Source organism: Nocardioides sp. (assembly GCF_050246775.1).
Classification (GTDB): domain Bacteria; phylum Actinomycetota; class Actinomycetes; order Propionibacteriales; family Nocardioidaceae; genus Nocardioides.
Genome location: NZ_JBFWVK010000002.1, coordinates 621,373 through 845,809, shown reverse-complemented (window position 1 = coordinate 845,809; position 224,437 = coordinate 621,373). Strand labels below are relative to the sequence as shown.

Annotated in this window: 217 protein-coding genes, 2 pseudogenes and 1 riboswitch (1 of these 220 cut by a window edge); of the genes and pseudogenes, 123 read left to right on the top strand and 96 right to left on the bottom strand. The window is 68.4% G+C overall.

Annotated features, from left to right (window positions below; all coding sequences use genetic code 11):
- From AB7I40_RS13955 to AB7I40_RS13940, 4 genes are all read left to right on the top strand, one after another.
- Positions 1–115 carry the end of a dipeptide ABC transporter ATP-binding protein gene (locus AB7I40_RS13955; RefSeq protein ID WP_428348015.1) on the top strand. It extends 1,688 nt beyond the left edge of the window, so only the last 115 of its 1,803 coding nucleotides appear in the window; the start codon falls outside the window, past its left edge; it ends in the stop codon at positions 113–115.
- A 445-nt stretch (positions 116–560) separates the two neighbouring features.
- Positions 561–986: a hypothetical protein gene (locus AB7I40_RS13950; RefSeq protein ID WP_428348014.1), complete on the top strand. Its 426-nt coding sequence runs from the start codon at positions 561–563 to the stop codon at positions 984–986.
- A gap of 33 nt (positions 987–1,019) precedes the next feature.
- The gene (locus AB7I40_RS13945) at positions 1,020–2,627 is read left to right on the top strand and encodes an AMP-binding protein (RefSeq protein ID WP_428348013.1); all 1,608 of its coding nucleotides are present in this window, start codon (positions 1,020–1,022) and stop codon (positions 2,625–2,627) included.
- On the top strand, positions 2,617–4,383 hold the full coding sequence (locus tag AB7I40_RS13940) for a CocE/NonD family hydrolase (RefSeq protein WP_428348012.1): 1,767 nt from the start codon (positions 2,617–2,619) through the stop codon (positions 4,381–4,383). The genes AB7I40_RS13945 and AB7I40_RS13940 overlap by 11 nt, the downstream gene beginning before the upstream one ends.
- 37 nt (positions 4,384–4,420) lie before the next feature.
- On the opposite strand, the gene AB7I40_RS13935 is transcribed toward AB7I40_RS13940, so the two are convergent.
- On the bottom strand, positions 4,421–5,365 hold the full coding sequence (locus AB7I40_RS13935) for a LysR family transcriptional regulator (RefSeq protein WP_428348011.1): 945 nt from the start codon (positions 5,363–5,365) through the stop codon (positions 4,421–4,423).
- A gap of 210 nt (positions 5,366–5,575) precedes the next feature.
- Between AB7I40_RS13935 and AB7I40_RS13930 the strand changes: the two genes are divergently transcribed.
- On the top strand, positions 5,576–6,511 hold the full coding sequence (locus AB7I40_RS13930; protein WP_428348010.1) for an alpha/beta hydrolase: 936 nt from the start codon (positions 5,576–5,578) through the stop codon (positions 6,509–6,511).
- A complete protein-coding gene (locus AB7I40_RS13925; protein WP_428348009.1) occupies positions 6,508–7,290 on the top strand; it encodes an SDR family NAD(P)-dependent oxidoreductase in 783 nt (260 codons plus the stop codon). The genes AB7I40_RS13930 and AB7I40_RS13925 overlap by 4 nt, the downstream gene beginning before the upstream one ends.
- A 13-nt stretch (positions 7,291–7,303) precedes the next feature.
- On the opposite strand, the gene AB7I40_RS13920 is transcribed toward AB7I40_RS13925, so the two are convergent.
- On the bottom strand, positions 7,304–8,035 hold the full coding sequence (locus AB7I40_RS13920; protein ID WP_428348008.1) for a FadR/GntR family transcriptional regulator: 732 nt from the start codon (positions 8,033–8,035) through the stop codon (positions 7,304–7,306).
- A gap of 178 nt (positions 8,036–8,213) precedes the next feature.
- Here AB7I40_RS13920 and AB7I40_RS13915 point away from each other — a divergent pair, with 178 nt between their 5' ends.
- The 5 genes from AB7I40_RS13915 to AB7I40_RS13895 all read left to right on the top strand — a co-directional run bounded on the left by AB7I40_RS13915 (position 8,214) and on the right by AB7I40_RS13895 (position 14,282).
- On the top strand, positions 8,214–9,746 hold the full coding sequence (locus AB7I40_RS13915) for an AMP-binding protein (protein ID WP_428348006.1): 1,533 nt from the start codon (positions 8,214–8,216) through the stop codon (positions 9,744–9,746).
- Positions 9,747–9,823: 77 nt separating this feature from the next.
- Positions 9,824–10,543, top strand: a complete 720-nt coding sequence (locus AB7I40_RS13910; protein ID WP_428348005.1) for an SDR family NAD(P)-dependent oxidoreductase — start codon at positions 9,824–9,826, stop codon at positions 10,541–10,543.
- A complete protein-coding gene (locus tag AB7I40_RS13905) occupies positions 10,537–11,808 on the top strand; it encodes a DUF1116 domain-containing protein (protein ID WP_428348004.1) in 1,272 nt (423 codons plus the stop codon). The genes AB7I40_RS13910 and AB7I40_RS13905 overlap by 7 nt, the downstream gene beginning before the upstream one ends.
- Before the next feature lie 81 nt (positions 11,809–11,889).
- Positions 11,890–13,377 (top strand): flavin-containing monooxygenase, encoded by a 1,488-nt coding sequence (locus AB7I40_RS13900; protein WP_428348003.1) that lies wholly within the window; start codon positions 11,890–11,892, stop codon positions 13,375–13,377.
- Positions 13,378–13,538: 161 nt separating this feature from the next.
- The gene (locus tag AB7I40_RS13895; RefSeq protein ID WP_428348002.1) at positions 13,539–14,282 is read left to right on the top strand and encodes an SDR family oxidoreductase; all 744 of its coding nucleotides are present in this window, start codon (positions 13,539–13,541) and stop codon (positions 14,280–14,282) included.
- Between the two features lie 2 nt (positions 14,283–14,284).
- On the opposite strand, the gene AB7I40_RS13890 is transcribed toward AB7I40_RS13895, so the two are convergent.
- Positions 14,285–15,313 carry a hypothetical protein gene (locus AB7I40_RS13890; protein WP_428348001.1) on the bottom strand — a complete coding sequence of 343 codons (1,029 nt, stop codon included), beginning with the start codon at positions 15,311–15,313 and terminating at the stop codon, positions 14,285–14,287.
- 2 nt (positions 15,314–15,315) lie between these two features.
- Complete coding sequence (locus AB7I40_RS13885; RefSeq protein ID WP_428348000.1) at positions 15,316–16,728, bottom strand: glutamine synthetase family protein; 1,413 nt, start codon at positions 16,726–16,728, stop codon at positions 15,316–15,318.
- Between the two features lie 416 nt (positions 16,729–17,144).
- Between AB7I40_RS13885 and AB7I40_RS13880 the strand changes: the two genes are divergently transcribed.
- Entirely contained in the window at positions 17,145–18,596 is a 1,452-nt protein-coding gene (locus AB7I40_RS13880; RefSeq protein WP_428347999.1) for an APC family permease, read from the top strand.
- 106 nt (positions 18,597–18,702) lie between these two features.
- Here AB7I40_RS13880 and AB7I40_RS13875 read toward each other — a convergent pair whose 3' ends face one another.
- Both AB7I40_RS13875 and glsA read right to left on the bottom strand, forming a co-directional pair.
- Positions 18,703–19,449, bottom strand: coding sequence for a gamma-glutamyl-gamma-aminobutyrate hydrolase family protein (locus tag AB7I40_RS13875; RefSeq protein ID WP_428347998.1), 747 nt, complete (start codon positions 19,447–19,449; stop codon positions 18,703–18,705).
- A gap of 23 nt (positions 19,450–19,472) precedes the next feature.
- A complete protein-coding gene (glsA, locus tag AB7I40_RS13870; RefSeq protein ID WP_428347997.1) occupies positions 19,473–20,441 on the bottom strand; it encodes a glutaminase A in 969 nt (322 codons plus the stop codon).
- A gap of 222 nt (positions 20,442–20,663) precedes the next feature.
- Between glsA and AB7I40_RS13865 the strand changes: the two genes are divergently transcribed.
- The 4 genes from AB7I40_RS13865 to AB7I40_RS13850 all read left to right on the top strand — a co-directional run bounded on the left by AB7I40_RS13865 (position 20,664) and on the right by AB7I40_RS13850 (position 23,189).
- Positions 20,664–21,740 carry an NADP-dependent oxidoreductase gene (locus tag AB7I40_RS13865; protein WP_428347996.1) on the top strand — a complete coding sequence of 359 codons (1,077 nt, stop codon included), beginning with the start codon at positions 20,664–20,666 and terminating at the stop codon, positions 21,738–21,740.
- Positions 21,741–21,883: 143 nt separating this feature from the next.
- The gene (locus AB7I40_RS13860) at positions 21,884–22,246 is read left to right on the top strand and encodes a helix-turn-helix domain-containing protein (RefSeq protein WP_428347995.1); all 363 of its coding nucleotides are present in this window, start codon (positions 21,884–21,886) and stop codon (positions 22,244–22,246) included.
- 261 nt (positions 22,247–22,507) lie between these two features.
- Positions 22,508–22,951, top strand: a complete 444-nt coding sequence (locus AB7I40_RS13855) for a hypothetical protein (protein WP_428347994.1) — start codon at positions 22,508–22,510, stop codon at positions 22,949–22,951.
- Complete coding sequence (locus tag AB7I40_RS13850) at positions 22,944–23,189, top strand: DUF2630 family protein (RefSeq protein ID WP_428347993.1); 246 nt, start codon at positions 22,944–22,946, stop codon at positions 23,187–23,189. The genes AB7I40_RS13855 and AB7I40_RS13850 overlap by 8 nt, the downstream gene beginning before the upstream one ends.
- 13 nt (positions 23,190–23,202) lie before the next feature.
- Here the strand turns inward: AB7I40_RS13850 and AB7I40_RS13845 are convergent, their stop codons facing one another.
- The 3 genes from AB7I40_RS13845 to AB7I40_RS13835 form a co-directional block, all read right to left on the bottom strand.
- Positions 23,203–23,529, bottom strand: coding sequence for a TraR/DksA family transcriptional regulator (locus AB7I40_RS13845; protein WP_428347992.1), 327 nt, complete (start codon positions 23,527–23,529; stop codon positions 23,203–23,205).
- Between the two features lie 184 nt (positions 23,530–23,713).
- Positions 23,714–24,937 carry a hypothetical protein gene (locus AB7I40_RS13840; protein ID WP_428347991.1) on the bottom strand — a complete coding sequence of 408 codons (1,224 nt, stop codon included), beginning with the start codon at positions 24,935–24,937 and terminating at the stop codon, positions 23,714–23,716.
- Positions 24,938–25,135: 198 nt separating this feature from the next.
- On the bottom strand, positions 25,136–26,287 hold the full coding sequence (locus AB7I40_RS13835; RefSeq protein ID WP_428347990.1) for a WD40/YVTN/BNR-like repeat-containing protein: 1,152 nt from the start codon (positions 26,285–26,287) through the stop codon (positions 25,136–25,138).
- A gap of 181 nt (positions 26,288–26,468) precedes the next feature.
- On the opposite strand from AB7I40_RS13835, the gene AB7I40_RS13830 reads away from it, so the two are divergent.
- Positions 26,469–29,921 carry an ABC transporter substrate-binding protein gene (locus tag AB7I40_RS13830; RefSeq protein WP_428347989.1) on the top strand — a complete coding sequence of 1,151 codons (3,453 nt, stop codon included), beginning with the start codon at positions 26,469–26,471 and terminating at the stop codon, positions 29,919–29,921.
- Between the two features lie 41 nt (positions 29,922–29,962).
- Here AB7I40_RS13830 and AB7I40_RS13825 read toward each other — a convergent pair whose 3' ends face one another.
- The 3 genes from AB7I40_RS13825 to AB7I40_RS13815 form a co-directional block, all read right to left on the bottom strand.
- Complete coding sequence (locus AB7I40_RS13825; RefSeq protein ID WP_428347988.1) at positions 29,963–30,460, bottom strand: PaaI family thioesterase; 498 nt, start codon at positions 30,458–30,460, stop codon at positions 29,963–29,965.
- Positions 30,457–30,996 carry a DUF2867 domain-containing protein gene (locus tag AB7I40_RS13820; RefSeq protein WP_428347987.1) on the bottom strand — a complete coding sequence of 180 codons (540 nt, stop codon included), beginning with the start codon at positions 30,994–30,996 and terminating at the stop codon, positions 30,457–30,459. Before AB7I40_RS13820 ends, AB7I40_RS13825 begins: the two co-directional genes overlap by 4 nt.
- A 146-nt stretch (positions 30,997–31,142) precedes the next feature.
- Positions 31,143–31,736 carry a TetR/AcrR family transcriptional regulator gene (locus AB7I40_RS13815; RefSeq protein ID WP_428347986.1) on the bottom strand — a complete coding sequence of 198 codons (594 nt, stop codon included), beginning with the start codon at positions 31,734–31,736 and terminating at the stop codon, positions 31,143–31,145.
- Between the two features lie 129 nt (positions 31,737–31,865).
- Between AB7I40_RS13815 and AB7I40_RS13810 the strand changes: the two genes are divergently transcribed.
- The 6 genes from AB7I40_RS13810 to AB7I40_RS13785 are packed head-to-tail and all read left to right on the top strand — an operon-like array spanning position 31,866 to position 39,194.
- Complete coding sequence (locus tag AB7I40_RS13810) at positions 31,866–32,414, top strand: MMPL family transporter (protein WP_428347985.1); 549 nt, start codon at positions 31,866–31,868, stop codon at positions 32,412–32,414.
- On the top strand, positions 32,408–33,409 hold the full coding sequence (locus tag AB7I40_RS13805; protein WP_428348101.1) for an APC family permease: 1,002 nt from the start codon (positions 32,408–32,410) through the stop codon (positions 33,407–33,409). Before AB7I40_RS13810 ends, AB7I40_RS13805 begins: the two co-directional genes overlap by 7 nt.
- A 51-nt stretch (positions 33,410–33,460) precedes the next feature.
- Positions 33,461–34,693 carry an arginine deiminase gene (locus AB7I40_RS13800; RefSeq protein ID WP_428347984.1) on the top strand — a complete coding sequence of 411 codons (1,233 nt, stop codon included), beginning with the start codon at positions 33,461–33,463 and terminating at the stop codon, positions 34,691–34,693.
- Entirely contained in the window at positions 34,690–35,694 is a 1,005-nt protein-coding gene (gene argF, locus AB7I40_RS13795) for an ornithine carbamoyltransferase (RefSeq protein ID WP_428347983.1), read from the top strand. The genes AB7I40_RS13800 and argF overlap by 4 nt, the downstream gene beginning before the upstream one ends.
- A gap of 3 nt (positions 35,695–35,697) precedes the next feature.
- On the top strand, positions 35,698–36,603 hold the full coding sequence (locus tag AB7I40_RS13790) for a carbamate kinase (RefSeq protein ID WP_428347982.1): 906 nt from the start codon (positions 35,698–35,700) through the stop codon (positions 36,601–36,603).
- Between the two features lie 5 nt (positions 36,604–36,608).
- Positions 36,609–39,194: a cation-translocating P-type ATPase gene (locus AB7I40_RS13785; RefSeq protein ID WP_428347981.1), complete on the top strand. Its 2,586-nt coding sequence runs from the start codon at positions 36,609–36,611 to the stop codon at positions 39,192–39,194.
- A gap of 4 nt (positions 39,195–39,198) precedes the next feature.
- On the opposite strand, the gene AB7I40_RS13780 is transcribed toward AB7I40_RS13785, so the two are convergent.
- Together AB7I40_RS13780 and AB7I40_RS13775 are read right to left on the bottom strand one after the other, a co-directional pair.
- The gene (locus tag AB7I40_RS13780) at positions 39,199–39,891 is read right to left on the bottom strand and encodes a hypothetical protein (protein WP_428347980.1); all 693 of its coding nucleotides are present in this window, start codon (positions 39,889–39,891) and stop codon (positions 39,199–39,201) included.
- A gap of 1 nt (position 39,892) precedes the next feature.
- The gene (locus AB7I40_RS13775) at positions 39,893–41,431 is read right to left on the bottom strand and encodes a universal stress protein (protein WP_428347979.1); all 1,539 of its coding nucleotides are present in this window, start codon (positions 41,429–41,431) and stop codon (positions 39,893–39,895) included.
- Positions 41,432–41,577: 146 nt separating this feature from the next.
- Between AB7I40_RS13775 and AB7I40_RS13770 the strand changes: the two genes are divergently transcribed.
- Entirely contained in the window at positions 41,578–41,922 is a 345-nt protein-coding gene (locus AB7I40_RS13770; RefSeq protein WP_428347978.1) for a hypothetical protein, read from the top strand.
- Positions 41,923–41,941: 19 nt separating this feature from the next.
- Here AB7I40_RS13770 and AB7I40_RS13765 read toward each other — a convergent pair whose 3' ends face one another.
- Positions 41,942–42,361: a CBS domain-containing protein gene (locus AB7I40_RS13765; protein WP_428347977.1), complete on the bottom strand. Its 420-nt coding sequence runs from the start codon at positions 42,359–42,361 to the stop codon at positions 41,942–41,944.
- Between the two features lie 152 nt (positions 42,362–42,513).
- Here AB7I40_RS13765 and AB7I40_RS13760 point away from each other — a divergent pair, with 152 nt between their 5' ends.
- The 7 genes from AB7I40_RS13760 (at position 42,514) to AB7I40_RS13730 (ending at position 54,654) form a co-directional block, all read left to right on the top strand.
- Positions 42,514–43,170, top strand: coding sequence for a DUF4389 domain-containing protein (locus AB7I40_RS13760; protein WP_428347976.1), 657 nt, complete (start codon positions 42,514–42,516; stop codon positions 43,168–43,170).
- Positions 43,171–43,211: 41 nt separating this feature from the next.
- Positions 43,212–44,651: a CHAD domain-containing protein gene (locus AB7I40_RS13755; protein ID WP_428347975.1), complete on the top strand. Its 1,440-nt coding sequence runs from the start codon at positions 43,212–43,214 to the stop codon at positions 44,649–44,651.
- 49 nt (positions 44,652–44,700) lie between these two features.
- The gene (locus AB7I40_RS13750; protein WP_428347974.1) at positions 44,701–45,726 is read left to right on the top strand and encodes an SAM-dependent methyltransferase; all 1,026 of its coding nucleotides are present in this window, start codon (positions 44,701–44,703) and stop codon (positions 45,724–45,726) included.
- A gap of 55 nt (positions 45,727–45,781) precedes the next feature.
- Positions 45,782–46,459, top strand: coding sequence for an alpha/beta hydrolase (locus tag AB7I40_RS13745; RefSeq protein WP_428347973.1), 678 nt, complete (start codon positions 45,782–45,784; stop codon positions 46,457–46,459).
- Positions 46,460–46,589: 130 nt separating this feature from the next.
- Positions 46,590–53,024, top strand: coding sequence for a beta strand repeat-containing protein (locus AB7I40_RS13740; RefSeq protein ID WP_428347972.1), 6,435 nt, complete (start codon positions 46,590–46,592; stop codon positions 53,022–53,024).
- Between the two features lie 565 nt (positions 53,025–53,589).
- Positions 53,590–54,000: a hypothetical protein gene (locus AB7I40_RS13735; RefSeq protein ID WP_428347971.1), complete on the top strand. Its 411-nt coding sequence runs from the start codon at positions 53,590–53,592 to the stop codon at positions 53,998–54,000.
- A 60-nt stretch (positions 54,001–54,060) separates the two neighbouring features.
- A complete protein-coding gene (locus AB7I40_RS13730; protein ID WP_428347970.1) occupies positions 54,061–54,654 on the top strand; it encodes a TetR/AcrR family transcriptional regulator in 594 nt (197 codons plus the stop codon).
- On the opposite strand, the gene AB7I40_RS13725 is transcribed toward AB7I40_RS13730, so the two are convergent.
- Together AB7I40_RS13725 and AB7I40_RS13720 are read right to left on the bottom strand one after the other, a co-directional pair.
- Positions 54,628–55,959, bottom strand: coding sequence for an APC family permease (locus AB7I40_RS13725; RefSeq protein WP_428347969.1), 1,332 nt, complete (start codon positions 55,957–55,959; stop codon positions 54,628–54,630). The two genes, AB7I40_RS13730 and AB7I40_RS13725, sit on opposite strands and share 27 nt — an antisense overlap.
- Before the next feature lie 144 nt (positions 55,960–56,103).
- On the bottom strand, positions 56,104–57,129 hold the full coding sequence (locus tag AB7I40_RS13720; RefSeq protein WP_428347968.1) for a twin-arginine translocation signal domain-containing protein: 1,026 nt from the start codon (positions 57,127–57,129) through the stop codon (positions 56,104–56,106).
- Positions 57,130–57,513: 384 nt separating this feature from the next.
- Here AB7I40_RS13720 and AB7I40_RS13715 point away from each other — a divergent pair, with 384 nt between their 5' ends.
- Positions 57,514–58,473 carry a threo-3-hydroxy-L-aspartate ammonia-lyase gene (locus tag AB7I40_RS13715; RefSeq protein WP_428344965.1) on the top strand — a complete coding sequence of 320 codons (960 nt, stop codon included), beginning with the start codon at positions 57,514–57,516 and terminating at the stop codon, positions 58,471–58,473.
- A gap of 68 nt (positions 58,474–58,541) precedes the next feature.
- Positions 58,542–59,153 carry a TetR/AcrR family transcriptional regulator gene (locus AB7I40_RS13710; RefSeq protein ID WP_428344964.1) on the top strand — a complete coding sequence of 204 codons (612 nt, stop codon included), beginning with the start codon at positions 58,542–58,544 and terminating at the stop codon, positions 59,151–59,153.
- Between the two features lie 20 nt (positions 59,154–59,173).
- Here the strand turns inward: AB7I40_RS13710 and AB7I40_RS13705 are convergent, their stop codons facing one another.
- The 3 genes from AB7I40_RS13705 to AB7I40_RS13695 form a co-directional block, all read right to left on the bottom strand.
- Complete coding sequence (locus AB7I40_RS13705; protein ID WP_428344963.1) at positions 59,174–59,407, bottom strand: hypothetical protein; 234 nt, start codon at positions 59,405–59,407, stop codon at positions 59,174–59,176.
- A gap of 46 nt (positions 59,408–59,453) precedes the next feature.
- Positions 59,454–60,836 carry an ATP-binding protein gene (locus AB7I40_RS13700; protein ID WP_428344962.1) on the bottom strand — a complete coding sequence of 461 codons (1,383 nt, stop codon included), beginning with the start codon at positions 60,834–60,836 and terminating at the stop codon, positions 59,454–59,456.
- A 68-nt stretch (positions 60,837–60,904) separates the two neighbouring features.
- The gene (locus AB7I40_RS13695) at positions 60,905–61,654 is read right to left on the bottom strand and encodes an IclR family transcriptional regulator (RefSeq protein WP_428344961.1); all 750 of its coding nucleotides are present in this window, start codon (positions 61,652–61,654) and stop codon (positions 60,905–60,907) included.
- Between the two features lie 126 nt (positions 61,655–61,780).
- Here AB7I40_RS13695 and AB7I40_RS13690 point away from each other — a divergent pair, with 126 nt between their 5' ends.
- The 9 genes from AB7I40_RS13690 to AB7I40_RS13650 are packed head-to-tail and all read left to right on the top strand — an operon-like array spanning position 61,781 to position 73,630.
- Positions 61,781–63,379 carry an ABC transporter substrate-binding protein gene (locus AB7I40_RS13690; RefSeq protein ID WP_428344960.1) on the top strand — a complete coding sequence of 533 codons (1,599 nt, stop codon included), beginning with the start codon at positions 61,781–61,783 and terminating at the stop codon, positions 63,377–63,379.
- A 17-nt stretch (positions 63,380–63,396) separates the two neighbouring features.
- Positions 63,397–64,431 (top strand): ABC transporter permease, encoded by a 1,035-nt coding sequence (locus AB7I40_RS13685; protein WP_428344959.1) that lies wholly within the window; start codon positions 63,397–63,399, stop codon positions 64,429–64,431.
- Positions 64,428–65,264, top strand: a complete 837-nt coding sequence (locus tag AB7I40_RS13680) for an ABC transporter permease (protein ID WP_428344958.1) — start codon at positions 64,428–64,430, stop codon at positions 65,262–65,264. Before AB7I40_RS13685 ends, AB7I40_RS13680 begins: the two co-directional genes overlap by 4 nt.
- Positions 65,264–67,069 carry an ABC transporter ATP-binding protein gene (locus AB7I40_RS13675; RefSeq protein ID WP_428344957.1) on the top strand — a complete coding sequence of 602 codons (1,806 nt, stop codon included), beginning with the start codon at positions 65,264–65,266 and terminating at the stop codon, positions 67,067–67,069. Before AB7I40_RS13680 ends, AB7I40_RS13675 begins: the two co-directional genes overlap by 1 nt.
- 10 nt (positions 67,070–67,079) lie before the next feature.
- Positions 67,080–68,252, top strand: coding sequence for a serine hydrolase domain-containing protein (locus AB7I40_RS13670; protein WP_428344956.1), 1,173 nt, complete (start codon positions 67,080–67,082; stop codon positions 68,250–68,252).
- The gene (locus AB7I40_RS13665; RefSeq protein ID WP_428344955.1) at positions 68,249–69,136 is read left to right on the top strand and encodes a 3-keto-5-aminohexanoate cleavage protein; all 888 of its coding nucleotides are present in this window, start codon (positions 68,249–68,251) and stop codon (positions 69,134–69,136) included. The genes AB7I40_RS13670 and AB7I40_RS13665 overlap by 4 nt, the downstream gene beginning before the upstream one ends.
- Before the next feature lies 1 nt (position 69,137).
- On the top strand, positions 69,138–70,079 hold the full coding sequence (locus AB7I40_RS13660) for a 3-hydroxyacyl-CoA dehydrogenase NAD-binding domain-containing protein (protein WP_428344954.1): 942 nt from the start codon (positions 69,138–69,140) through the stop codon (positions 70,077–70,079).
- Complete coding sequence (locus tag AB7I40_RS13655; RefSeq protein ID WP_428344953.1) at positions 70,079–70,513, top strand: thioesterase family protein; 435 nt, start codon at positions 70,079–70,081, stop codon at positions 70,511–70,513. Before AB7I40_RS13660 ends, AB7I40_RS13655 begins: the two co-directional genes overlap by 1 nt.
- A gap of 18 nt (positions 70,514–70,531) precedes the next feature.
- On the top strand, positions 70,532–73,630 hold the full coding sequence (locus AB7I40_RS13650; protein WP_428344952.1) for a DUF3604 domain-containing protein: 3,099 nt from the start codon (positions 70,532–70,534) through the stop codon (positions 73,628–73,630).
- Between the two features lie 90 nt (positions 73,631–73,720).
- Here the strand turns inward: AB7I40_RS13650 and AB7I40_RS13645 are convergent, their stop codons facing one another.
- The 3 genes from AB7I40_RS13645 to AB7I40_RS13635 form a co-directional block, all read right to left on the bottom strand.
- Positions 73,721–74,764 carry a hypothetical protein gene (locus AB7I40_RS13645; protein WP_428344951.1) on the bottom strand — a complete coding sequence of 348 codons (1,044 nt, stop codon included), beginning with the start codon at positions 74,762–74,764 and terminating at the stop codon, positions 73,721–73,723.
- A 6-nt stretch (positions 74,765–74,770) separates the two neighbouring features.
- Entirely contained in the window at positions 74,771–75,892 is a 1,122-nt protein-coding gene (locus AB7I40_RS13640) for a hypothetical protein (protein WP_428344950.1), read from the bottom strand.
- A 1,754-nt stretch (positions 75,893–77,646) separates the two neighbouring features.
- Positions 77,647–78,492 carry an abortive infection family protein gene (locus AB7I40_RS13635; RefSeq protein WP_428347967.1) on the bottom strand — a complete coding sequence of 282 codons (846 nt, stop codon included), beginning with the start codon at positions 78,490–78,492 and terminating at the stop codon, positions 77,647–77,649.
- A 505-nt stretch (positions 78,493–78,997) separates the two neighbouring features.
- On the opposite strand from AB7I40_RS13635, the gene AB7I40_RS13630 reads away from it, so the two are divergent.
- Both AB7I40_RS13630 and AB7I40_RS13625 read left to right on the top strand, forming a co-directional pair.
- Positions 78,998–80,089, top strand: coding sequence for a hypothetical protein (locus tag AB7I40_RS13630; RefSeq protein ID WP_428344948.1), 1,092 nt, complete (start codon positions 78,998–79,000; stop codon positions 80,087–80,089).
- Positions 80,090–80,602: 513 nt separating this feature from the next.
- Positions 80,603–81,529 carry a DUF5677 domain-containing protein gene (locus AB7I40_RS13625; protein ID WP_428344947.1) on the top strand — a complete coding sequence of 309 codons (927 nt, stop codon included), beginning with the start codon at positions 80,603–80,605 and terminating at the stop codon, positions 81,527–81,529.
- Between the two features lie 375 nt (positions 81,530–81,904).
- Here AB7I40_RS13625 and AB7I40_RS13620 read toward each other — a convergent pair whose 3' ends face one another.
- Positions 81,905–82,240: a hypothetical protein gene (locus AB7I40_RS13620; protein WP_428344946.1), complete on the bottom strand. Its 336-nt coding sequence runs from the start codon at positions 82,238–82,240 to the stop codon at positions 81,905–81,907.
- Between the two features lie 227 nt (positions 82,241–82,467).
- On the opposite strand from AB7I40_RS13620, the gene AB7I40_RS13615 reads away from it, so the two are divergent.
- From AB7I40_RS13615 to AB7I40_RS13595, 5 genes are all read left to right on the top strand, one after another.
- Positions 82,468–83,511, top strand: a complete 1,044-nt coding sequence (locus AB7I40_RS13615) for a hypothetical protein (RefSeq protein ID WP_428344945.1) — start codon at positions 82,468–82,470, stop codon at positions 83,509–83,511.
- Positions 83,512–83,880: 369 nt separating this feature from the next.
- Entirely contained in the window at positions 83,881–84,447 is a 567-nt protein-coding gene (locus tag AB7I40_RS13610) for a hypothetical protein (protein WP_428344944.1), read from the top strand.
- Between the two features lie 121 nt (positions 84,448–84,568).
- Positions 84,569–85,411, top strand: coding sequence for a hypothetical protein (locus AB7I40_RS13605; protein ID WP_428344943.1), 843 nt, complete (start codon positions 84,569–84,571; stop codon positions 85,409–85,411).
- 184 nt (positions 85,412–85,595) lie between these two features.
- On the top strand, positions 85,596–85,958 hold the full coding sequence (locus AB7I40_RS13600; protein ID WP_428347966.1) for a hypothetical protein: 363 nt from the start codon (positions 85,596–85,598) through the stop codon (positions 85,956–85,958).
- A 2-nt stretch (positions 85,959–85,960) separates the two neighbouring features.
- Entirely contained in the window at positions 85,961–86,248 is a 288-nt protein-coding gene (locus tag AB7I40_RS13595) for a hypothetical protein (protein ID WP_428344941.1), read from the top strand.
- A gap of 239 nt (positions 86,249–86,487) precedes the next feature.
- On the opposite strand, the gene AB7I40_RS13590 is transcribed toward AB7I40_RS13595, so the two are convergent.
- A complete protein-coding gene (locus tag AB7I40_RS13590; RefSeq protein WP_428344940.1) occupies positions 86,488–87,288 on the bottom strand; it encodes a hypothetical protein in 801 nt (266 codons plus the stop codon).
- Between the two features lie 411 nt (positions 87,289–87,699).
- Here AB7I40_RS13590 and AB7I40_RS13585 point away from each other — a divergent pair, with 411 nt between their 5' ends.
- The 5 genes from AB7I40_RS13585 to AB7I40_RS13565 all read left to right on the top strand — a co-directional run bounded on the left by AB7I40_RS13585 (position 87,700) and on the right by AB7I40_RS13565 (position 92,954).
- Complete coding sequence (locus tag AB7I40_RS13585) at positions 87,700–88,143, top strand: OsmC family protein (protein WP_428347965.1); 444 nt, start codon at positions 87,700–87,702, stop codon at positions 88,141–88,143.
- A gap of 308 nt (positions 88,144–88,451) precedes the next feature.
- Positions 88,452–89,210 carry a class I SAM-dependent methyltransferase gene (locus tag AB7I40_RS13580; protein WP_428344938.1) on the top strand — a complete coding sequence of 253 codons (759 nt, stop codon included), beginning with the start codon at positions 88,452–88,454 and terminating at the stop codon, positions 89,208–89,210.
- 572 nt (positions 89,211–89,782) lie between these two features.
- Positions 89,783–91,402, top strand: coding sequence for a helicase (locus AB7I40_RS13575; RefSeq protein WP_428344937.1), 1,620 nt, complete (start codon positions 89,783–89,785; stop codon positions 91,400–91,402).
- A 109-nt stretch (positions 91,403–91,511) separates the two neighbouring features.
- A complete protein-coding gene (locus AB7I40_RS13570) occupies positions 91,512–92,384 on the top strand; it encodes an Ig-like domain-containing protein (protein ID WP_428344936.1) in 873 nt (290 codons plus the stop codon).
- Positions 92,385–92,573: 189 nt separating this feature from the next.
- Positions 92,574–92,954, top strand: coding sequence for a RidA family protein (locus AB7I40_RS13565; protein ID WP_428344935.1), 381 nt, complete (start codon positions 92,574–92,576; stop codon positions 92,952–92,954).
- A 68-nt stretch (positions 92,955–93,022) separates the two neighbouring features.
- On the opposite strand, the gene AB7I40_RS13560 is transcribed toward AB7I40_RS13565, so the two are convergent.
- The 7 genes from AB7I40_RS13560 to AB7I40_RS13530 form a co-directional block, all read right to left on the bottom strand.
- Entirely contained in the window at positions 93,023–93,883 is an 861-nt protein-coding gene (locus AB7I40_RS13560) for an alpha/beta fold hydrolase (protein WP_428344934.1), read from the bottom strand.
- Between the two features lie 101 nt (positions 93,884–93,984).
- Positions 93,985–94,857, bottom strand: a complete 873-nt coding sequence (locus AB7I40_RS13555) for an alpha/beta fold hydrolase (RefSeq protein ID WP_428344933.1) — start codon at positions 94,855–94,857, stop codon at positions 93,985–93,987.
- Positions 94,858–94,930: 73 nt separating this feature from the next.
- The gene (locus tag AB7I40_RS13550; protein WP_428344932.1) at positions 94,931–95,764 is read right to left on the bottom strand and encodes an alpha/beta fold hydrolase; all 834 of its coding nucleotides are present in this window, start codon (positions 95,762–95,764) and stop codon (positions 94,931–94,933) included.
- 185 nt (positions 95,765–95,949) lie between these two features.
- Positions 95,950–98,655 carry an AAA family ATPase gene (locus AB7I40_RS13545; RefSeq protein WP_428344931.1) on the bottom strand — a complete coding sequence of 902 codons (2,706 nt, stop codon included), beginning with the start codon at positions 98,653–98,655 and terminating at the stop codon, positions 95,950–95,952.
- A 166-nt stretch (positions 98,656–98,821) separates the two neighbouring features.
- Positions 98,822–99,724, bottom strand: a complete 903-nt coding sequence (locus AB7I40_RS13540; RefSeq protein ID WP_428344969.1) for a glutaminase — start codon at positions 99,722–99,724, stop codon at positions 98,822–98,824.
- A 176-nt stretch (positions 99,725–99,900) separates the two neighbouring features.
- Complete coding sequence (locus tag AB7I40_RS13535) at positions 99,901–100,857, bottom strand: alpha/beta fold hydrolase (RefSeq protein WP_428344930.1); 957 nt, start codon at positions 100,855–100,857, stop codon at positions 99,901–99,903.
- A gap of 105 nt (positions 100,858–100,962) precedes the next feature.
- Complete coding sequence (locus tag AB7I40_RS13530; protein WP_428344929.1) at positions 100,963–101,361, bottom strand: hypothetical protein; 399 nt, start codon at positions 101,359–101,361, stop codon at positions 100,963–100,965.
- A gap of 103 nt (positions 101,362–101,464) precedes the next feature.
- Here AB7I40_RS13530 and AB7I40_RS13525 point away from each other — a divergent pair, with 103 nt between their 5' ends.
- Positions 101,465–102,040, top strand: a complete 576-nt coding sequence (locus AB7I40_RS13525; RefSeq protein WP_428344928.1) for a TetR/AcrR family transcriptional regulator — start codon at positions 101,465–101,467, stop codon at positions 102,038–102,040.
- Between the two features lie 53 nt (positions 102,041–102,093).
- Here the strand turns inward: AB7I40_RS13525 and AB7I40_RS13520 are convergent, their stop codons facing one another.
- From AB7I40_RS13520 to AB7I40_RS13510, 3 genes are read right to left on the bottom strand one after another with little or no spacing between them, the layout of a single operon-like run.
- A complete protein-coding gene (locus tag AB7I40_RS13520) occupies positions 102,094–103,653 on the bottom strand; it encodes an HD domain-containing phosphohydrolase (protein WP_428344927.1) in 1,560 nt (519 codons plus the stop codon).
- Positions 103,650–104,396, bottom strand: a complete 747-nt coding sequence (locus tag AB7I40_RS13515; RefSeq protein ID WP_428344926.1) for a hypothetical protein — start codon at positions 104,394–104,396, stop codon at positions 103,650–103,652. The genes AB7I40_RS13520 and AB7I40_RS13515 overlap by 4 nt, the downstream gene beginning before the upstream one ends.
- The gene (locus AB7I40_RS13510; protein ID WP_428347964.1) at positions 104,365–105,015 is read right to left on the bottom strand and encodes a nucleoside kinase; all 651 of its coding nucleotides are present in this window, start codon (positions 105,013–105,015) and stop codon (positions 104,365–104,367) included. The genes AB7I40_RS13515 and AB7I40_RS13510 overlap by 32 nt, the downstream gene beginning before the upstream one ends.
- Before the next feature lie 307 nt (positions 105,016–105,322).
- Here AB7I40_RS13510 and AB7I40_RS13505 point away from each other — a divergent pair, with 307 nt between their 5' ends.
- A complete protein-coding gene (locus tag AB7I40_RS13505; protein WP_428344924.1) occupies positions 105,323–105,598 on the top strand; it encodes a Fe-S cluster assembly protein HesB in 276 nt (91 codons plus the stop codon).
- Positions 105,599–105,675: 77 nt separating this feature from the next.
- Here the strand turns inward: AB7I40_RS13505 and AB7I40_RS13500 are convergent, their stop codons facing one another.
- The 12 genes from AB7I40_RS13500 to AB7I40_RS13445 all read right to left on the bottom strand — a co-directional run bounded on the left by AB7I40_RS13500 (position 105,676) and on the right by AB7I40_RS13445 (position 115,527).
- Entirely contained in the window at positions 105,676–106,638 is a 963-nt protein-coding gene (locus tag AB7I40_RS13500; protein WP_428344923.1) for an NADP-dependent oxidoreductase, read from the bottom strand.
- A gap of 80 nt (positions 106,639–106,718) precedes the next feature.
- Complete coding sequence (locus AB7I40_RS13495) at positions 106,719–107,156, bottom strand: hypothetical protein (RefSeq protein WP_428344922.1); 438 nt, start codon at positions 107,154–107,156, stop codon at positions 106,719–106,721.
- The gene (locus AB7I40_RS13490; protein ID WP_428344968.1) at positions 107,117–107,431 is read right to left on the bottom strand and encodes a Fic family protein; all 315 of its coding nucleotides are present in this window, start codon (positions 107,429–107,431) and stop codon (positions 107,117–107,119) included. The genes AB7I40_RS13495 and AB7I40_RS13490 overlap by 40 nt, the downstream gene beginning before the upstream one ends.
- Positions 107,432–107,448: 17 nt before the next feature.
- The gene (gene lipA, locus AB7I40_RS13485; protein WP_428344921.1) at positions 107,449–108,390 is read right to left on the bottom strand and encodes a lipoyl synthase; all 942 of its coding nucleotides are present in this window, start codon (positions 108,388–108,390) and stop codon (positions 107,449–107,451) included.
- Positions 108,387–109,079, bottom strand: coding sequence for a 2-oxo acid dehydrogenase subunit E2 (locus AB7I40_RS13480; protein ID WP_428344920.1), 693 nt, complete (start codon positions 109,077–109,079; stop codon positions 108,387–108,389). Before AB7I40_RS13480 ends, lipA begins: the two co-directional genes overlap by 4 nt.
- Positions 109,072–109,917: an ABC transporter ATP-binding protein gene (locus AB7I40_RS13475; protein ID WP_428344919.1), complete on the bottom strand. Its 846-nt coding sequence runs from the start codon at positions 109,915–109,917 to the stop codon at positions 109,072–109,074. The genes AB7I40_RS13480 and AB7I40_RS13475 overlap by 8 nt, the downstream gene beginning before the upstream one ends.
- A complete protein-coding gene (locus tag AB7I40_RS13470) occupies positions 109,901–110,851 on the bottom strand; it encodes an ABC transporter permease (protein ID WP_428344918.1) in 951 nt (316 codons plus the stop codon). The genes AB7I40_RS13475 and AB7I40_RS13470 overlap by 17 nt, the downstream gene beginning before the upstream one ends.
- A gap of 60 nt (positions 110,852–110,911) precedes the next feature.
- A complete protein-coding gene (locus tag AB7I40_RS13465; RefSeq protein ID WP_428344917.1) occupies positions 110,912–111,895 on the bottom strand; it encodes an ABC transporter substrate-binding protein in 984 nt (327 codons plus the stop codon).
- 62 nt (positions 111,896–111,957) lie between these two features.
- A complete protein-coding gene (locus AB7I40_RS13460; protein ID WP_428344916.1) occupies positions 111,958–113,313 on the bottom strand; it encodes an aspartate aminotransferase family protein in 1,356 nt (451 codons plus the stop codon).
- Positions 113,310–114,317, bottom strand: a complete 1,008-nt coding sequence (locus tag AB7I40_RS13455) for an alpha-ketoacid dehydrogenase subunit beta (RefSeq protein ID WP_428347963.1) — start codon at positions 114,315–114,317, stop codon at positions 113,310–113,312. The genes AB7I40_RS13460 and AB7I40_RS13455 overlap by 4 nt, the downstream gene beginning before the upstream one ends.
- The gene (locus AB7I40_RS13450; RefSeq protein WP_428344914.1) at positions 114,314–115,288 is read right to left on the bottom strand and encodes a thiamine pyrophosphate-dependent dehydrogenase E1 component subunit alpha; all 975 of its coding nucleotides are present in this window, start codon (positions 115,286–115,288) and stop codon (positions 114,314–114,316) included. Before AB7I40_RS13450 ends, AB7I40_RS13455 begins: the two co-directional genes overlap by 4 nt.
- Positions 115,285–115,527, bottom strand: a complete 243-nt coding sequence (locus AB7I40_RS13445; RefSeq protein ID WP_428344913.1) for a biotin/lipoyl-containing protein — start codon at positions 115,525–115,527, stop codon at positions 115,285–115,287. The genes AB7I40_RS13450 and AB7I40_RS13445 overlap by 4 nt, the downstream gene beginning before the upstream one ends.
- 160 nt (positions 115,528–115,687) lie before the next feature.
- Here AB7I40_RS13445 and AB7I40_RS13440 point away from each other — a divergent pair, with 160 nt between their 5' ends.
- Positions 115,688–116,392 (top strand): FadR/GntR family transcriptional regulator, encoded by a 705-nt coding sequence (locus tag AB7I40_RS13440; protein WP_428344912.1) that lies wholly within the window; start codon positions 115,688–115,690, stop codon positions 116,390–116,392.
- Between the two features lie 35 nt (positions 116,393–116,427).
- Here AB7I40_RS13440 and AB7I40_RS13435 read toward each other — a convergent pair whose 3' ends face one another.
- Both AB7I40_RS13435 and AB7I40_RS13430 read right to left on the bottom strand, forming a co-directional pair.
- Entirely contained in the window at positions 116,428–117,285 is an 858-nt protein-coding gene (locus tag AB7I40_RS13435) for a GIY-YIG nuclease family protein (RefSeq protein WP_428344911.1), read from the bottom strand.
- A 198-nt stretch (positions 117,286–117,483) separates the two neighbouring features.
- The gene (locus AB7I40_RS13430; RefSeq protein WP_428344910.1) at positions 117,484–117,798 is read right to left on the bottom strand and encodes a helix-turn-helix domain-containing protein; all 315 of its coding nucleotides are present in this window, start codon (positions 117,796–117,798) and stop codon (positions 117,484–117,486) included.
- 290 nt (positions 117,799–118,088) lie between these two features.
- Here AB7I40_RS13430 and AB7I40_RS13425 point away from each other — a divergent pair, with 290 nt between their 5' ends.
- Positions 118,089–119,156: an EcsC family protein gene (locus AB7I40_RS13425; protein ID WP_428344909.1), complete on the top strand. Its 1,068-nt coding sequence runs from the start codon at positions 118,089–118,091 to the stop codon at positions 119,154–119,156.
- A gap of 55 nt (positions 119,157–119,211) precedes the next feature.
- Here AB7I40_RS13425 and AB7I40_RS13420 read toward each other — a convergent pair whose 3' ends face one another.
- Positions 119,212–120,366 (bottom strand): ScyD/ScyE family protein, encoded by a 1,155-nt coding sequence (locus AB7I40_RS13420; RefSeq protein ID WP_428344908.1) that lies wholly within the window; start codon positions 120,364–120,366, stop codon positions 119,212–119,214.
- Positions 120,367–120,525: 159 nt separating this feature from the next.
- Positions 120,526–121,842 (bottom strand): lanthionine synthetase LanC family protein, encoded by a 1,317-nt coding sequence (locus AB7I40_RS13415; RefSeq protein WP_428344907.1) that lies wholly within the window; start codon positions 121,840–121,842, stop codon positions 120,526–120,528.
- Positions 121,843–121,937: 95 nt separating this feature from the next.
- On the opposite strand from AB7I40_RS13415, the gene AB7I40_RS13410 reads away from it, so the two are divergent.
- The 4 genes from AB7I40_RS13410 (at position 121,938) to AB7I40_RS13395 (ending at position 124,823) form a co-directional block, all read left to right on the top strand.
- A complete protein-coding gene (locus AB7I40_RS13410; protein ID WP_428344906.1) occupies positions 121,938–122,516 on the top strand; it encodes an ArsR/SmtB family transcription factor in 579 nt (192 codons plus the stop codon).
- Complete coding sequence (locus AB7I40_RS13405) at positions 122,513–123,304, top strand: SRPBCC family protein (RefSeq protein ID WP_428344905.1); 792 nt, start codon at positions 122,513–122,515, stop codon at positions 123,302–123,304. The genes AB7I40_RS13410 and AB7I40_RS13405 overlap by 4 nt, the downstream gene beginning before the upstream one ends.
- A gap of 25 nt (positions 123,305–123,329) precedes the next feature.
- Positions 123,330–123,719, top strand: a complete 390-nt coding sequence (locus AB7I40_RS13400; protein ID WP_428344904.1) for a DUF6069 family protein — start codon at positions 123,330–123,332, stop codon at positions 123,717–123,719.
- Positions 123,720–123,872: 153 nt separating this feature from the next.
- The gene (locus AB7I40_RS13395) at positions 123,873–124,823 is read left to right on the top strand and encodes a hypothetical protein (protein ID WP_428344903.1); all 951 of its coding nucleotides are present in this window, start codon (positions 123,873–123,875) and stop codon (positions 124,821–124,823) included.
- 23 nt (positions 124,824–124,846) lie between these two features.
- Here AB7I40_RS13395 and AB7I40_RS13390 read toward each other — a convergent pair whose 3' ends face one another.
- The 7 genes from AB7I40_RS13390 to AB7I40_RS13360 all read right to left on the bottom strand — a co-directional run bounded on the left by AB7I40_RS13390 (position 124,847) and on the right by AB7I40_RS13360 (position 134,385).
- The gene (locus tag AB7I40_RS13390; RefSeq protein WP_428344902.1) at positions 124,847–126,139 is read right to left on the bottom strand and encodes an RNA polymerase sigma factor; all 1,293 of its coding nucleotides are present in this window, start codon (positions 126,137–126,139) and stop codon (positions 124,847–124,849) included.
- Positions 126,140–126,162: 23 nt separating this feature from the next.
- Positions 126,163–126,510, bottom strand: coding sequence for a YciI family protein (locus tag AB7I40_RS13385; protein ID WP_428344967.1), 348 nt, complete (start codon positions 126,508–126,510; stop codon positions 126,163–126,165).
- Between the two features lie 144 nt (positions 126,511–126,654).
- Positions 126,655–129,255 (bottom strand): acetoacetate--CoA ligase, encoded by a 2,601-nt coding sequence (locus tag AB7I40_RS13380; RefSeq protein ID WP_428344901.1) that lies wholly within the window; start codon positions 129,253–129,255, stop codon positions 126,655–126,657.
- Between the two features lie 32 nt (positions 129,256–129,287).
- Entirely contained in the window at positions 129,288–130,502 is a 1,215-nt protein-coding gene (locus tag AB7I40_RS13375) for a sugar ABC transporter permease (protein WP_428344900.1), read from the bottom strand.
- Positions 130,499–131,311 (bottom strand): ATP-binding cassette domain-containing protein, encoded by an 813-nt coding sequence (locus AB7I40_RS13370; protein ID WP_428344899.1) that lies wholly within the window; start codon positions 131,309–131,311, stop codon positions 130,499–130,501. The genes AB7I40_RS13375 and AB7I40_RS13370 overlap by 4 nt, the downstream gene beginning before the upstream one ends.
- Before the next feature lie 66 nt (positions 131,312–131,377).
- Positions 131,378–132,529 carry a substrate-binding domain-containing protein gene (locus tag AB7I40_RS13365; protein WP_428347962.1) on the bottom strand — a complete coding sequence of 384 codons (1,152 nt, stop codon included), beginning with the start codon at positions 132,527–132,529 and terminating at the stop codon, positions 131,378–131,380.
- A gap of 83 nt (positions 132,530–132,612) precedes the next feature.
- Positions 132,613–134,385: a flavin-containing monooxygenase gene (locus tag AB7I40_RS13360; protein ID WP_428344897.1), complete on the bottom strand. Its 1,773-nt coding sequence runs from the start codon at positions 134,383–134,385 to the stop codon at positions 132,613–132,615.
- Positions 134,386–134,555: 170 nt separating this feature from the next.
- On the opposite strand from AB7I40_RS13360, the gene AB7I40_RS13355 reads away from it, so the two are divergent.
- From AB7I40_RS13355 to AB7I40_RS13345, 3 genes are all read left to right on the top strand, one after another.
- Complete coding sequence (locus tag AB7I40_RS13355; RefSeq protein WP_428344896.1) at positions 134,556–135,386, top strand: mycofactocin-coupled SDR family oxidoreductase; 831 nt, start codon at positions 134,556–134,558, stop codon at positions 135,384–135,386.
- A gap of 130 nt (positions 135,387–135,516) precedes the next feature.
- Positions 135,517–136,005: a SigE family RNA polymerase sigma factor gene (locus AB7I40_RS13350; RefSeq protein ID WP_428344895.1), complete on the top strand. Its 489-nt coding sequence runs from the start codon at positions 135,517–135,519 to the stop codon at positions 136,003–136,005.
- The gene (locus tag AB7I40_RS13345) at positions 136,002–136,931 is read left to right on the top strand and encodes a hypothetical protein (protein ID WP_428344894.1); all 930 of its coding nucleotides are present in this window, start codon (positions 136,002–136,004) and stop codon (positions 136,929–136,931) included. Before AB7I40_RS13350 ends, AB7I40_RS13345 begins: the two co-directional genes overlap by 4 nt.
- Positions 136,932–136,935: 4 nt before the next feature.
- On the opposite strand, the gene AB7I40_RS13340 is transcribed toward AB7I40_RS13345, so the two are convergent.
- The gene (locus tag AB7I40_RS13340) at positions 136,936–137,841 is read right to left on the bottom strand and encodes an NAD-dependent epimerase/dehydratase family protein (RefSeq protein ID WP_428344893.1); all 906 of its coding nucleotides are present in this window, start codon (positions 137,839–137,841) and stop codon (positions 136,936–136,938) included.
- 63 nt (positions 137,842–137,904) lie between these two features.
- Here AB7I40_RS13340 and AB7I40_RS13335 point away from each other — a divergent pair, with 63 nt between their 5' ends.
- Positions 137,905–138,354 (top strand): AAA family ATPase, encoded by a 450-nt coding sequence (locus AB7I40_RS13335; RefSeq protein ID WP_428344892.1) that lies wholly within the window; start codon positions 137,905–137,907, stop codon positions 138,352–138,354.
- On the opposite strand, the gene AB7I40_RS13330 is transcribed toward AB7I40_RS13335, so the two are convergent.
- Positions 138,338–139,483, bottom strand: coding sequence for an MFS transporter (locus tag AB7I40_RS13330; RefSeq protein WP_428344891.1), 1,146 nt, complete (start codon positions 139,481–139,483; stop codon positions 138,338–138,340). The two genes, AB7I40_RS13335 and AB7I40_RS13330, sit on opposite strands and share 17 nt — an antisense overlap.
- A gap of 84 nt (positions 139,484–139,567) precedes the next feature.
- Between AB7I40_RS13330 and AB7I40_RS13325 the strand changes: the two genes are divergently transcribed.
- The 4 genes from AB7I40_RS13325 (at position 139,568) to AB7I40_RS13310 (ending at position 142,921) form a co-directional block, all read left to right on the top strand.
- Positions 139,568–140,734 carry a DUF2235 domain-containing protein gene (locus tag AB7I40_RS13325; protein WP_428344890.1) on the top strand — a complete coding sequence of 389 codons (1,167 nt, stop codon included), beginning with the start codon at positions 139,568–139,570 and terminating at the stop codon, positions 140,732–140,734.
- 67 nt (positions 140,735–140,801) lie between these two features.
- Entirely contained in the window at positions 140,802–141,161 is a 360-nt protein-coding gene (locus AB7I40_RS13320) for an ArsR/SmtB family transcription factor (protein WP_428344889.1), read from the top strand.
- Complete coding sequence (locus tag AB7I40_RS13315) at positions 141,158–141,664, top strand: SRPBCC family protein (RefSeq protein WP_428344888.1); 507 nt, start codon at positions 141,158–141,160, stop codon at positions 141,662–141,664. The genes AB7I40_RS13320 and AB7I40_RS13315 overlap by 4 nt, the downstream gene beginning before the upstream one ends.
- Positions 141,665–141,802: 138 nt before the next feature.
- Positions 141,803–142,921 carry a PP2C family protein-serine/threonine phosphatase gene (locus AB7I40_RS13310; protein WP_428344887.1) on the top strand — a complete coding sequence of 373 codons (1,119 nt, stop codon included), beginning with the start codon at positions 141,803–141,805 and terminating at the stop codon, positions 142,919–142,921.
- 7 nt (positions 142,922–142,928) lie between these two features.
- Here the strand turns inward: AB7I40_RS13310 and AB7I40_RS13305 are convergent, their stop codons facing one another.
- Complete coding sequence (locus tag AB7I40_RS13305) at positions 142,929–143,270, bottom strand: DUF2200 domain-containing protein (protein WP_428344886.1); 342 nt, start codon at positions 143,268–143,270, stop codon at positions 142,929–142,931.
- A 110-nt stretch (positions 143,271–143,380) separates the two neighbouring features.
- On the opposite strand from AB7I40_RS13305, the gene AB7I40_RS13300 reads away from it, so the two are divergent.
- From AB7I40_RS13300 to AB7I40_RS13280, 5 genes are all read left to right on the top strand, one after another.
- Positions 143,381–143,809 (top strand): hypothetical protein, encoded by a 429-nt coding sequence (locus AB7I40_RS13300; RefSeq protein WP_428344885.1) that lies wholly within the window; start codon positions 143,381–143,383, stop codon positions 143,807–143,809.
- Between the two features lie 145 nt (positions 143,810–143,954).
- Entirely contained in the window at positions 143,955–145,025 is a 1,071-nt protein-coding gene (locus AB7I40_RS13295) for a hypothetical protein (protein ID WP_428344884.1), read from the top strand.
- Positions 145,022–146,176 carry a hypothetical protein gene (locus AB7I40_RS13290; RefSeq protein ID WP_428344883.1) on the top strand — a complete coding sequence of 385 codons (1,155 nt, stop codon included), beginning with the start codon at positions 145,022–145,024 and terminating at the stop codon, positions 146,174–146,176. The genes AB7I40_RS13295 and AB7I40_RS13290 overlap by 4 nt, the downstream gene beginning before the upstream one ends.
- The gene (locus AB7I40_RS13285) at positions 146,169–147,548 is read left to right on the top strand and encodes a hypothetical protein (protein WP_428344882.1); all 1,380 of its coding nucleotides are present in this window, start codon (positions 146,169–146,171) and stop codon (positions 147,546–147,548) included. Before AB7I40_RS13290 ends, AB7I40_RS13285 begins: the two co-directional genes overlap by 8 nt.
- Positions 147,545–150,889 carry a tetratricopeptide repeat protein gene (locus AB7I40_RS13280; protein WP_428344881.1) on the top strand — a complete coding sequence of 1,115 codons (3,345 nt, stop codon included), beginning with the start codon at positions 147,545–147,547 and terminating at the stop codon, positions 150,887–150,889. Before AB7I40_RS13285 ends, AB7I40_RS13280 begins: the two co-directional genes overlap by 4 nt.
- A gap of 28 nt (positions 150,890–150,917) precedes the next feature.
- On the opposite strand, the gene AB7I40_RS13275 is transcribed toward AB7I40_RS13280, so the two are convergent.
- Positions 150,918–152,021, bottom strand: coding sequence for a DNA glycosylase AlkZ-like family protein (locus AB7I40_RS13275; protein WP_428344880.1), 1,104 nt, complete (start codon positions 152,019–152,021; stop codon positions 150,918–150,920).
- A gap of 35 nt (positions 152,022–152,056) precedes the next feature.
- Positions 152,057–154,576, bottom strand: coding sequence for an FAD-dependent oxidoreductase (locus tag AB7I40_RS13270; RefSeq protein WP_428344879.1), 2,520 nt, complete (start codon positions 154,574–154,576; stop codon positions 152,057–152,059).
- Between the two features lie 113 nt (positions 154,577–154,689).
- Here AB7I40_RS13270 and AB7I40_RS13265 point away from each other — a divergent pair, with 113 nt between their 5' ends.
- The gene (locus tag AB7I40_RS13265; RefSeq protein WP_428344878.1) at positions 154,690–154,893 is read left to right on the top strand and encodes a hypothetical protein; all 204 of its coding nucleotides are present in this window, start codon (positions 154,690–154,692) and stop codon (positions 154,891–154,893) included.
- Between the two features lies 1 nt (position 154,894).
- On the opposite strand, the gene AB7I40_RS13260 is transcribed toward AB7I40_RS13265, so the two are convergent.
- The 5 genes from AB7I40_RS13260 to AB7I40_RS13240 form a co-directional block, all read right to left on the bottom strand.
- Positions 154,895–155,290: a nuclear transport factor 2 family protein gene (locus tag AB7I40_RS13260; RefSeq protein WP_428344877.1), complete on the bottom strand. Its 396-nt coding sequence runs from the start codon at positions 155,288–155,290 to the stop codon at positions 154,895–154,897.
- Positions 155,291–155,322: 32 nt separating this feature from the next.
- Positions 155,323–156,006 carry a DUF6629 family protein gene (locus tag AB7I40_RS13255; RefSeq protein ID WP_428344876.1) on the bottom strand — a complete coding sequence of 228 codons (684 nt, stop codon included), beginning with the start codon at positions 156,004–156,006 and terminating at the stop codon, positions 155,323–155,325.
- Positions 156,007–156,113: 107 nt separating this feature from the next.
- Entirely contained in the window at positions 156,114–156,371 is a 258-nt protein-coding gene (locus AB7I40_RS13250) for a PspC domain-containing protein (RefSeq protein WP_428344875.1), read from the bottom strand.
- 187 nt (positions 156,372–156,558) lie between these two features.
- Positions 156,559–157,590 carry a YncE family protein gene (locus AB7I40_RS13245; protein WP_428344874.1) on the bottom strand — a complete coding sequence of 344 codons (1,032 nt, stop codon included), beginning with the start codon at positions 157,588–157,590 and terminating at the stop codon, positions 156,559–156,561.
- A gap of 20 nt (positions 157,591–157,610) precedes the next feature.
- The gene (locus tag AB7I40_RS13240) at positions 157,611–158,447 is read right to left on the bottom strand and encodes an NYN domain-containing protein (RefSeq protein ID WP_428344873.1); all 837 of its coding nucleotides are present in this window, start codon (positions 158,445–158,447) and stop codon (positions 157,611–157,613) included.
- 164 nt (positions 158,448–158,611) lie between these two features.
- Here AB7I40_RS13240 and AB7I40_RS13235 point away from each other — a divergent pair, with 164 nt between their 5' ends.
- From AB7I40_RS13235 to AB7I40_RS13220, 4 genes are read left to right on the top strand one after another with little or no spacing between them, the layout of a single operon-like run.
- Positions 158,612–159,013 (top strand): hypothetical protein, encoded by a 402-nt coding sequence (locus AB7I40_RS13235; RefSeq protein ID WP_428344872.1) that lies wholly within the window; start codon positions 158,612–158,614, stop codon positions 159,011–159,013.
- 48 nt (positions 159,014–159,061) lie between these two features.
- Positions 159,062–159,802, top strand: a complete 741-nt coding sequence (locus AB7I40_RS13230; RefSeq protein ID WP_428344871.1) for an ATP-binding cassette domain-containing protein — start codon at positions 159,062–159,064, stop codon at positions 159,800–159,802.
- A complete protein-coding gene (locus AB7I40_RS13225) occupies positions 159,799–161,124 on the top strand; it encodes a hypothetical protein (protein ID WP_428344870.1) in 1,326 nt (441 codons plus the stop codon). The genes AB7I40_RS13230 and AB7I40_RS13225 overlap by 4 nt, the downstream gene beginning before the upstream one ends.
- On the top strand, positions 161,121–161,765 hold the full coding sequence (locus AB7I40_RS13220) for a hypothetical protein (RefSeq protein ID WP_428344869.1): 645 nt from the start codon (positions 161,121–161,123) through the stop codon (positions 161,763–161,765). Before AB7I40_RS13225 ends, AB7I40_RS13220 begins: the two co-directional genes overlap by 4 nt.
- Before the next feature lie 10 nt (positions 161,766–161,775).
- On the opposite strand, the gene AB7I40_RS13215 is transcribed toward AB7I40_RS13220, so the two are convergent.
- The 4 genes from AB7I40_RS13215 to AB7I40_RS13200 form a co-directional block, all read right to left on the bottom strand.
- A complete protein-coding gene (locus tag AB7I40_RS13215; RefSeq protein ID WP_428344868.1) occupies positions 161,776–163,170 on the bottom strand; it encodes a flavin monoamine oxidase family protein in 1,395 nt (464 codons plus the stop codon).
- Between the two features lie 22 nt (positions 163,171–163,192).
- Positions 163,193–163,639, bottom strand: a complete 447-nt coding sequence (locus AB7I40_RS13210; RefSeq protein WP_428344867.1) for an SRPBCC family protein — start codon at positions 163,637–163,639, stop codon at positions 163,193–163,195.
- Between the two features lie 69 nt (positions 163,640–163,708).
- Complete coding sequence (locus tag AB7I40_RS13205; RefSeq protein WP_428344866.1) at positions 163,709–163,960, bottom strand: DUF4242 domain-containing protein; 252 nt, start codon at positions 163,958–163,960, stop codon at positions 163,709–163,711.
- A 77-nt stretch (positions 163,961–164,037) separates the two neighbouring features.
- Positions 164,038–166,623 carry an ATP-binding protein gene (locus AB7I40_RS13200; protein ID WP_428344865.1) on the bottom strand — a complete coding sequence of 862 codons (2,586 nt, stop codon included), beginning with the start codon at positions 166,621–166,623 and terminating at the stop codon, positions 164,038–164,040.
- 74 nt (positions 166,624–166,697) lie between these two features.
- On the opposite strand from AB7I40_RS13200, the gene AB7I40_RS13195 reads away from it, so the two are divergent.
- The 4 genes from AB7I40_RS13195 (at position 166,698) to AB7I40_RS13180 (ending at position 169,459) form a co-directional block, all read left to right on the top strand.
- Positions 166,698–167,405: a sortase domain-containing protein gene (locus tag AB7I40_RS13195; RefSeq protein ID WP_428344864.1), complete on the top strand. Its 708-nt coding sequence runs from the start codon at positions 166,698–166,700 to the stop codon at positions 167,403–167,405.
- Between the two features lie 57 nt (positions 167,406–167,462).
- Positions 167,463–167,819, top strand: a complete 357-nt coding sequence (locus tag AB7I40_RS13190) for a hypothetical protein (RefSeq protein WP_428344863.1) — start codon at positions 167,463–167,465, stop codon at positions 167,817–167,819.
- Between the two features lie 147 nt (positions 167,820–167,966).
- Complete coding sequence (locus tag AB7I40_RS13185) at positions 167,967–168,683, top strand: GAF and ANTAR domain-containing protein (RefSeq protein WP_428344966.1); 717 nt, start codon at positions 167,967–167,969, stop codon at positions 168,681–168,683.
- 53 nt (positions 168,684–168,736) lie between these two features.
- Positions 168,737–169,459, top strand: coding sequence for an ANTAR domain-containing protein (locus tag AB7I40_RS13180; protein ID WP_428344862.1), 723 nt, complete (start codon positions 168,737–168,739; stop codon positions 169,457–169,459).
- Here the strand turns inward: AB7I40_RS13180 and AB7I40_RS13175 are convergent.
- On the bottom strand, positions 169,456–169,839 hold the full coding sequence (locus AB7I40_RS13175) for an STAS domain-containing protein (RefSeq protein ID WP_428344861.1): 384 nt from the start codon (positions 169,837–169,839) through the stop codon (positions 169,456–169,458). The genes AB7I40_RS13180 and AB7I40_RS13175 overlap by 4 nt on opposite strands.
- A gap of 156 nt (positions 169,840–169,995) precedes the next feature.
- On the opposite strand from AB7I40_RS13175, the gene AB7I40_RS13170 reads away from it, so the two are divergent.
- Together AB7I40_RS13170 and AB7I40_RS13165 are read left to right on the top strand one after the other, a co-directional pair.
- Positions 169,996–170,349, top strand: a complete 354-nt coding sequence (locus tag AB7I40_RS13170; RefSeq protein ID WP_428344860.1) for an MmcQ/YjbR family DNA-binding protein — start codon at positions 169,996–169,998, stop codon at positions 170,347–170,349.
- A gap of 17 nt (positions 170,350–170,366) precedes the next feature.
- The gene (locus AB7I40_RS13165; protein ID WP_428344859.1) at positions 170,367–171,086 is read left to right on the top strand and encodes a 3-keto-5-aminohexanoate cleavage protein; all 720 of its coding nucleotides are present in this window, start codon (positions 170,367–170,369) and stop codon (positions 171,084–171,086) included.
- A gap of 4 nt (positions 171,087–171,090) precedes the next feature.
- Here the strand turns inward: AB7I40_RS13165 and helR are convergent, their stop codons facing one another.
- Positions 171,091–173,250: an RNA polymerase recycling motor ATPase HelR gene (helR, locus tag AB7I40_RS13160; protein ID WP_428344858.1), complete on the bottom strand. Its 2,160-nt coding sequence runs from the start codon at positions 173,248–173,250 to the stop codon at positions 171,091–171,093.
- Between the two features lie 365 nt (positions 173,251–173,615).
- Between helR and AB7I40_RS13155 the strand changes: the two genes are divergently transcribed.
- A complete protein-coding gene (locus tag AB7I40_RS13155; RefSeq protein ID WP_428344857.1) occupies positions 173,616–174,347 on the top strand; it encodes a TetR/AcrR family transcriptional regulator in 732 nt (243 codons plus the stop codon).
- A complete protein-coding gene (locus tag AB7I40_RS13150) occupies positions 174,348–174,965 on the top strand; it encodes a hypothetical protein (protein WP_428344856.1) in 618 nt (205 codons plus the stop codon).
- A gap of 86 nt (positions 174,966–175,051) precedes the next feature.
- On the opposite strand, the gene bglX is transcribed toward AB7I40_RS13150, so the two are convergent.
- The 4 genes and pseudogenes from bglX to AB7I40_RS13130 all read right to left on the bottom strand — a co-directional run bounded on the left by bglX (position 175,052) and on the right by AB7I40_RS13130 (position 178,794).
- A complete protein-coding gene (gene bglX / locus AB7I40_RS13145) occupies positions 175,052–177,367 on the bottom strand; it encodes a beta-glucosidase BglX (RefSeq protein ID WP_428344855.1) in 2,316 nt (771 codons plus the stop codon).
- Positions 177,368–177,516: 149 nt separating this feature from the next.
- On the bottom strand, positions 177,517–177,675 hold the full coding sequence (locus AB7I40_RS13140; RefSeq protein WP_428344854.1) for a hypothetical protein: 159 nt from the start codon (positions 177,673–177,675) through the stop codon (positions 177,517–177,519).
- A 36-nt stretch (positions 177,676–177,711) separates the two neighbouring features.
- A pseudogene (locus AB7I40_RS13135) lies at positions 177,712–178,044 on the bottom strand (methyltransferase family protein); the annotation flags it as partial.
- Positions 178,045–178,140: 96 nt separating this feature from the next.
- Entirely contained in the window at positions 178,141–178,794 is a 654-nt protein-coding gene (locus tag AB7I40_RS13130) for a class I SAM-dependent methyltransferase (protein ID WP_428344853.1), read from the bottom strand.
- Between the two features lie 219 nt (positions 178,795–179,013).
- Between AB7I40_RS13130 and AB7I40_RS13125 the strand changes: the two genes are divergently transcribed.
- The 3 genes from AB7I40_RS13125 to AB7I40_RS13115 all read left to right on the top strand — a co-directional run bounded on the left by AB7I40_RS13125 (position 179,014) and on the right by AB7I40_RS13115 (position 180,257).
- Complete coding sequence (locus tag AB7I40_RS13125; RefSeq protein ID WP_428344852.1) at positions 179,014–179,454, top strand: iron chaperone; 441 nt, start codon at positions 179,014–179,016, stop codon at positions 179,452–179,454.
- A 226-nt stretch (positions 179,455–179,680) separates the two neighbouring features.
- The gene (locus tag AB7I40_RS13120) at positions 179,681–179,959 is read left to right on the top strand and encodes a hypothetical protein (RefSeq protein WP_428344851.1); all 279 of its coding nucleotides are present in this window, start codon (positions 179,681–179,683) and stop codon (positions 179,957–179,959) included.
- A gap of 16 nt (positions 179,960–179,975) precedes the next feature.
- Positions 179,976–180,257: an acylphosphatase gene (locus AB7I40_RS13115; protein WP_428344850.1), complete on the top strand. Its 282-nt coding sequence runs from the start codon at positions 179,976–179,978 to the stop codon at positions 180,255–180,257.
- 37 nt (positions 180,258–180,294) lie between these two features.
- Here the strand turns inward: AB7I40_RS13115 and AB7I40_RS13110 are convergent, their stop codons facing one another.
- The gene (locus AB7I40_RS13110; RefSeq protein ID WP_428344849.1) at positions 180,295–180,615 is read right to left on the bottom strand and encodes a DMT family transporter; all 321 of its coding nucleotides are present in this window, start codon (positions 180,613–180,615) and stop codon (positions 180,295–180,297) included.
- Positions 180,615–180,968 (bottom strand): DMT family transporter, encoded by a 354-nt coding sequence (locus tag AB7I40_RS13105; RefSeq protein ID WP_428344848.1) that lies wholly within the window; start codon positions 180,966–180,968, stop codon positions 180,615–180,617. Before AB7I40_RS13105 ends, AB7I40_RS13110 begins: the two co-directional genes overlap by 1 nt.
- 154 nt (positions 180,969–181,122) lie before the next feature.
- Between AB7I40_RS13105 and AB7I40_RS13100 the strand changes: the two genes are divergently transcribed.
- The 4 genes from AB7I40_RS13100 to AB7I40_RS13085 all read left to right on the top strand — a co-directional run bounded on the left by AB7I40_RS13100 (position 181,123) and on the right by AB7I40_RS13085 (position 182,940).
- Entirely contained in the window at positions 181,123–181,623 is a 501-nt protein-coding gene (locus AB7I40_RS13100; protein WP_428344847.1) for a hemerythrin domain-containing protein, read from the top strand.
- Positions 181,624–181,651: 28 nt separating this feature from the next.
- The gene (locus tag AB7I40_RS13095) at positions 181,652–182,194 is read left to right on the top strand and encodes a type 1 glutamine amidotransferase domain-containing protein (RefSeq protein WP_428344846.1); all 543 of its coding nucleotides are present in this window, start codon (positions 181,652–181,654) and stop codon (positions 182,192–182,194) included.
- 31 nt (positions 182,195–182,225) lie between these two features.
- On the top strand, positions 182,226–182,534 hold the full coding sequence (locus AB7I40_RS13090; RefSeq protein ID WP_428344845.1) for a hypothetical protein: 309 nt from the start codon (positions 182,226–182,228) through the stop codon (positions 182,532–182,534).
- A 175-nt stretch (positions 182,535–182,709) separates the two neighbouring features.
- A complete protein-coding gene (locus AB7I40_RS13085) occupies positions 182,710–182,940 on the top strand; it encodes a hypothetical protein (RefSeq protein WP_428344844.1) in 231 nt (76 codons plus the stop codon).
- 10 nt (positions 182,941–182,950) lie between these two features.
- On the opposite strand, the gene AB7I40_RS13080 is transcribed toward AB7I40_RS13085, so the two are convergent.
- The gene (locus AB7I40_RS13080; RefSeq protein ID WP_428344843.1) at positions 182,951–183,565 is read right to left on the bottom strand and encodes a TMEM175 family protein; all 615 of its coding nucleotides are present in this window, start codon (positions 183,563–183,565) and stop codon (positions 182,951–182,953) included.
- Positions 183,566–183,593: 28 nt separating this feature from the next.
- Positions 183,594–183,758, bottom strand: coding sequence for a hypothetical protein (locus AB7I40_RS13075; RefSeq protein ID WP_428344842.1), 165 nt, complete (start codon positions 183,756–183,758; stop codon positions 183,594–183,596).
- Between the two features lie 175 nt (positions 183,759–183,933).
- On the opposite strand from AB7I40_RS13075, the gene AB7I40_RS13070 reads away from it, so the two are divergent.
- Both AB7I40_RS13070 and AB7I40_RS13065 read left to right on the top strand, forming a co-directional pair.
- Positions 183,934–184,713, top strand: coding sequence for a siderophore-interacting protein (locus AB7I40_RS13070; protein WP_428344841.1), 780 nt, complete (start codon positions 183,934–183,936; stop codon positions 184,711–184,713).
- Between the two features lie 5 nt (positions 184,714–184,718).
- Entirely contained in the window at positions 184,719–185,195 is a 477-nt protein-coding gene (locus AB7I40_RS13065) for an HtaA domain-containing protein (protein WP_428344840.1), read from the top strand.
- On the opposite strand, the gene pdxY is transcribed toward AB7I40_RS13065, so the two are convergent.
- The 5 genes from pdxY to AB7I40_RS13040 are packed head-to-tail and all read right to left on the bottom strand — an operon-like array spanning position 185,192 to position 190,251.
- Positions 185,192–186,043, bottom strand: a complete 852-nt coding sequence (pdxY, locus tag AB7I40_RS13060) for a pyridoxal kinase PdxY (RefSeq protein ID WP_428344839.1) — start codon at positions 186,041–186,043, stop codon at positions 185,192–185,194. The genes AB7I40_RS13065 and pdxY overlap by 4 nt on opposite strands.
- A gap of 19 nt (positions 186,044–186,062) precedes the next feature.
- Positions 186,063–186,839: a dioxygenase family protein gene (locus AB7I40_RS13055; protein ID WP_428344838.1), complete on the bottom strand. Its 777-nt coding sequence runs from the start codon at positions 186,837–186,839 to the stop codon at positions 186,063–186,065.
- Between the two features lie 35 nt (positions 186,840–186,874).
- The gene (locus AB7I40_RS13050) at positions 186,875–187,567 is read right to left on the bottom strand and encodes a uracil-DNA glycosylase (protein ID WP_428344837.1); all 693 of its coding nucleotides are present in this window, start codon (positions 187,565–187,567) and stop codon (positions 186,875–186,877) included.
- Between the two features lie 3 nt (positions 187,568–187,570).
- Complete coding sequence (locus tag AB7I40_RS13045; protein WP_428344836.1) at positions 187,571–188,782, bottom strand: alpha/beta fold hydrolase; 1,212 nt, start codon at positions 188,780–188,782, stop codon at positions 187,571–187,573.
- A gap of 29 nt (positions 188,783–188,811) precedes the next feature.
- Positions 188,812–190,251: an alpha,alpha-trehalose-phosphate synthase (UDP-forming) gene (locus tag AB7I40_RS13040; protein ID WP_428344835.1), complete on the bottom strand. Its 1,440-nt coding sequence runs from the start codon at positions 190,249–190,251 to the stop codon at positions 188,812–188,814.
- A gap of 98 nt (positions 190,252–190,349) precedes the next feature.
- Between AB7I40_RS13040 and AB7I40_RS13035 the strand changes: the two genes are divergently transcribed.
- From AB7I40_RS13035 to AB7I40_RS13015, 5 genes are all read left to right on the top strand, one after another.
- On the top strand, positions 190,350–190,649 hold the full coding sequence (locus tag AB7I40_RS13035; protein WP_428344834.1) for a DUF3263 domain-containing protein: 300 nt from the start codon (positions 190,350–190,352) through the stop codon (positions 190,647–190,649).
- Between the two features lie 3 nt (positions 190,650–190,652).
- A complete protein-coding gene (locus tag AB7I40_RS13030) occupies positions 190,653–191,144 on the top strand; it encodes a LytR C-terminal domain-containing protein (RefSeq protein WP_428347961.1) in 492 nt (163 codons plus the stop codon).
- Positions 191,145–191,165: 21 nt separating this feature from the next.
- Entirely contained in the window at positions 191,166–192,011 is an 846-nt protein-coding gene (otsB, locus tag AB7I40_RS13025; RefSeq protein ID WP_428344832.1) for a trehalose-phosphatase, read from the top strand.
- 64 nt (positions 192,012–192,075) lie between these two features.
- Positions 192,076–192,210: riboswitch (SAM riboswitch) on the top strand.
- A gap of 9 nt (positions 192,211–192,219) precedes the next feature.
- A complete protein-coding gene (gene thrC / locus AB7I40_RS13020) occupies positions 192,220–193,500 on the top strand; it encodes a threonine synthase (RefSeq protein ID WP_428344831.1) in 1,281 nt (426 codons plus the stop codon).
- A 28-nt stretch (positions 193,501–193,528) separates the two neighbouring features.
- Entirely contained in the window at positions 193,529–193,804 is a 276-nt protein-coding gene (locus AB7I40_RS13015; RefSeq protein ID WP_428344830.1) for a MoaD/ThiS family protein, read from the top strand.
- On the opposite strand, the gene AB7I40_RS13010 is transcribed toward AB7I40_RS13015, so the two are convergent.
- On the bottom strand, positions 193,779–194,975 hold the full coding sequence (locus AB7I40_RS13010) for an RNA polymerase sigma factor (RefSeq protein ID WP_428344829.1): 1,197 nt from the start codon (positions 194,973–194,975) through the stop codon (positions 193,779–193,781). The genes AB7I40_RS13015 and AB7I40_RS13010 overlap by 26 nt on opposite strands.
- The gene (locus AB7I40_RS13005; protein WP_428344828.1) at positions 194,972–195,334 is read right to left on the bottom strand and encodes a YciI family protein; all 363 of its coding nucleotides are present in this window, start codon (positions 195,332–195,334) and stop codon (positions 194,972–194,974) included. Before AB7I40_RS13005 ends, AB7I40_RS13010 begins: the two co-directional genes overlap by 4 nt.
- Before the next feature lie 269 nt (positions 195,335–195,603).
- On the opposite strand from AB7I40_RS13005, the gene AB7I40_RS13000 reads away from it, so the two are divergent.
- The 6 genes from AB7I40_RS13000 (at position 195,604) to AB7I40_RS12975 (ending at position 202,105) form a co-directional block, all read left to right on the top strand.
- Positions 195,604–196,899, top strand: coding sequence for an extracellular solute-binding protein (locus tag AB7I40_RS13000; protein WP_428344827.1), 1,296 nt, complete (start codon positions 195,604–195,606; stop codon positions 196,897–196,899).
- A 97-nt stretch (positions 196,900–196,996) separates the two neighbouring features.
- Positions 196,997–197,929 (top strand): carbohydrate ABC transporter permease, encoded by a 933-nt coding sequence (locus AB7I40_RS12995; protein WP_428344826.1) that lies wholly within the window; start codon positions 196,997–196,999, stop codon positions 197,927–197,929.
- Between the two features lies 1 nt (position 197,930).
- Positions 197,931–198,761 (top strand): carbohydrate ABC transporter permease, encoded by an 831-nt coding sequence (locus AB7I40_RS12990; RefSeq protein WP_428344825.1) that lies wholly within the window; start codon positions 197,931–197,933, stop codon positions 198,759–198,761.
- The gene (locus AB7I40_RS12985; RefSeq protein WP_428344824.1) at positions 198,758–200,146 is read left to right on the top strand and encodes a GH1 family beta-glucosidase; all 1,389 of its coding nucleotides are present in this window, start codon (positions 198,758–198,760) and stop codon (positions 200,144–200,146) included. The genes AB7I40_RS12990 and AB7I40_RS12985 overlap by 4 nt, the downstream gene beginning before the upstream one ends.
- On the top strand, positions 200,143–201,165 hold the full coding sequence (locus tag AB7I40_RS12980; protein ID WP_428344823.1) for a LacI family DNA-binding transcriptional regulator: 1,023 nt from the start codon (positions 200,143–200,145) through the stop codon (positions 201,163–201,165). Before AB7I40_RS12985 ends, AB7I40_RS12980 begins: the two co-directional genes overlap by 4 nt.
- 112 nt (positions 201,166–201,277) lie before the next feature.
- Entirely contained in the window at positions 201,278–202,105 is an 828-nt protein-coding gene (locus tag AB7I40_RS12975) for an ATP-grasp domain-containing protein (RefSeq protein WP_428344822.1), read from the top strand.
- On the opposite strand, the gene AB7I40_RS12970 is transcribed toward AB7I40_RS12975, so the two are convergent.
- On the bottom strand, positions 202,100–202,495 hold the full coding sequence (locus tag AB7I40_RS12970) for a hypothetical protein (RefSeq protein WP_428344821.1): 396 nt from the start codon (positions 202,493–202,495) through the stop codon (positions 202,100–202,102). The two genes, AB7I40_RS12975 and AB7I40_RS12970, sit on opposite strands and share 6 nt — an antisense overlap.
- Positions 202,496–202,617: 122 nt before the next feature.
- Here AB7I40_RS12970 and AB7I40_RS12965 point away from each other — a divergent pair, with 122 nt between their 5' ends.
- The 3 genes from AB7I40_RS12965 to groL all read left to right on the top strand — a co-directional run bounded on the left by AB7I40_RS12965 (position 202,618) and on the right by groL (position 206,122).
- Positions 202,618–203,109, top strand: coding sequence for a SigE family RNA polymerase sigma factor (locus tag AB7I40_RS12965; protein WP_428344820.1), 492 nt, complete (start codon positions 202,618–202,620; stop codon positions 203,107–203,109).
- Positions 203,109–204,296, top strand: coding sequence for a hypothetical protein (locus AB7I40_RS12960; protein WP_428344819.1), 1,188 nt, complete (start codon positions 203,109–203,111; stop codon positions 204,294–204,296). The genes AB7I40_RS12965 and AB7I40_RS12960 overlap by 1 nt, the downstream gene beginning before the upstream one ends.
- 197 nt (positions 204,297–204,493) lie before the next feature.
- On the top strand, positions 204,494–206,122 hold the full coding sequence (gene groL / locus AB7I40_RS12955; RefSeq protein ID WP_428344818.1) for a chaperonin GroEL: 1,629 nt from the start codon (positions 204,494–204,496) through the stop codon (positions 206,120–206,122).
- A gap of 92 nt (positions 206,123–206,214) precedes the next feature.
- On the opposite strand, the gene AB7I40_RS12950 is transcribed toward groL, so the two are convergent.
- Positions 206,215–206,541: a hypothetical protein gene (locus AB7I40_RS12950; RefSeq protein ID WP_428344817.1), complete on the bottom strand. Its 327-nt coding sequence runs from the start codon at positions 206,539–206,541 to the stop codon at positions 206,215–206,217.
- 92 nt (positions 206,542–206,633) lie between these two features.
- Between AB7I40_RS12950 and AB7I40_RS12945 the strand changes: the two genes are divergently transcribed.
- The 9 genes from AB7I40_RS12945 (at position 206,634) to AB7I40_RS12905 (ending at position 214,898) form a co-directional block, all read left to right on the top strand.
- Positions 206,634–207,179 carry an RNA polymerase sigma factor gene (locus AB7I40_RS12945; RefSeq protein WP_428344816.1) on the top strand — a complete coding sequence of 182 codons (546 nt, stop codon included), beginning with the start codon at positions 206,634–206,636 and terminating at the stop codon, positions 207,177–207,179.
- On the top strand, positions 207,176–207,784 hold the full coding sequence (locus tag AB7I40_RS12940) for a hypothetical protein (RefSeq protein ID WP_428344815.1): 609 nt from the start codon (positions 207,176–207,178) through the stop codon (positions 207,782–207,784). The genes AB7I40_RS12945 and AB7I40_RS12940 overlap by 4 nt, the downstream gene beginning before the upstream one ends.
- Before the next feature lie 4 nt (positions 207,785–207,788).
- Positions 207,789–208,328, top strand: coding sequence for a nucleotidyltransferase family protein (locus AB7I40_RS12935; protein WP_428344814.1), 540 nt, complete (start codon positions 207,789–207,791; stop codon positions 208,326–208,328).
- A 40-nt stretch (positions 208,329–208,368) separates the two neighbouring features.
- A complete protein-coding gene (locus AB7I40_RS12930; RefSeq protein ID WP_428344813.1) occupies positions 208,369–209,241 on the top strand; it encodes an AAA family ATPase in 873 nt (290 codons plus the stop codon).
- The gene (locus AB7I40_RS12925) at positions 209,238–210,347 is read left to right on the top strand and encodes a vWA domain-containing protein (protein WP_428344812.1); all 1,110 of its coding nucleotides are present in this window, start codon (positions 209,238–209,240) and stop codon (positions 210,345–210,347) included. Before AB7I40_RS12930 ends, AB7I40_RS12925 begins: the two co-directional genes overlap by 4 nt.
- Positions 210,340–211,476: an XdhC family protein gene (locus tag AB7I40_RS12920; protein ID WP_428344811.1), complete on the top strand. Its 1,137-nt coding sequence runs from the start codon at positions 210,340–210,342 to the stop codon at positions 211,474–211,476. The genes AB7I40_RS12925 and AB7I40_RS12920 overlap by 8 nt, the downstream gene beginning before the upstream one ends.
- Positions 211,477–211,612: 136 nt before the next feature.
- Entirely contained in the window at positions 211,613–212,812 is a 1,200-nt protein-coding gene (locus AB7I40_RS12915; protein ID WP_428344810.1) for an iron-containing alcohol dehydrogenase, read from the top strand.
- Positions 212,809–214,215: a MadS family sensor histidine kinase gene (locus AB7I40_RS12910; protein ID WP_428344809.1), complete on the top strand. Its 1,407-nt coding sequence runs from the start codon at positions 212,809–212,811 to the stop codon at positions 214,213–214,215. The genes AB7I40_RS12915 and AB7I40_RS12910 overlap by 4 nt, the downstream gene beginning before the upstream one ends.
- Positions 214,215–214,898: a MadR family response regulator transcription factor gene (locus AB7I40_RS12905; protein ID WP_428344808.1), complete on the top strand. Its 684-nt coding sequence runs from the start codon at positions 214,215–214,217 to the stop codon at positions 214,896–214,898. The genes AB7I40_RS12910 and AB7I40_RS12905 overlap by 1 nt, the downstream gene beginning before the upstream one ends.
- An 8-nt stretch (positions 214,899–214,906) precedes the next feature.
- Here the strand turns inward: AB7I40_RS12905 and mftM are convergent, their stop codons facing one another.
- The 5 genes and pseudogenes from mftM to mdo form a co-directional block, all read right to left on the bottom strand.
- Complete coding sequence (mftM, locus tag AB7I40_RS12900) at positions 214,907–215,839, bottom strand: mycofactocin oligosaccharide methyltransferase MftM (RefSeq protein WP_428344807.1); 933 nt, start codon at positions 215,837–215,839, stop codon at positions 214,907–214,909.
- A complete protein-coding gene (locus tag AB7I40_RS12895) occupies positions 215,836–217,368 on the bottom strand; it encodes a VWA domain-containing protein (RefSeq protein ID WP_428344806.1) in 1,533 nt (510 codons plus the stop codon). The genes mftM and AB7I40_RS12895 overlap by 4 nt, the downstream gene beginning before the upstream one ends.
- 3 nt (positions 217,369–217,371) lie before the next feature.
- Positions 217,372–218,307: an AAA family ATPase gene (locus AB7I40_RS12890; RefSeq protein WP_428344805.1), complete on the bottom strand. Its 936-nt coding sequence runs from the start codon at positions 218,305–218,307 to the stop codon at positions 217,372–217,374.
- A gap of 44 nt (positions 218,308–218,351) precedes the next feature.
- Positions 218,352–218,465: pseudogene (locus tag AB7I40_RS12885) on the bottom strand (AAA family ATPase); the annotation flags it as partial.
- Between the two features lie 212 nt (positions 218,466–218,677).
- On the bottom strand, positions 218,678–219,970 hold the full coding sequence (gene mdo / locus AB7I40_RS12880; protein ID WP_428344804.1) for an NDMA-dependent methanol dehydrogenase: 1,293 nt from the start codon (positions 219,968–219,970) through the stop codon (positions 218,678–218,680).
- A 231-nt stretch (positions 219,971–220,201) separates the two neighbouring features.
- Between mdo and mftF the strand changes: the two genes are divergently transcribed.
- From mftF to AB7I40_RS12865, 3 genes are all read left to right on the top strand, one after another.
- Positions 220,202–221,629 (top strand): mycofactocin biosynthesis glycosyltransferase MftF, encoded by a 1,428-nt coding sequence (mftF, locus tag AB7I40_RS12875; protein ID WP_428344803.1) that lies wholly within the window; start codon positions 220,202–220,204, stop codon positions 221,627–221,629.
- A gap of 60 nt (positions 221,630–221,689) precedes the next feature.
- Entirely contained in the window at positions 221,690–222,931 is a 1,242-nt protein-coding gene (locus AB7I40_RS12870; RefSeq protein ID WP_428344802.1) for a transcriptional regulator, read from the top strand.
- A 119-nt stretch (positions 222,932–223,050) separates the two neighbouring features.
- A complete protein-coding gene (locus AB7I40_RS12865; protein ID WP_428344801.1) occupies positions 223,051–224,325 on the top strand; it encodes a hypothetical protein in 1,275 nt (424 codons plus the stop codon).
- The last annotated feature ends 112 nt before the right edge of the window (positions 224,326–224,437 follow it).

Sequence of the window (224,437 nt, the reverse complement as noted above, 5' to 3'; positions counted from 1 at the left end):
AGGCCCCCGCGCTCGAGTGCTGGCGAGTCCAAGGAGCTCGTACACGAGGGCACTGATGGACGCTGCGCTGGAACTGCGTATGCCGAACCCCCCGGTCGTCCCTGAAATTCACTAGCGCTCGACCGGTTGATCAGGTTGCCCCGCCGTCTGCTGAGCAGAGCAACGCACAGCACCCAGAGAAGGGAAAGCGGGCCCGAGCGGCAAAGTGAATAAGTGCATCATCCTCAAGGAGGAGTGGAGAACCAAGGAGACGCTCGACCCTGGGCCCAAACCCAGCAAGTAGGTCCACGCAGTATTCGTGCGCGCGTTCCCGAACGGGCTTTCAAGCATGACGCCATCGATTTCTGGACTCGTTTTACCGCAACCCTGAGCTCATCGAACAGGCGTTGAGTCCTCCAAGCAACAGCAGAACCACGAAACGACCACGGCGGTTGTAACCGTGATTAACAACAGAGTTCCACCACCCACTAGGCACATTTCTGTTTCCCCTGCGACCAGACGCAGTGACAACATCGCGTGGTCGGCGCTTTTGCTGACCGACATCAACAGAAAGGTAGATCATGAACAAGAAGTCACTTGAAGCCATTCCGGAGAGCCTTCGGACGGCTGAGATCTATCAGCGTGTTCCCTGGGAACCGACTGAGGGTCCCCGCGGATTCCAGGGTGGGTATTGGTCACTTCGTGTCGTGGGAGAGGTCGTGACCGACTTGACGATCCGGCTTGATGGACACAACTCCCTCCTCAGACGCTACGAGGAGGTCGACTTCCTTGCCCCAGTTCATGGTGGCGAGTACATGCGTTTCAGCTGCGAGCTCGTGGCAATCGGCGACACGTCCCGGACCATCGACTTCTGGGTCGACAAGGAGCTTGCGGAAGCGCCCCGTGGCTGGCCCCACGCGCAGGTCTTGGAGAAACCACTTCGTGTTGTCCAGGGACGGGCCATCCTCGTCGTGCCGCGTGATGCCGAGACAGCGTCCGGTGCGTAGTGCATGACTGCGCACATTGGTGACATCTCTCATGTGGGCGAGCTGCTGCGTGAGCAGGCTCGCCTGCATGGGGGCACAGACCTCCTTCACTTTGAGGACGAAGCCTTTACCTTCGCGGAAGTCAACGCACTTGCGAACCGCTACGCCCACAGCTTCCTGAGAATCGGGGTAGAGCCCGGCGACAAGGTCTGCACCTTGATGTCGAATTGCCCGGATCAAGTGTTCTGGTGGATGGGGTTGGCAAAGTTGGCGGCGGTGCATGCGCCAGTGAACAACGAGTTCCGCGGCTCCGCCTTGGTACACCTCGTTGAGAGCACCGACGCCACAGTTCTCTTTCTTGATCATGCGTTCGCCGAACGACTGGGACAGGTGGCAGACCGGCTGACAAAACTCACGAGCATCGTCTTTTGCGCTCCTGGATCGTGGACGCCGCCAACCGAGCTCACACGATTCAAACTGATTCGGCACGAAGACTTCTTGGCTAGTGACGAATCGGACGTCTTTCGTCCCGCGAGTCCGGGCGATCCCCTCATGCTGCTCTTCACGTCCGGCACGACTGGACCCGCGAAAGCCGTAGAGATAAGCCACAACTACGCTCTACACTCAGCCTCCGAACGGATTTGGCACATCGGTCTAACGCCGTCCGACGTGCTCTACTCGCCGTACCCGCTGTATCACGGGGCGGCCCCGCTCTGCGTATTCCTGCCGTCCCTCTTGCTGGGAACGACGGCGGTGCTGGCGCCTAGGTTCAGGGCCTCAACATTCTGGGACGAGATGCGCCGGCACGGCGTGACATTCTTTGACTTCATGGGGGCAGTGCTCGTCATCCTCTTCAAGCAGGAGCCCAAGGCTAATGATGCTGACAACCCGGTTCGGATCACAGTTGGGATTCCTGCCCCGGGCATCTGGAAGGAGTTCGAGGAGCGGTTTGCAGTCAAAGTCATGGAACTTTACGGTTCGATGGAGTGCTGCGAGGTTGCGTGGGATTCACTGGACGAGCCCCATCGCGTTGGCGCATGCGGGCGTGTCTGCGAGCACCACGATGTCCGAATCTTTGACGATCAGGACGTGGAAATGCCGCAAGGAGAAGTGGGTCAGATTGTCGTCCGGGCGCACGAGCCTTTTAGCCAGATGTCTGGATACTACGGCAACCCCGAAGCAACGGTTGAGGCATGCCGAAACCTTTGGTTTCACACAGGGGACAACGGGTACTTCGACGAGGACGGCTGGCTTCATTTTGTCGACCGCAAGAAGGACGCCATCCGCCGACGCGGTAAGAATATCTCCTCATTTGAGGTCGAGGACGCCATCAATGCTCATCCGGACGTGTTGGAGTCAGCAGCAATTGGAGTTCCCTCTGAGTTCACCGAGGAGGAGGTCAAGGTGGTCGTCGTGCCGCGCCACGACAGCCAACTGACTATCGACGAGGTCGTTCAGTTCGCTCGCAATGAAATGGCTCGTTACATGGTTCCGCGCTTTGTTGAACTGGTAGATGAGCTGCCAAAGACGACGACAGGAAAGGCGAACAAGAACGTTCTACGAGCACAGTGGAAGAATATATCGACCTGGGACTCAGAGGGCGGAGCGTTCCTGTCTGCTTTGGCAGCTCAGGTGGTGCACAAGGAAGAAGATGATGGTTAAGGCACCTGCAGAGACAGCTGAAACCACCGTCAGCGTGAGGAGCGGAATCAGGGCAACCATGCGCGACGGCACAGTGCTCGTAGCGGACCTGTTTCTACCCGTCGGGCCAGGACCCTTTCCCACTGTCTTGATCCGAACCGCCTACGGCAGACACTCGCTCACTCACACGGAGCCGGGTTGGTCGCTAGATCCCCTGGCAGCGGCGCGTGCGGGCTACGCGGTCGTCGTCCAGGATGGCCGAGGGACGGCTGACTCCGACGGACACTTCGTCGAGTTCATGGATGAAGCGAACGACGGGGAAGACACGATTGCCTGGGTGGCTGCGCAGCCGTGGTCCGATGGGTCCGTCGGAATGGTGGGGGTCTCTTATCTCGGGATCACCCAACTCCTGGCTGCGTCGAAGGCGCCGCTGGCCTTGAAAGCGGTCGTCCCGGGTATCACCGCGTCCGAAGCTTACGACGGATGGACCTATCAGGGCGGCGCATTCAACCTGGGTCTCGCGCTGTCGTGGGGCGTAGGTCGAGCGCTTGCCCGCTTGGATCGACTCGAGCAGCGTGGCCAGAACACGGAGCGCGAACGGCGGCGGGTCATGGCCATATTTGAGGACCCGGACAGAGCGTTCGGCACCTTACCGCTAGACGCGCTGCCCGTCGGGATCCCTTCGATGTCGACCTACGCGGACTGGCTTGCGCATCCCAGTCGCGACGACTACTGGGCACGGGGGTCCGTCAACGATCGCTACGAGGATGTTGATGTACCCGCGCTGCACATCGGTGGTCTCTATGACTGCTTCCTGAAGGGAACGCTGGAGAATTACGTAGGGTTGCGGAGCCGAGCTGCAACAGAGTTCGCAAGGGAGAATCAACGACTGGTTCTCGTGCCTTGGGGGCACGTGACAGCGCCGATGACTCGCGTAGGCGATCTTTGGCTCGGACCCCAGGCGAGTGCTGAGGCCGCGGCTGTCCCCGAGCAGACGATGAACTGGATGGACCAATTCGTTCGGAGGGCCGCAGCAGAGGAACGAGCCCGGGTCACCGTGTTCGTGCTCGGGGACAACAAGTGGCGGACGTCATCAGACTGGCCGTTGCCGGAGGCAGTGCCTATGCGCTGGTACCTGAACGAGGGTGGCCATCTGTCGCAGGAATCTCCGGGCCGCGAAGCCCTTACGGAATTCACCTACGACCCGCGAGACCCAGTCCCATCCCTTGGTGGAAGCTCACGGATCTCGTTGGGAGGTCGAGAACTGGAGATGGGCCCACGAGACCGATCGCAGCTTCAGCAGCGTCCCGACGTCATCGTCTTCACCTCGAGAGTCCTGGAAGACGACCTCGAGGCAGTGGGCCCGGTTTCCTTGAGTCTCTGGGTGACTAGTTCAGCGCCTGACACTGACTTCACGGCAACCTTGGTGGATGTCTTTCCAGATGGTCGAGCTATTGGAATCAGCGACGGCATCCTTCGGATGCGGTACCGGAACACATTCGCTCAGCCTGAGCTCATGACACCGGGAGTTCACTATCAGATCGAAATAGATCTTGTTGCTGTGGCGAATGTATTCAAAGCCGGGCATCGACTGCAGATCGAGATCTCCAGCTCCAACTTCCCGCGATTCGACCGCAACCCGAATAGCGGCGGGCAGATCGCTTCAGCGACCATGGAAGATCTCCGGGTCGCACAGCAGAAGGTGTACCACGGCGCAGCCAAGCGCTCCTTCCTGACCTTGCCGAGGGTGCTTGACCAACGCTTGGCGCGACCCTAGGGAATGCGCACTCGCGCTGTATGCACCATTGGGCGATCTAGAATTCTCGGGCTTGGCCGGTTGCGCACGCGATCCGAGTTACGAGGTCGTACTCCCGGTCACGCACTTCGGCGACTACCTGACGGAACGCTTCAGTGAGCCGGCTGCCCGCGCCTCGCCAACACACAGCGATTTCCGATTGAGGGATTCCTTCAATTGGCCGGAACACTAGCGACGGCCGAGGTGTGAAACGAGCCATAGAGATGGCCGTCGTCGTGATGGCCAGCCCTGCCGAGACCATCGCGAGTTCCTCCTCCATTGAGCCCGCCGTACGGTCCGCCCGGGGGAGTCGGGATTCGTCGGCGCCTGTGTCGCGTAAGGTCCAAAATTCGCTCCACGCCGCGTCGTCCGTCGCGGGCGCCATGATCTGTTGGTCCACAAGATCGTCGAGTGTCACCGAGGTCTCGCCGGCCAACTCGTGCGAACGATGGATCCCAATCGCTCGAGGCTCGAGGAGAAAGGGCTCGACGCTGAGATCTGGGCACGCAATCGGGAGCCGAATGAAAGCAACGTCAGTGGCGCCCGACCCCAGGCCGCAGGAAGGATCGCTCCATTGGTACGGGATCAGATCCATCTTGACGGCGGGAAACCGTTCGGCGAACTCCCTGAGAACCGGCCCTGTCAATTCGAGGGCAGAGATCACGGTGAATCCAACGCGCAACCGCCCTGCGATCACGCCGTTCGCGGCGCGAGCCTCCTCGCCCGCGGAGCGGAGTGCCTCGAGCGTGGCACGTGCGCCGTGGAGAAACACTTCGCCAGCCTGGGTGAGTGCCACCGACCGCGTCGTACGGATGAGAAGTTGGACCTCAACCTGATCCTCCAAAGCACTGATGCTGCGGCTGAGGGCCTGCTGTGACAGGTACAGCCTGCTTGCCGCGCGGGTGAAGTGAAGTTCTTCCGCCACGACCAAGAAGTGCCTCAGGCGTTGAGTGTGTACGTCCATCCTCATCCCAAACTGCGGAGAGTGTGCCCCGTCATGACCATGGTACTCCTAAATGGCTCGGTTATCTAGCCAATAGACCTTTGCCGAGGTCGATCGTGCGAGCGGCGCCCGCGCCTTGACGAGCTGGTGAAGATGGCCCTATCTTAAGGTCTAAAGATCAAGCCAAAAGACTTATGCCCCACGTGAGGGCCACTTTCAACCGAGGTGCCGATGCCGCTTCACCCTGTCGCCCAGCAGCTCCTCGAGGATGCTGCGTCCAGCGACCAACCCAACAGTCATCTCCTTCCCGTCGCGGTGGCCCGAGCGAACTTCGAGAACCTGTTCGGGTCGCTGCCTGTCGAGGACATCGCGTCCTTCGAGGACCTCAACGCGGCAACCGCCGATGGTCAGGTCCCGGTCCGCCTGTACAAGCCGAACACTGCCGGCGCCGCCACGCCCCTGATCTACTTCATTCACGGTGGAGGCTGGCAGATGGGAAGCCTGGACTCGCACGACGGCATCTGCCGAGCGATCGCGAACGCCACGGGGTACGCCGTCCTCAGCGTGGGATATCGACGGCCGCCCGAGCACAAGTTCCCCGCAGCTCCGCACGACTGCTACCACGCACTTGCCTGGGCCGTCGCCAACGCAGCGACGCTCGGCATCGACCCAGAGCGCGTCGCCATCGTCGGGGACAGCGCAGGCGGGAACCTCGCCGCCTCCGTCGCGCTTCAAGCTCGCGACAAGGGTGGCCCTGGCATCGCCTGCCAGGCTCTGATCTACCCGGCCACCACCTTCGATCTCGATCGAGGCTTCAACGCTGAGTTCGAAGGTTACGTGCTCTTCCGTGACGAGGTTCAGTGGCACAAGGACGCGTATTTCACCCACGCGGAGGAGGCGGAGTCCGACTACGCCTCGCCGCTCAACGCGGACTTGGCTGGCCTGCCGCCGACCCTGGTGCTCACTGCTGAGTACGACCCGATCGGCATCGCTGGTGTCGCACTGGCCGACAGGCTCGTGACTGCCGGCGTCAGGACCGACCATCGACAGTACGAAGGCATGATCCACGGGTTCATCCAGTTCCCCGGCCTCTTCAACGACGCGACCGCAGCCGTGGCGGACATCGCTGATCATCTTCGCGCCTACCTCGATGAGGGTGTCAGTTGAGCAAGTTCACCGGCCAGAGCGCCATCGTCACCGGAGCCGGTGGTGGGATGGGCCTCGCGATTGCCGCTGACTTGGCCAGTCGGGGAGCGCAGGTCGTCGGCGTCGACCAGAAGGAAGTGCCTGACGACTTCCCGGAGAACGCGACGTACCTTCGCGGCGATGTCTCCGACCCGGACCTCGCCCCCACGGCGGCCGCGGCTGCGCTCAAGGCCTCGGCGAACGGCAACGTCGACTTCCTGGTCAATGCGGCGGGTGTCGCCTGGTTCAACGATCCGGGTCTCCCGAAACCGCCCCTCCTCGATGGGTCGATCGTCAACATCGACCTTGACGCGTGGAAGCGGGTCCTGGACATCAACCTCACGGGACCGATGCTGTTCAGTCGCGCGGTGCTGCCGATCATGCTCGAGCACCGAGCTGGATCGATCGTGCACATCGCGAGCATTGCTGGCCTCCGTCTCGCGGACGGGGCACTTGATGCCTATCAGGTTTCCAAGGCTGGTCTGATCAGCCTCTCCCGTGCGATAGCTGCCCAGTACGGACCGATGGGCGTCCGGTCCAACACCGTGTGCCCCGGTGCGATCGCCACCCCGATGATCGCCGGCATCTACGAGAACGACCCGGCTCGCGAGGATTCGATGGCTCTGCGGGTGCCGCTCAGGCGTGTTGGCACCACCGATGACGTCTGCGCCGCCGTCACCTACCTGCTCTCCGATGCCTCTTCATTCGTCACCGGAACCGACCTCGTTGTCGACGGCGGCTGGCTCACGAACATGGGCTGAGCAGGGCGAACGATCAGCGGCTCAGCCACGACTCGATCGTGCGGCGGGTCTCGTTGATGTGCGCGGCCATGGTGACGGCGGCAAGCTCACCGTCCTTGTTGCGGATCGCGGTCAAGATCTCGGCATGATGGTCGTTGGCATTCTCCTCGATGTGACCGAAGATGGTGCCAACCGGGAGCCACATACGGCTGCGAGCCTGAGCGACGGCGGCCATCAGTTGCTCGTTGCCCGCGGACTCGGCGATGCCGAGGTGAAACGCCGAATCAAGCACCTGGAACTCAGTGACGTGCGCCGTCCCCTCGTCCCCACGGGACGCCTTGATCGCGTCGTCCATGCGGGTCACCAGGTCAGCCAGCTTGGGCAGGTCCGCGGCCTTGCGTCGCTCGGCTGCGAACCGTGCAGCACCGGTCTCGACGATGACCCTGAAGTCGAACGCGTCGCGGACGGCAACCTTGTTGCGTCGGAACTGCCGGCGTGCCTCAGCAGCGTCATAGGTCGGTTCCAGGACCAGGAACCCACCGCCGCGACCCCGCCGTACCGATATGCGGCCCTCACGCTCGAGCACCGCGATCGCGGCACGAACCGTGGTGCGAGACACATCCAGCATCTCCGCCATGTCCCGTTCCGCGGGTAGCCGGTCACCGGGCTTGAACTGGCCGGCATCCATCGACCGCCGGATCTGGTCCAGCACGAGTTCGTGTGCGGCGATCTGACGGACGGGTTCCAGGTTGGCGTGCTCGGCCACTGCTACCTCCTCTTTCCGGATGAAGGCTACTCCAATAGACCGATGCTCAGCCGGCAGCCCTCGCGAGGGGATGGTTCCGGTGATGTCAGGAAAAGGTCTACAGGTCTTGTCTTTAGTCCAATAGCGTCCTAGGGTTATTCGACACAGGGTCCGATCTGCACCCAAGAGCCTGAACCTCATGGAGACGACGATGTTCTATCCCCTGACCGTCAATGACTTCCTCTACCGTGCGGTCGAGGTGTTCCCGGACCGGACGGCTATCCACGACGAACCGCTCGCAGCTCAGTCATGGGAACCACTGACGTATCGGGACCTCGGGGAGCGAGCGCGATCCCTCGCCGCATCGTTGGACGCGCTCGACGTCCCCCAAGGTGGGCGCGTCGCGATCCTGTCCCAGAACTCCGCTCGGATGCTGACTTCGTTCTACGGCGTCAGCGGCTTCGGCCGGATCCTGGTCCCGATCAACTTCCGGCTCACCACCGCCGAGGTCGCCTACATCATCGAGCACAGCGGGGCCGACGTACTCCTTGCTGATCCTTCGTTCACGGACGTGGTCACTGCAGTGAACTGCAGGCACAAGTTCGTCTTCGCAGAGACCGATGCTTCGCTCTGGTCCAACTCCCTCGCCCCCCGCGAGTGGAGGCCCGAGGAGACTGCGACTGCCACGATCAACTACACCTCCGGCACGACCGCGCGGCCGAAGGGGGTGCAACTGACCCACCGAAACCTGTGGCTGAACGCTGCAACCTTCGGGTGGCACCTTGGCGTCAACGAGGAAGAGGTGTATCTCCACACCCTTCCCATGTTCCACGCCAACGGCTGGGGAATGCCCTTTGCCATCACGGGCTTTGGGGGGACCCACATCGTGCTGCGCCAGGTCGATGGTGAGGAGATCCTCCGCCGGGTCGAGCGGCATGGGGTCACACTCATGTGCGGGGCGCCCGCAGTGCTCGCTGCCATCCTGGAGGCCGCCAAGAAGTGGGATGGGGCCGTCCCAGGACGCGACCGGGTCCGCGTGGTCGTCGCTGGAGCACCTCCGCCAACCCGCCTCATCGAGCGGATCCGCGAAGAGCTCGGCTGGGAGTTCATCCAGATCTACGGCCTGACCGAAACCTCTCCGTTCCTCACCATGTCGCGCATGCGACGGGAGTGGGAGGACGTTCCCAGTAGCGAGCAGGCGCGACTCCTCGGACGGGCGGGGGCGCCCGCGATCGGGGTCAGGTTGTCCGTCGATCCGGACGGGGAGGTGCTCGTTGCGAGCAACCACAACCTGGACGCGTACTGGCGAAACCCCGAGGAGACCGAGCGGGCCCAACGTGGCGACGTCTTCCACACAGGGGACGGCGGCGTGATCGTCGACGGCTACCTCGCCATCCAGGATCGCAAGAAGGACGTCATCGTCTCCGGTGGCGAGAACGTGTCCTCGATCGAGGTCGAAGACGTGCTCGCGGGCCATCCGGCCGTCGAGGAAGTAGCGGTCATCGGCATCCCCGACGAGAAGTGGGGCGAGCTCGTCACAGCGCTCGTCGTCACCAACTCCGACATCCCCGAACAGGAACTGATCACCTACTGCCGCGAGCGACTCGCCGGCTACAAGACCCCGAAGAGGGTTGAGTTCCGAACCGAACTGGCCCGCACCGCAACCGGGAAGCTCCAGAAGTTCAAGCTCCGGGAGTCGTACTGGGCCAACCGCGAGCGCCAAGTCAACTGACGAATCACGGCCGCCGATGTGATCGGCAGCCGAGCCAACCCATGCACAGACCGAGTACGACGACGAGAGGTACCACAGTGACCCGGAGAGTTATCGTCACAGGCGGAGGCGGAGTCATCGGGCGCGCAATCTGCGCACGCCTGGCCCAGAGCGGATACGAGCCCGTCGCCGCCGACCTCGAAGGGGCGATCCCCGAGGGCAGGGACGGCTTCGCCTACCCCTTCGTCACGATGGACGTGACGTCCACCCCATCGGTCCGAAAGGCCGTCGCATCCGCAGTCGTCGACGGCGAAGCGCTCGCCGGCGTCGTCAACTGCGCCGGGATCCTCCGTGACTCGTTCGTCGGTGAGTTGGACGAGTCCAAGCTCGACCTGATGTTTCAGGTGAACATCGCGGGTATGGCCCGGGTGGTCGAGGCCACCGCCGACCTCATCCAAGACGGGGGTTCCATCGTCAACATCGGTTCCCTGACCGGACACTTCGGTCGGTTCGTCGGCGCCTCCGTCTACGGTGCGACCAAGGCAGGAATCGCGGCGTACACCCGCTACCTGGCCTCCGAACTTGCTCCTCGAGGCATTCGGGTCAACAACGTTGCCCCCGGCGTCATCCGCGCTCCCATGAGCCCCTCGATGGCTCGTGTGTCCGGCGGTGAAGAGGTGTCCGCCAACTACGCAATGCTCAAGCGCATCGGTGAGCCCGAAGAGGTGGCCGAAGTCGTCGAGTTCTTCATCTCTCCGCGATCGTCGTTCGTCACCGCGCAGACCCTGCTCGTTGACGGCGGGGTCGTCGCATGGTGACCCCGACCTTCACGGAGGAGCTCGTCGATACCGTGCGCGCCGCGAACAACCTCGCCTTCGAGCGACTCGACAACGCGGACCCCTGGGTCGTCGACGTTGCCGCAGCACGCGATGTCATCCCGAACTACCCCGACAACCTCGTGCTCACATCTGGCGCACCCATGGAATGGGTGGACTACTTCGGTGGACAACGTGAAGCCCTGATCGGAGGTGCGCTGTTCGAGGGCCTGGCCCCGACCCGCGAGGCAGCGATCGCTGGATTCGAGTCAGGCGCCATCGCCATCGGTGCCTGCCACGACTACAGCGCAGTCGGCTCGTTGGCCGGGATCTACACCGCATCGATGCCGGTCTTCGTCGTCGAGAACCGGGCTCACGGCAACGTCGGCTTCTGCAACTTCTACGAGGGCAAGGAACCGCGCCGCCTTAACTACGGCTGCTACGACGAAGGGGTCCGGCAGCGTCTCGAGCACGTCAACACGGTCCTGGCGCCCGTCGTCGGGGAAGCGATCCGGCGCACCGGAGGCGTGGCGCTCAAGCCGCTCATTGCCCGTGCCCTACGCATGGGAGACGAGGTCCACAGCCGCAACGCTGCCGCGTCGGTGCTGTTCAATCGGGAGATCCTGCCAGCGGTTCTCGACATGGTCCACGACGGTTTCCCCGGTGTACGCGACAGCATGGTGCACCTGGCTGAGAACGACTACTTCTTCCTGAGACTCTCGATGGCGGCTGCCAAGGCCTCGGCCGATGCGATGGTCGTGCCCGGCTCGACGCTGGTGACTGCGATGGCGTTCAGCTGTCGCGGATTCGCGATCAAGATCGGCGGACTTGGCGACCAATGGTTCGAAGGGCCGCCGCCGGTCCATGAGGGCAAACTCTTCGCCGGACACACCGAGGACGAGATCACCTGGATGGGTGGCGAGTCGCCGATCACCGAGACCGTCGGTCTCGGAGGCTTCGCCCAGGCCTGTGCCTTGACATTGCAGGAGTACCAAGGTGGTTCCGCCGAGGTCATGATCGAACGGAACCTGCAGATGTATGAGATCACCCACGGTGAGAACTCGGCCTACAGAATCCCGCTGTTCAACTTTCGCGGCACACCCACTGCGGTGGACGCGCGGAAGGTGCTGGACACGGGCATCTCCCCGGTGATGGACGTGGGCCTGGCGGGGCTGGACGGCGGCCAGATCGGTGCGGGCATCATCCGCGCGCCGCACGAGTGTTTCGAGATGGCCATGGCGGCGTTCGATGCGCTGCCTGACCGCTGAAGGAGCAGGTGGGTCTTGACACCTGGCTAAAAGGCCGAAAGAATAGACCAAAGAACCTACTACGACGAGACGGTACCCATCATGACGTCAGCAAGCTCGACCTCCTCGCCCCAGGCGGGCGCACACGATGTCGCGATCATCGGTACGGGATTCAGCGGCATCGCGGCCGCAACCGCCCTGATCAAGGAGGGCGTCGATGACTTCGTCATGTTCGAGCGCTCACCGGACATCGGCGGCACCTGGCTGGTCAACCGCTACCCAGGGGCCGAGGTCGACCTCGAGTCCCACATCTACTCCTTCTCCTTCGAGCCCCACGACTGGACTCGCACCCACGCTGACTGGCGCGAGCTGCTCAGCTACCTGCAGGGAGTGGCTCGCAAGTGGGGTCTGTACGAGCGGACCCTGCTCAGCACCGGGGTCGCAGACGTCACGTGGGATGAGACCTCGCGGACCTGGAGCATCCAGGACGAGGCCGGCAGCACCCACGGACCTTTCAAGGCAGTCATTTCCGCGGTCGGCTTCCTCAACACCCCGCTCATCCCGTCGTTCCTCCGAGGAGAGACTGCGTTCGAGGGCGATCTGTGCCACACCTCCTCCTGGCGCGACGAACTGACCTTCAAGGACAAGGCGATCGGCGTCCTCGGCACTGGTTCCTCGGCCGTCCAGGTCGTCACGGAGGCCGAGAGGCAGGGCAAGTCCGTCAAGGTCTTCCAGATCGAACCGAATTGGCTCCTGCCCAAGGGGGCCCGCGACTTCACCTCGGCCGAGCGCAGATGGAACAGACTCCGCCCGGTCTACTACTTCCGTAGGTACCGCCTGTACCTCGACTACGACCGGCGCCAGTACAACGCCGCCCATGCTCGGGTCGGGACATGGGTCAACACGAAGCGGCTCAAGGCTGCGAAAGAGTTCCTCCACCAGGAGATGTCCTCGCGACCCGACCTCGAGGCGCTCCTCACCCCGGCCTTCTCCATCGAGGCCCGCCGCACCGTCGTCAGCGACACCTACTACAAGAGCCTGTTGTCCCCGAAGGTCGAACTCGTCCCACACGCCGTTACCGACGTCACGCCGTCTGGCGTCGTCGACGCGACCGGGGAAAAACACGAGCTCGACCTGATTGTGCTCGCCACCGGATTCGATGCGGCGAACTTCATCAGCACCTACCGGACCGTCGGCGAGCACGGCATCGTCCTTCGTGACCAGTGGGAAGGCGGCGCCGAGGCGTTCCTCGGTGTCATGACGCCCAACTTCCCGAACTTCTTCATGATCTTTGGTCCGAACACGAGCGGCATCCCGCTGGTCACCTACTACGAGGCTCAGGCGAAGTTCGCGGCCAAGGCAGCGAAGCGACTCGTCGCAGGCGGCGCCAGCAAGATCACCGTCAAGACGTACCTGAACGACCTCTACAACCGACGCCTTCAGCGCCGGCTCGAGAAGACCGTGTGGGTGGAGGTCTCCAACTATTTCCAGGGGACCAGCGGCAAGGTAGTCAGCCAGTGGCCCTTCAGCCCGACCGCATATCTGATCGGCCTGCGCTTGGCGCGATGGTTCGGCATGGACGTCAAGTAGAGCTGAGCCTGATGAGGCGCGTGTGGGGCGCGATACTCGCACTGCTCCGTCGCGACATTCTCGCCGACACACCCGAGGGTCGTGACCGAATGGAGGCCCTCGTCCGGTCCACCTTTCGTCCCTGAGCTTCGAACCCGACAATCCACGAGGACTGCAACGACATGGGCAACCTGGATCAGAAAGTAATTGTCGTCACCGGTGCGGCAGGTGCGATCGGCCGCGCGGCCGTATCCGCGTTCAAACGTGAAGGCGCGACAGTAGTCGGTGTCGACCTGCGCCAGGTCGACACCGGCGCGGATTGCTTCGTTCGCTGTGATCTCACCGAGGAAGATCAAGTGCGAGATCTGTACGCCGGCGTCGTGGAGAGGTTCGGACGTCTCGACGGACTGTTCAACAATGCCGGCGTGGCGCTGGCTGAGGACACCTCGGTCCTCACCGAGGACCAGGCTGTGTTCGACCGGACCCTACGCATCAACGTCGACAGCGTGCTCCTGTGCTGCAAGCACGGCATTCCGTACCTCATCGCTGACGGAGGTGGCGCAGTCGTGAACACGGCCTCGCTCGTCGCGAGCATGGGCTCCGCCGTCTCCCAGATCGGGTACACGGCTTCCAAGGGCGCTGTCGTCGCAATGTCGCGCGAGATGGCGGTCGAGTTCGCCCGGAAAGGTGTGCGGGTGAACACCCTCAGCCCCGGACCTGTGCAATCCCCGATGCTCGACGGCCTGTTCAGTGCCGACCAGATTGCTCGGCGCATGATCCACGTGCCAGCCGGAAGGTTCGGCACGGCCGAGGAAATGGCCGAGGCCGCCCTCTTCTTGCTCAGCGACGCCGCGGGCTTCATCAACGGTATCGAGCTGATCGTCGACGGTGGAATCTCAGCGGCGTACGTCACCCCGGAAGACTGACGTCAGCGACGCTTGTCTTCATCAGTCAAATCCCAGGCAGCTTCGGGTGGCGTCGCGCCAACGTCGGAGTAGGCGTGTGCCGGGATGAGGGAGCGGTCCTTGTAGATGGACCACGTGCACACCTCCCGCCCCGGATCGTCCTCGCTGGGCCGGACCGGCGGTGAGATGACCCGCAGTGGAAAGCCCAATCGTTCGATCGGAGCGCGCTGCTGAAGCTGGCAACAATGCACGCAGTACAAGCAGACACCCGTGGTGCGCCAGGCCCAGTCGTGCTCCTCCGTGGTGAATCCCCGAGGGTCGCCATCAGCGCTGGCGGAATCCGGATAGGTTCGCCCGCCCGACCCGCACGGGGCGAACTCCAGGACCCAGCGGTCCGCTTCCTCGCGGATCTCGAACCGTCCATCGCGGTCGGGACCGGTCAGGTGGCCACGCACTGCTTCGAAGATGTCCAGGCCGAGCCGTTCCACTGACTTGTCCCAGGAGCGGATCGTCGGGTGGTACTTCTCAGCAATAGTCTCGTAGTACCGCCTGAGCAGCGTGTCCCAGAGCGGGCCGACCGAGGCCTCGCCGAGTTCCTCCGCGGCGACCGCGAATAGATCCGCCAGCTGGTCGGTTGCCGGATCGTGGGCGGCGAGCCAGGTCGATCGAGCCAGCGCCAACACTGCGGGTGCCTCTGGGTCGACGGTGGCGGCAAGGTCCGCGAATCGTGTGATGAGGTCGACGTATCGCACCCAACCACTCTCGAGATCGTCCTTCACCCTCCTGCAGTCCAGCCGCTTGGGTGCCAGAGCATGTTCGGGAACTCCGTGCGCCGCGAGCAAGCTCGGAAGCTCGCCCAACCACAGGGCGTACAGGTCGAATGCCTCCTGTGCTTCCTGAACCGTCATCCTGGCAAGCGAGGCAGCATCGTCGGCTCGACCCTCGATGAAGGCGTCGAGTGCCAGCACGTAGGACGAACGGCCCTGCTCCGCCCATGCGTCGGACCGGACGTCGTGACCGAGGGCCTCGGAGAAGCGGGTTGGGTCAGCCATCCTCAGGCACGCTCGAAGAGCCGACGCTTCTCCCAGTCCGTGACGGTCTCGGTCAGGAACGCCAGTTCCTCCTCCCGGCCAACGGTGAGAAGGTGTCGATGAACCTCGGCACCGAGACTCTCGCGCAGTTCGAGGCTCTGCGCGAACTGATCGAGGGCAACCGGTAGTGAGGTGGCCAAGGTCGGTACGTCGGTGCGGGTGTACATGTCGCCGGTCTCCAGCGGGGGCATCGCCAGGGCGGCTTCTATGCCGCTCGCGCCTGATGCAGCCATAGCGCCCAGAGCCACGTAGGGGTTCACATCGGCACCCGGGACTCGGTTCTCGACGCGCCTGCTGGGCCCAGACCCGATGAGTCGCAGAGAGCAGGTCCGATTCTCGTCGCCCACCGCGATGGCTGTCGGGGCGAAAGAGTGAGCCTGGAACCGGCGGTAGGAGTTCAGGTTCGGCGCGTACATCAAGGTCGCGTCGGCCATCCCGCGGGCGACGCCGGCGACGTAGCCGTCGAACTCCTTCTGGTCGCCGATCGACCTGGTCCCGGTGATGTCCCACAGGCTGGTGTGCAGGTGACACGAGCTGCCGTCTCTATCGATGGCCCACTTGGCCATGAATGATGCTGAGACTCCCGCACGAGCGGCGATACTCTTCACGCCGAACTTGTAGAGGAAGTGGCGGTCGGCCATCTCCAGAGCACCTGCGTGGCTGAGGTTGATCTCCTGCTGCCCGAAACCGTACTCGTGCGCGTATCCCTCGATCTGGATGCCGGCAAGGTCCATCTGCCGTATCACTTCATTGACGAATGGCTCAGCCTTGATCGCTGCGACCGCGTCGTAGGCGGCGTGGTATCGGCTGGCTGCGGTCAGGCCCCTGTGGTCGGCATTCCACGCTGCTTCGTAGGACTCGTCGAACAGGTAGAACTCGAGTTCGGTCGCTGCCTGGATCGTCGCGCCGAGTAACTCGAGGCGTTCCAGTTGGCGCTTCAAGATCTGTCTCGGGGCGAACGCCAGGGGTGAGCCGTCGGGGAGCATCGGGTCGCAGATCACCACGGGGGTGTTCGGCAGCCACGGGAGGCGGCGGATCGTGGTCAAGTCGGGAAACAGTGGGACATCTGGCGCTCCGCCACCCATGCCGCCGACGTGGTCGAGTCCCGCCCGAACGTTCTGCTCGATGTCGACGCCCCACAGCATCAGCGGGACTTTGAAGGCGCCGAGGGTGTCGTACTCCTTGAGGAATCGTTCCGTGGGCACCCGCTCGGCCAAGCACCGCCCGCTGTTGTCAGGCGTGATGAGCATGACCCCATCGACCAGCCCTGCCGCCGCCTCGCTTCGAAGCTGCTCCAGCGACATGGGGCCGTACGTCAGGCGGTTGACTCCAGGCACAACTGCGGGACTCTCGAACGAAGTGGATGTGAGGGACATGAGTGCTCCTAGATGGTCCGACTTGGTTTTTTGGTCCAGCAAGTAGACCTAAACAGTATGCCCCGGGTCTCGCGCTGTCAATGATCGCCGGTTGCCGACGGGCCCAAGGGTGAGTTGGGTGAGGGCAATGAACCTGATTCACGGGCGGCACGCTTGCTGGAGGGAGGAGGGCGAAAACTTCAGCCCGCCCCTTGACACCTGGCCTTAAAGGTTCGAAGATCGGGCCAATAGATCAATTGGAGAGATGAGTTCCGGTAGTCCATCCCTGAGCCTCGCCAAAGCGTGGCCAATCAGGTGCACGGCCAGCGGCGCAGGGCCGAGGTCTACTCGTACTCCACTTGGCTGCTCGGGCGGCTGCCGATAGTGACCGCATCCCTGGACTCCGCACTGGAGCAGGAGCAAGGAGAACCAGCACCATGTCCGCAACTAGAGATCCCCAGGTGAGCATGAGCTCGCAGGGTGAGAAGGCCGCTTTGCTCCACCGCGGACTTGGCGTCAGCCAGATTGTCTTCATGGTGGTTGCTGCTGTCGCACCCCTCGGTGCGGCCTGCGCGGTCATCCCGCTCGTCTTCGCCCTGGGCGGAAACTCGGTCGCGCCACTGTATTTCATCGGCGCTGCCATGGTTCTCACTGTCTTTGCCGTCGGGTTCACCCTCATGAGTCGCCATGTACGCAATGCCGGCGCCTTCTACTCCTACGTCCAGGCGGGCCTTGGCAAGGTGGCTGGTGCCGGCACCGCGTCTCTGGCGCTGGTCTCGTACGTCATCTTGCTCATCGGCCTCTATGCCCTGTTGGGCGTGTTCGCCTCCGCCGCCGCTGAGCAGTACCTCGGTCTGAACGTGCAGTGGTGGCTGTGTACGTTCGCGTTCCTTGCGGTGATCGCACTACTCGGATATCGCGACATCGAGGTGAGCGCGAAGGTGTTGGGTGTGGCCCTGGTCCTGGAGGGCCTGGTGGTCCTGGTCGTCGACGTCGCCATCCTCTCCAAGGGTGGAGACTCGGGGCTCTCCGCTGCGCCCCTTGATGTCAGCAGCGTCTTCGACGGTGCCCCCGGGCTCGGACTGATGTTTGCGTTCTTCGCATTCGTCGGCTTCGAGGCGACCGCGGTGTTCCGCAGCGAGGCCAAGGACCCCGAGCGAACTATTCCTCGAGCCACCTATATCGCTGTGGCGGTCATCGGCGGCCTGTACGCGCTGACGTCGTACGCCGTGGCCATCGGGCTGGGCGCCGACAAAGCCGCCGCGGCCGCTGGTGCCGATCCGTCCAACGTCATGCAGGGACTCGCGAATCGCTACGCAGGGAGCCTCGTCGAGGACGCCGTCATCCTGCTCCTGGTGACCAGCCTGTTCGCATGCTGTCTGTCTTTCCACAACGTGGTCGCGCGCTACCAGTTCAACCTTGCCAACGGTCGGGTCCTGCCCGCTTACATCGGCGAGGTTCACCCGAAGAACTTGGCGCCGTCCCGCTCGTCGGTTGTCGTGACGGTCGTGTCTGCAGGCATTCTTGGTGTCCTCACCGCCGTCGGCCTGGACCCGGTCCTGGAGATCTACACGTGGTTCGCCGGCGCCGCAACCCTGGGAATCCTCTTGCTCATGCTGTTGACCAGCGCCGCTGTTGTGGCCTTCCACCAACGTAGCGACAGCAACGACCCGGTCTGGAACTCGGTCATCGCTCCGGTCCTCTCGTTCGCGGCTCTGGCCTATGTCGTCTACATGGTGATCGACAACCTCGACCTCCTCGTCGGTGGTCGCACAGCTGCGAACTGGGTCTGCATCGGGCTGGCCGCGTCGTTCGTGGCCGGAGCGGGAGTGACCGCGATCGCGAAGGCCACCTCGGCCGAGAAGTACGCCAGGATCCTGGAGGACTGATTCCCGACCCCTCGGCAAGCAGCGACGGCGCCCTCGGAATCAGTCTCAGAGGGCGCCGTTCTGGTGGTGGTGGTTTGCGAGATCCTCGCTGTCCGTGTGAGTGGGGCTACACCCGGCTTGCGGCCTGTCCGAATGCACCACACTCAGAGACGTAGCCGCGAATCAGGGAAGCCGAATGCGGCTCATAGGGCCACAGGATCTCGGGGTGCCACTGCACCCCGACCAGGTTGTTCTCGGCGGACTCCGCGGCCTCTACCAAGCCGTCCGATGAGAACGCGACTGCGGTGAGTTGGCGCCCCAACTCGGAGACCCCTTGGTGATGCTCGCTGTTGACGGGGATCACACCGTCGCCGCCCATCCACTTCGCCAGAAGTGAACCTCCCTCGACCCTGACATCGTGAACCGGACGCGCGAGGGCCTCTTCAGACTCCTGATGGGCGAGGCTGCCTGGGCGATCGCGAGCCAGGTCGGCGTGCAGGGTGCCGCCGAGTGCCACGTTCACGAACTGAAGACCACGGCAGATCGCCAGGATCGGCATGCCGTGGTCCAGAGCGACATGCAGGGCTGCGCGTTCACTTACGTCGCGGGCCGGGTTCACCCCCCGTAGGAGGGTGTCGCTCGAGTCGCCGCCGTACAGGTCGGGATCGACGTCTCCTCCTCCGCTGATGACGAGTCCGTCGAGGCGTTCGATGATGGCGTATATGCGGGGCTGTTCCACGGTGCAGTCGATGCTCACCGGAGTGGCCCCGGCTGCTACGAAAGCGTGAAACATGTGCCGCCAGAGGAGGAAGCCCTCGAGGTCGCGCATTGAGTAGGTGATCCCGACGACGGGACGATCGAGGTGTTCCTGCACTGCATACTCCTTGTCCTAGACAGTTAGAAGACGGACCAACCGGACGTCGAGGCAAAGGCCTCGATGGCAGCCACGGCGCCGACCGAGTTTCCGTCTGCATTCAGAGGTGGACTCCACGCGCAGACCGTGCCGACTCCGGGGAGTGTCGCGACGACTCCGCCCCCGATCCCGCTCTTCGCCGGCAGACCGATTCGGTAGGCGATTTCGCCTGCCGCGTTGTACATGCCCGAGGTCAGCAGGACCGCGTTGATGCGTCTCACGTTGGCGGGGTCGAGCACTCGATCGGGCATCTGACGATCCGCGAGGAAGCGAGACGCCCGCGCCACACTGAGTGCTGACGCAGTGATGGCGCACTGCGCGTAGTAGTGAGCCAGGACTACGTCGACGTCATTCAACAGCTGGCCGTGCTCGGCCAGCATGTGGGCGAGTGCGCGGTTGCGGTGGTCCGCTCCGGCTTCTGAGGAGGCAACGGCACCATCGGACGCGACGTTCTCATCTCCAGAGAGTTCACGAATGAGATCAGTCACCGTATCCACTGCTGAGCCTGTGTGATGGAGGAGTCGGTCGGTGACGACAAGCGCTCCCGCATTCACGAACGGGTTTCTGGATCGCCCTGCCCCCCGCTCCAGTTCGCTCACGGAGTCGTAGCCAAGCTCTGTCGGTGACCAGCCAACGTGCTCCCACGCGGTGGGGTCCAGGCGCAGCAGTGCAGTCAGGGCGAACAGCTTGGTGATGCTCTGGAGGGAGAAGGCGACATCACTCGCACCTACCCCGAACTCGACACCATCCACAGTTGTCACGGCAAAACCGAAGGTGTCGGGGTGAACCCGCGCCAACTCCGGGATGCTCCGCGCCACCGCGCCGGAGGGGGAGGCTGCGCGCCCGATCTCGAGGGCACGTTGGGACGCCGAACGAAGGGCATGGCTGCTGGACAGCGAGCGATTGGGTGCGACCTCATGGTCGAGGGGAGTCGCCGCCGCAGCACCGAACATTGACCGCCTCCTGACTCGAGCCTCATCCACGAGACCGTTGGACGCCCATGTGGGACGGCGCAGTCAGTGTATGAAGAATTTAAAGATTGGTGCAATAGTCCAATTAACCAGCGCCCAGCCCTGCCTCGTGGGATCGTCGAAGGGACGCCGGCCAAGGTCGGCTGGATGAACTACCTCACACTCTATTGGACTAGGCAATAGACCATAAGGTACCATTCTTCTATGAGCGACTTCACGAACCACCGAATGCTGCTGAGCAAGCGGCCGACTTGGACGGCCACCACCGAGGACTTCGCGCGGGAGGAACTTCCCGCGGGCGAACCCGGCCCGGGAGAGGTCCTGGTTCGAGTTCTGTGGATCGCGTTCGACCCAGCGATGCGCGGCTGGATGAACGACGGTCCGTCGTACGCCCCGCCCGTTCCCATCGGAGATGTGATGCGCGGTCACGGCGTCGGCGAAGTCGTGCGTTCGGGCGTGGATTCGGTTGCCGTCGGAACGCTGGTGACCGGGAACTTCGGGTGGCAGACGTATGCACTCGCCTCGTTCGACCACGGGACGATCGGTCAACTGGAGCACGTTCGTGACCCGAGCGCCAGTCACCCCGTCGCGAGACGTGTGCCCGAAGGTGTACCTCCGACGGCCGTACTCGGTGTCCTCGGAACAACTGGTCTGACCGCGTACTTCGGGATGCTCGAGGTCGGTAGGCCCCGACCTGGAGACGTCGTTCTGGTGTCGGGTGCAGCGGGTGCTACGGGCTCGATCGCAGGCCAAATTGCCAAGCTGGCCGGGGCGACCACCATCGGCATTGCCGGGGGTCCGGCAAAGCTTGAGTGGCTCACAGACGTCGCTGGGTTTGACCATGTCATCGACTACAAGTCCGAGGACGTCGCCGAGCGCTTGGCGAAGCTCGCGCCCGACGGCGTGGACGTCTTCTTCGACAACGTGGCCGGGAAGATCCTCGAGGCCGGTATCAGCAACATCGCGCAGCGCGGAACCGTCGTCCTCTGTGGGGGCATCTCAAGCGGGTACTCCGATGAGGCAGTTTCCTATGGGCCGACCAACCTGTCCACGATCACTGTCCGCAGTGGCGCGATGAAGGGTTTCATCGTGACCGACTTCGCGGACCAGTTCGAGGTTGCGACCTCGCGGTTGGCGAGTTGGGTCACCGACGGCAGTCTGGTCTGGGCGGAGGACATCCAAGAGGGTGATGTGAGCGACGCGGTTGCCACCATGAACCGGCTCTTCGACGGCAAGAACCTCGGAAAACAGATCCTGCAGTTGGGCACACCCGAGCACTAGCCTCGAACTTCTCGGGAAGCGGGGCCCGGCTTGATGGTCTGGGCTCGCCAGGGACTTCCTTGCAAGGGTCCGCTCTGCCTGCGCCTACGAGCGCGAGATCGGGCGTGTAGCCGTCGCCACGTCACGCCCTCACGGGAGGATTGATGTTCGAAGAACAGATGGAAAGCTCCTGTGGCTGTCCACTAGCCGCTGCCGTGACCTTCCACCTGGGTCGGCAGGCTGGCGTCGCCTATCGTGGTGGTTTCGAGTTGGGCCTGACTGCCATCGAGTTTCGTGTCTTCCAGACACTCGTGCTTGCGCGTGGACGAACGGTTGGCGCAGAGGAGATCGTGGCATCGGTGCGCGGAGATGTCCGGGTGGGCTGTGAAGCTGCCGCTCGGCAGTGGATCCGGGGTGTCAGGCGGAAGGTTGGGTCCCCGGATCCAGTGAGAACCATCTTCTGCGGCGGATATGCATGGAATCCGGCATTCGCGGTGTCTGTTTGCGATCGACCGGCTGCGTTGTGAGCCTTGGCCCGCTTCAGCCCGGCCATGAAGAGCGAGCCAATGAATCTTTTCCGGGGGTCTAAGCCTTCGGTGGTCGGGCGTGTCCGTCGGTGGTCGGGCGTGTCCTTCGGTGGTCGGGCGTGGCCTTCGGTGGTCGAGCTTGTCGAGACCACGGCCCTCGCACCTTCGGTTGACGTGCACACGTGCGTTCGACGCGCGCATTCGCAATCTGCCGGAGCTGTCAAGACAGGAGCTCGGACCGGCAGGTCCCCGAGCCGATCGGTGGCTGCGGCGTCCAAGGGGTACGGCGCGACGGTCGTGATCTCGACAGGCTCGACCACCGAAGGTGCGACGGTCGTGGTCTCGACAGGCTCGACCACCGACGAAGGTGCGGCGGTCGTGGTCTCGACAGGCTCGACCACCGACGAAGGTGCGACGGTCGTGGTCTCGACAGGCTCGACCACCGACGAAGGTGCGACGGTCGTGGTCTCGACAGGCTCGACCATCGAAGGTGCGACGGTCGTGGTCTCGACAGGCTCGACCACCGACCACGGCTCGACCACCGACGACGGCTCGATCACCGACCATGGCTCGGCCACCGACGAGCCGGGCCGGGCTGTGAACGCTGGGCCGCGTCCGATGCTGATGGCTAGCATGGTTGAGCCCCGAGGAACGGTGACCAGCGCAGGAGCGCCTGGAGACAAGGAGTTGGATGGCCATGGATGACGCATCGATCCTGGCGAGGATCACCTCACTGGTGGAACGGGAGCATGAGTTGCGCGGCCGCCGCGCCGACGGCGGGCTCGAGGCTGACCACGAGCTGGACGAACTTCGGGCGGCCGAGGTCGAACTAGACCAGTGCTGGGATCTGCTGCGTCAGCGCCGAGCCAAGAGCGAGTTCGGGGCTGACTCCACGCAGACCGAAGCACGCCCGCCCTCGGTCGTGGAGAACTACCTGCAGTAGCGGACTGACGGGTTCAGCGTTTGGCTGCGTCCTCCACGCACAAGGTCGCCCACGGGAGCGCTTCGAGGCGGCCCTCGCCGATCGCCTGTCCGCAGGCATCGCAGATGCCATAGGTGCCGTCGTCGAGCTTGGCGAGAGCTCGGTCCACGTCAACCATGGTGACCTGCATCTTGTCGTGGACGGCAACCTGCGAAAGCCGGTCGACGGCAATCGACGTACCCTCGCCGATGCGCTTTCCGAACGAGATCTCACCGCCCTCGCCAGGCGGCTCCTCGAGCACGGCCATCTGCTCCTCGAGTTCGGTCTTCTTCTCGAGCAAGGTGGTGCGGATGGCGTCCATACCCCCAGTCTGCCCCGGCATTCCTAACCTCCGAGCCACTCTTGAGACCCTCGCCACGGCTCTGACGCCTTCTTCGGTGGTCAGGCTTGCTCTTCGGTGGTCAGGCTTGCTCTTCGGTGGTCAGGCTTGCTCTTCGGTGGTCGAGCTTGTCGAGACCACGGCCTACGCACCTCCGGCCTGCGACTCAGTCGTCGATGTTGAGGACCAGACCGTTGTGCATCTCGGCGCGGCTCCGCGGGGGGCTCTGCACTCGTCGAGCGAAGTCGAGGCTGATGGATCCGTTGGGAGCGAGGGTCGCGTCGGCGATCATGCGCTTGGCCTGACCGGTCGTCAGGCTTGTCGGGTCGCCCAAGAGGCCAGCGATGGTGCCGAAGCGGACCTGGACCTGTTGGAGGGCAGAGGCATTCGGTCCGATCCCGAAGGCTGCGATCCTGCCGTCGTCGGCGAGTACGGCGTCAGCCAGTTCGAAGTCGGACCCGAGCGCGACGACCTGCCAGGTGCCTCCCGCTGGCTTCGCGACGAGTGTGTGCCCGGGGTAGACGGCCAGCAGGTCACCTCGGGAGTTGCGCTCCACATGTGCGTCGTCGGACATGAGGTAGCTCGTTCCCGGCACGTTCTCGGTGAGCGTCCAGGGGCCGTCAGCGGCGCGATTCCAGACCTGCACCCCGTCCTCAGGTGCGGGGTAGAAGGGCGGCGACTTGAACAGGGTCACCGAGTCGTCGGGCTCGAGCAGGAGGGTGGGGTGACTGGTGTAGTAGATCTCGCCCTCAAAACCGAAGCTGTGCGGCGCCTCCCAGGTCGCCGCGTCAGCGCCCAGCCGTGAGGCATAACCGGTGACGTCTCCGTAGTCGTCGGTCGAGTAGAACCGCCAAGCCACCGTGACGTTCCCGGCGTCGTCGCTGACGATCTCGGGGGTGTCCTCGAAGGTCGAGATGTCGCCGGACCGGCCGACGGTCTTGTTGGTCCACACCCCGTGGCGCTGCACGGCCACGCGCAGGACGCTGTGCCAACTCCGAGGGGACACGAGGCGGTAGTACGCCACGGCCCGCAGGCCGGCTGCGGGATTGACGAGGAGCTGAGGGTGGACCGAGTTCTTGGCCGCACCCGGCACCAGCGTCTTGCGTCCCCAGCCCGTGGTGCTGTCCCACCGCATCAGGGCGATGCGTCCCTTCGCGGTGACCCAACCAGCCAGGACGCCGGTGCCCGCGGGCACCACGGAACCCGACCCCCCGCCTGAGCCCTTCCAGGAGTCGAGCGTGCGCATCGGGCCCCAGTGGTCCTGGTTGGGGCGACGCACGGCAGCTCGGATGTAGGTGGTGCCCGAGGACTGGACGTAGCGGTTCCACACCGACACGGTGGTCCCGTTCGCTGCGACTGCCTGACCCAGGAGGTGAGCGTCGGCGTTCACCAACCGCTGCGGGGTCGGCGATGCTGCGAAACTGGGTTGAGGGCCAACAAGGACCAGCGCAAGTGACAGGAGGAACACTTTCGCTAGTGAAGGCATCGCTCCACCGTACAGTCGCTCACTCCTGTCACCAGCTCTCATGCCGATACCGGTGGTCCAGCATTGCGAGACCACGGCCCTCCCACCCTCGCCTGCTGTCGATCAATGAAGGAACAAGCGGCCCACGGTCCCGTCCTCGCCGGTACCCCAGCACACTCCATCCGACGCGCAGTCGACCGACCCGTAGGGCAGCGAACTGAACGTCGTCCAGGTGCGGCCGCCGTCGCGTGTGAGGTCGGTTCCGTTGAAGCCGCCGGCGATCGCCGTGTCCCGCAGCCCCGGCACCCAGCTCACGTTGAAGCGCAGACCGCCGGTGTCGCCACCGGCCCGCCAGATGCGCCCATCGGGGGAGTACGCCGAGGCGTCGGTGCCGAGGTCGAAGTCGGCGAACGTGCCGCCGACGGCCAGCAGGTGATCATGGCTTCTCACGCTGAGGCCGAACACTCCGCCGCCGTTCTCCGGGTCCGGCGCAATCGTCGAGGGTGTCGTGGTCCAGGTGATGCCGCGGTTCGTGGTGTGGAAGATGCGCGCCGCAGAGCCTCCCGTCCCGAACCACGCCTGTGCGTTGCCGGACGTCCGCAGGCAGCCGGTCGCGAAGGGGAACTCGCCTTCGACAGCGGGCGGCATCCCGGTCGAGGGCGCGACCTGCCAGGAGCGACCGCCATCGGCTGTGACGATGACCCGGACATGCCCCTCGACGGGGTCACTCACTGCCAGCCCGTGCCGACCATCGTCGAACATGTCCAAGCAGTCGTAGAAAGCTGCCGGGTCGTCGTTCAGGAAGGCCAGACGCCACGAACGACCGTTGTTGGAACTGACGAAGATGCGCGCCGCAAGTGACGGCTCCTCTCCGTCGGGGTTGTCGACACCGCCCCGAGAGAACAGCACGACGCGACCGTCTTCCAGGGGGACGATCCGCCGGAATCCGAGACCGGTCGAGTTCGGTGGGGCCACGTCCACCCACGACGACCCTCCGTCCGTCGTACGCCACAGTTCCCCGTTGTCCCCACCGACCCATGCCACCTTCCGGCTGACAGCCGTGAGACCACGAAACGGCCCGGTCCCCGGACTCGTGACCCCGATCCACGTCGCTCTCGCCGACCCTGTGGCTTCCGCCCCAGACGCGCGAGGGCTCGTCGGCGTCGCGAAGGCGACGGTGAGGAGGAGCGCCAGCATGACCAGCGGGCCCACCACGCGCGAGAGACCAGCAGCGGGCCTGCGCCTGGCCCACGGGGATTCGATTGGCTTGATCATGATCTGCTCCATCACTGTCAGGGCCTAGCGGCCTCGGCTCGGCATCGCGACGCGGGCGCGTTGCGACCTCCCGATCACAGCCCCACGGCCTTGGAAAACCCTTGCTTCGCGCTTGCAGTGACCGCAGACCGCGTCGCCCTCACCGGTCTAGGCTGTGGCTACCCGCACGGACGGCTCGCTGATGAGTGAAACGGACAGGCCTGACCCGCCGCTGACCTTCCGCATCCTCGGGCCCCTCGAGGTCTCACTCGCGGGGTCTCCTCTGCCACTGGGAGGGCGCCAGCAACGCGCCCTCCTGGCCCTGTTGCTCTGCAACGCCGGCCAGGCCGTGTCGGTGGGACGGTTGGTCCGCGAAGTGTGGGGCGAGCCTGCACCACCGGGTGCCGTGACCAGCGTCCAGACCTACGTCTTCCACCTCCGTCAGATCCTGGAACCGAACCGGCCACGGGGAGTCGCAGGGAGCACACTGGTGACCTCGAGAGCCGGCTACCGCCTCGACGTCGCCGAGGATCAGGTCGACGTGAAGCGCTTTGAGGATCTCGTGCGTGAGGGCGACGCGCTGCTGGCAATGGCTGCCGCCGGGCGCGCCCTCGCGGCGTACCGCGAAGCGCTGTCGCTCTGGCGCGGCGACGTCCTCGCCGACCTGTCGGACTACGACTTCGTCTCGCAGATGCGCACCCGCTTGGAAGAGACCAGAGCCTCGGCCATCGTGTCCGGCGTCCAGGCCGAGCTGGATCTGGGCCACCACGCGGGGGTGGTCGCCCAACTGGGCGGCCTGATCTCCGAGCACCCTCTCCACGAGGGACTCTGGGCCCAGCGCATCCTGGCGCTGTACCGCTCCAACCGCCAGTCCGATGCGTTGGCGGCGTACCGCCAGCTGCGCACCATCTTGGACGCCGAGCTGGGCATCGAGCCGAGCCCAGCCCTGCGGGAGCTCAACAACAGGGTGCTCCAACAGGACGCGACACTTGCCTGGCGACCCCCACAGCCAGACCAGGCACCGAGCGCCCGCGCGCCCCAGTACGCCGCGTCGGCAGGTCCGCCCGCCGACCCTGGAGCTGGCCAAGGGGGCCACCGCACACGTGCCCGCATCCGTGCGCTCCTCGCCGTCAGTGGGGTGGTCGCCGCCCTTGTCGGGGGTGCTGCGGCCCACGATCCGAGCACTGAGACCGCCGTTGGCCTGACGGTCGCAGCACCCCCCGCCAACGCGGTGAGCCAGCTCGACGAGACGGGGTCGGTGGTGCGCTCGGTCCCCGTCGGCACCAACCCGACCGCAGTGTCGGCCGGCCCTGACGCGGTCTGGGTCGTCAATGCGAGCGACGACACCGTGTCGAGGATCGATCCGGACGATCACGTGGTCCAGCAGGTGATCGCCGTAGGACACGACCCTCGCGCGCTCGTCCGCACGGGGGACGACCTGTGGGTCACGAACTTCGGTGACGGCACGGTGACCCGCATCAACGTGCCGGCCAACGAGGTGGTGGACACGATCCGCGTCGGCAGCGACCCGGACGCGATAGCCGCCGGTCCGGCCGGGCTCTGGGTCGCCAACAGTGGGGACAACACCGTCCAGCGCCTCGACACGGTGACCGGGGTCGGCGAGAAGCCGATAGAGGTGGGCGACGGTCCGGACGGCCTGGCGGTGGACGACACGACGGTGTGGGTGGCCAACGGCCGTGAAGGCTCGGTCATGCGCATCGAGGCAGAGTCGGGGGCACACTTGTCTGCGCCCATCCGGGTCGGCAGCGGACCACGAGGCATCGTCCGGGTCGGGGATGACGTGTGGGTCGCCGACGAACTCTCCGAAACCGTCAGCCGCATCGACGTGGCCACCCTGCACACGCACTCGATCGATGTCGGCGACGGACCGAACGCCGTCGTCTCGTGGGGCGGTGCGATCTGGGTGGCGGAGAAGGCCGCCGGGGACCTGGTCCGCATCGACCCTGAGACCGAGAAGCAGCGACGGGTCGACCTCCGCGCCCCTGTCAACGCACTGGCGGCCGAAGGAGACAGGATGTGGGTCGCCGCCGGGGCATTCGCGTCCAGCAGGCACCGGGGCGGGAGCCTGCGCGTTGCCGCTGCCTCCCTGCCAGGTTGGGTGTCGCGGATCGACCCGGCGCGCGTGTACGACCGCACCACGCTCCATGCCACCCGGGTCGTGTACGACGGGTTGCTGGCCTACCACTACGCCAGCGCCGACCCTCAGACGCTGGTTCCTGACCTGGCAACCTCGGTGCCCGAGCCGACGGATGGCGACACGACCTACACCTTCACCCTGCGCCCAGGCATCAGGTACTCCACCGGCGTGGAGGTTCGTGCCTCCGACTTCAGGCGAGGGGTTCACCGTGCGTTGGTGGCGACCGACGGACGGCCCGACTTCTACGCCGGGATCATCGGCGGCCAGCGGTGTATCGAGCGTCCGCGATCCTGTGACCTGAGTCGAGGCGTCGACGTCGATGACGCCACGGGACGCGTGACGTTTCACCTCCGGGCACCCGACCCGCAGTTCCTCTACAAGCTCACCCTCTTGGTCTTCCCGGCGCCGAGGGGGACACCGATACGCGAGGTCACCCGGCCCTTGCCTGGGACCGGGCCGTACCAGATCTCCACCTACGTCGTGAACGAGAGGTTCACTCTCACCCGCAATCCCTACTTCCACGAGTGGTCATCGGCGGCCCAGCCGGCAGGTTTCCCTGACGATCTCACCTGGATCAAGGTCGCCGACGCCGGCGCGGCTGCCGACGCCGTACGACGTGGCCAAGCGGACCTCGCTGAGCTCACCCCCCTCGGTGAGCAAGGAGCAGAGGTGGGTGCGCTCGTCGACCGGCTCAAGCTCACCTCGCCGAGTCGCGTCCACAGCAGTCTCGTGCAAGCCACCTCCTTCGGCTTCCTCAACGCGTCCCGACCGCCTTTCGACCATCCCAAGGCTCGCCGGGCGCTCAACTTCGCTTTCGATCGGAGGCGGGCGGTCCAGCTCCTGGGCGGTTCGTCGGTGGCCAGGGCCACCTGCCAGCTCATGCCGCCAGGAATGCCGTCGTACCGGCCCTACTGCCCGTTCACGACAGGGTCGGGGGAGGAGGGATACCGGGGGCCAGACCTCGCGCGTGCGCGCACGCTGGTCGCTGAGTCGGGCACGGCCGGAATGCAGGTCGACGTGAGCGAGGTGGTGGGCGGCGACCCCAACCCACCCCTCGCCTCCTACCTCGCTCGTGTCCTGCGTAGCTTGGGGTACGCCGTCACCTTTCACGCACTGCCCGACACCGACCGCGGGAACCGCTATTTCTACGACCCGCTGAGCGGCAACAACGTCGGAACGGGTGGGTGGATCGCCGACTTTCCGCTGCCGTCCAACTTCTACGACCTTGTCGCGTGCGGAGGGGGCGGGGGTTATCCGATCGGCTATTGCAACCCCGGCCTGGATCGGCGAGCCAACGCGGCGTCCTCGATCATGCCGTCAGACCCCGGGGAGGCGCTGCAGCGCTGGGGCCGCATCGAACGCCGACTCACCGACCTTGCGCCCCTGGTCCCCATGACCAACGACATCGACTCATGGGTCACGTCGCAATCCGTGGGCAACTACCAGGTCAGCAAGCAGGAGGTGGGGCCGCTGCTCAGCCAGTTGTGGGTCCGTTGACAGGGGGAGACACCGCTAGCGGGGCAGCATCCGCAGCCATCTCAGGCTCTCCGCACCAGACACGTCGCGCCGCCGATGGCGATGACTCGCTCGTCCCGGTCGGTGATGCGAGCGGAGGCGACCATGGTGCTCCTGCCTTGGTGCTCGACCTCGCCGGCACAGACCAGCGGCCCGCCCGCAAGCAGCGCCGGCCGCAGGAACCGCACGTTGAGCTCGCCGGTGACATAGCCGACGGCCGCCGGGAGCAGCGAGTGGACTGCACAGCCCATCGCGGTGTCCATCACCGCCGCGAGCACCCCTCCGTGGACGATTCCGAAAGGGTTGAGGTGGAACTCGCCCAAGGCGAGCCTGAACGTGACCCGGCCCGGATCGACTTCGACGGGCTCGATGCCCAGGGTCCTCATCGCCGGCGGCAGCGGCAGGGTGCCGGCCCCGATGGCCCTCAGGACCGAGATCCCGTCCTGATCCAAGCCGGCGAGGGCCGTGGGGGCCGGGTCGTCCCAGTCGTAGGTGCGTTGGCGGAGGTCAGCCCGGCTCATGACGGGCCGGCCATCGTGCGTGAGGCTCGCGCAAGCATGCTGCGGACCACCCAGGGGTGGATCCGACGCACGAGTGCGAAGTAGCCGCGCCCGCGCCGGTTGCGCACCTGAACGACGGTGCTCAGTGCCACCCGTCCGGGCTCGACGAGCACCGATGCGCGGAAGCCGAGGTGCCGTTGGTCGGTCCCGACAAGGACCTCGTCCCGCCTCCAGTTCACGGTCGCGAAGGCGTGGCCGCCGCCAGGTTCGATACCGACCAGGCGCACCACCAGTTCGCGTACCCCGAAGAGTGCACGCACCCAGAGCGCCGGGCCCTGGAAGATCGCCTCGGCCCACTCTTGCGGGTCGCGACACGGTGCACCGAGTGGTGTGAGGACGGCGTAGGCGTCCGACCAGTCGACGTACGGCAGCGCATCGGTGAGCAGCGGCGTGGTGGGCAGCGGGATCGCGAAGACGCGCCCGGTCAGGCCCGGGCCCACCGGATCCAGTTGGTGATGTCTGACACCTGGCCGGGTAGAGATGATGAGTGGCTCCATGACTCTCCTTCCATACGCCTCCGTATGGAGACAATCAATACGGTAGCGTATGGAGATGCCGAGTGGAAGCGCGGACGTGATGACGACGTGACGCCTCCCCGGGGGACTACCAACCGCGCCGCGCGAGAGCCGCGGCGGCGTACGGCCTAGCTCTCGAGGCTGACCAGTGCCTCGACGGCCCGCTCGACGTGGGTGGCGAACGCCCGTCCCTTGGGGAGGAGGCCGGGTGTGGCGTGGGCGAGCTGGGCGTGCCCGAGGAAGGCGGCGTAGGCCAGAAGGCCCCGGTCGCGCGCCTGAGTCTTCGACAGCCCCAGGTCGGTGTACAGCCCGGTCAGTGCCGCCAGGCGCCGCTCCGTGACTCGAACCAGCGTGGTTGCGACCAGGGGGTGTGACGCGCTGGCCTGGAGGGCGAGCTCGACCGATCCTGCCGTTCCCGCGGAGCCGTCCTGGACGGATGTGAAGGCCAGGTGGAGGAGGTTGCGCAGCCGGGTCAGCGCGTCCTGCGACTCATCGATGGCCGCGATGACGCGATCGGTGTCGCGCCGTTCCCACAGCTCCAGGGTCGCTGCGAGCAGTGCGTTCCGGTCGGCGAAGTGCCAATAGAAGCTGCCCTTGGTCGTCCCCAGCGCCTTCGCCAGTGGCTCGACGGCCACTGCGGCCAGCCCGCCGCCCGCGAGCGCCGCCAGGGCGGCCTCGGCCCAATCTGAAGGTGCCAAGGATTCGCGCTTCACTTTCGTCATGCCCATACGCTACCGTACGGATTGTTCTCCATACGTAGGCGTATGGAGAGTCCAGAGATCGACGCACAACCGTGCTCGACGCCCGCTTGGTTCTCCAGGGGCTCCCACGTCACACCCGAAAGGTCCGCCATGTCACACGTCCTCTTCCTCATCGGCCACTTCGCCGGTCGGCACCCTTGGCGCGTCATCAGCGCCTGGATCGTCGTCGCCGGAGCGGTTCTCATGCTCAACGTCTCCCAGGGCGGTCAGTACGACGAGTCCTTCACCCTTCCCGGTTCGGAGTCGCAGCGTGCGGCTGATGCGATTCAGGATCGCTTCCCCGGGGAGACGGTGTACTCCTCGAATGTGGTCTTCCACACCGAGAACGGACTGTCCGATCCCGAGATCAGAGTCGCGATCGAGCAGTCGATCCAGAGGCTCGCCGTCGTGCCACACGTGATCGCCGTGACTAGCCCCTACCAGGCGCGCGGGCCCACGCTCAGCGACGACGATCGCACCGCGTTCGCCACTGTCGGTTTCGACACCCAGCAGGTCGGCGTGGCCGAGCTCGACGCCGCCGACAACGCCGTCCAGCCTCTACGTGAGGCCGGCATCCAGGTCGAGTACGACGGCGGCCTGAGGCGACTGCGGGCAGTTCGGCAGAGGGGTCGGCGTGCGCGACCGTCTGGTCGATCCTGATCACCCTGTCGGGTCTCTGGATCCCGGCCGCCGTCAACCTCCTCGGCGTGCGCAGCATGGGCATCTTCCAGGTCTGGACGACGGTGCTGAAGTTCATCCCCCTGGCCCTGATGTCCACGGTCGGACTGTTCTTCATCACCGCCGGCAACTACACCCCCTGGAACACCAGCGGCGACACCAACCTGTCGGCGATCGGCGGCGCCATGGCCATCTGCCTGTTCAGCTACCTCGGGGTCGAGACGGCATCGGTCGCTGCCGCCAAGGTGCGTGACCCCGCTCGCAACGTGGGCCGCTCGACCATCTACGGCACCCTCGCCAGCGGCGTGGTCTACATGCTGTCGCTCGTCGCGGTCTTCGGCATCCTGCCCGCGAGCGCACTGGCGCTCGACGGCAACAAGGCGTCGTACTCCGCAGCCGCTGACGCCATCGTCGGCAGCGGTGCCTGGGCCGGCAACCTCGTCGCGCTCGCCGTCATCGTGTCGGGCATCGGTGCCCTCAACGGGTGGACGATGATCGTGGCCGAGGTGCCGCTCGCGGCCGCCAACGACGGCCTCTTCCCGCGCCGCTTCGCCCAGCTGTCCGGCCGCGGTGTGCCGGCCTTCGGGATCATCTCCTCCACGCTGCTCGCCTCCATCGCCGTCATCATCAGCTACCTCGGCACCAGTGGTGCCTCCGTCTTCACCACGCTGGTGCTGATGACCGGCATCACCGCCGCCATCCCCTACGCGTTCTCGGCACTGGCGCAGCTCACCTGGCGCTGGCACGACCACCAGCGCGGACCCACCCCCCGTCTGGTGCTCGACCTCACCGTGGCCGTGGTGTCGCTGGTGCTGTCCCTGGCGTTCATCTACTACTCCCGCAACACCGGCAGTTCCTGGTACGTCGTCTGGGGACCGTTCCTGATGGCCGGTGGCGCCTCACTCCTCGGCATCCCGGTCTACCTCGCGATGCGGGGATCGATGACCACCCCGGAGCCGGTGCCCGACTACCGCTGATCGCGGGCACGTCCCGACACCCCCTCACCCCACCCAGCGAAGGACCGCAGCATGACATTCCATGTCGACTCCGAAGTCGGACAGCTCAAGCAGGCCATCGTGCACCGGCCCGGGATCGAGCTCAGCCGCCTCACCCCCGCCAACGTCGACGAACTGCTCTTCGACGACGTCATGTGGGCCGATCGCGCCCGCGAGGAGCACGACGCCTTCGCCGCCCAGCTCAAGGCTGAGGGGGTGCAGGTGCACCACTTCGCCCAGCTCCTCGCCGAAGCCCTCGACGTGGCAGGGGCGCGGGAGTTCCCGCAGGAGCGGCTCACCACCGCCACCCGGTTCGGACCGGCCCTCGACGCGCCCCTCGACGAGCTCGTCGCCTCGACCCCGGCCCAGCCGCTGGCTGACCTGCTGATCGGCGGCGTGCTCAAGCGGGACGTGGCCGACCTGCTGCACGCACCCAGTCTCCTGATGGACTACCTGGGGCCCGACGACTTCCTGCTGCGTCCGCTGCCCAACCACCTCTTCCAGCGCGACAACTCCGCGTGGGTCTACGACGCGGTCTCCATCAACCCGATGGCCAAGCCCGCGCGCCGGGGCGAGACCATCAACTCGCGGGTCATCTACAACTTCCACCCGATGTTCGCCGGGACCTCGTTCCTCTACGGCAACGACTCCTTGGCCCACGACACCGCCACGATCGAGGGCGGTGACATCACGGTGATCGGCAACCGAGCGGTGATGATCGGGATGGGCGAGCGATCGACGCCCCAGGGCGTCGAGACCCTGGCGCGCAGCCTGTTCCGGGCCGGTTCGGTCGACTCCGTCATCGTGGTCGAGCTCCCGAAGGCGCGTGCCTTCATGCACCTCGACACGGTGATGACGATGATCGATGCGGACGCGTTCTGCATCTATCCCTACCTGCCCGACGCACTGCGCTCCTTCACGCTCCGGCGGGTGGGGGAGGGAGGGGACTTCAAGATCGAGGAGAACGCCGAGCTCTTCCCGATCGTCGCGGAGGCCCTGGGCCTGGCGGGAGTGGATGACCTCAGGCTGCTGCGGACGCCGATCGACCAGTTCGGCGCCGAGCGGGAGCAGTGGGACGACGGCAACAACTTCCTGGCGGTCGCGCCGGGAGTGATCCTCGGCTACGAGCGCAACACCACGACGAACCGCTACCTGACCGAGCACGGCATCCGGATCATCCCGGTCGTCGGTGAGGAGCTCGGCCGCGGCCGCGGTGGACCACGCTGCATGACCTGCCCCATCGAGCGCGAAGCGGTGTCGGCATGAGGGCCCCCGGGCTGGAGGGGCGCAGCTTCCTGAAGGAGCTCGACTTCACCCCCGCCGAATGGCGCTCCCTGCTCGGCCTGGCCGCCGACCTCAAGGCCGCGAAGGTGGCTCGCGTCGAGCGGCAGCGCCTGGCCGGTGCCAACATCGCGCTCGTCTTCGAGAAGGCCTCGACCCGGACGCGGTGTGCCTTCGAGGTCGCCGCCCACGACCAGGGCGCCCACGTCACCTACCTCGACCCGTCCGGTTCGCACCTGGGGCACAAGGAGTCCGCCGCAGACACCGCGCGCGTCCTGGGCCGGATGTACGACGGGATCGAGTACCGCGGCTTCAGCCAGGCCACGGCCGAGATCCTGGCCGCCTACTCCGGCGTACCGGTGTGGAACGGGCTGACCGACCAGTGGCATCCCACCCAGTCGCTGTGCGACCTGCTGACCATGCGGGAGCACGTGTCGAAGCCGGATGAGGAGATCTCGTTCGCCTTCGTGGGGGACGCCTGCGACAACGTGGCCAACTCGCTCCTCGTCGCGGGAGCCATGCTGGGCATGGACGTGCGGATGGTCTCCCCGCCGTCCCTGGCCAACCCCGAGGACGTCGTCAAGGCGGCCACGGCGATCTCGGAGGAGACCGGTGCCCGGATCACGTGCACCGACGACATCGGCGTCGGAGTGGCAGGCGTCGACTACGTCTACACCGACGTATGGGTCTCGATGGGGGAGCCCGTCACCGCGTGGGACGAGCGGATCGCGCTGCTGGCGCCGTACCAGGTGAACGCGGAGCTGATGGCTCTCACCGGCAACCCGCACACGAAGTTCATGCACTGCCTGCCGGCCTTCCACAACCGCGAGACCGAGGTCGGTGAGGAGCTGTTCCAGCACACCGGTCTCAGCGCCCTCGAGGTGACCGAGGAGGTCTTCGAGTCTGCGAACTCGATCGTCTTCGACCAGGCGGAGAACCGGTTGCACACCATCAAGGCCGTGCTCGTCGCCACGCTGGGGCGATGACGGATGCGGATCGTGGTCGCGCTCGGCGGCAATGCGCTGCTCCGACGCGGAGAGCGGCCCGACGCGGCGATCCAGCTGCGGCACCTGGCTGCGGCCGCTCCCTCGCTGGCGTCCCTCGCCGAGGAGCACGAGCTGGTGCTGGTGCACGGGAACGGGCCCCAGGTCGGCCTGCTCGCACTGGAGAGCGGCTCCGACACCTCCCTGTCGCGCTCCTACCCGTTGAGCGACCTCGTCGCGGAGACCCAGGGAGTGATCGGCTACTGGATCCAGCAGTCGATGGCCAACGCGGGGCTGGTCTCTCCGGTGGTCACGCTCGTGACCCAGACCGTCGTCGACGCCGCGGACCCGGCGTTCCGCGAGGCGACCAAGTTCGTCGGCAGCGGCTACCCCGAGCAGCAGGCCCGCGAGCTGGCCGAGACCAATGGCTGGACGGTACGTCGCGATGGTGACGCCTGGCGGCGGGTGGTGGCCTCACCCCTTCCCCAGCGGATCGTCGAGCTCGAGAGCGCCGACCTGCTCCTGCGCAACGGCACGACCGTGGTGCTCTCCGGAGGTGGCGGGATCCCGGTGGTCGAGACCGACAACGGACTGCTCGGCGTGGAGGCGGTGGTCGACAAGGACTTCACCGCTGCCCTGATCGCCGAGGAGCTGGGGGCCGAGCTGCTCGTCATGCTCACCGACGTGCCGGCGGTGCTCGCGGATTTCGGCCTGCCGACGGAGCGGCCGCTGCGCGATGTCACTGTCTCGGAGCTCGAGGCGCACCACTTCCCTGCGGGCTCGATGGGGCCGAAGGTCGCGGCGGCCTGTCAGTTCGTCGCAGCCTCCCGAGCGAGGGCCGCCATCGGCGCCCTCGACGACGCCACGAAGGTGGTGGCTGGCGTCAGCGGGACCCAGGTCGTGGCGAGGTGACCGCTGTGACGGCCACGAGCGGTACGGCGGGGCTCTCGGCGGAGCAGGTGACGTCGCGCCGGCAACGAGACGGTGCCAACGTGGTGCCACCTGCGCGGCGGACGCCGCCCTGGCGGCAGCTGGTCGCCCAGCTCACCCACTTCTTCGCCGGCATGCTGTGGGTGGCCTCGTTCCTGGCGCTGCTCGCCGGGATGCCGTCGCTGGCCGGCGCGATCGCGGTCATCGTGGTGCTCAACGGGGTGTTCGCGTTCCTCCAGGAGCACAAGGCCGACCGTGCCGCCGACGAGCTGAACGCCATGATGCCGGCCACCACCCGGGTGGTCCGCGATGGTGAGACCCACAGCATCCCGGTGGCCGACCTGGTCGTCGACGACCTCGTCCTGGTCGAGGCGGGCGACCGGATCGGTGCCGACCTGCGGATCCTGGAGGCCCACGAGCTCACCGTGGACGAGTCCATGCTCACCGGCGAGAGCCTGCCGCAGTCGCGACCGGCCGGCACCGACGTCTTCGCCGGCACCTTCGCGGTCCAGGGGGATGCCAGCGGCCAGGTGGTCGCGATCGGGACCGGCACCCGGTTGGCGGGGATCGCGGCCCTCACCGACACCGCCGAGCGACCGTCGAGTCCGCTGGCGGTGCAGTTGCACAAGCTCGTCCTGGTGGTCGCCGCCATCGCCGTTTCCGTGGGGCTGCTGCTGTCCGTCGCCTCGCTGGCGATCGGCTCGGGGGTCACCACTGCGCTCCTCCTCGGGGTGGGCGTGATGGTCGCGCTGGTGCCCGAGGGCCTGTTGCCCACGGTGACCTTGTCGCTGGCCCGCGGGGCCCAGCGGATGGCCGGGGAGAACGCCCTGGTGCGCCACCTGGAGGCCGTCGAGACACTGGGCGCCACGACCTTCATCTGCACCGACAAGACCGGGACCCTGACCCGCAACGAGATGTCGGTCGTCGAGGGCTGGACCCCGGCCGGTTCGTTCCAGGCCAGCGGCACCGGCTACGCGCCGTCCGGTGCGGTGCTGGCCGCTCCGGAGGTGCGCAGCCTTCTGTCGCTGGCCGCGGTAGGAGCGCTGGGCTGTGCCACCGGACGCAGCGTCGAGCGGAAGGGGAGCTGGGTCGCGGAGGGTGATCCGATGGATGCCGCCCTCGACGCGTTCGCCCGCCGGCTCGAGGGTGGCGCCCCCTCGCCCGGGGCGGCCGCCGTACGGATCCCCTTCACCGCGGCGGCGCGGTGCAGCGCGGCGGTGGTCGACGGTACGGCGTACGTGATGGGCGCACCCGAGGTGCTCCTGGATCGGTGCGGCCTGGGTCCTGACACCCAGGCGCAGAGCCAGCTCCTGGAGATGTCGTCTCGAGGACGGCGGGTGATCGCGGTGACCCGCGCACCGGTCGCCACTCCGGGCCTCGAGATCACCACCGAGGCCGCGCTGATGACGGCCGTGGGCGGTGGCCTCGAGCTGCTGGCCCTGCTCGGCATCGAGGACCCGCCGAGGGCCGAGGTCTTCGACGCCGTCGCCCTGTGTCACCGGGCCGGGATCAGGTTGGCCATGCTCACCGGGGACAGCGCCGCCACCGGAGCGGCCATCGCCACCGAGGTCGGCCTGCTGGGACCCTCCGGAACCGTCGTGGAGGGTGCGGACCTGCCGGCCGGGGACCACGAGATCGCCGACCTCCTCGACCGCGTGGACGGCGCCGTGGTCGCCCGGGTCACTCCCGCCGACAAGCTGCGCATCGCCCGCGCGCTGCGTTCGCACGGCCATGTCGTGGCGATGACCGGGGACGGGGTCAACGACGCAGCAGCCCTGCGGGAGGCCGACGTCGGCGTCGCGATGGGCCGCTCGGGCAGCGACGTGGCCCGGGAGGCCGCCGACCTCGTCCTGCTCGACGACAGCTTCGCCACCATCCCGAAGGCGATTCAGCTCGGGCGCGGGACGTTCGCCAACATCCGGCGCTTCCTCACCTTCCACCTCACCGACAACGTGGCCGAGCTCGTCCCGTTCGTCCTGTGGGCGTTGACCGGCAGCAACATCCCGCTGGCCATCGGGGTGCTCCAGGTCCTGGCCCTCGACATCGGCACGGACATGCTGCCCGCGCTCGCGCTGGGGGCCGAACCCGCCAACGAGCGCACGATGAACGGGCCACGACGCACGACGGAAGTGGTCGACGGGCGGCTGCTACGCAGGGCCCTCCTGCTGCTAGGACCCACCGAGGCGCTGCTGTCCATGGGGGCGTTCCTGACCATCCTGACGATGGGCGGCTGGCAGTACGGCGAGGAGGCGTCCGCCGGCCTGCTGTCGGTGGCCTCCGGCTCCGCCTTCGCGGTGATCGCCGTTGCCCAGATGGCGAATGCGTTCGCCTGTCGCAGCGAGACCCATCCCGCGTGGCTCATCGATCCACGCACCAATCCCTTCGTGCTGGTGGCGGTGGCGGTCGAGGTCGCGCTGCTGGTCGGGTTCCTGGGTGTCCCGTGGCTCTCCGAGCTGCTGGGCGGCTCCTGGCCATCAAGCACCGGGTGGCTGTTCTGCCTGCTCGCCGCGGTGACGATCCCGCTGGTGGATGCGCTGCACAAGTGGGGCGCCCGGGCACTGGCCCGGGACTGACGCGTCAGGCGGGCGACACCGACAGGTGCGGGGCGAGCGTCACCGAGCACTCGGCGCGCTGCCTGATCCCGAGCAGCATCTTGCGCTCCATCACGAAGTGCACCGGACGCAACAGGCGCTGGTAGGCCAGGTCGCCCAGTCTCGTCGGCTCGTAGTCGGCCTGGAACCGGACGACCAGCCTGCTGTTGCCGAGACCATGGGGGGTCAGCTGGAAGGTCCAGAAGGGGTAGGGCAGCTGCGCGGCGAACGCCTCGTCCCGGGTGCCGGCAGGGCCCAGCAGCAACAGGGCCGGCGCCTTCAGGTCGAGCACCACGAACTGCAGTGGCGGCTGGGTGCCCTCCGGCACCAGCCGGACGACATCGCCCACCGCCAGCTCCTGCAGGCGAGGGTCGATGCTGTTCGCGCTGTGGATGTCGAGGCCCAGGAGGTTCTCCAGCCAGTCATAGCTGTAGAGCCCACCGCGGCCCTGACCGATCTGCACGAGCCAGGGCCACACCGCCTCTGGTGGTGCGCCGATCGTGACGGCATGGGTGCTTCGGTAACGGGGCTCACCGACCAGGTCATCGCCGGCCATCGTGGCCAGCACCTCCTGATCGGTGGCGCCCCACGTCGCCAGGCGGGGCCAGAGACGGGCGACCTGGACGCCCGAGACCACGGCCCCGGCGGCCAGTGCGACAGCGAAGGTCCGGCGGCCCATCTCAGGCGTCGCTGGAAGGTGCGGCCGGAGCGGCAGGTACGACGGCGACGGCCCCGTGGGCGTGCTCGACCACCGTGGGGGCGACCGAGCCGAAGATCAGGTCGCTGAGGGGGGTGATCGGGTGGTGGCCCACGACGACCAGCTCGTAGTTCTGGGAGGCGTTGACCAGGTGCTGGTCGGCGAAGCCCTGGGCGAGTCGGACCTCGACGTTGACGTCGGGGAACTTCTCGGCCATGCCGGCGATGGACTCGGCCACCAGGGCGCGCTCGTGGTCCTCCCAGTAGCAGTGCAGGACGACCAGGGGACGAGCGCGGAAGGAGGCCATGCGGTAGGCGAACTCGATGGCCGGCAGCGAGATCTCGGTGCCGTCGACGCCGACGAGGATGCCGTGGGTGGTCAGGCTGGGGTCGACGCGACGCCGTACGACGACGGGGCAGGAGGCGTGCTTGGAGACCGAGACACTGACCGAGCCCAGGAGCAGGCTGGCGATCGGGCCGCGCCCACGGGAGCCGAGGACGATCATCGTCGCGTGCTGGCTGAGGTCCAGCAGGGTGCTGCGGGGATCGGCCTGACTGAGCACCTGGTGGATCGCTGGTGCCGGGAGGGTCTCGAGGGCGCGGGTCCTGGCCTTGTGCAAGGTGGCCTTGCCGGCCGCCTGCGACTGGTCCAGGAGCGCTCCGTAGTCGATCCCGCCTCCGGCGTAGGTGCCGGCGGCGATGAAGCCGACCGGTTCGATGGTGTGCACGATCGTCAGGGGCCGTTGCTCGAGGGCGGCCTGCTCGACGGCCCAGTCCAGGGCCTCGTCCGAGTAGGAGGAACCGTCGACGCCGACGACGATGCTGCCTGCGGGAATACCTGTCGTGTTCATACCTCCAGCCTCGTGGATCTGAGCAGAGGTGCCCACGGGCATAAGGCCCCGTGGGTCGGGCCCTTGGGCCCGTGCGGCGACGACCAGGCCCGCGCCCCAGCCGGGTGCCCGGCCCTGAGCGGGCGGCTCCAGCGGTTCCAGGTCATGACCGCTGCGAGCCAGCAGCCACGAGGTGAGGGAGTTGGAGTTCCACATCTCGCCGGCCAGGAACTCGTCTCGGCCCCACGTCGCCGTGGGGAAGGAGGCCGCCAGGGCGAGGACGGCTCGGGCCGCACCCGCCTCGGTGCTGAGCCGTTGCGGGCTGTCCTCCGCGCTCGCCCGGTCGGGGATGGTGCCGTCCAGCCAGCGGTGCACCTCGTAGCGGAACAGGCGGCTCCTCCCCAGGAGCTTGGAGCCGACCGGACCCTCGCGCACGACCCCGCGATCGACGCCTGGTTGACCCCACACCGGGGTCATCTCGATGACGTGGCGGACCCCGTCGGCGTACACCTCGAGGGCGGAGTGGAACAGACGTTGACGAGCGCGCCGCTCCTTGCGGGCGACGATCGCCTCGAAGGCCAGTCCGCTCCAGCGCACGAGCGGACTGCCGCCGGCGCCCAGCGGGATCCACAGCAGATCCACCGCGAACGCAGGAGCGGGCTCGGCTACAGACGGGGAGCTCATCCGGTTCATGGGGGGACCTCTCCGAGGACAGCGCAGCGTGCGCGAGCACACCCTCAGCGTCGTCGATCCGGGTGCCGGTCGGCAGGGGCGCAGGTCGCGGTGCCGGAGGACCTTGTGCTCTGTGCCGCACCACCGATGGTGCGGAGGCTGGAGACATGACGACCGACGAACGCATCGCGCAACTGGAAGAGCACCTCACCGAACTCCGGGCCACCCAGGCAGATCTGGTTCGACAGCTGGGCCAGGCACGGGTGGACCAGTGGCAGGCTCGGATCGAGGATCTCGAGCTCCAGGTCCACCTGGGTGCCATGGACAGCAACGAACGCATCACCCAGCTCAGCGAGCAGTTGCGCAACAAGTGGGACCGCACGCGAGCACAGTGGGAGGACGCGTCGGCGACCGCATCGACCGTCGCCGAGACGCTGCGTTCCGGTCTTGAGAGTGCCTACCGCGACGTGCGACAGGCGCTCATCGAGTCGCGGGGCACGATCTCGCACTGAGCGGGATCCGAGGCCGCGATCAGCCCGAGGCTGAGGTGCGCGAACGGACGTTGGCCTCGGTGCAGAAGCCGCGCAGGGATCGCTTGCGGCAGAGCAGGCCGAGCAACCGGTTGTCGCTGTCGGTCACGGCGAGCCGTCGCGTGCCGCTCTGGTCCATGAGGCTCACGACGTCCTCGAGGGGGGCAGCGGGGTCCACGGTGCGCTGAGCGAGTGTCGCCAGCCCCAGGGCGGATCGGCCCGGATCGAGTGGACCTTCCAGATCCGACCGCACGAGGGTGCCGTGCAGCACGCCGTCCTCGGTGAGCAGCAGCATGTGCACGTGGTCGTCGGCCAGCGCCTCGCGGGCCTGGAGCACGGTGAGCCCCAGGCCGTGCGTCTTGGGGATGCGCAGCAGCACGTCCGCGACCGTCAGCGGCGCGACTGCGTCCGGCATTCCCATGGTGACGACTGTCGCAGATGGCTGGTCGCGTCACCAAGGACGCGGGCGTCGCAGCCGGCCAAGCTGCCCTCCCGAGGGGGACCTAAGCCTCTCGGCAGCCCCTGCCACCAGGAGCAGCATCGAAGGTAGGAAGCAATCACAGGAGGTTTGCCATGTCTGTCCCGGGTTCGCCTGCGGCACCAACTGCCTACCCAGCGCGACTGGAGGTCGACTACACACCAGTCCACAACCGGGTGACTGCCTTGTTCCGGATCTTCCTCGTCATCCCGATCGCGATCGTCTACGGGGTGCTCACCGCCGGCGCGACCCAGACCGTCTATGACAAGAGCGGCGACCAGGTGACCAGCACGACGGGCGGGATCGCCAGCGGCCTGTTCCTGGCCACCCTCCTGATGATCCTGTTCCGGCAGCGCTACCCGCGCTGGTGGTTCGACTTCGCCCTGGAGCTCACCCGGTTCGGCACCCGGGTCGGGGCCTACTTCGCCCTGCTGACCGACGACTATCCCTCCACGGTCGAGCAGCAGAAGGTCCACCTGGACCTCGACTATCCCGATGTCGAACACGACCTGAACCGCTGGTTGCCGCTGGTGAAGTGGCTGCTCGCGATCCCGCACATCGTGATCCTGTTCTTCCTCTCGATCGCCGCGTTCTTCTCGGTGGTGATCGCGTGGTTCGCCATCCTGTTCACCGGCCGCTACCCGCAGGGACTGTTCGACTTCGTGGTGGGTGTCGGGCGCTGGTGGCTGCGCGTCCAGGCCTACGCGCTCCTCCTGGTCACCGACCGCTACCCGCCCTTCTCGCTTCGCTGACGCCCGCAGTCCCACTGGCGACCGACAGGAAGGTCAGGTCGATGGTCCATCGAGCCCCCTCCGAGTTCGTCGAACGTGAGGTGACCCTGTCCGTGCCGTCGGACTGGGTGGTGCCCGAGCTCGACGACGCGGTGCCTCCCGGCGGCTCGGTCGTGGAAGCCCGGTTCGACCTGGAGGCCACCTACCTCGACACCGCTGACCACCTCCTGGCCGCGCTCGGCATCACCCTGCGCCGGCGCCGTGGCGGCGACGACCCGGGCTGGCACCTCAAGGTGCCCACGGCCGGTGCGCGCGTCGAGATCCAGAGCCTCAGCCGACAGCTCACCCCACCGAGGCGGCTCACCGATCGCCTCGCGGGGGTGTGCGGCGGTCGCGAACTCGTCGAGGTCGCCACGATCGGTACGACGCGCCGGGTGCAACGCCTGCTGGATGCCGCCGGGGGGTTGGTCGTGGAGATCGCCGATGACCATGTGCTCGGCGTACCGCTCGACGCCCCGCCGGGGTCGGGCGCCACCGTGACCTGGCGGGAGGTCGAGGTCGAACTCGGTGCTGCGGGGACCGACGAGCAGTTCGAACTCGTGGTCGGACAGTTGGTCGCTGCCGGCGCGGTCGAGCAGGGCACGACGATGAAGCTGGCCACGGTGATCGACCTCGACCTGCCGGTGGCCGGCGACGCGGTGTCCCAATGGATCCGCGACCAGTGCCGCCGGGTGCTGCTCGGCGAGGTGAGGCTGCGTGGCGAGACCGCCCCCGAGACCGTGCACGACACCCGTGTCGCCGTACGCCGCCTGCGCAGCGCGCTGCGGGTGTTCGCGCCGATCCTGCGCGAGGGCGACGACGTCCCGGACGGCGACCTGCGCTGGTTCGCGGGCCTCTTCGGCGACGTCCGCGACTCCGACGTGTTGGCCCACCAGCTCACCGAGGGGTTGGACGCCCTGCCCGGCGAGCTCGTCCTCGGGCCGGTCCGCCGCGATGTCTGCGCAGCACTCGCCCGGCAACGCGCGACGGCTGTTCGTGCCTGGCTCACCGCGACCCGGGAGGACCGCTACACCCAGACCATGGCCACGATCACCGCGTGGTACCTGGATCCTCCCGTGTGTGAGCTCTCCGACCGGAGGCTGCACAGGCTGGGGACCGCCCTCCTCCAGGACGTGACCCGCACGGCCGAGAAGCGGTTGGCCGCAGCCGACGACCGCCCCGACGGATGGCACCGGGCCCGGAAGGCGGCCAAGCGGATGCGTTACACCGGCGAGGCGCTGGAGCCGCTCCTCCGGGGCGCCAGTGAGGTCGCCGACCGGGGCGAGCACCTCCAGGAGCTGCTCGGTGAGCACCAGGACCTGCAGCTGCACCGGCAGTTCCTGCTGCGCGAGGCGCGACGTTGGGGTGGGCGAGCAGGTCACCAGAGCTTCACGCTCGGACTGCTCTACGCGGAGGCCGATCGTCGGGCAGCGGCCCTCCGGCAGCTGGACAGTGCACCCTGACCGTCCCTCCCGCCGCGGATGACAACGACGAGGACGGGTACGAGCACTCGTGACGTCGACCCGAGGTGCCCCTGCCGCTGATCCGTCGCAGCAGCAGTGGCGGACGGTGGCCGATCTCGACCTGGCCGGGCTCGAGCGCCTGCTCGTGGTGTCCGCGCACCCCGTCGCCGTGGGCCAGGCGGTCGTCAGCATGGTCGAGGCCGCCGAGCGGCTCGGGATGGTGATCGAGCACGTGGTGTGTGCTGATCGTGACGTTGCACCGGACGCCCTGGTGGACGTGGTGTGCCGGTCGGTCGCGGCACACGAGCGTCCGGAGCGGACGCTGGTCTGTGCGCCCTGGCGGTACGGCGGTGACCGTGACCACGCGGCCGTCGGCCAGGCAGCCCGTGTGGCGGCGGCGCGCTGCGGCAGTCGGCTGGTGGAGTATCCGAGCCGCCTGGCGGACGAGACAGTCCTCATCTCTGAGCCCGGGGAGGCCACCGACGTGTTCGAGACCCTGCACGACGCGACCGCAGATCCGTGGGGCGTCGACCACCGGTGGTACGAACAGCGCAAACGCGCCGTGACCATGGCCAGTCTGCCGCGACGTCGGTTCGTCCGCGCGCTGGAGATCGGCTGCTCCGTGGGGGCTCTGACTGTGGACCTGGCCGGTCGTTGTGACCGCCTGGTGTCCGTCGATGCCAGTGCCTCCGCCGTGCGCAGCTGCGCGGAGCGGGTGCACGACCTCCCTGGGGTCGACGTCAGCCGGCGGATCATCCCGGCCGAGTGGCCGGAGGGGACCTTCGACCTGATCGTCCTCTCCGAGTCCGGCTACTTCCTGACCCCGCTGCAGCTGGAGACCACCCTCGAGCGGATCCGTGCCTCGCTCACCCCGGACGGAGTGGTGTTGGCCTGTCACTGGCGGCACCCGATCCGCGGGTGGCCGCTCGACGGGGAGATCGTGCATCAGCGCATGATCGAGACCCTGTCGGCGTACTCCTGGGAGATCCTCGCCCTGCACCTCGAGCCCGACTTCGTCCTCCATGTCTTCGGGGCTGATCCCTCGGTGCTGCCGGACCCTCAGGAACAGACGTGAGCACTTTCGCCCGAGGCAGTCGCGGTGGGCCCATCCGAGGAAGGCGAGGCGGCAGATGGAGCCACGGCTGATCCCGGTTCGTGAACCGAAGCAGCCCAGCGCGGCGGTCCTGGTCCTGCACGGTGGGGCGGCGCGCCAGGAGCAGATGGTGGTCAGCCCTACCCAGCTGTCGGTGCTGCGCATGGTGGCCACGGCTCGCCAGGTGGCGCGCCGCGGTGAGGGACGGTTGGCGGTGTATCGGCTGCTCAACTCCTTCCGCGGCTGGGATCCCTCGCACACCCCGGTCAGGGACGTCCGCTGGGCGCTGGCCCAGGTGCAGCAGCGGGTCGGTGACCTCGACGTGGGCCTGGTCGGCCATTCCCTGGGTGGTCGTGCCGCCCTGCTCTCCGGGGACCAGCCGCGGGTCACGTCGGTCGTGGCACTGAACGCCTGGGTCGCCCCGGGCGACGACGTGGATCTCACGGCGCGAGGGACGTTGTTCGTCCACGGCCTGGCCGACCGCGTCGCCTCGCCGGCCCGTGCCCAGGAGTTGGCACGACGCCTCGCTGCCACCGCGCGGGTGTCGTTCATCGCGATCCCGGACGGCAAGCACGCGATGCTGAGGCATGGACGGGCCTTCGACCGCTACGCGGCCGACTACACCTGCCACACGTTGCTCGGCGGGTCGCCGAACCGACAGGTGTCCGGTCCGGTCGGGCGCGTCCTGGCCGGGGAGGACTGGGTGACGGCCTGAGGGCTGCGCGCCGGGCCTGCCCGAAATAGATCGATCCGCGCCGTAAGAAACCGCTGGCCACGGGCGTCCTTGTCTGAAGTCCTCAGACCGCCGACGCCCCGGCGACCAGTGAAAGCGATGCTCCATGCGCATGCACCCATCCGTTCGGCCACCTCTCGGCGCGCCCGCAGGGGAGGTGCCCGGGGCCGTGGTCGGCTTCCGGCTGTGGCTGTGGACGCTGCTCCTCAGCCTGCTGAGCATGGCGGTGGGGTCCGGGCTGGGTGCTCCGGCGGCGCGGGCAGCTGTGCCGAACCCGACGCCGAACACCGCCGTGATCACGGTCAAGGTGGGTGGCGATCGGACTGGCGTGAACGGTGTCACGCCGCTCCAAGGGGTGCGGCTCGGCCTCTGGACCCAGGCGGGGGCGAAGGTGACCACCGCCTGGGGTGAGTGCGTCTCCGACGTCGCCGGTGACTGCTCGTTCGTAGTGCCGGACACGCAGGTCGGTGGCGTGAATCGGGATGTCCGTTTCGAGGTGCGTCAGATCTCGGTCCCCACTGGTTGGTACATGAACCCCACCCTGCGCACGGGTAGCGCGAATGGGTCGGGCTCGGTTGCGTCGCCTTACCAGTTCTTCACGGGAGTGGCGTTGCAGGCCAACACGGTCTACCGCTCTGGCATCGACTTCATGAGTGACCCGAATCCCGGGCTCGAGGTCGCCAACGACTCGTTGGGCGTGTGGCAGCAGAGTCGCGCGAACAACGCTCTCCCACAGCAGTGCGGGATCGACGTGGCGCTGATCCTCGACCTCTCGACCTCCATGGGTGCGGCTGGGATCGCGGCCCAGCGTGCTGCCGCTGACAGTTTCGTGGATGCCCTCGTGGGGACGCCTTCGCGTGCCGCGATCTTCTCCTTCTCGAACTGGTCGCCGGGGGCCAATGGAGCCAACTTTCCCAACCTGGTCCCGCTGTCGACACAGTCGTCGGCCGACGCCTTCAAGGCGCAGTACGCCGGTTGGTCGGCGAACGGGGGGACGAACTGGGATCGCGGCCTGGCCAGTGCCGCCGAGGCGACCCCCAACTACGACCTCGCCATCCTCTTGACAGACGGAAGCCCGTCACTGCGCTCAGACCCCCTCCAGGGAACCTCGAACGTCACGAACTTCTCGTACGTCGAGCCAGCGATCTTCTCCGCGAATGCGCTCAAGAACAAGGGCACCAGAATCCTCGCGTTCGGCGTGGGACCCGGGGTCACCGGCCTCAGCAGCCTGAACCTGAGGGCCGTCTCTGGCCCGCAGGCCTACACCGGCGCCAACGGTGCGAGCGCCGACTACTTCCAGGCAGCGGACTTCGCGTCAGCGGGAGGAATCCTCACCGACCTGGCCGCAGGGCTCTGCCAGGGCTCGGTGTCGGTGGTCAAGCAGATCGTCCCCACTGGCAACACCGGCGAGAACATCGCCGGCTCAACACCTGCTCCCGCGGGCTGGCAGTTCACCGGGACCACGACGACTGCGGGCGTGACTGGACTGCCGAGCACCCAGACCACGACCAACGACGGCACCGGAGCGGCGCAGTTCCCCCTCGGCTTCCCCGGAGGCGTGACCAGCGCTGCGGTCACTGTGAAGGAGGCCCAGCAGACCGGCTACCAGATCGTGACCCAGGGCGGCGCGAACGCGGTCTGTACGAACCTGGCGACGGGTGCGGCCGTGAGTGTCACCAATGACAACTCGACACCCGGCAACCCGGGCTTCCGGGTCAATGCCCCGGCCGACGCGGCGGTGAGCTGCACCGTCTACAACCGGCTGCAACCCCCGAACGACCCCAAGTTGACCCTGGACAAGCGGGTCGCCTCGGTGACCGACGTCAACGGCAACGGGCTGACCGACGCCGGCGACCGCATCAACTGGGTCTTCGAGGTGACCAACACCGGCGACGTGCCCTTGACCGCAGTGGGCGTGACGGACGCGTTGGCCGGCACCGTGACGTGTCCGGCGACCACGTTGGCGCCGGGGGCCTCGACGTTGTGTACGGCGAGCCCCTACGGGATCACGCAGGCAGATGTGAATGCCGGCAACGTGCACAACACCGCGACCGCGCACGGGACGCCACCGACCGGTCCGCCGGTCGTCACTCCGCCGGACACGACCGACACCCCGACCGACCAGGTCTCGAGGTTGACCCTGGACAAGCGGGTCGCCTCGGTGACCGACGTCAACGGCAACGGGCTGACCGACGCCGGCGACCGCATCAACTGGGTCTTCGAGGTGACCAACACCGGCGACGTGCCGTTGACCACCGTCGGGGTCACCGATGCCTTGGCCGGTCCGGTGACCTGCCCGGCGACGACCCTCGCGCCAGGTGCGTCCACGCTGTGCGCGGCCGCTCCCTATGTCATCACCCCGGCTGACGTGAACGCCGGCAACGTGCACAACACCGCGACTGCGCACGGGACGCCGCCAACGGGTCCGCCGGTCGTCACTCCGCCGGACACGACCGACACCCCGACCGACCAGGTCTCGAGGTTGACCCCGGACAAGCGGGTCGCCTCGGTGACCGACGTCAACGGCAACGGGCTGACCGACGCCGGCGACCGCATCAACTGGGTCTTCGAGGTGACCAACACCGGCAACGTGACACTGACTGCGGCTGGGGTCATCGACCCGTTGGCCGGCACCGTCACCTGCCCCGTCACGACGCTCGCACCGGCTGTGTCGACCCTGTGTACGGCGGTTCCCTACGTGATCACGCAGGCCGATGTGAACGCCGGCAGCGTGACCAACGTTGCGACTGCTCATGGCACGCCGCCGACTGGCCCGCCGGTCGTGACTCCGCCCGACACGACGATCACCCCGACCTCGCAGGTGCCCGGCCTGGTGCTGGACAAGCGGGTCGCCTCGGTGACCGACGTCAACGGCAACGGATTGACCGATGCCGGCGATGAGATCGACTACGAGTTCGAGCTCACCAACACCGGCAACGTCACGCTGGCGAACGTCGACGTCTCGGACCCGCTGGTGGGTGCGGTGACCTGCCCGGTGACCACGCTGGCTGCGGGTGCCTCGACCGTGTGCACGGCCGACAACGCTTACGTCATCACCGCGGCCGACGTACAGGCCGGGAGCGTTCACAACCGGGCGATCGGTCACGGCACGCCGCCGACCGGTCCGCCGACCGACACCCCGCCGGACACCACCGACACCCCGACCGACCAGGTCCCTGGGCTGATGCTGGACAAGCGCGTGGTTTCCGTGAGCGACGTCAACGGCAACGGCCTGACCGATGCTGGTGATGAGATCGACTGGGTGTTCGAGCTCACCAACACCGGCAACGTGACGTTGACCGACGTGGCGGTCGACGACCCGTTGGCTGGGTCGGTGACCTGCCCGGTCACCACGCTGGCACCGGGTGACTCCACGGTGTGCGCCGCCGACAACGCCTACGTCATCACCGCGGCCGACGTCGACGCCGGTGTCGTGCACAACCGTGCGACTGCTGCTGGTGAAGGCCCCGGCGGTGACCCGAACGACCCGGCCGATGACGTGCCGTCCAACCCGGACACCACCGACACCCCGACCGACCAGGACCCGAAGCTGGCCCTGGACAAGCGGGTCTCGTCAGTGGCCGACGTCAACGGCAACGGTCTGACCGATGCCGGTGACGAGATCAACTACGAGTTCGAACTCACCAACACCGGCAACGTGACGTTGACCGACGTGGCGGTCGACGACCCGTTGGCTGGGTCGGTGACCTGCCCGGTCACCACGCTGGCACCGGGTGACTCCACGGTGTGCGCCGCCGACAACGCCTACGTCATCACCGCGGCCGACGTCGACGCCGGTGTCGTGCACAACCGTGCGACTGCTGCTGGTGAAGGCCCCGGCGGTGACCCGAACGACCCGGCCGATGACGTGCCGTCCAACCCGGACACCACCGACACCCCGACCGACCAGGACCCGAAGCTGGCTCTAGACAAGCGGGTCTCGTCGGTGGCCGACGTCAACAGCAACGGTCTGACCGATGCCGGTGACGAGATCAACTACGAGTTCGAACTCACCAACACCGGCAACGTCACGTTGACCAATGTGTCGGTGTCGGACCCGTTGGTGGGTGCGGTGACCTGCCCGGTCACCACACTGGCCCCCGGGGACTCCACGGTGTGCACCGCGGATGCGGCGTACGTCATCACTGCGGCCGACGTGGACGCGGGCAATGTCCACAACCGTGCGATCGGTCACGGCACGCCGCCGACCGGTCCGCCGACCGACACCCCGCCGGACACCACCGACACCCCGACCGACCAGGACCCGAAGCTGGCCCTGGACAAGCGGGTCGCCTCGGTGGCCGATGTCAACGGCAACGGTCTGACCGATGCGGGCGATGAGATCAACTGGGAGTTCGAGCTCACCAACACCGGCAACGTCACCCTGAGCCACGTGAACGTGTCCGACCCCCTGGCGGGTGCGGTGACGTGTCCTGTGACGGCGCTCGCTGCTGGTGCGTCCACGGTGTGCACGGCCGACAGCGCCTACGTGATCACGCAGGCCGATGTGGACGCTGGCAGTGTCGTCAATGTGGCGACGGGTCAGGGTACGCCGCCGACTGGTCCGCCGACCGACACCCCTCCGGACACCACCACGACCCCGACCGATCTCGAGCCGGGCCTCGTGCTCGACAAGCGAGTGGTGTCGGTGGCCGATGTCAACGGCAACGGTCTGACCGATGCGGGCGATGAGATCGACTGGGAGTTCGAGGTCAGCAACACCGGCACGGTCACGCTGACCAACGTGTCGGTGTCCGACCCGTTGGTCGGTCCGGTGACGTGCCCGGTCAGCACCCTGGCTCCCGGGGACTCCACGGTGTGCACGGCTGACAACGCCTACGTCATCACGGCTGCTGACGTCGATTCCGGCACTGTGCACAACATCGCCACGAGTCAGGGCACCCCGCCCACTGGGCCGCCGGTGGTCTCTCCGCCGGACACGACCGACACCCCGACCGACCAGGAGCCCGAGCTGGCTCTGGACAAGCGGGTCTCCTCGGTGACCGATGTGAACGGCAACGGTCTGACCGATGCTGGTGATGAGATCGACTACGAGTTCGAGCTCACCAACACGGGCAACGTCACGCTGGCGAACGTCGACGTCTCGGACCCGCTGGTGGGTGCGGTGACCTGCCCGGTGGCCACGTTGGCGCCGGGGGACTCCACGGTGTGTACGGCTGACAACGCCTACGTCATCACGGCTGCTGACGTCGATGCCGGCAATGTGCACAACACCGCGACCGCCCACGGCACCCCGCCGACTGGCCCGCCCGTGATCACGCCGCCGGACACGACCGACACCCCGACCGACCAGGACCCGAAGCTGGCTCTGGACAAGCGGGTCTCGTCGGTGACCGATGTGAACGGCAACGGTCTGACCGATGCCGGTGATGAGATCGACTGGGTGTTCGAGCTCACCAACACCGGCAACGTGACGTTGACCGACGTGGCGGTCGACGACCCGTTGGCTGGGTCGGTGACCTGCCCGGTCACCACGCTGGCACCGGGTGACTCCACGGTGTGCGCCGCCGACAACGCCTACGTCATCACCGCGGCCGACGTCGACGCCGGTGTCGTGCACAACCGTGCGACTGCTGCTGGTGAAGGCCCCGGCGGTGACCCGAACGACCCGGCCGATGACGTGCCGTCCAACCCGGACACCACCGACACCCCGACCGACCAGGACCCGAAGCTGGCTCTGGACAAGCGGGTGGCGTCAGTGACGGATGTGAACGGCAACGGCCTGACCGATGCCGGCGACGAGATCACCTGGGAGTTCGAGCTCACCAACACCGGCAACGTCACCCTGACGCACCCGGGGGTCAGGGACCCCCTCGCCGGTGCGGTGATCTGCCCGGCAGGCTCGCTCGCCCCTGATGCGTCGGTGATCTGTCACCCGCATGCGCCGTACGTGATCACGCTGGCTGACGTGGATGCCGGGAGCGTCATCAACGTGGCCACAGGCCACGGCACGCCCCCGACCGGTCCGCCGGTGGACACGCCTCCGGACATGACTACGACGCCGACCGACCAGGAACCCGGCCTGTCGTTGGACAAGCGGGTGGGGTCGGTGACCGACGTCAACGGCAACGGACGCACTGACGCGGGTGACAGGATCGACTACGAGTTCGAGCTCACCAACACCGGCACGGTCACCCTGACCGACCTGGCTGTGTCCGATCCGATGATCGGTTCGGTGACGTGTCCGGCTGCCCCGCTGCGTTCAGGGGACTCCGTGGTGTGCACGGGAGACCACCCGCATGTCATCACGGCCGCCGACGTGGCAGCCGGGCACGTGCGCAACACGGCGACGGCGACAGGTTCGCCGCCTGGGGACACTGCGGTGGACTCACCGCCGGACACGGTGACGACGCAGACCGACCCGCCGAACCCGCCGAACCTGCCGACCCAGCCAGGTGGCTCCCAGCCGCCGTTCCCGCAGCTCCCGAACACCGGGGGGCCGGCAGTCCTCGCGTTGCTGCTGGGCGTGGTCCTGCTGGTGGTTGGGGTGGTGGCCACCGTCGGGTCGAGGCGACGCCGTGGCTGACCGATGCAGATCCGTGCATCTGGGCCGTAATGCGGGAGGTGTCCCCGGCGTCTTGTAGATGAGTTCGCTCAGTGGTCCCACGACTGAGCGAATGGTGCGACAACAGACCGAGTGCCGAGTGGTTCCCCACGCCGCAGCGCACCCGCACTTGCACCGCACAGACCGGTCCGCCGTTCGGGTCCCACATCCCGGGCGGCGGACCGCCTGCGTTTCACGGGCCAGCCGAACTGGCAGCCACATTATGTGATGATAAATCAAGAAACGTGCAGCAGAACCCTTGACTACGCCGCCCGGACATTATCTGATGAAGCATCAGGAAATCTCGATCGTCGGTTCTGCTCAGTGTTCGACAGCCGCGGTCGAGAGCGAACTCGCTCGAAGGGTGGCCATGCTCATGAGTCTGAACCGGGTGATGATCAGGATGGTCTGCTTGTGTGCGCTCTGTTGCTGCGCACAGACCATCTCGCACGGGGTGGTCCGCATGTCAGCGGCGGCGGAGTCGTCGCAACTCAGCGTCGCCGGGAGGGTCTCGGATCGTTGTGCATCCGCCGTACGAGATCGGCGCGTGCCTGACCGCGTCTACCGCGCGGAGGCTTGGTCGATCCGTTGTGTGAGCGTCATCCGCGGCAAGGGCTTGCCGCGCGGGGTGCTCGGGTTGGCGATCCCGATGACGCAGACGATCCTGCTCAGGAGGGGGCAGGCGCATCCCCTCTGGACCCTGGCCCACGAGCTGAGCCACGCCTACTCGGTCGACCGACTCTCGGTGGACGCGCGGGCATCGTTCGCCCGCCGGGTCGGCCGCACGGAGTTCTTCGCCAGGAGCGGGACCTGGGCCAGCAATCCGGCGGAGATCTGGGCGAACAACCAGGCTCGGTGCGCCGGTTATCCCAACACCTCCCCGACGCGCAGGGTGCCGTGTCGCGTCATCCGTCGCTACCTCAGGGCTGCGGCGGACGACGCCAGTGTTGCCCGGTGAGCGCGACCGGCCTGATACCCTGACCGGAAGTCAGTGTTTCGTGTCCGGTAGGAGTCGTGCGTGGCCAGGAACAAGGAGCCGTGGCGCCGGGAGCGCATCCTCGATGCTGCTCTGGAGGTGCTGGCCACGGGGCGATCGGAACAACTGCGGATCGCCGACGTGGCGGCGGCGGCTGGCGTGTCCCCGGCCAGCGTGCACTACCACTTCGGTGATCTGAGCAGCCTGATCCTCGCGGCCATGGGCCGCGCCTCCGACGAGATGCATCGATCCCGACGAGACGCCATCGAGAGCCTGGAAGACCCTGCCGAGAAGCTGCGGGCGCTCATCGCCCTCGGCGTCCCAGACGTCGCCTCGCCAGCGCTGATCATCATGTACACGGCCACGGGACTCATGCGGGTGGACGAGGTCGCCATCCACGGCGGACGCGACCATGTCGAGAATCAGGTGGCCCTGTACCAGTCCGTCATCGAAGCAGGTGTGGAGCGAGGCCTCTTCGAGCTGAGCGCGGCTGCGCGCTCGATCGCTGTGAATCTGGTGGCTCTCGAGGACGCCTTCGACCTCTACCTGGTGCTGGGGATCGAGCCGGATGGGGAGCGGGGCCGCGCCCAGCTGCACAGCTATGCGGCCTCAGCCCTGTCGTTCGCCCTGTCCTGAGCTCGGGGGGCGTGGTGCCGAGATCCACAGCCAGAACCAGGTGGACCCGGTGGCCAGCAGGACCAGTGCCACGCCGACGCTGACAGGGTCGGTGACGAGCGCATGCGTGATCATCACGCCCATGGTCGCCAGCAGGAGGACCGGCGCCACCTGACTGCTCGCCGAGCCCGGACGCGCCCTGGTGCTGATCGCGATGGCGCAGGCGGCCACGGCCGAGTAGATGAACAGCAGGCTCGAGCCGGTGGCCGTGATGAGCGCCGAGGTCGGAGTCGTGATGGCGATGAGGACCACCGCGGCGCCGACGACGGCTGTCGCGCGTCGCGACTCTCCGGGCCGGTCGGCTCGGCTCGATCTCCGCAACGCGATGCTTCGCTGCCGTCCAGCGGCGAAGGCCGCCAACATGCGTGACCCGTAGATCAGGACGGCGAGGATGGCATTGAGCAGGGCGACGGCGATCGCCCACCGGATGGACTCCGCCTGCCACTTCGCGTGAGCGGTCGCCTCGAGCAGGTCGAGCAGCGGCTGGTCCGAGGACAGGGTCAGGCGGCCCACTGTCGTGGCGCAGCCGAGGACGGCCAGTGGCACCCCCTCGAGGACGATCGTGAGCGCCAGTGTCGTGTAGATGATCGTGGCGGTGCGGCGCGCACCGTCCACGACCTCCTCGACGACGTACGCGGTCTGGCCGTAGCCGTTCAGTGCGAAGAGGACGACGGGCACCGTCAGCAGGGTCGCGAGGGACGTCTGATCGACACCCGTGTGCGCGCACGAACGCACCACGCCTGCCAGGTCGCCGGGGCCGGGCAGGCGAAGGGTCTGCAGCGTCACGGCACCGAGTACGGCGACCTCCAGGGCCAGGCACAGGAGTGAGAGCCACACGGCCAGCCGCAGGCCGGCACCGGCAACGAGGGTGAGCGCTGCTCCCACGAGGGCGATGGCCGGAGCCCGGGGAGCTGTGGGCAGGACCAAGGACGCCGCCGCCTCCAGGAAGAGAGCGAGGACGAGGCTCAGCGTGGTCATGGCCAGCACGAAGACGCCGGCTGCGGCGACCGGGCCCAGGGCCTTGGTCGCCCAGGCCGACTCCCCGCCGTTGACCGGGATGTTCGCGCTGACGCGGGCGTAGGACATCGCGACGAGCACGGCCACGGGAATCGTCAGGAGGAAGGCGGGAACGCTGGCGGCGCCGAGTGCGGCGGCCACCGGCACCAGCGCGACGAAGACGCTGGAGGCCGGCGAGACTGCGGCCAGCCCGAGCACCACCGCGTGGCGCGCGCGCGGCGGTCGCGAGGTGCGTAGAGGGAGATCCACCACGCCCCCCAGTCCGGCCGTCCGGCCATCGACGTCCTCAGGTGACCCGAGAGTTCTGAGCAGGCGCCGAAAGTCGCACCCAAGGAGGAAGACGGCGAAACAGCCCTACTCCTTACTGTCGGCCGGGGGGCGGGTGGGGTGCCGTCAATGACGGCTCGGCGATGCCTTCGCTATCGGCGAGGCGCCGAGGCCACCGATGGTCCGGTTGTCGGCGAGGACCTTCCTGAACCCCGTCAGCCGCGGGGCGTCGAGGGCGTAGGGGTGGGCGATGCCAGGAGGCCACACGTGGAAGTACGCCATGCACACCACGTTGTGGTTGATCGCCGTCGTCAGGGCCTCGGTCATCCAGCGCTCGGCCTGCGCCGGGTTCGCCGGGTCGGTGCGGGAGCCCTGCTCGGGGATGAAGATGGGACGCGTCCCGGCGAAGGGCAGGACCGGGGTGAGCATCTGCTCGAACGACAGCCACTGCTTCCTGGTGCCCGGCTCCCAGGGGTTGTACATGTCGACGCCGAATGCGGATGTCGCCGTGGACACCCATTCCGCGGCCGGGCGTCCGGACCTGGTGTCGAACGTCCACCGCATCAGGATCTGCAGGACGGTGACCTTCGGCGCCCGTGTGGCTGCCCGGGCGTAGATGAAGTCGGTCATCCGCCGATGCCACTGAGGCGTGTTCTCCCCACCATCGGCGTCCTCCTCGGGCTCGTGGTGCACGGTCAGCGACAGGGGGGCGTCCAGCGCCGCCAGGCCGGCCAAGAGGAGGTCGAGCCAGGCGTTGTGCCTGCCTTCGGCGACGCTGCGCCATGACCCGGGCGGCTTGATCGACAGCATGGGGTAGCGGTTCGCGGCGACGTCCTCGGCGGCGCGGGCCACCAGCGACTGCCAGGCGTCGGAGGTGCTGGCGAAGCTTCGGCGGGTCCCGCACCTCATCTGGATCTGGGACTCGAACTCAGACATCGTGAGGCTTCCGCCGGTGGCCGTGCGTCCGGTGGCGGCCCCGTAGTAGAGCCGGCGGGGGCCGGGGTCTCCGACGAAGCGCGGCGCCACGCTGGCAGCGTGAGCGGGGCTGACGTCGAGTCCCGCCGTACCCAGGATGCCGGCGGCTGCCGCGCCGCCGGTCAATTGCAGAAACGTACGGCGGTCGAGGGTGCTCGGGTCGGTCGTCTCTCTCATGGTTCCCTCCCTGTCCTGGTCGCCCGCGGCATCCGAACCGTGAGCATTAACTGACTAACAATCAGAGAATGTTGGAAGGGTGTGGTCAAGAGAGGTCTAGACCATTTCTTGATGATAAGTCAGAAAATGGTGGAGCCAGAAGAGAACTCCGCCGCTGGGCGAGATGTCCGGTGGCCGGCCGTCATCCGGGTGGTGCCACGTCCGTCTCTCCTCATGGGTGTGAACGGGTCTTGACAAGCCCCCATCATTATCTGATGATTAGTCAGGAAACGGAGCCGGATCGCACCATCACCCGGCCCCTCCAGGCTGCGGGCCTCCCGTCACCCCCGGGACGGGAGGCCCGCTTCGGCCAGGTCCTGCGGCCGGTCGGCCTATCCTCCGAGCATGCTGACCTTCGGGGAGATCGAGCTCGCGGCGCGACGTCTGCACGGCGTCGCCCACAGGACGCCGGTGCTCACCTCGCGAACCCTCGACGACCTGCTCGGCGCCCGCGTCTACCTGAAGGCCGAGAACCTCCAGCGGATGGGCGCGTTCAAGTTCCGCGGTGGCTACAACGCGGTGAGCGCACTGACGGCGGCCGAGCGGGCCGCCGGGGTCGTTGCGTTCTCCTCCGGCAACCACGCCCAGGCGGTCGCCCTGGCCGCGCAGCTGCATGGCTGTCCCGCGACGATCGTGATGCCGCGAGACACCCCGGCCTCGAAGCTGGCCGCGACCCGGGGGTACGGCGCGGAAGTCGTCCTCTACGACCGTCTGAGCGAGGACCGAGCCGCGATCGCGGAGCAGCTGGCGACCTCGCGCGGATCCGCGCTCATCCCGCCGTTCGACCATCTGCCCGTGATGGCCGGGCAGGGCACGGTGGCTCTCGAGCTGATCGAGGACGTGGGGACGCTCGACGCGATGATCGTGTGCGCAGGCGGTGGTGGGCTCTTGTCGGGGTGCGCGGTGGCGGCCAAGCACCGGCTTCCCGCGATCGAGCTGTACGGCGCCGAGCCCGAGCGTGGCAACGATCTCCAGCAGTCGTTGCGCACCGGCCGGATCGTCTCGATCGAGGTGCCGGACACGATCTGCGACGGGCAGCAGACCCAGGCTGTCGGCGTACTGCCCTTCGAGGTGATCCGGGCGACGGTCACCGACGTGCTCACGGCGACCGACGACGAGGTCGTCGCGGCGATGCGATTCGCGTTCGAGCGCCTCAAGACCGTGCTGGAGCCCTCCGGGGCCTGCGCCCTGGCGGCACTGATGGTCCATGCCGACCGCTTCGCGGGTCAGCGGGTCGGCGTCACGTTGTCGGGCGGCAACATCGATCTGGACCGGTTCTTCTCCTTGGTGTCCGGCCGGCACTGACTCGCAGGGCCGCGGGACGCGTCATAGGCCGCATTTGGAGCGGATTGCCTGATTGATACCTTTTCGGGGTGGGCAGGCCGAAGGAGTACGACGAGGCGCTCCGGGCTCGGCTGGTCGACTGTGCGACCCAGGCGCTGGCCACGGGGGGCGTCGCCGCGCTCTCCTTGCGGGTGGTGGCGGCAGAGGCTGCCACGACGACCAACGCGGTCTACGCCCTGTTCGGCGGCAAGGCTGGCCTGGTGCGGGCGGCCATGGAGCAGGCCCTTGCGAATCTCAAGGAGGAGCAGGCCAGGCATGTCGTGGAGAGCGGCGACCCGCGGCTCGACCTGAGTGAGCTGGCCCGGTCCTATCGCCGGTGGGCGGTCCGGTTCCCGGCGCTCTACTCCATCATCTTCGAGGGTCGGGTCTTCGACGACGAGCAGCCGCTGGCCTACACCTCGGCGTACCCGGCCTTCGACCGGCTCGTCGAGGCGGTACGCCGCGCAGCCGACGCCGGCCAGCTGAGTGAGTCCGACGCCCAGCGGGTCGCGCTCTCCCTCTGGACCTCGATCCATGGGTGGATCACGCTCGAGCCCGTGCTCCTGGGTGAGTGCTCGGAGGAGGAGCGGGTGGCTGCGTTCGACGCGCACCTGGCCGGCGTGGGACGAGCCTGGTTCGTCGAGGCATCCCGAGGCGCCTGAGGCTCGCTCCGCCTCGGGGCTCAGCTGCGATCCGGCCGCGCGTTGAGCGCGTCGAGCAGCGACAGGCTGATCACGTCGGCGATGCCTCGTTCGGTCTCGGTGGCGGCGATCGGCGAGGTCGCCATCCGCAGGAGCAGGTCGAGCAGCTCGGCAGGATCGACCTGGTGGGTCCAGACTCCGCCGTCGGGCCACTGGTAGGACAACCGGCCCGTGTGCGGCTCGTAGTCCAGTCGGCCGAAATGCAACCTGGTCACGTGCGCCCCCCGCTGACGAACCGATGTCAGCCGAGAGATTACAGCGTCATGGAACCTTCGTCACCGGGACCTTGACGTCCTGTCCGCCCTCCTGGGTGAGCCGCGCGCCCATCTGGACGAAGCTCGGAGCGGGCACGAACCCGCCGGCGAGCAGCACCTCGCCCTGCGCGAAGCTCGGGGCCGCGTGCAGCATCGCCGGGGGAGTGAAGCCGAACAGCTGGGCGAGCTCCTCGACGTCGCTGGGGGAGTTCATCCGCATCAGGGCCAGGTTGTCGCACTGGGAGAGCACCTGCGGGTGCAGCTTGGAGGGGCGCTGGCTGGAGAGCAGCAGCCAGAGCCCGAACTTGCGGCCCTCGGCGGCGATCTGGATCAGCCGGTCGGTGACGGCGGCGGCCAGCGTGCTGGCCGGCTCGGCGGGGCAGACGTTGTGGGCCTCGTCGATGACGATGAGGGTCGGCGTGCGGGACCCCCGGTTGGCCCACAGTGAGTCCAGCACCTCCAGGCTGACCGCGAGCGGTTCGGCCGGATCCTCGAAGCCGCCGAGGTCCATGACCGTGATCCGGGTCCCGGAGTCGATGATCTCCACCGCCGAGGGACGCTCCTTGGCCCAGACCTCCCAGTCCAGGACGCCGAGGTTCTCGATGCGCTGCGCGAGCGCGATCTGGTCGGGTCCCCCGCGCTGCAGGGTGTCCAGCAGCGAGGTGAGCCCGTGCCGGCTCGCGTCGGCGGTCTCGCGCATGAACGTGTTGTACTCGCCCCGATCGGCCACCGGGTCCATCCGCAGCACAGCGGCCTTGCTCCGCGGCGACATGCTGGAGAACCGGGCGTGCAGCGTGTCGCTGCCCGAGGTGCCCGCGCGCAGCACCCGCAGGTCGGTCGCCCTCAGTCGTTGGGCGACCTCCTCGGGCGCGCCCGGCAGCGTCTCGCCCAGGCGCACGAAGTCGGCGTTGGGGTCCAGCACCACCATGCGCAGCTCGGTGGCCAGGATCAGCTGCTCGAGGATGACGCCGAGCGCATAGGTCTTCCCCGATCCGCTCTGCCCGCACAGGAACGTGTGTCGGTTGAAGCCCTGTGCCTTGAGGTGGGCTGGCGTCTCGAGATGTCCCGAGCGCCAGGTGCCCACCGGGATCGCGGCGCCGGCGCTCTGCTGCATCGACACCAGCAGGTCGACCGTCGCCGCCTGGATCGATGCCTCCGCGAAGGGCCGGCGTACGCCGCGCGTCGGGTGACCGTCGGCGTCCAGGCAGGTGAGGACCGCGCCGAGACCGAGCAGCTCGCCGGTGTCGGTGACCGCGTGCTCGAGCACCTGCCCGGCGTAGCGCTCCCTGGTCCCGGTGTCGATGAGCACCACGTCGCCCGGCACCAGCGGGGCCTCGCGCTCGGTGCGGAAGGAGAACCGTCGGCCGTCGTACGACGAGGCTTCACTCATGGCCACATTGTCGACCCGGGTGGTGACGCCGCGCCACCACCCGGACGGGGCAGGTCAGGCGGGGCAGATCAGGGGCGGGCGGTGCCCTGGCTGCCGGCGCGCAGGAGCGCGACCTCGGCGCCGGCCTGGGCGGTCAGCGCGCCGAGGGTGGCGAACCGCGCTTCGGTGACGCGCACCCCGGGGCCCCAGATGCTGATCACGGCGATCGGCCTCCCGTCGCGGTCCAGCGCTGGCGCGGAGACGCCGTAGAGGCTGGACTCGAGCTCGCCCCGGCACACGCCGTACCCCTGCTCGCGGGTGAGCGCGAGCTCCTCGAGCAGCTCGTTGCGATCGGTGATGGTGGTCGCGGTGTGGGCGGTGAGCTCGCGCGGCAGCAGCCGCTCGACCTCCTTCTCGCTGAGGAAGGCGAGCAGCGCCTTGCCCGTGGAGGTGGCGTGCAGCGGCACCGAGCGGCCCAGCCACTTGGCCGACACGATGGCGGTGGGGGCGACCTCGTCGACGTAGGTCAGGCCCTCGCCCCGGACGACGGCGAGGGCGGCGGTCTCGCCGGTGAGGGCGGCCAGTCGTTCGAGCACCGCGTGGGCGGTGGCGATCAGGCCCTCGATGCCGACGTTGCCGGCGATCTCGGCCACGGTCAACCCGATCGACCACCGACCGGTCGCCCGGTCGCAGGAGACCATGCCGTGGGTCTCCAGGGTGCTCAGGATCCGCCAGGCGGTGGCCCGGTTGAGGTCGCAGGCCTCGGCCAGGGCGGGGGCCGTCGACTGCGCCCCGGTGGCGGTCGCGACGGCGCGCAACAGGGCCACCGCACGGTCCACGGACTGGACTCTGGAGGCCCTGGGATAGCCGCTGGAGGGTCGGGAGGGTGAGCTCATTCGTGACCTCGAAATGCTTGACCTGTGAGATTCCACACTATAAGTTCGCATTATATAGGAGGTGTTCGGATGACGAACCGACCAGTCCAGGGCATGGGTGAGGGAAAATTCTCTCGCCGACAGGTGCTGCAGTACTCCGGTCTCGCCGCGGCGGGAATCACTGGCATGAGTGCCTTGGCCGCCTGTGGTGGCGATGACGGCGGCGGCGGCGGTGGCGGCGGCACCGGCGGGGCGCAGAAGTCCGGCGGCATCCTGACCCACGGGGCGACAGGCGGCAGCAGCAAGGACACCATCGACCCGCACGCTCCGGTGACCAACCCGGACATCGCCCGGGTGAGCAACCTCTACGAACCGCTCCTCTTCTGGGACAACGACTACAAGCTGGCCCCCGCGCTCGCCGAGAGCGTCGAGGCGTCGTCGGACGCCAAGCAGTGGACGATCAACCTCCGTCAGGGAGTGACCTTCCACAACGGCAAGACGATGACCGCCGAGGACGTGCTGTTCTCCATCGGTCGCGTGACCGGTGGCGGCGACCCGGCCAAGGCCACGTCCGCCGGTGGCATCCTGGCCGGCATCATCGACCTCGACGCCAGCAAGGCGGTCGACGACAACACGGTGCTGCTGGCCCTCAAGCAGCCCTACGCGATCATCGACCAGCTCCTGGCCGAATACACCTTCGGCATCATCCCCTCCGACTGGGACGCGGCCAAGCCCGTGGGCACCGGGGCGTTCTCCTACTCCTCGTTCACGCCGGGCAAGGACAGCGTCTTCAAGAAGTACGCCGACTACTGGGGCACCCCGGCATTCGTCGACGAGCTGCACATCCAGGACTTCGCCGACGACAGTGCCAAGGTCAACGCCCTGTTGGCCGGCCAGATCCAGACGGTCGACAACCTCCCGACCACGCTGATCGACTCCGTGAAGGCCCAGGGCGGGTCGCCGTTGATCTCCGACACCGGTGCCTGGGTGCCGTTCACGATGCGGGTCGACGTGGCTCCGTTCGACGACCCCCGCGTGCGTCAGGCGATGCGTCTGATCGTCGACCGTCAGCAGATGATCGACCAGGCGCTGAGCGGCTACGGCTTCCTCGGCAACGACATGTATGCCCCGTTCGACCCGGCCTACGCCAAGGACCTGCCGCAGCGCGAGCAGGACCTCGACCAGGCCAAGTCGCTGCTGAAGTCGGCAGGGGCCGAGGGCCTCCAGGTCGAGCTGTTCACCGGTGACGACATCGGCTCGGTCGCCACGGCGAGCGCCAGCCTCTTCGCCGAGCAGGCCAAGGGTGCGGGGGTGGACGTCAAGGTCACGAAGAAGACCCCGTTCTACGGCGAGGACTACCTGAGCTACCCGTTCGCCCAGGACTTCTGGAACACCCGCCTCTACATCCCGCAGGTCGGCGTGTGTGCCGTCAAGGGCGCGACCTACAACGAGACGCACTGGGACAACGCCAAGTTCGCCGGGATCATCGACCAGGCCTCGCGCGAGGTCGACGAGACCAAGCGCAACGCGCTGCTCCAGGACGCCCAGCAGATCGAGTACGACGAGGGCGGCTACATCATCTGGGGCTTCCGTCAGCAGGTCGACGGCTACTCGTCGACGGTGAAGGGGCTCGAGCCGAGCAAGTACCTGCCGCTGGGCTCCTACAAGTTCCAGAACGTGTCCGTTTAGCCTCCGGAAGGGCGGCCATGACGCAGACAACCGCACTACCTGATCCGCTTGCAGAGGTAGCGCCGCCGAAGAAGGCCCACGGGGCCAATGCCTGGGTGATGTGGTTCGCCCGGCGTATTGGCCTCGCGGTCCTGACCCTGTGGCTCGTCTCGATCCTGGTCTTCTTCGCCACGGCGGCGCTGGGTGACCCGATCCGCGCCATCCTCGGCAAGGACTACAACGCGCAGCCGGACCGGGTCGCGCAGCTCCGGGACCAGCTCAACCTCGACGACCCGCTGCTGACGCGCTACTTCTCGTGGCTCGGCGGGCTGCTGCAGGGCGACCTGGGCACCTCCATCGCCACCCTGCGCCCGGTCAAGGACCTGATCTCGAGCAACGTGGTCAACAGCCTGGTGCTGGTGCTCGTGGCCGCGGTCGTGATGATCCCGGTGGCGTTCGGCATCGCGATGATCTCGGCCAACTACCGCCGCCGTCGACCCGACACCATCATCCAGACCATCCTGCTCGCGCTGGCCGGCCTGCCGGAGTTCGTGACCGCGATCCTGCTCGTGGCGATGTTCTCCACCGTGGTGTTCCACTGGCTGCCGGCGGTCACGCTCGCCGGTGCCGCGGGACATCCGTGGGACCAGCCCAAGAGCATGATCCTGCCGGTGGCCGCGCTCACGCTGGCGGTGGCGCCGTACGTGTCCCGCATCGTGCGCGCCACCCTCCTGGAGGTGCTCGACAGCGACTACGTCGAGCTGGCGCGGCTCAAGGGCATCCCGGAGACCGTGGTGATGCGCAAGCACGCCCTGCTCAACGCGATCGTGCCCGGCATCCAGGTCATCGCCCTCCAGCTGGCCTGGCTGGCCGGTGGCGTGGTGTTCGTGGAGTTCGTCTTCTCCTATCCCGGAGTGGGCTTCCAGCTGGTCGACGCGGTCCGCAACCACGACGTGCCGGTGGTGCAGGCGCTCAGCATGCTGATCGCCGCCGTCTATGTGGTGGTGAACCTCGTGGCCGACCTGCTCTCGATCCTGTTGACACCCCGAGCGAGGACGGCGATCAGCTCATGAGCACCACCAGCAGCCCGGGCGTCCTGCGCAGGGCGGTCACCCAGAAGCGGCTCCTCTACGGAGGCATCATCACCCTGGTCGTCGTGGCCTTCGCGGTCCTCGGCCCGCTGTTCGCCCCGCACGGCCAGAACGAGATCGTCGGTGCCCCGTTCTCCAAGGACTTCGGCGTCTTCGGCACCGACTACCTCGGCCAGGACGTGCTCAGCAGGCTGATGTACGGCGGCCAGCTGATCCTGCTCATCTCGGTGCTCGGCACCCTGCTGGGCATGGTCGTCGGCACCCTCATCGGGGTCGTCGCGGCGTACGCCGGTGGCTGGTGGGACGAGGTCATCATGCGTCTCAACGACGTGACCCTGGCCTTCCCCCAGATCCTGCTCGCGCTGGTCGTGCTCACCTCGGTCAACGATCCGAAGTGGTGGATGATCGTCCTGCTCATCGGCCTGTCCCACGCCCCCCGCGTGGCCCGGCTCGCCCGCGGTGTCGCGCTCGGCATCGTGTCGCGGGACTTCGTGATCGCGGCGGAGGCGCTGGGCGAGCGACGCTCCCGGGTGATCCTCGCCGAGGTGCTGCCCAACATGAACGCCCCGCTGCTCGCGGAGGCCGGCCTGCGGCTGACCTACTCGATCGGCCTGGTCGCGGGCCTCGGGTTCCTCGGCTTCGCCAGCGACCCGAACGCTGCCGACTGGGGCCAGATGATCAACGAGAACAGGCTGGCGATGGCCAGCCAGCCGTGGTCGGTGCTCGCACCGGTGCTCGTCATCGGTCTGTTCACCATCGGCACGAACCTGATGGCCGACGGCATAGCGCAATTCTCAGCCAAAGGTGGCGACTGATGACGGCAACGGGCACCGACAGCGCGGCGGCGACCCGCGAAGCGCACGGGATCACGGTCGAGGGCCTGCGGGTCGGGCTGACCGGTCGCGGCATCGACGTCGTCGACGACATCAACCTGGTCCTCAAGCCCGGCGAGGTCGTCGGCCTGGTCGGCGAGTCCGGGTCGGGCAAGACCACGGTGGGCACGGCCCTGCTGGGCTACTCCCGCGCCGGTGCGCTGATCGAGCACGGCAAGGTGCTGCTCGACGACCGCGATGTACTCGATCTGCCGTGGAAGGCGGTGCGCAAGATCCGCGGCGAGGAGATCGCCTACGTGCCGCAGGACCCTGCCTCGGCGCTCAACCCCAGCATCCGGATCGGTCGCCAGATCGTCGAGCTGCTGGAGCTGCGCGGGATCGGCACCTCCGAGTCCCGGCTCCAGGGCGCGCGTGACGGGCTGGCCGAGGTGGGCCTGCCCAACGACGACGAGTTCCTGCGCCGCTACGCCCACCAGCTCTCCGGTGGGCAGGTCCAGCGGGTCGCGCTGGCCATGGCCTTCCTGCCGAAGCCGAAGGTGCTGGTCCTCGACGAGCCCACCACCGGCCTCGACGTCACGACCCAGGGCATGGTGCTCAAGACGATGGGCGAGCTGTGCCGCAGCCACGGCGTCGCGGCCCTCTACGTGACCCACGACCTTGCGGTCATCGCCAACATCGCCGACCGGGTCGCGGTGATGTACGCCGGCCAGATCGCCGAGCTCGGCCCCCGCGACCTGATCTTCAAGGACCCGACCCACCCCTACACCCGGGCCCTGCTCGACGCGATCCCGCACATGAGCCAGGCCCGTGCGCTCAGCGGCATCCCCGGGCGTACGCCGGCCCCGGGTCGACGCCCCGAGGGCTGCCGGTTCAACGACCGGTGCGAATACGCGATCGACGCCTGCCGTGAGTCGGTGCCCGAGCTGCGAGAGATCGCGCCGCAGCACGAGGTGCGCTGCATCCGCGTCGGTGAGATCGGCAGGTGGGACATCTCCCGCGGTGCGGTGCCCGACACCGACCCGGACAAGGCGCGCGACATCATCATGAGCGTCGAGGACCTGGAGATCTTCTACGGCCGCAAGCGGGTCGTGCACGGGGTCACCTTCGACGTCGCCAAGGCCGAGGTCGTGGCGCTCGTGGGCGAGTCGGGCAGCGGCAAGACCACCATCTCGCGGTGCGTCGGCGGACTCCACGACCAGTGGACCGGCTCGATCACCTTCGAGGGCCGGGAGCTGGGCAAGGGATCTCGCAAGCGCAGTGCCGAGGACCGCAAGCGCATCCAGTACATCTTCCAGAACCCCTACCTGTCGCTCAACCCGCGGCTGACCATCGAGCAGATCGTGAAGCGGCCGATGGAGCTGTTCGGGCTGGCGAAGGGCCAGGAGGCCACCGACAAGGTGGTCGAGCTCCTGGAGCAGGTGGCGCTGGGGCCCGCCGTACTCAAGTACCAGTCCAACCGGCTCTCGGGTGGTGAGCGCCAGCGCGTCGCGATCGCCCGGGCCCTGGCCGCCGAGCCGGACCTGCTGATCTGCGACGAGATCACCTCGGCGCTCGACGTGTCGGTGCAGGGCTCGATCGTCGCGCTGCTCGAGAGCCTGCGGCTCAGCCGCGGGATCAGCATGCTGTTCGTGACCCACAACCTCGCCCTGGTGCGTTCGATCGCGGCCCGGGTGCAGGTGCTCAACGCGGGTGTCGTCGTGGAGTCGGGTCCGGTCAAGAGCGTCATGGACGACCCGCAGGACGACTACACCCGCCGCCTGCTGGCCAACACTCCGGCGATCGCCTGATGGTGAGCTAATGCCACGGGCGCAATCCCCGGGACTCGCGGGGTTGTCGTTCGTCAACCCGCACCACACCGGAGAAGGATCAGCTCTCGGACGTCACTACGCCGAGATCGCCGCCCAGCGGCCCGAGCCGCTGGGACCGGCGCGTTCGGCGAGTCTCGACAGCCTGCCGGTCGAGATCGCGGGGGCGGGCCGGCTGATGGACCTCCCCGAGTTCGTCACCAGCACGGCGACTACGTCGCTGGTGGTGCTCGTGGGCGACGAGGTCGTCCTGGAGTGGTACGCCGACGGCCTCGGTCGCGACGACCTGTTCCTGGGTGCCTCGATGACCAAGTCGGTGCTGGCCGGGCTGGTCGGGCGAGCCGTGCGGGCCGGCGTACTCAGTCTCGACGACCTGGTCACCGACCACGTGCCGGAACTGCAGGGCAGCGGCTATCGCGGGGTGACGCTGCGCCAGGTCGCCGCCATGACCAGCGGGCTCGACTGGGTGGAGGACCACCGTGATCCCGAGTCGCAGGCGAGCCGGCTGCTGGGGTGCTTCGCCGGTGGCACCGGCGGGTCGCGCGAGTTTCTCACCACGCTGGCTCCACGCTTCGAGCCCGGCACGCAGTACGCCTACTGCACCGCCGACTCCCAGGTGCTCGACTGGGCCCGGGAGCGCGCCACCGGGCAGAGCTTCGAGAGGGCCCTGGGCGAGTGGTGGCGCGACCTCGGGTGCGTCCACGACGCCGTGGTCTCCCTCGACGCCCCCGTGGGCGAGGGGGTCGCGATGGCCGGCGGTGGTCTGGCGGCGACCGCGCGCGACTGGGCCAGGTTCGGCCTGCTCCAGGTGGACGGCACGCTGGCCGGCACCCGGTGGTTGGAGGAGTCCTGGGTCACGGAGAGCTCGCGACCTGCCGCGGAGTTCACCCGGCCGGGGCGGCTGCCCAGCTCGCTGACCACCCACGCCGGCTTCGGCCTGCACTGGTGGCCGATGGACGACGCGGGGGACCAGGTGAGCGCTGACGGCAGCCGCGGGCAGTTCACCTACGTCGACCGAAAACGACGGGCGGTCGTGGTGAAGACCTCGCAGTGGGCCTACGACGAAGCCACCGACCGCCAGTGCCGTGACCTCAGTTATCTTGCTCTGCCGAAGATCGCCCAGGCGGCTGTCTCGGGTGTGGGGCTCTCGAAAGGATCGTCATGAACCGCAACGTCATCATCACCTGTGCGCTGACCGGCGCCGGCGACACCGTCGGGCGCAGCGAGCACGTGCCCGTCACTCCTGAGCAGATCGCCACCGCGGGCATCGAGGCGGCCCGCGCCGGTGCTGCGATCGTGCACATCCACGTGCGCGACCCCGAGACCGGGCAGGGCTCGCGGGAGGTGGCCTACTACCGCGAGGTCGTCGAGCGGATCCGGGAGAGCGACGTCGACGTGGTCATCAACACCACGGCAGGCATGGGTGGCGACCTGGTGCTGGACCCGGAGGACCCCACCACCTTCCTGGAGGGCACCGACCTGGTCAGCGGCGTGGAGCGGCTCAAGCACGTCACCGAGCTGCTCCCCGACATCTGCACCCTCGACTGCGGCAGCCTCAACTTCGGCGAGGGCAGCCTGGTCTACGTCTCCACCCCCGACATGCTGCGCGCCGGCGCCAAGCACATCCAGAGCCTCGGGGTGCGCTGCGAGATGGAGATCTTCGACACCGGGCACCTGTGGTTCGCCCGTCAGCTGGTCGAGGAGGGACTGATCGATGCGCCTGCCATGTTCCAGCTCTGCATGGACATCCCGTACGGCGCCCCGGCCGACCCGGCCCTGTTGATGGCGATGGTCAACCAGATCCCCGAGGGCTCGGTGTGGGCCTCGTTCGCGTTGGGGCGGATGCAGATGCCGTGGGCGGCCCAGTCGGTGCTGCTCGGTGGCCACGTGCGGGTGGGCCTGGAGGACAACCTCTACCTGAGCCGCGGGGTCAAGGCGACCAACGCCCAGCTGGTCGACCGGGCGGTCACGCTGGTCGAGACGCTCGGCGCGAAGGTGGCCGCTGCTGATGAGGCTCGCGAGATCCTCGACCTGAAGCCGAGGGGCTGACATGACACGAGTTGCACCACAGGACGTCCGCCACATCACCTGCGTCGGAGCGGGCGTGATCGGCGGTGGCTGGGTGGCCTACTTCCTGGCCCGCGGCTACGAGGTCACCGCCTGGGACCCGGCCGAGGGTGCCGGGGAGCGGCTGCGGGCGATCGTGGACAGTGCCTGGCCGGCGCTGACCGAGCTCGGCCTGTCGGAGGGCGCCGACCGCGCCAACCTGACGTTCGAGCCCGATCTGGCCACGGCGATGGCCAAGGCGCAGTTCGTGCAGGAGAGCGCACCGGAGGACCTCGACCTCAAGATCCAGCTGCTGGCCGACATCGACAAGGTGACCCCGCTCGACGTGGTCGTGTCGTCCTCGACCTCCGGCTACGGCATGAGCGAGATGCAGGTCGCCTGCGCCCACCCCGACCGGATGGTCGTGGGGCACCCGTTCAACCCGCCGTACCTCATCCCGCTCGTCGAGGTCGTCGGCGGCAAGCAGACCTCGCCGGAGGCCGTGGCCTGGACCTCGGACTTCTTCCGCCACATCGGCAAGTCGGTGATCACCATGGACGAGGAGGTCCCGGGGTTCATCGCCAACCGGTTGCAGGAGGCGCTGTGGCGCGAGGCCCTGCACATGGTCGCGGCCGGTGAGGCCACGGTGGAGCAGATCGATCTGTCCATCACCGACGGCCCGGGGTTGCGCTGGCCGATCCACGGGCCGATGCTGACCTTCCACCTGGCCGGCGGCCAGGGCGGGATGGCACACATGCTGGACCACTTCGGGCCGTCGTTGAAGTCTCCGTGGACCCGGCTGGAGGCTGCCGAGCTGACCCCGGAGCTGCGCGACGCGGTCGTGGAGGGCGTGGACCGGGAGGCCGGTGGGCGCACCATCAACGACCTGATCGCCGAGCGCGATGCCGGGATCATCGCGATCCAGCGCGCCCTCGGAAGGGTCTGATGCTCATCTGGAAGGAATCCGTCCGGCCGGAGTGGATCGACTACAACGGGCATCTCAGTGAGGCCTACTACGTGCTGGTGTTCGGGCACGCCACTGATGCGGTGATGGAGCAGATCGGGCTGGGGGAGCAGGCGCGGGCTGCCAACTCCTCGTCGCTGTTCACCGTGGAGGCGCACATCCGCTACCTCGACCAGATCTCGGAGGGCGAGGAGCTCGAGGTCCGGTCGACTCTGGTGGGCTCGGGGACCAAGAAGCTGCACATGTGGCACGAGATGTGGGCCGGCGGCCGCCTGCGCGCCACCGAGGAGATCCTCGGGCTGCACGTGGACACTGACGGTGGGCGTACGACGCCGTTCCCGCCGGATGTGGTCGACCTGATCAACGCCCAGCTCACCGCGCCCCCCGAGCACTCGGGGCGAAGCATCCACGTCTGACCAGCAGGAGGATCGAGAATGTCGGATCACGGCCACAGCCACGGCGGTCACAGCCATGCTGCGATGTGTGGCGGGCTGGACCACCACGGTGGGGACTACACGCCCCAACAGCGGGCCGACCTCGATCAGGTGCTGGCCTTCAACCGCCGGATGGCCGATGCGATCAACGACAGTCTCGACACCCACGACGCCACGCTCTTCCTGGACCCCGACCCGCTGCGCTACATGTGGGTCGATGAGGGGCAGGGCCAGATCTCGCGGGTGATCAGCGAGGCCGACGAGCTGTTGACCGGCGCTCCCCGGATCGATGGACACGTGCGCGGCGAGGTGTCGGTGGTCGAGGGTTCGCGCCACGCGGCCCGGCCCACGGTGGCGACCGGGCCCGGTGGTGAGCGCCTGGTGGCGTGGGTGGAGTGGATCCCCCAGCAGGGCGACGTGGTGCAGGTGGCGCTCGACGGCGCGGAGCCGGTGGTGGTGTCCTCCGGCATCGCCGACGTGTTCCGGCCGACCGCGGCGATCTCCACCGGGGGAGTGCCGTGGGTCTTCTACGGGGCCCGCGCCATCTCCGGTTCCGGGGTCGGCGTCTGGGCGACCAGGCTGCTGGGCTCGGGCTGGACCGCGCCGGAGCTGGTCAGCGGGTCGGAGCAGCCGGCCTTCAACCAGGAGGTCGTGGCGCATGCCGACGGCCGCATCGAGCTGGTGTGGCAGGGGCGTGACAAGGACCGGTTCGGGGTGTTCAGTCGGAGCTTCAGCGGGAACACGTGGGACGCTCCGCGGCTGGTCACCGCGGGTGTGGACGCCAATGTGTGGGACCCGTCGGCGGCGGCGTTCGCGGACGGCAGCACGGCGTACGCGTGGTCGGAATACCGCGAGGGGGCCTACCGGGTCGTCGTACGGCGCCGCGATGCTGCGGGGCGGCTGACCGAGCCGCGGGACCTGACCCGGGGCAACGACTATGCGCTGCACCCGCATCTGGCGGTGACGCTCGACCAGCAGCTGTGGTGTGCGTTCGACGTGATCACGGTGGCCGGTCATGGGGGCAGCGGGCCGACGAAGCTGCGCCCGGCGGCCGAGCTGGGCGATGACCATGACCACATCGACGGGATGCGGGAGGCGGGGGAGAGCATCCCGCCGGAGCTGTTGCCGGAGGTGACGGCCTCGATCCGGGTGGTGAACATCGCCGACGACGGGTTGCGGCAGGCGCCTGGCACGTTGGCCGACCGGCTCAACGTCGTCCCGTCCGGGCTGCCGAAGCTGGTCGCGACCGCTGACGGCGGGTTGACGGTGGCCTATCGGGTGCACCGCCAGCTGCCGTTGATGACCTACTACTGGGAGGTCGCCACGCAGGCGCTGGGCCCGGATGGCTGGCTGCCGGCGTCTACCTACCGCGACACCGACGGCACGCTGGAGGAGGTCAGTGTCGCGGCCACCGGTGACGGCGTGCTGCTGGCAGCGCAGACCGATGCGCGGCTCGAGCGGGCGCTGCAGTGGACCGAGGGTTTCGGCGGCCGGGAGTGCCCCTACCTGTTGGAGCACCAGGGTTCGGTGATCTGGCACGGCATCCACGGGGTGGGGACGATCGTGACCGCGCAGGCCCCGTCGGGTGGACCGGTGCCGACGCCGGAGGCGCTGGCGTTCTGGGCGGAGCCCGAGGGTGTGGTGGTGGCCGATGACCGCACGGAGGCGCGGCGGTGGGTCTCGGAGCAGGAGCGGGAGCGCTACCACGCGCAGGTGGGGGACCGGGACTTCACGCTCTACTGGGGTGACCTGCACCGGCACTCGCTGGTGAGCCGGTGCACGGCTGGTGACGAGCCGTCGTTGGACGACTTCTACCGCTATGCGTGGGACGTGTGTGAATACGACTTCTGGGCGGTGACGGACCACTCGGAGAACTCGAGCGACTACCAGTGGTGGTCGATCCAGAAGATCGCCGACCTGTTCCATGTGCCGGACCGGTTCGTGCCGTTGTACGGGTTCGAGTGGACGTCGGCGGACTCGGGGCATCAGAACGTGATCTTCGGTGACGTGGAGCGTGGGGCCCCGATCTTCTCGGCGTTCGCGGAGGGCACGACGGATCCCGATGGCCTGTGGGAGGCGTTGGCCCAGCACCCGGACTTCCCGGCGATCACGATCCCGCACCACCCGGGGTCGGCGATGGTGCACAACGACTGGGACTACCACGACCCGCGGTTCAGCAAGCTGGTGGAGATCTTCCAGGCGTGCCGTGGCAACTACGAGGGGCCGGGGTGCTTCCGGCAGTATTCGGACGGCACCCGCGAGGGCACGTTCACGATCGACGGGCTGCAGCGTGGGCACAGGTTCGGCCTGATCGCGTCGTCGGACCATGGTCATGGGGCGAGCTATGTGGGGGCGTTCGCGACGTCGCTGGACCGGGCCGAGGTGTTCGAGGCGCTGCAGGCGCGCCGTACGTTTGCGGCGACGACGCGGGACGTGATCGTGGACTTCCAGGCCGGTGACGTGTTCATGGGCGAGGAGGCGCCGGCGGGGGCGGAGCGCGCGTTCCGCATCCATGCCCGGGGCTACGCGGAGCTGGCGCGGGTGGACATCGTCCGCGACGGCGAGGTGGTGCACGCGCTGCTGCCGTCCCCTGATGTGGAGCCCGGGTGGATCACGGTGCCGTTGCGGCTGGAGTGGGGCGGAGCCGAGGTGTCGACCGTCTGGGACGGCCAACTGACGGTGAGCGGTGGCCGGGTCGTGCAGACCGACTTCTGGAGCCCGGAGGTGTCGGCCGCCTCCGATGACCGGGTGTCGTGGCTGTGCACGACGCACAGCTTCGGTGAGCCGTACGGCGCCCAGCGCGGCGGCATCGAGCTGACCGTCGTCGGGGCACCGGAGGCCGTGGTCTCGGTCTCCGTCGGGGAGTCGACGGAGTCCTGGACCCTCGCCGACCTGGTCGCGGGCGCCCATGACATGGCGGTGCCGCACGGCACCTTCGCCGTGCAGCCCGGCATCGGCGGCCTCATCGGACTCGGGACGCACCGCGTCGACGTCGAATGGCACGACCCCGACCCGAGCGACGGCGAATCGTTCTACTACGCGCGCGTGTTCCAGGTCGACGGTGAGATGGCGTGGTCCTCGCCGATCTGGATGGTGTGACGCGTGTGGGGTGGTGCTAACCGCCCAGAATGGGCTACGCCGGAAGAGGCGAAGCGCGCAACCGCGCAACGACAAGGTCAGGGGACCACCCTAAAAGAGCATCCCCTGCTGGGTCTGGTCTGCGCGAGCGGTGCGAGTCGCACGTGCCCGCACGACAGGTTTGGCGTTCTTGGCGGCCTTAATGGCGATGATCCGGTGAATATCGCGCTCGCCCTGAAGCCGCAGCGTCGCGCGGGAGACAGTCCAAGTGCCGTCGCGGTTGTCGGCTGCCAACCCGGCACGCGCCAGCAACGCGAGAGCCACCTTGACCTCGCTGGCGCGGCCCGTGCCGAACTGGTCGCGCAGCGTCTGAGCGATGTCCGAAGCGGTGACCTCGATGGGTTCAGCGCCAGCTCCGCCGTACTCGGTGGGCCAGTGCGCGGTCCACAGGTGAGTGGCCAAGTACAGCGGCTTGATGGGGTCGTTCATGAACTTCCGCCTGGCCTTGATGTGGTTGAACCGATCAGCGGTGACGTTGTTGACCCGGGTGAGGAAGTGCCCGATCGTACTCGGGTCGTCGGCCTCCGGCAGCATGCCGTTGGCAGGGTCCGGGAGGTGCTGGAGCGTATACCGGTACTCGTCACGGTCCGCCGAGCGGCTGAACTGTGCGATGACCGGCGCCTTCCGCGGGTTGTAGTCGTGATCGGCGTTGAGGAAGCGGTCCTTGATGATGCGCTGGACGGCGGCAAGCCCGACATCACTGGGCACCAGTTGCAACACGTCAAGGTCGCTGACCTCCACGAGCGTGCCTGCCTCGTCGACGGGCAGCTGCCTTAACTCGGCGTACTTCCCGATCTGTCGGCACGCCTTATCGATGCTGTTGTCGTGCATGGCCAACTTGCTGATCTCGCCGACCAGACCAGTGCCGTCCTTGAAGACGACCGTGAAGTCAGGGGTGAGTGTGACCTCGGTTCCATCCTCCACGGTGACGTTGATCCTAGGGAACCGCTCGAAGTGACAAACCGTGTCAGCGATCTCGGTGACCTGCGTGAACAGCCACTCGAAGGCGCACACAACATCGACGTACTGATCGTAGATGTTGAAGTCGTCGAGCAGATCTTGCAGTGCGATCGCACTGCTCTTGGCCCCCGCCACTGTCTGTCAGCCGACTAGGTCGAAGATCGACACCGGCTTCGATGGAGCGGACTCGCGTAGGTCGTCGGCCTCGAAGTGGGTCCCCAAGTCTTGGGCGATCCGTGTGAGCGACCCCATGCTGGCTCGGAAGCCTGGATGAATCTCGATCGCGTCGGGCTGGGTGACGAACAGGTCGTAGTTCGAGCCGTCGCGGTTGTCGGTCACGACGACGTGCAGGTATGGGTTGCGGTGTACAACTGCGAACGAGATGTCGCTGGTGCCCTCCAGCATGTGGATGACCTCACCGGTCGCCTTGGGGTCGGTGAACAACGGCGCGGCCAGCCGCACCTCAATGGGCTGCTTGGGCGGTTCGTGGACGACCCGTGCGCGGTTCGAAAGTAGTTCGCGTCGACGCGATGCAGCTAGCGCCAGGCGGGACAGGACGCGGTTCTCGAACACCTCGAATTCACCGCGGTAGAACGTGGCCCCGGCGATGCGCCGCAGCAGGACGTCCATCACGTCGCCCACGTGCAGGTGCAGGGTCCGCAGGGCAACACCTTGCGACTCGGCCTCCTTCACGATCTCGCGGTGGTCCGGCCGTAGGTCGCCGCCCATCAGCGCCCGGAAGCCTCGGTTCCACGACGATCGGTCCGCCCGCACACGCCCGGACGCGCGCTGGACCTCGACCTCGTCGTGCTCCGACAACGCGGCCCCGATGGCCACGTAGTCGTCGTGGTCCAAGAAGCAGCGCACGACTTGTGGGGCGGCCTTGCTCACCCATCGGTCGACCTTGTCCCATCGGGGATCCGTCGAGGGGATGGAACCGATCAGGTGGAAGACGCCCTCGAAGGCCGTCGGCCACGCCGACAGCACAAACGGCCCGCGGTCATCCTCAACCCGCAGCACGGACACCCCACCGACTGTTAGCGCCGACGACAGGAGGTTAGTCGGGTGGATGACCTCCAAAGGGTTGGAGTCCTCGACGAGGATTGTCTCGACCACTACGTGCTCGCGCGGCTTGCCCTCACAGGCGTCAACGAGGTCGTGCAGCGGCTGCAAGTGCCCCTCGTTGGCCTGCTTCCACAGAAGCGCGTCGAACCGCGCAAGACCGCTGGTGTCTACGACGTGCATCGATCCCGACGTGCCCATCGCGCTCACCCCTCTTGGTCGGTCCCAGGTCAGTATCGGGTCCAACCGGTCCCGGCTTGACCGACCCTAGCGTTCCCTCGCTGCGACGGCAGCAGATCCGTCCCCACCAACCCAAGCTACGTCTGACCGCCGACACCAACGGATGTCTGCAGCGAGGAGTGCGACGCTCCGCCGCATGCCCGCCAGCTCCGTCTGGCGGCTGGATCATTGCGATGCGCTGATTTTCGTTCCCACGACAGACCGAGGGGTCATCGCGTCGGGCGGGGCTGCGGCCTCGTGGGAGAGCTGAGCGGACGCGCCACGCAGACTCATGACACGGTTCTCCGCTTACAGGCAGAGCGATGCCTGCGACCCAGTTCGGTGTCGTGTGATGCCCCGCTCACTGCTCGGAGGCGACGGCGTAGCGCTACTATTGAGGCGCAACTCCGGGAGCCTCCACCACATGGGGGCGGCGAGGCGCCCACGGTGAGCGCTCGGGCAACCAGCGCTCTTCAGTCCGTGTCTCCGGTCTTAGTGTGGCGGGCACTGTCTAAGGTGCCCGCCACACGCTTCTCCGGATCGAGGTCTTCGTGACAAGCGTTATCGCGTGGTGCGGAGTCGATCCCCGCGGTCCTGCGTCCATCTACCTCGCGTCGGACAGCCGTGTGACTCAAGCGCGAAGTGTGCTCAGCGACGGGACCCGGAAGACGTTCGCTGGCACGAGATCCGCACACATTTATGCGTTCTGCGGTCACGTCCTTGGTCCAGCGTCCACCCTGGGTGCCGTGAGCGAGACGTTGGAGCGAATGGCACCCGCTACTGACGTTGAATCAGCACATCTGCAGTTTCGCAATGGGGTGGCTGCGGGTTGGAGTCTCCACCGGCCCGTACCGGTCGAAACCCTACTTCTGCATGCCGTTCGTTGTGGCGGGCCAACTATCAAGGACATCAGTTTCGGTATGCAGGTCGTTCGGATCGCTGCCGGGAGCAAGTTGATTGACCACCAGGTGATTGACGTCCCAAGCGACCACAGTTCGTATCTGATCATTCGCGGATCCGGTGAACGCGCTGTGGAAAAGAACTTGGCGCAGTGGATCCCGACAATCAGAGGCGATAGCCGCGACCGGACCAGTCGAGCCGTCTTCTCCGCGTTCTGCGATTCCATCGAGAGCAACTCCGACCCGAACACGGGCGGAGCACCTCAGCTGGTCGGGCTACGCCGCAAGGGTCATGCCCTCACGTTCGGAGTTGTATGGAATGGTCAGCCGTTTGTCAGTGGCTCTTCCGACATCAGTGGGTGCCGAGATCTTGAGTTCTTTGATCGTCATCTCCAGCGCGTAGATCGAGGCGGACGACTCCTGCCCGGAGCCCAACGCCACGCGCCGCGCCCTACCTGATGCAAGTCATACCGCCGCCTGCCGGGCGGCCAGCGAGGTCCTCGACGTTAGAGCCGGGCGCATCAGCTACATGCGGCGCGAGCAACCGGCTCGCCAAGCGCTGACCGAGTAACTCGCATGCACCGAAGAAGACGACATCATCGGGTACTTGGCCGAGTAGCGAACCCACCCGCCCCATCACCATCCAGCCCTAACGACCAGCACGCCTCTGGGCACTATGGCTCGAAGAACCGAAGCCTGGTCAGCCTCACGGTCGCAGCACTCGACCCCGACGCGGCGACGATCGACCTGTCCGCTCACTTTAGCCCACCAGAGACTCCAGTCCCGACTCACTGGCCGGCACACCGCCATCACCGTCGTGCTTGAGTAGGTCCCTGGTCAGCCCAGCAGGTCGTCCGGAGCACCATCGACCGTGAGGTTGGCGCAGAACGACTCGAACGCCTCCGAGAGCCCATCGGGAAGTCGTTCTCCCTCCGTTCGCAAACCGGCGACGACCGCGGCCGGCTCAACCGTGGTCGACCCACGCCACTTCTCCATCCACGGTGCCCCCACCACCGCTGCACCCAGGCGCTCGAGAAGCGCCTGCGCATCAAGCTCTGGCAGCGATCCAAGCAGTGAGACGAACCAGGACGCGTAGTACGTCGTCAAGCCGATGGTCCCGCCTCCAGTGAGCAACATGCCCTCGATGAGACCGCGCCGGTAGTCGATTGGGAACGCGTCGAACCCGCCGTCGATGGCCGGCTCCACGCCGACCTCGGTCGCGTTCCCGAAACCGCCTGCCGACTGCTGCCCGAACGCGACCCCGATGCGGTGCTGCACCTCCTCCGGCTGCTGAGCAAGCGCCACTGCCTGGAACTTGCCCCGCAGCACATTCCGCGTGGTGCTGGTCTGGACGGCGTCGATCAGATCGTTCGGGTAGTCAGCAAGGAGGTGCCCAAGGCGCCGCAGCGCCCACCGGCACCAGACCAGCGCAGCCTCAATCGTCACCGTCGCCATCTCTACTGACACATCCGGTTCACGCGCCCGCCCGTGGCCGGTCCCGAAGCTGTTGCGCAGCGGCGCCAGGCTCGTCGCCATCGTCTGCGTCGCCTGCGTGATCGCCCGAAGAGCCTCGTCCTGGGACAGGTCAACACCGGGCTGACGCTTGAGAGCGACCTGCGCCGCTTTCACCGTCGGTGCGAAGTGCGCGTTGTCAGCCAGCGTCCCGTCGGCCGCCGCGACCACGACCTTCGCGACAGTCTCGACGAGCTCCTTGGCCTTCCCCACGACCTCCGGGAGATCCTGAAACTGCCACGCCAGACGCAGCCGATTCCGCGCAGACTCAACGGCCTCCCAGCCGTCATTGTCCAGATGTTCTGGCCGAGCGATATCGAACAGGTCCATGGCGCGACGCTAGTGGCCCGAGTCGTCCGATCGAAGACCGTGCGTCACTTCACCGCGATGCGTCAAATGAAACGTGACCGGAGAGTTCGCCGCTAGACCGGTGGCGAGATGTTGGGATTTCTCGTCGAAGCGAGTCTCCGCTGTGCGCGGCCATGGCGCTCGAGAGCGTGAGCGACCCGTGCATCGTCAGCGATGCCTTCGAACGTCCGTCACGTGCTGCCTTCCATCCACGTGCCCGTCCGCAGTACACGGATCACCCGCCGCGTACTCGAATCGTCGCGGGCAGTATTCGACGTGCCGAAGTATGTCCTCCGGAGGCGGACGTGCCACGCCGTACTGTGGCCCTGTGGCTACCGACGGATTGCCGCTCCCCAACCGATCAGATGGGCTCGACGACCATCCCCTTGAGTCCGTGGTTGCCGCGGCCCTTGAGAGGACAAACTCGGCCAAGATCACGCCAGAAGCTGTGCTCGACGCGATCGCGCTGTACGAGCCTCCCCCGTTGAAGCGTGGAACGCTGCGCCCGTACGTCGACCTTGCAGATGGTGGCGAGTACGCGGATGTTCTCGATCGGGCGGTGAAGATGCTGCTCTATGCCCCCGAGGTGATCGTCTGGGGACCAGTCGAGCTGCTCGAGGCAGGGGGGCTGGATGAGGCGTTGAACGTCATCCCAGCGCTTGTAGATGTTTGGGATCTGATCGCGGACGGGTCTCTGCTTCTGCGTGAATTGGATCGTCCGCTGGGGCGGCCGGCTAGTTTCGGGAACCCAGATTCTCTCCGGCTGGATACTCCAGAGGTCTATGAGCCGCTTGGCTTCACAGATCGGGAGCTGAACCACTGGATTGACCAAGTGACTGTTCTCGAGCAGTGGCCGGGGTGCACTACTCCATGGTTCCTCAATGAACGGCAGTCGCTGGTGGCGGTGGACTTGATGAAGCGGGCGTCGGTCCTAGCCGACCGTCGTGCCCTTCAGGTTCCGAAACTTGCTGCGCTTGAGCTTCCGGCGCTGAAGATGCACGTACCTGATGTCGTGGCTGTACGACGAAGCAGCGAGGCATTCGCTGAGTGGAGGCAGCGGTTGGGGGTGGCGCTCAGCCAGGTGGAGCTGTTGCCAGAAGGAGACGGGTGGCAGCTACAGGCCCGCGCGATCATCGCGGATGAGTTGACCCCGTACACCGAGAGGGTTCGGGCCGAAGCATCGAGGAGCACTGCCCTGTCGAAGGCTGTGGTCGGCATGAAGGAGATGGCCATCTCCGGCATCGGAGGCGCAGTCGGCGAGATCATCGGTGGCCCGACGGGCGCAATCGCCGGGCTCGGGGGCGCAGGGCTGGCGACGCTTGTCGCCGGCATGTCGGATTGGGTGAAGGCCCGACGTGACGCTGCTCCGAAGCGTGCCGTACTGCAACTCTCGATGATTTTCGACGACCGCCCCGCATAGGCGACGGCCGCGGTGCCCCTTGTCAGGGCTTCCGGACGACCTCGGCCGCGATCGGTTCGTTCCACAGAGTGAGGGTGAGGTTCGGATGGACGCGATGCTAAGAGTCTCTCGGGCCTAGTGCTGGAGTCCGCCGCGATGATGCGCACGAGAGGACTTGCGTCATACCGCCGCCTCTGGGCGAGATTGATACGCGCGAGTCCGCCATGGTCGGGCGCAGTGCTCACGCGCACTTGGGCCGTGTCAGCGGTCATCGCGGAGGTTTCGAAGCCAACTTGATTCGCCAGCGGCAACTGCACGTGCCACGACTCGGGGGTCTGACTGGAGCGGCCGGCGGTGGGGGAACCTCAGAGGAACTCCGCCTCGCGATCATGGTCCGGATTGGGAAAGTCCTACGATTGCCGGCATCGCCGACCAGACCTCGGCGACTCACTCTGATCGACTCTGAGACCATTTACAGGGCCGCACCGCGGCTCCACCTACGGTTGATCTCAACCAGAACCGGGGCAGTCCCACATGACGAATGCTGACCACTCGATGCTCGACCATCTCGACGAACGAGTGGCCGCGGTAGCAGGCTTCAACGCAATCGCTCGCGACGTTATTGATCTTGGCGAGATGCTGTGGAGCGACGCGATGGAGGACCTCCGGCGCCTGGCCATCAACTACGTCCTGCGCCGACAGCTCGAGAGTCTTGATGCTGCTGTCGCTCTGCATGACCAGCACCTCGCCCACCTCAGCGTTCAGTTCGTCCGGCCGGCGTTGGAGGAATTTCTATACCTCAAATACTTAATGACACTTCCCGTAGAGGACTCGCAGGAGTTGTTTAAGGCACTCGGCGTGTGGGACAGCGTTCGCTCACTCCTGGCGCAGCGCGACTTCATAGGTGATGAAGACATGCGCGGGCTCTGGTATTCCACGTCGTTCCTTGACGCCGCTGAGGCCAAACGAACTATGACCAAAGCAGAGCTGGCACGAATCAAGAAGAAGCATCGTTGGGATGGGCGCGAAGCGCCAAATACGGCATGGATCGCCAAGCAGGTCGATGAAGTCGACCTGTATAACTACCTATTCGCGGCCACCAGTCGCGCAATTCACTTTTCTGCTGGCGAGGTGATGCGCCGAGGCTGGGGCTCGCCGGACGGAATATTGGTTACCGATAAGCCTGAGTTCCGGAGCCATCTTGCAGCATTCGCTCTGGATGAACTTGCTCGGTTATTCGTACATACTTGGGTGGAAACGGCTCCGCTACATGACCTCGCTGGTATCGGCAATATCGAGGGGTTCGAGTTCAGTGCCGGTATGGGCCCAGCACTCACGGAAGTCACGTCGTTCGGCAGGGTCCCTCTCGTTCACGCCCACGAGTTCAATCTGACACCAACCGGCCCAATGAGGTTTCGCGAGGACAGCTCGAGCGCCGCATCCCAGCCGAAGAGTCCTTGACACGCCTCCCAAGTTCGTCGGCAGGCCGTCATCGACCAGCAGCTACTAAGACCGATGAGCCAGACCAATCATCTTCAACTTCCGGGGGAGTTGACGGCTGCCATGAGCTCGGCTCGATTAGGCCGCGGACCGCGCGTTCCTCCTGCGTCACTCCGCCGCCAATCGGCGCGCCCCCGGGGCCGCGCTTCCCTGCCTATGACCTATGGCGTCCTAACCCGTCACTTGATTAGGTCGACGTCACCGAGGACATGGCGAAGTTGCGCTCGGGCGGGCAAACTGGGCTTGCTTGACTGGCGCTCTGCTGCGGCGACCGGGCGGTAGTTGAGCCTCATCCTTCCGCCGCCAACCAGCATTCAGGCCGCAGACAGGTCACCACTACTCGCCCGACTTAACCTTCGCTAGCGCGATCCTGCCCTCCCCGGTGATTCCTATCCAGTACTGATCGACGGACGCGGCCGGCTGGCTGGGGTGGTGGAATGTGGCTATACCAACGTCGACCTCGATCAACCCCTCCCGCCGCAGTTCGTCGGCCATCGGCGAGGTTCCGTGCCAGGGCGCGCTGCTATGCCACGAGTACACCCCTCCCCTGGCTTTGTAGATTTCCAGCAGTCTCGCGCCCACGTCCGGGGTCGATGGGAACCGCTCACTGTCGTCCCCTTGAAGTGACTCGATGGCGCGAAGAAGGTCGTAGTGAGCCTGAGTCAGTTCCACGGTCGCAGCCTCTCTCGTTTGACCAAGGGCGTCTAGTGCGTAGCCGCCCCGCATGCGTCGCATCCCCTCATGTGCTTTAGGGGTCTGCCGCAGGGATGGGTGTCAGTCTGACCTACCCCATTCCGCCGCTTGGGGACCCGACGTTGGCGGTGACGCTCGAGGCCGGGGTTGTTGGCACGTCCAGATGAGCTGCACGCCGCGCCGGTTGGGGCGGATAGCGTGCTCCCGTGAACGTTTTGATCGCCGACGTGAACTGGCTGCTGAGCGCACTCGCGCAGTCTTCGGCCGCTCTGATCGCCATCGTTGGCGGCCTGCTCGTGTCACGGTATGTCGCTCTGCACGCCGAGCAGGAGGCCGCGAAGCGACGGCTTGCTGATCTGGATCGACGTCTGGTCGAGGCGGATAGGTCCGTTGCGGAGGCGGAGCGGGCGCTCGCCCAGCACGCTGTCGATGACCTATTGGAGAGCGACGAACTTTTCGAGTATCTGCTCAAGACTCAGGGCGCTGAACTCACTGCCGAGGCAGCGCTCGACGCTCTCGATGCGGACCCCGAGGACTACGACGTAGTGGTTCTTGAGGACCGGGTGGGGTTCTACTTCAACGAATGGTCCACCGCCGTCAGCGTTCTCTTTCCGCTGATTCCGGATTCCGAGGAACAAGTGGAGTGGCTCGAGTTCCGACGCGGACGCGATCTAGCCGTGCGCAACCGGTACACATGGTCCTGGGTCTACGACCAGATCGTTGACGAGAAGGTCGAGAGGGCCCGAAAGGAGAGGGAAGCGGCTGAGCGGGCGGCGCGTCAAAAGCAGCCATTCGGGAGTCTGATTAAGCCAGTCGACTATTCGTCGCTGATAGGTCGGGTCCAAAACCCTGCTCTCACTGCTGCCTACCGAATCAGCGACAGTCAGCACGAGTTGGCGAAGGTGAGCGATCTAAGAACGCGGGTGTCGGAGGCAACTGGTGCTCGGACTGCCCTTCGGCAGGAACGGCGTCTCGCCGCTGAGACTTTTGACGCCACCCGTCAGCCGGCCGGTTTCGTGCTTGCTCTTCAGGTGCTCTCGTTCCTGGCCTTGTGCGGGTTGGTGGTTCCGGTGGTCGTCATGGGGTTTGGTCCGATGACGCTTGAGCCATGGGCGCGGGCCCTGATCATAGCGGTGTTCATCATGGGCCTCGCTCTGCTGCTGCGTTTTCTGTACGTATACGCGAGCTACCTGCGGGCGGACGGCCGCGCTGAACTGCCGAGGAGCGTTGTCGGACTACTCACGAGGTAGCCCGAAGCCGTTGGTGTTAGAGCCCCATCAGGGTTTGACGCATCTGCCTATCCGGCAGCTCCGCTGAGAAGATGCCTCATTCCGCCGCGTGTCCGCGCGGTCGTCAACGACGATTCACGGTCGCGGTGTTTACCTGCGTCTCAGCCACAGTCGCCCTGTCCACAAGCCACGCGGCGCTCGCCCCGACGCCCGGGTCGTGCGAGACATCGAGGTGCCACGCCGTCTCCCTGTTGACGCGACAGCGTCCGGTGACCCCGTTCGACGTCGCTGCAACTCGCAGCCAGAGGTGCTGACGAATCGAATCGTTTCCCGCCGCAGGGGTCCAGGCGATGGGACGATGACGACCGGTCAGAAAATACGGGGGTAGACATGCGGAATTTCGTTGTTGCGTTGGTTGTGGCGTCCATCTGGTCACTGGGAGGTTGTGGCTCGTCGGGCGGCGAGGATTCGTCTGACGCCGAAGCTAGCGCGTCAGCTGAGGCTGAGGCCAGCAAGTCTGCCGAGGCAGAAGCGGAGCTGGAAGCGGAGAAGGAAGCCGCGCGCGCAGCTGCGCAAGACGCACTTGATGAGTGCGAGGGCCAGATGGGAGGTCTACTCGAGGCATTGAAGCAGATCGATGGGCGCCTGGACGTGGGGCTTACGAATGCGGACTTGACTTCCCGACTTGGCGATGTCGCCGTCACCTATAACGACATTCCGTTTAAAAAACTCAGCGCAGAATGCATTCAGATGGTGGGCGTCCCGTTGGAGAATGCCTACAACGAATACAGCAAATCCGTGACGAAGTGGGACGCCTGCATTGATGATTACTCATGCTCTGTAGAGGGTGCCAAGTTGGCCGAACTGCAGGGGCACTGGTCTAAAGCGTCCAAGCAGATCGATCAAGCAAAGCGTGCTCTGTCGCAGTCCAAGAAGTTCATGAATTCGGGGATCTAAGCACTCGAGCGGCATGCCCCTCCCGAACGTCAGGCCAGGAGGCGCTGACCGGTGCGTCACACTGCCGCGAAGCGTCCGCTCTGACTTCGACCGAGTTCACGAGATCTCCCACGGCGGTGCCATGACTCCGCTTGACTTGGCCCTCGACCTCTCGTGCGGAGTCCTCATGTCGAAGCACCATCCCTACTCGCGTCTCGAATTCCGTCGACGCTTGCGCTTCTGGCTCAGACGTAACCTCAAGCTCGTCGCCGGGTTCACCGTCGGGTTGTTCGTATCCATCGCGATCGTTGTGGGCGTCCTGCTGGCGACCATGCCTGCGACTGCTCTCATGTGGTGGCTTCTCGGGGCGTTGCCGACGGCGATGGTTGCGGCGTACCTCCACCTGCTCCACTTCGGGTTCTTGGCCCATGACTCGGAGGCCATTTGGCACGTCCGCGGTGCCTGGGGGGAAGACAACACCCGAAGCGAGCTTCATCGCGCCAAGCGCAGGCGACTTGTATGGGGATGGGTTGACAGCCTCGGATTGGTCAACGGCGACATCGACCACCTGGTCGTCACCCGGAAAGGTGGGTTGGTGGCAGTCGACTCGAAGTGGCGCAGCAAGATCAACGACACGGCCGAGATGGCGCGGGCAGCCCAGAAGGTGCGCCTCCGGGCTGAGGGTTTGACCCGTGACTTCCTCAAGGGAGACGCCCGCGGAAGCCGACGGGCGAAAGGGAACCCCCTCAGCGTCACGTCAGTGGTTGTTCTGTGGGGCACTGCCCAGCACGGTGTCCCGGATGGGGCGAAGGTCGACGGCATCGAGTTCGTCGCCGGACGAAGGTTTGTGGACTGGCTCGCGAAGTTGGACGGCCAGGCCGTCGACAAGGCAGCAGCGGCTGACATCGTGCGCAAACTGGAGGGCCGGCGTGCCATGACGGATCGGGCGCGGGCTGCACGATCATTGGATGGACGCAGGTGGTAGACGCGGCCGCGATCGAGTCCCGCCGAGTTCTCAGCGAGTGCCCTGCGACTTGAGTTCAGAATGTGTTCTGAACTAGTCTGGGTGCATGGCAACACTCACTGACCGCGACACCGTCTTTCAGTCCTCGGACCTCAGCCGTTCCTCGGCAGAGGTCTTCGCGGCCGCTACTGACCACCCGGTTGAGGTGACGCGCCGCGACGGCGAGTCCCTGGTCCTCATGTCGCAAGCCACTGACCAAGCACGCAACTCGCTTCTGGAACTCGCGGCACAACTGATCGTTGTCTCCACCAGCTTCGAGGGCACGCTGGCTGAGCGGATGAGTGACCGCTTTCCGTGGATGCTGGCGCTCAACGTCGGCGATCGGGAACTCTGCGCAATCGAGATCCTGACCGCGGCCCGGGCCTCCTTCGCCACCAAGCAGCCCCATCTGGCCATGGCTGAGTTGACCGCCTGGAAGGAGACGGCGACCGCCGTGGCTGCCGGCCTTGGCGGCGCATCTGTCGACTGGCTCGATCAGGACGACACAGAAGGCGTCGAGCGGCCCTAACGGTGGCAAAGCAGAACAAGGTCGAACGTCCAACCAAGAAGAGCGAGTTCCAGATCCAGTTCGCGTCGTCAGGTGCGCAGAAGGGTTGGCGGGACCTGCTTGCCACGACTCGTGGACCGCTTGCGGATGCCTGGGACTTCCTGACGAGAACACCCCTCGAGAAGACTCCTACCAACTACCCCCTGAAGGGGGAGCTCAGCACCGTGCGTCGCGACGGCGCTGTTCACGACCGATGGCAGCACAAGCCCACCCTCAAGGGCAGCGCGCGGATCTGGTTCTACGTCGAGTGATCGGTCGTTCTCTTGGAGCAGGTACACCCGACCCACCCCAATGAAACCAAGTGAGCGTCAGTTGTCTGCGCCCCCCAGATAAGCGGATTGCGAAGTCCCGCGCCGCGCAGCCGTCGTCTCAGCCCAGCGTCATTACCACCGCTTCTGGGCGCCGCAGAGCGGCCCGCTCTTGGCGACGCCGCGGGCTATCGTCGCGGGAGCCGCCTGGATCGACGTCGAGAGCAGCCCAAGGATAGGTTCTACCGCTTGATGCGAGACAGGAGCGAGATCAGCGAAGCGTTCTCCTCGTTCAAGGCGCTGGCGCCTTGTCTCGCCGTTTCCGTCGTCCATTCGCCGTAATCGTTGCTGCCATACAGGACGTCGTCGACGGTGGCGAACTGGTACAGCCCGCCGAACGGAGCCGATCCGGTCGAGGTGTAGGCGAAGGTGAACGTCGTCATCCCGGATCGGGCGTTGGCCTCGTCGATCGACTCGTAGACCTCTGCGGCGTTGACGACGTCGCCAGCGTTCGGATCTCCGAAGGCAGGGCAGCTTGCCACAGCGTCGCCCAGCGCGCGGAATGCCGATCGCGCGGCGTCAGCGCTCGCGTAGCCCAGGATCTCGCGGGTGCGACTGACGTCGTCGGTCCCGACGTAGGTGGACAGCTTGTCCCGGTAGCCGGACCCGAACAGCACTTCCTCGTGGCAGTGGCCCTCCGGCATCGATATGCCACCAGCGCTGGGTCCTGGTCCGTCGATGTAGTTCCTGCCGTAGATCTCAGACCATCCCAGATCGAGCGGGAACTGTCCGAACCGGACTGCACCAGTCTCTGTCACCTCGGTTGACAGCGCCACTTCGCTCGGGGCGGGTCCGCCGGCGGGCTGCGCGTGAGGGACGGAGTCGGGAGTGCCCGAGCCGACCTCCTCCTCGATCCCCGCCTGAACCGCTAGCGGAATCGCGATCGCGGCTATCGCGAACAGCCCCGCGAGGGGCACGATCAGCGTGCGGAGCAGACGGCGGCCCCGGTAGCGACGCGCAGTGCTGCGGGGACGTGACGTCACGATGGTCTCCTCGGTTCGCTCGGGTGATTCGAGCGCTCACGAGGTAGACGCTGACCATGCCCAGAAGGTTGCCCAGCACAGCGGGTGACGTAGTCGCGGGTGGCTTGTCGTTGCTGGATTCGGCTGTGGGCCACGGTGTGAAATGCGTTGTTGAGCCGGCGTCCGCCGTAGCGGGTGAGCCGGGAACGGGTCCCGACAATCTGAGGAGCAGCCGCCCACGAGACCCTCGAACCGCCCGACAGGCGCTCAGCCCGGCCACAACGGGGAGGGCTCGCCTCCCGCGTCACTCCGCCGCGTGAGGTGTGACTGTTTGGTCCAACTGTTGCGAGAAGTCATTGCCATCAGCCAGAGAGTGCGCCGCTTTGGGTCGCCAGGCAGGCTGAGCCAATGGAACATCGCTACACGCTGACCGTGACCTGGACCGGCAACACCGGGGAGGGCACCTCCACATACCGTGGATACAAACGCACTCACACGGTGGAGGCCGAAGGGCCGCCCGAGCTACTCGGCTCGGCGGACCGTACGTTCCATGGCGACCGCGAGCGATGGAACCCGGAGCAGCTCCTTCTCGCCTCACTTGCCCAGTGCCACATGTTGTCCTATCTCCACGTGTGCGTTGACGCGGGCGTCGTCGTGACCCAGTACCTCGACCGCCCGACCGGTTCGATGAAAACCGAGGCCGACGGGAGCGGACGGTTCACGGAGGTGGTGCTGCATCCAGAGATCGTCGTCACCGACGACAGCATGATCGAGGCCGCACGGGACGCGCACCGCCGTGCCAATGCGTTGTGCTTCATCGCCAACAGCGTCAACTTCCGGGTGCGCCACGAGCCAGCCATCCGCGCCTCCGCCTAAACCTCGCATTCCGGGGCGATGCGGTGATAGACGGCCGCTGGATCCGCCTTGGGTGATCAACAAGGGCGCGTCATACCGCCGCCTGCGGACCTCGGCCAGGACGTTGTCGATGCCGGCATGTAGATGCTTGTCTCGCCTTGGCTGGAACGGCACAAGGGTGCGCGTCCAAACAGGCACCCGCTTCACCGTCGTGCTGCCGGGCTCCTCCTCCCCGCACGGCGCGAGCTCCGAGCGCCGCGGTACGAGCGGCAGCTGACCGGGGGCCCCGAGGGCTCCCGCCGGGCACCTCCGAGCCCTAGAGTGGATAGATGATTTTCGACGTCACCGCCGACGCCTACGGCCGGTTCATGGGGAGATACTCCGAGCCGTTGGCCGATCAGCTCGTGGCGATGGCCGGCCTGCGGGCCACCGACCGAGTGCTCGACGTGGGCTGCGGACCGGGGGCGCTGACCGCGCGGCTGGTCGCCGTCGCCGGCACCGGCCGGGTCACCGCGATCGACCCGTCCTCGTCGTTCGTCGCCGCCGTCGCCGCCCGCCTGCCGGGCGTGGACGTCCGTGAGGCGAGTGCCGAGGCGCTGCCGTTTCCCGACCACGGGTTCGATGCGACGTTGGCCCAGCTGGTGGTGCACTTCATGAGCGACCCGGTGGCGGGCCTGCGCGAGATGGCCCGGGTCACGCGTCCGGGCGGTCCGGTGGTCGCCTCGGTTTGGGACCACGGCGGCGGCCGAGGACCGTCGTCGCCGTTCTGGCGAGGTGTCGCGGATGTCCACCCCGGCGCGCTCGACGAGAGCGACCCCCCCGGCTCACGCGAGGGCCACCTGGGCCAGCTCTTCGACGACGCCGGCCTCGGCAACCTCGACGAGACGGTGCTCACCGTGACCGTGCCGTACGAGAGCTTCGAGGAGTGGTGGGAGCCCTACACCTTCGGGGTCGGGCCGGCCGGCGCCTACGTCGACCGGCTGGACGAGGCGGACCGGCAGCGGGTCCGTGACGCGTGCGCGGCGCAGCTGCCCCCGGCGCCCTTCGAGGTCACGGCGTCGGCGTGGACGGTGCGCGGGCGGGCCTAGCCGACTCCGTCGTGGGTCCGTCGAAGACCCGCAGCAACCGCTCCACCTTCCAGCGGGACTCGGCGTGCTCCTCGGCGACGTCGGAGTGGACCGTGATCCCGCCGGTCCCGAGCAGGTAGCGCCAGCACCGACGACCTGACCGCCCCAGCCGACACCGGCAAAACGACCAACCTGGAACGACCTGGCAGCGAGGCCAGACCCTCAGCCACGCCCACACACCCAACCACCCGTCGTCAGCGACCGCGACCACTCAGCCCAGCTCATCGGTGGATCGAGGCTTAGACCGAGTGCGTCACACCGCCGCCTTAGGGCGGTGGGATGCCCGGGCACGTCGGTGTCTGAGCGGTGCGGCGCGCCACCACGGCCAGCAGGGCACGGGGGTGGGGCGTACATCGACCGAGCGGCGGATGTGGGCGAGCCGGCTCTGTTGGTGGTTGAGGCACCGATAGCGTCCAGACATGCCCAGTCGTCGCCCAGCTAGTGCTCGCCGGCGCGCCACATCGCCGCGTCGGGGCGGGACGCGGAAGCCACCGCGGCCGCTGCCGGTCGCCGGTCCGGGTGAGCGGCTATGGGTGCTCGACGTTCCCTACGGGACACAGGTCGAGGGCGCCACCTGGCACCCGGCGGTGAAGACGCACCTGTACGTCGGGCGCGCCTTGCCTGCACACCTTGCGCCCTACGCTCCGGGGCCGTACACACTCGGTCGGTTCATCGAGAACACCCTCAACCCCGGCGATCCGACGCCCGCCCCCGAGCCGACCGACGCGCTCGAGCCCCGCAGGATCCAGTTCGAGGCGGCCGATGCGATCGCGGCGCGCGCCGCGGCGGGCGGACGGCAGTTCCTGCTGGCCGACGAGCCCGGCGTAGGCAAGACGATCTCCGCCGTCCTCGGGGCGACGGCGGTGGGGGACCTCCGAGGCGCGCGGCGGGTGCTCGTCGTGGCCGACCGACCCGCCGCGATCACGATCGGCCACTGGTGTCGCACTATCATGGCGCTGGGCGACGGCGGTCTGGAATGGGTCGTGATCACCTGGGACCGGCTGGAGAAGGTCAAGGACCACACGTGGGACGTGATCATCGCCGACGAGGCCCACGCACTGCGACGTACGACGACGAAACGATGGAAGCACTGGGCGCGGATCTCCGGTCACGGACGGCCGCACGACAAGGCGCCGTTTGTTATCGCGACGACCGCGACGCCCGGACACACGCCGCTGGAGCTGCCCTACCTCGCTCCGGCGTATGCGCAGGTGCTCGGCGAGCCGATGCGGGAGTGGACCTCGGCGGCGCAACCCGGGGAGGCGTTCGCCGCCGCGCTCGAGCGCCACGGCGTAGGGGTGGAGCAGGGACGGTACGGCGCGACGTGGACCACCGATCCGGCCCGGCGCGCCGCGGACCTCAAGCTGGTGCGCGGCTGGCTCGCCGAGGAGCGTCCCCCGGCGATGCTGCACCGCGCCGCACCGTGGGGGCCGGTCCCGATCTCTGGCATGCCGGTGGCGCTCACCCCGTCGGAGCGGACGGCGTACGAGGCTGAGTGGGGGGAGTTCTGTCGTGAGATGGAGATCGCGCGGCGTGGCCGCAATATCGTGAAGGGCCGAGCCGCGTTGCTGCGCTTCCGGCAGAAGGCCGGGATGATCCGGGTCGACTCGACGGTCGCCTGGATCGCACAGCAGGTCGAGGCCGAGCGACAGGTGGCGTGCTCGGTCGAGTTCGTCGCAACCGCGGCCGACCCGATCGCCGACCGGCTGCGTGACTCCGGCATCGACGTGGCCACGATCTACGGCCGCAACCGGTTCGACCCCGAGGCTGAGCGGGTGCGTTTTCAGACCGGCGCAGCGAAGGTCTGCGTGTTCACCACGGTCGCCTCGATCAGCCTGCACGCCGGCGAGACCCTCGCCGACGGCCGTCAGGCGAGCACCGAACCCCGGGTCGGCGTCTTCCACCAGGCCCGCTTCTCAGGCATCGCCGGACGGCAGGTGACCGGACGCACCCACCGCGACCACCAGGTCTCGCCGTGGCACATCGCCTACGCCGAGGGCACCGTCGAGGAGCAGGTCGGCAGGGTGATGGTGGAGCGGATCGCCGCAGCCTCCGACACCGTGGGAAGCGACACCACCGGCCTCACCGCCCTCGCCCAGCTCCTCGGGGCCGACTGGCTGCCGACCACGACCCTGACCGAGGACGACACCTGACCGGGGCTCGACCCACCCGCTAGCAGGGGGGTCGGATTGCGGCTCGCCGTGAAGCGGCGGGGGTGTCCTCGCTGTCAGCGTGGAGGCACCCCAACCCGAGGAGTCGATCATGTTCCAGATCAACCGTTCCGAGTCCACCGTCACCACCTCCGACAGTGCCGTCCAGGGCGCTGCCTCCCGCAGGATGAAGAAGCCCGCCCTCCTGACCTTCGCGGTCATCGGCGGTCTCCTTCTCGCACCCCAGGTCCTGAGCTCGCCCGGCACCGCCTACGCCGGCGAGTCGGCCGCGTCCGTGGCCGTGCCGGCCCTGGTACCGCCGCAGGGCAGCACCTGGGTGGTGGGCGTCCTCACCGACCAGGCCGGCCACGGGCTCGACAACGTCAACGTCGAGGCCTGGCCGCAGAGCATCACAGCCGCCGAGCCGGTGGCCTCCAGCCTGACGTACGGCGGACCGGCGTACGACGCCCAGCAGCGCAACGGCTTCTTCCGGCTCGAGGTACCGAGCGGCAAGGCGTACCGCATCGTCATCTCCGCGGTCGGTGCGCAGGAGGACGGCGACCCGTTCCGGATGAAGTGGTACGGCGGCGGCCGCCCGGTCATGATGCGCACCACGACCCACGCGGCAGCCGCTGGGACCGGGACCGTGCGGGATCTGGGAACGATCCAGCTGGCCCGTCAGGGCAAGGTCGCCTCCACCACCAAGGTCGCACGACCCGCGAAGGTCAAGGCCGGCACGCACGGCAAGATCCGCGTCACCGTCTCGAGCCGCTACGTCACCAACGTCACCGGCAAGGTCATCGTCAATGTCTCAGGCAAGAAGGTCTCCACCTGGCTGAACCTGAGTGATCACGGCCGAGCCACGGTCAGGCTGCCGAAGCTGAAGGTCGGCAAGCACGCCGTCTCGGCCCGCTTCGTCGGCACCGGAACCGTGCACACGTCGAAGTCGAAGGTGGTCAAGGTGATCGTGGCCAAGAAGCGGTAGTCCTCCGCCCCACCGGGGCCCACGCCGAGCACCCGCTCGGCGTGGGCCAACACCGCTCTCGTCCCCAGTGCAGGGCAACTTCCGGTTCAGAACGGTGCGTCTATCCGCCGACTTCGGGCTGGCGCCAGATGCCAGAAAGCGCCTTCCGTAGACCTGCCGACGGTGGGACGATCAACCAGGAGGTCCGAGATGCCCCGTCAGATCATCACGACATCGAATGCGCCGAGCTCGCCGCTCTTCAGCCAAGCAGTCAAAGCTGGGTCCCTGGTGTTTGTCTCGGGAACCACCGGCATCGACTCGAGCACTGGTCGCATGGCCGGTGACAGCATCCAGGCTCAGACCGGGCAAGCGCTGGCGAACTGCGAGGCCATCCTGCAGGAGGCTGGTGCGACGCTCGATGACGTCGTTGAGGTAGGAGTGCTGCTCACAGACCCGAACGACTTCGCTGGCATGAATGAGGAGTACGCCCGCTGGTTTCCGTCTGATCCGCCGGCTCGCTATGCGGCCAAGCTGGGAGCCGAGATACCAGGACTGCTCATCTCCATACGCATGACGGCATCCCTCGTCTGAGTCGGCCGGTTGACGGCGGCCTCGAGAACGCGTTCCTGGCTGCGTCCATCTGCCGCAATCGTCCCGGATCAGTTGGCTAGGAAGGCGACGGTACGGGCGGCGGCCTCCCCGGCGTACTGGAAGATCGAGCCGTGTGAGGCATCCGGGTAGATGTGGATCTGCGCGTCGGGGATGAGGGCGGCCATGAGGTGGCTGGCCTTGGTCGGAATCATGACGTCGTGATCGCCCTGCAACACCAGAGTCGGCTGGGTGATGCCCGTCAGACGCCGGACGGCCGTCCAGTCCTGGACACCCCAGTTCTCGACCGCGCGGTACTGGGCGTCCTTGGTCTCGAGGGAGGGCCACTCGTCGCGGCCCTCCTGACGCGCGAAGATTCGGCCGGCGGACGCCTTCCCGGCCCCGAGGCTCTGTGCGGAACCGGTGTAGAAGACGCCGAGGTAGCCCTCTGGCGTGTTGTCATCGACGACTACGCCCTCGATGACGTCCGGCGACCACCCCTCCATGCCCGGGGCGCCCTTGGGGCCGGTGCCGGCGAGGACGAGGCGGCGCACCCGGCCCGGCGCCTCCAACGCGATCTCCTGGGCGACGAAGCCGCCGAGGGAGAAGCCGAAGAGATCGACCTGCGCCAGGCCGAGCGCGTCGAGGAAGGCAAGCGCGTCGATGGCCATCTGCTCGATGGTGTCCGGGGTCGTCCCGGTGCTGGCGCCCACGCCGGCGTTGTCGAAGACGATCACCTCGCGGTGAGCGGCGACTCCGTCGACGAGGGCGGGGTCCCAGTTGTCCACGTTGCCGCGGAAGTGCTGGAGGAAGACGATCGGCACGGCGCTCGACCTCGTCCCGAAGCGGCGGTAGGCGTAGGAGACGCCGTTGGGGGCGTCGACGTGGGCGAGCTCGGCCGTGGCCAGACCTGTGCTGAGGGTGGTGATCATGTCTGATTCCTTCTGTTGGGATGGTGACGCGGAGGGCTCCCCGAACCCGGGGTGGTCTCCCGGGGAGAGCCCTCCGCGTAGCTGCGGTGGTGGGCCGATTGCTAGTCGGTGCGGGCGGCTCGCTCGATCAGCTTCGTGATCTGCTGGGGCGTCTCGAGCATCGAAAGGTGGTCGGCCTTGCGCATGACGATCACACCGTCGGCACGCTTGGCCATTGCGACCTGCTGAGCCGCGGGGAGGACCTTGTCGCCGGTCCCGATGAAGAAGAAGCTCTTGATCGTCTTCCAGGCGGGAGCTTTCGACGGGGCTTGCAGCGCGCTCAGCGCGATCGGGGTCTGGCTCGCGGCGAGGACCTTCGTCTCGGAGGTCGGCAGCTCGGCGGCGAAGATGTCCCCGAACAGCTCGGGCTTGACGTAGGCGTCGACATCATCCTTCGGTGTCGTCGGTCCCGGCGGGTACTGGACGAAGTTGAAGACCTTGGTGGGGTCTCCCGCGAACGCCGAGCCCGGCTTGGCGCCGGTCAGGTCGATGACACTCTCGCCCTCGGCGGGCGCGTAGGCGTCGACATAGACCAGCGCCTTGACCCGCGGCGTCGTGGTGGCGGCGTTGGTGATCACGCTGCCGCCGTACGAGTGGCCGACGAGCACCACCGGACCGGTGGTGGCCTGGTTGACGAACGCGGCGACGTTGGCCGAGTCCTGATCGAGGCCACGCAGCGGGTTCGGGGCGTTGAGGACGGTGAACCCGTCGCTCTGGAGTTCCTTGGTGACCGGCGCAAAGCTCGAGGGGTCGGCCCAGGCGCCGTGCACCAGCACGACCGTGGGTTTGGATGAGGTGCTCGCCACCGCTGTGCGAGGGGGCTCGACGGCCGTCGACCCCTGCGTGGGGACCGTGGCTGCGACCCCGAAGATGGCCGCCAGGGCCACGCCGGAGACCAGGAACTTGGCGCGCTTGGGCAGATGAGGAATGGACATGATGTTCTCCTTTACGTGGCGCGGTTGCGCCGGTGGGTGGGTGGTGCAGGGAACTGTTGGACAGGACGGCTTGTCAGCGGGAGAGGAAGTCGAGCAGCGCCGCGTTGAACTCGTCGGCGTGCGAGACGTTGATGCCGTGCGGGCCGCCCTCGATGAGGACAAGCTCGCTGCCGTCGATCGCTTCGGCGGCACGACGGCCGCTGACGTGGAAGGGCACCACGGCGTCGGAGTCGCCATGGATGACGAGCGTCGGCACGTCGAACTTCTCCAGGTCCGCCCGGAAGTCGGTGCGTCCGAACGCCGCCGGCCCCGCGAGGGTCGCCCGCGCCGACGCGGCGTTGGCCAGGTCGCGGCCGTGCTGGCGCTGTGCCTCGCTGACCGTCGATGTGCCTCCGGCCGAGTAGAGGAGCGTGAGGAACTGGTCGACGAAGCCCGCCCGGTCAGCACGGATCCCGGACTCGAAGTGCGCGATCGTGCCGTCGTCCAGACCGCCCTCGGGGTTGCCCTCGATGAGGTGAAGGAATGGCGTGACCGCGCTGGCCAGCACGGCCTTGGCGACCCGGGCGGTCCCATGGTTGCCGATGTAGCGAGCGACCGCGCCGCCTCCGGCCGAGAAGCCGACCAATGTCACGTCCGACAGGTCGAGATGGTTGAGCAGGGCGTCGAGATCGGCCGCGATGGTGCCGTAGTCGTGACCGTCCCAGCTGGGCGTGGAACGCCCGAACCCGCGACGGTCGAACGTTATGGCCTGGTATCCGGCCTCGACCAGGGCGACGACCTGCTTCTCCCAGGACAGACCGCTCAACGGCCATCCGTGGATCAGCACGACCGGCGCCCCGCTGCCGTGCACCTCGTAGTACAGCCTGACGGGCAAGCCGTTCTCGGTGCCCACGGTCAACTTCGACATGTTCGTGTCTCGAATCCGTCCCTCGGGTGATGACGTGCCGGTGCGAGGGACGTCGGCACCGACACGAGAGAACGGAAGATCCTTCTCTCGCGAGCCGGGTCATTCCGGCTCGTCATCAACGATGTCGGGACACGGCGCCGTCGCCGTCCGTCACATGACGTCACTTCGCGACGTACATGCGTACGTCACCCCTCGGACTTGGCCCCGTCCAGCGCGTCGCGCAACGAGGCGCGGGAGGTGATGCCCAGCTTGGGGAAGATGCGGTAGAGGTGCGTTCCCACCGTTCGCGGGGACAGGTAGAGCCGGGCACCGATCTGCTTATTGCTCAGCCCCGACGCTGCGAGCTCCGCGATGCGCAGCTCCTGCTCCGTCAGATGGGCGAGGCGGTCTACCGCCTCGTCACCGGAGGACCCCGCCAACGAGAGCTCGCGTGCGGCACGCTCGGCCCACGGCGGGGTGCCGATCCCCTCGAACAGCTCCGCCGCACGCACCAGCGCGACGCGGGCGCGCCGCAGGTCACCGTGGCGACGCAGCCACATCCCGTGGGCCAGGCTGATGCGGGCGAGGTCGAACGGGAAGGACGGCCCGGCCGGATGGTCCGCGGCGATCGTGAACAACCGGTCCGCCTCCGCCGTCGGATCGGTGATCGCCAGAACGGCCGTGGTCAGCATGTCCATCCGCGGTGACACCGCCCGCACGCCCTGGGCATCCGCGGCCTCGGCGTGGCGGCGCGCCTCGTCGGCGTGCCCCGTCGCCATCCCGGCCTCGACGATGTCGAGCAGGCAACGGAACGACTCATGGGCGTACGGACGGAAGGACCCGGGCGAGGTGAGCCCGAGCGCGAAGCCCCATGCCCGGTCGTACTCGCCGACCGCGAGCAAGCCGGCCAGCGCGGCACCTTCCACGTGATGGAGCATCACCCCGAGCCCCCGCGGACGGGCCCACACGTCGACCGAGAAGCCCAGTTCGCGGGCACCTACGATGTCACCGCGCTGCGCCAGGACCCGACAGTAGAACGCGCGGTTGAGATAGGTGTACATCTCGAACCCGAGCTCTGCGCTCAGCTCAACACTGCGGGCGTACGTCGTCGCGGCGTCGTCCCAGAGTCCCGCGACCGTCTGGTCAAGGAGCGTCAGCTGCAGCAAGGTCATCGCATCTGCTCGGGATCCGGCCTCGACCTCCCGCTCGATCATCCGCTTCACGTATGAGCGGTGCTCGCCCAGCGAGTCGACCCAGAAGGCGCACAGGGCCAGCAGCGTGACGGCCTGGGTGCCGTGGCCAGGCAGGGTGAACGCCTCGGCCACGCGTTCGCGGGCACCCTCTGCATGACGCAGCAGGTCCCCGCCGATCTCGCGGACGAGCAGTGTCACGGGCCCGAGCCGGTTGGCGTGCTCGGCGACGAGCGGCTCGGTCTGCGCCCAGAGGACCGGATCGGCCGAGTACATGGTGATCGGCAGCAGCACGTTGATGAGGCGATTGAGTGTCTCATCGTCCACCTGATGGCCGTGCCGTTGGAGCGTGTCGACGACCATGCGGTGCGCCGGCACGATGGCTCCGTCGCGGAAGAGCCGCAGGTAGGCGTCGGTGAGCACCGCCGACGGCGAGGCCAGGTCGCCGCTGAGCCGGTCCAGCTGGCCGAGCAACGCCGCGGCATCATCGAGCATCCCCGCCCGACTGGCGGCGAAGGCGGCGTCAGCGAGGCGTCGCTCCCGTCCGTCAGGGCGCTCGCTCAACGCCGCGGCACGGACGAGCAGCTGAACCGCGACGGTGGCTCCGCCACGCCGGGCGGCGTGTTCGGCGCCCGCCTGCACCACGAGAGCGACATTCTCGTCGGGCTCGACCGTGGCGGACGCGAAGTGATGGGCGCGCCGGAGCGGATCGCCCGCGCGGACCTCCGCGAGGTGCAGGTGCGCGGCCCGCAACTCCTGCGACGACGCCGCACCGACCACCGCGGAGCGGACCAAGGGGTGGCGGAACGCGGGTCGACCGTCCGGCGAGCGGAGGTCGACGAGCCCCGCGGTACGAGCTGCGTCGAGACGGTGCGCGAGACGGTGGTTCCCGTCGTCGTCCGCCGCGCCGTCCAGCGCCAGGAGCAGGAGGGCGAATCGCTCGTCCTGCGGCAGTCTGTCGAGCCGCTGGGCATAGACGCGCTCGAGGCGTCGTGGCAGCGGGAGCTCGGGTCTCGCCGCTGCGGTTGTGCCGGCGGCCAGCGAGGCCGGTATCTCGGTGATGGCCAGCGGGTTTCCCACCGCCCAACGGAGCACCTCGGCCCGTAGCTCGGGGGACAGGTCGGGGTGACGGAGGTCGAGCAGGTCGGCCGCGCTCGCTGGGTCGAGCGGTGGCAGCTCGAGGCGCTCGATGCCGGCTGAGTCGAGGTCCGTCGGCTCGCCGGTGCGCACCCCCAGCACGATCGACACGGGGGCGTCGCTGAGCCGGCGCGCCACGAACATCAGCACCTCGCCGCTCGCCGAGTCGAGCCAGTGCGCGTCGTCGATGATGAGAAGACGTGCAGAGTCAGTGCTCGCCATCACGAGCAGGTCCAGGACGGCGGTGCCCAGTGCCAGCACGGCGGGAGCGTCGCCGACCGTGCGCCCGAGCACCACGTCCACGGCCCTGCGCTGATGGTCGGGCAGCGCGAGGACGTAGGCGTCGAGTGGCCGCAGGATCCGATCGAGGGCGGCGTACGGGAACCCTCGCTCCGCCTCCACGCACTCGGCCTGCACCACTGTCCAGCCGTCCACCCGGCCGTGTCGACGCAGCTCGTCCAGCAGCGCTGTCTTCCCCACCCCCGCGTCGCCCTCGACCACCACGGCCCGCCTGTCGCCCGTCAGCACGTCCGAGAGCCAGGCGACCTGCTGCGACCGGCCGACGAGATGGCTGGTGGGCTCCATGAACGGCATCGTATGTGCTGAGCTGAATCGTCCTCACTGCCTCAGCCAGCCACACCGGGGCATGCGGATCAGCCGGCGTCATACCGCGCTCGTGTCCACGGCCGTTCGGACGAGGGTGACCAGCCTCTGTTGACGTTCCGCGCTCGCCCCTCGCTCTGGCCGAGGCTCAGAAGACCGTCCAGTCGGAGTACGTGGTGAACGCTTCCAACGCGGCCAGCCCTGCTGCCGAACTGCCAGACGGGCCGAGCGCGGGACTCCACACGCAGGCGACACCCCGGTCGGGGATGACGGCCAGGATGCCGCCACCGACGCCACTCTTGGCGGGCAGTCCAACTCGGTAGGCGAACTCGCCGGCCGAGTCGTAGGTACCGCACGTGAGCATCACGGCGTTGACCCGCTTCGTCTGCCGTGCACTGAGCAGACGCGTTGCGTCTGAGAGGACCCCGTCGCGGGCGAGGAACAGCCCGGCAAGCGCCAGCTCTCTGCAGGTCATCGAGAGAGCACACTGCGCGACGTACTGGTTGATCACCTGGTCAACCGGACACTCCAGGTTCCCGTAGCTGGCAAGCAGGTGTGCGAGTGCCATGGTGCGGTGACCGGCCTCCAGCTCCGAACGGGCCACCTCGGGATCGCTGCCCACATCGGCGCGGCCGCTCTCCAGGCGCATCAGGTCGCGAAGAGCGACGTAGGCGTCGCCGGTCAGCGAATGCAGCCGGTCGGTGACGACGAGTGCGCCGGCGTTGATGAACGGGTTGCGCGGACGCCCCGCTTCCTGGTCGAGCTGGAGAAAGGAGTTGAACGGGTTGCCCGACGGTTCACGAGACACCCGTTCCCAGATGGCTTCTCCCTCGGCTGCGACCACTAGCGCAAGCGTGAAGACCTTGCTGATGCTCTGCACCGAGAAGCGCACGTCGGCGTCACCGATGACGTGCACCCGGCCGTCGCAGGAGGCGATCACCATCCCGAACTGGCGCGGATCCACCGCCGCCAGACCAGGGATGTAGTCAGCCAGCCGGCCGCGGCCCACTTCGGGAGCGGCGGCCTCCTGAGCACGCAGCAGGGCATCCATGATGTGCACGCCGCCATCCTCGCAGCCGACCGCCCAGCGGTCGGGCGGGGCTCCGGACCCCAACTGTGGGGCGCCGCCCCATCGATCCCGAGGACCGACGATCCACCAGGAAGTGTGCCGCGATGAGCGTCGTGGTCGAGCCAGCACGCGCCTCGAAGTGCGTCAATCTGCCGTGTCTAGGCGCCTTCCCCGACCCTCGTGTGCGCGTGAATCGCGTCGATCAGGAGTGGCCACAGAGCCGGCGGGCGGTCGTGCCCCATGTCCTCGACCAGGAGCAGCGAGGCGTTGGGCACCAGCTCCGCTGTTCGCCGTCCACCGCTCGGGTCGATCAAGCTGTCGTCCTTGCCGTGGATGACAAGCGTCGGCACCTCAAGGTTCCGGAGTGCGTCAGCGCGAGAGCCGTCGAGGATCATCGCTGCGAGCTGTCGCGGTACCCCGGCGGGATAGTAGGAACGGTCGTAGCTGGCTGCGGCCAACTCGCGCAACGCCACCGGGTCGCCGAACCGACGCGAGGCCCAGACGAGATCACGGTCCGCCGAGGCGATGTAGCCGTCCCGGTCAGCCGGACGCGGCGAGAACAGGACCTGTTGAGCCTCCGGCGTGGACTGTCCGTAGTCGGGCTCTCCCGTCGAGGACATCATCGAGGTCAGCGAGAGCACCCGATCGGGGAAGTCGATCGCCATCCTCTGCGCGATCATGCCTCCCATCGAGGAACCGACTACGTGTGCGCGGTGGATGCCCAGACCCTGCAGTAGATCCATCCCGTCGCCGGCCATGTCCCGAAGCGAGTACGGCGCCATGGCGCGGGCAGTGTCGAACTCACCGGCCGCCACGGCAGAGACGAGGTCCAGGAGGTCAATGGGGCGGTCGTCGTGCTTGGTCGACAGCCCACAGTCACGGTTGTCGTACCGGATCACGTAGCGGTTCCGAGCAGCCAACCGTCGGCAGAACTCGGCGTCCCAGCCGAGGAGCTGGGTGCCGAACCCCATGACCAACAGGACAGCCGGATCGGCGCTATCCCCAAAGGCGTGGTACTCGAGCACGATGCCGTTGCTTGTCTCGACGTTCACCGTGCCAGCGTGCCAGTTGTCCCAGACCAACGCGAGCCAGCCGTTGCCGGACGGCATCAACATGTGCGCGCCATGGTGCCGCCTGTGGGTGCGGAGCGGACGACCGGGGTTCCCGACGCAAGCACGGGTCGTGGCGGGGTATTGAGTGAGGGTTGTTCTCAACAGCCCTCAAGAGCCGGCTTTGAGCTGGCGTCGTTGCCTGACCAGTTCAACAACCGCGGCGCTGAGTGAGACAAGCCACCCAGTCGTCATCAGCCACAGCGCCGACTCCGGTTGACGGCTGGAAACGAAAGCTGCGCCAGAGGCGACCGCGACCACGACCCCGGTGAGAATCAACGCCGGCACCAGTTTCGCGCGCGCTGCCACGATCAGGATCAGGGCCTGGACCAGCACCAGCACCCCGAGAAGGGCATGCGCGAGTTCAAGGGCATGACCACCCAGGAATCTCCAGCCGGCGGCCGCGTCGACCCCGGAGGGAAACACGGGACCGAATCCAGCCAGGACCGCTATGGCAACGAGCTGCACGGTCAGTGCTAGCGCCAGGGTCGTGTGGGTCTTGGTGGACATGTCCCCTCCTCCGTTTCGCAACTTCATGTTGCGATAACGTTCAGTGTGCTCGCAATGAGGAGCTATCGCAACCGAAAGTTGCGATATACGAAAGGTGGACGCCGTGATCGCCCGACGAGGAGAGGCGGTGCGTCAAGCCGTGCTCATGGCCGCGCTCGCGGAGTTGGCCGAGGGAGGCTATGCAGCGTTTGCGATCGAGAACGTCGCCGCCCGGGCCGGCGTACACAAGACGACCGTCTACCGCCGGTGGCCCGACCGAGAATCGTTGTTGACCGACGCTGTGCTCGAGCGTGCGGCCTTTGACTTCGAGCTCCCCGACACCGGCGATATCGACGCCGACCTCCGGGTCTGGGTGCAGCGCCTGGCCGACTGGCTCACCGGCCCCTCAGGTGCCCCACTTGTCGCCATGCTCAGATCGGACGCGGCTCGTTTGCCGGCCGTGGTGGAAGCGAAGACCCGGTTCTTCGCCCACCGGGCGATGGTCCTATCGCAGCGTCTGGAGTCGGCTGTCGACAGAGACCAGCTGCCCACCGGCACCGATCCCCTGACCTTCCTTGCCACCCTGGTGGCACCTCTGTACCTCAACCTCCTTGTCCTCGACCGCGACCTCACCCCGGACCACTGCGACCGGTCGGTTCACGTGGCGCTCACTGCAGCCCGCGCGAACCTGTTGGGCTGACCGGTCAGATCCGCTCAGGCCAACAGCCCGGCGCACTCGTCTGCCTCCATGAGTCACGGCGACCCATCGCCCGGCGCGACGAGCCCCTGTCGGAGGGCGTACAGGCTCGCGCCCACGCGGTTGCTGGCGCCGATCTTGGCGTAGGTGCGCTCGACGTGGTTGCGGACCGTCTTCTCGCTGAGCACGAGCCTGGCCGCGATGTCGCGGTTGGAGAGGCCGCGGGCGACGAGGCCGAGGATCTCCGTCTCACGGGGGGTGAGGGCGTCGTCGCGGCGTACCCTCTCTCGCGCATGCCCGGCCACGGCCAGGACCGCGTCAACCACCTCCGCGTCGAGAGCTCCGCGGGTCACGCGGTCCGTCAGCCGGGTCGCGGCGGCGTCAGCGGAGAGCGGCTCCCGGTACGGCCGCCCCTCGAGCGCCGACTGGTAGGCGACCGCTGCGGCCAGAAGCCGCTCGGGTCGGCCGAGCGCCGAACCTGCGAGACCGAGTGGGTAGCCCGACCCGTCAAGGTGCTCATGGTGGGCGCGGGCGATCGCGGCAACGCGGGCAAGTCCGGTGATGCGGGTCAGCACCCGGTCAGTGAGATAGGGGTGCATCCGCACCCGCTCCCACTCTGCACCCGTCAGCGCGGCCGGCTTCGACCAGACCTGGTTGGACACCCCGATCCGCCCGACGTCGTGGAGGTGCCCGGCTCGGCGTACAGCGGTCACGTCGTCGGCCGGGAGACCGAGCTGTACGGCGGACGCTTCCGCGAGTGCGGCGACGTTGCGGGAGTGGCCCAGGGCGAACGGGCACTTGAGGTCGACGAAGTCGCCGATCGCGGTCAGCAAGGTGTCGAGGCGAGAGTCGTCCAGACGGGTCTCGGCGTCGGGCGCGATGGACAGTGCCCGGTCCCACGGGTCGTCGTCGGGAGCCGGGAACAGCGACTCCGCATCGGTGGTGAAGGCGTCGGTGACGGTGGGGTCGAGGTGTCCGCCGCGCCGACTCCTGGCCATCGCGACCGCACCCTGCACGCCGTACATCCGGTGATGCACCTCGGCCACGTCGGCGAGCTGCGCGACCCGCATCTCGATGGGGATCTCGTCCCCGGACGCGCCGGACGGGAGCCCGCCACCGTCGTAGCGCTCGAAGGTGAAGGCGAGGGTCTGCTCGACGTCCGGCCCGAGCCCGATGTGGCGCGCCAGGGCCGCCGCCGAGGTGCAGTGGGAGTGGATCAGCGTGGCGAGCTGGCCGCGTGCGTCCCGCATGAGCGTGGCCATCACGCGCACTCGCTGCCCCAGCGGCTCACCGCGGGCGACGTTGCCGAGAAGGAAGCGCAGGTAGGGCATCCCGGACCAGTCGACGAGGTAGGCGTCGCGGCGGACTGCGATGTCGTCGCCGAACCAGCGGGCGTACTCCTGGGAGTCCGCATGACATCCGATCCACATCAGCAGCGTCGTGTAGTAGACCGTCGCCTTCTGCTCCCGGCTGAGCCCGAGCCGGTCCGCCAACCCGCACGCGACGACCGACGACCGGAGCATGTGCTCGGCAGGCTGACCCAACCCGAGGTCGATCGCCACCGACAGCCCGGCGAGCACTTCGACTCGACGCGGCAGCGGCACAGGTGCGGTCATTGCCCCATTCTGGTCGCTGCGGGGCTCGCAGGCTCCTGCAGTTGCTCGCCTGCCGGAGTGAACCGTGCGCGACCGACGAAGAAGACCCCGCGCTGCGGGAGCCAGAAGTCACCCAGCCGGGTCTGGGCATCCAGAGGTGCCGGTTCGCCGAGGTCCTCGCCGCAGTACGACGCAGTGCTGTTGACCACGCGCCAGATCTTCAGGGGCGCGACCTTGAACCGGGGGCCGTTCGGCGTCTCGCCGCGCAGCCGGATCTTCCCGGTCCGCATCATGGTGCGTGCCATCGGCCCCATCGCGGCGAGCACGGCGTTGCTGTTCCAGCCCGCCTCGGGCAGCGCCCCGCCCATGGCAGTCATCATCCGCGTCGCGGGAGTCGCGCCCAGCTCGATCCGCCAGCTCAGGTCGTCGCCGAGAGTCACCTCGAGGGTGCGGTCGTCGGGCCAGCACACCTCGATGCTCGGAACCTGAGCGGTCGCGGTCGCCGACCCGAAGTAGCGGGGACAGGTCAGCTCAGGTGCGCCGGTGGTGTGGATGGTCCAGCGCCCGTCGGGGTCGCGGTGCCAGATCGCCCGGTACGCCGGCCCGACCGAGCTCGCCACCATGTCCCGGAGCGCGAGGTAGTGCCCGCTGGCGAACGGCAGGCCCATCACGCCGTAGCCGGTGAACCGCTCGTCGTCGCCATCAGGAAGTTGCGGTTGGGCCTGCAGGGCCTCAACGGCCTGTCGCGGTGTCGTCATCGTCATGCGTCCAGACTCGGGCCGCGCGCGGGTCGAGCGCTTGGGGCATCTGCCTCAACTGTGGGCGGGCAGCCGCGTCGCCGCCTCTGACGTCGGCGCGTTCGACGAGCTGGAGGATGTCGTCGACGACGTCGGCGAGCGGGCGGGTGGCGTCGATGACCACGCCAGTGCCCGGGATGTCTTCCTTGGATTGATGGAGCCGGACGATGAGATCGCGCTCCGATGGTCTCGACCCCCATTCGCCCTGCGGGCGCTGGTCGAGTCGCTGATGAAGGGTTCCGAGATCGATGTCGAGGACGAAGACCTCGTCGAACAGGTTGATGAACTTCGAGAAGTTGCGAGAGCCTCCGCAGAAGAAGGTGACGGGCTCCTGTTCGTCGGCGATCAGCGCCCCCACTTGATCGACATCCCAGATGTGGTTCTGGTGCAGGGCAGTATCGGTCGCTTCCCCTGTCTCAGGGTCGCCCTGATACGCGAGTGCCCTGTCTCCGTTGATGGCCTGGTAGCCACGCCGGTTCAGTTCTCGGCACACCGAGGTCTTGCCCGTTCCGGACACACCCTCGACGAGATAGTTGCGGACCCCCATCACCGCAGTATCTTCTCTCAAGCCGCCGGGAGCCAACATCAACTCATGCCCTGATTCGCTTGATCGAGAAGGTGCGTCCATCCGCCGCGAAGTAGCCCTTTTCGACGGCCCATGCCAACTATTGTTGGCGTGAGTCAACTAAATTTGCTGCACCTTGCTGGTGAAGAACAAGAACCGCAGCGCAGCCCCGCCTCGACAGCCACGACACAGCGTCCCATTCCGCCGCCTGCGGGCACATGGCGGCATCGAGATCAGGCGTGGGCGGGCTACTTCGAGCCGCAGTTTGTCTCCGCAGAGGATCCGAGCAATGGTGAAGGGGACACAGCCTCGATTCGGAAGGAGAGCCATGCTTGCTCTCACCGAGAACGTGACCGACATCGTCAAGAAGCTCGCAGAGGAAGTGCCGGGGATCTCCGGCCTCCGTATCGCTGCCGAGGCGGACGGGCAGTCCCTGTCGGTCAGCCCCGTGGATCAGGCCGAACCGGATGATCAGAAGATCGAGCAGGACGGCGCCACCGTCTACGTCGACGGGCCGGCCTCCGAGCTCCTTGCCGACAAGATCTTGGACGGAGTCGTGAACGAGGAAGGCAACATCCAGTTCGCGCTCGGCCAGCAGGCCTGACCGAGATCGTCGATGGAGTCCTGGGTCCTAGGTTGGACTCAGGACTCCAGTCATGTCCGGGCCCGGGGGCGTCCGAGTCAGTGCGCCGCGCTTGCCCTCACCTGCGCCTCAGGCTCAAGCACCAGTTTCCCGCCCGGGTGCTGACCCATCAGCAGCGCAGTGGCCTCACGCGCCTCGGAGAGCCGGAAGGTCCGGGCGATCGGGACGACCAGCCGCCCCTCGCCGGCCAACCGCACAAGGCGGGCCCTCACCGAGTCACGGTAGGTCTGGCTGGCCGGCATCGCACCGGCGATCGCGGCGAAGCCGTCGCGTGTGGCTCGCGCGGCGGCCGCGATGGTGACGATGCGGTCACGGGTGGAGACGAGTGCAAGAGAGACGTCGATCGCCTCGTCGGTGCCCACGCAGTCCAGCGCAGCCACCACCGGCTGGAGCGTCGCTTCGCGGACTCGCTGCTCCAGCCCATCGCCGTACTTGACCGGCAGTCCGCCATACCGGGTGACGACGTCGAAGTTGCCCTCGCTCGCCGTTCCGATCACCCGCGCTCCGAGCAGGGCCGCCTGCTGGAGCGCGCTGACACCGACCGCCCCGGACGCGCCATGGACCAGGATCGTGTCGCCCTCTCCGACGCTCGTCACATGCAGCATCTCGGAGGCGGTGGACCCGGCGAGCAGCAGATTCGCCGCCTCGCCGAACGACAGGGACGGTGGCTTGGCGAACACGTCTCGCGCTGGGACGGTCACCTCGGTGGCCCAGCCGCCCTTGATCCGGAAGGCGAGGACCTCGTCGCCGACGGCCACGGGACCTGAGGCGATCTCGGTGTCCGCTCCGACGGCGCTCACCACGCCAGCCACCTCGTAGCCGATCGCCTTCGGAAACTCGGAGGCGTCACCGCGCGCCACATGCTTGGCGTCGGCTGGGTTCATCCCCGCGGCGCGGACCGCGATGGCGACCTCCCCGGGTCGCGGTGGCTGGACGTCGTACTCCTCGAACGCGAAGACATCCAGGTCACCCGGCCGAGTCGCGATCCAATGATGTGCCATCCCTGGAACCTAGCCCGGCGGCTGTCACCCGCGCGCGGATCCCAGCATGCTGAGATCCGCGCGTGGCGCCGATTCCGATGCTATTGACCGGGTGACTCGGTGCCGTGCTCAAGGAGATCGAGGATGTCATCGGCCTGGTACAGAGCGGACTTCCGATACTTGCCGGCGGCGGCTCGCACTATCCCGACGGAGTCCAACTGCTTGACCAGCTTCTGTGCCGACACGGCGGACACCTCGAGGTTGTCCGCGAGGAACCGTGCCGAGATGACCGGGTATTCGCCCACCAGATCGACTGCGCGGTGGATGGAGGAGTCCGACCGGAACCCCGAGACCGACTGCCTCCAGCGCTGGTGGATGTCGATGGCAGCCAGCCGGAACGTCTCCGCTGCTGACACCGCATCACTGACGTAGTCGAGGAACTGCGCTATGTAGACGCGCAACGCGGGACCTCTGTCATCGCCGTCGTAGCGGTAGTTGGTCAGTGCTCTGACGTACCCATCGACATCCCTGCGGAGCACGTTGGAAAAGGGATGACGCCACCGTCAACCAGGCCGGAGCGTTTCAGGGCGCCGTGGAAGAGAGCCCTGCCCACACGACCGTTGCCATCCTCGAACGGGTGAATGGTCTCAAATTGCGCGTGGATGATCGCTGCCTGCACGACCGGTAGGTCACCCGAGGTGTTGACGTCGGTGAGCAGACCATCCATGTACGGGCGCACCGACTCGTGCGGGGGGCCCGCGTAGTCGGCCTTGAACTTGTTCCTACCGGTGGAGTGAAACCTATGAGCAGCGATGACCGTCGCTCGGCCGCTCAGTTCGACGCACGCGCGTCCATGGCCTGACGGTACAAACGGCCAGCCCGGTAGGACGAACGGACCAGCGGGCCGGACAGTACGCCCGAGAACCCGATCTCCTCAGCCTCGGTCGCCATCTCGACGAACTCCTCGGGCTTCACCCAGCGCTCGACCGGGTGGTGGCGCAGCGACGGGCGGAGGTACTGCGTGATCGTGATCAGCTCGCAGCCGGCGCCGTGCAGGTCGCGCAGCGCCTGGCTGACCTCGTCGCGGGTCTCGCCCATGCCGAGGATCAGGTTGGACTTGGTGACCAGGCCGAACGCCCTGGCCTGGGTCAGCACGTCGAGGGAGCGCTCGTAACGGAACGCGGGGCGGATCCGCTTGAAGATCCGCGGCACGGTCTCCACGTTGTGGGCCAGCACCTCGGGTCGGGACTCGAAGACCTCGCGCAGCAGGTCGGGCTTGCCGTTGAAGTCCGGGATCAGGTTCTCCACCCCGGTGCCCGGGTTGACCTGGTGGATCGCACGGACCGTCTCGGCGTACAACCAGGCACCACCGTCGGGCAGGTCGTCGCGGGCGACACCGGTGATGGTGGCGTAGCGCAACTCCATCTTCTGCACCGACTCCGCGACGCGACGCGGCTCGTCGCGGTCGAGGGGCTGCGGCTTGCCGGTGTCGATCTGGCAGAAGTCGCAGCGGCGGGTGCACTGGTCGCCGCCGATCAGAAACGTGGCTTCCTTGTCCTCCCAGCACTCGAAGATGTTGGGGCAGCCGGCCGACTGGCAGACCGTGTGCAGTCCCTCGGACTTCACGAGGTTCTGCAGCGCGGTGTACTCCGGCCCCATCTTGGCCGTGGTCTTGATCCACTCCGGCTTGCGTTCGATCGGCGTCTGCGAGTTGCGGATCTCGAGCCGGAGGGGCTTGCGGCCTTCCGGTGCGGGAGCGGTTGAGGCGGTCACTGGCTCGCGGGCGGTGCTGCTGCGCCGTGACCGGTGATGCGCTGCCCCAGCTCGATGGCGTAGTCGCCTGCGAGTGCGCCATCGATGACGCGATGGTCGAAGGTCACGGTGAGGTTGGCGATCGAGCGGATGGCGAGTGCGCCGTCGTCGGCGGGGACTACGCGCGCGACCGCACGGTGGATTCCGATGATCGTCGTCTGGGGCGGGTTGATGAGCGGAGTGGCCAGGATGCCGCCGCGGCGTCCGGGGCTGGTCAGCGTCACCGTGGCGCCCGTGACGTCGCGTCCGGTGAGCCGTCCAGCACGCGCGAGATCAGCCAAGCGCCCGATCTCGGCCTGGATCTCCTCGACCTCGAGGTTCTGGCAGTCGTGGATCACCGGCACCATCAAGCCTCTCGGCGTATCGACCGCGATCGCGACGTTGCAGGCACGGAAGCACAACACCTCGTCGCCCACGACGTGGGCGTTGAAGTAGGCGTACGACTCGACCAAGGAGGCAATCGAGGCAGCCGTGACTGCCACGATCGCCGACAGACTCACCCCGGTGACGTCCACCTCCTCGACGACGTGCACTCCGGGGATCTCGGCGTGGGACCTGGCCATCTGTTGGGCGATGACCTGCCGAACACCCCTGATCTTGATCCTGCGAGGGTCTACCTCGACGCCGTCGGCGAGACCTGTCTCAGGCACGGGTCTCACCCTCGGCGCTGAGGATGGCGGCGTCCGACAGGGTGCCGCCGGACAACCGTACGAACCGCTGCTGCAGGTCGCGGACCGTCAAGCCGGTCAGGTCCGATCCCTCGAAGTCGAGCACGATGCGACCCTGGTGCATCATCAACAGCCGGTCGGCGTGGGTCAGCGCGTGGCCCATGTCATGGGTGACCATGAGCGCGGTGATCTGCTGGTCACGGACGATCCGCTCAGTCACCTCGTTGACCCTGGCGGCGCTGTTGGGGTCCAAGGCTGCCACGTGCTCGTCGAGCAGCATGACGGCCGGGGAACCCAGCGACGCCATCGCCACGGCGATGGCCTGCCGCTGCCCGCCAGACAGCGATCCTGACACCGTCGACATCCGGTCCTCGAGTCCCATGCCGAGTGGCCGCAGGACCTCGGCCGCTATCTCGCGGACCGTGGACGACGAGGTACGGCGAAGAGCGAACCGGCCCTTCTTGCCGGCCAGGGCGAGCGCGAAGTTCTCCTCGATGGTGAGGGTGGAGACCATGTTGTCCTGCGGGTTCTGTCGGACCCGGGAGACTCGTCGGATCCGTTTCCAGGACGGCATGGTCGTCACGTCGTGGTCCCTCACCAGGATGCGACCCTCGTCGGCGAGCAGGCTGCCAGCGATCAGCGAGAGCATCGTCGACTTGCCGGCACCGTTGGAGCCGATGATCGAGACGAACGTGCCGGGCTCGACGCTGAGGTCGACGTGGTCGAGTGCCGTGACGACCTCTCGTCCTGCGGTGTGGAACCTCTTGGTGCATCCGTCGAGCACCAGGTCCGGAGCGGATGTTTCAGATGAAGCTGGCAACGCGGTCCTCCTCGTAGAAGCGGGCCTGGGCCACGCGTCGTTCACGACGCCCCGCAGCGGACACGCTGCGAAGCAGGGACCGCCCGTGCGAGCGGGCGGCGATCACCAGGACGACGAGGGCGGCCGTGATCAGCTGGAGCAGACTCGGGTCGAGCCCGATCTGCAAGGACGCCGCGACGGCGAAGCGGTAGAGCACCACTCCGACGATCAGTGCCAGCACCGTGGGAGCCACCCTGTTCGAGCGGCTGATGCTGATGCCGACCATCATGGCGGCCAGGCCGACGACGATGATGCCGTTCTGGATGGTGACGTCCATGAAACCTTGGTTGTGGACGACGAGTCCGCCCGACAGTGCGGCGAGCGCGTTGGCCAGAGCGAGGCCGACCGCCTGCCTGAGCTCGGTGCGGATTCCCAACCCTCGTGCCGTCTGGATGTTCTGGCCAGTGGCGACGATGGAGAGGCCGAAGTCGGTTCGGAGGAACCACAGCAGGGCCAGCGACAGAAGCGCCCCCACCACAGCGCCGGTGATGATCACGGTGGTCTGGTAGTCGAGGTCGAGATCGTCGGCCCAGCTGTAGATGGTCCTGGCGCCGAACAGCGACACGTTGCCCGAATCCATGATCACCAGGCACATCGAGTAGGCCGCGGTCGCCACGAGGATGCTCGCGAGCAGGACGTTGATCCTGAGCTTCAGGTGAAGAAGCGCGGTGATCAGTCCGGCGATGCTCCCAGCGACCATGGCCGCGGCGAGTGCGACGATCGGGTGCTGACCATCGACGGTCAACACGGCGGCGGTCGCGCCACCCACCCCGAAGGATCCTTGCAAGGTGAGGTCGGGAAGGCTCATCACTCCCATCGCGAGATAGATGCCGAGCACGAGCGGGAGATACAGCAGTCCCACTTGTGCGGCGATCTCGATCAGGTTCCACAGCATCGGGCGCTCCGTATGGTCGTAGGGTCCCGGCGACCGGTCAGGGTCGCCGGCGGTGTCAGATCAATAGGTGTTGAGAGCGGCGTCGCTCAGCTCTGACGGGACCTCGATGCCGAGCTCGTCGAGCTTGGTGCGGTTGAGGTCGTACCCACCCGTGTCGGGAATGACGACCGCCAACGTGGCCGGGTCGGCCCCCTCGAGGACCTGCATCACCAGGTCCGCCACGGCCTTGCCCACGACCGTGTAGTCATAGGTGGACGAGAGCACGGCACCCGCCTCGACGGCGCTGGAGGAACCGCCGAAGACCGGGAGCTCTGCGTCGTCGGCGACCTTGATGATGCCGGCGACCGAGCTGATCGTGGTGGTGTCGCCGGGGACCTGGATGGCGTCGACCTTCCCGACCAGCGAGTCGGCCGCCTGGGTGACGTCGGAGCCGTTGGTGATGGTTGCCTCGACGTAGTCGATCCCGAGCTCGTCCAGGTGTGCCTTGGCGGCGTCGGTCTGCGCGTCGCCGGCGGGGTCGCCGAGCTTCCAGATCAGACCGACGGTGTCCATGTCGGGCAGCAGCTGCACCATGGCATCGATGTCCGGGACCGGATCCAGCACGTCCGACACCCCGGTCACGTTGCCCCCGGGCTCCTCGAGGGACTCAACGAGCTTGGCCTCGACCGGGGTCGAGGAGGCGGCGAAGACGATCGGGATGTCCTTCGTCGCAGTCGCCATGAGCTGTGCTGCTGCCGTGCCCACCGGGACGATCACGTCGCAATTGTCGGCGATGAACTTCTGGGCGAGGGTCTGCTCGGTCGCGGTGTCGGCGTTCGGGTTCTGGACGTCGATCTCCAGTCCCTGGTCCACGGCGTCGGCGAGGCCCTCCCGCAGGCCGCTGATGATGTCGTCGATCACGGTGGCGGTCGCATACTGGTCGACGCACACCTTGGCACCACTGAGGTCGTCCTGCGTGCCGGCGCTGGAGGAGTCGCTGCACGAGGACAGCGCGAAGGTGGTGAGCACCGCCGTGGTGATGGCGATGGGGGTGATCCTTGGCATGACGTGCTCCTTGATGAAGGGATGTCCCGAGACCGTGCGGCTCGTGCCGGACGGTGGAGAGGTCACGAAACCTCGGTGGCGACCTCGTGCACTGCTGCTTGCAGGGCGGCGACGGTCTCGTCGACCTGGCTGCGGTCGAAGATGTAGGGCGGACAGATCCCGAAGCGATCGCCGCGATAGCCGTCCGCGTTGCCGCTGAAGGCTGGGTTGATGAGTACGCCGCGCTCCTGGCACTTCTTGGCGATCACCTTGTTGATGCCGAGCTCGAAGGGGAACGGCTCCTTGGTGGCACGGTCGGCCACGATTTCGACGCCGACGAGCATGCCGCGGCCGTCGACCTCTCCGACGATGGGGCTGTCGGTCAAAGCCTCGCGCACAGAAGCCTGGAGGTAGGCCCCCACCTCGGCAGCGTTCGCAACGAGGTCATGCTTCTTGATGTAGCGGAGCACCGCGAGTCCCACAGCGCACGACAGCGGGTTGCCGCCGTAGGTGAAGCCGTGCTCGAACATCCCGCTGCCCTCGGCGACTGCAGCGTGGATCCGGTCGGTGGTGATGACGGCACCCAACGGGGAGTAGCCGCTGCTCATGCCCTTGCCGCACGTGATCATGTCCGGGATGACGTCCCAGTGATCGATGGCGAAGTTGCGCCCGGTCCTGCCCATGCCGGTCAGCACCTCGTCCACGATCAGCAGGACGTCGTACTTGTCGCAGATCTCCCGGACCCGTCGGAAGTACTCCGGATCCGGGACCATGCCCATCGCAGCGGCGCCGACGATCGGCTCCGCGATGAAGGCCGCGACGTGGTCTGGGCCCTCGTTGAGGATGACGCGTTCCACGTCATCCGCGCAGGCCAGGCTGCACGCTGGTTGCTTCGCGCAGAAGTTGCAGCGGTAGCGGTACGGCGGCGCGGCGTGCGCGCTCGGCGGCAGCATGGGCAAATAGCCGGACCGACGCATGACATGACCGGTGGCTGCGAGGGCTCCCAGCGTGTTGCCGTGATAGCTGCGCCAACGCCCGACGATCTTGTACTTGCTCGGCCTGCCAGTCTCGACGAAGTAGTGCCGGGCCAACTTGATGGCGGTCTCGTTGGCCTCCGACCCCCCGGAGGTGAAGCGCACATAGTTGAGACCGGCCGGCGCGAACTCCGCAAGCTCGACCGCGAGCTGTTCCTGGGGCTCGGACGTGAAGCCCCCGCAGAAACTGACCTTGCGCGCCTGCTCAGTCATCGCGTCGATGATCTCCGGCACGCCGTAGCCGATGCTGATCACGATGTTGCTGCCAGACGACGCGTCCAGGTATCGCTTGCCGGCGGCGTCCCAGACGTGGACGCCTTCGGCACGGTCCACCAATGGGGGAGCATGCGTGACGTCACGGTGGAAGACCTGGGTCGACTGGGTGGGGATGCTTGAGGTAGTCATCTGCCTGCCGTTCCTGCTGCCGAGGGGACCTGGCTGTCGGTACCGATCGTGCCATCGACGATGTCTTGGACACTGGGGAGAAATGCCGCCTCGTGATGAGCGGCGAAGGGGATCGGCGTGTGAGGCGGTTCGACGAAGGTGGTGCGTACCTCACGCATCAGGTCGGGATGACGACGCACCAACTGCGCGCAGACCTCGGACGCCGGTCCCGCCACGGGCCAGGACTCCTCGACAAGGACGAGCCTGCGTGTCTTCTGGAGCGAGGCGGCGACGGTGTCGACGTCGAGGGGAGACATCGACCGGAGGTCGATGACCTCGACGTCGGTGCCGGACGACTCGAGGAGCTTCGCGGCCCGGAGCGCGCGATGGACCATCAGGCCGGAGGCCACCACCGTCGCGTCGGAACCGGGCCGACTCACGTGCGCCCGGCCGATGGGCACCTCCACGTCAGGGTCGACATCACCACGTGCACCGTGCAGCAGGCTCATGTGCTCGAGGAAGACGACGGGGTTGTCGTCGCGGATGGCGGCTCGCATGAGGGAGTACCCGTCCTGCGGCGTCGTGGGGATCACGACCTTCAGTCCAGGGAAGGCCATCAGCATGCCGATGCACGACTCAGCGTGACCACGGTGGGGCCCGACTCCGAACTTGGCGCGCACCACCAGCGGAACCGTGACGTCGCCACCGGTGCGGTAGGCCACCGAGGAGCCTTCCAGTGCCAGTGGCGTCATCGTCAGAGCGAGGAACTCAGCGAACATCAGGTCGATGATGGGGCGACTGCCCGCCATAGCGGCGCCGACTCCGGTCCCCACCATGGCCGCCTCGGCTATCGGCGCGTCGATGATCCGGCCCTGGGCGCCGTACGCCTCCCACAGGCCTTTGCTGGACTGCATGGGACCGCCGAAGACGCCGATGTCCTGACCCATCACGTAGACGGTCTGGTCCACTTCCATCGCGTCGTGGACCGCAGAGGTGATGGCCTCGCTGAGAGTCATCCGCGTCATGACGCAGCGACCATGTGCTCGGCGAAGGCGGACCGTCGCACGTCCCCGACGCTGCTCGAGACGCGGCTCTTCGCATCACTGACGATGCTGCTCATCCGCTCGACCTCGGCTGCGACGAACGTCGCGCCGTCCTCGCGCGACAGGTCACCCTGGTCGACGAGGACGTCGAGGAAGTGGTCGATCGGGTCGAGCTCCAGCCACTCAGCGACCTCGTCGGTCGTGCGGTAGGTCTCAGGATCGTTCATGTAGTGGCCCCCCATTCGGTAGGTCAGCGCGTGGACGAAGGTGGGGCCTTCGCCGGCTCGTGCTCGCGCCACTCCCTCGTCACGAGCAGCCATCAATGCTGCGACGTCGTTGCCGTTCACGTCGAGCGACGGGATGGACAGTGCTCGCGCCCTGTCGGTCAGTTGACCGCCTGCGAAGGCGGTGAGAGCCGGCATCGAGGTGGCGTACTGGTTGTTCTGACAGATGAAGACGACAGGAAGCCGCAACATGGACGCAAGGTTCATCGACTCCGCGACGATGCCCGCGTTGGCGGTGCCGTCGCCGAACGCGCACACCGCAGCGCTACCGCCACTGTTGAGCTTGAGGTGCAGCGCCGCTCCGGTCGCGTAGGCGACGGTGGTTCCCAGAGATCCAGAGAACATCCCGATGGTGCGGCGTGAGGGAGCCGGGCAGATGTCGCCGCGCCAGTAGCCGGCCGACCTGCTGCCCTCGGACCCGAAGACGGACGCCGCAAGCTCTGCCGGGTCCACGCCGTTCATCAGGGCAACAGCACAGGCGCCGCGGAAGTGTGGAGCGATCACGTCACCCTCATCCAGGCCGGCGAATCCACCGATGAAGACGGCCTCCTCGCCTCGCGACTCGTGCCAGTGCCCGTTGTGGGCGCACATGGCACGGTCGAACGCGCGGCCGGTGACCATGGCCCGCCAAACGCTGAGGCGGCCGTCCGAGGTGGCCAGGACGGTCATGAGGCACTCTCGATGACGGCGATGGTCTGTCCGAGCTTGATCGTGTCGTCCTCAGCGCAGCGGAGCTCGGCCAGGATGCCGGAGACGGGCGCGGCGATCTCGATATTCACCTTGTCGGTCATCACTTCGGCGAGCGGCTCACCCTCGGTGACCGTGGCGCCGACCGAGTGGAGCCACGCCGCGAACTGTGCCTCCTCGACACCCTCGCCCAGGTTCTCGACCGCGACCTCGTGCTTCATGAGACTCCTTCGACTTCGCCATAATTGGTAGTACCGTTATCCAAAGTGGTAGTACCAATATGTCCCAGGTCACGTGCGGTGTCAACGGGCATCCAGAAGAAGTGCGTGAAACAGACCGCCCGGTAGTGTCCGGGTCAATCGACGAGCGAAGGACGTCCCGATGACTGCACCGAGCAACGACCACCCGTCGCTCGTCGACGTGTTCGCCGACGACCCGGTGTCGAGCTCGCTCGCCCGACTCATCCGAGACCTGGCGCCTGGTCAGCGGCTCCCGAGCGAACGAGAACTCGCCGTACAGCTGGACGTCAGTCGCACGGCGCTCCGCGACAGGCTGGGTGTGCTCGAGGGGCTCGGTGTGCTCCGGCGACTCAAGGGTTCGGGCACCTTCGTGGAGGTGCTCAAGCCGGATTCGTTGACGCTGGCTCTCAACCTCGCCATCAGCTCATCGCACCTTCCGATTCAGTCGCTCGAGTCCGTCCGCATCGCTCTCGAACGCCAAGCCGCCTACGAAGCCGCACAGCACGCCGACCCCGTGCTGGTGGCCTACATGCAACGCGCCGTCGACACGATGATCGAGTCTGACGTGGAGGCCGACGTGCTCGACGCAGACCGCACCTTCCACCAAGCCCTCCTGCGAGCAGCCCAGAATCCTGCGCTGACCTTCTTCGCTGCGGCGCTGTCGGACGTCGTCTCCCAGGACGTCGCCGTCCGCAGCGCACGGCTGGACTCCGCTCGCCTCGCGACCCCCACCAAGGCGCTCATGGTCGAGCACCACCGACGCATCCACGACGCGATCGTCCAGGGTGATCCCGAACAAGCGATGAGCGCAGTCGACAAGCACTTCACTGCCCTGCCTGCCAGCTAGGACAACGCGGTGCGCGAGGCGCGTCTACCTGACGGCTAGTTGCGGTTCAGGCCGAACTGGCGAGTCGCGAGCGCGAGTTTGAAGTGCGACTCCGCCGCGTTGACCTCAGCGCTGGAGGCGCCGGGGTCGAAGACCCTCAGGATGCTGAAGACGAAGTCCTGCTTGTGCTCGGGGTCCTTGACTCCGAGCTCCCGCAGCGCGACGTTGCCGCCGTGTCCGTCCTGGGCGTAGGCCGTCCAGCGGCCGAGAAGACGCTCGTTGCCGTCCGCCTTGCCGACGTAGAGCCGGCCGGAACGCGCGTCCAGGATCGCGTAGATCCCCTGCACCGAGCTCAACGCGGTCCTCCACTGCGCGTAGTGCCGGTCCGTGACGACCTGGCGCAGCTCGTCGAAGGTGATGCGGACGCCGCCGTACCCGGGAAAGGGCACTGCTGTGGGGTCAGCGATCTCTACGACCGGCAGGCGCACTGCGTGTTGTCCTCGGCTTGCCCACCTGATCGCGGCGCCGTCCCAGTCAATGACCAGGCGGTTGCGCAGCGACTCAAGGAACGGCGAGGGGTGTAGGTCGTAGGAGCGCATCGTCTCGCTCGCCTCGTCCGGCAGCTCGCCGCGGTTCTCGTAGGCACTGAAGAATCGCGAGTGCGTCCCGCGCTGACCCTCCGCGAGGAACACCAGCCAGATCGGCGGCGGCACCTTCGGCAGAATGTTGGTGGACCGGGTCTGAACCCGGGTGTACGCCAGGACGCCCTCCTCCGAGAGATCTCGCAGCGAGGACGGGTCCCTCGGTCGAACCGTGTGTCGCAGGGCGATCACGTCGCTGACGTCAGTCAGCCCGGCACACTGCAGAAGATGTCCGAGGTTGAGCTCGCCGGTAGGAACAGCAGGACTGATCACGCCTCCCACGGTAGTCACTGCTCGCCGGCCACGAGGGGGCGGGAAGTGACATGCCGGCTGAGACAAGTTTCGTCAGGCGGTCTATCCGCGGTCCGCCTGCCAGGACTGGTTGATCCAGACGGCAGTGGACGTCTTCGGCGGCTGTGGTCGGCGGTTCCCGAGGCGCTTGGGGTGAGCGGGCCCCAACTTACATGGGTTCTAAGGATTGATCCGGTGTCGGACACGCTTGGGCAAGGCCTGGCCAACGCGGGCCTTGCCCAGTTCGGTCTGGAGGGGGTCGACCGCGTCGAGGAACTGATCGGAGAACCCGAGGGCCCTGGCCACGTCGAGGAAGACACCAATGCTGACGCCGGGATCGCCAGACTCGAGCTTCCAGAGCGTGGGGCTGGATATGCCGGCGCGCTGGGCGACCTGCTCTGCGGTGAGGTCCTGCAACTTGCGCCACTCGGCGCAACGCTCGCCCAGCGCCTTGGCTGCTCGTCGTGTGCGCGCTGAGACTCTACGAGCTGCCATCGGCTTCTCCTTACGACTAAGGATACTTATAGTTAAGCGCGATAAGACTAACGATACTTAGTCTTAAATGCCAGCGTGACCGTCTAACCTCGACTCCAGGCCCCTCCCAAGAAGGTGCGCCGGCAGCCCGTCACGGCCCTGCTTCGCACGGACGTCTTGGGCCACGTCGCTGGCGAGATCCGGCCGGACGTCATGATGGAGTGGGCCGTGAGCAACCCCCGGCCACCGACGGCGGATTCGGTAGGGCAGCACGAGAGAGCTAGGTGACGGCGTTGGACCCGCTATCGGAGATGAGTCCCTATGAGCGCCGGGCCTGGCACCTGACGATGGAGCGGCTGCACGCTCCTCCCCGCAAGGCGCTCCTGCCCAAGACGGTGCGCGACGCGACCTCGTCGGTGACCGAGAGGGCCTCTTCCTGGGCGGACGAACACCTGCCGGCCGAGACGGTGAAGAGCATCGTGGAAGGCACCCTGAAGGGCACGCTCGAGATGACCTTCAACCCCGCACTTCGCTCGGTCAACGCCGAGAAGGTGCTGGACGCCTACCGGCGCAGGCATCCCGCCATCGAAACCGCCGACGACCTGAAGTCGCTGGATCTGAAGGACTTCGAGGGGTTCCGCAGGCGGAGAGGGCACTACGTCGCCGCTTCCGCGGTGCAAGGCGCCGGGACCTCGCTTGCGATCACGGGCGCAGAGGTGTCCACCACGGTGACGGGAGGGGCCACTGCCGGTCTGATCGTGGGAGCCGTGGCGCTCGACACTGTCGCGTCGCTGGCGATGATGGGTCGTAGCGTCGGGTCGGTCGCGGCCCGCTACGGCTATGACGTCCGCCTTCCAGACGAAGAGCTGTTCGCCATGGGGGTCCTGTCGCTGGGGATGGCCGGGACGGTGGCGGCGAAGTACGAAGCGCTGTCCGCCCTGTCCCGCCTCTCACAGCAGATGATGCGACGAGCCACGTGGAAGCAGCTCAATGAACACGTCCTGGTGCGAGTGATCGCGCGGACCTACCAGGTCCTGGGCCTCAAACTCACCCAGCGGAAGCTCGCTCAGGCACTTCCGTTCGTCGGCGTTGCGATCAACACCGCGCTGAGCGCCAATATGACCCGCCACACCTACCACCGTGCTGAAGACGCCTACCGTCTTCGTTTCCTCAGTGAGAAGTACGACGTGAACCCGCGGGAGTGGATGGCGAAGAATGCGATGGATGACCTCCTCGCCACGCCCACCCACGACGAGGAGGCGTACGACGGAGGAATGCCGAACGTGGCCGACCTCCTGGACGATGAGCTCCGCGCGATCGAGGGGCCTGGACCTGAGTCCGCGGCGACGGACCCCGACCCCGACGACCCGTCACGCTAGATCGGCCCATCACGCGTGTGGGCGCCGACCTCGCGGCCGGCGCCCACAGGCATGATCAGTGGTGGTGACGGGGGCGCCCCACCCACACCGTGGCGATCTTGCCGTCCGGCGGTCCTGCCTCCGGCGGGAAGACGTCGTACGACACGTAGACCTTGCCGCGCTTGTATTCGACACCGGCCGGGTTCGGCAGTTCCACCAACGTGGAGACGTGGCCACGACGGTTGATGACCGAGACCTTGCCGCCGAACAGCTCACTGACATAGATCCGGCCACGCTCATCGAGGGCCACGTTGGTGGCTCCGAGGAAGCCGCCGGCGATGAGCTTGACCCGGCTGTGCTTGCCGTGGCGGTGGTGGCCACGCCAATGGGTCTTGACCTCGTAGACCGATCCGCGGGCCCCGAAGCTCGGGTCCTCCGGACCGCCCGGGAGCAGGCTGACGATGAGCCTGCCGCCACGCGCCACCTCGACGTCGGTCGGGACGGCTTCGAAGGCGTACGTCGAGCCCACCGTGCAGTCGGGCATGCCGAGCATGGCCGCAATCTCGGCGCTGACCTCGAGCGGCTGAGGGGGCAGCACCGCGACCGTGGAGATGCGACCCCACTTGCCGATGTGCATGATCGTGTTCATGCCCGCGTCGGCGACGTACCAGCCACCGTGCCCGTCGTTGGCCAGCGCATAGGGGTGTGAGTCCGCGGTCCCCGCATAGGGCTCACCGCTCACCGGCGGGCCCTGGTCGGGCGGTGGCGGTGGCAGGGCGTCCACCTCGGCGGCACACTCAGGGGTGAGGTCGAGGAAGCCGTAGTTGTTGCGCGCGTCCGGGTTCTTCGCCTCCTCGTAGGGCCACAGGTCGGCCACCGTCTTCACGGTGCCGTTGGGCTTGCGGAGCTTCACCAGCGAGGAGCGTGCCCCCTCGGTGAAGTCCGTGGAGGTGTAGGCGATGCCGCGGCGGCCCGAGGCGACGCCGTCGATGCCGGCGGGTTCCGCCAAGAGGTCGGTCGTGCTGCCGTCCCGGTTGACCCGGGTCAGCACGCCGGAGAACGACTGGCCCACATAGATCTTCCCGTGGGTGCCGAGGTCGATCTGGAGCGGGGCGAGCAGCCCCGAGACGATGGGATCCGAGACGACTGGCGCGGCTGGTGCAGACGTGGGTACGGCGAGCGCGAGGGTGCAGGCCCCCGCTGCGGCCACGGTGATGCGTGACAGCTTCATACTTCCCCCAGAAAGGGTCGGGAGTGGGTGTCAACCACAGTTGCACCGCCCGGTCTGGACCAACTACCCCAGTGCGACCCCGGGATCGGGCCCCCTCGTCTGGGCCGCTCCGTCTGTGTCCACCCGCCCCAATGCCGCGGGGCGGCACCCGCTGCGCTGCTAGCTGCCGGGCAGCGCCCACCACGTGTCCATCCGCGCGACCGCGTCGGCCTCGCGGCCCTGCTCGAGCACGCGCGCGATCCGGAAGAGGTACGCCGCGATGCCGGCCGCCCCTTGCATCCAGCCCACCCCAGGTGGCAGCAGCGGGTCGTCGTTGCGGTGCTCGACGAAACGCCAGAAGGCCAGAGAGTCGCCGTCCTGGATCGCGCGGTCCACGATCGCGTCGGCCAGGGTCACCGCGAAGGCGAGGTCGGTGTCGTCTCCGTGGCGTTGCCAGACGTTGAGGACCACGTCGCCGACCCCCGCCGTACCGCAACACCGTCCGTCGTTGTCCCAGAACCCCGGGTAGCAGCGCTCGGGGATGCCCGATGCCCGCAAGGAGTGCAGGCAGGCGCGCTCCCAGTCGTACGCCGAGCGACCCGCCACCGCAGCGACTCCTGCGCGTTCGAGCGCCGCGAACAGCAAGGATGTGCCGGCCGGCCCGTGGCACCAGGTGTAGGTGTAGGTGTCGAGTCCGTCCTGGCCGGGCATCACGTGCGGCAGTCGCATCCCACCATCACCGGAGTCGGCGAGGGTGGCCAGGTGCTCGGCGCCGAGGCGGGCGGCCTCGACCAGGTCGGCACGGTCCAGCTCGACACCTGCCGCAGCGAGCGTGCCGGCGATGCCGGCCAGCCCGTGGGACCAGTTCGGCATCTCGCCGCGCCGCTGCCGTTGGAACCGTGCCGGGATGAACTCCCAGTCGAGGCCCGCGGAGGTCTCCAGCCGTTCGTCCACCAGGATCGTGCTCGCCCGATCGGCCAGCTCGAGCGCTCCTGGTATGCCGTGCCGCGCGGCCCACACCGCCCCGAGCAGCACGCTGGCCGTCCCCAGGGTCACGTCGTTGCAGCGCCCGTCCGGCAGGGTGCGATCGTCGTCCAACCAGGACGGCTGCCAGCCGTCGGGCGTCGCCAGCTCCAGCAGCCGGGCGACCGCGAGCTCGGATCCCGGCGCGCCGAGCGCGGTCAGGATCCCGATCGTGCTGACGTGGCCGTCGAAGTAGTCGTACTCGGTCTCCTGCGGGATGCGGCCGACCAGCGTCGCGGCGATTCCCTCACCCAGGGCCAGCTCGTCGGGCGACAGCTCACGCGAGAGCCGGATCTCCGCCATGACGTGCGCCAGCCCTCCGACCCCGGAGTGCATGCCGACGGGGAAGTCGCCGGGCTCGCTCTGCGCCGGGTTGCTCGGGAGCCACAGGTCGCTGCCGCGGCCCCGGACCTGGGAGCGCACCCACGCCCACGACGCCTCGGCGAGCGAGCGGTAGGTGTCGGGATCGACCACCCTCGCGATGATGCCACTTCCGCCCGTCCGGCGCGTTCTGCGATCGGCGACTCCCACCCCTTGACAAGAATAATTGTCAAGGGCACGATGGCGACATGCAGGACGTCGAAGTCATCGAGGACGCGGAGGCAGCCGCCACCGCCTTGGACCTGGTCCGGTCCCGGCTGCTCGGCGAGTTGGCCGTCCCAGCCTCGGCCGCCGGGCTGGCCGCCCGGGTCGGCATCGCGCGCCAGAAGGTCAACTACCACCTCAAGGCGCTCGAGGCCCACGGCCTCGTCGAGCTGTCCGAGGAGCGCCGGCACGGGGGCATCACCGAGCGGGTGCTCCAGGCCTCAGCTGCGTCGTACGTCGTGTCGCCGGCCGCCGTCAGCGGGTCTGCGGCCGATCCCGACGCCAATGCCGACCACCTGTCCGCGAGCTATCTCGTGGCGCTGGCCGGCCGGATGGTGCGCGAGGTCGGTGCCCTGGCCCGCCGGGCCGGCGCGTCCGGCAAGCGCCTGCCCACGTTGACGATCGACACGCAGATCGGCTTCCGTTCGGCGGCCGACCGGGCAGCCTTCGCTGACGACCTGACCGCCGCGGTGCTCGACCTGGCCGCTCGCTACCACCACGACGACGGGCGCCCGCACCGGCTCGTCATCGCATCCCACCCACTTCCTGAGGAGCCCTCATGAGCACCACCCCCACCGTCCCTTACCGCCTGGAGTTCAGCGTCGAGGTCCCGGGCACCCCCGAGCAGGTCTGGCAGGCCATCGCCACCGCCAAGGGCATGAGCGCCTGGTTCCTGCCGACCGACATGGAGGAGCGCGAGGGCGGCGCCCTGCATTTCTCCATGGGCCCCGAGATGGGCTCGGACGGCCACGTCACCGACTGGGACCCGCCGCGCCGCATCGTCTACGAGGAGGACTGGGCCGCCCTCATGGGCAAGGAGCCGGGGGCCGTCAGCCCCCTGACCTCGGAGTTCCTCGTCGAGGCGCAGTCCGGTGGCACGTGCGTCGTGCGCGTGACCAGCAGCGGCTTCGGGACCGGGGCCGACTGGGAGTCGGAGTTCTGGGACGAGTTGACCCCCAACTGGCTGCCGTTCTTCGACAACCTGCGCCTCTACCTCGCCCACTTCCCCGGCCAGGAGGCCACGATGTTGGAGGTCACCGCCTCGCATCCCGGCACCCCGGAGGCTCTGTGGGCCGCTCTGCGCGACGCGCTCGAGCTGGGCGCGGAGGGCGCGGCGATCGAGGTGCGGGGAGTCACCGGCACGGTCGAGCGGGTCGGCGAGCGGCAGACTCTGATCCGGCTCGCCACGCCCGTGCCCGGGGTCCTCAACGTGTTCGCCTTCGACGAGAGTCTTGAGACCGCGCTGGTCGGCGTACGCGCCTACCTCTTCTCCGCCGACGCCGAGGACTACGTACGCCGCGAGGAGTCGGCCTGGCGAGCCTGGCTGCAAGGGCTCACCGTCCCGGCCTGACCTCCCACCACGGACGGAGAGCGACATGAGCAAGCTTCGCGGGCTCGTCGGCACCGGCCTGATCGGCACCCTCGCGGCGATGGTGGCCACCACCCTGGCCGCTGCCGTGGCCCGTGCCGGGGGCGTCGACTTCGAGCTGCCCCCGGACGGCGAGATGATCCCGTTGTCCGGCATCGCCGTGGTGACCGGGTTCTTCTCGGTCGTGGGCATCGTCATCGCCGCGGCCCTCGCCCGCTGGAGCGCCAGCCCCGCAGTGAGGTTCGTGTGGACCGCAGGGGCGTTGACCGCGCTCTCGCTGGTCCCGCCCCTGCTGTCGCGAGCCGACGGCGCCACGGTCACGACGCTGGTGGTGCTGCACCTCGTGGCGGCCGCCGTGATGATCCCCCTCCTGGCCCGCAGCCTGCGCACCTGGTGATCCATCGAGAAACCGCCCATCCGGTGCGCTGCAGCTCTGGGGCGACCCGCCTGAGTCCTCGACCTGATCCAAGCGTGACGATCTCGCACAAAAGGTGCGAATGTGAGTACAACGGCTCTGTTTGCGGGTTCGGTTCCCGGCAAGGCTGGTCGCATGAGACGAATCAGCTGGCTGCCCGTTGTCGCCATCGTTGCAGGCCTGTGTGTCGGGTGCGCCAACCCGAGCCGGGAGTCGGAGGCCGACGAGCTCCGCACCGAGGTGGCCGGCCTCCCCGGGGTCACCGCCGCCCAGCTCGACTACGGCGAGCCGGTGCCGCTGCAGTCCGGAAGCGTGGTCATGAAGGTCGAGATGAGTGGCCAGGCCACCGCCGACCAGGTGGTCACCGTGGTCGAGACCGCCTACCGCGCCTTCAGCTCCACCCATCAGGACGAGGAGGCCGACCTGTCGGTGCGCGCCGGTCCCACCACGGTCGCTCTCCGGTCCTTCGAGCCCGAGGCCTCACCCGCCGCGGTCAGCGACGCCGTCCGCACCGGGCTCCTGGCCGCCCCCGCATCCGGATCGGTCGCCATCGACCTGACCACCGACGACGTCCCGAAGGGCAACCACGTAGCAGGCACCTACCTGGTCGCACTCCCGGACGGATCGACGTTCGCCGACATCCCGGAGCTTCTCGACTCGCTCGCCGCGCAGCAGCCCGACGGCGGCCAGATCGGCTGGGGTGGCACTGCCGCCGACGGCACGTTGCTGAGCTTCGACCACGGCTTCCCGCCCGCCCAGCTCGTCGGGAGGTGGGAGAGCATGCAACGGCCCGACGCCCCGGTCGCGATGCGCGCCCTCGAGGACGGTGCCCTGTTCGTGGAGGCCCGGCCGACAGCACGCTACGACGTGACCGACCCCGCCGACCGGCGCGCCCTCGACCGGATCACCCACCCCCAGGTGCGCGCTCTCGGCGACGGTGAATGGGTCTACACCCTCATCGGGCCGCGAGGCGGCTACCTGGCCGAGATCGACCGCTTCATCTGCGCGCCGGCCTCGGAGGGTCCCTACGACGACCAGCTCGAAGCCTGGGTCACCGCCCGGCTGGGTCCGTGTCAGGCGAGCTGACTGCCTCTCGGGGACTCAACGGCTCACGTCGCACCCGACGCGCGCTCCCTGTTCAGGTCGGCGCGACGCTGCAGGACCGCGCGCTCACCCTCGTTCCTGGTGCGCCGGGCCGCCTCGGTGAAGGCCTCGCTCGCCAGCGCGTGGCTCCCGGACCGTTCGAGGAGGTCTCCGTGCACGCTCGGCACGAGCGGAGAGTCGCCGAGGGCATCGGCGTCCAGCGCGTCCAGCACGGCGAGGCCCGCGTCGGGGCCGAACGCCCGCCCGTGCGCCACCGCCCGGTTCACCTCGACCACCGGCCCGGGGGCGGCGCCGGCCAGGACGTCGTACAGCACAGCGATCCGGCGCCAGTTCGTGTCCTCGGCCCGGTCTGCGCGGGCGTGCTGTGCGGCGATCGAGGCCTGCAGGAAGTATTTCCCGACCGGCTTGCCGCGCGCGGCGAGGTCCTCGGCCGCCTGTAGCGCGGCCAGTCCGCGCCGGATCAGCAGCTGGTCCCACCGGGTGCGGTCCTGCGCCTCCAGCAGCACCGGTACGCCGTGCTCGTCGAGCCGGGCCCCCATCCGCGAGCCCTGCAGCTCCAGCAGTGCCTGCAGCCCGAGCGCCTCGGGCTCGTCGGGAGCGAGGGCGGCCAGCATGCGGGCGAGCCGCATCGCCTCAAGCGCCAGGTCCGGGCGCATCCAGTCCTCGCCGACGGTCGCCGCGTAGCCCTCGTTGAAGATCAGGTAGATCACGGCCATGACGTCGTCGAGCCGTTTCGTCCGCTCCCGACCCGTGGGCAGCTCGAACTCGGCGTGGGCCGCGGCCAGGGTCCTCTTGGCCCGTGAGATGCGCTGGCCCATCGTGGACTCGGTGGCCAGGAACCCGCGGGCGATCTCGGGGGTGGTGAGCCCACCGACCAGGCGCAGCGTCAGTGCGGCGCGGGACTCCGGCGTCAGGCTGGGGTGGCAGGACAGGAAGATGAGTCGCAGGACGTCGTCCTCGATGTGGTCGACCTGGCTGTCGAGGTCCGGCATCTTCTCCTCCTCTCCCGCCCGGGCGTGCTCGAGCTCCGCGACCTTGTGACGGAGGTTGTCGGCGCGCCGGAAGTGGTCGATGCCGCGCCGCTTGGCGATGGTCATCAGCCAGGCGGCCGGGTTGTCCGGGACACCGGTCGTGGGCCACTGCTCGAGCGCGGCCACGAGTGCGTCCTGCGCGAGGTCCTCGGCGAGCTCCACATCACGCGTCATCCGGGTGAGGGCGCCGACGAGGCGGGCCGACTCGGCCCGCCACGCGGCGAACACGGCCTCGTTCGGGTCATCCAGAGGGGTCTGTGCCGGCACCCGGCCAGCGTAGTGAGTCCGACTCAGTCGCCGGGCGCCTCAGGCCCGGTGGAGATCTGGCGCATGGTCGAGATCACGGTGACCTCGGGCCAGTGCTTGGCGTGCAACTCGGCGAACAACTGCTGATCGGCCACGGCCTCCTCGACGGTGGCGTACTCCGTGATCGCCCAGCCGCCGACGACCTCCTTGGCCTCGGCGTAGGGTCCGTCGACCCGGGTGACCTCGCCGTCGCGGACCACGAAGTTCACCGCGTCCTCGGTCCCGTACAGGCCGCCCCCGTCGAGGAAGATCCCCTTCGCGGCCCGCTCACCGATGTAGGCGTCCATTGCCTCGAACAGCGACTGGGGCGGCGTACCGACGCCCTCTTCCATCCTCACGAATCCCATGAAACGCGGCATGTCGATCATTCCTCCTGGTTGCTGGGAACTGCTTCTCGCACGTACGTCGAACGGCTGTCGGGCGCTTCGACATCGGGCCGGGAAGTTTTCTTGAAAACTCCCAGCCAGCCGAATCCTCTAACGTACGCCGACGATCGAGCCAGCGATGGACAGGTAGCGGTCCAGCAACGGATCGAACGTGAGGGGCGCTTCGGGCCGATACCAGGTGGCGACCCCCACGCACAGCGCGGCGATCGCGCGCGCCGCGTCCTGGGGGTATGGCGTCCGGAAGACCCCCGTCGCCACCCCGTCCTCGATGATCCGGTCGAGCATGGCCTGCAGCTCGTCGCGGCGGTCGAGGTAGACGCGGCGGTTGTTGGGCTGCAGGCTGCGCAGCTCGCTCGTGGAGACGATCGCGCCCTTGCGGCGGTAGACGTGGAACAGCAGCATGCTCGACACCAACGCGTCGAACTGTGCGCGGGGCTCGTCGTCGGCCTCGGCGATCGCGAACCGGCTGCGTTCGATGAGCTCGTCCACGATCGCCATCATGAGGTCGAACAGGATGTCCTGCTTCGCCTTGTAGTGGTGGTAGATCCCCGGGACCGACAACCCCGAACGGTCAGCGAGCTGTCGGGTGGTGGTGCCGTGGTAGCCCTTCTCGGCGAAGACGTCCAGGGCCGCGCTCAGCACCCGCGGCAATTCCTGGTCGTGGTAGATCCGCCAGTCCTCGTAGCCACCGGCCGGCAGGGTCGCCGACACCCCGTCGGTGCTGCCACCCCGCTTGTGCGCGAAGTCGATCAGCCACTTCAGGGCGTCGACGTCGTCGACAGCGCCGATGCTGGTGACCGCCCGCGGAGCGGCACCCTGCAGGATCCGTTTGACCGGCACCTCCAGCCGCTTGCCGGTGCGCGTGTGAGGCAGCGCCGGCACGAAGATGATCTCGTCGGGCACGTGGCGTCGCGACGTACGGCCGGCGATCGTCTCGGCGATCCGGGTCCGCAGCTCGGCTTCGCTGCCATCGGACTCCACGACGACGAACAACGGCATCCAGTAGTCCCCCTCGGGGAGCTCGACGCCCACCACGAGGCTGTCGGTGACCTCGGGCAGCGACTCCACAGCCTCATAGATCTCCGCGCTGCCGAGCCGGACGCCGTTGCGGTTGAGGGTCGAGTCGGAGCGCCCGTGGATGACCACGGTGCCTCGGTCGGTGACCGTGATCGAGTCACCGTGGCGCCAGACCCCCGGGAACACCGAGAAGTAGGCATCGCGATAGCGCTCGCCCTCCGGGTCGTCCCAGAAGGCGATCGGCATCGACGGCATCGGCGTGGTGATCACCATCTCGCCGGACTCACCCACCGGCACGGGCTTGCCGTGCTCGTCCCACACCTCCAGGGCGACGCCGAGTGCGGCACCGCTGATCTCACCGTCGTACACCGGCAGGTTCGGGGCACTGGCCACGAAGATGCCCATGATGTCGGTCCCGCCACTCATCGACCCGAGCTGCAGCTCACGCCCGACATGGTCCCGGACCCACTTGTTGCTGCTGGCGGGCAGGACCGATCCGGTGACCCCGATGAGATGCAGCGAGCCCAGGTCCAGGTCGCGCGCCGGTTCGACCCCATCGCGTGCGCTGGCCTGCAGGTAGCCCGGGCTGGTGCCGAACACGGTGACCTTCAGGTCCTGGACGACCCGCCAGAGCGACGCGGTGTCCGGGTAGGTCGGACTGCCGTCGTACAACACGATGGTCGCGCCGTGCAGGAGCCCACAGATCTCCGCGTTCCACATCATCCAGTTGGGGGTGGTGAACCAGAAGAAGACGTCATCCTCACCCAGGTCCATGTGCAGCCCCGGCGAGACGAGCTGTTCGAGCAGGGTGCCCCCGTGGCCGTGGACGATGCCCTTGGGTCGACCGGTCGTGCCGGAGGTGAACAGCACCCAGAGCGGGTGGTCGAACGGCACATTCACGGCTGCCGCCGGCTTGCTGAAGCGGATGAGGCGCTCCCACGTCTCGTCGTACGGCGCCTCCTCGGAGCGGGGCACCCCGCCCGTCTCGACCGACACGACCAGGGCATCGACCGGAAGCAGCACCCTCAACTCGGCGACAGCTTCGCGACGGTCCTGCTGCACCCCCTTGAACAGGTAGCCGGTCCCGGCGATGAACACCGTCGGGTCGAGCTGACCCAACCGGTCCATGGCCGCGGCCGGTGCGTAGTCCATCCCCGTCTGGGACCACACCGCACCCAGGGTCGCCGAGGCCAGGAACGCCACGACACCTTCGATGCAGTTGGGCAGGTAGGCGACGATCCGGTCACCCTGACCGACGCCGCGGTCGGCAAGCGCGCCGGCGACCGCGGCCACCTGGTCGCGCAGCTGGCCGAAGGTGAGGGACTCGCGGTGACCGTCGTCGCGCACCAGCACGATCGCGTCGCGTTCGGCCGAACCGTGCCGCAGCATCTCCGTGGCGAAGTTGAGGGTGGCGCCGTTGAACCACCTCGCCCCCGGCATGTTGCGAGGCGACAGGATCTCGGTCGCAGGGGACCCGAACTCCACGCCGAAGTACGACGCGATCGCGCTCCAGAACAACTCCGGCTCCGCGGCTGACCAGGCTTGGAGCTCGTGGAAGTCGCGTGGGTCGCGCAGCTCGGCGATCCCCTCAGCGCTGAGCCATCGCGCGAAGTCGACGACTCGCGCCTTCTCGATGGTCTCGTCCGTGGGGACCCACGACGGATCAGGTGCCATGTCAGTCCCTCTCTTCTCAGGTCGGTCGGTTCTCAGCGACGGTTGGGCAGAAGCGATCCGCGCGTGATCACGACATCGATCGCAACGGCCAGAATAAGGACACCGCCGGTCGCGAAGCTCTGCACCTCGGTGGAAAGACCGAGCAGTTGCACGCCGTTGTTGATCGAGCCGATCACGAGGGCTCCGAGCAACGCGGCCCACACGGTGCCGCGCCCCCCGAAGAGGCTGGCACCGCCGACCACTGCAGCCGCGATGGCGTTGAGCATCAGTGGACCCCCGCCCGAGGAGTTCGACACGGCCAGGAGTCTGGAGGCTTCCACGATCCCGGCCACTGCGGCGCACACGCCCAGCACCAGGAACGAGGAGACCACCATGCGGGAGACCGGGATGCCGGCCCGCTGGGCGGCCTCCCGGTTGCCGCCGACGGCGTACAGGTGGGTGCCGTAGCGGGTCCGACTCGTGAAGTACCACCCGATCAGGAGCATCCCGACCAGGATCAGGACCACCAGGGGAAGCCCGCGCCCCTGGCTCAGCACGGCGATGGACCCGAAGATCGCCGCCCCGCTCGCGATCGCCGGCACGCCCACCGCGACGGCCACCGAGCTGCTCGCGCTCGCGCCACGCCGATGGTGGCTGCGGTAGCCGGCGAGGCAGAAGAGCGCCCAGCCGACGCCGGCCAGGGCGAAGCTCCAGCCCGCGGGAAGGTAGGTGGAGGAGATCTTCGCCAGGTCGCTGCCACCGATGTTGATGGTGAACTCCGGCGGCAGGACGACCAGCAGGAGCCCCTGCAGGATGACCATGCCGCCCAGGGTGACGATGAGGGAGGGCACGCCGAAGATGATGATGAGCGCTTCGGCGAAGACGAACAACAGCCCGACGACGACCCCGCCGAGGATCGCCAGCCACAGCGGCCAGTCGCTCTTGATCGCGAACTGCGCGGTGACGGTGGCGCAGACCCCCGACAACATGGCCGAGGACAGGTCGATCTCGCCGACCAGCAGCACGAACACGATGCCGAGCGCCAAGATCGCCGTCGTCACGATCTGCAGGGACAGGTTCGTGATGTTGGTCGACGTCAGGTAGGCCGAGTTCTGCGAGTAGAAGTAGAGCCAGATCAGTCCGAGGACGATGAGGACCGGGATGCTGCGATAAGGCCCGGCGAGGCCGGCGACCACCCGTGACCTCAAGGGTGTCGGCAGCTCACCCGGCGCAGTCGCGTCTGCGGACGTGGGGGACTGGGCGCTCATCGGTTGTCCTCGCTCGTTCGTGGAGCTTCGTGGGCTCCGGTGATGGCCGCGATCAGATCGTGCGACGAGTAGTTGCCGCGCCCGAACTCGGCGACCTTGCTGCCGAGTCGCATGACGATCACCCGGTCCGCGACCTCCTGCACGTCCCTGAGGTCATGGGAGATCACCAGCACTCCCCGGTCCTGCTCCTTGAGGCGGACCACGAGGTCGAGGACCTCCGCGCGCTGGGAGACGCCCAGGGCGGCGGTCGGCTCGTCGAGCAGGACCAGGCTGGGGTCGGAGATCAGCGCCCGGCAGATCGCGATGCCCTGGCGCTGGCCACCGGAGAGCCCGCCGACGGGCGTGCTCAGCGACCGGACCTTCACCGCCAGGCTGTCGAGCACCTTGCGAGCCTCCACCTCCATCTGGTGACGGTTGACCGGGCGACCACGCAGGAGGCTGCCGGTGAGCTCCTGGCCGAGGAAGACGTTGCGGACCGCGTCGAGGTTGTCGCACAGCGACAGGTCCTGGTAGACGGTGTGGATGCCTGCGCCCTGGGCCGCGCGCGGAGTCTCGAGCCGCACGTGCTCTCCCCGCACGCGGATCTCTCCGGAGTCCGGGTGCTCCACGCCTGAGATGACCTTGACCAGGGTGGACTTCCCAGCGCCGTTGTCGCCGACGAGCGCGACGACCTCGCCCCGGTAGAGCGCGAGATCGACCTCGTTCAGAGCGCGGACACCGCCGAAGTGCTTCGAGACCTTGCTCAGCTGAAGCAGTGGCTCGCCGTACGGCGTGCTCTTGTCGCCGGTGCCACCGAAGACGTCAGGCATGGAACTCCTCCTTGGTGAGGAGTGGCCGCAGTCGATGCGACTGCGGCCACTCCTGGTCGTGGTCGGTCAGCCGACCTTTTCCTTGCAGGTGGGCGTGTCTGCGGCGGGACCACCGTCACAGATCTGCTCCCAGGTGAAGATGCCCAGGTCAACTGCCTGCTGCACGACCTCACCCGGGTCCTTGCCGTCCTCGAGGTGGATCAGCGTGGTGTCCAGCTTGGCGGTGGGGATGTCGTTGGTGCCGTTGTTGACCGAGTCCTGGACCAGGTCCGACGGCGGGTCCTCACCGTTGATCGCCGCCAGCGCGATCTTGGCGGCCGCCTCGGCCTCGACCGAGAACGCCTTGAGGACGTCGTCCTGCTGCTCGCCGGTCAGCATGTACTGCAGCCCGGTCAGCTCAGGGTTCTGGCCACCGTAGACGGGGATCTTGACGCCCTTGCCCTGGAGTGCGGCGATGATGCCAGAGGCGTTGCCGTCGTAGAAGCCGAGGAAGACGTCGACCTTGCTGGAGGTCTTGGTCAAGCACTGCTCGGCCGCCTTCTGTGCCTCGGCGGGATCCCAGTTCTTGATGTAGTCCTCACACACCACGTCGAGGGTGCCGTCGTCGATGAGCGGCTGGAGGGCCTCGTTCTGGCCCCTCAGCATCTCGGTCGTGTAGACGTCGCCCTTGTTACCGTACTGGCGAGCGAGTGCGACTGGTCCGTCACCGAAGGCGCCGGCCTCGACCTGACTCTTGAAGTAGTCGCCCTGCTGCAGGCCGACCTTGTAGGGGTCGAAGATGACCTGGGCATACATGGGCCCGTTGAGCGGCGGGTTCTCGTAGCCGATCACGGGCACCTTGGCGGCATCGGCCGCCTGGAGGAGCCCGGCGCTGGTGTTGGGGTCCGCCGCCACGACGACCAGCGCCTTGGCGCCAGCAGAGATCGCGGAGTTCGCCTGCGCCAACTGGGTGGCTGAGTCTCCGCCTCCGTTGACGAACTTGACCTCGATGTCCGGGTCGAGGGCTTCGAGAGCCTTCTTGAAGTCCGGGCCGTCCTGCTCGATGTAGCGAGTCGGAGTGGTGTTCGGGGCCATGAAGTAGACGAGCTTCTTGCCCGACGAGGCATTGTCGCCGGAGCCCCCGTCGTCACCACCGCAGGCCGACGCCACGAGGCTGAGCCCGCAGATGATCGCCATGAAGGCGAAGCGAGCACCTTTTCTTCTGCTGCTGACTTGCATCATTTCTCCTTCTTGATGACGCACCAGGCCAAGTGGCCGGGCGTGGGCGAGCGCCGAGATGGTGATGCACTGACGCCGGGGCATCAGGAACTGCGGACTCCGGCTTGATCAGCCGTGATCTGGAGAGCGAGGTGCTTGGAGTAGACGCGCACCCACGCGAGTGGGCCACCCATGAACCAGAAGCCCGGTTGCCCGGTGCGTCGGTAGAGACCGCCGATCTCGCCGTCCTCCCCGATGCCGAGCACCAGCGGGCACTTGTCGGCGACCTCGTCACCGAACAGTCGACGAGCCGTCTCGCGCATGTTGGAGTAGCCGGTGGCCAGCACGACCAGGTCGGCCTCGAGCTCGCGGCCGTCCTCGAGCCTGATGCCGTGCGGCGTGAACTCGGAGAGCCCCGAGCCCTGCGCCAGGGCGATCTTCCGGTCGGCGATCAGTTGAGAGGCGCCTACGTCGATGTAGTAGCCGCCGCCCTTGGCGAGCGCGTAGCCCATCAGCCCGGTCCCGTCGGGGCCGTCGTTCAGCTTGAAGCCGACCGCCTCGAGCGAGGCGAGCAGCTCGGCGTCCTTGACGGCGGTCTGTCGCGTGCCCTCGACCGCACCTTCCAGCACCAACGGCCAGGGGTAGGCGCTGGCCATCAGGTCGCAGTACTCGGTCGGGGGACCGCCCTCGACGAAGTTGGCACCGAAGATGGCCGGGATCCCGTGTTCCTGGCTGATGATGTGGGTCGACGACCTCTGGACGAGGGTGACGTTGGCACCCGCCTCGTAGAGGTCCTGGGCGATGTCGTGACCGCTGTTGCAGGCGCCGACGACGATCGCGTTCTTGCCCGCCCACCGTTCCCCGGCCGCGTGCTGGCTGGAGTGGTAGGCGGTGCCTTCGAACTGGTCGAGGCCCGGGAAGTCCGGCACGTTGGGCTCACCGGCGGCGCCCGTGGCGAGTACGACGTCGCGCGGCTTCAGGACGCGCTCGCCAGTCGCCGTCTGCACAGTGAGGGTCCATACGCCGGCGCCCTCGTCGTACACCGCGTCGGTCATGTCGGCCGACGTCCAGACGTTGAGCTCCATCGCGGCGGCGTAGAACTCGAACCAGTCGGCGATCTTGTCCTTGGCCGAGTAGATGGGCCACGACTGCGGGAAGTTCAGGTAGGGCAGGTGGTCGGCCCAGACCGGGTCGTGCAGCACCAAGGAGTGGTAGCGCTTGCGCCACCCGTCCCCGACCCGCTCGCTCCGCTCGAGGATCAGTGCGTCGACCCCCATCAGGCGCAGGTTGGCCGCAAGAGCGAGCCCGCCCTGCCCGGCGCCGAGGATCACCACGTCGGGCTCGTGGTCGGTGTAGGTGGCGGAGTCGGCGCGTGCGTCCTTCCAGTTGCGCTGCGTCGAGGCACCGGCGATGTGACGTGGTCCCGTGGGTCGGCGAGCGCCGAGCGCCCGCTCGTGACCCTTGATGTCCTCCATGCCCGTCATCACGGTCCAGGCCCGCCACGCACCGTCGACCTCGCGGATGCGGGCCACGCCACGACACCACGCCAGGGGGGTCTCGAAGGTGAAGAACCCTTCGATCGTCCCGCCGTTCTCAGCGAGGAACCGCGGACCGAACTCCGTCACCAGGGCGAATCCCGAGACGGGGTTCGAGGTGAGGTGGGTCTCGAGCAGGCCGGTGATGGACGCCGTCCCGTGATAGCTGCCCAGGTCCCAGCTCAGGGCGAGGAGATCGCGCCACCAGCAGCCCGGTTCCAGCAAGGCGGTCGCCGCCTGGCTGTCGGCCGATCCCAACGCCTCAGCAAACTCGCTCAACCAGGCCTGGAAGGTCTCGGCGACCTCGGCCTGCGACGACTCCACTCCTACCGTCACGCTCATGCCCTCCTCGCGGCCCGTGTGGCCCAACCGACCGAGCGATCGCTCGGTTGTGGGAGTATGGCATACGTCACACCACGGCGGAACCCCTCAGATTCGATCGGGGACCGCATCGTCGACCGGTGCTGGAGCGCGGCCTGCGCACGGCGCCGGACTCAGAATGGAGGTAGCGAATGTCACGAGTTGAGGGCAAGGTCGCGTTGGTGACCGGCGCTGGTCGCGGGCAGGGGCGCAGCCATGCCATCCGCCTGGCTGAGGAAGGCGCCGCCATCATCGCCTTCGACATCTGCGCCCCGGTGCGCTCGGTGACCTATCCGATGTCGGACGAAGCAGACCTGCAGGAGACCTGCGACCTGGCCAGGCAAGCTGGTGGACGGGTCTACTCGGCCGTGGTCGACGTCCGTGACTACGACACCCTGGCCGACGAGCTGCGCGCCGGGGTCCAGGAGCTGGGAGGTCTCGACATCGTGGTGGCCAACGCCGGCATCGCCAGCTATGCGGCAGGCCATGAGATCAGCGAGGCCGCGTGGCGGGAGATGATCGACATCAACCTGACCGGCACCTGGCACACCATCAAGGCCGCGGTGCCGCACCTGATCGAGCGCGGCAGCGGGTCGATCGTGCTGACGAGCTCCGCGGCCGGCCTCCAGGGCACCCCCAACCTCGCCCACTACGTCGCCGCGAAGCACGGGGTCAACGGGCTGATGAAGACCTTCGCCAACGAGCTTGCACCCCACTGGATACGCGTCAACAGCGTGAACCCGACCCAGGTCGACACTCCGATGATCATGAACGACGAGATCTTCGCGATGTTCCGACCCGATCTGGAGTCGCCCGGGCGCGAGGACATCGTCGAAGTCTCGACCGGCATGAATGCGCTGCCGGTGCCCTGGGTGGAGGCGATCGATGTGTCCCACGCCGTCCTCTTCCTGGCCTCGGACGAAGCGCGCTACATCTCGGGCGTGGCGCTGCCTGTCGACGCAGGCATCGTCAACAAGGTCTAGCCCCACAGCCGAGGGCGGTCAGTTCAGCGCGACGGCGGAAAAAGTTCGACGCGATGCGAACCTCGCGGGCGGTTCGGCGCATATACAGGTCGTAGGGCAGCACCACCCGACCTTCGGCGACAGGACGACGATGCACCGCGATGAGCAGTTCCGGGACTTCTTCGTCGCCCGCGCGCCCGCCCTGCGCCGTACGGCGTATCTCATCGTCGGCGACTGGCACGCCGCCGAGGACGTCACCCAACTCGGGCTCGCCCGGCTCTACGTGGTGTGGCCGCGGGTCCGGGTCGAGACCGCCGATGCCTATGCGCGCCGCATCGTGGTGAACGAGGCGCTCGGCTGGCTGCGTCGTACCCGTCGAGAGTCCGCCGTGGAAGCGGTGCCGGACCTGCCCGGCCCCACCGTGGCCGAGAGTCCGCTGGACATCGGCAGCGCCCTCGCGCTGCTGCCGGGCCAGCAGCGCGCCATCATCGCGCTGCGCTACGTCGACGACCTCTCGGTGGCCGAGGTGGCCCGGGTCCTCGACATCGCCGAGGGGACCGTCAAGAGCCAGACCTCACGAGCGCTCGACACCCTGCGATCCCGCCTTCCCGAGCTCGTCCTTTCCGAGGAGACCCGATGACCGACCGTGACCTGTCCACGATGCTGCACGAGCACGTCAGGAGTGACGAGCTGCCGTTCTCGCTCAGCCCTGACACGACGATCGCCCTCGGGCGCCGCACGCTGCGGCGGCGCCGGGCCCGCCGTACCGGGTGGGGCGTGCTGGCCGCTGCCGCGAGCGTCGCCGTCGTGCTGCCGTTCGTCGGTTCCGACGCCCCGGCAGGCAACGACCGTGAGCTCGACCCGGCGACGTCCGCTGCCCTGGAGGACTACGACGCCAGCGCGATGCCCCGGCTCATCGAGGACGTCGCCCGGGAGGAGCTGGGGCCGCATGCGGCCGATCTGGGGCCGGCCCGGTTCCGGGCCGGGGACGGCCAGGGCCAGTGGCTGCCACCGCGCTACTACGACAAGGCCAGCAGCATGAGCGTCAGCTTCGGCGCCCAGAGCGACCACCGGATCTCGGTCGACCTCATGCACGCCCGGTCCGAGGCCGAGGGCGATGCTCGGCAGGGCTGCGCCGAGGAGGTCGAGTCGGGCTACAACTTCAGCTGCGAGGTCACGACGAGCCCAGCGGGCGACACCGTCGTCACCTCGGTGTGGGCCGTTCGGCCCTTGGACGACGGCACCCGCGGCTGGGGCGCCGTCACCCGGGAGGAGCTGCGGACCGGTGTCGTCTCGGCGACCGATCCCAGCCAGTCGCCCATCGACTACGGCGACATCTACTTCCAGCGCCACGTCGAGTCGGTGCACAGCGAGACGTTCCTGACCGCAGCGACCGAGACGGTGCGGGCACCGGACCTCGCCACGGCCAACAGCCTGTGGGAGCTCCCGACCGGAGCTTTGGAACGGGTCGTGACCGACCCCACCCTGGTGATCCCGGAGCCGCCGATCGGCGAGGGGAACTGCCCCTGGACCCTGCCCGGCACGGGTGTGGAGTGCAGCCCCTAGGGCCTCAGGGCTGCCCGGCCCCCGGATCGGCCAGCACATCGCGCCACGAGTGGCGTGGGGCGAAACCGAGGAGATCGCGCGCCTTGTCGATCGAGTAGAAGGTCTCCTCGGGCCCCATCTCCCGGCGGACCTCGACCTGGTCGTAGAAGCGCTCGCGGACCTGGTCGGTGGTGGCGGCCACGGACATGTCGGCGTTGGCGACGTTGAAGACCTGGTAGCCCAGTCCGTCGGTCTCGAGGCAGCGTTGCACCATCTGACCAAGGTCCCGGGTGTCGATGTAGGCGAACACGTTGCGCCGCCGCAGTGACGGATCGTCGAGGAAGGCCGGGAACAGCTCGGCGTACTCGTGCGGCTCGATGACGTTGTTGATGCGAAGGCCGTAGATGTCGGCACCCGTGCGGGCCTGGAAGGAGCGCGCCGTCACCTCACCGGCGACCTTCGACATCGCGTAGGCGTCCTCGGGGACCGTGGGGTGCTCCTCGTCGACCGGCACGTAGAGCGGGCGCCGCTCGCCCTGTGCGAAGCAGATGCCGTAGGTCGTCTCCGAGGAGGCGAACACGATCTTGCGCACCCCCAACCGGGTGGCTGCCTCGAGGACGTTGAAGGTGCTCAGGACGTTGGTCGCGTAGGTCGCGCTGTCCGAGGTGAGCAGGATCGCCGGCACGGCGGCGAAGTGCACCACGGCGTCGTAGGTGGGCTGCACCGGCAGGTCGAGCTCGTCGAAGGTGGCCAGCCCGGCGAGGGCAGAGTAGGTCTCGCCGGCGTCGGTCAGGTCCACGCGGAGGTCGGCGATCCCCGGGTGCTTCAGCGGGGCGAGATCGGCGTTGGTGACCTGGTGACCCTGTTCGGCGAGGTGGGCCGCGACGTGCTTGCCGGCCTTGCCGCTGCCGCCGGTGAAGAAGATGCGCATGCCGCACCGTACCCGCGTCGGTCCGGCTCACTCCCTTCGTCGCGGTCGCCTACCGTGGTCGCCATGTCGCGGGTGTTGCTCACGGGGATGTCCGGAACGGGGAAGTCGACCGTCCTGGGCGAGCTCGAGCGTCGCGGACATGTCACCGTCGACACCGACGATGACGACTGGGTGCTGGGCGACGGCGCCTGGGACGAGTCGCGCATGGACACGCTCCTGGCCTCGCACCGCGACCTCGTCGTGTCGGGCACCGTGCACAACCAAGGGCTGTTCTACGACCGTTTCGAGCACGTCGTCCTGCTCAGTGCGCCGATCGACGTGCTCCTGGAACGGGTAGCCGGACGGACGAACAACCCGTACGGCGGGACCGCTGAGGAGCAGGCCGAGATCTCGCACTACACGTTGACGGTCGAACCGCTGCTCCGCCGCGGAGCGACCCGCGAGCTGGACGCCCGGCGGCTGCCGGGCGAGCTCGCCGACGTGGTCGAGGGGCTGCTCACCGGTCGGTCGTAGCCGGACCGACGAGCAGGAGTCCCGCCGCCGCCAGCCCCAGCATCACCGGCACGATCGTGAGCGCGGTCTTCAACGTGGTCGCATCCGCCAAGGCGCCCACCGCCAGGGGCGCCAGCAGTACGGCGAGCGAGGTCACCGTGACGGCCCGGCCGCTCGCGAGCGCGGCGCGGTCGGGGGCGACGGCCACGGCGATGGACAGGGCCATGGGGAACAGGTTGCCGATCCCGAGGCCCAGCAGGGCCAGGCCGAGCAGCGCCTGCACGATGGTGGCCGACGGCCACAGGACCGCGAAGCCGACCCCCGCGATGCCCAGCGCGTAGGCGAGCAGGCGAGTGGGGTGGAAGCGGTGGGCCAGCCGGCTGCCGACCGTCCGCCCGAGGAGGAAGCCACCGAAGTAGGCCGCCATCAGGGAGACCGCCGTGTCCGTCGAGACGTCCACCGCCTCCTCGACGAACGTCGCCCCCCACGCGCTGACGCACCACTCGGCCGCCGCGGCACAGACGAGTACGACGGCGGCGACCCAGAACCTGCCGGGCAGGGAGCCCGCACCGGCCGCGGTGACCGGGCCCTCGGCGACGCCCAGTCGCCGGTTCAGGAGCCACACCACGGCGGGCACGAGCAGCGAGGCCAGCAGCGCCGTACGCCACCCGGCGCCGAGTGCTGCGGTCGCCGCGAACGCCCCGATCAGCACCACGTAGGAGATGCTTGCCCCCACGTTGGCCTCGGCCAGGGCGACGGTACGCCGCTCGCCGTGATGGTCGGCGAGCAACGCCTGGATCGTCGCCAGCAACAGCCCGCCACCGACCCCCATCACCACGACGGACCCGACCGTGACCTCGACCCTGCCGCCGGCCGTCAACCCGATCGTGCCCAGGGCCATGAGTGCTGCCGAGCACCACAGCAGGCGTCGGCGCCCCAGCGCCCGCTCGATCCGGGACGAGGCGAGACCGGCGACCATGCTGCCGACCGCGAAGCCGGCGACATGCAGGCCTCCCGCTGTGTAGCTGAGGTCGAACTCGTCGCGCAGGTGGGGGACCACCAGGCCCGGTGCGGTCTGCAGATAGGCGAACCAGGCGAGCATCAGGAAGGCGACCCAGGTCAGGCGGTCGCGCACGTACGCCTGAGTCATGCGTGAACGATACAAGTGACGAGGGTCGGCGATGGCCCACTTGGGCCATGCGCGACAGCACCCGGGTTTGCGAGCATCGAAGGCATGAAGCGCTTGGTGGTCTGCTGTGACGGCACGTGGAACAAGCCGGACAACCAGACGATCACCAACGTCGAGAAGATCGCGCGCACGGTCCAGAGCGACCCGAGGTCGACGGGAGGCGTACACCAGTTCGTGTACTACGTCAGCGGGGTCGGTGCCGGGAGCTACAAGGCCGACAAGTTCCTGGGTGGGGCCTTCGGCTTCGGGCTGTTCCACAACGTGGTCGCCTGCTACCGGTTCCTCGCCCAGAACTACGAGCCTGGCGACGAGATCTTCATCATCGGCTTCAGCCGGGGTGCCTACACCGCACGCTCGGTGGCCGGCATGGTCGGGAGGGTGGGCCTGCTCACCAAGGAGTCCCTGGTCCAGGAGAGACTGCCCGCCGCGGTGCACCTGTATCAGGGCAAGGACCTTCCCGAAGGTGCGTTCGGGGCGAGTGTGGAGGAGTTCAAGCGCGACCACTGCCATGCCGCCCCGGTCGACTTCCTCGGGGTGTTCGACACGGTGGGAGCGCTCGGCGTCCCGGGCTTCATGCATCTCGCGCCGCGCTTCCACGACGTACAGCTGAGCAGTCAGGTGCTGCGCGCCCGCCACGCCCTGGCGGTCGACGAGACCCGGCTGAAGTTCGCGCCCTCGTTCTGGGAGGTCCCCGCTGAACCGGCGGGCGCCCCGACCGAGGACGAACGGGTCAAGCAGGTCTGGTTCGAGGGGGCCCACTCCGACGTCGGGGGTGGCTACCGCTCCACCGGGCTGTCGGACACCTCCCTGCTGTGGATGGCGCGCGAGGCGCACGAGGCGGGCCTCGTCTTCGACGTGCCGCTGTTGACGCACTACGTCAGCAGCGGCTCCGAACCCGTCCGGCACGATCCGCTGAACCGGATGTACCGGGTCGACAACCTGTTCCTCCGGGTCAAGGGGAGGCTCAGGAGCACGACGGGGGGCAGCGCTTTCACCGCAGGGCTGCGGCGTCTCACCAACGAGCACGCCCTGTCCGTGCGGGTGGCCAGCAGCGTCGTCTCGCACTCCCAGGAGGGGGGCTACGCGCCGGCCAACCTCACGGCCTTCGCGCAGGCGACCGACGGTTTCGAGGGCATCGTCGAGCCGGTGACCGCGCTCCCGGAGAACGGTCTCGACCTCAGCGCGCTCGGCAGCCCTCCGGTGAGACCCTAGGTCGCCGGACCTCCCTCGGACTCCGCGATCCTTGACAGATTGGTAACCAATCGATTACCAATAAGGAATGGATCCGTTCGAGGCGATCGCTGACCCGGTCCGCCGCGACCTCCTGCGCTCGCTGGTCGGCGGCCCTGCTCGGGTGGTGGACCTCGCTTCCTCGCACCCGATCAGTCGCCCGGCGATCAGCAAACACCTGCGTCTGCTCACCGAGTGTGGCCTGACCACCGTCGAGGACCGGGGCAGGGAACGCCACTACGCCCTCGCCGCGGCCGGTCTGTCGCCGGTGCAGGCACTGCTCGACGAGCTTCGCCCACGCGTGCGCTTCGACGAGGCCGCGCTCGACGGCCTCGAGCTCGAGGTCCGCCGTACTGTTCGCGACCACCGCGGCGCCCCTGCCAGCCGACCGACCGAGGAGACCGCATGACCATCAAGCCGACCGGGACCCGCGCCACCCGCGGTGGACACGACAGCGTCGTGTTCACCCGCGACTTCCGGGCTCCGATCGAGTCGGTGTGGGCGGCGATCACCGAGTCCGACCGGCTCGAGCGCTGGATCGGCACCTGGACCGGGGACCCGGCCACAGGCTCGGTGCTGTTCCACATGAACGCCGAGGGCGACAACGTCTCGTCGGAGACCTTCACCATCAACGCCTGCGAACCGCCGCACCGGATCGTGGTCACCTCGACCCCCGAGCACGACGACAACATCTGGCACTTCGAGCTGGACCTGGTCGAGCGCGGGGGCACGACCACACTGACCTTCAGTCAGTCGGTGCCCAACGCCGAGCTGGCTGCCGGAGTCGGCCCTGGCTGGGACTACTACCTCGACCGCCTGGTCGCCGCAGAGAGCGGGGTCGACGTCGCTACGGTCGTCTGGGACGACTACTACCCCGCGCAGTCCGTGCACTACCGCACGCTCTTCGGCTGACACTCGGCCGACCTGCCCGGACACGCACGCCCCGCAGCCATCGCGCGGCTCTGGTGCAGCTCCGCAGGCTGCGTCCCTGAGCCCCTGGGCAGGTCGGTTTCACAACGGTTGGGGCATATGTCCGGTTAGTCTTGAGTGATGGGTAACCCGACGACTGGCTACCTGCAAGCCCGCGTCGCCCTGTGGCGGACCGGGACCCGGAAGAGTCAGCAGCAGGTCGCACGAGCCCTGATGGTCGTCATCAGTGCCTCGTTCGTCGTCTCCGTCGCGGCCCCGGAGTGGATGCCGCTGGCGGCGTACTTCGTCTGGTTGCTGATCGCCATGCTTCTGCTCCGCTTCCGGTGGCTGGTGGTGGTCGGGGCCGTCAACGCCTTGGCCGGCGTCCTCGCCGTTGCCCTCAACGGGCCGATCACCGCCTCGCGGGTCATCGCGATGGTGGCCTTCGTGGTAGCCGTCCTGCTCGTCCTCCTGGTGGCCAGCCGCCAGCGCAGCGGGCTGCCGGCCATGCTGAGCGAGGCGTTCCTGGTGGACCTGCGGGACCGACTGCAGGCGCAGGGCAAGATCCCGCCGCTGCCCGAAGGGTGGGAGTCGCAGTCGGCGATGATCGCCTCCCACGGTGTCACCTACGCCGGGGACTTCCTGGTGGCCGACCTCAGCGAGGACCGCACCCGGTTCGAGCTCATTCTCGTCGACGTCTGCGGCAAGGGCACCGGAGCAGGACCGGCCGCGCTCCAGTTCTCCGGCGCCCTCGGCGGGCTGATCGGCGCGCTGCCGCCCCAGGACCTGCTGCGTGCGGCCAACGACTTCCTCATCCGGCAAGGCGACGACGAGGCGTTCGCGACCGCCGTCCACCTGCTCGTCGATCTCGAGGAGGGCCGCTACCAGATCACCAGTGGTGGGCACCCGCCGGCACTGCGCTGGGACCTGGCCTCCCAGGAGTGGACCATCGACAACGCCTGCGGCACCGCCCTCGGCGTGCTCAACTCGCCGGAACTGCACGTCAGCGAGGGGCGGTTGCACCCGGGTGAGGCCCTCATGTTCTACACCGACGGTGTCGTGGAGGCTCGAGGCAGCAGCATCGACGCCGGCATCGCCTGGTTGCAGCGGGTCGCGCTCGAGGCCGTCGGCCAGGGTTTCGGCGGCGCGGCGAATCGGATCGTCGGTCAGGTGGAGAGCGGCGAGGACGACCGGGCCGTGCTGATCCTCAGCCGGACCCCGGTGGGTTCGCGGGCGATCGACGAGACATCGGTGTCCTGAGCCTGGCTCACGCCCTCAGGATCTTGACCATGGCCTTGCCCTTGGCGAGCTCGTCCACCAGCTTGTCCAGGTAGCGGATCTTCTGCATCAACGGGTCCTCGATGTTCTCGACCCGGATCCCGCACACCACGCCCGTGATCAGCGGTGCGTTGGGGTTGAGGTCGGCATCGGCGAAGAAGTCCTCGAACGAGGTCCCGGCAGCCAGGTGTGCACCCAAGGCCGACTCGTCGAAACCTGTCAGCCACTCGATCACCTGGTCCAGCTCGGCCCTCGTGCGGTCCTTCCTCTCCACCTTGGCGACGTAGTGGGGATAGACCGAGGCGAAGCTGGTGGTGAAGATCCTGCTCATCCGCAGGATCGTAGTCGTTCTGAGCGCGGAGTCGTTGGCAGATCGCAGTATCTTCCGGGTTCGCCGACCCTCCGGGATGGAGACATCTGAAGCGAGCGAGGGGCACTCACATGGGATCGAGATGGACCGCAGTGGCCATGATCATGCTGGTCGTCGTCGGGCTGGGGGGTTGCGGCGGCTCGGACGATTCCACGCCCACCGATGAGGCAGCCTCGGTCGTGCCGACCGAGCTCACCGACGCGGTGTCGGGCGACGCCGACCTCGATGGCGAGGCCGACCAGGGGGCGGCCCTGACCGCGGACGAGTTCTGTGGCTTCCTTGCCGAAGAGACCCCGAAGGTCGTCGACCTGCAGCCGGCCGAGTACGCCGCCGCGACGTTCGGCAGCGCCGTCTTCGCCTTCTACACCGACAAGGGACTGCTCACCGACATCGACGGTGCCGACATGGACGTCCTGGCTGCCGAGGGCTGCCCGGACGCGAGCGCTGAGCTCCTGCCGGCACTGGGCGCGAGCACGTTCGCTGACCTCCTCTCGCAGTAGGCACGCCCTGGGCGCTCCCGGCGAGCCGAGTGCAAGATCGGCTGCCGGTATCACGCACGTGCGACCGGCCTCTTCGCAGTCGGGGTCTGGCCTCTTGCGCGGGGGTCAGCCGCTCCGCAACCATGGCACGAAGGGGGCGAGACGCATGATCCAGCCCGACTATGCGAGAGCCGAAGGCCAGGTCCTGGATGCCGGGCGCGCCCTCGAGTTCGCCCTGGACTCCGGCGACCCGTTCGAGATCCAGCTCGCCGCCCGCGACCTGCTGCGCGTCACCGAGGCCCGGGAGAGTGCCTTCGGCACGGTCGCCGGTTTCCGGGGCGAGCAGGGCGCGGCCGCACAGGTCGATCCGGACGAGGAGCTCGAACAGATCCTCAGCGAGCTGCAGATCGGCCAGACCCTGCTGGCTGCCGGCGCGGCCGTCGACGACGGGACCCTCCAGGCCCCTGCGGCATCCCTTCCTGAAGCCCTGGACCAGCTCGAGACAGAGCGGCGCCGGCGCCGGTCCACGACCGAGGTGACGGCGCGGTTCTCGGCCGAGCCGAGCGAGCACGCCGACCCGCTCGTCCTGTTCCGCGGCAGCCTGGACTCCTTCCTTGCCGACCTCACCAGCCGTACGTCGTCGGTTGCCACCGCGGCCATCACCGGGTTGACCGCGATCCCCGGGTCCGTGGTGCAGCCCTGGCTCACCGCGGCAGGCACGCTCGTGGGCGAGGTCCCCAAGGTGGGTGCCCTGTTCGCGTTGGGGTTGCGAGCCCTCCGGCGGGCCGTCAACGCGCTCCTGCGGCTTGTTCCCCAGCCGGTGCGCGACAAGGTGCGGGAGCTGGCGAAGCAGTGGTGGGACGAATCGGGCGCTGATGGGCTCGCCGGCCGGTTGCTCGGGGTCGAGGAGGTGCGTCAGCACGCGGCCGACGTACTGGCCGAGGCGGCAGCAGCGACCAGCCTGCGCGAGGGTACGGCGGCGATCGAGGCCCTGTCCGGCCAGCACGACAGATCCATCGGCGCGATCAAACGCATCCTCAAGCTCCTGAGCACCCTGCTGGGTCCGCTCGCGGCCAGCTTCGTCGCCGCGGCCACCTGGCTGTACGGCGCGGCAGCGGCCGGCTTCGCCGCAGGTGTCGCGGCCGCATTGTGGATCGGCAGGGACTGCCTCGACGCCGGAGCGGGCTGGGAGCGCATCGACGGGGTCCAGGTGATCCTGAACAGGATCGGGCCATGAACGAGCCGCTGGACCTGTCGGTCGTGGTGCGCGCTCGGCTGGAACTCGAGATGCGCAGGATCGACGCGATCGAGGACCTGGCCCTGCACGGACCATCGGCCGAGCTGGTCGACCGGATCACCGGCGGTCGGCTGAAGAGCATGGTGGCGAACCAGCGAGCGCGTTTCGCCAAGCACCGCCCCGGCCGAGAGGACTTCGTGAAGCTGGCCCTCCTGGAGGAGTCCACGAGCAATGTCACCCGTGAGGGCATGTCGTTGGCGATGGGAGCCCTTGCTCGCGACGCCGGACTGGACCATGGTGCCTGCGAGACGGCGGACCGGTTCGTGCGCTGGCTGGCCGGGAACGGCGACGTCAGGGTCGCGCGGATGAGCGTTCCCGGCGATGCGCACGCCGTACACCGGTCCACCGACGTGATTCGACGCCGGGTCCCGGACCACGGGCTCTGGGACCTTCCCGTGCTGGCGCATGAGTTCGGACATCTCGTGGTCACCGGGATCGCCAGCTACGACGCGGAGAACGACTCCGTGGGCACTCCGGTCGACAGTGCCCTGGCGGGCTGGGACGGTGCCGCCCGAGGTCGGGCCACCGAGCTGTTCTGCGACCTCTTCGCCGGCTACGCCCTCGGCCCGTCCTATCTGTGCACGCTGGTGTTCCACAGGTGCGATCCGACCGCGCCGGCCGCGGTGGGCGACCTGGCCAGCCACCCCAGCGACGCGGGTCGCGTGCACGCCGTCCACACCTTGCTGAAACGCATGACCGGCTCCTCCGATCTGCATCCCTTCGACGCCCAGCTCTACTGGGCCGCCAAGGCGTGGGCTCAGATGCAGCTCCAAGCCGAGGAGGATGCCCGGCTGTCCGACACGCAGCGGGCGGAGGTGACCTCCCAGGTGGCCGGATGGTGGGCCGTGCTCTCACAGGACCTGAGCAGCTTCGCGTATGCCTGGACTCCGGTCGTCCAACGGCTGGTGGCCAGCATCCGCTCCGAGCAGGACCCGCCGAGCACGCACTTCTCGGCCGCCGACGTCCTCAACGCCGCGTGGACCGTGAGGCTGGGCGACTGGTTCGGTGGGCGGCCCGCCGACATTCCCTACGAACAGCGCGCCGAGGAACTGCTCGACGCGGCACTCGACTCGGAGGTGCAGCATGAATGACCAGAACCGGCCCCGCTCCCAGGCGCTCGATCCGATTCTCGAGGCGAGGCTCGATCTCCTCAACCAGGTGTTGGACGAGGTGCAGAACATCCGCGACGAACGGAAGGCACAGAAGGACCGGCTCGCGGCGGTCCAGCGGTTCCTGAAGCCCGACGGGGATCTCAACAAGCTCCGCAACGACGCCGGCATGGGCATCGAGGCGGCTGTGCGCAGACTGCGCAACGCCATCGAGATCAACGGGGGATCCGCGGATCCCGACGACCCGACCGAGCAGGCCCTCGAGCTGCTGACCAGCCTGCAGCCCGACATCGACGTCAGCCTCCGCAACCTGCGCAGTGACGCTTTCCGCGAGTTCCTGGGCATCCAGGAGTGGACGATCGCAGCGCTCAACGACACTCGACTCGGCAAGGCGCAGGCCCTCTACCGCGCCTCCCTGAATGCCATCGGCGAGGCCCAGCGGCCGTGGGCGAAGTATGAGGAGCAGCTGCACGGGCGAGGTGAGACGCTGTTCAATGCCTACCTGGAGCTGCTCAGCTCGATCGCGGTCCGCGGGCTCCGGATCGCCGACGACCTGGCCGACGACCGGCAGGCACTGCTCAAGGTCCTCCTCGGCCACGTGGACCACGACCAGCTTCCGCAGCTGCCGACACCGAATCTGCTCACCCGTTCCGAGCACATCCAGCTCGGCTACCTCGGATGGAACCTGTGGGCGTTGCCGCTGATCGGCAAGGACGCCGGCCTCTACCTCATCCGGACCAGCCAGGACAGCTGGAGTGACCTGGCAGCCCGGCACCATGTCGTCTGCGCCGACGCCTTCGCGACCTACGTCCTGGGCCCGAGCTACGTCGCCGCGACCATCTTCCTGGAGCTCGACCCGGACGGTACGTCGACCGGTGGTGCGCCGGCCGACCCGGTCCGCGCCGAGCTGCTCCTCGACCTCCTTCCTGAGTTGGCCACCGAACCCCAACGACGGGCGATCGAGGCGTTCGTCGGCAGACTGCGCGCCGCCTGGCAGGCCGCCCGCACCGCCATCGGGGCTCCCCAGATCGAGGTGTCGGACGAGGTCCGCGACGTGACCCGCAAGTTCCGTGAGGAGGTTGCCTACGACTACCCCCAGGCCGCGTACGACATGGAGACACTGCCCGATCAGGTAGCCGACGCCGAGCGCTTCGTCACCGGCGATGCGCCCGCGACGAGCAATCACCCGCGAGATGTGCTGGTGGCGATGTGGTGGGCCCGGGTCAACCACCCGGAGTCCTGCCGCGTGATCGACGACGGGGCACGCAAGGTGATGGCGGCCACCGGGCAAGGGCCCGGCGTACGGAACTCGGCCAGGTCCGCAACCTCCGGCTACGGGACCCCGCGGTCATGACCAGCGCCTGGGCCGGGCTCGGCTTCTCGGCGGACGGGGCCATCGAAGCCCTGTCCGCGACAAGCGTCCACGTGGTTGAGAGCTATGCCCGCACCCGCGTGGAGATCGCCCGCTCCGAGTTCCGCAGCGGACAGTTCTCAGCCGCGTTCGACACCCTGAGCAACCTGGTGAGTGGGCTCCGGCCGGTGATGCCGCACGACGAGCCGACCGAAGGCCTCGCCCTGGCGTTCGCCATCTCGAACAGCGTGCTGGGTCAGGGGCGCGAGCGGTTCGGCGATGCCGCGGAGGCAGAGGAGGCCTTTCGGGAGTCGGTCGAACAGTTCCGGGCGGTCGACGACACGAAGCTGAATCCCCGGGACCACTCCGACTTCGGGATCGCGCTCGCGGCGCTCCACTTCGAGCTGGAGGCACTGGATCACCTGCGCCGGTCACGGGCAGAGGGCGGCGCCACCCCGGAGGCGGCGCGACACCATGCCGTCCTGCTGATGGGGGGCGGCAAGACGGAGGTCGCCGAGGAGCTTCTGAAGGAGGCCCTCCTGACGACCCCGGCCGATCCCGACGCGCTGCGGGCGCTCGGCACCATCCAGGCTCAGCGCGAGGATGGCGAAGCGGCCGCGACACTCGCCTCGTCGGTCTACGCGCTGATGTCGCTGGGTCGTCACGCGGAGGCGCTCGAGGTGCTGGACGTCCTCGAATCCCTGACCCCCGGCGCCGAACTCACGGGCGTGCGCGCCGAAGCCGAACGGCTCGACAACCGGCTCGAGTCAGCGCTGGCGTCCTATCAACGGGCCCTCCAGGACCAGCCGAACAAGTCCTGGCTGCTGGGCGGACTGGCTTCGGCCCTGCTGGCGCTCGACCGGGCCAGGGACGCGGCCGCCTACATCGCAACAGCTGTGGAGTCGGCCCCCGAGGACACCGCACTGCTGGACCTGGGCGGCGAGATCGCGCTGCGGACCGGTGACTGGGACCAGGTCGCGGAGCTGGCACAGCGTGCCATCGCCGTCGACTCCCACGACGCCTCGGCCCGCTACCGGCTGGCTCTCGCCGCACAGGCTGTCGACGACGTACCCCGAGCCCTTGAAGTGATCCAGTCGGCGCGAGTCCTCGACCCGACGAACTTCGACTTCCTGGTCCTGCACGCCGACCTGGCCCTGCAGGCAGGCTCACCCGAGGTCGCCGCCGAGCTGTACCGCCAGATCTGTGCCGACCCCCAGGCCTCCCCCTTCGCGTATGCGAGATTGGTGTGGCTGTTGCAGCAGACCGGCCAGACCAGCTCGGGCATCGCGGTGGCCGAGTCCGCTCTGGGGAGGTTCGGCGACAACGAGCCCGTCCTGGTCGCGCTGGGACAGCTGCTCCTCGACGCCGATCCCGCCGCGGGCATCAGCATGCTGCAGCGAGCCGTGGACCTGCCCGATCACAGCCTGGAAGCCACGCTCGCACTCATTCGCGGGCTCTTCGACGCCGGTCGGTCCGCTGATGCGCTGGCGATGATCGAACACGCCAAGGAGGAGGCCCCGGACTCGGCTGACGTCTACGCCGTCGAAGCACGGGTCCTTGCCTCGACCGGGGACTGGTCCCACGCAGCGGACTCGGCCCGGACAGCACTGGGCTACGACCCCGACACCTTCGACGCTCTGGTGGTCCTCGGCAGGGCGGCCCTGGTCGACGACGACGCCGAGACCGCGGAGGCCCTGCTGCGCCGGGCCGTGGGACTCAGTGGCCAGGTGTCGGGTCGCTATTACCTGGCCTGCGCCCTGCTCGACTCCCGTCCGGCCGAGGCGCGTGAACTGCTCGACGAGATCATCGAGGCTGGCGGGATCGCCACCGCTGACGCCCTGCAGCTGCGCGCGCGCCTCCACCTGGACCGGGGCAAGTTGAAGCGGGGCATCGCGGACCTCGAGGAAGCTGCGCGGCTGGATCCCGAGAACGAATCGATCCTGATCGAGCTGGCAGACGCTCTGCGCCAGAACGGCGACGCCGAACGCGCACTGCACTTCGCCGACCGCGCCCTGGACCTGGTGCCCGAATGGCCCTTCGCGCTCGCAGTCCGGGCCACCGCCCTCCAGGTGCTCGGTCGGATCGACGAGGCACGGCGCGACCTCCACCATGCCATCACCGTGGACCCCGACTACGGCTTCGCCTACATCCTGCTCGCCCGGGTCGCCTCAGATGCCGGGGAGGCCCAGCGACACGTCGACGAGGCGCGGCGGCTGCTGCCCGACGACTCGCGCGTCGAGATCGAGCAGGCCGCGCTCTTCACCCAGACTCAGCGCTACGAAGAGGCGTTGGCGACCTACGAGCGCCTCCTCCAGAGCGCACCTGAACCCGAGGTGGTGGGTGCCTACATCGATACGCTCCGCCTCCTGGGCAGGCTGGAGGAGGCAGTGCACGAGGGCGAGCGGGCCATGGTCGAGCTCGGCGACGACCCGGTCGTCCGACGCAGCCTGGCGATCGCCCTCGTGGACGCAGGGCGTCGTGCCGATGGCATCGCCCACCTGGCACAGCTCGTGGAGACCTTCGGCGATGCGAGCAGCAAAGGTGACCTGGGGTGGGCGCTCGTCGCCGACGAGCAGCAGGACCGTGCCCTCGCGGTCATCGACGAGGCATTGCTCGCGGCGCCGTACGACGTCTGGACCCGCAACCAGCTCAGCATCCTGCTCAGCGACGTCGGTGACTACGCCCAGGCCCAGGCGTTCGCAGTCGGGGCCAGCGAGCTGGACCCGTCCTCGGTCGATGCTTGGGCGCAGATCGGCTGGAACGCCAGGCAGCAGACACCGCCTGATCTCGACCTCGCGCTGCAGGCGATGGAACGGGCACTCACGCTGGTCCCCGAGGGCCTGCCAGACCCCTGGGTGGTCGGGGCGGTGGCCGAGATCCGTCACCTGCTCGGAGACCCTCGGGCGGAAGCCGGGTTCCGGGAGGCGCTGGCCTTGAGCAGGCACAGTGGGTCGAAGGGCAATCGCTCGCTCTCGACCGCCGGCTGGTGCGCCTATCGCCTGGACGACCTGAAGCAGTCGGCCCGATTGTTCCTCGAGGCGGCCAGCCTGGAGGACAAGCCCGGCAGCGACGCCTTCGACCTTGCCCTGGTCACCTTGTGCCTGGGACGTCAGGAACGAGCCCGCAAGCTGTACGCCGACGCCCTCAGACTCATCGCGGCCTCGCGGCACCCGCTCATCCAGCGCGGACTGATCCAGGTGGCGATCATCGACATCGGCCGGGCCAAGGTCGGCCATGAGCTCGATGAGGACGTCACGCGGGGGATCCTCGCGGACCTGGATCAGGCCCTCGAGGGGCTGCCGCACGCCCCGACGATGGAGGCACCCCCGACGCTCACGACGTGACCCACGGCCCGATGCCCGACCGGATCGCTCAGCCTACCTCGACCGTCAGGTCGAGCGGACGATCCAGGAACCGTCCCAGGGTCGTCGCCTCCCGGTCCAGAGCGGTGCGTGGCACCCGCCCGGAGTCGCTGAACCAGGTGACCTCCACCTGCTCGCCGCGCACCCGCCACGTCCCGGCCACGACACCGTGAGCGAGCACCGGATTGGCCGAGCGGCTGACGACCTCGCGGTGCGCAGGAGGCACGATGTGGGTGTCAGTCGTGCCGGGCGCCATGACCCAGGGATCGCGGCCCGGGAGAAGTCGGACCGAGGTGGAGGCCGCCGTACTCCTCAGCTCGTCCAGGTCCTCCTCCAGCACCATCAGGGGCTCGCCCGCCGCGCTGACCGGTGCCAGGCGATCCTCGAGCCGGGTCAGCCAGCGGGCCACGTCCTTGCGCCGGGCCCCGAGCCCCTTGCCGAACCAGTCGTGCACCCGGTCCGGCGTGGTCGGTCCGTGTGTCCGGAAGTATGCCGCGACCACAGCCGGTCCGGCCTCGTCGAGGTCGGGGATGCCGGCCCAGCCCGCGACGCTGTCGAGAGCAAGGAACGTGGCCTCGCCGTCACTGCTCACCCCCAGCCCCATGTCGCCCTGCCAGGTCAGCGGCTTCAGCAGGGTGTCGTTGCCTTCGGCGACGATGCTGCGCAGGTGCCGGTAGCGGCTGCTGCGCCCCAGGGCGCTCGCGAGGCCCGACCGCGTCAACGGCCCGTCGGCGAGGGCTGCCCGCACGTATGCGCGGAACCGCGGCCAGTCGGCCGCGGTGAGCCGGTAGTAGCTCTCCCAGCTCGCGAGCTCCCACATCCGGCTCGAGGCCCGGACCGCCAGGTAGGCGCCGGCCTCCCGCGGAGTGATGAGGTGGGTGGCGCCGCGGAAGGCGTAGACCTTGACCAGGTCACCAGCCGCCAGGGCCCGGGCCGTGTCGCCGGCGCGCCCCTCCGAGCGGCGTACCCCGATCGCCTGCTCCGCCGCTGCCTCCGGCCAGGCAGGCATCGGCCCCAGCTGTCGCACCACCTCGGCGACCGACCCGGTGCCGACCGGGTCGAGCAGGTGGCGGCGCAACCGCCAGGAAAGCGCTTGGGCCCAGGTCACGACCATCGCCTCAGGCTAGCCCCCGAGGACACCCAGGTCGGTCAGCTCAGCACGCGTGCCCGCTGCGGGTCGAAGAACGGCTTGAGTGAGACCTCGGCCGGCACCCGGGTCCCGGCGATGTCGATCTCGAACGACCCGGCAGCCAGGTCGGCGCCGGTGAACCCGTCGTCCCGCGAGATCCCCGCGATCCCGCACGCGGCCCCCAGGGAATGGCCGAAACCGCCGCTGCGGACGTGGCCGACCGGCAGCCCGTCCCAGTAGACGGGCTCGTCGCCGAACAGGTCGTGGTCGGGTGAGGTGAGCAGCACGTTGACCAGGCGCCGGTTCAGCGGACCGGACTCCCGCTGCTTCAGCAGCGCATCGCGTCCGACGAAACCGCCGGACTTGTCCCACGCGACCGCGAAGCCCAGACCGGCCTCCAGCGGGGTGTCGGTGGAGTCGATGTCGTGGCCCATGTCGCGAAACGCCTTCTCCAGCCGCATCGTCTCCAGGGCACCGACGCCCGTCGGGCGGAAGCCGAAGTCGGCGCCGGCCTCACGCAGCTGGTCGTAGAGGGTGGCCCCGAACTCGGTCGGCACCAGGAGGTCCCAGCCCAGCTCGCCGACGTAGGTCACCCGCAACGCCCACAGCGGGGTGTAGCCGAGCTCGACCTTCTGCGCTGTCAGGTAGGGGAACGCCGTGTCCGACCAGTCGTTCGGGCTCAGCGACTGCAGCAGCTCACGCGAGCGCGGGCCCTGGACCGACAGCAGCGCATGTCCGCTGGTGACGTCGGTGACGGTGAGGAACTCACGCTCGCGGGTCTGGCGGCGGATCCAGGCCGGCACCCGGCGGTGGATGGTGTCGCCACTGACCACGACGTAGGCGTCCTGGGCCAGCCGGGTGACGGTGACGTCGGCGATGATCCCGCCCCGGGAGTCGAGCCACTGGGTGTAGACCACCCTGCCGACGGCGGTGTCGACCTCGTTGGCGCAGACCCGGTTGAGCACGGCCATCGCGTGCGGACCCTGCACGAGGTGGTGCGACATCAGGGAGAGGTCGAAGATCGCGATGTGCTCGCGCGCGTGCAGGTGCTCCTCCTTGGTGCGTTCGAACGCCTCACCTCGCGCGAAGCCCCACTCGACGCTCGGGGTGCGCCCGGGGCCGGCGAAGTAGTCGGGGTACTCCCAGCCACTGGTGGCCACGAAGTGGGCGCCGTCGGCGACGTGGTGGGCGTGGTACGGCGAGCGGCGTACGTCGCGACCCCGCTGGGGTTGGGCGTTCGGCCAGGCGCCATCGTTGAGGAGGAACCCGAGGCGCTCCACGGTGCGCTCCTTGCGGAACAGCCGCGTCGCCTGGAACTCGTGGGCCCGGTCGACCCCGAAACCGGTGACGTCCAGCGGCGGGTGGTCCTCGATCAGCCACTGCGCCATCATGTGGCCCAGGCCGCCGCCGGAGAGGATGCCGACCGAGTTGAGCCCGCAGGCGAGGTAGAGGCCGTCGACCTCGGGTGACTCGCCCAGCATCGGTGCGAGGTCGTCGGTGAAGCTCTCGGGGCCGCAGAAGAGCGTCCGGATGCCGACGTCCTCGAGTGCCGGGAAGCGCCGCATGGCGACCTCCAGGAAGGGCGCGAGTCGATCCCAGTCCGGAGGGAGTACGGCGAACGCACTGTCGCGCGGGGTGCCGTCCAGCGCCCAGGCCTTCCCGACCGGCTCGAACATGCCGACCAGGAGCCCGCCACCCTCCTCGCGGTAGTAGCCGTAGGACTCCGTCTCCTCGATGACCGGCACCGACTCCGGCGTGACGCCGTCGATGGGCTCGGTGAGCAGGTAGTAGTGCTCGGCCGCCTGGAGCGGCACGGTCACGCCGGCCTTGGCCGCGACCTCGCGGCCCCACAGGCCGGCAGCGATCACGACCTTCTCGCACTCGATGTCGCCGCGCTCGGTGCGCACACCGACGACCCGGCCGCGCTCGAGGAGGAAGTCGGTGACCTCGGCGTGCTCGAAGATCCGCACACCGCGCTGCCGGGCACCCTTGGCCAGGGACATCGTCACGTCGACCGGGTTGGCCCGGCCCTCGTCGGGCGTCCAGAAGCCGCTGACCAGGTCCTGGGTCCGGATCAGGGGCACGAGGTCGGCCACCTCGCGTGGCGAGAGGACCTCCTTCGACATGCCCACCGAGCGCATGTACGCCGTCTCGCGGCGCAGGCCCTCGTCGGCGCGCTCGGTCGTGGCCAGCTGCAGGTAGCCGCACTGGCGGAACCCGGTGGACAGGCCCGTCTCCTGCTCCAGGCGGGCATAGAGCTCGGCGGAGTAGCGCGCCATCCACAGGGCGTCCTCGGTGGTGCCCCCCGACACCACCTCGCCCGCGGCATGCCACGTGGTGCCCGAGGTGAGCTGCTTGCGCTCCAGGAGCACCACGTCGCTGGCTCCGAGGAGAGCCAGGTGGTAGGCGATCGACGTGCCGATCACCCCGCCTCCGACGACGACGTACTGGGCCCGGCTGGGCAGGTCCCCGGACGGGGACGGCGACGCGGCCACGGCCTGGGCAGCCGTGGGGTTGATGGCTGTGAAGTCGAGCGACATAGAGGCACTCTGCCACCATTTGAATGGCCATTCAATGTGGTCGCGCGGTTTGCGCCACCTCAGCGTGGGTACGGGAGACGTTTGCCCCCGAACCGCTGAGCGAGGAGAACGACATGGGACGACTGATCGGGATCATCGTGGTGGTCTGGCTGCTGATCGGTGTGCTGGCAGCATTTCAGCGTGACTACTTCTCCGACAATCGCGACGTGAGCTGCAAGACCGCGAGCGACACAGCCCTGACCGTGGTCGCGGGTCCGTTGAACTACGTGGGCGTCAACCCGAAGGTGAAGTGCAAGGTGCCCCAGCCCTCCGAGTGACTCAGGGGCGGCGCAGGTAGTACTCGGTGAACTCGCGGCACCGTCCCGTGGCGTCGAAGCGCATGACGAAGCAGTTCTCGAACTGCTGCACGACCGGTCCGTCGGGGACGTCGCGGTAGTGCGAGGTCCCGGTGGCCACCACGACGTCCCCGTCGACGGCGACAGGGGAGTAGGTGGCGCCGTACGTCCCGGGCGCGTCCCGGGTGGAGGCGTCCTCTGCGGAGCCCTCACCCAACCAGGAGGCGACGACCTCGGCCCGACCGACGATCGGCTCGTCGTAGGGGTGGTAGCGGTACTCGACGTCCTCGGCGAACAGGGCAGCCACGTCGTCCGGGTCGTACGACAGCCAGGCGCTCACATAGCGATCCAGCCAGAGCTGGGCGGTCTCGCGGTCCATCCAGTCACCGTAGCCCAGCCTCGCCGGGCGGGTCAGTGGCCGGCAAGCAGCCGCGGTTGGCCGTGCAGACGGTCGGAGTCGGGGAGCCGGCGCCGCCGGACCATGTGCACGACCACCAGGGCCGAGGTGAGCGCGGCGTACACGCACCAGAGCGAGGCGAAGGCGTCCAGGTAGATGAACGCGACCACCAGCAGCCCGACCAGGTTCACCAGTCCGAAGGCGACGATCGAGCGGTAGCCCGACAACAGGGCCGGACCGATGACCGCCACGACGTAGCCGATGGACAGCAGGGTGCCGTGGGTGAGTCCGGTGTCGTACTCCAGGGCATGCGGGTGCACCACCACACTCAGCGGCGAGGTGAAGATCTCCACGGCGAAGACCACCGACAGGGCAGCCCCGAGGATGACGAACGGGGCCACCCTGCGCCGAGCGCCCTGAGGTTCGAGCAGCAGCACCGACAGTGGGAACAGGGTGGGCAGCACCACCATCGCGAAGCCGACGTAGAGCCACGCGGCGGCCTGGCCCAGCGCCGACGAGACCGACTGGTCCTCGAAATGCGCCCAGACCAGTGCCTCGGTCAGCTGGTGCAGCGCGAACAGCAACGGAAGCGAGGCGAACGGCAGCTCACGGACCTGGCGCACCTCGCGCAGCGAGACGACAGCCATCGGCAGAAGCACGGCGCCAGCGATGACATCTGCCTGGACGGAGAAGCACACGAGGACCTCTCAGCACGGCCCCGCCGGCCTCGATCGGACCGGGCGGTGGACGCCGCACAACTACGTCCACCGTACTCACACCTGCACTCGGCCCCCCGGGAACAGGGTCAGGCGGCCGGCGTCGGCACACCGACCTGGGTCCGGGCGGCGACAGTCTCCTCGGACGGCATCAGGATCCAGAGGATCGGGTAGACCAGGATCTGGCTGCCGGGGACGACCAGGAGCAGCAGCACGAACAGGAGCCGTGCGGTCCACGGGGTCAGCCCGAACCGGCGTCCGAGACCGGCGCACACGCCGCCCAGGACCCGCTGGTCACTGGACCGGACCAGGCCGAGCTGGGCGAACTTCTCGTGGATGCTGTTCATGGTGGAGCACGTCCTTCGTGGTGATGGGGCCAGGGCATCTCCCTGACATCTCCACTCTCCCTCGAAGCCGTCCCTCACCACATCGGGTGCTCCCCTGACTGACCCCTTGTCTCGCCAGGGGCAGGTCTCGGGGTCACGGCACCGGGTCCGGCGCCGATGAGCGTCGGCACCTGTCGCCCACCGCTGCTCAGGAGGCGTCCCGGTCGACCTTGAAGACGGTGGCGTCGTTGGCTGCCGAGGTCCACACGGCGTCGTCAGTGACCAGCAGACTCCCGCCGCTGGGCACGGGGGCGATCGCATAGCGGGCCGCGACCTCGCCGCTGATCGGGTCGATGCGGAGCAGGAACTCGTCGGGATGTCGCACCCACACCCCGGAGGGGGTTGCCACGACATCGCCCTCGCTGCCGGTGCTCAGCCCGGGGTACGCCGCCTGCGGCTCGAGCTCCGTGTCGAGCCGCAGGAGGCCGGCGGACCCACTGACCCAGACCTCGTCGTCGGTGACCGAGATGTTGGTGGGTTGCGTGACGCTCACGCTGTCGGTGACCTCGCCGCTCGCGGTGTCGACTGCGATCACCTCGTCGTCGAGGAGGCAGGTGGCATACACCACTGCGCTGGTGACCGCCGTCTGGAAGCAACGACGCGCCAGGGGCACCGTCGTCTGCTCAAGGTTCCTGGTGTCGACGCTGGTGAGTTGGCTGCCGTCCCCGGTCAGCACCCAGACCCGGCCACCGCCCACGCCCAGAGAAAGCTGGTCGAACACCTTGTCCACCTTCGCCCGCCCCGTCTCCTTCAGGGTGGCCGGGTCGAGTCTCACGATGTCAGTGGTGGTGTCGCTCGCCGAGCAGGCCCACAAGGTCTCGCCGTCACTGCCGATGCCCTGGCAGTAGTGGGCGATGTCGGTCGCCGTGTCGATCTTCCTCTGGGCCGTCACCTTGCCGGTGCTGGCGTCTAGCCTGACCACCCGGCCGTCGTCAGTCTTGACGAACACCGCACCGTCGAGCCCGGCCAGGCCGTCCGGGTTCTCGATCTCGATCGAGGCGAGCTTCCAACTGGCCGGTGCCACGACCGATCCGGGGGCGACCGGGAGGGTCGCTGCCGCCTGAGCCGGCGCACCGGTCGTGGGGGAGGGGGCAGGAGTCGAGGAGTCGTCCGAGCCTGTGCAGCCCGGGACCGTGGCAGCGAGCGCCAGGGCGCAGGCCAGGGGAGTCACCCTCCGCATGGACAGCAGTCTGCTCCGACTCAGTTCGCGTTGTCCAAGGTTGGGGAGGCGCGGTCGCGGCTGTTGCTCACGGGGGCCTTCGGTGGCGACTTCTTGGCCGGCTTTCGCTTCGGATTCTCACGCAACCGGACGCCCTGGCCCGAGGTGCGCTTGACCTCGAAGAGGCCGATGGTGGTGACGAGGTCGACCAACTTCGCGTAGCCCCAGTTGCGGGAGTCGAAGGCTGGCTGCTGCTTGGCGACGTAGTTGCCGACACCGCTCAGGTTCGCCCAGCCGTCGTCGTCGGAACCGGCGTTGATGCCGTCGCGCAACAGCTTGACCAGTTTCGTGTCACTGCGCAGCTCAGTCTCGCTCTTGCGCACGGGCGCCGAGGCGACGGGGAGCTTCTCGCTCGGTGCGGGCATCTCCTCGGGCGGGCGCAGGACGTCCAGGAAGACGAACCGGTTGCAGGCGGCGACCAGGGAGCGCGGTGTGCGTGGCTCGCCGAATCCGTAGACGGTCTTGCCAGACTCACGCAGGCGCGAGGCGAGCCTGGTGAAGTCGCTGTCGGACGTGACCAGGCAGAAGCCATCGAGGTTGCCGGTGTACAGCAGGTCCATGGCGTCGATGATCAGCGCGCTGTCGGTGGCGTTCTTCCCCGTGGTGTAGGCGAACTGCTGGATGGGTTGGATGGCGTGGGCGTTGATGACCTCCTTCCAGCCGCGCAGGCTCGGGGTGGTCCAGTCGCCGTACACCCGCTTGACGGTGGCGCTGCCGTACTTCGCGATCTCCGCGAGGAGCGCCTCGACGATGGTGGAGGTGGTGTTGTCACCGTCGATGAGGACGGCGAGCCGGGTGGAGTCCGGTATCGAAGCCATGCGGTCGAGGGTAGTGCGCCCGTGCTGCGGTCGCGGGTCTTCGGGTCGACGGCGTGAATCCCTGCCTGTGTACAACCCTGTCGACAGGTGTTTGTAGATCTGTTTAGATATCTGCACTTGCCAGATCGCATCGGGCGACGGCACAGAATCGGGGGCACGATCCAATGAAGACACTCCTCGCAGGGGCAGCGGCCAGCATCTTCCTCCTCGCAGCGCCGACGGCGGCCTACGCCGTGGGCGTCTCGTCGGGGGACGGCCAGGGGGCACAGACCGTCCACGACTGGCATCCGTGTGGGCTGGACACCGGAGGGTGGCTGAAGTCCACGGACGGCCACCCCGTCTACTTCGCGGGGATGACGACGTGGAAGAACCTGATCCCGGACGAGAACGTCGGCCGCTACACGAGGTCCACCACCTCCGCCGACTACGTGACCAGGCGTGGCCTGATCGGGTCGGATCGATCCTGCGCCTCCCACAACTCGTTCACCGGCGTGAAGGTTCGCATCTGTCGCGATCGGCCGCTGATGCCCGACAGCTGTGGGAGCTGGGTTGCGATCCGGAAGTAGCAGCCCCCGTCCACCTCGTTGACCCTGACACCCACAAAGCGAGCTCCTTTGCTGATCATCCGCGCAGACAACGTCCACAAGGCCTATCGGAGATTCATCGCGCTGAATGGGGTCTCGCTCGAGTTCGGGCCCGGCATCACCTGCCTGCTCGGTAGGAACGGTGCCGGCAAGTCGACGCTCGTGCGCCAGCTCGTGGGCATCGAGCAGCCCACCTCCGGCAGTGTTCGTTGGGAGCTCGACGACACCCTGGTGTCGGGGCGGGCGGGGTTCGCAGTCATCGGTTGGCTGCCCCAGGCGTTCGGGTTTCCGCCCGGCCTCAGTGTGCGGGAGTTCGTGGCGTACGCCGCGTGGCTGAAGGAGTTCCCCCGTGAGCAGACGGGGGAGCGTGTGGCAGAGGTCGTCGCACAGGTCGGCCTGGCCGGGGCGTCGGACAAGCGGCTGGGAGACCTGTCCGGTGGCATGCTGCGACGCGCCGGTCTCGCTGCCGCGATCGTCCACCGACCAGCGGGCCTGATCCTCGATGAGCCGACAGCCGGGCTCGACCCCGTGCAGCGGGCTGACTTCCACGAACGGATCCGGGTCCTGGGTGAGTCCACCACCGTCCTGTTGGCCACCCATCTCCTGGAGGACGTCCACGCTGTGGCGTCGCGCGTTTCCGTCCTCGATGGTGGCTCGGCGGTGTGGCACGGCGACACGGCGGCTCTCTCCGCACTCGGGGGCAACGACACCGTGAGTGTCGACTCGCTGCGCAGCGGTCTCATCGAGTTGATCGGCCGGGAGCTGTCGTGACGGGTGTTCCCATCACCCGGCGACAGGTGGTGCTCGGCTCGGTGCTGCTCTTCCTGGTCACGCTCATGACGGTCGCCGGGGACTACGCCAGCTGGTGGGGATCATGGGGTGAGACGAGCGCGACCCTCGAGACCTCGACCCTCCTGACCTATCCAGCCGTGGCGGCGATCGCGGCCTGGACCACGTCAGGCTCGCGGCGCAACCGCTACCAGTGGATGCTCGACTCCGCCGCTCGTCAACGCCACTCGGTGCACCTCCGGGTCGTCGCCACCCAGGCCGCCTCGGCCTCCGTGGGATTCCTCGTGGTGGCGCTCATGGCGGGGATCGCGACGGCGACGCAGGCGACCTTCGGGACCTTCCCCATCATCGACCTGTTCACCATCGTTGCCGGGTTCTTCGCAGCATCCGGACTCGGAGTCCTGCTCGCCACCCTGGTGCCCCCGGCGCTGGCTCCTGTCTGCGCGGTCGCCACCGTCTATGCCGTCGGGGCCTTCGCCGACACGAGCAGGCCCTCCCTGCGCCCGCTCGCCGGCTTGATCGTGGCCGACGGACGCGACCGCACCTACCTCAGTGCCGCCACGTGGATGCTGGGGCTGCGTGGGATGTGGCTCCTCGCCGTCGCGTTCCTTCTCGTGGCTCTCGCGGCGCGAGCGTCGTCGAAGGCGTGGCTTCCCCTCGCTGCGGCCTGCCTCACCGCGGTGCCGCTGCTCCTGGTGGGAGACGCCGGCATGACTGTCGATGAAGCAGCCGCCCGGCCGGTGTGTCACCACCCGCGCCCGAGCGTCACCGTGTGCCTGTCGGCGGCGCTGGATCACACCTACCCATCGGTGTGGTCGGCGCTGGAGCCGGAGCTCGACCTGCTATCCGGGCTTGCGGGACAGTGGCACCTCGCCGAGAGTGCGGTGGCCGATCAGCTCAATGCGTCCTACCGAGACGGGACGATCACCGTCCCCTTCGAGATCGTCAACGGCACCGACTCGAGCGCCCACGTCGCGGATCGTGAGGCCCTGCAGGTGCAGTTCAGCGCCACCCTGCTCCAGGGTCTGTGTGGGTCAGGCGGTGACTACACGGGTCGTCGCCCCGTAGCGACACCGGAGGATGTGATCGAGTCCTGGCTCCTCTCGGAGCTGGACATCCCGCTCGACGGCCATGGACCCGAGGACCCCCATCTCAGTTCGAAGTGGTTGGACTACACCGCCATGGAGCGCTTCCGCGCGCACTGGGACTCGCGGACGGCCACCCAGCGCCGGGCGTGGTTCCGAGCCCACGCGCAGGATGTCGTCCAATGCCAGCTGAGCAACGTCGAGGTGATGACCCCGTGAGCATCGTCCGGCAGGTGGTGACGGCGCGAGGCTGGAACACCCGCACCGTCGCCAGCCTGGTGGCCGCTGCCGCGGCCTACTGGGTCGTGGCCCACGTGGGCATCCGACTTCGGAGCCCTGCCGACCTGCTCACGGCCGGTCCGGTGCTGGACAAGATGATCCTGGTCGGCCTCGCGATGCCGGTCGCAGTGATCGTGCGATCCCTCGAGGACCGCTGTGCGTGGCTCCTGGCGACGGGAGCTCGCCGACGGTGGCGCGTGCGCGCGGCGTACCTCGCCGGGGTCTACCTCGCCAGTCTCACGTTGGGCGTCGCTCTGGCTTGGGCCACGCCCGGTCAACAGTCCCGCCTCCTGGTCGTGAGCGATTTCGCGCTCCTGCTCGGCCTGGGCTGCCTGGCCGCGGTGCTGTTCGGGGCCCAGCTGGCCTGGACTGTCCCAGTCGGCGTGGCGCTCGCCTGTTCAACGCCCGGGCTGATCCCGCTCGACGTGAACGCGCCCTCACGAGCAGACCATGCCTGGGTCGTGCTGTGGACCGCGCTGGCGGTGCTCGTCATCGCGTTCCTGCTCTTCACGCGCTTCGACGACCAGGGGTTCGGTGGCAGGCGCCTGCGGACGCGGCTGTCCGGGATCACCGACGAATGATGGCTCCGGGTCAGCCGAGCGCAGCCGCCACCTGTCGCGCCACCCGGCGCCCGGTCCGAAAGGCACCGTGCACGGTGGAGCTGTAGTCGGGTTCGGTCGCCTCACCGGCGAAGAAGATCCGTCCGGCCACCGGCACACCGAGCGCGACGCGATCGGCGCGGGTCGAGCCGACGGCATTCGTGGAATAGGAGCCGTGCGCGAACCGGTCCCGCGACCAGCGGGTCGTGGTGATGGCCACGGGTGCCGGGGTGTCGTGGCCGAACATGGACCGGAGCGCTCGCACTGCCTCGCCGCGGACCTCGCGGTCCTCGGCGCGTTCGATGCGCCGAGCCCGGTCGCCGCCGTGGAACGCCACCAGGACCGGCGGACCTGCCTTCGCCAGGCTGAACCACTCCGCCCACGCGCCGTGCCGCGGCCCGAGGAACTCCTGCCAGTCCTCTCGGACCGGCCAGAACGGCCTCTCGAAACGCAGGAAGGTCTTGCTCAGGACGCCCATGCCGAGCCGGTGGATCGCCTCGTCATGACGCTGCGGCAGGTGTGGGGCGAAGGCGATGCCGCCGTGCTTGAGCACACCGAGAGGGACCGTCACCACCACCGCCCGCGCGTTGATCGTCCCCGCATCCGTCTCGACCCGTACGCCGCGACCGCGCAGCACCACGCGTCGTACGACGACTCCGAGGTCGACGTCCAGTCGGCGCGCGAGGTAGGCAGGGATCCGGTCGTAGCCGTGCGGGAAGAACGCGTCCTCGCCGGTGCGCCCGTACTCCTTGCCCTGGTCCACCGTCCGGGCCGACAGGGAGTCCGGATCGGCGCCCCACTCGGTGGTGTAGTTGGCGTTCAGGTAGAAGTCGAGCTCGTCGCGCTCGAAGGCGTCCAGGTGGAGGCCCGCGACCCGTTGGCGGACCGCCACGGCCAGCGACTGGTCGTGCGGCCTCAGAACTGCGCGCGCCTGCGCCTCCTCGACGATGCGCTCCCAGCGACCGCTGTGGGGGCGTACCCCTGCGCGGCGCAGGCGGCTGTCGATGTGGACGCGCCCGGAGTCGTACGACGACGGCACCAGCCGAGCTCCCGCCCGGTGCGCGATCGCCGTGATCGGGTTGCCGGCGGCGTACCCATGGATCCACGACGCGCCCAGGTCCACCGGCGCGTCGGCCCAACCGCGCCACGTGTGGATCCGGCCGCCCAGGCGCTGGCGCGCCTCGAGGATGCGTACGGCGTAGCCGGCGCGACGAAGCCGGTCGGCGGCCACGATCCCGGCGATCCCCGCGCCGATCACCACGACCGTGGGGCGTTCGCGACCACCGGCATGAGCCGGCTGCCGACCTGCCTCCAGGGCCGCGGCAGCACCCGCTCCGAGGATCAGCGAGCGCCGGGAGACGGTCAGCGGCGCAGGGCCGAGCCTCATAGGGTCCGTGTGTGCCACCGGCCTAACGGGCCTCGACCGCGGCCTTGATGCGCTGCGCGAAGGCGTCCGCATCCTTCCTGGCCGCCTTCAGCGCGAACCCGACGACGAGCTTGCCGAAGCCGTGCCCCTCCAGGTTGTTGAAGATCGTGACCCTGGTCTGCGAGTCGCTGACCCGCTCGAGGTCATAGCCACCCTCGGTGACCATCACGGCGTTCTTCGACCGCTCCTGCCACCGGATCGTCGTGGGCGCCACGAACGTCGTCAGCTCGAAGCGGCGCGCCGTCTTCATCCCCGCGTCCTTGACGGTGCTGACGAACACGGTGCCGAGTCCGGACGGGCCCTCCGGCTCCTTGCGGATCGACTGCACCCGCGGGCTGAACTCGGGATCGTTGGTCCCCTCCGCGAGATAGTCGAAGACCTCCTGGATGGGACGGTCGACCACTGCGGAGCCACTGAATCGTCCTGACATGACTCGATCATGCGCAGCAACGCCTGCCCTGCACAACAGGGCAGGCGTCGCTTCTTGTCCCAGGAGGGCTCAGACGCCTTCCTGCACCTGGAAGAGCGCATCGGCGACCAGGCCGTGGGCATCGCGGTGCACGGTGTTGGCGGCCTCCGCATCAGGTGCCTCGACGAGGCAGAAGATCTGGCCCTTGCTCTCGTCGACCCAGTAGCGCAGGTAGTTCACTCCGTGCGGTTCCTGGGTGGCGAGGTCGGCCTGGTGGGCCTTGGCGACGTCGTCCATGGTGACGCCGTCACCGAGGGAATGTACGTCCATGAAGAGAGGCATGAAGGGGTTCCTTTCGTGATGTGTTTTCCTTCCCCTCCTGTCTACGGCGCGCAGAGTGCCGCCTTCATCGGTAACCACTACCCAGATGCGCCGCCGGGACTACCCAGATCAGCGAGCTCGCCTCGGCCGCGGACCCCGAGCTTGGCCCTGATCGAGGCCACGTGGTGTTCGGCGGTCCGTCGGGAGATGACCAGGTGCTCGGCGATGGCTGCGTCGGAGAGGCCTCGGGTGACCAGGGCCAGCACCTCCTCCTCGCGCGCGGTCAGTCCGGCCGGGTGGCTGCTCGAGCGCCGCGCTCGCGGAACCGTCGCGCCGGCGGCTCGCAGCACAGCTCGAGCCCGGGCGGCGGCCGCGTCGGCCCCGAGACGGTCGAAGATCGGCACGGCCTCGGTCACCAGCTCGGGCTCCCCGCTCCTGGCCAGGGCGAGCGCCTGGTCGAACGGGCACCCTGCGTTCGCCCAGAACTCCGCCGCCGCCCTCCAGTCGCCGGCCAGCTCCGCGACGTACGGCGGCGGGAGGCCGGGCGCCACCGGCGTGCCGGGGCTGAGCCAGGTCGCCACGGTGCCCCGGTTCCACGGGCAGTCACCCGCGGCGACCACCGGCCAGGCCTCGGCAGCGATGGCGGCCGCCGCACCGGGATCGCCGGCCACCCAGGCCGCTTCGCAGCGCGCAGCGGCGGTCGGTCCGACCCGCTGGGGCTCCTGCATGCCCTCGACCATGGGCAGCACCTGGGCGAAGAGCTCATCCGCGGGGGCGTCTCCGGTCCGCACTGCGAGCTGCGCCATCACGAGCAGCGGCTCGACGGTGCCGACCGCGTCGACCTGCCCGCGGGCCAGCACCGCCTCGGCGTCGCGACGGGCACGGACGTGGTCGCCGCGGTCGAGGTGCATGCGTGAGCGCCAGCCCATGAGGTAGTAGGTCCAGGAGTCCAGGTCGCGGTCGACGCAGTAGTCCACCCCTTCGTCGAGGTAGCGCTCCGCTGCGTCGTAGCGCCGCTGCGCCACGGCGGACGACCCGAGGTTGCAGTAGGCCCGCGCCGCGTGTTCCTGGAAGTTCGCGGACCTGGCGCCCTGCAGGGACTGCAGCAGGAGCTGCTCCCCGTCGTGCAGGTCGCCCGCGACGATCTCCATGGTGCCCAGGTTGTTCAGGGCATGGACCTGCACCTCGTCACGTCCGGTGCCCTGCGGCAGTCGCTGGATCAGGTCGAGGGTGCGCTGGCCCCAGGTGCGCGTCCCGTCCAGGTCGCTGGAGAGCATGCGCAGTCCGGTCAGGTGGCTGTAGGCCATGGCCTGCTCCACCGTCCCGGACCCGTCGAGCAGCTCCACCGCCCGCGCGGCCTCCTCCTCCGCGGCGCCGTTGCGCCCGGTGAACCAGTTGAGCCGAGACTGGCACCGCCAGGCGTTGCCGACCCCCACCGTGTCGCCGGTCTCCTCCCAGATCCCGCGGGCCTGGGAGATGGCGTCGATGGCGGCATCGATCCGATTCGTGAGGTAGCACTCGTAGCCGAGGTCCCAGAGCAGCTGCGCACGCTCCGTGGAAGGCAGCTGGTCGGCGAAGGCGAGCGCGCGCCGGTACTGCCGCACGGCCTCCTGGTGGGCCCCGAGCTCAGCTGCTCGTGCGGCGGCCAGCGGAGCGTGGACGAGTACGGCGTCGCGGTCGCCCGCCTCCTCGGCGTGGTGGGCCAGGCGGGCCGGGTCGGCCTCGCGCCCCTGCAGGGCCGCGAGCAGCCGGCGATGCAGGTGGACGCTGCGCCCTGCGGGGATCTCGGAGGCGACCGCCAGCCGGGCGAGCTCGTGCCGGAACACCACGTCGTCGCCGACCTGACGCAGCAGTCCGCGAGACAGCGGCTCGTCGAGAGCCGTCAGCCCGTTGCTCAGCAATGCCGCCACCAGGCCGACCTCGGCCCGGGACCCTGCGAGGGCGACGACCTCGAGCGCGCGCTGGCCCGGCTCGTCCAGGCGGGCCACCCGAGACAGGACGGCATCGCGCACGGTCGGGGGCAGTTGTGCGGTGCCGGCCGAGAGCGCCTCGGTGACGAAGAACGCGTTGCCACCGGTCACTCGGTGCAGCTGTGCTACGTCCACGTCCTGCCCGGTGCCGGCCTGTGCCGCGAGCGCGGCCACTGCGTCCGGAGTCAAGGAAGCGAGGTCGATGCGGCGGGTGCCCATCGCCGAGGCTGTGTCACCGAGCAGCATCCGCAGGCCGTCGCCGCTGGCTGTGTCCTCGGGTCGATAGCTCACCAGCACCAGCGCTCGGCAGTGGTGGATGCGGCGGGCCAGGTGTCGCACCAGGTCGAGGGTGGCCTCGTCCGCCCAGTGGGCGTCCTCGACGACGAGAAGATACGGCTTGCCGCCGGCGCCGTCGCGCAGCGCGGCGAGCAGGCGGGCGAACACGTCCTGGCGGGAGGCGTCGGACGGCCACACCCCGGGGGGCAGGCTCGGCAGCATGTCCACCAGGGGGCCCAGCGGAGGAGGGGTGGCAGACCCGTCGCACCAGCCCACCGCCGTACTCGCGGGAGCGTCGGTGATGAGGTGTTCGAGGAACCGCGTCTTGCCGATGCCGGCTTCGCCGGCGACGTACACGAGTCGACCATGTCCCTCGGCCGCCTCGGCGAGGTAGCCGTGCGCAGCCCGCAGCTGCTCGTCGCGCTCCAGCAACGCCATTCGTCGATCGTAGGACCACGCGGCTCAGGACGGAACCGGATTGAGTGGCTGGGGACCCGTCGTACTCTCGGAGGATGGCAGGCAGCACGCTCGCGATGGCCGCCGCCCTTCTGGTGGCGGCGGGGACCTTTGCGGCCTGCAGCGAGTCGACGACCCCGACCGCCCGCTCCGAGCCGCCCGCGTCCCGCACGCCGTCGCCCTCCGCGTCCGTGACAGCCCCACCGGACCGCACGGCCCCGGCGGCTGCGAAGCCCCCGTTCAGCGTGAGCGACGGTCGGCCGCGCCGGGCGAGCCTGTCCATCCCGGCGCTGGGGCTCACTGACCTGGCGGTTGTGCCCTATCGGGGCAGGACCGACGACGCGCGCGGCACCGTCATCCAGGACGGTGGGGTCGCGGCGAGCCCCCACGGTCCGCAGGGGGGCGTTGGGCCGGGTGGGCTCGGCAACTACCAGGTGACCGCGCACCGGACGTCGTCGACGAGGGCCTTCGAGATGCTGCCCTCGCTACGGATCGGCCAGCGGGTGACCGTGACAGCCGGTGGGGTCCGCTACGTCTACGAGATCCGCCGCACGAGGGAGACGTCCTTCCGATCCGCTCGCTCGCTCGCCGAGCAGCGAGCCGCTGTCCCCGGCAGGCCGGGGTTGGCACCCACGCGGGCGTTCATCACGCTGTCCACCTGCGCCACCCGCGAGGACCACGCCGAGGGCAACTTCTGGTCGGACGAGTTCAAGAATCCCGAGCACCGCATCGACAAGATCGGCGTCCTCGTCCAATCGCGCTGACCTGTCGCAGATGTCCATCGGAATCGCGCCGACCTGTCGCAGAGGTACGGTGATCGGGTGGCGAAGTACGACGTCAACGATGCTGCGGTGGAACATGCGCGAGCGCTGATCGCCGGGCGGCAGTACACCCTCGACAGCGACTGGGGCGAGGTACAACCGAACGCTGAGGCGCAGAACGCCTTCCTCGAACGGCACTCGTGGGCGGACTACGCCGCCTGGCATCTCGGCCTGACCGTAGGGGCCAACGACGAGACGAAGGCGCGCTACGCCTTCGGGTACGGCGACTTCCGGCGCGTGCATCGCACGGCGCTGATCGCCTGCGTGTATCGGGCCTCGGAGTGGCGACACAAGTCGGTCGAGCTGGCGGCCCACGACCTGCTGCAGGAACTCGACCGCGTGGCCGGGATCGGTTGACGCAGGAGGAGGCGCGAGAGCGCCGGCGGTCTCGAGCACCGTGCCTGCTGAATGTCAGTATGCTGCGAGACACGTGCTGCCCCAGACATCGGCGGCTCTGATCGATTCCGGAGCCTCTATGTCTGACCTCGACTCGCTGTGGTGCCTATGACGACGACCACCGAGATCCTGACGGCGGTGATCGCCGAGGACGCGAGCGGGCGAAGCATCGCCGAACGGCTGTGCCACAGCTGCGCCTCCGCCCTACCGATCACGGGGGTCGGGCTGGCTCTGATGAACGATGCCGGCCACCAGGGCGTCATCGCCACCACGGACGGGGTCGCCCGGGTGATGGAGGATCTGCAGTTCACCCTCGGCGAGGGGCCCTGCGTGGACGCCTCCCGTCAGCGTCGTCCCGTGCTGCAGCCGGACCTGTCGTCGACCGCGTGCCGCACCTGGCCGCGGTTCGGGCCCGCGGTGCTCGCCGCCGGCATCTCGGCGATCTTCTCCTTCCCGCTGCAGGTCGGGGCGATCAGGCTCGGCATCCTCGACCTCTACCGGGAGACTCCCGGGATCCTGACGGCCGCCGAGCTGGCCGAGGCCCTCGCCTACGCCGACGCGGCGGTGGTCGTGTTGCTGAACCTGCAGGACCAGATGGAGCCGGGGCGGGGGCTGCATCCACAGCTGGGCGATCCCGTGCAGCATCACGCCGAGGTTCATCAGGCCACTGGTGTGATCGCAGTCCAGGCTGCGGTCGGCCTCACCGAAGCGCTGCTGCTGCTGCGCAGCCACGCGTACGCCGCGAACCGACCGATCCTCGCGGTGGCCAAGGAAGTGCTGTCCGGGGCCCTTCGATTCCATCTCGATGGGCGCGATGATCAATGAAGAGCGAGAACGATCGGTCCTCGACCGGACCGAACAGAGAAGGAACCCGCACCATGAACACTGAACAGCGACTCACCCGGGTCTTCGTCGAGCTGGCCGACACCCTGGTCGACGAGTTCGACGCCCTGGACTTCCTCCACACGCTCACTGAGCGAACGGTGGAGCTGCTCCCGGCTGATGCTGCGGGGGTGATCCTCACCGACCAGCACGGCCACCTCCAGGTGGTCGCCTCGACCAGCAACCGCGCCCAACTCCTGGAGCTCTTCGAGCTGCAGAGTGCCGAGGGGCCGTGCCTGGACTGCTTCACCACGGGCACCAAGGTGGCCAACGTCGCACCCGAGGCCGCCCGGACGAGGTGGCCGCGATTCAGTGCGGCGGCTGTGGAGGCGGGCTACAGCTCGACCCACGCTCTCCCGCTGCGGCTGCGTGACCAGGTGATCGGCGCGATGAACCTGTTCTGTGTCGACCGCACGTCGCTCAGTGACGACGACCTCATGCTGGGGCAGGCACTCGCCGACGTTGCCACCATCGGCCTCCTGCAGGAGCGCGCCGTACGGCAGTCCGAGCTCGTGGCCGAACAGCTGCAGACCGCCCTGAACACCCGGGTGCTCATCGAACAGGCCAAGGGTGTGCTGTTGGCGCGCGCGGGGGTCGACGTCGATGAGGCGTTCCGCCTCATGCGCGACTACAGCCGGCGCAACAGCATCAGGCTGAAGGAGACGGCCTCGCGGGTGATCGACGATGCCATCTCGGTCGAGGAGTTGAACGGGAACTAGGCGACGGCCTCCTCGAGTGTCGGGAACGTCGCCATCGCCCGGTCGAGCCCCGTCTGCGCGAGCATGGAACCGATCTGTGACGAGGCGCCGACGATCCGCACGCTGCCTCCCGAGCGGATCGCGACCCGCAGGCTGGCACTCATCACCCCGAGGCCGCTGGCGTCCATGAAGGTGACGCGGCTGAGGTCGAACACCAGGTGCGAGGGTACGTCGCTGAGGTGGTGCTGCAGCAGCGGCACACCCTGGATGTCGATCTCACCGACGGCCTCGATGACGCACCACTGGCCGGACCCGTAGTGGCGGACCGTGAGGTCTGAGGCTCTCGGGAACGGGACGTGGACGCCTGCGCGTGCGTTCGTAGCCCACTCTTCCCCGGACATGGCTGGCACCTCGGCTGAAGGTTGCGGATGACGGGGGCTGGGTCAACTGACTCCTCCCCATCGTCCTCGCCCGTGACACCTCACGTCAATCGCCCGTTCGGGTCATCCCACCGAAGGCGGAGCGGGCCTGTCCGAACGTGGTGTCAGGATGTCGGGGTGATCGGATGCAGCATCGCGGACGTCTTCGAGCTGGTCGACCAGCTTCCGGAGGTCACGCGGGTCGACAACGGGCGCTACTGGAAGCTCGAGGTCAGCAGACAGACCTTCGGCTACGTGTGGGAGCCGACTGTCACGGTGGGACTCAAGCAGACCATCGCCGAGCAGCTCGCCCTGGTCGCCGAGCGACCCGAGACCTTCGAGGTCCAGTTCACCTCGGGGGCCCACGGGTGGGTGGTCGTGCGGCTTGCCGGGGTGGAGCGCGACGAGTTGGCGGAGCTCACGTTCGAGGCGTGGCGGCTGACGGCCGCCGCAACGTTGCTCGATCTGCGTGGTGACCGGCTGCCGCGGTAGTCGAGGAGGAGGACCACATGTTGAAGGCGTGTCTCAACGGCAACCGGACCCGGACAGAGCATCCCGCCCTGCCAGTGACGGTGAGCGAGATCACGCGGGACGCTGCGGCTGTCTTCGCAGCGGGGGCCGACGCGGTGCACGTCCACGTCAAGGACGCGCACGGGGCCGACACCTTGGCGGCGACTGCGCTGGGTGCGGTGCTGCGTGCGGTGCGAGCAGCGGCCCCGGGCCTGCCCGTCGGGGTCACGACCGGGGCATGGGCGGTGCGCGATGCCGGAGCGCGGGTGGCTGCGATCCAGTCGTGGGCGACTCTGCCCGAGCTGCCGGACTTCGCGTCGGTCAACTGGCACGAGGACGGCGCGGACGAGGTGGCGGGGGCGCTTCTCGACCTGGGCGTCGGGGTGGAGGCGGGTCTGTGGCATGTCGCCGCGGCTGAGGCGTGGGCGGTCTCCCCGCGTCGCGATCGCTGCCTGCGGGTGCTGCTCGAGCTGCCGGGTGACCTGCCTGCGGAATCGGTGGAGGACGAGGCCCGGCGTCTGCTGGAGGTGGTGGACGGCCGGCTCCCGGTGCTGTTGCACGGGGAGGACTCCAGTGCCTGGCCGGCGCTGGTGCTCGCCGGTGGTTGGGGGCTGTCCACCCGGGTCGGACTCGAGGACGTGCTGTGGCTGCCCGACGGGTCGAAGGCCCCCGACAACCTCGCCCTGCTGCGTGCGGCGCAGGCACTGCTGGCGCGGTGAGCGGTCAGTCGCTCAGGATCACGAGCTGCTGGGTGGTGCGCGTCATCGCGACGTAGCGGTCCACCGCGCCCACGATGCCGCCGCCGAAGGACTCCGGTTCGAGGAGCACCACCAGGTCGAACTCGAGGCCCTTCGCCAGCGCAGGGGTCAGTGACCGGACGCGCGGGCTCGCTGGCCGAGTGCCGGCTGACCCGATCACGCAGGCGACGCCGTCGGGGGAGTCAGCCAGCCAGGTGTCGAGGAGGGAGTCCAGGTCGGCGGCGCTGGCGTGCACGACGGGTACGCCGCTCGCGCGGACCGACGTCGGGACGTTCGCGTCCGGGATCACGGCCCGGATGACCGGCTCGGCCTCCGCCATGACCTCCTGCGGTGTCCGGTAGTTGATGCTCAGTGACGCATGAGCGATCCGATCGAGTCCGGCCCGCTCCAGTCGGTCCTGCCAGGACTCCGTGAAGCCGTGCCTGGCCTGGGCGCGGTCCCCGACAATGGTGAAGCTCCGCGAGGGGCAGCGCAGCAGCAGCATCTGCCACTCCGCGTCGGTCAGCTCCTGTGCCTCGTCGACCACGATGTGCGCGAAGGGGCCGGCCAGCTGGTCCGGATCGGCTGCTGGCAGGGCGTGCTCGTCGATGATGATGCTCTGGGCGTCCTCGACCCGCAGCATGGACATCACCTTCATCTCGGAGTCGTCGTTGGCGACCAGGTGGTCCACGACCTCGGCCATCTCCTCCCGCTCGGCCGCAAGCCGTGCTGCCCGTCGCCGCCGGCGTCGCGACGTCTCGGGGTCGCCGAGACGCTGTCGGGCCGCGTCCAGGAGCGGCAGGTCGGAGACCGTCCAGACGTGCGGCGGCCGGCGTCGCAACAACCGCACCTCCTCCGCCAGGAGCCAGGGAGCACACCTGCGCAGGTAGGCCGGCACCTCCCACAGGTCTCCCACCAGGTCGGACGCCTCGATCAGCGGCCAGGCCCTGCTGAAGGTGCTGCGCAGTGCGGAGTTCTGGGCCAGCGACCGGTGCAGGAGCTCGCGCGAGACGTCGTCGTCGTCGTACTTCTCGACGAGGATGGCGAGCAACGCCTCCCAGATCTCGTCGCGCGCCTCGTTGTGCGGCGTGCCCGGGTCGGGGGCCTCGAACGCCTCAGCCCAGTCGGCGGCGCTGAGCCACAGGTCGCCCCAGGGTGTCTCGACCTCCATGCCCTCGGTGGGTGGCTCCTCGTAGAGCTGGACCGCAGGCTCGATGGCCCGCACCATGTCGGCCGAGGACTTGAGCCGGGCGACCTCCGGGTCGGCCTCGGCGAGGGCCGCCGCCCCTTCGGGCAGCAGGTCACGCAGGGTGCAGGTCTGCACCCCCTCCTCGCCGAGGCTCGGGAGTACGTCGGCGACGTAGGCCAGGTAGGGCTGGTGCGGGCCGACGAAGAGTACGCCGCCGCGCCGGTGACCGAGCCGTGGGTCGGAGTAGAGGAGGTACGCCGAGCGGTGCAGGGCCACGACGGTCTTGCCGGTCCCCGGCCCGCCGTCCACCACCAGGGCGCCGCGTGAACCGGCGCGGATGACGGCGTCCTGGTCGGCCTGGATCGTGCTGAGCACGTCGCGCATCCGCGGGGACCGGCTCGTGCCCAGGCTGGCGATGAACGCGGACTGGTCGTCGAGTGCCGCATGTCCTTCGAGGGCGTCGGGGGAGAACACCTCGTCCCAGTAGTCGTTGATGCGGCCGCGAGCCCAGCGGTAGCGGCGCCGGCTCGCCAGGCCCATCGGGTCGGCGTGGGTGGCGCCGAAGAACGGTTCGGCCGCAGGGGACCGCCAGTCCACGAGCAACCGCCGACCCTCGCGGTCGGTCAGGCCCAGCCGGCCGACGTACACGGTCTCGCACTGGCCGTCGTCGTCCGTGGTGACGATGCGTCCGAGGCAGAGGTCGAGACTGAAGCGGCGTAGCGCACGCAGCCGGGCGGTCAGGCGGTGCACCTCGAAGTCTCGGTCCATGGCGACCTGCCCTGTTCCGCCCGGCACCTTGCGGGTGGCGTCGAGGCGGTCGCTGAGGTCGGCGATGGTGTGCTCGAGGCTCTCTGCGATGGCGGCGAAGTGTCGTTCGTCGGCAGCGATCAGGGCCGGATCGGCCTTCGCGGTGAGATGGTCGGGCAGGTCGAACGCACTGCTCGTCAGGGGATCCACGAGATCTTCTCCAGTCCGCAGCGGGTGGCCAGGGCCGGCCATTCTGCGGCACTGTCGGGGGCTTGCCGCAAGGCCCCGGGTGCGCTATATCTTGGTTGTGGCGAGGGCATTCCCCTCGCCTTCGTCATGCCTCGGCGACGATGGCCCGCACGACGGTGCGCGCGGGGCTGGCAGCTCTACCGAGGAGCTTCTCCAGTCCGGTCAACACGACCGGCTTCGACTTCTAGAACACACGCCCCGCCGGCTGCTTGAACGAGTTCGATCCGGTGACGACGATCATGTGTGCCGCTGAGTATTAGCAGTGATGGCAACATGCCGTTAGCATGGGAATAACATTGATATCAAACCTCCGATATCATCGATCCATGTCGGAGGCGCAGGGTGTAGTGCCGAGCCGCGACGCAGCGCGCGCCAGGATCGTCGAGGCGGCGGTACGGCTGCTCCGCGAGGAAGGTCGACGAGCCGTCACGACACGGGCCGTCGCCCAGGCAGCAGGCGTCCAGGCGCCCACCATCTATCGGCTGTTCGGCGACAAGGACGGACTGCTCGAGGCGGTCGCCGAGCATGTGATGGCGACCTACGTGACCGCCAAGTCCGCGGATGCCGCACACGAAGGGGCAGGCGACCTCCTCGAGGACCTGCGGGCGGGATGGCAGCAGCACCTCGAGTTCGGCCTGGCCAACCCGGACCTCGTCGGGCTGCTGAACGCGCCGGTGCGCCATGAACGATCGGCCGCGGCCGCCGCCGGCATCGAGGTGCTGCACCAGCGGGTACGCCGACTCGCACAGGCGGGGATGCTCCAGGTGGACGAGCGTCGTGCCGTCGAGATGATCCATGCGACCGGCACCGGGGCGGTGGTGGCCCTGCTGGCCACGCCGGTCGAGGAGCGGGACCCGGGTCTCGCGGAGGCGATGTTCGAGGCAGTCGCGCGGGTGATCCTCACCGATACACCGGCTTCGACGGCTCCCGGTCCGATCGCTGCCGCGGTCGCGTTCGCCACGGTCGTGCCCGACCTCCCGGCGCTCACCGAGGCCGAACGCACCTTGCTGGCGCAGTGGCTCGATCGATCCATCACCGGTCTCCGGGACGAGAGCTGAATGGCGGCTCTACGTGGCGCCGTGGTCCTGCTCCTGGGCTCGTCCCTGGTGGCGGCCGGCTGCACGGCTGCCGACCCTGAGACTCGGATGTCGGTCGCCGATCCCCAGGGCGACGTCTTCGTGGGGGGTCCCAACCTCGGAGGGCGCGAGGCCGTCGCTGCCCCGGGCAATGCCCGAACCGACATCCTGCGCACCACGGTCGAGCACGGCGACGACACGGTGACCCTGCGAGTCGTCCTCCGGGAGCTCCGTGCCATGCAGTACCTGGACGTCTCGGCCTACGTGCGCACCGACCGCAGCGGTTCCTCCCCCTGGCAGCTCAGCGCCCTGACCTACCGACGGGATTCCTCGATCGACCTCTACGGCCCCGGGGAGTCGGACTGCCCGGGCCTGGGCGCGGACTTCGACGACGCCACCGACACGGTCACGATGACCGTGCCGCGCAGCTGCCTCGACGATCCGGCCTGGGTCCAGGTCAGCGTCAGGGCAGCCACCATGGACTACGAGGCGCGCGGCGAGGACCGTTACGCGGATGCCGTGTGGGAGGACGACGCCCTGCAGACCGGCTACTCCGCAGACACGCACTACGGTCCGAAGCTTCATCACCCCGAGTCATGACTCGGGGTGATGAAGGCCGGCTGACCTGACTCCCGGGCCGGCGGAGTGCTTCCGCCGGCCCGGAGCCGGATGTGATGTGTCGCCGGTCAGCGACCGGTCACGGTGAAGGTCTGCTTCATCGTGGCCTGGGAGGAGTCACCGGCGTACACCTCGATCTGTCCGGGCTCGACCACGAAGTCACCGCGGTTGTCGTAGAACCCGAAGTCGCTGCGGTCGAGCGTGAACGTCACCCGTCGCGACTCGCCGGGCTTCAGCGTGACCCGCTCGAAGCCCCGCAAGCGGCGCACCGGTTGCGAGATGCTCGACACCGGGTCGTGCAGGTAGAGCTGCACCACCTCGTCGCCGGCGACGTCACCGGTGTTGGTGACCGTGACGGTGGCCCGCACCTTTCCTGAGGGCGAGACGCTCGCCCGGTCGAGGCTGAGACCCGAGACCGAGAACGTCGTGTAGCTGAGCCCGAAACCGAACGAGTACAGCGGGTCGCACGAGCGCAGGTCGCGGTAGCGCGAGACGTACTTCTGGGTCACGTCGCAGGGCCGTCCGGTCGGTTCGTGGTTGTAGTAGATCGGCACCTGGCCGAGCCGCTGCGGGAACGAGACCGGCAACTTGCCACCGGGGTTGACCTTCCCGAAGACGACGTCGGCGACCGCGTTGCCGGCCTCGACGCCCGGGAACCAGGCCTCGAGGATCGCAGGCGAGCTCTCGGCCACGGCGCCGAGCGTGAGCGGGCGGCCGTTGAACAGGACGACCACGAAAGGCTTCCCGGTCGCCTTGATCGCATCGATCAGCTCCTGCTGCCGACCAGGCAGGTCGAGCGTCGACCGGGTGGTGGCCTCGCCGCTCATCTCCCGGGTCTCCCCGAGGGCGAGCACGACCTGGTCGGCCGCCTCGGCGGCCGCGACGGCTTCGGCGAACCCGTCGTCGGAGGCACAGTCGTTCGCCGGGTCGTAGGCCGGTGGCTCGTCGTTGCTCAGGGTACATCCCTGGGCGAACGTCGCGCCGGGCGACTGGGCCGCGATGCCGTCGAGCACACTCACGGCGTCTGCGTCCTCGCCGCGACCCCACCACGGGCCGAGCATGTCGTGCTGGTTGTCGCCGAGCGGGCCGATGACCGCGGTCTTCTTGGTGGAATCGAAGGGCAGGGTTGCGTCGTTGTTCTGCAGCAGCACCATCGACTTGCCGGCCGCGGTGCGGGCGGCCGTGCGGTCCGCGGGGGTGAGGAAGCTGGCCGGGTCGGTGGCCTTCGCCTGGTTGACGTAGGGGTGCTCGAACAGGCCGGCGCGGAACTTGACCCGCAGGATCCGACGTACGGCGTCGTCGAGACGGCTCTTGGTGATCCGTCGCTGCGACAGCAGTTGGGCGCCGTAGTCACGGATGTAGGTGCTGACCATCTCCGAGTCGGTCCCGGCCATGAGTGCGTTGGCCGCTGCCTCGGGGCCGTCGGCTGCCGTTCCGTGGCCACACGAACCCTCGTTCGGGGTCACGGGCGGGCAGGCACGGGTCTCGGCGACTGCGGTGTAGTCGCTCTCGATGAAGCCGTCGAAACCCCATTCGTCCTTCAGGATGTCGGTCTCCGTGTAGGGATTCGCGCAGCCGGGCACGCCGTTGATCGTGTTGAACGAGCACATCACCGTGTCCGAGCCCGCATCGATGGCGGCCTTGAACGGCGGGAGGTAGAGGTTGCGCAGCCGCTGCTCCGACATGTCGGTGGCGTCGTAGTCGCGACCGCCCTCCGGCTGGCCGTAGCCGACGAAGTGCTTGACGCTGGTCACGACCTTGTTCCTCGCCGAGTAGTCCAGTCCCTGAGCTCCCTTGACCCGTGCTGCCGCCATCACGGAGCCGACGTACGGGTCCTCACCGTTGCCCTCGACGATCCGGCCCCAGCGCGGCTCGTGCGAGACGTCGACCATGGGGCTGTAGATCTGCTTGAGGCCGACGACTGCGGACTCACGGGCGCCGATGCTGGCATCTGCCCGCGCGACCGAGGGGTCGAACGAGCTGGCTGCAGCCAGCGGGACCGGGAAGATGGTCCGGTAGCCGTGGATGGTGTCGTAGGCGAACAGGATCGGGATGCCCAGGCGAGACTCCTCGACCGCCAGGTGCTGCAGATGATCGATCTTGGCCGGGTCCACCAGGCTGAAGACACCGCCGACGCCGACCCGGGCGTCGGCGTCGGTGACCTGACCGTCGGAGAGCAGTTGCACCTGCTGCAGCTTCTCCTGCGTGGTCATCTTCGCGAGCAGGGCGTTCACCTTGGCCTCGACACCACGACTCGGCGCGGCCCGGGTTGGCGCCAGGGCGGCTTCGTCTCGCGATGGTCGTGGATTGGGTGAGCTGCTGGCCACCGAGGTGGCGGCCAGGACCGTGACTGCGGCGATTGCCGCGCTGGCAACGAGCTTCATTCGGTTACCTCCGAGAGTGGGAATCCGACAGCCGCGCCCGGCGCTGTGCCGTGCGTTCGATCACGGATGAACCCCCGCCCACACCCGCGTAGGCACCCCCATACTCATCCAGTCCGACCTCCACGGCTACCCCCTCGGGTCGACGTGCGTCAGAAGTCGTGCCACGAGAAGAAGACGTGCCACCAGATCGTGATGGCGACCGTGAGCGCCATGAGGGCACCACAGCGAGAGGTCGCGAGCACCAGGCAGCCGAGGACGGCCGCCACCAGTTGAACACCCGGCAGCAGCCACGATCGTGTCCCCGTCATGGCGAGAGTGTCGCACTGCTCGCGGAGTCATCCCGCTCAGAGCCAGCGGCGCACCCGCCGCCTGTAGTCGTCGTACGACGCCCCGAACCGCTCGTGCAGGAACCGTTCCTCGGGGCGGATCGCGCCCCAGTGGACGAGCAGCACCGCTGCCGGGAGGAGCACGAGTCCCCAGAACGTAGGGGCCAGCAGGGCCAGAGCAAGGTAGAGCGCAAGGAGGCCGACGTACAACGGGTGGCGGGAGAGCCGGTAGGGGCCGTCCTGGATCATCGCGTGGGTCGCCTGCCCCGGCAGCAACCCGGTCTCGTGATGCTGGAACAGCCACAGCGACCAGCCGTTCCATCCGGCGAACAGCAGCACGAGCGCCCAGCCGAGGGGAGTCCGCCACCCCCCGAGGTCGACGGGGTCACCAGCGGGCGGTGGCCAGCCAGCCGCCGAGGAAAGGAGGCGTCGGCGCCCGGTCCGCCCTCAAGCAGTACGCCGGGCAAGCAGCGTCGAGTCGTCGATGTCGACCGTCACACCATCGCGGGTGACCGTCCGGGGCCGCTGTTCGACCACCAGGACCTCGAAGGAGTCCGGCAGACTGGGCAGCAGCTCCTCGGCCAGGAACATGGCGTTGTGCTGAGCTGAGTTCAGGTGCTTGAACACCTCGGACGGTGCGTGGCCCACGACCAGCAGGTGACCTCCCGGCGCGACCGCATCGGCGAGCCGGCGCGTCACCTCCACCATCCCTCCGCTCGGCGGGTGCAGGAAGTGCGTCGTGACGAGGTCGAAGGACCGGCCCTCCGCCGCGAAGTCGCGGGCATCGACCTGCCACCAGTCGGTGCGGTCAGCAACCCCGGCCTGCTCGGCGTGCCGCTCGGCACGTGCCAGGCCGCCGGCCGAGAAGTCGGCTCCGGTCACCTTCCAGCCGTGCCGGGCGAGCCAGATCACGTCGCCGCCCTCCCCGCAACCGACGTCGAGGGCAGTGCCGGGGGTCAGAGCAGACACCTCGGCGACCAGCTGAGGGTTGGGATCGCCGCTCCAGATCTTCTCCTCGCCGGAATAGCGCTCGTCCCAGCTGGCGGGTTCGAACATGGTGTCCGTCTCGTTCTTGTCGTGCTGGTGTCCGGATGCACTCATCAGGGGGGACGTCCTTGCTGGTCGCGTCGTACGAATGGGGGGCCACCAGCCTCCCCACGGCAGTTCTGCGTTGCAACCTTTGTTGCCACGACAGCAAATGGTGAGCCCGGGATGGGGCCCGGATCGATCAGGAATCGAGAAGCGACAGGCACTGGGCGCGCCTAGCCTGCTGGTGAAGGGCCGGCAGCGGGCCGACCCCACCATCAGAAGGGGAGCGCCATGCCTGCCACCAACGAGTCAGACGGTTTCAGCGCAGCGGAGCGTGCCGCGATGAAGGAGCGCGCGGCCGAGTTGAGGGCCGAGGGCAAGAAAGGGGCGAAGAAGGCCGACGGGCTCCAAGCGGTCCTGGACGCCATCGCGAAGATGGCCCCGGAGGACCGCGCGCTGGCCGAACGGGTCCACGTGACAGTGACCGCAACGGCGCCGGGCCTGTCTCCGAAGACCTGGTACGGCATGCCCGCCTATGCCGATGCGGACGGCAAGGTCGTGATCTTCTTCCAGGACGCTGGCAAGTTCAAGTACCGCTACTCGACCCTCGGGTTCCAGGACGCCGCCCATCTCGACGATGGGGACCTGTGGCCGGTCGCCTACGCCCTCCTGCGGTGGAGTCCCGCAGTGGAGAAGCAGGTCGCCGAACTGGTCCGGGCGGCCGTGTCCTGAGTCCCCTGGTCGCCGACCAGTGCGGACGGCCGCTGGCCGCCGTACGTCGGAACCGAGCCCGCCCGGGGCGCGTCCCACTGTCGTGACCTGGATCCCAGCGAAGGTAGTGGCGACGTCGCTCGCGCTGTTGATCGCGCTCGGTGCGTGCTCGGCGAACCGAACCGAGCAGCCGGTTGAACGCGCCTCGTCGAGCGCGTGGAAGACGATCGAGCATGCAGGCGTGCAGGTGGACATTCCCGCCGACTGGGCCAGGACCGACATGGCGGCCTGTGAGTTCGACTTCGAACAGTGGGCGCCACCCGGTGCCGCGCGATGCGGGTTCGGCGGCGGTGTCGCGTTCTACGCATCCGCCACGTTCGACCCGGGGCACCGCCCCGGAGTCCGCCGCACCGACAGCACCGACGAACCTGCGTGGGGAGGCTACGCCTACGCCGGCGGCTTCGCGATCTATGCCTCCGACGACGACCGTGGCGTCGTGCGGAGGATCTTGCACTCAGCGCGCTGACCAGCATGATGGAGCCATGACCGGCTCTGACACCGTTGCGCGGGAGGTCATCGTCGTCGGACGCGTGCAGGGAGTCTTCTTCCGGGGGAGTTGTCAGCAGGAAGCGCGGCGACGACACCTCGCCGGCTGGGTGACCAACGAGCCGGACGGTTCGGTGCGGGCCTGGTTCGAGGGCGCGGCACCGGACGTCGACAGCCTGTGCGCCTGGTGCCAGCACGGCCCTCCGGGCGCCGTCGTGGAGCGCGTGCGGACCTTCGATCGTGAACCGGGAGGCCTCGGCCGGTTCGAGGTCAGGTGACCGCCGCTCCTGACGATCCATCGGGCAACGACCGCGATCAGTGACCGGCCCCGAGCTCGACGAGCAGGACGCCCCCCATGATCAGCACGATCCCGCTGGCCATGAACAGGGTGAGCGGCTCCTGGAAGAGGATCTTGGACGCGATGGCGGTCAGGGCCACCCCGGACGCGGCCCAGATGCCGTAGGTGACGCCGAGCCCGAGACCCGCGTCGAGAGTGAGTGCGAGGAAGGCCAAGGCGGCGAGGTAGCCGACGACCACGACGACGTACCAGCGCGGGCGTCCGGTGGACGCGGCCCTCAGCGCGAGGGTCCCGGACACCTCCATGAGGATCGCCGAGACGAGGAAGACCCACTGCATCACACGCCCCCGTCACGGTGATGGGCCTGCAGGGCCATGTGGGACCCCAGCTGGACCACGAGGACACCGGCGACCACCAGGCCGAGACCGACGCCCATCACGACGGTGAGGTCCTCCCCGAACAGGATCGCTGAGGTGACGGCCGTGAGGGAGACCCCGAGGGCCGCCCAGATGCCGTAGGCGACCCCCAACGGCATGCCCCGACGCAGCACGGCGCCCAGCAGGAAGAACGAGGTGAGGAAGCCGATCGCGACGAGCGCGTAGAACGGCGGGTGCTCCAACGCCGCCTTCAGCGCGAGCGAGCCGGTCACCTCACTCAGGATGGCGACGAGGAGGAGGAGCCACCTGGTCACACGATCTCCTTGAACACGTCGCGGGCCACCGAGCCAGTCTGAAGAGTAGGCGAAGCGGGACGGGCATGGCCCAGCACCCAACGGGTACGAATCCTCGCGACGCCGGAAGGTCCAGATCACCGGGTCGCTGCTGACTGACAAGAACGGAAGCCACATGTCCACCGATGCCATCGTGCTGCTGAAGAACGACCACAAGGAGATCCGTCGGCTGTTCACGGCCTTCGAGAAGGCCGGAGACCAGGCTTTCGTCGCCAAGGGCAAGACCGTGGACCGGATCATCGAGCTGCTGACCGTGCACACCTACATCGAGAACGAAGTCATGTACCCCCGGGTCCGTGAGCTCCTGCCCGCGTTGGAGGACGACATCCTCGAGTCCTACGAGGAGCACCACGTGGCCGACGTGCTGGTCTCGGAGCTGGCAGCGATGAAGCCGCAGGACGAACGATTCACCGCGAAGGCCACCGTGCTCATCGAGAACGTGCGACACCACATCGAGGAGGAGGAACAGGACTGGTTCCCCAAGGTCCGCGAAGGCCTGGGTCGCAAGGACCTCCAGCTCATCGGCGCCGAGATGGAGGAGAGCCGGAAGACCGCTCCCCGCAGCCCGGCGCAGCCGAGCGCGCTCAAGAAGACCATCGACGCAGTCGTGTCCTGACCGAACACCTGGGAAGAGGAGGACGAACATGCCGTCACTGGACGGAACCCGGATCGCCTTCGCGGTCGCCGCTGAAGGAATCGAACAGGTCGAGCTCACCTCGCCGTGGCAAGCGGTCGAGGAGGCCGGCGGCCAGCCGGTCCTGATCTCGGCCGAGAACGGCACGGTGCAGGCCTTCAACCACCTCGACCGGGCCGACACGTTCCCGGTCGACGTCACCTTCGCCGACGCCGATGTCACGCAGTACGCCGGTCTCGTGCTGCCCGGCGGCGTCGCCAACCCCGACGCGCTCAGGACGGATCCGGACGCGGTCGCGTTCATCAAGGCCTTCTTCGAGGCCGACAAGCCGGTCGCGGCCATCTGCCACGCCCCATGGACGCTGATCGAGGCCGACGTCGTCCGGGACCGCACCGTCACGTCGTGGCCCAGCCTGCAGACCGACCTGCGCAACGCCGGCGCGCACTGGCGTGACGAGGAGGTCGTGGTCGACCGGGGCCTGGTCACGAGTCGCAACCCGGATGATCTGCCCGCCTTCAACAAAGCCGCCATCGACGCGTTCTCGCGCGCGTGAGCACCAGCAGCCAGACCACACAGGAGAGCACATGAAGAAGTCCACCGTCCTGATCGCCGCAGGAGTCGGCTACGTGCTGGGCGCGCGTGCCGGCCGCGAGCGCTATGAGCAGATCAAGTCCGCCGCGTTGCGGGTCCGCAACGACCCCCGGGTCCAGCAGACCGCCCACCGGGCCGCCGACGAGGTGCGCGACAAGGCCCCCGTCGTGAAGGATCGCATCGTCGATGCAGCCACCGCGACGGCAGGCAAGGTGCGCTCCTCCAGCGACGTCGGGGACCAGCTGAATCCCGACAGCACCCACTTCCAGGACAAGCCCTACCCTCAGGGTGATCTTCCATAATTTCTGCGGAGGATCGCGTCATGACCCGGCGTGCACCCCGTTCCATCAGCAGAAGCGGCCCACCTGCTGAGGGGAGAGGTGGGCTGCAGATCACGGAGAGGGGCCGGGACCGCGAGGTCCCGGCCCTCACCATGTCCCCTCGTGAACTCGCCCTGGCTCTGGCATAGTCGAGGACATGAGCGGGTTGCGCAGCACCCTCGACGAGTTGCCCATGCCGGCCCGCTGGGCGGTCTTCGGTGTCCTCCTGCTCGGCGCTGTGGGTGCGGTGGTCGGCCTGATCGTCGGCCTGCGCGTCCATGCCGCGACGGCCTGGGCGGCAACCGTTGAGATCGGGCTTCCGGCCGCCGTGCTCGGCGGCCTCCTCGGTCTGGCCGCCGGTTCGCTGGCGAGCCTCGCCCGCCGCTGACGTCAGGGCATCAGGACCGCTGCCGACGCCACAACCGCACGGTCGGGCCGGTGAGCAGCAACAACAGGAGCGGCCAGTAGCTCAGGGCCGGCACCAGCAGCGAGAGCCCCAGCGCGATCACGAGGGCGACGGCCGACACCCAGGCCGGGCGGGGGTCGGGCGACCGGTCGGTGTCGCGCAGCGCGCGGTGGCGCCCGACGTGACCCGCGATGAGGGCCAGGCAGGTCGAACTGACCGCCATCGTCCCGATGTAGAGGATCTTCGTCACCGGGGCGTGACCCTCTTGGGCCACCAACGCGGTCGGGAACGGCAGGAAGACGATCGTCAGCGTCCACAGCATGAGTAGCCGGGACACCACAGGGTCTTCGGCCACCACCGTGCTCATCACCTTGTGCTGGGCCGACCACAGGCTGGAGATCACCACGAAGCTCAACAGGAACCCACCGATCTCGATCTGGTGCTCGCGCAACAGGTCGACCACCGACGCGTCGTCCTGGAGGTCGGGCACGAGGTCGACCAGAGGCAGCACCAGCAACGTGATCGCGATCGCCACCACAGCGTCGACGAAGGTCAGCAGTCGACCGAGGTCACGGGTGCGCTCGGCCGCCTGCCCTTGATCGCTCACGCTGGTCAGCGTAGTCAGCCGTGCGGTGTCAGGTGCCGGCCACGTGCCACGGGTCGGTGCACTGGCAGAACTTCATCGAGGACCAGGTCACCGGGCTGGGCTCGGGGCACTGCGGCTTCAGGCCCCACAGCCGGTCGATCCACGACAAGCGTGGGACCTTGCTGGCGTGGCCGCACTGTGGACAGCGCTCCATGTCCTCACATTACCCTGACCGAACCGCGAGAAGCGGATGTCGCAGACCCCTCGGCGCCCGCCGGGTTGATCAGCCAGGCATGGTGACCACGCGCATCGCGACGCCTGACATCGGCGCCTGTGCGGGGTCCGGGCAGGATGGTGCCTGGACCAGCACGCCTGACTCGAGGAGCCCCATGGCCACGCACCTCACGGTGACCCACACCGAGATGATCACCCCGAGGCTTCGGCGGGTGTGGTTCACCAGCGACGACCTGTCGGCCTTCGCCGACAGCGAGTTCACCGACCGCTACGTCAAGCTCGTGTTCAAGAAGCCCGGCGTCGACTATCCCGAGCCGCTGGACATGAGGGCACTGCGCGACCTGCTGCCGCCCGAGGACCTCCCCGTCGTGCGCACCTACACGGCCCTGTTCCCCGACGTGAGCGCCGGCACCCTGGCGATCGACTTCGTGGTCCACGGAGACACAGGGGTGGCCGGGCCATGGGCTGCCGCCGCCCAGCCGGGGGACACCTTGCTGGCCAACGGGCCGGGTGGTGGCTACCTGCCTGACCCGAGCGCTGACTGGCACCTGCTGGTCGGCGACGAGTCTGCCCTGCCGGCCATCACCGCCGCCCTCGCAGAGTTGCCGGTCGATGCCGTGGCGCGGGTCGTGGTCGTCGTGGAGTCACCGGAGGAGGAGCCGCCGCTCACCTTGCCAGCGGACGGCACGCTGACCTTCGTCCACCGCAGCAACGGCGACGCGGACGCCGGGCTCGAGGCCGCCGTCCGCGCCGTCGAGTGGCCGCCGGGCCGGGTGCACGCCTTCGTGCACGGCGAGGGCCAGGTGACGATGCTCGCCTTGCGTCCCTACCTGCTCAAGGAGCGCGGTCTCGAGCGCGACCAGGTGTCGATCTCGGGCTATTGGCGGCGCGGCCGCACCGAAGAGGGCTTCCGGGAGTGGAAGCGGGCGCTCTGATCGGCATGGGGCACTCACCAGTGGGCCTCAGCTGGGGCATCAAGGCCAGCTTCCTCGACTACATCGAGCGACTCCCCGACGGCCGCGTCTCACTCACCGATGGCGCCGCGGCAGCGGAGTCCGGCTGGGTCTTCCCACCCGACCCCCGCGTCGGCGCACCCGACGGAATCGACGCCGACGGCTTCCTGGCGTTCCGAGGCGGGATCCGCTTTGCCGGTCACCACGGCATGCTCGTCGTCGACATCGTCGACCCCTGGATCTCGGTGCGCGGCAACGAGGCGACGTTGACGATCGCTGGCGCCGGGGCGCGGCTGCCGCTCGTCACGTGCACGCTCGCGCAGACGCCGGCACCGGCCGGGATGGCGGCCTGGGCGGCCACCGATGTCCGGCTCACTCCGGAGGCCGCCGTGATCTTCGGTGTGTACCCGCCCGGCGAGCCCTTCGAGCCCCTGCTGATCGCCCTGCCGCTCGCCCCGGCCTAGCGCACCCGGCGCACCGGGAAGCTCATCGGCGGGTTCGCGATGGACTGCTGGGCAGCCACGAGCTGGATCTCCCGGGTGCCGGCCTCGATCGTCTTCTGGAGCACCGCGAACGCTGAGGACGTGGTGGCCGCGAGGGCCTCCGCCGGCGAGCCGGTGGCCGTGAGGTGCGCCAGGTAGAGGGCCGCCACCATGTCACCCGCACCGCTGACGGTGATCGGAAGCCGGGGAGTCGTCACGGCCCAGGCGCCTTCGTCGGAGACCGCGATGACCTCCAGCAGGTCGCCCGGGGAGGCGTCGTGGACCACGCTGGTGACGAGCAGGTGTCGCGGACCCGTGGCCCGGACCGCGTCGGCCGCCTCGAGTACGTCGGTCAGCGTCCTCGTGGTGCGGCCCGACAGGAAGTCCAGTTCGAACTGGTTGGGGGTGGCGATGTCGGCGCGGGGCAGGACGTGGTCGCGCATGAACTCCGGGATCCCGGGACGGACGAACATGCCGGTCTCCACATCACCCATGACCGGATCGCAGCAGTAGACGGCGGCCGGGTTGAGGGCCTTCACCCGGGCTACCGCGGCGAGGATCACCGAGCCCATGTCCTCGGCACCCTGGTAGCCGCTCAGGACCGCATCCACCTGCTCGAGGGCACCCAGGTCGTCGATCCCACCGATCACGTCGGCCACCTCGGTCGCCGCCAACAACGGCCCGCGCCAGGCGCCGTACCCGGTGTGGTTGGAGAAGTGGACGGTGTTCACCGGCCACACCTCGTGGCCCAGGCGCTGCAGCGGGAACACCGCCGCGGAGTTGCCGACGTGCCCGTAGGCGACAGAGGACTGGATGGACAGGATCTTCACCTGCACATCCTGACAGGGCCTAGGCGACCTGCAGGCTCCGCTTCGACAGACCCATCCAGAAGCCGTCGATGACCTGGAGCCCAGGCTCCGAGGCGTCAGTGGCCGCGCCGAGCGTGATGAACAGCGGCGTGTAGTGCTCGACCGTCGGGTGCGCGTAGGGCATGCCGGGCGCCGCCGACCGGTACGACGCGAGGGTGTCGACGTCGCCGCGAGCCAGCGCCTCCCCAGCCCAGGCGTCGAAGTCGGTGGACCAGCCGGGTGCCTCGGCCTCGATCCGGAACTCCTTCAGGAACGGCAGCCCGTGGGTGAGGAAACCGGAGCCGATGATGAGGACCCCTTCGTCGCGCAGCGGCTTGAGCCGTTGGCCGAGGGCCAGCAGCTTGACCGGGTCGTGGGTGGGCAGCGACATCTGCAGCACGGGGATGTCGGCCTCGGGGTACATGATGCGCAGGGGGACCCAGGCCCCGTGGTCGAGTCCGCGGCTCGCGTGCTGGTGGACGGGCTCGTTGTCCGGCATCATCGCGGCGATCCGCGTGGCCAGCGCAGTCGCGTCCGGGGTCTGGTAGGTCATCGAGTAGTAGCGCTCGGCGAAACCGCCGAAGTCGTACACCAGCGGGACGCCGCTGGCCGACAGGCTGACGGGGGCCGATTCCCAGTGCGCGCTGACGATGAGGATCGCCTTCGGGCGGGGCAGGTCCTGCGCCCATGCGGCCAGTTGCCCGGACCAGATCGGGTCGTCGAGGAGCGGCGGGGCGCCGTGGCCGATGTAGAGGGCAGGCATCCGGGTGTCGGTCATGGAGCCAGCATATCCCTAAATAGTTGTTGCTTCAACTAAATGGGCGGCAGCGTCCAGTCCACCGGCGTACCGCCCTGCTGCTCGAGCAGGGTGTTGACCCGGCTGAAGGGTCTGGAGCCGAAGAATCCTCGCGACGCCGACAGCGGGGAGGGGTGCACCGAATCCACCCAGGGCACGTCGCCCAGCATCGGCTTGAGGGACTGGGCGTCGCGGCCCCAGAGGATCGCTGCGCGCGGGCCGCCACGGGCAACGAAGGCCGTGATCGCCTGCTCGGTGACCGCCTCCCAGCCTCGTCCGCGGTGCGAGGCCGCCTCCCCGGGCCGGACCGTCAGCACCCGGTTGAGCAGCATCACCCCCTGATCGGCCCAGGCGCTGAGGTCGCCGTGCGCCGCCGGCGGGATCCCGAGGTCGGTGGAGAGCTCCTGATAGATGTTGGCCAGCGAGCGGGGCAGCGGTCGTACGTCGCCGGCCACGCTGAAGCTCAGCCCGACCGGATGTCCCGGCGTCGGGTAGGGGTCCTGCCCGACCACCAGCACCTTGACATCGGCCAGCGGGCGCTCGAACGCCCGCAGGATGACCTCGCCGGCCGGCAGGTAGCCGCGCCCGGCGGCGATCTCCTCCCGCAGGAACCGGCCCATCGTGGCGATCCGGTCCTCGACCGGGGCCAGCGCCTCGGCCCAGTCCGGCGCGACGAGCCGGCGCTCGACGAGCTCGCTCAGGGTCCCCATGACTCAGCCGCCCGCAAGGCCGCGTGACGCCTTCGAGTCATAGCGACGCTGCGGGTTGGAGCCGATCTGGGTCCGCTTGGGGGTGGCCTTGGCGGTCTTCTTGGAGGGTCGTTTGCGTGCTGTCCGGGTCTGCTTGACCGGTGCGGCCGGCCAGCGGGACATCCACTCGTCCAGCGCCTCCCACGTCGTGGCCCGTGCACCCCGCCCGGTGAGCATCCCGAGATGCCCTCCCGGCACGATCTCGAACTGGACCTCGGGCGAACCGGTCAGCAGCGGGAGGAGCGCGCGGACGGCGGCGACGGGTGCGATGCCGTCGGTGGCGCCGCCGAAGACCAGCACCGGCGCGGTGATCGAGGAGAGCTCGATGGTGCGCTGGCCGAAGCGGATGGAGCCCCCACGGAAGTCGTTGCCCCGCACGAAGCGGTGGTAGAGCTGCCCGAAGGCCCGCCCGGGGTAGGCGATCATCTTGGCGGTGAACGCGTCGACCGCCTCGACCTGGGCCAGGAACTCGCGATCATCGAGGTGCGTGGCGAGAGCCAGGGGCTTGGTGACCAGCTTCTGCACCGAGGACAGCTGGAACGCCCAGCGCACCAGCGGCTGCGGGGCGCCACCGATGGCCTGGTAGAGCCGGGTGAGCGGGCGCAGGCTGTCGGGCAGCTCGAGGTTGAGCAGCGGCCGCAGGGGCGCCACCATCGGCACCTCGGTGACGTCGAACGGCGTACCGAGCACGGACAGCGAGGCGATGGGAAGGTCAGGCTGGTCGGCGGCCGAGAGGACCGCGAAGATCCCTCCCAGGCTCCAGCCCACCACGTGCACCGGACGTCCCCCGGCGTGGGCCGAGGCCTCTCGGATCGCCGTCGGGACGACCTCGTCGATCCAATGCTCCATGCCCAGGGCGCGGTCCTTGAAGGAGACCTGGCCGTACTCCACCAGGTAGGTGGGACGCCCCTGCTCCACAAGGTGCTCCACCAGCGAGCAGCCCCGGCGCAGGTCGTAACAGGAAGAAGGGGCGGCCAGTGGCGTGACGAGCAGCACCGGATCGCCGGACTGTTCCACGCCCGCAGCCGGACGGTAGTGGTAGACCTCGCGCAGATTGCCCTCATCGATCAGGGTGCGCGGCATCGGGCGGAGATCGGCCAGGCCGCCGTACATCACCAGGTGCGCGACGTTGCCGACAGCGGAGACGACCTGATCGGGTTTGGGGATCAGATCCATGTCCTGAAATTACCCGATCCCTCCACGACTCAACGGGGGGTGGAGTCGCGCACGACCTTCCCGTGCTCGGGGCGGGTCGCGGCCAGCTCCTCGAGGAAGTGCTGCGCCCAGCGGCTGACGTCGTTCTCCAGCACGGTCTTGCGCATGGCCCGCATCCGGCGGTTGATCTCGCGAGGCTCGGCGTCGTAGGCCTCCCGCAGTGCCGACTTCATCCCGTTGATGTCATAGGGGTTCACCAGCCAGGCCTGGCGCAACTCGTCCGCCGCACCCGCGAACTCCGAGAGCACCAGGGCGCCGTCGTCCTCGAGCCGGCAGGCGACGTACTCCTTGGCCACGAGGTTCATCCCGTCGCGCAGCGGCGTCACGACCATGATGTCCGCGGCGCGGTACAGCGCCGCCATCTCGTGCTGCGGATAGGAGGAGTGCAGGTAGGAGATGACCGGTTTGCCGATGCGGCCCAGGTCGCCGTTGATCCGACCCACGAGGCGGTCGATATCGTCGCGCAGCACGCGGTACTGGCCGACCCGCTCACGCGACGGCGTGGCCACCTGGACGAAGACCGTGTCCTCGACGTCGAAGTGGCCGTCGCGCACGAGCTCGCTGTAGGCGCGCAGGCGCGCATAGATGCCCTTGGTGTAGTCGAGCCGGTCGATCCCCAGGAAGATCGTGCGCGGGTTGCCGAGCTCGGTGCGGATCTCGGCGGCACGTTCGGCGACCGAGTCGGACTCGGCCAGCTTCTGGAAGACCGCGGTGTCGATCGAGATCGGGAACGCCGCCGCCTTCACGGTGCGCCCGTCCGGCAGGTAGACCATGTCGCGGTGTGTCTTGTGACCCACGCGCTGACGTACCAGACGAACGAAGTTCGCTGCACCTCCGGCCAGCTGGAAGCCGACCAGGTCGGCGCCGAGCAGCCCCTCGAGGATCTGGCGGCGCCACGGCAGCTGCTGGAACAGCTCGGCTGGCGGGAAGGGGATGTGCAGGAAGAACCCGATGCGCAGGTCGGGGCGCAGCTCGCGGAGCATCTGCGGGACCAGTTGCATCTGGTAGTCCTGCACCCAGACCGAGGCGCCCTCGGAGGCGATCTCCGCGGCGCGGTCGGCGAAGCGCTGATTGACCTTCACGTAGTCGATCCACCAGTCACGGTGGAACTCCGGCTTGGCGACCACGTCGTGGTAGAGGGGCCAGAGGGTGCCGTTGGAGAACCCCTCGTAGAAGTACTCGACCTCCTGGTCGGAGAGTCCCACCGGGACCAGGCGCAGACCGTCCTCCATGAACGGTTCGAGCTCGGTCTCAGTGCTGCCGGGCCAACCGATCCACGCCCCTTCGTTGGCGCGCAGCACGGGTTCGAGGGCGGTGACGAGCCCCCCAGGGGACCGCCGCCAACCCACAGAGCCATCAGCGTTGGTCACGCGGTCAACCGGCAGGCGGTTGGCCACGATGACGAGGTCGGCCGAGCCCTTGTCAGTCACGGGCGTAACCCTAGTCGGCGACTCGCCGGAGTCCGAATGACATCGATGTGGTTTGTCGCCTACAGTAGGAGCGCACGAACACTGACGGGAGACTCTTCATGGACGCCGCGAACGCCTTCGAGGGCAGCGAGGCCGCTGCTGGCGCGCCGGTCCTGTCCGAGCGTGATCGCGAGATCCTCGAGTTCGAGCGCCAGTGGTGGAAGTACGCCGGGGCCAAGGAACAGGCCGTGCGGGAGAAGTTCGACATGTCCTCCACGCGCTACTACCAGGTCCTCAACAACCTGATCGACAAGGACGAGGCCCTCGAGGCCGACCCCCTGCTGGTCCGCCGCCTGCGTCGTCTGCGCGCCGCCCGCCAGCGGCAGCGCTCGGCCCGCCGTCTCGGCTTCGAGGTCTGAGCGATGCGTCCTCGGGACGAGCGCGGTGTGGCATTCCCCTCGCCGCTGGTGATCCTCAGCATCGTGGCGGTTGCCATGGCCGGGCTGGCCTTCGTCGCCACCCAGGACTCGGGTGCGCCCGACGACCGTGCGCAGACCGTCGCCCAACCCTCGGCCTCCCCGACCCCGACTGCCACGCCCGCGCCGGCGCCACCGAAGAAGGTGAAGAAGCCCGCGATCAAGCGCGGTGAGATCTTCGTGGAGGTCTACAACAACTCCGGGATCGCGGGTCTCGCGGGCACGACCGCGCAGCGTGCCAGCGGTGCCGGCTGGAACGTCGTCGGGTCTGACAACTGGTACGGCACCATCCCGTCGTCAACGGTCTACTTCCCGCCCCGACTCGCCGCGGCAGCCAAGGCGCTGGCCAAGGATCTGGGCATCAGCCGCCTGCAGCCAGCGGTCGATCCGATGCGTTTCGACCGTCTCACCGTGATCCTGACGGGCGACGCTGCCTGAGGTTCATGGTTGGCTGGTCCCATGGAGTTCACCTCCCCTGAGGCCGAGCAGCGCTACGCCGCGCTCGTGCGGGAGTCGGCCGACACCATCGTCGGGCTCGACTTCGACGGCACCTTGTCCCCGATCGTGGCGGATCCGACGGAGGCTCACATCCATCCCGAGGCAGGCGAGGTCCTCGTCGCCCTCTCCGCCCAGGTGCGTGCGATCGCCGTGATCACCGGTCGCCCCGCCCGTCAGGCGCTGGCACTAGGTGGGCTCGATGTGGTCGGGGACACCATCGGAGACCTGGGTCGTGAGTTGTTCGTCTACGGGCAGTACGGCAACGAGCGCTGGTCCTCGACCGATCGCCGGGTGATCTCACCCCGGCCGCCTGCCGGGGTCGCCGCGTTCCTGCGCGACGTCCACGGCGTCGTACGCCGCGCCGGCCTCGGCGAGGCCTACGTGGAGGAGAAGGGCCTGGCGGTGGCCGTGCACACCCGGCGCCTGGACGAGCCGGAGGAGGCCTACGACCGGCTGCTGCCCCTCATCGCGGATCTCGCCCATCACCACGACCTCGTCGTCGAGCCCGGCCGCAACGTGATCGAGGTGCGTGCCCCGGGCATGGACAAGGGCGAGGCCGTGCTCAAGCTGACGGGGGACCTCGCGGCCCGGGGCTTCATGTTCGCCGGTGACGACCTCGGCGACATCGAGGCCTTCCGCGCCGTACTCAAGCTGCGGGCACAGGGCATGGCCACCCTGCTGGTGTGCTCCGCCTCCGCCGAACAGGGTGCCCTGATCGATCTCGCTGACGTCGTCGTCGACGGCCCTGGCGGGGTGCTCGAGCTGTTGACCCAGTTCACCGAGGACGCCGCGTCCATCCGCGCCTGACCGACGCGTCCAGATGGCGGGACCGATGTACACATTCTGAGACGCGATGCGTACGCTGGGGAACAGCTCATCGAGAGGGACTGAGGGAACGGCCCGTTGAAGTCCCGGCAACCGCCGCGAACCCCCCGTCGAACCTGACGGTCGCGGAAACGGTGCTAATTCCGGCCCAGGGCGAGATACGCCGTGGGGAAGATGAGAAGGAGGATTCATGAGCGCCGTAGATTCCCTGACGCAGCCGACGTCGGTCGAGACCCATCGTGAGGGCGCCTTCGGTCATGCCATCGGACTGGCCTGCCGCGAGTGCGGCCACGAGATCGCGCTCGGTCCGCACTACGCGTGTCCGGAGTGCTTCGGCCCGCTCGAGATCGCCTATGACTTCCCAGCCATCACCCGTGAGCAGATCGAGGCCGGACCAGCCAACATCTGGCGCTACAAGGCCCTGCTCCCGGTGCCCGCGGACATCGAGCAGAGCCCCAACATGGAGCCCGGCTACACGCGCCTGCTGAAGGCGAACAACCTCGGTGCGGCGCTCGGCATCGACAACCTGTGGGTCAAGGACGACTCCACCAACCCGACGAACTCCTTCAAGGACCGGGTCGTGGCGTGTGCCCTGAGCGCGGCCACCGAGTTCCACAGCAAGGTCTTCGCCTGTCCCTCGACCGGCAACCTGGCGAACGCGGTCGCCGCAGCAGGTGCCCGAGCCGGCATCAAGACGGTCGTGTTCATCCCGGCCAACCTCGAGCAGCCCAAGCAGGTCAACTCCGCCATCTACACCGACTCCCTGGTCGCGGTGAACGGCAACTACGACGACGTCAACCGGCTCGCCTCGGAGATCGCCGGCGAGGAGGACGGCTGGGCGTTCGTCAACGTCAACGTGCGACCGTTCTACGCCGAGGGATCCAAGACCCTGGGCTACGAGATCGCCGAGCAGCTCGGCTGGCGGCTGCCGGACCAGATCGTCATCCCCGTCGCCTCGGGCTCCCAGCTGACCAAGGTGCACAAGGCGTTCCAGGAGCTCATCAAGCTCGGGCTCGTCGAGGACAAGCCCTACCGGGTCTTCGGGGCCCAGGCGACCGGGTGCTCCCCGGTCTCGGTGGCCTACAAGGCGGGTGTCGACGCCATCCGCCCGGTCAAGCCCGACACGATCGCCAAGAGCCTGGCCATCGGCAACCCCGCGGACGGCATCTACGTGCTCGACATCTGTCGGGAGACCGGCGGAGCCGTCGAGGACATCACCGACGACGAGGTCCGCGCCGGCATCGTGCTGCTCGCCCGCACCGAGGGAATCTTCACCGAGACCGCCGGAGGCACCACGGTCGGCGTCCTGAAGAAGCTGGTGGAGACCGGTCAGCTCGACACCACCCTCGACACCGTCGTCATCAACACCGGTCACGGACTCAAGACGCTCGACGCCGTCTCCGACCGGGTCGGCGCCGCAGCAGTCATCGAGCCGTCGTACGCCGCCTTCGTCGCGACCGGCATCGCCTGAGCAACCCGAACACCGAGCGAGGAGAAGCATGAGCGTCAGCGTCCGCATCCCCACCATCCTGCGCACCTACACCGGCGGCGAGTCCCAGGTGAGCGCACAGGGCTCGACCCTGGCGGAGGTGTTGGACGACCTCGACGCCTCCTACTCGGGGATCAAGGGTCGGATCCTGGACGAGGCCGGCGAGCTACGGCGCTTCGTGAACGTCTACGTCGGCAACGACGACGTGCGCTTCCTCGACAGTCTCGACACCGCCACCCCGGACGGCACCCAGATCTCGGTCATCCCGGCTGTCGCCGGCGGCTGAGCTGGCGGAGGAGCTCGCGCTCCGGCTCGTTGTCGCACAGCGCGACGGCCTTGTCGTACGCCGCCTGGGCTTCGGCCATCCGGCCGGCCCGCGCCAGGAGCTCGGCACGTACGCCGGGCAGTCGGTGACCCGGCAGGGTGACCCCGGACAGAGCGGCCAGGCCCGCGAGGGGGCCATCGGCCTCGGCGATCGCCACCGCTCGGTTGAGTCGTACGACGGGGGAGTCGGTCAGCTCGAGCAGCTCGTCGTAGCGCGAGACGATGCGCGGCCAGTCGGTGTCCTGCGGCCGGGCCGCGACGGCGTGCTCGGCGGCGATCAGCGCCTGGAGCAGGTAGGGCTCGGCGGGGTGGTGGATGAGGGGACGCAGCAGTTCGAGGGCCTCGTCGATCTCGAAGCGGTGCCACAGCTCGCGGTCCTGTTCGGGGAGCAGGACAGGCAGCCCGGCGACGGTGCGGGCGTCACGTCGGGCGTGCTGCAGCAGCACGAGGGCGAGCAGGGAGGTCAGCACCGGGTCGTCGGGCATCAGATGGTGGACCAGCCGGGTCAGGCGCACCCCTTCGGTGGCCAGTTCCGGGGCCCGACCGGGGAGGTAGCCCTGCGTGAACGCCAGGTAGGCGACGGCTGCCACGGCCTGCACCCGAGGGGCGAGGGCGTCAGCGGCAGGCACCTCGAAGGACTGTCCGGCCAGGCGTCGACGGGCTCGGGTCAGGCGGGCCGACATGGTCGCGCGGGGCACCAGGAACAGGGAGGCGATGTCTTCGGTGCTGACTCCGAGCACCAGGCGCAGGGTGAGGGCCACGGCGGAGTCGAGAGGCAGTGAGGGGTGCGCGCACAGGAGAACCAGGCGCAGCCGTTCGTCGGTGATCGTGTTGCCGGGGTCGGCCATGGATCGCTGGGCCTCCTCGCGGGTGCGGGCGTCGACGACGAGCAGTGGTTCCTTCCGGGCGACCACGGCCTCGTTGCGCAGCACGTCGAGGATGCGCCGGCGGGCCGTCGTGAGCAGCCAGGCGGCCGGATTGTCCGGCGGGCCGCTCTCGGGCCAGGTGCGTGCCGCGGCCTCGAAGGCGTCGGCCAGGCCGTCCTCGGCGACGTCGAGTCGGCGGAACCTGGCGACGAGCAGGGCCAGCAACCGGCCCCACTCGTCGCGGTGGATCTCCTGCAGACTGCTCACATGTCGCCGGAGTGGTCCACGCATTCGCGGACCTCGACGGCGCCGCCGCCCTCGGTGAGCTTGCCGACGCACTTGAGCAGGTCGTCGAGGTCGTCGGAGTCCACGACGTAGAAGCCGGTGAGCTGTTCGACGGACTCGGCGTACGGGCCGTCGGTGACGCTCACCGCGTCGAGTCCACCGGTGACCAAGCGGGAGGTCTTGGAGTGGGTGAGCTCGGCCCCGCTGGTCACCTTGTGTCCCCGCTCGGCCAGGATCGCGGCGAAGGCGCTGTGCTTGGCGTACATCTCGGCCTTGTCCTCGAGCGACGCGGCCGCCCAGGCGTCCTCGTTGCCAGGAATCAGTACGACGTACTCGGTCATGGTGGATCCTCTCCTCGGATGAAGTGTGTCACCGTGATGACGATCCTGAGGCGCCGATTTCGACACGCCCCCTCGCCTCGTTCGGATAGTCCCGAACGTTTGGCACCGACCGCTCGGCGTGTCAGGTGCTGAACGTACGGGACTATGAAATGTGGGGCCGGACCACAAATTGTGGGAGCGTTCCCACTTTTCTCTTGACACCAGAGGTGATCGCGGTCACAGTTGCGTGGGAACGCTCCCACTTATCCGCCGAGAACGGGTGACAGACGATGAAAATGCACAAGAACCGCACCAGGTTGGCCGCGTTGCTGGGTCTCGCGCTGGCCGCCTCCGCAACCCTGACAGCCTGTGGCGGAGGTGACGACGAGGCGAGCGGCGACATGACACTGCGCGTCTCGGTCTTCGGCAACTTCGGCTACGAGGACCTCTACAAGCAGTTCGAGAAGGACAACCCCGGGGTCACGATCGTGGAGGCTGCCGAGGGTGACCTGGGTCAGTACAACACCCAGCTGACCCAGAAGATCGCGGCCGGCAGTGGCGCGGGCGACGTGGTCGCCATCGAGGAGGGCCAGATCGTCAACTTCCTCCAGAGCCCCGACAAGTTCGTCAACATGCAGGATCACGGGTCGAACGAGAAGTCCGACCAATGGCTGGACTGGAAGTACGCGCAGGCGACCACGGCCGACGGCAGCGACACGATCGGCCTCGGCACCGATGTCGGCGGCCTGGCCATGTGCTACCGCAAGGACCTCTTCGAGAAGGCGGGCCTGCCCAGCGACCGCGAGGCCGTCAGCGCCCTGTGGCCGACCTGGGAGGACTACATCGCGATCGGCCAGAAGTTCGAGGACGGCATCGGTGACGACAAGGTGCACTTCGTCGACTCGGCGACGAACACCTACAACTCGATCCTCATGCAGTCCTCCGACCACACCTACTTCGACACCGACGGCACCCTGGTCATCGACAGCAACCCGGCGGTCAGGGAAGCCTGGGACACCTCGGTCCAGATGGTCGACGACGGCATCACGTCGCGGCTGAAGTCGTTCTCCAACGAGTGGAACGCCGGGTTCAAGAACGGCAGCTTCGCCACCATCGCCTGCCCCGCCTGGATGACGGGCTACATCAAGGAGCAGGCCGGAGAGGCGAACGCCGGCAAGTGGGACATCGCCTCCGTGCCCGGGGGTGGGGGCAACTGGGGCGGCTCGTTCCTCGCCGTGCCCACCGCCAGCAAGCACCAGGACATGGCCATCAAGCTGGCCTTCTTCCTCTCCAGTGCCGAGGGCCAGATGTCGGCCTTCAACGCGGTGGGCAACCTGCCGTCCAACCCGACGCTGTACGACACCCCGGAGCTGAAGGGCGCGGTCAACGACTACTTCAGCGGCGCCCCGGTCGGGCAGATCTTCGTGGCCGGCGCCACGAACCTGACCCCCGTCTACCTCGGCGCCAAGAACCAGCCCGTCCGCGACGCTGTCGAGAACGCACTGCGCAGCGTGGAGAACGGGCAGAAGTCCTCCGAGGACGGCTGGTCCACCGCTGTGAAGGACGCCGAGGCCGCCGCCGGCTGAGCGCCAAGGCCGCCGATGGGTCCGGAGCGCACCTCCTTGCAGCCTCCGGGCCCATCGGTACGACGAGCAGCCCGCCCCGACCAGAGCCAGGAGTGACATGACCCACCCCGAGACAGGGATCCCGACCCGGCCGGACTCCGCCGTACCGCTGGACGAGAAGGTCACGGGATACGCCTTCGTGGCGCCGTTCTTCGTGGTCTTCGCGATCTTCGGACTGTTCCCGATCGTGTTCACCTTCTGGGTCTCCCTGCACGACTGGAACCTGCTGGGGACGCGGTCGTGGATCGGGTTGGCCAACTACACCGAGCTGATCAGTGACCCGAACTTCTGGAACGCGCTGGTCAACACGCTCGGCATCTTCGTCCTGGCGACCGTCCCCCAACTGCTCCTGGCGCTGGCCCTGGCCCAGCTGCTCAACCAGAGCATCAGGGGCCGCACCCTGTGGCGGATGGGCGTGCTCCTGCCCAACATCACCTCGGTGGCAGCGGTGGGCATCATCTTCACGCTCCTCTTCGCGAGGGACTTCGGCCTGGTCAACTGGATGCTGGGACATGTCGGCATCGACCCGATCGGCTGGCAGGACCACCGCTGGTCGTCCTGGCTGGCCATCTCGATCATGGTCGACTGGCGGTGGACCGGTTACAACGCGCTGATCTTCCTGGCCGCGCTGCAGGCGGTGCCCAAGGAGCTCTACGAGGCCGCCGCCATCGACGGGGCCACGGCGCGACGACAGTTCTGGTCGATCACCATCCCGATGCTGCGCCCCACCCTGCTGTTCGTCAGCCTCATCTCGACGATCGGTGGCATGCAGCTGTTCACCGAACCGCTGCTGTTCAACTCCGGCGCCAACGCCATCACCGGCGGGACCACCCGGCAGTTCCAGACGCTGACGATGTACCTCTACGAGAAGGCCTTCACCGGGCAGGAGTTCGGCTACGCCTCGTCGATCGCGTGGGTGATGTTCCTGGTGATCGCCCTGGTCGGGCTGCTGAACTTCCTGGTCCTGCGTCGCCTGCGAACGGCGGCCTGACATGAGCTCGCGCATCCGCCGCCCCAGTCCCACCGTCGTGATCCTGGCGTTCGTCTCGGCGATCTCGGCCTTCCCGCTCTACTTCATGGTCGTCATGGCCTCGCGACGCAACGAGGACATCACCTCCGTGCCGCCCCCGCTCCTGCCCGGCGGACAGCTCTGGACCAACATCCAGCGGGTCCTGGACAACCCCGACGTCACCTTCGCGCAGGCCGTCGTCAACAGCGTGATCGTCGCCTCGATCACCACGGTGGCGGTCGTGCTCTTCTCGGCGATGGCAGGCTTCGCCTTCGCCAAGCTCCGGTTCGTCGGCCGCCAGCCGATGCTGGCGTTCGTGCTGGCCACGATGATGGTGCCGATCCAGCTGGGCCTGATCCCGCTCTACATGCTGATGACCAAGCTGCACCTCGCCGGGTCGCTGCCGGCGGTGATCCTGCCCTTCCTGGTCTCCGGGTTCGGGGTCTTCATGATGCGCCAGTTCGTCGCTCAGGCGGTGCCCGACGACCTGCTCGCGGCCGCCCGGATCGACGGCGCCTCCACCTGGCGGACCTTCTGGTACGTCGTGATGCCGGTGCTGCGGCCCGCGGCAGCTGTGCTGGCGCTGCTGACGTTCATGGAGCGCTGGAACGACTTCCTGTGGCCCTACCTGGTCCTCGACATCGAGCACCCCACCGTGCAGGTGGCCCTGTCCCGCCTGGCCGGCGGCTACTACACCGACCAGTCGCTGGTGATGGCCGGCACGCTCCTGGGCGTCCTGCCGCTGCTGGTGGTCTTCATCCTCTTCGGCCGACAGATCGTCGGCGGCATCATGGAAGGCAGCATCAAGTCATGAGCGCGACCCAGCAGCGGGGGCGGCTCGCCCTCCGGCCCCAGGACTTCCCGGCCGACTTCCTGTTCGGAGCGGCCACCGCGTCGTACCAGATCGAGGGTGCCGTCTCCGAAGGCGGCCGTACGCCGTCCATCTGGGACACGTTCTGCGCCACCCCCGGGAGGATCCGCGGTGGTGACACGGGGGAGGTGGCCTGCGACCACTACCACCGCACCCGGGAGGACATCGCCCTGATGCGCGAGCTCGGCATCGGCGCCTACCGGCTGTCGTTGGCCTGGCCGCGGATCCTGCCCGGCGGGGGTGACCGGGTGAACCCGGTCGGGCTCGCCTTCTACGACCGCCTGGTCGACGACCTGCTCGAGGCTGGCATCACTCCCTGGATCACGCTCTACCACTGGGACCTGCCGCAGCCCCTCGAGGACGCCGGCGGCTGGCCGACGCGCGACATCACCGACCGGTTCGCGTCGTACGCCGCCACCGCGGCCGGAGCGCTCGGGGACCGGGTGCACGACTGGATCACCCTCAACGAGCCCTGGTGCTCGGCGTTCCTCGGCTACGGCTCCGGGATCCACGCCCCGGGTCGCGTCGACCCCGCCGACGCGGTGCGGGCCTCCCACCACCTCCTGCTGGCCCACGGCAAGGCGGTGGAGGCGGTCCGTTCGGCCGCACCGCAGGCCCGGGTCGGCATCACCCTCAACCTATACCCGGTCACCCCGGCCGACGACCGGGACACCTCGCACGACCTGGCCAGGCGGCTCGACGGACTGCACAACCGGTGGTTCCTCGACCCGGTCTTCCGCGGCTCCTACCCCGAGGACGTGCTGGCGGACCTGGACCCGGTGCTGGAGCGCGGCTGGCTGCACGAGGGCGACCTCGAGGTCATCTCCGCGCCTCTGGACTTCCTCGGTGTGAACTACTACACGCGCCACAACGTGCGTTCCTCTCCCTACCCGGGCACCAACCTCGCGGACTTCTCCGGCCGCTACCTCCCGCGGGCGGTCAACGGCTGGGAGGTCGACCCCGACGGCCTCAGTGAGGTGCTGACGCGGGTGTCGCGCGACTACACGGGGATCCCGCTCTACATCACCGAGAACGGGTCCGCCTGGGAGGACGAGGTCGGCGCCGACGGCTCCGTGGACGATCCCGAGCGCACGGCGTTCCTGGTCGACCACCTCCGAGCCTGCCTGGACGCCCGCGCCGAGGGGGCCAACCTGGCCGGCTACTTCGCGTGGTCGCTGCTCGACAACTTCGAATGGGCCGAGGGCTTCGCCACCCGGTTCGGGCTGGTGCACGTGGACTACGAGACGCAGCGGCGCACGATGAAGTCCAGTGGACGGTGGTACTCGGGATTCATCGGGGAGCATCGCACCGGCATACTGACGGCATGACCCGACCGCCGAGCACGCGGCCGACCCTGGAACAGGTCGCCGCCCGGGCCGGAGTCGGGCGGGGCACCGCCTCCCGGGTGATCAACGGAGGCGCCAAGGTATCGGCCAAGGCGCGGGTCGCGGTCGAGGAGGCCATCGCCGAACTGGGCTACGTGCCCAACCCGGCGGCCCGCACCCTGGTCACCCGGCGTACCGACGCCGTCGCGCTCGTCATCGCCGAGTCCGAGGAGCGCATCTTCGGCGAACCCTTCTTCGCCGGGGTGGTGCGCGGCATCGGGTCGGCGCTCAGTGAGGCCAACCGCCAGCTCGTGCTGCTCATCGCGCAGGCCGGGCACCGCACGGGACATCTGGCCGACTACCTCACCCGCCAGCACGTCGACGGAGTCCTGCTGCTGTCCCTGCACGACGACGACGAACTGCCCCAAAGGATCCGCTCACGGGGGCTGCCGGTCGTGCTCGGTGGACGGGTGAACGACACCGAGCCCGGGGCGTTCGTCGACGTCGACAACCTCCTGGGTGCGCGGCTCGCCGTCGACCACCTGGTGCACCTGGGCCGGCAGCACATCGCCACCATCGCCGGCCCGGCCGACATGGTGGCCGGGCGCACCCGCTATGAGGGGTACGTCGCCGGGCTGGCCGCGGCCGGGCGGCGCGTCGATCCGCGACTGGTGGCGCACGGTGACTTCAGCCAGGAGAGTGGAGAGGCGGCGATGCGCGAGCTGCTGATCCGGTTCCCGGGACTCGATGCGGTCTCGTGCGCCAACGACCTGATGGCCGCCGGAGCCCTGCGCGTGCTGCGGGAGGCGGGCCGGGCGGTTCCGGAGGACGTGTCGGTGGTGGGTTTCGACGACGCACCGCTCGCCCTCACCACCCACCCGCCCCTGACCACCGTCCACCAGTCGCCTGAGCGCATGGGGCGCGAGATGGTCGACCTGCTGCTGGAGATCATGGCCAACCCGGACCAGCCGCCCCACGGCCGGATGCTTCCGACGCACCTGGTGGTGCGCGGCAGCAGCTGACCCGGGTCCTCGGTGGTCGAGCAGAGCCTCGGTGGTCGAGCCGGTCTTCGGTGGTCGAGCAGAGCCTCGGTGGTCGAGCCTGTCGAGACCACGGACCACTAGCCTGACCTGCGTGAGCGACAAGGTGCTGCTGGTGACGTTCGGCGACATGCCGGACGGCGAGCCGGCCCATGAGGTGCTGGATGCCGCCTTCGCGGCCCGAGGTGTCGACGCGCCGTGGGTGGTCTGGGACGACCCCGCCGTCGACTGGAACGACGGCCTGGTCGTGGTGCGCTCCACCTGGGACTACGACTTCAGGCTCGAGGAGTTCCTGGCCTGGAGCCGGTCGGTGCCCCGGTTGCTCAACGGCGCCGCCGTGTTCGCGTGGAACACCGACAAGTCCTACCTGACCCAGCTGGTGGAGGCCGGGCTGCCCGTCGTACCGACCACGGTCGCGACCGCTGCCACTGTGGCCGACGCCGTCGCGGCGTACGACCGGGCGGTGGTGAAGCCCACGGTGGGTGCCGGAGGCCGAGGGGTGCAGATCGTCGAGCCCGGCTCACGCCCGGAGCTCGAGGGACTCGAGCCGTGGATCGTCCAGCCGCTGCTGGGCTCGGTGCACACCGAGGGTGAGACCTCGGTGTTCGTCTTCGGCGGCCAGGCCATCAGTCAGTACCTCAAGCGCCCGGCTCCCGGTTCGATCCTGGTCCACGAGCACCTCGGCGGCACGAGTCACGGCGTACCCCTCGACGCGGAGGCGACCGACCTGGCCATCCGGGCGGTCGAAGGGGCCTCGGACCTGCTCGAGCGTCACCTGCCCTACGCCCGGGTCGACATGATGCGCCTGGACGACGAGCGGTTGGTGGTCAGCGAGCTCGAGCTGGTGGAGCCGGGGCTCTACCTCGACGTCAACGCCGACAATGCGGCGCCCTTCGTCGACATGGTGCTCACCCACCTATGACGGCAGGCGGAACACGGTCACCGGCTGCTCCGGCGTATCGCTGGGCCACCAGCTGCTGGAGGCCGCCAACGCGGTGATGGCCACCGCGACGAAGGTCAGCGCGATGCCGATGCGCAGGCGACGACTCGCGGCCTCCGGCCCGGTGGTGTCACGCGCGACCAGTGGCCAGGCCACGCTCGCGACCACGAGCACCGACAGCCCGGCCAGGATGAGCCCGGCAAGGGCGAGCAGCCCGCTCAGGGTCTGGAGCCAGCGTGGATCGGCCGCGCCGGAGTCGCCCTGCAGGACGCCGCACAGGCCGACGAAGGCAAGCGCCCCGAGTTGGAGGCGGTGCCATTCCCGGGCGGAGTTGCGCAGCTCGACGAGTGGTGTCGTGGTCGAATCGGTCATGTCAGGCCTCCCAAGGTGGGCAGTTCACGTTACTCGCGAGCGCGCCTGACGGGAACGGGTTCCGGGCAGCCTCCAACCGAACCTGCCCCTGGTGCGTTGACAATGGTGAGAGGTGGTGGGCGATGACCGAGCGGGAGGCGTTCACCGAGTGGGCGCGCAGTCGCCAGCTGGCCCTGTTGCGCACCGCCGTCCTGCTCACCGGCGATCATCATCGAGCTGAGGACCTGGTGCAGGAGGCGTTGGCGAAGGTGGCCCTGCGCTGGAGTCGGCTGGAGAGCGGTCATCCCGAGGCGTACGCCCGCCAGGTGATGGCCCGCGACCACATCTCGTGGTGGCGCAAGCGTCGCCGCGAGGTGGTGACCGACATCCCCGATGGTGCCGGCCCAGCCCCCGACCCCGATCGATCCCTGGTCATCCGGTCCGCGCTGGCGGGGTTGACGCCGCGGCAGCGCGCGGTCGTCGTACTGCGCTACTACGACGACCTGAGCGTCGAGGACACGGCGCTGGCCATGGGGGTCAGCCAGGGCACCGTGAAGAGCCAGACGCACCTGGCGCTGCGCAGACTGCGCGAGGCGATGCCTGAGCTTGCCGAACTGCTGCGAGAGGAGTCCTGATGACCGAGCAGAGGCTGCGCGAGCTGTTGCGCGACGCGGTGGCCGACGAGCAGGCCGTGGACCTGGCGGGCGCCGCTTGGGAGCGGTCCCGACGAACCCTGCGACGCACCCGCGTTGCCGTCGTGGCCGGCTCGGCGGCGGCGGTCGCCCTGATCGTGGGCGGGGTGGCCGTGCTCGAGCTGCCGGGGACGACGCCCGAGCCCGCACCGGCTCCGGTCGCGCCGCCCAGCGCGACGTCGACCGACGTCCCCGACGCCGACCTGGACGGTACGCCGGTCTGGTGGGCACCGGCCGGCGACGAGGAGGCGAGGCTGTCCACCGTCGACCGCTCCCGCACCGAGCTGCCGGCCCGCATCGACGTGTCGGCGGGCGCGCCGGATGTCTCGCAGTCCCCGGTGTCGCGCGCGCTGGCGGTGTTCGCCGTCTTCGACGACGATGGCGCGGAGCGGGTCGTGCTGCTGGGCGACGACGGGGCGTACCGGTCCCTCGACGTCTCCGGGCTGGGGCAGGTCACGAAGCCGAACGGCTACCGGCTCTATCCCGAGACCGATTCGATGCTGTCGCCGGACGGGCGCACCGTGATGTTCCCCCAGGACGGCCACCTCGAGCTCTACGACCTCGCCGCCGGACAGTGGCGCCGGATCGAGACCGGCCCTCACGAGACCGCCTTCGCGACGTGGACCCCGCAGGGGCAGATCTTCCTGCCCAGGTCGACCGCGCTCACGTCGGGACCGCTGTTCGAGCTCAGCGGAAGGCTCGTCGGGCGGGCGGACCTGCACCCGCCCACGGAGGGCGTCCCGCTGGGGCAGGCGGAGCGGTACGGCCCGACCCGGTCCAGTCCGCAGGGAGACGTGGTCGCCCAGAGCTGGTCGATGGGTGCGCAGGCCCCGGTGCCGCCCGGCGCACCCCCGGATCCGGAGCTGTTGGTCGTGACCCCGGGGGATCAGTCGCTGATGCTCGCGCTCCCCGAGAGCGACGCGCAGCCGGTCCGGTGGAAGCAGTGCTGTCCGGTGACAGGCTGGCTCGACGAGGCGACAGTCGTCTACGAGTCTCGCAAGGCCACGCCCCAGCTGATCGCGTGGACGATCGGCACGCACGAGTTCCAGACCCTCTCCACGATCGTCGGCTTCACGGCCGGCCAGGAGTTCTACGTGGCCAGTTGGGCGGATCTCGCACCGCCTGGATAGGGGCGGGGCGTTTGCACTCGACGGGGTCGAGTGCTAAACATGAGGCTGGCACTCTCATCATGAGAGTGACAAGACATTTGGACCGGTGAGTTGAGGTCTGCAGCGTCGGCGGGAAGGGTCCGCCGGTACGGCCAGATCGTCCGTCGCGGGCAGCGATCCGGTTCAGAACTCTCTAGCGTGAAGGAATCGCAGGAGTTATGGCGAAGCTTATTGCTTTCAACGAAGAGGCCAGGCGCGGCCTCGAGCGTGGCATGAACACGCTCGCGGACGCCGTCAAGGTGACTCTTGGTCCCAAGGGCCGCAACGTCGTGCTCGAGAAGAAGTGGGGAGCGCCCACCATCACCAACGATGGTGTGTCGATCGCCAAGGAGATCGAGCTGGAGGACCCGTACGAGAAGATCGGGGCCGAGCTCGTCAAGGAAGTTGCCAAGAAGACCGACGACGTGGCCGGTGACGGCACCACGACCGCCACGGTCCTCGCCCAGGCGATGGTCCGCGAGGGTCTGCGCAACGTGGCTGCGGGTGCGAACCCGATGGGTCTCAAGCGTGGCATCGAGGCCGCTGTGGTCGCCGTGTCGGAGCAGCTGTCCAACATGGCCATCGAGATCGAGACCAAGGAGCAGATCGCGGCGACCGCCTCGATCTCCGCCGCGGACTCGACGGTCGGCGAGATCATCGCCGAGGCGATGGACAAGGTCGGCAAGGAAGGCGTCATCACCGTCGAGGAGTCGAACACCTTCGGGCTCGACCTCGAGCTCACCGAGGGCATGCGCTTCGACAAGGGCTACATCTCGGCGTACTTCGTGACCGACCCCGAGCGGATGGAGACGGTCCTGGAGGACCCCTACATCCTGATCGCCAACCAGAAGATCTCCAGCGTCAAGGACCTCTTGCCGCTGCTCGAGAAGGTCATGCAGTCCGGCAAGCCGCTGCTGATCCTGTCCGAGGACGTCGACGGCGAGGCTCTGTCCACGCTGGTCGTCAACAAGATCCGAGGCACCTTCAAGTCTGTGGCCGTCAAGGCTCCCGGCTTCGGTGACCGTCGCAAGGCCATGCTGCAGGACATCGCGATCCTGACCGGTGGCCAGGTCATCTCCGAGGAGGTCGGCCTCAAGCTCGAGTCGACCGGCATCGAGCTGCTCGGCCAGGCCCGCAAGGTCACCATCACCAAGGACGAGACCACCATCGTCGAGGGTGCCGGTGACACTGCCCAGATCGAGGGTCGGGTCAACCAGATCCGTGCCGAGATCGAGAAGTCGGACTCCGACTACGACCGCGAGAAGCTGCAGGAGCGCTTGGCCAAGCTGGCCGGCGGTGTTGCGGTGATCAAGGTCGGCGCGGCCACCGAGGTCGAGCTGAAGGAGCGCAAGCACCGCATCGAGGACGCCGTTCGCAACGCGAAGGCCGCCGTCGAAGAGGGCATCGTCGCCGGTGGCGGCGTGGCTCTGGTGCAGGCTGCTGACGCGGCGTTCGCCAAGCTCGAGCTCGAGGGTGACGAGGCCACGGGTGCACAGATCGTGCGCTTCGCGACCGATGCCCCCCTCAAGCAGATCGCCATCAACGCTGGCCTCGAGGGCGGCGTCGTGGCGGAGAAGGTGCGCAACCTGACGGCCGGTCACGGCCTCAACGCGGCCACCGGCGAATACGTCGACATGATCGCCGAAGGCATCATCGACCCCGCCAAGGTGACCCGCTCGGCACTGCAGAACGCCGCTTCCATCGCGGCGCTCTTCCTGACGACCGAGGTCGTCGTCGCCGACAAGCCGGAGAAGGCGCCCGCCATGGGCGGCGACCCCTCCGGTGGCATGGGCGGCATGGACTTCTGAGTCCCGCCGCACCACCAGCACGCTGACCCGTCGCAGATGTACACCTACATCTGCGACGGGTCGCTGCATTTCTGCTGTACATCTGCGACAGGTCAGCGGACGGGCTGGCCCGCCCGCGCGTGATCGCGCAGGGCGAAGGCGATGACGCCGAGCTCCAGCGGCGGCAGCACCAGGGTCCACATCGTCGGGATGAGCGCCAGGATCGAGCCCACGATGATCAGCGCAGTGCCGACGTGGAGATGAGCCGGTCGCACCAGCAGCCCGGCGACCAGGATCGCGGCGCTGCCCAGCAGCGAGGACACCCACAGGATCCAGCTGCGCATCGAGTCGTCTCGATGGGTGTGGACGGCCAGCACGCCGTAGAGCACCAGGATGACTGCCAACGCGACGGCCATGACCGTGCCCTCGCGTGATTCCATGGTGGAACAGTAGGTGGCGGTGCCGGTCCCCGGCATGACTCGACGGGGTGGTTGCGCGGTCCCACCCGCGCTGGGGTTGTTGAATGGGGCCCGTGACGAATCGAACGACGCAGGAGCAGCGCTTCGTCGACCTCGCAGCCGAGCTCGCTCCTGCGCTGCGGCGCTACGTCGCGCGCCGCGTCAGCGCCGGCGAGATCGACGACGTGATGGCCGACGTGTTCCTGGTCCTGTGGCGCCGGCTGGACGACGTACCAGCGCAGGCTGCGTTGCCCTGGGCGTACGGCGTCGCGCGCAACTGCCTCAACAACGCCCGCCGGGCCAACCGGCGCCAGCTCGAGCTGCTGGACAAGGTGACCCGCCTCGACCGTCCCCGGCACTATGCGGCCAGCGAGTCCTACGAGCAGCTGCACGACGCGCTGAGGCAGCTGGAGGAGCCTGAGCGCGAACTGCTGCGGCTGTGGGCCTGGGAGGACCTCGCGCCCCGGGAGATCGCGATCGTGATGGACCTGACCCCCAACGCCGTCAGCATCCGCCTGACCCGGGCCCGGCAGAAGCTCGCAGCGCTCCTCGAGCCGAACCCGACCCGAAAGAGTGACGCACCGTCCGGACACAGACCAGGTGAAGGGAGTACGCCATGAACGACGACGAACTGCTGGCCCGGTTGCGGGCAGCCGATCCCGCCGACCGTGCACCGGCCCCTCCTGATCGCTGGATCCACGACCTGACGGAGGCCACCATGACCGAGACCTCGACCGAGCCCCGCGCCCGCCGCGGAGGCTGGCTCCTGGGCGCAGCCGCTGCCGTGGTCATCGCCGGGATCGGCGGCTACGCGCTCGTCGGTCGGGGCGGGGACGGTCCCTCCCCGATCGCCGGTTCCGAGCCCAGTGCGAGCGCCACGACCTCGACCGAGCTGCGGGCGCCCGGCGCCGCCCAGGGCAAGTGCATGGTGCCTTCCGCCGAGATCCTCAAGGGGGCAGACGTCGCCTTCGCCGGCACCGTCGCCTCGATCGACGACGACCAGGTCACCCTCGACACCGACCTCTGGTACGCCGGTGACCCGACCGACCAGGTGGTCGTGACCGCGCCGTCGCAGGACATGGTGGCGCTGGTCAGTGCGGTGGCCTTCGAGGACGGGCAGCGCTACCTCGTGGCGGCCAATGACGGAGTCGTCATGGTGTGCGGGTTCAGCGCCGCCTACGACGAGGGCCTGGCCACGCTCTACGGCCAGGCGTTCCCCGGGTGACCTCATGATCGCCGGACTCGTCCTCGCAGCTGGTGCCGGCACCCGCATGGGCCAGCCCAAGGCGCTGGTCGAGGACGAGTCCGGACCATGGCTGCCGCGCGCCGTGGCTGCCCTCGCGGCCGGCGGCTGCGACGAGGTCACCGTCGTCCTCGGCGCCGCCCCCCAGGCAGCCGAGCTCGTCCCAGGGACCGCCGTGGTGATCGCGGCGGACTGGGCCGACGGCATGGGGGCCTCCCTGCGCGCCGGGCTGTCCGCGCTCGGACCTGCCCCGGACGCGGTCGTCGTGACCCTGGTGGACCTGCCCGACGTGGGCGCCCCCGTGATCGCCCGTCTGCTCGACCGCCCGATCGGTGCGACCACGCTCGCCCGGGCGTCGTACGACGCGAGCCCGGGCCACCCGGTGCTGATCGGGCGCGACCACCTGGCGGGCGTGATCGCGGCCGCCACCGGGGACAAGGGGGCTCGCGACTACCTGGCTGCTCATCCCCACACGCTGGTCGAGTGCGGTGACCTCGCCACCGGACGCGACGTCGACTCCCGCTGACCAACCTTCGACCAACTGCCGCCGACGTAGCCTTGCGCGCATGGAGGGTGAAAGCGTCGAGGAGATCGCCACGCGCCTGCGCGCGACCGGCTACGTCTGCGACGACTCGTTGGCCACGATGGTGTTCCTGGCGCAGCAGATGCAGCGCCCGCTGTTGCTCGAGGGCGAGCCCGGGACCGGCAAGACGGCCCTCGCCGAGGCCGTTGCGGAGTCACTCGGGCTGCCGCTGATCCGGCTGCAGTGCTACGAGGGGATCGACTCCACCCAGGCGCTCTACGACTGGGACTTCCCGCGCCAGATCCTGCACCTGCGTGCCTTGGAGGCCTCGGGGGGCACCGGCCTCGAAGAGGCCGAGAAGAGCCTGTACGACGCCCGCTTCCTGCTGGCCAGACCCATCCTCGCTGCACTTCAGGAGAGCCCGGCGGTGCTGCTCATCGACGAGGTGGACCGCGCCGACGACGAGTTCGAGGCGTTCCTGCTGGAGGTCTTGTCGACCTGGCAGGTCACCATCCCGGAGTTCGGCACGGTGAAGGCGGCCACCGCGCCGTTCGTGGTGCTGACCTCCAACCGCACCCGCGAGGTGCATGACGCGCTCAAGCGTCGCTGCCTCTACCACTGGATCGACCACCCCGGTCTGCAGCGTGAGCTGGAGATCGTCCGCTCGCGGGCCCCCGAGGTGTCGGCCCGGCTCGGCGAGCAGGTGGTCACCGTGGTCCAGCAACTGCGCGACCGCGACGACCTCGTCAAGCCGCCCGGGGTCGCGGAGACGCTCGACTGGGCCCGCGCTCTCGACCGGCTCGGCGCCACCGAGCTCGACCTGGAGAGCGCCGCTGCGACCCTCGGGGCGCTGGTGAAGTATCGCGAGGACACCGAGAGGGTGAAGCACGCGCTCGATCGGATGATGGCGGGATGATGCAGCACGCGGTCGACGAGGTACTCCTGGGTTTCGCGGCCGCCGTACGCGCGGCGGGCGTCCCGGTGACCGCCGACCGCACGCACCAGTTCCTGCAGGCGGCTGCGCTCGTGGGCGTCGGCGACCAGCGCGCGACCTGGCTCGCCGGTCGCGCGACCCTGTGCGGAAGTCCCGACGACCTCGAGCGTTACGACCAGGTCTTCGAGGCGTGGTTCCTGGCCCGGGAGGGTCTGCCGCGCACGGTGGCCCCCCAGGACTCGCCGTCCCCGGTGGCTCAGCTGCCGACCGAGTCCGACAGCGACGGGGTGCCCGAGGACGACGTCCTGCGGGTCGCGGCCAGCGACGCGGAGGTGCTGCGCGACCGGGACGTGGCCGATCTGTCCGCGGCCGACCGGGCCCGCCTGTCCCGGATGTTCGCAGGTCTCTCGTGCCGCCCGCCGCAGCGTCGCGCGCTGCGCCGTACCCCGTGGCACCGCGGCGAGGTCGACGCCTCGCGCACGATGCGTCGCATGGTGAGTCGGCTGGGCGAGTCGGACCGGGTCGCCTGGCGTCGCCGCGGCACCCGGCCGCGCCGGGTCATCCTGCTGATCGACGTGTCCGGCTCGATGAGCGCCTACGCCGATGCGCTGCTGCGGCTGGCGCACCGGTTCGTGGTGACCTCGGGCACCGGTGGCGGCGCGACCGAGGTCTTCACGATCGGGACCCGACTGACCCATGTCACCCGCGCCATGCGGTTGCGCGACCCCGAGCGGGCGATCGTCGCCGCTGGGAAGACGGTTCCCGACTGGTCGGGCGGGACCCGCCTGGGGGAGACGCTCAAGGTCTTCCTGGACCGGTGGGGACAGCGTGGTCTGGCCCGAGGCGCTGTCGTGGTGATCTTCAGCGACGGCTGGGAGCGCGGGGACGCCGCCCTGCTGGCCACCCAGGCCGAGCGACTGCACCGCCTGGCCCACGAGGTGGTCTGGGTGAACCCGCACCGGGGCAAGAGCGGCTACGAGCCGGTGCAGCAGGGAATCGTGGCCGTGTTGCCGCACGTTGACCACTTCGTAGCTGGGCACTCGATGGCGACGTACGCCGAACTGGTGGAGGTGGTGGCCCGTGCGTGAGGTCCTCGACGAGCTGATGACCTGGTGGAAGGCCGGTGACACGGTCGCCCTCGGCACCGTGGTTGCGACGTTCCAATCCGCTCCCCGCCCAGCCGGTGCCTCGATGATCGTCGGCCCGGACGGCGAGGCCGTCGGCTCGGTGTCCGGCGGCTGCGTCGAGGGCGCCGTCTACGAGCTGGGCCAGGAGATCATCGGCACCGGCGATCCGGTGCTCCAGCGCTACGGCATCAGTGATGACGACGCCTTCGCGGTGGGGCTGACCTGCGGCGGCATCCTGGACGTGTACGTCGAGAAGGTCGACCAGCAGACCTTCCCCGAGCTCGGGGCGATCGCCGAGGACCTGACGGCCGGCCGGCCGGTGGCTGTCGCGACCGTCATCGAGCACCCGGACCCGGAGTGGCTGGGTCGACGCCTGGTCATCCGCCCCGACGACCAAGCATCGGGAAGCGGGTCGCTGGGCAGCGATCGCGCGGATGCAGCAGTGCTGGACGACGCGCTCGGGCTGTTGGCCTCGGGTCACAACGGGACGCTGGAGTACGGCCCGGACGGCGAACGACGCGGTGAGGGTATGCGGGTCTTCGTGTGGGCCTTCGCTCCCAAGCCCCGGATGCTGGTGTTCGGGGCGATCGACTTCGCGGCCGCCGTGGCCCGGGTGGGGAGCTTCCTGGGCTACCACGTGACGGTGTGCGACGCCCGGCCGGTCTTCGCCACCAACACCCGGTTCCCCGAGGCCGACGAGGTCGTCGTCGACTGGCCCCACCGCTACCTGGCCACCGAGGTCGAGGCGGGCAGGGTCGATCAGCGCACCATCATCGCGGTGCTGACGCACGACCCGAAGTTCGACGTACCGCTGCTCGAGGTGGCGCTGCGGGTGCCCGAGGTGGCCTATGTCGGCGCCATGGGCTCGCGGCGTACCCATGACGACCGGCTGGCCCGCCTGCGCGAGGCCGGACTGACCGAGGACGAGCTGGGCCGGCTCTCCAGTCCGATCGGTCTCGACCTCGGGGCCCGGACCCCGGAGGAGACGGCCGTCAGCATCGCGGCCGAGATCATCGCGCTGCGCTGGGGCGGCACCGGAGACCGCCTCGCCGGGCTCGAGGGCCGGATCCATCACACGGCGCCACGATGATCCGCACGGCAGCGTGTGCGGCATACCTGTCCGTTCGGAGAGGTGACCTGCCCGCTGCCTGCAGGGCGCATCAGCGCCGTGCGGCGGTACGTTGGATGGGGCCCATCCAGACGGGGTCCACCAAGGGGAGGCACCCGTGCCGGCAGCAGTGACCGACCGGGCGGCGGACGATCGGGCTCCCGAGCCTCCGCCGCTGGTCAAGTTCCACGCACCTGAGATCGTCTTCGGCCTGGGTTCCCTCGGTGAGGCCGGGTTCGCCGCCGGGCGGCTGGGTGCGCGGCGCCCGTTCGTGGTGACCGATCCCGGCATCGTGGAGGCCGGGTGGGTCGAGGAGCTGCTGGGCCTGCTGCGCGCCGAGCGGTTGTCTCCGGTGCTGTGGACCGAGGTGACCCCGAACCCGAAGGACCACGAGATCCGGGCGGCCTACGCCCACTACGTCGAGCAGGACGCCGACGTCATCATCGCGATCGGCGGCGGGTCCTGCATCGACGCCGCGAAGGGCGTCGCGATCCTGTCCGGCAACGGTGGCGACATCCTCGACTACGCCGGGGTCGACCAGATGGCGCACCCGATCCCGCCGCTCCTGATGATCCCCAGCACGTCGGGCACGGGGGCAGACGTCTCCCAGTTCTGCATCGTCACCGACACCGAGCGTTCGGTGAAGATCACCATCATGGGCCGGGCACTGGTGCCCGACATCTCCATCACCGACCCGCGCCTGCTCGTCACGATGCCGGAGGCCCTCAACGCCGCCACCGGACTCGACGCCTTGACCCATGGGATCGAGTCGTTCGTCTCGCTGGCCCACAACCCGCTGGCCGACACCCACGCCCTCAACGCTGTGGGGCTGGTCTGCAGCCACCTGCGCACCACGATGACGGCACCGGCCGACCAGGCCGCCCGCTCGAAGATGGCGCAGGCGAGCCTGCAGGCCGGGTTGGCGTTCACCAATGCGATCCTGGGCGCCACCCATGCGATGAGCCATCAGGTCGGCGGCCTGCTCGATGCCCCCCACGGTGTCGTCAACGGTGTCCTGCTGCCCCATGTGATCCGCTACAACGCCCGGGCGACCCCCGAGCGCTTCATCGATCTGGCCCGCTCCGCCGGGATCCCGGTCGACGGCCTTCCCGGTGAGGAGGCGGCCGAGATGCTCGCGGTGCATGTGCGCCGGCTGGCCGACGACGTCGGCGTACCGAAGGGGCTGCGCGAGCTCGGGGTCAGCGAGAGCGACGTCGTCCGGCTGGCCCACAACACCCTCGACGACGCGTGCCTGGCCACCAACCCCCGCGAGGCCTCGCAGGTCGACGTCGAGAAGCTGTTCCGGGAAGCGCTGTGAGCGGCGGGCCTGGTTCGCCGGACCTGGCGACCCTCACCGGCGTCCGGTCGGGCAAGCGCTCCTACTACCGCGCCTTCGTCCGCTCCGACGAGCGCATGCAGCGCGCGGTGCGGGCGATGGACTCGATCTCGCGGGCGCTGGTGCGCACGGTCGAAGGCCCTCGCGGGCTGCTGGAGGAGGTGGTGCGGGCGGCAGCGGCCCACCTCGAGGCCGACTGGACGATGCTGGCGCTCTCCGACGGCCACCTCAGCGGGGCCCGCCCGCGCTTCCTGGTCCTGGGTCGCGAGGGCGACCCGACGACCGACGACACCGACCTGCCACCGATCGTGCGCCTCGAGCTGGGTGCGATCCGGGCCGGACATGCTGTTCGCAGCGACGACGACGGTCGGTGGGTGCGGGTGCCGATGACGCTCGAGGGGCGCCAGGTCGGCAGCCTCGTGGGGTTGCACGGGCTCGAGGTCGACCCGGAGCCAGGCGACCTGTCGGTGCTGAGGATCCTGGCCAATCAGGCCGCCGTCTCGCTGCACACCTCGGAGCAGTACCAGTCCGGGGTCGCCCTGCATCGTCGTGCCCAGCGCCTGTACGACGAGGCCCGCGCCCATGCGCGTGACCTGGAGATCCGGACGACCGAGCTGCGCCGGGTCGAGCAGAGGCTGGTGCTCGCCCACCAGCGCGAGCTCCTCGACGCCGAGCGCCACCGCATCGCCCGGGAGCTCCATGACAGCGTCACCCAGTACGTGCTCTCGGCCGGGATGTCGGTGGAGATCGCCCGCGGGGAGGCCGAGGCCCTCGGCACACCGGCACGGTCGATCCTCGACCGGCTCCAGACCGCCAAGCAGCTGAGCCAGGAGGCAGTCGAGCAGTTGAGGCGGGCCATCTATGCCCTGCACCAGTCACCCCGCGACACCGTCTCCACCCTGCCCGAGCTGTTGCACGAGGTCGCCGAGCACCACCGTCCCCAGCTCCAGGTGCAGGTGCGCGTCGAGGGCGACGTGATCCGGCTGCCGGCCGACGCCGACCATGAGATCGCCCGGGCTGTCGGCGAGGCGCTGTTCAACGTGGCCACCCACGCACGGGCCACTCGAGCCGTGGTGCGGCTGCGCTACCGCCCCGACCTGCTGATGGCGGCCGTGGCCGACGACGGCCAGGGCGACCCCACGGACCTGAGCCGGCTGCTGCGACTGGAGCGCGGCTCACCGGTGGACGGCAGGCATCGCGGTCTGGCCAACATCGAGGCCCGGATCGTGGAGCTGGGCGGCACCGTGTCGTTCCGTCGGGCGCGCATCGGCGGCGTGCGGGTCGAGATGCGGGTGCCGCTCCCGTTGGAGGAACGCGAACGTTCGGGCCTGATCAACCAGCTGGTCGGCAACGCCAGGACCACCACCAAGGAATCGAGGGCCTGATGGCCACGCTGAGTCCGGATCGCACCGTCCCCGTGCCGGAGGAGGACATCGTCGGCATCATGCTGGTCGACGACCACGCCATCGTGCGTCAGGGGTTGCGTTCCATCCTCGAACGGGAGCGCGACATGCGGGTGGTGGCCGAGGCGTCGAAGCCGGACGAGGCCATGGCTGTCGTCGGCCGAGCCGCCCCCAACATCGTGCTGCTCGACCTCAAGCTGTCGACCTCCTCCGACACCGAGGGACTCGACCTGTGCGCCGAGCTGGTGGCGGCGTACCCCCAGATCGGGGTGCTGGTGCTGACCACCTTCCTCGACGAACAACTGGTGCTGCGCGCGATCCGGGCCGGAGCGCGCGGCTACGTGGTCAAGGACGTCGACACCTCCGGGCTGATCCGGGCGATCCGCGACATCAGTCGTGGGGAGAGTGCTTTCGACGCCCGCAGCGCAGCGGCCATGGTCCGGGGGCTGAACGCCCCGGCCGAGGACAACACCAAGCACCTCACCGCCCGCGAGTGCGAGGTCCTGCGGCTGTTGGCGCGCGGACTGTCCAACCGTGACATCGGCGCCAAGCTGTTCATCTCCGAGACCACGGCCAAGTTCCACGTGGGCAACATCCTGCGCAAGCTCGGGGTGTCCCGACGGGCCGAGGCGGTCTACGAGGCCTCCAAGATGGGCGTCATCTGACCACGGGCTCAGCGCTTGTCGATGACCAGCCAGCCGCCGTGGTGCTCGTGCACGTCGTACGACCATCCCGAGGCCTCGCCCCAAGCGGTCAGGTCGGCGAGCGACACGGTGCGCACATGGCCCCAGGTCTCATCGGCCTCCGCCTCGAGGGGTACGGCGATCACCACGCGGCGGGCCGCCAGCCGCACCGCCTCGGCCACCGCGAGATCGCCCTCCGCGGGCACCAGGTGCTCGAGGAGGTGGATCGCCAGGACGGTGTCGGCGCAGCCGTCCGGACCGGGGAACCGGGCGGCGTCGGCGACCCGGGTGGTGAGCTGGGTGCCCAACCGTGGCGACACCGCGTCGAGCAGGCGCATGGTCCCGGCCGACACGTCGGAGGCGATCACCTGGCGGCCGGCAGCCGCGATCCGCAGCGAGAGGAACCCGAAGCAGCAGCCGAGCTCGAGCACCGTTCCGTGGCTCAGCAGGTCCTCTGCGTGGGCATAGACCGGCGCGTAGCCGGCGATGGTGCCGTGCCGTGCGGTGCCTGAGTGGGTGAGTTGAGCACCGATCCTCTCCAGGCTGTTGCGATAGAACAGCTCCCAGCTCGTCAGCGGGTCCACCGCCGAGGTCCGCACGATGCCGGTGAAGATCCGCTCGAACAGCTCGCCGCCGCGCAACCAGCCCGGCCCGAACAGCTCGTCGGCCAGCAGCCCGCCGAGGTCGTCGTCGATGCGTTCAGGGGCGACGGCGTGCTCGACGTGCAGCCGTTCTCCCACCTGCGTGAGATCGAAGTGCTCGGTCCGGATCATGTGCAGGCTACGGCGGGGGCGCAGCCGGCCCAGGGCGCGCACCTCGATCACCTCGTCGCGGTAGGCCCCGCTGATCTGCGGCGCCAGCGGGTCGATCGGAGCGGCGTGGAGCGCGGCATGCAGGGTCGAGGGCGTCGGGAGCGAGCTCATGTCGCGGGCTCCGCCATGGACACCGAGACACGGTCGAGGCCGGTCAGGTTGCGTACGACTTGAACCCGGCTGCAGTGCTCGGCGTACGCGGGCAGGTCGCAGCGGCCCAACCCCCAGGAGTAGCGGGGCTCCGGCGTCAGCCACACAGTCTCGCGGGCGCGCCGGGTGAGCTCCTCGAACGCGCCCAGACCGGGGTCGTTGCCGTTCCCGCGGCCGTCGCCGAGCACGATCAGGGTGGTGCGCCGGGTGACCGAGGAGCCGAACTGGTCCAGGAACTGCTCGAACGCCGAGCCGTAGTCGGAGTCGGCGTCGACGTCCAGGACGCCGCCGGCCGGCAGCCCCGACATCACCAGCGACAGGGCCTCTTCGGTGCGGTGCTCGGCGAAGAGGTCGGTGATCTCGACCACGTCCTTCACGAAGGCGAAGGTCCGCACCGAGGAAGCCATCGACTGCAGGCTGTGGACGAGGTGGAGGGTGAAGCGGGCGGTCGAACGCACCGAGAGCGAGACGTCGCAGAGCACCAGGAGCTTGGGCCGGTCCTCCACCTTGCTCACGGTGACGGGACGGAACGGCACCCCGTCGTACCGCATGTTGGCCCGCATCGTTCGGGCGCCATCGACGACGCCCCGCGCAGCGGCCTTGCGACGCGAGCGCGGTGCGCCGTGCAAGCTTCGGATCAGGCGGCGTAGGGCTTCCTCGAGCTGGGCCCGTTCGGCCTCGTCGATGCTCTCGGCCTGGGCGGCGGCGATCTCGCGGGTCTCGATCTCGCGCTCCATCGCCATGAGCTTCTCGAGGTGCTGGCGCAGGCGTTCGGGCAAACCGGCGAGGTAGGGCGCGAGGGCCTCTCGGAGGGCGGCCAGCGAGGTTCCCGCGTCGTCGTCGGCGGAGTCGTCGATGGTCTGCTCAAGCCAGCTGAGCAGGGCCATCTCCTCGGCCACGGTGAGCTCGGTGTCGAGCTGCATGCCGGGCGCAGTGACCAGGTCGCCGGGGGCCCCGGGGTTGTGCATGCGACTGGTGCTGATCTGCACCCGCGCTGCTTCGCCCGCGCTGCCCTGGGTGTCGTTGGACAGCACGATCTCGTCGGTGAGGGCTGCGATGTCGATCTTGTTGGCCTCCTGGTGCAGGTTGAACTGCTGGGCCATGTCCTCGGGCTTGAAGTACTCCTTGATGTCGTCCGGCTTGCCGTGCGAGTGCCCGTCCTCAGGGGTGTCGCCGGGCTCCTCCGACAAGGTGAACTGCTCCAGCTCGCCGTCGTCGCTCAGGTCGTCGTGGGCGTGGGAGTGGCCGTGATCGGGGTCGTCCTCGATGACGACTCGGAGTCCGAAGAAGCGGTCGAAGACCCGGTCGAACGTGGCCAGGTCTCGGCGATCCTTGATCAGGCTCACGGCGAGGGCCGACCTCAGCACCTCACGCTCGCCCAGCACGCTGTGCAGGGCCACGGCGTGCATGGCGTCGACTGCCTCGGCGGTGCTGACCCGCACACCGTGCAGCCGCAGGAGCCGGATGAAGCGGTGGACGGCGCCTTCCATGGCTCAGACCGGTCGCTTGCGTGCGGACCGGGCGGCGAACGAGCGTTCGCCTTGGCCGGCACTGACCTTCTTGGGCGCGGTGGACGCGTCGCCCGAGCTGCCGGCGATGCCCTGGTACGCCGCGTCGTGGCGTCCGGGCAGGTCCTTGGCCGCTCGCTTCGCCCTGCCGTCGACGTCGCCGTCGTCGGGGCGGTGATCGGTCCCGTGGTCGGAGCCGTGCCCGTGCCCGTGACCGTGCCCGTGTCCGAGGCTGTCGGGCACGGTCGCGTTGGGGTCGACCAGGTGCGGGATGGCCTTGCGCGCCTTGTCGAGGTCCCGCTCGTACTTCACGACCACGTTGAGCGTGGCCGACAGCACGTCGGCGGTGAGCTCCTCGATCCCCAGCACCGCGAGCGTGCGAGCCCAGTCGATGGTCTCGGAGATGCTGGGCGACTTGCGCAGCTCGAGCTCGCGCAGGCCGCGCACGATCTCGACCAACCGTACGGCGAGCGACTCGGCCAGCCCGGTGTCCTTGGACCGGATGATCGCCAGCTCCCGCTCCGACTCGGGGTAGTCCAGGAACAGGTGCAGGCACCGCCGCTTGAGGGCGGCCGAGAGGTCCCGGGTGTTGTTCGAGGTCAGGACGACGTACGGCAGGTGCTTGGCGGTGATCGTGCCGACCTCGGGAATGGAAATCTGGAACTCCGAGAGCAGTTCCAGCAGCACCGCTTCGAGCGCCTCGTCAGCCCGGTCCACCTCGTCGATGAGGAGGACGACCGGCTCCTCGGAGGTGATGGCGTCCAGCAGTGGGCGTGGGGACAGGAAGCGCTCGGAGAAGAAGATGCTGTCCTGCTTCGCGATGCGTTCGACGGCCTCGTTGAGGTCGCTGGCGTCCTCCACGATCTGCCCGATCTTCTCGCGCAGGATCTGGGTGTAGAGCATCTGCTTTCCGTGTCCCACTCGTAGAGGGCCTTCGTCTCGTCCTGGCCCTCGTAGCACTGCAACCGGATCAGCCGCCGCCCCGTGACGGCCGCAAGACTGGTCGCGAGCTGGGTCTTGCCGACCCCGGCCGGTCCCTCCAGCAGGATCGGCTTGTCGAGGCGCGACTGCAGGAACACCGTGGTGGCCAACCGGTCGTCGGCGAGGTAGCCGTGCTCGGCGAACCGGTCACGAGTCTCCTCGACGTCCTCGAAGTCGTGCGGTCGGCTGTCCTGCTCGGTGCTGGTCACCGGTGCTCCCGTTCGTCGGTGGTGGGGTCTCGACAGGCTCGACCGACCTGTCGGTGGTCGGGCCACGTGTCGGTGGTCGGGCCTGTCGAGACCAGGGCCTTTCAGGAGATGAGGTCGTCCAGGTCGCCGTTCATGCAGTGGTCGACCACGGGACGTACCGTCTCGAAGGTGCACTCCTTGGCGTTGCCCGGGGTGCAGGCGTCGCCGAGCACGTGGTTGGTGATCCGGTCGACGTCGTCGGCGTCCCCGGTGATGGTCTTGGCGTTCTCGTAGAACGCGGTCGGGCCGGTGCCCAGGCGGTTCTTCGAGTAGCTGTCGGCCGTCACGTCGGTGAACTTCTCCGGGATCCCCACGTCGCGCAGCAGCCGGATCGCGGCGGCGAGCGCGGCGTCGGCGGCCTGCGGCTTGGTCATGCCGTGGGTGTCGATGCCCATGGCCTCGGCGATGTCGGCGAAGCGTCCGTAGACGGCCGGCATGTTGAAGGCCCACACCCGCGGCAACGCGATGGCGTTGTTGAGTCCGTGGTGGGTGTCGTAAAACGCGGACACGGCGTGGGAGATCGAGTGAATGATGCCGAGGCCGCCTGAGTTGAACGCCTGGGCGGCGATGTACTGGGCGTACATCATGCCCTCGCGGCCCTTGAGGTCCTGGCCGTTCCAGACCGCCTCGCGAAGGTTCTCGCTGGTCAGCTTGATCGCTCGGATCGCGTTGCCCAGGGAGGGCTCGAAGTTGAGGCGCGACACGTAGGGCTCACTGGCGTGGGCGAGCACGTCGAAACCGCACTGGGCGGTGTAGTCGACGGGGCAGTCGAAGTAGAGCACCGGGTCGTCGATGGCCAGGCTGGTGACCGAGGCGTCGTCGAAGGCGACGTACTTGTGGGGGTTGTCGGGGTCGGTCGTGGTGTCGGTGATGACGTAGGCCCAGGACGTCTCCGAGCCTGTCCCGGCCGTGGTGGAGACGGCGATGTGAGGTGGGTTCTTGGGGTTCTCGGACATGTTGAAGCCCTCGAACTCGTTGACGTTGCGGCCGTCGTGAGCCACCGACACCCGGGCGCCCTTGCAGGCGTCGTGCGACGATCCGCCACCGATGGACACGAAGGAGTCGCAGGCGTTCTCCTGGTAGAGCGCGACCGAGTCCATGACGTTGTAGTCCTTGGGGTTGGACTCGACCTTGTCGTAGACCACGACCTCGAGACCGTGGTACTTCATCGATTCCACGATCTTGTGCACGATGTCGGTGCCACGCAGCCCGGATGTCATGACGAGCGTCTTGCGGAAGCCCAGCTTGAGGGCCTCCGGCCCGATCATCTCGTGGGCGCCAGGTCCCATCAGTGCACGGGGGAACGGGTGGAACTCCTTGATCGGAAAGGGTTTGAGCAGTTCGTCGACCTGCATGGGTCAGACCTCCTGGGGATGTGGGTGGCTCGGCTGCGACGCTAGGAGTGATCGGGCCCCAGTGACAGACGAGGATCGGGAAACGGTTCGCCCGACGAGTGCCCGACCTGTCCGAACCGACAGGCACCTCCCCGACCTGTCGCAGATGTGCAGCCCACAGTCGCTGACCTGTCGCAGATGTACACGTGGACATGTACATCTGCGACAGGTCGGCGGCGTAGGTTCACAGTCGTGAGCGCGCCCACCGACGTCCGGCTTCCGACCGGTTTCGCAGCCTCGCTGTCGCGCCGGGTCAAGATCTGTGACGACGGTCGGAGCCTCGTCGGCGGATCCGCGGGCTCGGTGCTCTACCTGGCGCCCGAGGCGGCGGCCCTCGTGCGCTCCGACACCGTGGTGGCCGACGCGGGGACGGCCGGCACGCTGGCCCGGCTGCTGCTCGACCGCGGTTTCGCCGACCCGTCCTGGTCCGATCCGCCAGGGCCCGACGCCTCGGTCACCGACGTGACTCTCGTCGTGCCGATCCAGGACCGTGCCGTCGCGTTGGGCCAGCTGTTGGCCGCGCTGCCGACGCAGTTGCCGGTCGTGGTCGTCGACGACGGCTCCCGGTCGCCACATGCGGTCGCCGCGGTGTGTGCGGCGTACGGCGCCCGGCTGGTCAGCCACTCCGAGAACCGCGGGCCGGCCGCCGCGCGCAACACGGGGCTTCGGCTCGTCGAGACGCCGTACGTCGCGTTCTGCGACTCCGACGTCGTGCCGGAGCCGGGGTGGCTCGCCGTCCTGCGCAGGCATCTCGACGACCCGGCCGTGGCCGTGGTCGCACCCCGCATCCTCGGCCCGCTGGAGAGCGCCGGCGACACGTGGCTGGAACGCTACGAGCAGGCCCGCTCCTCCCTCGACCTCGGCGCTGAACCGGCCGCCGTGCGGGTCGGCGGTGCGGTCTCCTATCTGCCGAGCGCGTGCCTGGTCGCCCGGGTCGCGTCGCTGGGGAGCGGCTTCGACGAGGCGATGCGGGTCGGTGAGGACGTCGACCTGGTCTGGCGGCTGCTGGCTGACGGGTGGCGCGTGCGCTACGAGCCCGGCGCAGCCGTGCGGCACGAACACCTGGCCCGGCTCGGACCCTGGTTGGCGCGCAAGAGCTTCTACGGGACGTCGGCCGCACCGTTGGCCGCCCGTCATGAGAGCGCCGTGGCGCCGATGGTGCTCGCCCCCTGGTCACTGGTGCTGATGGTCTCGCTGCTCGCGCAGCGGCGATGGTCGCTGCCGGTAGGCCTGGCGGCGGCCGGCGTGGCGAGCGCGGGCGTGAGTCGCAAGCTCCAGCGCAGCGAGCACCCCATGCGCGCCGCGGCTGTGCTCACGCTCGAGGGTGCGGTGGCGACCTGCTGGCAGACCTCGGCGGCGCTGACCCGCCACTACTGGCCGCTGGCGGTGGTGGCCGCGACGCTCTCCCCGCGTGCCCGCCGAGCCCTGGTGGCAGCGGCCGTCGTCGAGGGTCTTGCGGACTACCGCCGGACCCGGCCCGGCCTGGGTCCGGTCCCGTACGTGGTCGCCCACCGGCTCGACGACCTCGCCTACGGGTCGGGTCTCTGGCTGGGCGCCTGGCGGCAGCGATCCGTGCGGGCACTGATGCCCGGACTGCGTGGTTTCCGACGATCTGGTTGAAACATGTCGTTCTTCCCACCTCTCGGCTAACGTGGCGAACGTCACGCCACAGGAGGGTTGATGCACGTCAACCGCAGGGATCTGCAGCACCGTCGACTGGCTGCCACGCGCGCCTGGTCGTCGTTCGTCGAGCGTGGTGACGAGGCCGAGGACCTGGTCCGCCCCGAGATCCTGAGCAGCTGGGCACGCTCGGAGGCAGCGCTGGCCCGTGAGGTGACCGAGGCGCCCCTCGCCGACGAGTCCGACACCCGGGCCATCTGGCACGGCTCGCAGCTGCAGACCGCCGTGGAACGCGTCGAGGCCGAACTGCGCCGTACCGCCGAGGACGGCGACCTGGTGCTGGCCGTCACCGACCCCGAGACCCGGATCCTGTGGACGTACGGCGGGCGCGTGATGCGCCGCAAGGCCGAGACCGTCAACTTCGTGGCCGGTGGTCGGTGGGACGACGAGAGCGTCGGCACCAACGCCCTCGACCTGGCCAACCGCCTCGACACCCCGAGCATGGTGTTCAGTGCCGAGCACTACGCACCGATCGTGCACAACTGGGTCTGCTGGGCTGCGCCGGTGCACGACCCGGCCACCGGTGAGCAGCTGGGCGTCCTCGACCTGTCGACGACCTGGGACCGCACCCACCCGATCGGGCTGGCCACGGCCCGCGTGCTGGCCCGCCTGATCGAGACGGCGATGCCGATCTCCACCTCGGGCCTGGTCACCGGCAGCATCGACAGCGGCGAGCCGGGGCTCAGCCTGACTTTGCTGGGCACTGCCGAAGCCCGACTCGACGGCGTACGCCTGCTCCTCAACCGGCGCCAGACCGAGATCCTGGCGCTGTTGGCGATCCACCCCGAGGGGCTGTCGGTCGACCACCTGCACGCGTTGTTGTACGGCGATGCCTCGGTGACCCTGTCCACGTTGAAGGCGGAGGTCTCGCACCTGCGTCGTGCCCTGTCGGGCCAGCTGGCTTCTCGCCCCTATCGGCTCACGATGCCGGTGCAGACCGATGTCGAGACGGTGCTCGACCTCCTTCGTCGCGGCGAGGTCGTCGCCGCGGTCGACGCCTACGGTGGCGATCTGTTGCCGGGCACCAACTCACCAGCGCTGACCGAGCTGGCCGACTACGTCGCCGTCGCGGTCCGTGAGGCGCTCCTGGCCAACCCCGACCCGTCCGCGGTGGTGCACTACAGCGAGCTCGCGCCGTACGACGTCGAGGTGCTCGAGGTGTGCCTGCTTGCCCTGGGGGAGCGTGCGCACCCCGCCAAGCCGTTGCTGAAGGGCCGGCTCGCCGCGACCAGTCGATCCTGACTTTTGCACAGGTTCCCCGTTTGGTCGTTGACTAGTTCTGTCATCTCTCCCTAGGTTTCTGCATGTAGATCACATAATAAACATGCAGATTCGGGGGAAAAATGAAGATAGTCACGGTTGTGGGTGCACCCGTGCTTGCCGGAGCGGTGTTGGCCTCGGCGCTCGTGGCCGCGGGTCCACAGGAGGCGGCCGCAGGTCTGGATCACGCGGTGTCCTGTCCGACGGGAAGCGGGGTCTCCGGACAGGTGGGGGGCGTTGCTGCGGCGGCCAGGGTCGACCTGTACGCCGAGCCGAAGCCGGAGCCGTCCAGCATGAAGGTGGGCGACGCGTCCTACCTCACGCACCTCGGCTCGAGCCAGGTCACGACGGGTGGCTGCTACGCCATCGGGTGGCCGTCGGCGGCGACGCTGCGCCGTGCCGCCGACGACTATGGCGTGCTCAACCTGCGCTTGGTCGTGCAGCGTGGGCAGCGTCTGCAGATGCGGGTGTTCCCGGGCTTCCTGTCCCGGACGCAGCGGGGTTTCGTGATGAGGAGCGAGTCGGGAACGGCGCTGGGTCTCGGATTGGATCGGCCGATCGCAGTCGGTCCGGCGTCGGTGTCAGGTGGGTTGACTGAATCCTTCACCAGCACGGAGTCGGAGCCCGCGCGCCTGGCCGGTGCCACCAGTCTGCGTGGTCGACCGGCGCCGGTCACGGTGAGCCGCTCCGATCTCGCAAACCTTCCCCGGGCGCTCGCCGAGCAGGCACCGAGCGGTGTGCGTTACCTGCTCGAGCGCAGGTTCCGTGACCGGCCAGCCGCCGTCGGTCAATACTGGAGCAACACCAAGCGAGCCAGGGAGCGCTACGTCTACTCGGGCGGGGCGACCTCGAGCCTGGGAGCCGGGTGGTCCGTCAGCGGGGCCAACGGCTCCTACAGTGCCAGCCAGACCTGGACGACTTCGACGGACAACTCGATGGGCTTCCCCGTGGCCAGGGGCAAGGCACATCGCATCTACCGGACCTACTTCTCCTACGGCAAGTTCGCCTATCAGGTCTATGACTATCTCTCGGGCAGGTGGTACACCGCCGGTCACATGGTCCGCCGGATCCGGTGGGAGGGAGGCCAAGGCTCCCTGGCCGGCCCGTCAACGCCTACGTCGTCGGCGGGCTTCTGCAAGCCGTTCAAGAAGGGCGGCTACTGGAACTCCGGAACCACGCATGCGGTGACTTGGTCGAACGGTGTGGACCTCACGGCGGGCATGAAGGGGGTGTTGGGCAGCCTCTCGCTCTCGTCGAGCAGTGGCTTCAGTCGCTTGGCGCATAACCACGTGACCTTTGTTGGAAAGGCTCGGCTGTGCGGTTGGCACGGTCGGCTGACGGGTCGTCCTGGCGCCTTGATCGCTCGACGTTCGTGAACTGGGACCGGTGGACGGCTCTCGTGTTGGCAGCCTTGCTCATCCTCGCCGGATGCTCGTCAGCTGAATCGTCTGTCTCCACTGCATTGGTCACCTTGGGTGACGATCCCGC

What these genes read in the sequence shown, in the direction of transcription:
- AB7I40_RS13915 (WP_428348006.1), top strand. Translation starts at nt 8,214, where the DNA reads ATGGAGACGACGATGTTCTATCCCCTGACCGTCAATGACTTCCTCTAC.
- AB7I40_RS13305 (WP_428344886.1), bottom strand. Translation starts at nt 143,270, where the DNA reads ATGAGCAGGATCTTCACCACCAGCTTCGCCTCGGTCTATCCCCACTAC.
- AB7I40_RS13235 (WP_428344872.1), top strand. Translation starts at nt 158,612, where the DNA reads ATGAAGACACTCCTCGCAGGGGCAGCGGCCAGCATCTTCCTCCTCGCA.
- AB7I40_RS13325 (WP_428344890.1), top strand. Translation starts at nt 139,568, where the DNA reads ATGAAGCGCTTGGTGGTCTGCTGTGACGGCACGTGGAACAAGCCGGAC.
- AB7I40_RS13175 (WP_428344861.1), bottom strand. Translation starts at nt 169,839, where the DNA reads ATGTCCGGGGAAGAGTGGGCTACGAACGCACGCGCAGGCGTCCACGTC.
- AB7I40_RS13065 (WP_428344840.1), top strand. Translation starts at nt 184,719, where the DNA reads ATGGGGCACTCACCAGTGGGCCTCAGCTGGGGCATCAAGGCCAGCTTC.
- AB7I40_RS13395 (WP_428344903.1), top strand. Translation starts at nt 123,873, where the DNA reads ATGAGACGAATCAGCTGGCTGCCCGTTGTCGCCATCGTTGCAGGCCTG.
- AB7I40_RS13555 (WP_428344933.1), bottom strand. Translation starts at nt 94,857, where the DNA reads ATGTCCATTCCTCATCTGCCCAAGCGCGCCAAGTTCCTGGTCTCCGGC.
- groL (WP_428344818.1), top strand. Translation starts at nt 204,494, where the DNA reads ATGGCGAAGCTTATTGCTTTCAACGAAGAGGCCAGGCGCGGCCTCGAG.
- AB7I40_RS13320 (WP_428344889.1), top strand. Translation starts at nt 140,802, where the DNA reads ATGGATCCGTTCGAGGCGATCGCTGACCCGGTCCGCCGCGACCTCCTG.
- AB7I40_RS13940 (WP_428348012.1), top strand. Translation starts at nt 2,617, where the DNA reads ATGATGGTTAAGGCACCTGCAGAGACAGCTGAAACCACCGTCAGCGTG.
- AB7I40_RS13670 (WP_428344956.1), top strand. Translation starts at nt 67,080, where the DNA reads ATGCCACGGGCGCAATCCCCGGGACTCGCGGGGTTGTCGTTCGTCAAC.
- AB7I40_RS13360 (WP_428344897.1), bottom strand. Translation starts at nt 134,385, where the DNA reads ATGAGCGTGACGGTAGGAGTGGAGTCGTCGCAGGCCGAGGTCGCCGAG.
- AB7I40_RS13905 (WP_428348004.1), top strand. Translation starts at nt 10,537, where the DNA reads ATGGTGACCCCGACCTTCACGGAGGAGCTCGTCGATACCGTGCGCGCC.
- AB7I40_RS13015 (WP_428344830.1), top strand. Translation starts at nt 193,529, where the DNA reads ATGAGCGTCAGCGTCCGCATCCCCACCATCCTGCGCACCTACACCGGC.
- AB7I40_RS13860 (WP_428347995.1), top strand. Translation starts at nt 21,884, where the DNA reads ATGTTCGAAGAACAGATGGAAAGCTCCTGTGGCTGTCCACTAGCCGCT.
- AB7I40_RS13350 (WP_428344895.1), top strand. Translation starts at nt 135,517, where the DNA reads ATGCACCGCGATGAGCAGTTCCGGGACTTCTTCGTCGCCCGCGCGCCC.
- AB7I40_RS13900 (WP_428348003.1), top strand. Translation starts at nt 11,890, where the DNA reads ATGACGTCAGCAAGCTCGACCTCCTCGCCCCAGGCGGGCGCACACGAT.
- AB7I40_RS12970 (WP_428344821.1), bottom strand. Translation starts at nt 202,495, where the DNA reads ATGACCGATTCGACCACGACACCACTCGTCGAGCTGCGCAACTCCGCC.
- AB7I40_RS13295 (WP_428344884.1), top strand. Translation starts at nt 143,955, where the DNA reads ATGATCCAGCCCGACTATGCGAGAGCCGAAGGCCAGGTCCTGGATGCC.
- AB7I40_RS12905 (WP_428344808.1), top strand. Translation starts at nt 214,215, where the DNA reads ATGGCCACGCTGAGTCCGGATCGCACCGTCCCCGTGCCGGAGGAGGAC.
- AB7I40_RS13050 (WP_428344837.1), bottom strand. Translation starts at nt 187,567, where the DNA reads ATGGGGACCCTGAGCGAGCTCGTCGAGCGCCGGCTCGTCGCGCCGGAC.
- AB7I40_RS13640 (WP_428344950.1), bottom strand. Translation starts at nt 75,892, where the DNA reads ATGGGCACGTCGGGATCGATGCACGTCGTAGACACCAGCGGTCTTGCG.
- AB7I40_RS13530 (WP_428344929.1), bottom strand. Translation starts at nt 101,361, where the DNA reads ATGTCCACCAAGACCCACACGACCCTGGCGCTAGCACTGACCGTGCAG.
- AB7I40_RS13335 (WP_428344892.1), top strand. Translation starts at nt 137,905, where the DNA reads ATGTCGCGGGTGTTGCTCACGGGGATGTCCGGAACGGGGAAGTCGACC.
- glsA (WP_428347997.1), bottom strand. Translation starts at nt 20,441, where the DNA reads ATGTTCGGTGCTGCGGCGGCGACTCCCCTCGACCATGAGGTCGCACCC.
- AB7I40_RS13605 (WP_428344943.1), top strand. Translation starts at nt 84,569, where the DNA reads ATGACTCCGCTTGACTTGGCCCTCGACCTCTCGTGCGGAGTCCTCATG.
- AB7I40_RS13845 (WP_428347992.1), bottom strand. Translation starts at nt 23,529, where the DNA reads ATGGACGCCATCCGCACCACCTTGCTCGAGAAGAAGACCGAACTCGAG.
- AB7I40_RS12965 (WP_428344820.1), top strand. Translation starts at nt 202,618, where the DNA reads ATGACCGAGCGGGAGGCGTTCACCGAGTGGGCGCGCAGTCGCCAGCTG.
- AB7I40_RS13430 (WP_428344910.1), bottom strand. Translation starts at nt 117,798, where the DNA reads ATGGCAGCTCGTAGAGTCTCAGCGCGCACACGACGAGCAGCCAAGGCG.
- AB7I40_RS13355 (WP_428344896.1), top strand. Translation starts at nt 134,556, where the DNA reads ATGTCACGAGTTGAGGGCAAGGTCGCGTTGGTGACCGGCGCTGGTCGC.
- argF (WP_428347983.1), top strand. Translation starts at nt 34,690, where the DNA reads ATGAGGGCCCCCGGGCTGGAGGGGCGCAGCTTCCTGAAGGAGCTCGAC.
- AB7I40_RS12995 (WP_428344826.1), top strand. Translation starts at nt 196,997, where the DNA reads ATGACCCACCCCGAGACAGGGATCCCGACCCGGCCGGACTCCGCCGTA.
- AB7I40_RS13470 (WP_428344918.1), bottom strand. Translation starts at nt 110,851, where the DNA reads ATGCTGTGGAACCTGATCGAGATCGCCGCACAAGTGGGACTGCTGTAT.
- AB7I40_RS13930 (WP_428348010.1), top strand. Translation starts at nt 5,576, where the DNA reads ATGCCGCTTCACCCTGTCGCCCAGCAGCTCCTCGAGGATGCTGCGTCC.
- AB7I40_RS13740 (WP_428347972.1), top strand. Translation starts at nt 46,590, where the DNA reads ATGCACCCATCCGTTCGGCCACCTCTCGGCGCGCCCGCAGGGGAGGTG.
- AB7I40_RS13500 (WP_428344923.1), bottom strand. Translation starts at nt 106,638, where the DNA reads ATGGCACATCATTGGATCGCGACTCGGCCGGGTGACCTGGATGTCTTC.
- AB7I40_RS13465 (WP_428344917.1), bottom strand. Translation starts at nt 111,895, where the DNA reads ATGCCAAGGATCACCCCCATCGCCATCACCACGGCGGTGCTCACCACC.
- AB7I40_RS13055 (WP_428344838.1), bottom strand. Translation starts at nt 186,839, where the DNA reads ATGACCGACACCCGGATGCCTGCCCTCTACATCGGCCACGGCGCCCCG.
- AB7I40_RS13005 (WP_428344828.1), bottom strand. Translation starts at nt 195,334, where the DNA reads ATGACCGAGTACGTCGTACTGATTCCTGGCAACGAGGACGCCTGGGCG.
- AB7I40_RS13260 (WP_428344877.1), bottom strand. Translation starts at nt 155,290, where the DNA reads ATGGACCGCGAGACCGCCCAGCTCTGGCTGGATCGCTATGTGAGCGCC.
- AB7I40_RS13745 (WP_428347973.1), top strand. Translation starts at nt 45,782, where the DNA reads ATGGAGCCACGGCTGATCCCGGTTCGTGAACCGAAGCAGCCCAGCGCG.
- AB7I40_RS13850 (WP_428347993.1), top strand. Translation starts at nt 22,944, where the DNA reads ATGGATGACGCATCGATCCTGGCGAGGATCACCTCACTGGTGGAACGG.
- AB7I40_RS13540 (WP_428344969.1), bottom strand. Translation starts at nt 99,724, where the DNA reads ATGGATGCCCTGCTGCGTGCTCAGGAGGCCGCCGCTCCCGAAGTGGGC.
- AB7I40_RS13185 (WP_428344966.1), top strand. Translation starts at nt 167,967, where the DNA reads ATGACGACGACCACCGAGATCCTGACGGCGGTGATCGCCGAGGACGCG.
- AB7I40_RS13445 (WP_428344913.1), bottom strand. Translation starts at nt 115,527, where the DNA reads ATGAAGCACGAGGTCGCGGTCGAGAACCTGGGCGAGGGTGTCGAGGAG.
- AB7I40_RS13365 (WP_428347962.1), bottom strand. Translation starts at nt 132,529, where the DNA reads ATGCAAGTCAGCAGCAGAAGAAAAGGTGCTCGCTTCGCCTTCATGGCG.
- AB7I40_RS13400 (WP_428344904.1), top strand. Translation starts at nt 123,330, where the DNA reads ATGAGCAAGCTTCGCGGGCTCGTCGGCACCGGCCTGATCGGCACCCTC.
- AB7I40_RS13950 (WP_428348014.1), top strand. Translation starts at nt 561, where the DNA reads ATGAACAAGAAGTCACTTGAAGCCATTCCGGAGAGCCTTCGGACGGCT.
- AB7I40_RS13410 (WP_428344906.1), top strand. Translation starts at nt 121,938, where the DNA reads ATGCAGGACGTCGAAGTCATCGAGGACGCGGAGGCAGCCGCCACCGCC.
- AB7I40_RS13300 (WP_428344885.1), top strand. Translation starts at nt 143,381, where the DNA reads ATGGGATCGAGATGGACCGCAGTGGCCATGATCATGCTGGTCGTCGTC.
- AB7I40_RS13865 (WP_428347996.1), top strand. Translation starts at nt 20,664, where the DNA reads ATGAGCGACTTCACGAACCACCGAATGCTGCTGAGCAAGCGGCCGACT.
- AB7I40_RS13200 (WP_428344865.1), bottom strand. Translation starts at nt 166,623, where the DNA reads ATGGCGTTGCTGGAGCGCGACGAGCAGCTGCGGGCTGCGCACGGCTAC.
- AB7I40_RS13215 (WP_428344868.1), bottom strand. Translation starts at nt 163,170, where the DNA reads ATGAGGCTCGGCCCTGCGCCGCTGACCGTCTCCCGGCGCTCGCTGATC.
- AB7I40_RS13035 (WP_428344834.1), top strand. Translation starts at nt 190,350, where the DNA reads ATGGACGCCGCGAACGCCTTCGAGGGCAGCGAGGCCGCTGCTGGCGCG.
- mftM (WP_428344807.1), bottom strand. Translation starts at nt 215,839, where the DNA reads ATGAGCTCGCTCCCGACGCCCTCGACCCTGCATGCCGCGCTCCACGCC.
- AB7I40_RS13250 (WP_428344875.1), bottom strand. Translation starts at nt 156,371, where the DNA reads ATGAACAGCATCCACGAGAAGTTCGCCCAGCTCGGCCTGGTCCGGTCC.
- AB7I40_RS13815 (WP_428347986.1), bottom strand. Translation starts at nt 31,736, where the DNA reads ATGACGAAAGTGAAGCGCGAATCCTTGGCACCTTCAGATTGGGCCGAG.
- AB7I40_RS13510 (WP_428347964.1), bottom strand. Translation starts at nt 105,015, where the DNA reads ATGTTGGCTCCCGGCGGCTTGAGAGAAGATACTGCGGTGATGGGGGTC.
- AB7I40_RS13130 (WP_428344853.1), bottom strand. Translation starts at nt 178,794, where the DNA reads ATGAGTGCATCCGGACACCAGCACGACAAGAACGAGACGGACACCATG.
- AB7I40_RS13315 (WP_428344888.1), top strand. Translation starts at nt 141,158, where the DNA reads ATGACCATCAAGCCGACCGGGACCCGCGCCACCCGCGGTGGACACGAC.
- AB7I40_RS13090 (WP_428344845.1), top strand. Translation starts at nt 182,226, where the DNA reads ATGAAGAAGTCCACCGTCCTGATCGCCGCAGGAGTCGGCTACGTGCTG.
- AB7I40_RS13380 (WP_428344901.1), bottom strand. Translation starts at nt 129,255, where the DNA reads ATGGCACCTGATCCGTCGTGGGTCCCCACGGACGAGACCATCGAGAAG.
- AB7I40_RS13690 (WP_428344960.1), top strand. Translation starts at nt 61,781, where the DNA reads ATGACGAACCGACCAGTCCAGGGCATGGGTGAGGGAAAATTCTCTCGC.
- AB7I40_RS13660 (WP_428344954.1), top strand. Translation starts at nt 69,138, where the DNA reads ATGACACGAGTTGCACCACAGGACGTCCGCCACATCACCTGCGTCGGA.
- AB7I40_RS13765 (WP_428347977.1), bottom strand. Translation starts at nt 42,361, where the DNA reads ATGGGAATGCCGGACGCAGTCGCGCCGCTGACGGTCGCGGACGTGCTG.
- AB7I40_RS13520 (WP_428344927.1), bottom strand. Translation starts at nt 103,653, where the DNA reads ATGACCGCACCTGTGCCGCTGCCGCGTCGAGTCGAAGTGCTCGCCGGG.
- AB7I40_RS13515 (WP_428344926.1), bottom strand. Translation starts at nt 104,396, where the DNA reads ATGACGATGACGACACCGCGACAGGCCGTTGAGGCCCTGCAGGCCCAA.
- AB7I40_RS13755 (WP_428347975.1), top strand. Translation starts at nt 43,212, where the DNA reads ATGGTCCATCGAGCCCCCTCCGAGTTCGTCGAACGTGAGGTGACCCTG.
- AB7I40_RS13030 (WP_428347961.1), top strand. Translation starts at nt 190,653, where the DNA reads ATGCGTCCTCGGGACGAGCGCGGTGTGGCATTCCCCTCGCCGCTGGTG.
- AB7I40_RS13610 (WP_428344944.1), top strand. Translation starts at nt 83,881, where the DNA reads ATGCGGAATTTCGTTGTTGCGTTGGTTGTGGCGTCCATCTGGTCACTG.
- AB7I40_RS13195 (WP_428344864.1), top strand. Translation starts at nt 166,698, where the DNA reads ATGGCAGGCAGCACGCTCGCGATGGCCGCCGCCCTTCTGGTGGCGGCG.
- AB7I40_RS13385 (WP_428344967.1), bottom strand. Translation starts at nt 126,510, where the DNA reads ATGGAAGAGGGCGTCGGTACGCCGCCCCAGTCGCTGTTCGAGGCAATG.
- AB7I40_RS13345 (WP_428344894.1), top strand. Translation starts at nt 136,002, where the DNA reads ATGACCGACCGTGACCTGTCCACGATGCTGCACGAGCACGTCAGGAGT.
- AB7I40_RS13405 (WP_428344905.1), top strand. Translation starts at nt 122,513, where the DNA reads ATGAGCACCACCCCCACCGTCCCTTACCGCCTGGAGTTCAGCGTCGAG.
- AB7I40_RS13880 (WP_428347999.1), top strand. Translation starts at nt 17,145, where the DNA reads ATGTCCGCAACTAGAGATCCCCAGGTGAGCATGAGCTCGCAGGGTGAG.
- AB7I40_RS13935 (WP_428348011.1), bottom strand. Translation starts at nt 5,365, where the DNA reads ATGGACGTACACACTCAACGCCTGAGGCACTTCTTGGTCGTGGCGGAA.
- AB7I40_RS13425 (WP_428344909.1), top strand. Translation starts at nt 118,089, where the DNA reads ATGAGTCCCTATGAGCGCCGGGCCTGGCACCTGACGATGGAGCGGCTG.
- AB7I40_RS13310 (WP_428344887.1), top strand. Translation starts at nt 141,803, where the DNA reads ATGGGTAACCCGACGACTGGCTACCTGCAAGCCCGCGTCGCCCTGTGG.
- AB7I40_RS12950 (WP_428344817.1), bottom strand. Translation starts at nt 206,541, where the DNA reads ATGGAATCACGCGAGGGCACGGTCATGGCCGTCGCGTTGGCAGTCATC.
- AB7I40_RS13110 (WP_428344849.1), bottom strand. Translation starts at nt 180,615, where the DNA reads ATGCAGTGGGTCTTCCTCGTCTCGGCGATCCTCATGGAGGTGTCCGGG.
- AB7I40_RS12925 (WP_428344812.1), top strand. Translation starts at nt 209,238, where the DNA reads ATGATGCAGCACGCGGTCGACGAGGTACTCCTGGGTTTCGCGGCCGCC.
- AB7I40_RS13460 (WP_428344916.1), bottom strand. Translation starts at nt 113,313, where the DNA reads ATGACTACCTCAAGCATCCCCACCCAGTCGACCCAGGTCTTCCACCGT.
- AB7I40_RS13885 (WP_428348000.1), bottom strand. Translation starts at nt 16,728, where the DNA reads ATGTCCCTCACATCCACTTCGTTCGAGAGTCCCGCAGTTGTGCCTGGA.
- AB7I40_RS13290 (WP_428344883.1), top strand. Translation starts at nt 145,022, where the DNA reads ATGAACGAGCCGCTGGACCTGTCGGTCGTGGTGCGCGCTCGGCTGGAA.
- AB7I40_RS13180 (WP_428344862.1), top strand. Translation starts at nt 168,737, where the DNA reads ATGAACACTGAACAGCGACTCACCCGGGTCTTCGTCGAGCTGGCCGAC.
- AB7I40_RS12940 (WP_428344815.1), top strand. Translation starts at nt 207,176, where the DNA reads ATGAACGACGACGAACTGCTGGCCCGGTTGCGGGCAGCCGATCCCGCC.
- AB7I40_RS13420 (WP_428344908.1), bottom strand. Translation starts at nt 120,366, where the DNA reads ATGAAGCTGTCACGCATCACCGTGGCCGCAGCGGGGGCCTGCACCCTC.
- AB7I40_RS13790 (WP_428347982.1), top strand. Translation starts at nt 35,698, where the DNA reads ATGCGGATCGTGGTCGCGCTCGGCGGCAATGCGCTGCTCCGACGCGGA.
- AB7I40_RS13890 (WP_428348001.1), bottom strand. Translation starts at nt 15,313, where the DNA reads ATGGCTGACCCAACCCGCTTCTCCGAGGCCCTCGGTCACGACGTCCGG.
- AB7I40_RS13095 (WP_428344846.1), top strand. Translation starts at nt 181,652, where the DNA reads ATGCCGTCACTGGACGGAACCCGGATCGCCTTCGCGGTCGCCGCTGAA.
- AB7I40_RS13650 (WP_428344952.1), top strand. Translation starts at nt 70,532, where the DNA reads ATGTCGGATCACGGCCACAGCCACGGCGGTCACAGCCATGCTGCGATG.
- AB7I40_RS13125 (WP_428344852.1), top strand. Translation starts at nt 179,014, where the DNA reads ATGCCTGCCACCAACGAGTCAGACGGTTTCAGCGCAGCGGAGCGTGCC.
- AB7I40_RS13570 (WP_428344936.1), top strand. Translation starts at nt 91,512, where the DNA reads ATGTTCCAGATCAACCGTTCCGAGTCCACCGTCACCACCTCCGACAGT.
- AB7I40_RS13665 (WP_428344955.1), top strand. Translation starts at nt 68,249, where the DNA reads ATGAACCGCAACGTCATCATCACCTGTGCGCTGACCGGCGCCGGCGAC.
- AB7I40_RS12935 (WP_428344814.1), top strand. Translation starts at nt 207,789, where the DNA reads ATGATCGCCGGACTCGTCCTCGCAGCTGGTGCCGGCACCCGCATGGGC.
- AB7I40_RS13245 (WP_428344874.1), bottom strand. Translation starts at nt 157,590, where the DNA reads ATGCGGAGGGTGACTCCCCTGGCCTGCGCCCTGGCGCTCGCTGCCACG.
- AB7I40_RS13155 (WP_428344857.1), top strand. Translation starts at nt 173,616, where the DNA reads ATGTCGGAGGCGCAGGGTGTAGTGCCGAGCCGCGACGCAGCGCGCGCC.
- AB7I40_RS13075 (WP_428344842.1), bottom strand. Translation starts at nt 183,758, where the DNA reads ATGGAGCGCTGTCCACAGTGCGGCCACGCCAGCAAGGTCCCACGCTTG.
- AB7I40_RS13240 (WP_428344873.1), bottom strand. Translation starts at nt 158,447, where the DNA reads ATGGCTTCGATACCGGACTCCACCCGGCTCGCCGTCCTCATCGACGGT.
- AB7I40_RS13000 (WP_428344827.1), top strand. Translation starts at nt 195,604, where the DNA reads ATGAAAATGCACAAGAACCGCACCAGGTTGGCCGCGTTGCTGGGTCTC.
- AB7I40_RS13280 (WP_428344881.1), top strand. Translation starts at nt 147,545, where the DNA reads ATGACCAGCGCCTGGGCCGGGCTCGGCTTCTCGGCGGACGGGGCCATC.
- AB7I40_RS12980 (WP_428344823.1), top strand. Translation starts at nt 200,143, where the DNA reads ATGACCCGACCGCCGAGCACGCGGCCGACCCTGGAACAGGTCGCCGCC.
- AB7I40_RS12985 (WP_428344824.1), top strand. Translation starts at nt 198,758, where the DNA reads ATGAGCGCGACCCAGCAGCGGGGGCGGCTCGCCCTCCGGCCCCAGGAC.
- AB7I40_RS13720 (WP_428347968.1), bottom strand. Translation starts at nt 57,129, where the DNA reads ATGAGAGAGACGACCGACCCGAGCACCCTCGACCGCCGTACGTTTCTG.
- AB7I40_RS13545 (WP_428344931.1), bottom strand. Translation starts at nt 98,655, where the DNA reads ATGGAGCCCACCAGCCATCTCGTCGGCCGGTCGCAGCAGGTCGCCTGG.
- AB7I40_RS13655 (WP_428344953.1), top strand. Translation starts at nt 70,079, where the DNA reads ATGCTCATCTGGAAGGAATCCGTCCGGCCGGAGTGGATCGACTACAAC.
- AB7I40_RS12895 (WP_428344806.1), bottom strand. Translation starts at nt 217,368, where the DNA reads ATGGAAGGCGCCGTCCACCGCTTCATCCGGCTCCTGCGGCTGCACGGT.
- AB7I40_RS13535 (WP_428344930.1), bottom strand. Translation starts at nt 100,857, where the DNA reads ATGTTGATGCCGTCCGGCAACGGCTGGCTCGCGTTGGTCTGGGACAAC.
- AB7I40_RS13700 (WP_428344962.1), bottom strand. Translation starts at nt 60,836, where the DNA reads ATGAGTGAAGCCTCGTCGTACGACGGCCGACGGTTCTCCTTCCGCACC.
- AB7I40_RS13455 (WP_428347963.1), bottom strand. Translation starts at nt 114,317, where the DNA reads ATGACGCGGATGACTCTCAGCGAGGCCATCACCTCTGCGGTCCACGAC.
- AB7I40_RS13715 (WP_428344965.1), top strand. Translation starts at nt 57,514, where the DNA reads ATGCTGACCTTCGGGGAGATCGAGCTCGCGGCGCGACGTCTGCACGGC.
- AB7I40_RS13330 (WP_428344891.1), bottom strand. Translation starts at nt 139,483, where the DNA reads ATGACTCAGGCGTACGTGCGCGACCGCCTGACCTGGGTCGCCTTCCTG.
- AB7I40_RS13770 (WP_428347978.1), top strand. Translation starts at nt 41,578, where the DNA reads ATGACGACCGACGAACGCATCGCGCAACTGGAAGAGCACCTCACCGAA.
- AB7I40_RS13440 (WP_428344912.1), top strand. Translation starts at nt 115,688, where the DNA reads ATGACTGCACCGAGCAACGACCACCCGTCGCTCGTCGACGTGTTCGCC.
- AB7I40_RS13070 (WP_428344841.1), top strand. Translation starts at nt 183,934, where the DNA reads ATGGCCACGCACCTCACGGTGACCCACACCGAGATGATCACCCCGAGG.
- AB7I40_RS13760 (WP_428347976.1), top strand. Translation starts at nt 42,514, where the DNA reads ATGTCTGTCCCGGGTTCGCCTGCGGCACCAACTGCCTACCCAGCGCGA.
- AB7I40_RS13340 (WP_428344893.1), bottom strand. Translation starts at nt 137,841, where the DNA reads ATGCGCATCTTCTTCACCGGCGGCAGCGGCAAGGCCGGCAAGCACGTC.
- AB7I40_RS13580 (WP_428344938.1), top strand. Translation starts at nt 88,452, where the DNA reads ATGATTTTCGACGTCACCGCCGACGCCTACGGCCGGTTCATGGGGAGA.
- AB7I40_RS13275 (WP_428344880.1), bottom strand. Translation starts at nt 152,021, where the DNA reads ATGGTCGTGACCTGGGCCCAAGCGCTTTCCTGGCGGTTGCGCCGCCAC.
- AB7I40_RS13505 (WP_428344924.1), top strand. Translation starts at nt 105,323, where the DNA reads ATGCTTGCTCTCACCGAGAACGTGACCGACATCGTCAAGAAGCTCGCA.
- AB7I40_RS13370 (WP_428344899.1), bottom strand. Translation starts at nt 131,311, where the DNA reads ATGCCTGACGTCTTCGGTGGCACCGGCGACAAGAGCACGCCGTACGGC.
- AB7I40_RS13140 (WP_428344854.1), bottom strand. Translation starts at nt 177,675, where the DNA reads ATGACGGGGACACGATCGTGGCTGCTGCCGGGTGTTCAACTGGTGGCG.
- AB7I40_RS13565 (WP_428344935.1), top strand. Translation starts at nt 92,574, where the DNA reads ATGCCCCGTCAGATCATCACGACATCGAATGCGCCGAGCTCGCCGCTC.
- AB7I40_RS13165 (WP_428344859.1), top strand. Translation starts at nt 170,367, where the DNA reads ATGTTGAAGGCGTGTCTCAACGGCAACCGGACCCGGACAGAGCATCCC.
- AB7I40_RS13285 (WP_428344882.1), top strand. Translation starts at nt 146,169, where the DNA reads ATGAATGACCAGAACCGGCCCCGCTCCCAGGCGCTCGATCCGATTCTC.
- AB7I40_RS12870 (WP_428344802.1), top strand. Translation starts at nt 221,690, where the DNA reads ATGCACGTCAACCGCAGGGATCTGCAGCACCGTCGACTGGCTGCCACG.
- AB7I40_RS13560 (WP_428344934.1), bottom strand. Translation starts at nt 93,883, where the DNA reads ATGATCACCACCCTCAGCACAGGTCTGGCCACGGCCGAGCTCGCCCAC.
- AB7I40_RS13625 (WP_428344947.1), top strand. Translation starts at nt 80,603, where the DNA reads ATGACGAATGCTGACCACTCGATGCTCGACCATCTCGACGAACGAGTG.
- AB7I40_RS13085 (WP_428344844.1), top strand. Translation starts at nt 182,710, where the DNA reads ATGAGCGGGTTGCGCAGCACCCTCGACGAGTTGCCCATGCCGGCCCGC.
- AB7I40_RS12930 (WP_428344813.1), top strand. Translation starts at nt 208,369, where the DNA reads ATGGAGGGTGAAAGCGTCGAGGAGATCGCCACGCGCCTGCGCGCGACC.
- AB7I40_RS13375 (WP_428344900.1), bottom strand. Translation starts at nt 130,502, where the DNA reads ATGAGCGCCCAGTCCCCCACGTCCGCAGACGCGACTGCGCCGGGTGAG.
- AB7I40_RS13825 (WP_428347988.1), bottom strand. Translation starts at nt 30,460, where the DNA reads ATGAGCCGGGCTGACCTCCGCCAACGCACCTACGACTGGGACGACCCG.
- AB7I40_RS13675 (WP_428344957.1), top strand. Translation starts at nt 65,264, where the DNA reads ATGACGGCAACGGGCACCGACAGCGCGGCGGCGACCCGCGAAGCGCAC.
- AB7I40_RS13100 (WP_428344847.1), top strand. Translation starts at nt 181,123, where the DNA reads ATGTCCACCGATGCCATCGTGCTGCTGAAGAACGACCACAAGGAGATC.
- mdo (WP_428344804.1), bottom strand. Translation starts at nt 219,970, where the DNA reads ATGCAGGTCGACGAACTGCTCAAACCCTTTCCGATCAAGGAGTTCCAC.
- AB7I40_RS13680 (WP_428344958.1), top strand. Translation starts at nt 64,428, where the DNA reads ATGAGCACCACCAGCAGCCCGGGCGTCCTGCGCAGGGCGGTCACCCAG.
- thrC (WP_428344831.1), top strand. Translation starts at nt 192,220, where the DNA reads ATGAGCGCCGTAGATTCCCTGACGCAGCCGACGTCGGTCGAGACCCAT.
- AB7I40_RS13115 (WP_428344850.1), top strand. Translation starts at nt 179,976, where the DNA reads ATGACCGGCTCTGACACCGTTGCGCGGGAGGTCATCGTCGTCGGACGC.
- AB7I40_RS13835 (WP_428347990.1), bottom strand. Translation starts at nt 26,287, where the DNA reads ATGATCAAGCCAATCGAATCCCCGTGGGCCAGGCGCAGGCCCGCTGCT.
- AB7I40_RS13270 (WP_428344879.1), bottom strand. Translation starts at nt 154,576, where the DNA reads ATGTCGCTCGACTTCACAGCCATCAACCCCACGGCTGCCCAGGCCGTG.
- AB7I40_RS12960 (WP_428344819.1), top strand. Translation starts at nt 203,109, where the DNA reads ATGACCGAGCAGAGGCTGCGCGAGCTGTTGCGCGACGCGGTGGCCGAC.
- AB7I40_RS13150 (WP_428344856.1), top strand. Translation starts at nt 174,348, where the DNA reads ATGGCGGCTCTACGTGGCGCCGTGGTCCTGCTCCTGGGCTCGTCCCTG.
- AB7I40_RS13550 (WP_428344932.1), bottom strand. Translation starts at nt 95,764, where the DNA reads ATGTCGAAGTTGACCGTGGGCACCGAGAACGGCTTGCCCGTCAGGCTG.
- AB7I40_RS13205 (WP_428344866.1), bottom strand. Translation starts at nt 163,960, where the DNA reads ATGCCTCTCTTCATGGACGTACATTCCCTCGGTGACGGCGTCACCATG.
- AB7I40_RS13685 (WP_428344959.1), top strand. Translation starts at nt 63,397, where the DNA reads ATGACGCAGACAACCGCACTACCTGATCCGCTTGCAGAGGTAGCGCCG.
- AB7I40_RS13450 (WP_428344914.1), bottom strand. Translation starts at nt 115,288, where the DNA reads ATGACCGTCCTGGCCACCTCGGACGGCCGCCTCAGCGTTTGGCGGGCC.
- otsB (WP_428344832.1), top strand. Translation starts at nt 191,166, where the DNA reads ATGGAGTTCACCTCCCCTGAGGCCGAGCAGCGCTACGCCGCGCTCGTG.
- bglX (WP_428344855.1), bottom strand. Translation starts at nt 177,367, where the DNA reads ATGAAGCTCGTTGCCAGCGCGGCAATCGCCGCAGTCACGGTCCTGGCC.
- AB7I40_RS13265 (WP_428344878.1), top strand. Translation starts at nt 154,690, where the DNA reads ATGGGACGACTGATCGGGATCATCGTGGTGGTCTGGCTGCTGATCGGT.
- AB7I40_RS13775 (WP_428347979.1), bottom strand. Translation starts at nt 41,431, where the DNA reads ATGAACCGGATGAGCTCCCCGTCTGTAGCCGAGCCCGCTCCTGCGTTC.
- AB7I40_RS13210 (WP_428344867.1), bottom strand. Translation starts at nt 163,639, where the DNA reads ATGTCAGGACGATTCAGTGGCTCCGCAGTGGTCGACCGTCCCATCCAG.
- AB7I40_RS13895 (WP_428348002.1), top strand. Translation starts at nt 13,539, where the DNA reads ATGGGCAACCTGGATCAGAAAGTAATTGTCGTCACCGGTGCGGCAGGT.
- AB7I40_RS13045 (WP_428344836.1), bottom strand. Translation starts at nt 188,782, where the DNA reads ATGGATCTGATCCCCAAACCCGATCAGGTCGTCTCCGCTGTCGGCAAC.
- AB7I40_RS13820 (WP_428347987.1), bottom strand. Translation starts at nt 30,996, where the DNA reads ATGGAGCCACTCATCATCTCTACCCGGCCAGGTGTCAGACATCACCAA.
- AB7I40_RS13800 (WP_428347984.1), top strand. Translation starts at nt 33,461, where the DNA reads ATGACATTCCATGTCGACTCCGAAGTCGGACAGCTCAAGCAGGCCATC.
- AB7I40_RS13830 (WP_428347989.1), top strand. Translation starts at nt 26,469, where the DNA reads ATGAGTGAAACGGACAGGCCTGACCCGCCGCTGACCTTCCGCATCCTC.
- AB7I40_RS13810 (WP_428347985.1), top strand. Translation starts at nt 31,866, where the DNA reads ATGTCACACGTCCTCTTCCTCATCGGCCACTTCGCCGGTCGGCACCCT.
- AB7I40_RS12990 (WP_428344825.1), top strand. Translation starts at nt 197,931, where the DNA reads ATGAGCTCGCGCATCCGCCGCCCCAGTCCCACCGTCGTGATCCTGGCG.
- AB7I40_RS13780 (WP_428347980.1), bottom strand. Translation starts at nt 39,891, where the DNA reads ATGGGCCGCCGGACCTTCGCTGTCGCACTGGCCGCCGGGGCCGTGGTC.